This is a genomic window from Glaciihabitans arcticus (assembly GCF_004310685.1).
Taxonomy (GTDB): Bacteria; Actinomycetota; Actinomycetes; order Actinomycetales; family Microbacteriaceae; genus Conyzicola; species Conyzicola arctica.
The window spans coordinates 2,308,804-2,535,912 of record NZ_SISG01000001.1 but is presented as its reverse complement, the minus strand read 5'-3'; the positions used below and the strand labels follow the sequence as shown (position 1 = coordinate 2,535,912).

Below are 227,109 nucleotides of genomic sequence, written 5' to 3'. Positions count from 1 at the left end.
GCACTCGCACCGACGCACCAAGCGTCGTTTCGACCCGAACATCCAGAAGAAGACGTACTACGTACCGTCTCTGCGCCGCAACGTCACGTTGCAGCTTTCCGCAAAGGGCATCAAGGTTATTGACGCCCGTGGCATCGAGTCTGTCGTCAAGGACATCCTCGCTCGTGGGGTGAAGATCTAATGGCTAAAGCACAGGACATCCGTCCGATCATCAAGCTCCGCTCGACGGCCGGAACCGGTTACACCTACGTGACCAAGAAGAACCGTCGTAACAACCCCGACCGCCTCGTGCTGAAGAAGTACGACCCGGTGGTTCGCAAGCACGTTGAATTCCGCGAGGAGCGCTAAGAATGGCCAAGAAGAGCAAGATTGCCAAGAACGAGCAGCGCAAGGTCATCGTGGCGCGTTACGCCACGAAGCGCCTTGAACTGAAGAAGGCACTCGTCGACCCCGCCGGAACCGACGAGTCGCGTGAAGCAGCTCGCCTCGGTCTCCAGAAGCTTCCGCGCAACGCTTCGCCGGTCCGCGTTCGCGGCCGCGACGCGATTGACGGACGCCCCCGTGGTTTCCTCAGCCAGTTCGGTGTTTCCCGTGTTCGCTTCCGCGATATGGCACACCGTGGAGAATTGCCCGGAATTACCAAGTCAAGCTGGTAGATTGCAGGCGGTTACTTAGGTCTCGGCCCGAGTAACTACATCAATGCACAAGGTCCGAGGAGGACACATGGCTGACAAGTCACTAAACCGTACTGAGCTCGTCGCGGCAATCGCAGCAGAGTCTGGCCAGACCCAGGCTGCTGTAAACACCGTCGTCGACGCCCTTTTCAACATCGTCTCCACGAACGTGGCCGATGGCGTAAAGGTCGCGATCCCGGGCTGGCTCTCGTTCGAGCGTTCGCACCGCGACGCCCGCACGGGTCGCAACCCGCAGACCGGTGAGGCTATCCAGATCAAGGCGAGCTACGGCGTGAAGGTCAGCGCCGGCTCGAAGCTCAAGGCCGCGGCCAAGGGCTAATCCAGCTACAAGCATCGAGAGGGCGCCGACCATGTTGTCGGCGCCCTTTTGTGTGCCCGGGGGCAGGATGACGTTCCTCACAGCTGCTGACGCTTAGGCTGGGTGGGTGCCACGACTCGTCCGCATAGTGGGGCCAGCGGCCCTGCTCTTCGTCGCACTCGTTTCCGCGATCATCGCCCTCAACTTCGGCGGGGCCGCGAAGCCCGAGCTGATCGCCGACGTGGGTCCGGTCGTGCGCTTCGGACTTCCGCTCGCCAAGCTGCTCGTGAACATCGGTGCCGCCGGAACGATCGGCGCCCTGGCCCTCGCCGCCTTCGCCCTCGACGCGAAGAAGCCCGAGTATGGCGCGGCTCTCGACGTGGCCGCGGCTTCTGCGGCGGCGTGGGCCGTTGCATCCGGAGCCACCGGCTTCTTCACCTTCCTCTTCGCCTACCAGCAGCCGATCACCCTCGACGACCGTTTCGGCTCGCTGCTCGCCACCTACCTGACCACGCAGGAGTCCGGCCAGGCCTGGCTCACCACCACTCTGATTGCGGCGGCGCTCACCGTGCTGTGCTTCGCGGTGCGCAACCACTCGCTCGTGCTGGTCATGACGATCGCCGCCGTGTTGGGCCTGATCCCCATGGGGCTGCAGGGCCACGCCGGCAATACCGCCAACCACGACGCGGCAACCTCGGCCATCTGGCTGCACCTCGTCTTCGCCGCGATCTGGCTCGGCGGACTGCTCACCATGGCGCTCACCCAGCGCACCCTCGAGTCCGGCCGGCTCGGTATCGTGCTGCAGCGCTACTCGTCTCTTGCGATCGTCTGCTTCGTGGTCGTCGCAATCTCGGGCTACGTGAGCGCCGAGATCCGCGTCGGCACCCTCGACAACCTCCTCACCCCCTACGGCCTGCTCGTGCTGACGAAGACCGCGGCCCTCATCGCGCTCGGACTGTTCGGCCTCGCCCAGCGCCGCTTCGTCATCGAGAGGATGCAACGCCCCGGCGCCCACGAGAAGCGCTGGTTCTGGTGGCTCATCACGGCTGAGCTCGCGTTCATGGGGATCGCCTCCGGCGTCGCTGCGGCACTCGCACGCACGGCGACGCCCCAGGCTGAGACGCCGGCGAACACCACCCAGAACCCGACGCCGGCCGAGTTCCTCACCGGGTCTCCCCTGCCGCCGCCGATCTCGACGGCCAACCTCTTCACCATCTGGAACTTCGACCTCATTTGGCTGCTGGTCTGTGGCTTCGCGCTGTTCTTCTACCTCGCCGCGGTCTGGCGCCTGAAGAAGCGCGGCGACGCCTGGCCGGTGCTGCGCACCGTGTCGTGGGTTGCCGGAATTCTCGTGCTGTTCTACGTGACCAACGGTGGCGTCAACGCGTACGAGAAGTACCTGTTCAGTGCGCACATGCTCGCGCACATGGTTATCGGCATGGTCGTGCCGGTGCTGCTCGTACCCGGCGCCCCCATCACCCTCGCGCTGCGCGCGATCCGCAAGCGCACCGACGGCAGCCGCGGCGGGCGCGAGTGGCTGCTGCTCATCACCCACTCCCGCTACTTCGCGGTCATCGGCAACCCGGTCGTCGCAGCGGTGCTCTTCGCAGGCTCCCTCTGGGTGTTCTACTACTCCCCGCTCTTCCGCTGGGCGACGGTGGACCACGTAGGCCACCAGTGGATGATCGTGCACTTCCTTGCCGTCGGCTATCTGTTCACCCAGTCGCTCATCGGCATCGATCCGCAGCCGAACCGTCCGTCGTATCCGATCCGCCTGCTTGTGCTGCTCGCGACGATGGCGTTCCACGCCTTCTTCGGCCTCGCACTGATGACCGGAACAGGACTGCTGCTCGCCGACTGGTACGGCGCGATGGGCTGGGGCACCAGCGCCCTCGCCGACCAGCAGGCCGGTGGCGGAATCGCGTGGAGCGTAGGGGAGATCCCGACAGTCGCGCTCGCGATCGCCGTCGCGATCATGTGGTCGCGCAGCGATGAACGGGAGTCGAAGCGCTACGACCGCAAGGCCGAGCGCGACGGCGACGCGGAGCTCGAGGAGTACAACGCGATGCTCGCCAAGCGCTCGGGCAAGAACTAGCCCGCTTCGGTGAGCACGATCCGGCCGTCCACGAAAGTGATGGTGTACTCGGCCGTGAACGGCACGTCGTCGTCGAACGTCGAGAGGGTGCCGTCGAAGAGCGAGCGCACGGGAACGCGCAGGTGTGCGGTGCCGGGGGCGAAGGGCATCCGCCACTCACCGGCGATCTCGCCGGGTTCGATCTCAACCTCGGGGTAGTCCACGATGGACCACTTCGGGTCACCGTCGATGCGGTTGGACACCGGCTGGCCAAAGGGGCAGCCCGTGGGCATCAGGATCTTCTGGGTGGCACAGTCGTCGAGCGCTGTGGCGAGATCGGCCTGCACCTGTTCGACAAAGGTCGCATTCGCCTGCACGTCGATCGCGACGTCGGCGATCGAGCCCAGGGTTGTGACCTCGGTGCTGACCGGCTTCGCGGCGAGATAGGTTGACTCGTGGCCGAGCTCGTAGACGCCGGGCGCGAAGACGAGGAGACCGGATGCGGCTCCCGCGCCGGACGGCGACACAAGTTCGAGCCCGTTCGCCTCGAACCTGTCGTCGTGCAGCACCGACACCGAAAGCGTGCTGAGCGGGCTCGCGACGAAGCGCCAGGTTGGGAACAGCCCGAAGCGTGTGCCGGTCTGCATGACCGTGAACTCGGTGCGACCCTCCGCTTTGGCCGCCCCGAGCGTGTAGTCGAACACCACCGTTCGGGTTCCACCGGCGCCGGCAGTGTCGCGCACGAGGCTGATGCCGCCCAGCCTGCCCATTGCGTCGTCGGTGAGCAGGGCATCCGCACCCTGCGTCGTGGTGCGCACACCCGGCACATCGAGGGCTGCCGCGCTGTCCCGGTTCTCGAGTGCCTCGAGGTAGCCGCGCACGAACCCGCTCGCGCTGTAGAGCTGCGTGTTGAGCGTGAGAACCGCGCCGCCGAAGCCGAGCACCAGGAGCCCGAGGCCGACGAGCCAGGGGATCAGGTCGCGGCGCATGACTGCAATCCTAGAACGAGCCCCCGCGCCCGAAGGCACGAGGGCTCGCTCGAGCAGAACGCTTCTAGCAGTTCTGGTAGACGTAGCCGCTTGTGCCCGAGGGCACCACGTCACGGTCGCGCAGAATGATCGAGTGGATCGCCCCGCGGTCGAAGCACGCCCACTGGTACACCGTCTTGGTCACGCCGTTGCGGGTGACGTTCGGGTTTTCGTCGGTGTACTCGATCTCGTAGAGCAGGTTGCCGTACGCGCTGTACGCGGGGCACTCGTTGTAGCGCTCGCACTCCTCGGCGATCGCGAAGTCGAAGCCCTGTGCGGGGCTCACGGTGTTCACGAACGTCTTGCCGGTGGTGCCGTACGCGTCGCTCGCGTTCTTCTGCGCGATGGCGAGACCGACCGAATGGGTGTACGGGATGACGAGCTTCAGGTACTCCTTGTTCTGCGCGGGCGTGATGAGGCCGGTCGAGCGCAGGTCGGAGTCCAGGTTGTCGGGCTCGATCGCCTGGAAGCCGCCGTTCGCCGCGTTCTTGCAGGCGAGGATCCAGGGCTTCTGGATCTCGAGCAGCGCGGCACGGTTGGCTGCGGTGCGCACGTCGAAGATGGCCTCGTTCCAGTCGACGTCGACGATGACCTGCCCGGCGCTGTTCTTGAGCAGCAGGTTCGAGTGGTTGTTCTTCCACCACTGGGTCGTGCCGTAGTTGGGGTTGGTCACCGACTCGTCGGGAGCATCCGGCTGGGTCTGCATGAGGTTCACGTAGCAGACGTTGTACTTGCCGGCCACGGGTACCGCCGTGCGGTCACGCGAGACGATGTCGACACCGGAGGACGGAGTGTAGATGCCGCCCAGCTGGTAGTCGAACTGGTCGTTGGCGAGGGGCAGCGTGTAGCCGGCCGGGGGAGTTGTGCCCGCAGCCGTTGTGGCGGTGACGGCCGAGCTCGCCGCCGAACTGTTGCCCGCGGCATCCCGTGCCTTGATCGTGAAGGAGAAGGCGGTGGACGCTGCAAGTCCGCTGATCGTCGCAGTGGTGTTGGTCACCGTGGCGACCGGCGTGGTGCCACCGTTCTGGAAGACCTGATAGCCGGTCACACCGACATTGTCCGTGGATGCCGCCCACGCGAGTGACACCGACGACGAGGTCGGGGTGCCGCTCACCGTGAGTCCCGCGGGCACGCTCGGTGCCGTGCTGTCGGCGGGCGGCGCGGTGCCGCTCGTGACGGTGACGGCCTCGTAGTCGAGGTTCGCGCTGTCGGACGTGTTGTTGGCGGCGACGCGCACGCGGATCGCTCCCGTGGAAGAGACGAGGCCGCTCGTCGAGGTCGGGCTCGCGAAGGTCAGCGCCTTCCACGATCCCCAGCTGGGGGCGGTCGCGTTGGTGCCGACGGTGGTCCACGCTGCGGTGTTCCAGTTGTAGAGAGCCCAGGTCCAGGTCTGGTTCGCCGTCGACGGCCCCTTGTAGTTGACGGCGACGGAGATGCCGGTCACGCTCGACGGGGTCACGGTCGAGGGCAGTGCGTAGGTGCGGTAGCCGGAGTAGGCGGCGGAACCGGACGGGGAGAGTTCGACGTACTTGGCCCAGGTGTCCTGGGTGCCGGTCTGGTCCTTCACGGCGAGTGCGCTGTAGGTCTGGCCGCTGCCGACGACGCCAGCGGTGGTGGTGAGGCCGGTCGGTGCGAGCACCGTCGTGGCGGCCATGGCGGGGGAGGCGCCGACGAGTATGCCGGCGATGACGGTGGTGAGGGCGACGCCGATGGCCGACACACGCAGCATCGGTGATCGGCGCTGCGGGGGATCCTTGATCACGGGGGAACTCCTTTCGAGCCCCACGGTGTGGCGCTCTGGGTTGTTACCGCGTAACCGTAGAGATGGGCCTGTCTGCCCGTCAACGAACGCGCAGCCGAACTGATGCAATGCGCAATCGGAGTGATCATTAGCCGCTGTGGATGACCGCCGCAAGCGGCCGCGGGAACGGCTAGATTGGTCGGAATGAAGTGTGCATCGGCGGGGCGAGAGTGAACGGCCCCTCGCTCGCACCCGAGCAGCAAGCCGTCTTCGACGCGATCGAGACGACGCGCGAACACATCTTCGTCACCGGCCGTGCCGGCACCGGTAAATCGACGCTGCTCAACCACCTCTCGTGGAACACCTCGAAGCAGGTCGTCATCTGCGCGCCGACCGGGGTCGCCGCCCTCAACGTCGGCGGCCAGACGATCCACTCGCTGTTCCGCCTGCCGATCGGGGTCATCGCCGACCACGAGATCGAGCAGAGCCGCGAGCTCATCAAACTGCTCAACACGATCGACACCCTGGTGATCGACGAGGTCTCGATGGTGAACGCCGACCTGCTCGACGCGGTCGACCGCAGCCTGCGCCAGGCCCGCCAGCGCCCGCTCGAGTCGTTCGGCGGTGTGCAGGTCGTACTGTTCGGCGACCCCTACCAGCTCGCTCCCGTGCCCGGTGACGGTGACGAGCGCGCCTACTTCGACGACCAGTACGACTCGATGTGGTTCTTCGACGCCCGGGTGTGGAAGTCGGCCGACCTCGTCATCTACGAGCTCTCGACCATCCACCGCCAGCACGAGGACGAGTTCAAGGCCATGCTCAACGCCGTGCGCCACGGCCGGGTCACGGCCGAGATCGCCGGACGCCTCAACGAGACCGGAGCGCGCACCCCGCCGACGGACGGCGCAATCACCCTCGCCACCACGAACGTCGCGGTCAACCGCATCAACAACAGTGAGCTCGCGCGCCTGCCCGGCCGGGTGCTCACGGCCCGCGCGGAGATCAGCGGCGAGTTCGGCGGCCGCGCCTACCCCGCCGAAGAGGCGCTCGAACTCAAGGTCGGCGCGCAGGTCATGTTCCTGCGCAACGATTCCGCGCAGGATGGCGGCATGCGCTGGGTCAACGGATCCGTCGGCACCGTCACCAAGATCGCGTCAACGGTGTTCGTCGAGCTCGACGGCTTCGAGCACGAGGTGCAGCCCGCCGTGTGGGAGAAGTACCGCTACTCCTACTCGGCAGCGACCCGGCAGCTCAAGAAGGACATCGTCGCCGAATTCACGCAGTTTCCGTTGCGCCTCGCGTGGGGCGTGACCATCCACAAGTCGCAGGGCAAGACCTACGACCGGGCGATCGTCGACCTCGGCCAACGGTCCTTCGCTCCCGGGCAGACCTATGTGGCTCTGAGCCGCATCACGGCGCTCGAGGGGCTGTTCCTCACGCGACCGCTGCGTCCGAGCGACATCATCGTCGACGAGGCGGTTCGCCGCTTTATGTCGCGCGCGACACCGATCCCCGCGATCGAGGCCTAGCCGTCAGGTATTAGGCAACGGCCGCCGACGCCTTGGCGTCGGCCAGGTCGACGAACAGCTCGGTGTTGAAGCGGTACGCGATCATGACCTCGTCGATGACGCGCTCGCGCTCGGCGTCATCCCAGTCCACCGCGTCGAGCTGGTCTCGGTAGGTCTCCTTGAATTCCTTCGGCTTGGCGATCTGGTCGAACAGGTAGAAACCCACACCGTTGGTCTCGAAGCCGAACTGGCGCTGCATCAGGGTGCGGATGATCTGGCCGCCGGAGAGGTCGCCGAGGTAGCGGGTGTAGTGGTGGGCGATGAACCCACCGCTCCAGGTCGCGGCGGTGGAGTGGATGCGCTCGACGTAGCGCGCGGTGGTCGGGAGCGGGGCGATCTGGTCGCGCCATCCCGAACCGAGAAGGAACTCGAGGTCTGCCTCGAGGGCGGGAAGGCGGATCAGCTGCGGGCTGATGAACGCCGCCGCAACCGCGTCATCGGCCATAGCGGCTGTCGCGGCCTCGAGAGCCTCGTAGATGAAGAAGTGCTGGGCGACGAGGGCGATGTAGTCGTCGCGCGAGCCCTTGCCGGTCATGAGGTCGTCCATAAACGATGCACCCTCGCTGGCACTGTGGCCGCTGCGCGTGCGCTCGCGGAGTGCTTGGGAAAACGGAATGACTTCAGGCACGGCGGGCTCCGGAGGTTAGGGAACCCTTAGCTTAGCGGAGCGAGGTAACGGCGCGGTTAAATAAGGTACCGGTCGCACCGAGCTGGGTGGTGCGACCGGCACGTGCGATTCCCCCGGCCTAGTGGCCGCCGTGTTCGCTGTCTTCGACGACGACGCCGTGCTGGCCGTGCGGCTGCGCGTACTGGCCGGCTTCCGTCGCGGCAAGGGCCGGCGTCGTGAGGCCGGCGACGACGAGTGCGCCGACGAACAGGCCGAGCAGGTACTTGCCGGCCGACGGAGCGGGGGGAGCGGTCTGCTCTCCCGTGTTTTCGCGACGGATGTGCACGGCGAGTACACCGGCGGCGAAGAGCTCGAGCACCGCGGCGATGGCGAGGGGGAGGAAGCGAAGCGGCTCGGCGATCGCTGAGTCAGAGGACTCGACGGCCACGAGCAGCACGATGCTCCACAAAACTATGGGCACCACGGCGCCGGCGAGGGCGAGGCGCGGTGCGAGTAGGCGGATGCCGGCCATGGCCGCGACACCCCAGACCAGCTCGGTCAGACCCACGAGCGTGAGCACGATGCCCACCGGAAGAGGAGAGCTGACGACCAGGGCCAGGTGGATCAGGGCAGTGCCGACCGCGGCGAACGCGAGCCAGGTGCGGGTGATCTGTGACATGGTCTGTCTCCTCTTCCGATGGGCTTCTGTGAGGCAGTCGTTAGACGGTTGCCGTGCGAGCGGACTTGTCGGCACCGAGGCCAACAGCGAGCAGTACAGCGGCGCTCGCGAAGTGCAGCACGTTGTCCGCGCCGTTCAGCGCGAGGATGTTGATGGCCGAGTCGAGAATGAAGAGGCCGAGAACACCGAGCAGCAGGTACGCGGCACCGACGATCGTGTTGGTGGTGCGGGCCGCCTTGACGTTCGCGAGACCCGAGAACAGCAGCGCGGCACCGATCAGAAGGTGGGCCACGTTGTGGAACGGGTTCACCTCGAAGATGCCGAGCAGCAGGCCACCCTCGGTGGCGAAGATGCCGACACCGTTGGTGAAGAAGAATCCGAGGACTCCGACGAGAAGGTAAACCGCGCCGAAAACGACTCCCAGCAGGCGGTTCGGGGACTTGGTCATGATGTTTCCTCCTAGCACGACGAGCCCAACGCCCGACGAATTACGAGGTATTCGGAACTGGGAGCCAGCTGGATTGCCGTTTCTGAGAAAAACCTGACCGACTAGTGCGGGCGCGGTGTGATTCCGAGGCGTTCGCAGGCCGCGTCGTAGAGCACAACGATCTCGCGGCGGATCTCCGGGCGCTCACTGATCGGGTTCGTCCACAGGAGAGTGAGGGGGATCTCGCTGCCGTCCAGCGTGTACACCCAGGTGCCGCCGTTCTCGTCGAGGGTCGTCATGACGGAGGCCGTGGCATCCGTGTGACCGAAGGCCTGGGCGATGAGCAGGCTGTCCTCCGGGTGGTCGTCGTTCATGTGGTGGAGCACGGCGGACACGACTGACTTTTCGAAAACGGGCACGGGTTCCAATTTACCCGAGGTGGTCCTGCAGAAAGCTCGCGGTGCGCGCGAAGGCGAGGGCCGCCGCGCGGGTGTCCACCTTCGGGATCGATGCGTTGGCGAAGCCGTGCACCGTGCCGATGTAGTTGTGCTCGGTGACGGGGGTGCCGTCCTCCTTCAGCCGGGATACGAAGGCGGCGGGGTCGGCGCCCGCATCCCACTGGTCGGTTTCTGCGAAGTGCAGAAGCACCGGGTTCGGGATGACGCCCTGCTCCGCGGGGCCGAGCGTCGCGTAGTAGGCGACCACGGCATCCACCTCGCCCCGCTGCGCGTACTGCAGCGCGAGCCAGCCGCCCATGGACGAGCCGACAGCACCCACCTTCTGCGAGCCTTCGGTCCGGGATGCCTGCACAATTTCATCGAGGATGGCCAGACTCGGCGCGACCTCAAGTTCGCTGCGCAGCACGGCAGCCTGTTCCTCGCTGGTGGCGCACCATCCGCCGTACAGGTCGGGGACCGCAACCCGGAAGCCGGCGTGAACGAGCCCATTGGCGTAGCCCTCGAGCCAGGGCAGGCGGCCGTGCCAGTCGTGCAGCACGATGACGAGCGGGTCGCCGGGGGTGCCGTAGTAGAGCGGAACACCGGGGGAGGGCACGGGCACGAGGTCGACCATGGTGTTGATGCTAGCTGTTGCGAGTGATCGCGGCCGGTGGAGCGGATGACGGGAATCGAACCCGCGCTATCAGCTTGGGAAGCTGAAGTTCTGCCATTGAACTACATCCGCGAACGTGCGCTTCGATTGTAGCGAGGCGCGCCCCGCTCGTTCAGTAGTCTGTTCGCATGCTGCTTTCAGACAGGGACATCAAGGCCGAGCTGGCCGCCGGACGCATCGGCCTCGAGCCTCTCGACCTGGAGATGGTGCAGCCGTCGAGCATCGACGTTCGGCTCGACCGGTTCTTCCGTCTGTTCGACAACCACAAATACCCCTTCATCGATCCGGCCGAAGACCAGCCCGATCTCACCCATCTGGTCGAGACGGCACCCGACCAGCCGTTCATCCTGCACCCGGGCGAGTTCGTGCTCGGCAGCACCTACGAACTGGTCACGTTGCCCGACGACATCGCCGCCCGCCTCGAAGGCAAGAGCTCACTCGGACGCCTCGGCCTGCTCACGCACTCCACCGCCGGCTTCGTCGACCCCGGCTTCAGCGGCCACGTGACCCTCGAACTGTCGAACGTCGCCACCCTGCCGATCAAGCTGTGGCCCGGAATGAAGATCGGGCAGCTCTGCTTCATCAAGACCAGCTCGCCCGTCGAGAACGCCTACGGCACCGGCCCCTACGGATCCCGTTACCAGGGACAACGCGGACCCACGGCGAGCCGCAGCTTCCAGAACTTTCACCGCACCGACGTCTCCGTCACCGACCTCGGCGCACCGGGCAACTAGTACGAAGAAGCCACACCGGTCACCACGAGGCCGGCCTCTTCCTCGAGGATCGCGCGCGTGCCGGACAGGCCGAGCCGCGTGGCTCCGGCCTCGATCATGGCGCGCGCGTCCTCAATGGTGCGGATGCCGCCGCTCGCCTTCACGCCCAGCTTGCCGTCGACCGTGGCCGCCATCAGCGAGACGGCATGCACGGTCGCGCCACCGGCCGGGTGGAACCCCGTCGACGTCTTCACGAAGTCGGCACCCGCGGCGACCGAGGCGAGCGTGGCGCCGACGATCTCCTCGTCGGTCAGCGCGGCCGACTCGATGATCACCTTGAGAATTCGAGGGGCCGGGATGACGCCGCGCACCGCACGCACATCCGCCTCGATCAGGTCGAAGCGTCCGGCCTTCGCCGCACCCAGGTCGATGACCATGTCGACCTCGTCCGCACCGAGCGCGATCGACTCGGCGGCCTCGGCCGTCTTGCTCGCGGTGGTGTGCTTGCCGCTCGGGAATCCGCAGACGACCGCGAGTTTGAGCCCGCTGCCCTCGGGGATGCTCACGGGCAGCATGGCCGGTGAGATGCAGACCGAGTAGACGCCCAGCTCGAGGGCTTCGGCGATAAGAGCCGTGACATCCTCAGCGGTCGTATCGGGCTTGAGGAGCGTGTGATCGACGAGGGGCGCGATGAGGGAGGACATAAAAAACCTGACGAGAGTAGCGAGCAGAGAACGCGGGCAACTCTGACCACTCACTACAGGCTACTCGCCGAGCTGCTCCAGCTGCCAGACGAGCCACGGGCTGAAGGCGAACGGGGCGGCCGCCGCCGCGGTGAGAAGGGCGGACGGCTCGAGCCACTCCCACTCGGAAACCTCTGCCGGGTTGGCGACCGGGTCGGCGGAGGTCGTCGCGCGGTACACAGGGCAGATCTCGTTCTCGACGATGCCCGAGGCATCGACCGCGCGGTAGCGGAAGTCGGGCAGCACGAGCTCGATGTTCTCGAGCCGCAGGCCGAGCTCGAACGCGGCGCGGCGGGCGATGGCGTCGACCTGCGCTTCGCCGGGTGCCGGATGACCGCAGAACGAGTTCGTCCACACCCCCGGCCAGGTGAGTTTGGAGAGCGCGCGGCGGGTGACGAGCACCCGCCCATCCGCACCGTAGACGTGACAGGAGAAGGCGAGATGGAGAGCCGTGTTCTCGGTGTGCACGGACACTTTGTCTGCGGTGCCGACGGGAGTGCCGTCATCCGCTACGAGCACGACCTGCTCGGCTGTCGTAGTGGTCAACGCGGTATCCTGACTGGGTGAGTGGTTCCGACGTTTTGGCCGTATCCGAGGAGCGGCAGGCCAAGGTCGATGTGGTGCTCGAACGCTTCTTCAGCCTAGCCAAAAACCGCGCCTCGGCCTTCGGTCCCGAGTACGTTCACCTCTGGGAGACACTCGAGAGCAACACCACGGGCGGCAAGCGGTTCAGGCCGCGTATGGTGTTCGCCGCGTACGAGGCCCTGGGCGGCGAGGACTTCGAGGCCGCCGCCTACATCGGCGCGGCATTCGAGCTGCTGCACACCGCTCTCATCGTTCACGACGACGTGATCGACAACGATTTCGTTCGCCGCGGTGTCGCGAACATCTCCGGCGCCTACCGCGATCTGGCCACGGCGCGCGGAAGCGACGAAAAGGCCGCACAACACAGGGGAATCTCAGCCGCCGTCATTGCGGGCGATCTCGCCCTGTTCAACTCGTACCGCCTCATCGATCGCAGCGGGGTCGCCGACAACGTGCGCTCGCGTCTCATCGAGGTGATGGATGACGCGCTCTTCGCCTCGGCGGCCGGGGAACTCATCGACGTCGACTTCGCAACGGCACCCGAGATGCCAAGGGTCGACGACATCCTCACCATGGAGCGCCTGAAGACTGCCGTCTACTCCTTCGAGTGCCCGCTCCAGGCCGGGGCGATCCTCGCCGGCGCGAGCGAAGAGGTCGTGGCGACCCTCGGCGACTTCGGCCGCGAGATCGGCATCGCCTACCAGCTCGTTGATGACCTGCTCGGGGTGTTCGGCCTCGAGGCCGAGACCGGAAAGACAACGCTCGGCGACCTGCGCGAGGGCAAGCGCACGGTCATGATCTCCTACGCGACCAGCACCGCCGAGTGGGATTCCATCGAACCCCTGATCGGCAAGCACGACCTGACCGAGGAGGAGGCCGCGTCGGTTCGCGCCGTGCTCACCTCGTGCGGTGCTCGCTCCTTCGCCGAGGGTCTCGCCCGCTACTACGGCAACCGTGCGCTCGCGCGTCTCGCCGAGCCGCACATCCCGCCGGCCCTGCGGGTCGAGCTGCACCCCGTCGCCGACGCCGTTCTCGGCCGAGTCAAGTGAGCGCGCGACTGCACCTGTACGACCGGGTGGCCGAGGAGACGGCGAGCGTCGTCATCCGCCGATACTCGACGTCGTTCGGGCTCGCGTCGAAGCTGCTCGGTTCGGGTGTGCGCCAGCACGTCGAAAACATTTACGCCCTTGTGCGCGTGGCCGATGAGGTGGTGGATGGCGCGGCTGTCGAAGCCGGACTCGACACCGTCGGAGCGGCTCGCCAACTCAACGAGCTCGAGGTCGAGGTCGAACGAGCCCTCGAATCCGGATTCAGCACGAACCTCGTCGTTCACGCCTTCGCCCTGACCGCGCGCGAGTCGGGCTTCGGCGCCGAGTACACCCGGCCCTTCTTCGAGTCGATGCGCACCGACCTCAGCGAGACCGAGCACGACCAGGAGAGCTTCGACCGGTACGTGTACGGGTCCGCCGAGGTCGTGGGTCTTATGTGCCTGCGGTCGTTCCTGCTCGGGGTGCCCGTCACGACCGCTGAGCGCGACCGATTCGAGCACGGCGCCCGTGCGCTGGGGGCCGCGTTCCAGAAGGTCAACTTCCTTCGGGATCTCGCAGCCGACTTCGACACCCTCGGCCGCAGCTACTTTCCGGGGGTCAGCGTCGAGTCGTTCACCGAGGCCGACAAGGTGCGTCTGCTCGACGACATCGACGCCGACCTGCGCACCTCTGCTGCGGTTGTGCCCGACCTGCCGCCGACGAGTCGCAAGGCAGTTGCGCTCGCGCAGGGACTATTCGCCGAACTCTCGGTACGCTTGCGGGCGACACCCGCAGATCGACTCCGCCGCACGCGCGTGCGAGTCCCCAATCCTGTCAAGGCACGAATAGCCGCCGCAGCAGCCCTCGGAAGGACCCCTCGAGCATGAGCCGCGTAGTCATCATCGGAGGCGGCATCAGTGGCCTCGCGTCCGCTGCGCTGCTCGCCCGCGAAGGCCACAGCGTTCGGGTCTTCGAGGGGCGCCCCGAGCTCGGCGGTCGCGCGGGACTGTGGGAGAGCGACGGCTTCCGGTTCGACACCGGCCCCTCGTGGTACCTCATGCCCGAGGTCTTCGACCACTTCTACAAACTGCTCGGCACCTCGGCGGAGCAGCAGCTCTCACTGGTAACCCTCGATCCCGGTTACCGGGTCTACTTCGAGGGAGCGGACGAGCCGATCGACATCGCGGCCAATCGCGAGGAGAACGTCGACCTCTTCGAATCCATCGAACGCGGTGCCGGCGCGAAGCTCGAGAAGTATCTCGACTCGGCCAAGTCGACCTACGACCTGGCCAAACGCAAGTTCCTCTACACGAGCTTCGCCGACCTGCGACCGATCGCGACCGGCGAGGTGCTCGCTCAGGGCGGAACCTTCGCGCGTCTGCTGCTGCGCCCGCTCTCCCGTCTCGTCGCGCGCACGGTCAAGGACCTGCGCCTGCGCCAGATCCTCGGGTTCCCCGCGGTGTTCCTCGGCTCCTCGCCCAAGCTGACGCCGAGCATGTACCACCTGATGAGCCACCTCGACCTGGCGGACGGGGTGCTGTACCCGATGGGTGGCTTCAGCCGTGTTATCCAGAGCATCGAGAATCTGGCTCGCGCGGAGGGCGTGGAGATCGTCACCAACGCCGCCGTCACCCGCATCGTCGTCGAAGGACGCACCACGACCGGCATCGAGTACACGGTCGGAACCGGCATCTCCGAGTTCGCCGAGGCGGACGTCGTGGTCTCGGCAGCTGACCTGCACCACACGGAGACCCAGCTGCTCAAGGAGCCGGAACAGCGCACGTACCCGGAGGAGTACTGGTACACCCGCGTGCCCGGCCCGAGCGCGCTGCTGCTCTACCTGGGTGTGGACGGGGAGATCCCTGAGCTAGAGCACCACACGCTGCTCTTCGCGCGCGAGTGGGACAAGGGTTTCGACGCGATCTTCGGCGAGAACTCCTCGGTGCCCGATCCCGCATCGCTCTACATCTGCAAGCCGAGCGGTGTTGATCCGGATGTCGCGCCCGCAGGCTCCACGAACCTCTTCGTCCTCGTGCCGATCCCGGCCGATCCCACGATCGGGCGCGGAGATGTCGACGGCGACGGGGATACCCGCATCGAGGTGCTCGCCGACAAGGTGATCGCGCAGATCGCCGCCTGGACCGGCATCGAGGATCTCGCCTCCCGCATCACCGTGCGCCGCACCGTCGGGCCCGGCAACTTCGCGGACGACCTCAACGCCTGGCGCGGCACCGCGCTGGGCCCCGCGCACACGCTCAAGCAGAGCGCGTTCTTCCGGGCGGGCAACAAGTCGAAGAAGGTCGACGGTCTGTACTACGTCGGCGGATCCACGATCCCCGGCATCGGACTGCCGATGTGCCTGATCAGTGCCGAGGTGCTGCTCAAGCGCCTGCGCGGAGACACCACGACGGAGCCGCTGCCCGAGCCTCTCGTACGCACGGTCGAGGATGAGCCGGTCGACCCGGTCGCTGAGCTTGTCGAAGCGCCGGTCGCTGAGACCGCCGAACGCCCCGAGGCATCCAACGCTCCGGCTCCCGCCCCGAAGAAGAAGTCCGCCCCTCGCAAGCCCGCGGCCAAGAAGCTCCCCACGAGCAAGTAGTGCAGTTTCTCTACCTGCTCGCGCTGCTCATCGCCCTCACCGGAATGGTGCTGCTCGATCGCCGGTTCACGCTGTTCTTCTGGCGCTCGCCGTGGCGCGCGGCACTCGTGCTGGCTGCAGGCATCGTGTTCTTCGTCGTCTGGGACCTCTTCGGCATCGGCCTCGGCATCTTCTTCCGCGGCGAGACGGAGTTCATGACCGGGCTGCAGGTCGCACCGGAGCTGCCGGTCGAGGAGCTGTTCTTCCTCAGCCTGCTCGGCTACCTGACGATGAACCTCTACACCGGCGTCGAACGCTGGCGTTCCGCGCGAGGAGCCGAGCGCGCATGACCTACTGGATGCTCAACGCCGTGTTCCTCGCCGTCGTCGCCGCGGTCGTTGTCGCCGTGCTGCTCGAGCGACGCAGCCCGCGCTGGACGTCCGTCGCCGTCGTGCTCGTCGTTGTGCTGCTGATGACCGCGCTGTTCGACAACATCATGATCGGAGTCGGCCTGGTCGGCTACGACGAGTCCCGCATCAGCGGAGCGCTCGTCGGAATCGCTCCCCTCGAGGACTTCGCCTACGCGGTGGCCGCCGTAGTACTCCTGCCAACGCTGTGGGCGCTGCTCGCCAAGCGGCCGAGCGCCGTCGAGCGCGCGGAGAGCGCTGGCCCCGGGGGCACCGATGCTTAGAACGCTCTTCGTCTCGTCCCGCCCGCTGAGCTGGATCAACACGGCCTTCCCCTTCGCCGCCGCCTACTTCCTGGCGACGCGCGAGATCGACCTGACGCTTGTGCTCGGCACGCTTTACTTCCTCGTGCCCTACAACCTCGCGATGTACGGCATCAACGACGTGTTCGACTACGAGTCCGACCTGCGGAACCCGCGCAAGGGCGGCGTTGAAGGTGCCCTGCTCGCGCCGAGCATGCATCGGCCGACGCTCATCTCGGCGGCGGTCACCAATATCCCATTCCTCGCCTATTTGGTTGTGGTCGGTAGTCCTCTCTCCTGGCTGGTGCTCGCGATCAGCGTGTTCGCCGTGATCGCCTACTCGGCGAAGGGCCTGCGCTTAAAGGAGCGGCCGTTCATCGATTCGCTCACCTCGAGCACGCATTTCGTCTCCCCGGCAATCTACGGACTTGTGCTCGCCGGCGCGGCCTTCACGCCCCAACTGTGGATGGTGCTCGCAGCCTTCTTCCTGTGGGGGATCGGATCGCACGCCTTCGGCGCCGTGCAGGACGTGATCGCCGACCGCGAAGCACACATCGCGTCCATCGCGACAGTCATTGGCGCCCGCGCGACGGTGCGGGTCTCGGTCATCGCCTACCTGCTCGCAGGTGTTCTGCTGCTGTTCAGCGAGTGGCCCGGCCCGCTCGCGGCCGTGCTCGCGCTGCCCTATGCGATCAGCTGCGGCATGTATTGGAACATCACCGATGACGACGCCGAGAGCGCCAACCGCGGCTGGAAGAGATTCCTCTGGCTCAACTTCGTCACCGGATTCCTCGTGACGATGCTGCTCATCTGGTGGGCCCTGATCGCCTAACGCTCCGCCGGACGGTACGCCGTCACGACGGCCGCGCCGCCGAGTCCGATGTTGTGCTGCAGCGCGACCTTGGCCCCACGAACCTGGCGCGCCTCTGCCGTTCCGCGCAACTGCCAGGTCAGCTCGGCGCACTGCGCGAGCCCCGTCGCCCCGAGCGGGTGCCCCTTCGAGATCAGTCCGCCCGATGGGTTCACCACCCATCGTCCGCCGTAGGTGGTGTCACCCGAATCCACGAGGTGGTGGCCCTCGCCGATCTCGGCGAGACCGAGAGCCTCATAGGTGATGAGCTCGTTGGCCGAGAAGCAGTCGTGCAACTCGATCACGTCGACATCCTGTGCCGTCAGCCCGGCCTGGGCGTATACGGCCTCAGCGGCCTTGCGGGTCATGTCGGCGCCGACGATGTCGATGGTCGAACCCGTCTCGAAACTCGCGCGCATGTCGGTGACCATCGCCTGGCCGACGATCTCCACGGCCTGGGCCGCGAGCCCGTGGCGCTCCACGAAGGCCTCGCTCACGACGATCGCGGCGGCCGAGCCGTCGGACGTCGGTGAGCACTGCAGCCGCGTGAGTCCCATGGGCTCGTAGATCATCTTGTCGGCCTCGACTTCGGCGAGCGAATACTCCCGCTGAAACTGCGCGTACGGATTGCCCACCGAGTGCCGGTGATTCTTCTCGGCGATGCGGGCGAAGTGCTCGGGAGTCGAGCCGTAGCGCTCCATGTGCTCCACGCCGGCGGATCCGAACATCCACGCGGCCGGCGGGAAGGCGGGCGGGGAGGAGAGGGCGAGCGCATCCATGTGACGCTGCAGCGGGGGCTCGCGATCGCCGAAGCTGTCGAGCGAGATCGAGCCCGCCTTCATCTTCTCGAAGCCGAGCGCGAGCACGCAGTCCGCCAGCCCGCCCCGGATCGAGCGGGCGGCCAGGTAGAGTGCCGTCGAGCCGGTCGAACAATTGTTGTTGACGTTCGTGATCGGGATGCCGGTCATCCCGAGCTCGTAGACCGCACGCTCTCCGGCCGTCGATTCGCCATACACGTACCCGACGAACGCTTCCTCGACCTGCTCGAACTCGATGCCCGCGTCGAGAAGCGCCATCGTTCCCGACTCGCGCGCCATGTCCGGGTAATCCCAGTTCTCGCGGCGTCCGGGCTTCTCGAACTTCGTCAGCCCGACCCCGACCACGAAGACACGGTTCATCGCTTGGGCACCCGAACGATGAGCGCGTCGCCCTGTCCTCCGCCCCCGCAGAGTGCTGCGGCGCCGATGCCGCCGCCACGACGCTGCAGTTCGAGGGCGAGGTGCAGCACGATCCGCGCGCCCGACATGCCGATGGGATGACCTACCGCGATGGCTCCGCCGTTCACGTTGACGCGCTCGGGGTCGATGCCGAGCTGCGCGGTCGAGGCGAGGCCGACCGCCGCGAAGGCTTCGTTGATCTCGATGAGGTCGAGGTCTGAGGGCGTGATTCCCTCCCGCTCGCAGGCGAGGGCTATCGCGTTGGCCGGTTGGGCCTGCAGGCTCGAGTCCGGGCCGGCGACCATGCCGTGCGCGCCGATCTCGGCGAGCCACTCGAGGCCGAGCTCTTCGGCGCGATCGCGATCCATGATCACGAGGGCGCACGCGCCGTCGGAGATGGGCGAAGCGTTGCCGGCGGTGATCGTGCCGTCCGGGCGGAAAGCGGGGGCGAGCTTGCCGAGCGCTTCGACGGAGGTCGGGCGCAGGCCCTCATCCCGCGCCACGATGACGGCGTCGCCGCGCCGCTGCGCAACCGACACCGGCACGACCTCGGCGTCGAAGACACCCGCATCCCAGCCGGCGGCCGCGCGTTCGTGCGAGCGGACGGCGAACGCATCCTGAGCAGCACGCGTGAGCGGCTGCGAATCGTTGGTCCGCTCGGTGAGCAGGCCCATCGCCTCGGTCGTGAAGGAGTCCTGCAGCCCGTCGATCGCCATGTGGTCGACCATGGTCACGTCACCGAACTTCGTGCCGGTGCGCGAGCCCGGCAACAGGTGCGGAGCACGCGACATCGACTCCTGCCCGCCGGCGACGATGGTCGTGAAGTCGCCGGTTCGGATGAACTGGTCGGCGAGGATCACCGCCTGAATGCCCGAGAGGCAGACCTTGCTGATGGTCGTAGACGGAACGGACATCGGGATGCCCGCTGCCGCCGCGGCCTGCCGGGCGGGAAGCTGCCCGGCTCCCGCCGTGAGCACCTGACCCATGATCACGTAGTCCACGGCATCGGGCGCGACCGCGGATCGCTCCAGTGCGGCCGCGATCGCGATCCCGCCGAGGTCCGACCCGCTCAGGGTCGACAGGCCTCCGAGGAAGCGTCCGATCGGCGTGCGTGCTCCGGCGACGATGACTGAACTCGACATTGAGAATCCTTCTGCTGGGCGATGCGCCTTCTCAGATCATCGTGCCTCCGCAGCATGGGGGCAAGCTGGGTGGGACTAGTTCGGGTCGGTCCAGCCGAGGTTGTGGGCGACCCGCGACAGCACATCGACCGTGGCCAGGTACTCCGCGTCGGTGATGCCGCGGGCGACTGTGGTGCGCTGCTCGGCCACGACATCAGCGAGTCGGCGGAACGCCGCCTGGCCACGCTCGGTCAGTTCGTACCCGGCCTGTGTCGCGTCGACCCAGGCGCTCTCGATGAGCTCGGACAGGTGCTCTGCGGAAGACTCGGACACACCCTCTCCCCGGTTGGCGAGGAACGGGGCGACGGCCGCGTCGAGCTGGTGCACCGTCGCGGGACCACGGGACAGCACATTGAGCAGCTGCCATTGCCGGCGCGTGACGCCGTGCTCCTCGAGCGTCGAAGCGAATTGCTCGTCGATGAGCCTGTCGACGAGCTTCAACCAGAAACCTATCGGGCGTTGATCGGTCATGGCGGCACTGTACCCCCGCTCGGGCGTGGACCGGAAGAGCCAGAACGGGGGACTGGTCAGTACTTAAAACCGAGTTCCTCGGGGTAGTCGCCGAGGGCGGTGAGCTGGGTGGCCGTGGCCTGCAGGTGCGCGAGCGTGAGGCCGAGAACGAACGGGCCGAAGCTCACGCGCGACACCCCGAGCTCGGCGAGCTTCCTTAGGGGGACCGCGCCGGGGTGGGCGATCACCGAGATCTTGCCGTTCACCTCGTCGATCGCGCGGGCCACCAGCTCCTCGGTGCCGAGACCGAGGAAGAAGATCGAGTCGGCGCCGGCCTCAAGGTAGGAGTTGGCTCGCGCAACCGCGTCATCCCACTCCCCGCCGCCGGCCAGAACGTCCACGCGGGCGTTGATCGCGATGGGGACGCCGGTCGAGACGCCGGCCGCGTGGGCCGCGGCGACGCGCGCCGTTGCATCCTCGATGGAGAAATTGGGAACCTTCGGCTGCCCGATGCTGTCCTCGATGTTGATACCCGCAGCACCGGCCGCGATGAGGGCCTCGACGTTGCGCTGAACACCGGCGGCGTCAGGTGAGTACCCCTTCTCGAAATCGACGGACACCGGGATGTCGACCGCGCCCGAGATGAGCTCGGCTACCGAGAGCGCCTGCTCGACGGAGAGGCCTTCGCCGTCCTCGACGCCGTGCGCGAAGCTCACCGCGTGGCTGGCCGTGGCGAGCGCCTTGACGCCGGGAGCCCCGGCGACGATGCGAGCGGTGACGGCGTCCCACACGTTGGTGACGATCAGCGGGTCGCCGGGTACGTGGAGCGAGCGGAGGAGTTCGGCCTTGGCAGCGTTCGTGTTTGTCATGTGTCCAGCCTGCCTCGCCCGCCCGACATCTGCCAGCGCATTACGGACATGGTCAGGCGGAGGCTGCCGCCGGTCGCGCGGGCGCCTTCACGAACCAGAGCAGGCCGAAGCCGATGGCGAGGATCAGGGCGATGCCGAGGATGCCGTACAGGGTCTGGTTGGCCGCGGCCGCGATGAAGATGCCCCAGAGCAGCGACGCCATCCAGCCGGCCGCGCGGCCGGTGGTGGCGTAGAGGCCGAAGATCTCGCCCTCGTATCCGGCAGGCGTGATGCGGGCAAGGAAGGAGCGGGATGCGGCCTGCGCCGGTCCGACGAACGCCGCCAGCACGATGCCGGCGGCCCAGAACAGCGGCTTGCCGAGAGGGGCGCCGAAGAAGACAACGAGACAGCAGATCACCAGGCCGCCGATGGCGAAGAGGATGACGGGCTTCGGACCGATGCGGTCATCGAGACGGCCCGAGAAGATCGTGGAAACCCCGGCCACCAGGTTGAGCACGATGCCGAAGATGACGAGGTCGGTGAACCCGAAGCCGAAGACCTGGCCGGCGATGACGGCGCCAAACACGAACACGGCCGAGAGCCCGTCGCGGTAGACGGCGCTCGCGAGCAGGAACCAGAAGGTGTGACGGGCGGTGCGCCAGAGTCGGCGGATGCTGCGGGCGAGTTCGACGTAGCCGCGGAAGAAGTTGACCCGCTCGATCTCACGCAGTTTCGGCGGCTCGGGTACGTAGAGGAAGATCGGGATCACGAAGATCACCGTCCAGATCGCAGCGCCCAGCCCGATGATGCGGAAGGTCATCGCGTTGTCGCCGTCAAGCACGCCGCCGAGGATCAAGCCGACGACGATCGCGAGAGCGATGATGCCGCCGAGATAGCCGAACCCCCAGCCGAGGCCCGAGATGCGCCCGACGTTGCGCGGACTCGCGATCGATACGAGCAGCGCGTTGTAGCTGACATTGGCGATCTCGCCGAAGACGCTGCCGATGGCGATGAGCGAGACGCCCAGCCAGAAGAAGGCGGGGGTGCCGTCGACGAAGAACAGGCCGAACTGGGCGACGATCAGCAGGGCGGTGAAGATGCCGAGCTGCAGCTTCTGGCGGCCGTCGGCGTCTGCGCGCTGGCCCATCACGGGGGCGAGGAGGGCGATAAGGATTCCCGCGACGGTGATGCCCCAGCCCAGTTGCACCGCGAGCGACCCCAATCCGCCACAGTAGGCGGTCGCTGCGTTGACCGCCGTATCGCAGTCGATCCGCGAGCCGTCGGCGCCGATTCCACTCGCGGAGGTCGCCGAGTCGAGGAAGAAGTACGAGGTCAGGAAGCTCGGCACCCAGACGAAGGTGAGGACGACCGTATTGAACGGCTGCGTCGCCCAGTCCCACAGCGCCCACGCGAAGACCTGGCGACGCGGCACCACCCGGTCGGAATGCAGTTCGAGGCCGACGGCTGCGACCGCGCCCGTCCTGGCAGCCGTCGGAATAACGCGCGGAGTTTCGCCCTTGTCGCTCATGATCCACACGCTATCGCCTGCGGGTAAACAGTGGGTGCCCCAGTTCGAGAGGCGATGAAGTTGAGTCGAGTTAGCTCAGGTTTTGCTGAGAGAACTTGACAGCGCAAAACCCGATCGACAAACTTGATACAGCGCCGCTCAACTATCAGCTCAGCGCGCAGAACTCGTAGAAGGAGAAAGAGCTCATGGCTCGTGCAGTAGGTATTGACCTCGGAACGACTAACTCGGTCGTGGCCGTGCTCGAAGGTGGAGAACCCACCGTCATCGCGAACGCAGAGGGTTTCCGCACAACCCCATCCGTTGTCGCATTCACCAAGGATGGCGACGTGCTCGTCGGCGAGACGGCCAAGCGCCAGGCCGTGACCAACGTCGACCGCACCATCTCCAGCGTGAAGCGCCACATGGGCACCACTTGGACCACGGACGTCGACGGCAAGCTGTACACCCCGCAGGAGATCTCGGCGCGAATCCTCGCCAAGCTCAAGCGTGACGCCGAGCAGTACCTGGGCGAGCCCGTCACCGACGCGGTCATCACCGTCCCCGCCTACTTCAACGACGCCGAGCGCCAGGCCACGAAGGACGCCGGTGAGATCTCCGGACTCAACGTGCTGCGCATCATCAACGAGCCGACCGCCGCGGCACTCGCCTACGGCCTCGACAAGGGCAAGGCCGACGAGCTCATCCTGGTCTTCGACCTCGGAGGCGGAACGTTCGACGTCTCGCTGCTCGAAGTGGGCAAGGACGACGACTTCTCGACCATCCAGGTGCGCTCAACCTCCGGTGACAACCGCCTCGGTGGAGACGACTGGGACAGCCGCGTCGTCGACTGGCTGATCACCAAGTTCAAGGAGACCACCGGCGTCGACGTCTCCAACGACAAGATCGCCAAGCAGCGCCTCAAGGAAGCCGCCGAGCAGGCGAAGAAGGAACTCTCGAGCTCGACGAGCACGAGCATCCAGCTCCCCTACCTCTCGCTCACCGAGAACGGCCCGGCCAACCTCGACGAGACGCTCACGCGCGCAAAGTTCGAAGAGCTCACCAAAGATCTTCTCGAGCGCACCCGCAAGCCGTTCACTGACGTCATCAAAGAGGCCGGTGTGAGCGTGGCGGATGTCGCGCACGTCGTTCTCGTCGGTGGCTCGACCCGCATGCCTGCCGTTGTCGAACTCGTCAAGAAGCTGACCGGTGGCAAGGAGCCCAACAAGGGCGTCAACCCGGATGAGGTCGTCGCCGTCGGCGCCGCCCTTCAGGCCGGCGTGCTGCGCGGAGAGCGCAAGGACGTTCTGCTCATCGATGTCACCCCCCTGAGCCTCGGTATCGAGACCAAGGGTGGCATCATGACCAAGCTCATCGAGCGCAACACGGCTATCCCGACCAAGCGCAGCGAGACCTTCACCACGGCCGACGACAACCAGCCGTCCGTGGCGATCCAGGTCTTCCAGGGCGAGCGCGACTTCACGCGCGACAACAAGAACCTGGGTACCTTCGAACTGCAGGGAATCGCACCGGCCCCCCGTGGCATCCCGCAGATCGAGGTCACCTTCGACATCGATGCCAACGGCATCGTGCAGGTGCACGCGAAGGACAAGGGCACCGGCAAGGAGCAGTCCATCACGATCACCGGCGGCTCGAGCCTGTCGAAGGACGACATCGAGCGCATGGTTCGCGAGGGTGAGGAGCACGCGGCAGAGGACAAGGCGCGTCGCGAGACCGCCGAGGTCCGCAACACCGCCGAACAGCTCGCCTACTCGACCGACAAGCTGCTTCTCGACAATGCCGACAAGCTGCCCGAAGACGTCAAGACCTCTGTGCAGGCCGACGTCGACACGCTGAAGACCGCGCTCGCCGGGGACGACGAGGCAGCCGTGAAGGCCGCCTTCGACACCCTCGCCGAGAGCCAGCAGAAGATCGGTGAGGCTCTCTACCAGCAGAGCGAGACCGCGACTGCCGGCACCGGTGACGAGGCCCCCGAGGCAGCCCCCGCCGCGAGCGACGAGGACATCGTCGACGCAGAGGTCGTTGAAGACGAGCCGGACACCAAGAAGTAACATGGCCGCCGACAAGAAGAAGCGCGGCAACGAGGAGCCGGAGGACCGCAAGTCCTCCGGCCCCCGTGGCCGCAAGAATTTCAATGACGACGGTGACCAGGAGCCCACAACGGTCTTCGACCTGTCCTCGCACGAGACGGACGAGGAGCCTGCCGAAGAGGTAGTCGCCGAAGACGTCGTAGTCGAGGAAGAGGAGCCCGAGGTGCTGGAGACAGACCTCGACGCGCCCGACGAGGAGCTCACGCTCTCCGCCGAGGACGCGGCGCTGCTCGATCAGGCCGCCGCGGACATCGTTGCCGAGATGCGCTCCGACATGCTGCGCGCGCAGGCCGAGCTGGTCAACTTCCGCACCCGTGTGGAACGCGACCGGGTTGCCAACCGCGAGTCGGTCATCGCCGAGGTCATCCGTTCGCTGCTTCCGGCGATCGACGACCTGAGCCGCGCCGAGAAGCACGGTGACCTCGAGGGCAGCCCGCTAGCCCTCGTGGCCAACAAGCTGCGCGCGACCTTCGAGCGCTACGGCGTTCGCGAGGTCGGTGTCTCCGGTGAGCCGTTCGACCCGAGCCTGCACGAGGCCGTCATTCAGATCCCTTCCGCGGATGTCACGGTGAACACCGTCGCAGACGTGCTCGAGACCGGCTACGCGCTCGGCGAGCGCCTCATCCGCGCCGCCAAGGTGACCGTCTCGGTCCCCGAGTAACCGGGAGCCGGACACAGCATGGCCAGCCAGGATTGGTTCGATAAGGACTTCTACAAGATCCTCGGGGTGTCGAAGGACATCTCCGAGGCGGATCTCAAGAAGACCTATCGCAAGCTCGCGCGACAGTTTCACCCGGACTCCAACCCGGGCGACGCCACAGCCGAGGCACGCTTCAAGGAGATCAGCGAGGCGCATTCCGTTCTCGCCGACCCCGAACTGCGTAAGGAGTACGACCAGATCCGCGCAATGGGTTCGGGCGCTCGCTTCAGTGCGGGCGGCCGACCCGGCCAGCCGGGTGGTTTCGAGGACGTTTTCGGTGGCATGTTCACCGGGGCGGGCGCGGGACGCGGCCAGCAGTCGGGCAGCTTCGAGGATCTCCTCGGCGGCATGTTCGGCGGCGGCGGCTTCGGCACCACGAGCGGCGGCTTCCGCGGAGCCGGCGGGCCCACCCCGGGTCGCGACTTCACGGCGACCACCACCCTCGACTTCTTCACCGCCATTAACGGCGAGACGATCAAGCTGCAGCCCACGAGCGGCAAGGCGATCAACGTCAAGGTGCCCGCGGGTGTCAGCGACGGCCAGAAGATCCGCCTCAAGGGCAAGGGTGAACCCAGCCCCGACGGCGGAACGGCCGGCGACCTCGTGCTCACGGTGACGGTGCGCAAGCACCCGGTGTTCGAGCGCGACGGCCTCAACCTCCGTCTCGACGTTCCGGTGACCTTCGTGGAGGCGACTCTCGGTGCGACGATCGAGGTGCCGACACTCGGCGGCGAGACCGTGAAGCTGCGGGTCGCACCGGGAACCCCGAGTGGCCGCGTGCTGCGCGTCAAGGGACGCGGTGTCACAACGGCCAAGGGCGTGGGCGACCTGCTCGCGACAGTGCAGGTGGCGGTACCGAGCCACCTGACATCCGAGGCGCAGGGACACCTCGAGGCCTTCGCAGCCGCGATGCCCGGTGAGAACCCGCGCACGGAGCTGATCGAGAAGGCGCAGCACTAGTTTTCGTAACATCCTGATTCACTGTCGAAGGGAGTACCCATGGACGAGCACTCGCCCGTCTTCGCGATCGCGATGGCGGCAGAGCTTGCCGGGATGCACCCCCAGACCCTGCGGCAGTACGACCGTCTCGGGCTCGTGAGCCCTGGCCGCACCCCCGGCAAGTCGCGTCGATATTCGATGCGGGATGTCGCCCAGCTGCGCGAGATCGCGCACCTGAGCGCCGAGGGTGTGAGCCTCGAGGGAATCCGCCGGGTTCTCGACCTCGAGAACCAGGTGACCACGCTCGCGACCCGGGTACGGGAACTCGAGACGGCACTCGCCGATGAACTGCTCAACCGCCCCGGTCGCCGCGTCTTCGCCGCGGGAACCGAGGGTGACGTGATTTCGCTGCGTGCGGGCACACGCAGCCGCAAGCAGAACCAACTGGAGATATGGCGCCCGAAGCATGATGACTGACTTTGATTTTGAGGCCCTGCGCCGCTGGCCCGACGTCGAGGCAGAGAACTTGTTCGCCTACGACGCGAGCGACCGGCTGATCCTCGAGACGGCGGCCGAGCAGCTCGCTTCGGCCGAACCCGGCACCGTCGTGGTGCTCGGCGACAACTACGGCGCCCTGACCCTCGCAAGCGGTGCCACCGGCGTGCGCGTGCACCAGGACGCCCTGACCGGCGAACGCGCACTCGCCGCGAACGCCGTCGAGGCACCCGCGCACTACACGAACCACCCGCTCGACGAGTCGCTGCTGAGCGGCGCGAAGCTCGTGCTCTGGCAGCTGCCGCGCTCGCTCGACGAACTCGAGGAGGGCGCTGAGGCCATCGCGCGCTGGGCTGACCCGTCCGTCGTTGTGGTCGCGGGCGGCCGCATCAAGCACCTCACCCCGACCATGAATCCGGTGCTGCTCAAGTACTTCGACACCCTGGACGTGACCCTCGCGAAGCAGAAGTCGCGGGCGTTCATCCTGCGCGGGCCGAAGCCGGTCGCCGAGAGCGCATTCCCGGTGCGGGAGTTCCACAAGGACCTCGGCCTCCAGGTGGCCGCCCACGGTTCGGCCTTCGCCGGAGCCGGCATCGATATCGGCACGCGCCTGCTGCTATCGGTGTTGAAGAAGGCAGCACCCTCCGCTCGCACCGCGATCGACCTCGGAGCGGGCACCGGCGTGCTTGCCGCGGCGATCGCGAGCGCGCGACCCGAGCTGCGCGTGATCGCGAGTGACCAGTCGGCGGGAGCCGTGGCATCCGCCATCGCCACTATGGAGGCGAACGGCTTGAGCGACCGCGTCACTGTGGTTCGGGATGACGGTCTCGTCAGCCAGCCCGACGACTCTGCCGACCTGATCCTGCTCAACCCGCCCTTCCACATCGGCGCCGTGGTGCACACCGGCCTCGCGCACCGCATGTTCGCGGATGCCGCCCGCGTGCTCGCCCCCGGCGGCGAGCTCTGGACCGTGTTCAACTCGCACCTTGGCTACCGCCAGACCCTGGCCCGCATCGTCGGGCCGACCGAACTTGTGACCCATAACGCGAAGTTCACCGTGACCGTTTCCACCAAACCCACCTCTGATCACGGGCACCCGAAGCCCGATGAAAAGGACTGACCCATGGCAAACATGCAGGGAGCCCCCGGCTCCGATGAGACCCAGCGCACCGCCCTCGAGCGCTACGGTGTCGACCTCACCGAGATCGCCCGCAGTGGCAAACTCGACCCCGTGATCGGCCGCGACGCCGAGATCCGTCGCGTCAGCCAGGTGCTCACCCGCCGCACGAAGAACAACCCCGTGCTCATCGGCGAGCCCGGCGTCGGCAAGACCGCCGTCGTCGAGGGTCTCGCCCAGCGCATCGTGGCCGGCGACGTCGCCGACTCGCTCAAGAACAAGCGCCTGATCTCCCTCGACCTCGCCGCCCTCGTCGCGGGCGCGAAGTACCGCGGCGAGTTCGAGGAGCGCCTCAAGGCCGTGCTCGCGGAGATCAACGACGCCGAGGGCGAGATCATCACCTTCATCGACGAGCTGCACTCGCTCATGGGTGCGGGCGGCGGCGACGGCTCCGTCGCGGCGGCCAACATGCTCAAGCCAATGCTCGCGCGCGGCGAACTGCGCCTCATCGGTGCCACCACCCTCGACGAGTACCGCCAGTACATCGAGAAGGATGCCGCCCTCGAGCGCCGGTTCCAGCAGGTGCTCGTTGACGAGCCCAGCGTCGAGGACTCCATCGCGATCCTACGTGGCCTCAAGGAGCGCTACGAGGCACACCACAAGGTGACGATCGCCGACAGTGCACTCGTGGCCGCGGCATCCCTCTCCAATCGATACATCACCGCTCGCAAGCTGCCGGACAAGGCGATCGACCTTGTCGACGAGGCAGCATCCCGTCTCAAGATGGAGATCGACAGCTCGCCGGTCGAGATCGACGAACTGAAGCGCGCCGTCTCCCGACTGCGTATTGAGGAACTCGCTCTCAAGAAGGAGAAGGACGCGGCCTCGAAGGCCCGCCTCGAGAAGCTGCGCGAAGACCTCACCGCCCGCCAGAAGTCCCTCGACGCGCTCGAGCGACGCTGGAAGACCGAGAAGGCGTCGCTCACGGGGCTCGGCGAACTCAAGGGCCGTCTCAACGAGGCGCGCATCGACCTCGACCGTGCCATGCGCGAGCAGCGCTACCAGGACGCGTCGAAGCTCAACTACGAGACGATCCCCGCAATCGAGACGGCCATCGCCGCCGCTGAGGGCTCGGAGCCGACCGGTCCGCGCATGGTGAGCGACCAGGTCACCGAAGACGACATCGCGGCTGTGGTCGCGGCGTGGACGGGGATTCCGATCGACCGCCTCACCCAGGGTGAGACGGAACGCCTGCTCAACCTCGAGGCCGAGCTGGGCAAGCGCCTGATCGGCCAGAAGGCCGCCGTCGGTGCGGTCTCCGAGGCCGTGCGCCGCACGCGAGCCGGCATCTCCGACCCCGATCGCCCGACCGGGACGTTCATGTTCCTCGGGCCCACCGGTGTCGGAAAGACCGAGCTCGCCAAGGCGCTCGCCGAGTACCTGTTCGACGACGAGAAGGCCCTCGTGCGCATCGACATGAGCGAGTACGGCGAGAAGCACTCTGTCGCCCGGCTGCTCGGCGCCCCTCCCGGATACATCGGCTACGAGCAGGGCGGACAGCTCACCGAGGCCGTACGCCGTCGCCCGTACTCGGTGATCCTGCTCGATGAGGTCGAGAAGGCGCATCCCGAGGTCTTCGACCTGCTTCTCCAGGTGCTGGATGACGGTCGACTGACCGACGGCCAGGGACGCACCGTGGACTTCCGCAACGTGATCCTGATCCTCACGTCGAACCTCGGCAGCCAATACCTCGTCGACCCCGAGCTCTCCTGGGAGGCGAAGACCGACGCCGTCAACAATCTGGTGCGCCAGGCCTTCAAGCCCGAGTTCATCAACCGTCTCGACGACATCGTCATCTTCTCGCCGCTCTCCACGGTCGACCTCGCTCAGATCGTCTCGCTCTACGTTGACCGGCTCTCCCGCAGGCTCGCCGACCGCAGGCTCGACCTCGCCGTGACCCCGGATGCGCGCAGCTGGCTCGCCGAGAGCGGCTACGACCCGATTTACGGGGCGCGCCCCCTGCGCCGGCTCATGCAGCGCGAAATCGACGACCGCCTCGCCCGAGCGCTCCTCTCGGGCACCATCGAGGACGGCGACACCGTGCTCGTGCAGCTCGCGGCCGGCGGCGACGGTCTCGCGGTCTCGCGGATGTCGGTTTAGCTTCTCGTTCTACGTTCGAGCCGGTTTCGGCGGAATGAGCCCGCCATGGCGGGCTCGAACCGCCGAAACGGAACGTTCGGGACAATCCGAGAGTTAGCGGTCTAGTCGCCGTGAAACGTCTCGACTCAGGCAAGCGCCGGCACGACCTCGCGCTCGAACAGCTCGATACCGCTGCGGTCGTACGCCGCCTCCGGGAAATAGTGGATGGCGTAACCCAGTCCGAGCGACTCCATGTGGCGGAGTTTCTCCACCACCTGTTCGGGAGTGCCGACACCGAGAGCCGTGCCACTGCGGTATTCGCTCATGAATGTGGTCGTTTCGCCCTCGCCCAGGAAGGGGAGCACGCGTGCCTCGATGGCGTCGAGGCGGTCGGCCACCTCGGATTCCGTCGCGGCGATGACCGTGTTGTAGTTGGCGCTGCGCACGATGGCTTCGAACGAGGTGCCCTGATCGATGCAGTGCTGCTTCAGCAAGGCGCTCTTCGCGGCAAATTCTGAAGGGTTGCCGGCGAAGTTCGTGTACGCGGCGTACTGCGCGGCGATGCGCAGCGTGACCTTCTCGCCGCCGCCCGCGATCCACAGCGGGGGTCCGCCGACCTGCAGCGGCTGCGGGTAGAACAGCGCGCCATCGACCTGGTAGTGCTCTCCGTCTAGCGTCGCGGTGCCGGTCTCCCACGCCTGCTTCATGATCTGCACGCCCTCGTCGAGTCGCGCGAGACGCTCGCCCGCACGCGGGAAGCCGTAGCCGTACGCTTCCCACTCGTGCTGATACCAGCCGGCGCCGATGCCCATCTCGGCGCGACCTCCCGAGATGATGTCGACCGTCGTCGCGACCTTGGCGAGGTACGCCGGGTTGCGGTAGCTCATGCAGGTGCACATCTGGCCAAGGCGGATGCGCGACGTCGTCGCCGCGAACGCCGCCATGAGCGACCACGCTTCGTGAGTGGCCTGGTCGCTTGGCACGGGCACGGTGTGGAAGTGGTCGTAGACCCAGATCGACTCCCACGGCCCCGCATCGGCGTGCTGGGCGAGGCCCTTCATCGCCTCCCACTGGTCGGCGGGCTCGATGCCGACCAGATCGTGACGCCAACCCTGAGGAACAAACAGTCCGAATCGCATGCGCTCGAGCCTAGCGAGAGCAGGTTTCGATATAGGCGCCAGAGCGCCTCACTCAACCAGCTCGGAGGTTCAGCGACCAGCGATCAGGTCGTCGCGAACGATGCGGCGCAGCACCTTGCCGATGAGGGAGCGCGGCAGTTCCTTGCGTTCCACGATGGTGCGGGGCACCTTGTAGGCCGACAAGAGCGTGCGGCAGTGCGTGCGCAGTGCCTCGACGTCGAGCTGCGAGCCCGGAGTGAGCACAACGACGGCCGCGACATCCTCACCGCCGTTCTTGCTGGGGAGGCCGATGACGGCGGCATCCGCGACCGAGGGGTGGGACAGCAGCGCCGCCTCGACCTCGCTCGGCGCGACGTTGAAGCCACCCGTGATGATGAGCTCCTTCTTGCGGTCGACGATGGTGACGAAGCCGTCGGTCGAGACGCGGGCGATGTCGCCGGAGCGCAGCCAGCCGCCGGGCAGCAAGGTCTCGGCGGTCTCGGTAGGGCGGTTCCAGTAGCCGGAAAACACCTGCGGTCCGCGGATGAGGAGTTCGCCCTCCTCGTTGAAGCCGCGGTCAGTGCCGGGAGCGTCGGGGTCGACGATTCGGATGTACGTGCTCGGGAACGGCACCCCCACGGTGCCGGGTCGGCGTGACGGGCCGATCGGGTTGCCGAGCGCGACGGGCGACGTCTCGGTCATGCCGTAGCCCTCGACAAGCAGTCCGCCGGTCGCGGTCTCCCAGGTCTCTACGATCTCGACGGGCAGGCTCATCGCACCCGAGATGGCAAATCGGATGTCCTTCAGGCTGATGTGGCGCTTGGCGGCAGCGCGTGCAAGGCGCTCGTAGATCGGCGGCACGGCCGGCAGGAACGTCGCGGGTGACTTGCCCATCGCGTCGAGCACGAGCTTCTCGTCGAACTTCGGGAAGAGCACCAGCCGCGCCCCGATGCTCATCGCGAAGGTCAGGCAGAGAGTGAGGCCGTAGGCGTGAAACATCGGGAGGACCCCGTAGAAGACCTCCTCGCCCCGGCGCAGGCCGGGAACCCAGGCCTCGCCCTGCATCGCGTTGGCACGCAGATTGAAATGGGTGAGGATCGCTCCCTTGGGGCTGCCGGTTGTGCCGCTCGTGTACTGCAGCACGGCTGTGTCGGTGAGGGCGGGCCGCGGGTAGTCGTTGGACAGGTAGCGTGAGGCGGTGAGGGTGCGCCAGTCGACGGCGCCCGCGACGGGACGGTCGACGGTAAGCGCCGCGCGGGATTCGCGGGCACGCGCGATGGGCAATCGCAGGGCGGTGCGGGTGGCGAGCGGCATCGAACGGGTGACATCGACCGCAACGACGGTGGAGACACCGACGTCGGACGGGAAGGCCAGCACCCGCTCGGCGACCTTGTCCCAGACGATCGCGACGCGGGCGCCGTGATCCTCGAACTGGTGGCGCAGCTCCCGCTCGGTGTACAGCGGGTTGTGCTCGACGACGATGGCGCCGAGGCGCAGCACCGCGTAGAACGCGACGATGTGCTCGGGGCAGTTGGGCAGCACGATCGCGACGCGGTCACCGTGCCCGACGCCGAGCTGGCGCAGCCCGTTCGCCACCGACGCGATCTGCTCGCGCAGCTTCTCGTAGCTGGTGGTCGCGCCGAAGAACTCGAGGGCGACCTTGTCGCGGTAGAGCCGGGTTGAGTTCCAGATCATGTCGACGAGGGTCTCGGTGGGCTCCGCGATGTCGTGGGGCACGTCGTCCCCGTAGCTCGCGAGCCATGGCCTGTCGCTGAAGTCGTTCATCATGTCGCCGTTCGGTAGAAGCTAGGCAGGAAGGCCCGAGTCCATAAGCAGTTTGCCGCCCAGAAATGCACAGACCATGAGAATCGCGCCGAGCCCGGCGAGCCAGAAGGCGATACGGCGGCGAAAGACGCGAATGAGCGACCAGACGATAGCGACCAGGGCGATCGCGCCCGGTGCATAGGTGCAGATCTGCTGGCCGAGGGCGACGCGGTCAGGCGAGCAGGCCGTTGCCGCGCTCGCGCACTCCTGGTTGAGGAAACCGAAGCCGAGCGACGATACGGCGAACACGACAACGAGCACGAGCATAAAGACGATGAGCGCCGACGTGAGCAGGAAGTCCCAGGTGCGGGGCGGCTGTTTCGGCTCCGCGCCGTAGTAGTCGGGCTCGGTCACTGGCCGAGCTCCGCCGTGATCGCCGCGACGAAGGCGTCGATGTCGCCCTCGGTCGTGTCGTAGGCCGTCATCCAGCGCACCTCACGGGTGGCCGGGTCCCAGTCGTAGAAACGGAACGACTCGCGCAGTCGGTCGGCGACGCCGGGCGGGAGGATCGCGAAGACCGCGTTCGCCTGGGTCTCGCGAGTGAACTCGAGGCCGGGAGGCGCCGCCTCCTCGAGCGCCGTGCGCAGCCGCGCGGCCATGTCGTTGGCGTGCCCGGCCGAGCGCAGATAGAGGTCGTCGGTGAGCAGTGCGATCAGCTGCGCGCTCACGAAGCGCATCTTCGAGGCGAGCTGCATGTTGAGCTTGCGCAGGAACAGCAGACCATCGGATGCCTCGGGGTTCAGTACCACGACGGCCTCGCCGTACAGCAGACCGTTCTTGGTGCCGCCGAAGCTCAGGATGTCCACACCGGCGTCGGTCGTGAAATCGCGGAGGGGAACACCGAGGGCGGCGGCGGCGTTGGATATACGCGCGCCATCCAGGTGCACCTTCATGCCGAGGGAGTGCGCGTGGTCGGTGATCGCGCGGATCTCGTCGACCGTGTACAGCGTGCCGAGCTCGGTGGTCTGCGTGATGCTCACGGCGAGCGGCTGCGCCCGGTGCTCATCGCCCCAGCCCCACGCCTCGCGGTCGATCAGCTCCGGGGTCAGCTTGCCATCGGGGGTGTCGACGGTGAGGAGCTTGAGTCCGCTGATGCGCTCGGGCGCACCGTTCTCGTCGGTGTGGATGTGCGCGGTCGAGGTCGCGACGACCGCACCCCAACGCGGCAGCATCGAGGTGAGCGCGGTGACGTTCGCACCGGTGCCGTTGAACACCGGGAACACCTCCGCACTCTCGCCGAAGTGCTGCTTCATGACCTCGCCGAGGCGGGCCGTGTAGACGTCTTCGCCGTACGCGACCTGGTGGCCGCCATTGGCCTCGGCGATCGCAGCGAGCACTTCCGGGTGGGCCCCTGCATAGTTGTCTGAGGCGAAGCCCCGGTAATTGGTGTCGTGGAGTTGGGTCACCGGACTATTCTCGCGGAATTGCTACCGAATGAGACGAGACTGAGCGGTCTACCCCACAACTGAGCATAGAAACGATTCTCGTAGACCTCTTAGTCTGTCCTCCGCGTGATCAACGATGGTGTCCGTCACGCGAAATGCCGGGAACCCACCCGGCGACGACAACTGGTTACATCATCTCTACTTACGACATCTCACCCGACGACGTCTCGACACTGCTCGAGCGTTTCACCGTTGTGCCCGCGGCCACCCGCAGTGGCGGTATCCCCGCGACCGGCTGGGCGCGCCTCGCCATGGCGCTGCACCCCCTGCACGGTTCATCCGACGTGCTCGTTATCGCCGACCTCGCCGACGGCACCTCCATCGTCATCGACTGGGGCCGCAAGGACTACTGGCGGCACGGCGGCACCGGCCTCTTCCCGGTCGAGGCGACCATGACCAACGTGCGCATCTACCGCGCGCCAGGCGCCCGCCTGCCGTTCCTGGTCGAGAAGCCCGACGATCTCTCCACGCTGCTCTGGTACGTGGGCTTCCATGCGTTTCCGGATGCAACGGCCTGGTGGTTCGCGGACGACTGCCGGTACCAGCTCAGCCGCTGGCCCGACTTCACCTCTCTTGAGCACGACCCCGACCACGTGCGCATGACCGCGCTGCTCGGTTCGGGCACCTATACCGCGCAGGAGCTGGGGCAGGCCGCCGGTGTCTCGCCGGTTGCCGCCCAGCGACTGCTCAACGCTCTCGGCCTGATGGGCCTGCTTCGCGAAACACCCGTCCTGGCCGGCGCTCCCGTCGTGCCTACCACCGAACGATCGCGCGGCCTCTTCGGCCGTCTCCGCGCGAGATTGGGACTCATCTAATGGCCGAACACGTCATCCTCTTCTCCGGACCCATGGGTGCCGGCAAGACCACGGCGATCCAGACCCTCAGCGAGATCGAGATGGTCAGCACCGAGGCGTCGAACACCGAGCGCCACATCGTCGACAAGGCGACCACGACCGTCGCGCTCGACTACGGCGAGATCACGCTCGGGCTCGACGAGAAGGTGCGCCTGTACGGCGTTCCTGGCCAGAAGCGCTTCGACTTCATGTGGACGATCCTCAAGGAGCGCGCGCGGGGGATGATCCTGCTCGTGGGCAACGACGCCCCCGACCCCGTGGCCGTCGCCCTCGAATACCTCGAGAGCTTCCGGGAGCTCGTGGAGAGCGGAAGCGCAGTCGTCGGCGTCTCCCGTCGTGACATCGTCCGCGCCCCCAATACCGACGCATACGCCGACGCGATCTCGGCCGCCTACCCGGGAACGATGATCCCTGTCTTCAGTGTCGACCCGCGCAACAAGGCACAGATGACCACGGTGCTGCTCACCCTCGTCGCGACCCTCGAGTCGCGGTCCGTGCCCGAGGAGGTGCAGTCGTGACCGCCATCCACCGAGAGCTCCGTTCTATTGAGATCGGCGAGGCCGCTCTCGCCGACATGCGGGAACTCGCTCCCTCCCTCGTCTTCGCCATGATCGTGACGGATGACGGTTTCGAACTCGCGCACGCGCCGGAGAACACCATCGACGGCGGACGCTTCGGCAGCATGACCAGCTCGGTGCAGGCGCTCAGTGAGGCCGTGACCCGGGAGCTCAACATCGGATCCAGCGGTTACATGGTGATCGCCGCCGAAAAGGGTCACGTGCTCCAACTGCGTGTGCCGGGACATCCGCTCATCCTCGCCGCACTGTTCGATACCCACGAGACGCTCGGCAAGGCGCTCTCCATTTCGCGTCGTTGCGTCGAGAAACTCGCGGCCGACCTGCCCGCTACGGGCCCCACAGTTCACCCCTAACCAACCAACAAAGGATCACCCGAATATGTCCAACATCAACGAATCACTCGCAAGCCTGCTCGCGGTCGACGGCGCCATGCTCGTCGCCCTCGTCGACAGCTCGACCGGCATGCTCCTCGGCGAGGCCGGCTCCGGTCTCGACCTTGAGACCGCCGCCGCCGGCAACACGGAGGTCGTTCGCGCGAAGCTCCGCACCGTCAAGTCGCTCGGACTCACCGACACCATCGATGACATCCTCATCACGCTGACGAGCCAGTTCCACATCATCCGCCCGCTCGCGAAGACCCCCGAGGTCTTCATCTACTTCGTGCTCGATCGCGCGAAGGCGAACCTGGCGCTCGCCCGCATCAAGGCCAAGGAGATCGATGGCCAGCTCGACCTCTAACTAGTACAAACACAACGGCGGCGGGAGCGATGCTCCCGCCGCCGTTGTGCGTCAGGGCGTCAGCCGCGCTTCACCAGCGCATCCTTGAGCTTCATCGGTGCTCCCATCTTGAGCAGCCCGTTCGCGTAGATGCGCGATCCGACGACGATGAAGAACGCGGTGGACGCGAGCAGCACAACGAGGGAGACGAAGGGCTCCCACCACTCGGCCGTTCCGAGGAACACCCGCATGGGCATCCCGACCGGTGCGGAGAAGGGCACATACGACATGATCGCCAGCACGAACGCGTTGTCGTTGAAGAAGATCACGAGGAAGTACGGGATCATCACGAGCATCATGATCGGGGTGGTGACCGAGCCCATGTCCTCCTGGCGGGAGACGAGCGCTGCCGTCGCTGCGAACAGGGCGGCGAGCAACACAAAGCCGAACGCGAAGAACACCGTGAACCAGATGAGGGACGGTCCGATGTCGGCGAGCAGGATGTTCTGGCCCGTGGCGAGCAGCCCCACCCCGGACAGCAGCGCGATGAGCGCGATCTGCCCGAACGCGAGCAGGCTGTTGCCGAGGATCTTGCCGGCGAGCAGCACCCGAACGGGCACGGTCGACATCAGGATCTCGACAATGCGGGTCTGCTTCTCCTCGACCACGCTCTGTGCGATAGTCATGCCGAAGGTGATCGCCGACATGAAGAAGACGATGCCGAAGCCGAACGCCACGAGGTAGATGAGCCCCTTGTTCTGGCTGTCCGGTTCGAGGATGTCCACCGTCGGCGAGACGCTGAGCGCCGCGAGAACCCCGCTCGGCGCGTCATCGAGCCCGATCACGAGCAGGCCGGTGGCCGAGTCGTCCGGGAGGATGGCCGCCTCGACGTCCTCGGACCTCACGAGCGCCTCGGCCTCCTCGCGGTTCGCTACCTCTGTCACCTCGAAGGCCTCGGTCTTCTCGACGAGCGAGACGGCCGAGCCGACGGCGGCCACCTTGGGTAGCGTCGGGTTGGCACTGACGAGGCTGCCGATGACGACGGAGGCGAGGATGACGATGAGCGTGATCGCCGTTGAGATCACGAACGACTTGCTGCGCAGCTTGGTCATGATCTCGCGTTCAGCGACGAGCCAGGTGCCGGCGCCGAAGCTGGGTGAGGTGTAGCCGGTCACTGGATGACCTCCTTGAAGATCTGGGACAGCGTGGGGGTGACGGGGGAGAAGTGCAGCACGGGCGCGGTAGCGATCGCCCGCTGCAGCACGCGTTGGGCGGTCGTCGGATCATCGACGTCGAAGAGCGCGTAGCCCCCGTCGAACTCGACCACCGTCACACCCGGCTCGGTACGGATCCAGCCCGCGTCGCCATCGAGCTGCAGTTCGAAGCGCGGGGTGGAGTGCTGCTCGCGCAGACCCTCGCGGGATCCGCTCGCCCGGATCTGGCCGCCGGCGATGACCACGAGGTCGTCGCAGAGCCGCTCGACGATGTCGAGCTGGTGCGAGGAGAACAGCACGGGGGCACCGTTCGCGGCGTAGTCCTTGATGACCGAGGAGACTGTCTCGACCGCGATCGGGTCGAGTCCGGAGAACGGCTCGTCGAGTACAAGCACCTCGGGATTGTGCACGAGGGCCGCAGCGATCTGCGCGCGCTGCTGGTTTCCGAGAGAGAGGCTCTCGACGGTGTCGTTCAGGCGCTCGCCGAGGCCGAGGCGCTCGAGCAGGGCTGATGCGCTTTCGCGGGCCAGCGCTGTCGACATCCCGTGCAGCCGCCCGAGGTAGACGATCTGTTCGTGCACCTTCATCTTCGGGTAGAGGCCGCGCTCCTCCGGCATGTAGCCGATGCGCGTGCGATCCGCCGCGGTGATGGGCGAACCGTCGAGGCTGACCGAACCCGTATCGGGCTGCAGCACCCCCAGGATCACGCGCATGGTCGTCGTTTTGCCGGCGCCGTTGCCGCCGACGAACCCGGTCATGCGCCCGCCCCGAACGGCGAACGACACGTCGTCGAGCACCTTCCGGTCGCCGAACGACCTCGATACTGCCTGGATCTCGAGCATGGAACCTCCTGGTGTCTGGTTCCACGCTACGGAGACCTTCTTGCGTAGGCCTCCCCCGGGCGACGGTTTATCAGGCTCCCCCGGAAGGCGGAGTGCCCCCGCCGCGCACGGCGAATCCGTTCTCGTAGGCGAAGACCACGGCCTGGATCCGGTCGCGCACGCCGAGCTTGGCGAGCAGGTTGGAGACGTGCGTCTTGACCGTCGCCTCGCCGACGAACAGGGTGCCGGCGATCTCGGTGTTGGACAGACCGCGGGCGAGCAGCGCGAGCACCTCGGTCTCCCGTTCGGTCAGGTCGGGCAGGGTGGAGCGGGCGGCAGGGATATCCCGCACGGTGTCCGGACTGAACTGCTCGATGACCCGGCGCGTGACGGCCGGCGAGAGCAGCGCGTCGCCGCGGGCCAGCACCTCGACCGCCGCGACCAGGTCTTCGGGGCTCGCGGTCTTGAGCAGGAACCCGCTCGCCCCGGCGGCCAGCGCCTCGAACAGGTAATCGTCGCGATCGAAGGTCGTCAGAATCAGGATGCGGGCCGCGATCGAGCTGTCGCCGACGATGGCCCGGGTCGCCTGCAGGCCGTCCATGCCGGGCATCTGGACGTCCATGCAGATGACGTCGGGCTGCAGCTCGCCAGCGAGACGGATGGCGCTCGCCCCGTCGGCCGCCTCGCCGACGACCTCGAGGCCGGGCTCGCTCTGCAGGATGATGCGGAAGCCGGCGCGCACGAGTTCCTGGTCGTCGACCAGTAGGACGCGGGTCACGTCGTCACCGTTCCCGCGAGCGGGATGTTCGCGCGCACGAGGTAGCCGCCGCGCGGTCTCGGCCCGAACTGCAGGGTGCCCCCGACCGCAGCGACGCGCTCGAGCATGCCGCGCTGGCCGTGACCGATGCCGGTCGGGATGAGCTTTCGGCCGACCCCGGTATCGGACACCTCCACCTCGACGGCGTCGTCGAGGTAGCGCAGCCGCACGTCGACCGACGTGGAGGCACCGCCGTGCTTGCGCGTATTCGTGAGAGCCTCCTGCGCGATGCGGTACAGGGTGAAGCCGACCACCGAGGAGACCGGTGCGACCTCGCCGACGATCGTGAGCGTGGCGGGTACGCCGGCCGCCGACGTCTCGGCGACGAGTTCGGGCAGCTGGTCGACGCCGCGAGTGGAGGAGCTGGTGCTTGCGGCATCGTCATCCCGAATCTCGCCGGGATCACGCAGGGTGGCAAGCATGCGGTGCAACTCGTCGACCGCGCTGCGCGCACTCTGCTCGATGGTGGCGAGGGATGCCGCGGCCTGCTCCGGATCCGTCGACAGCACGCGCCGCGCGGCACCCGCCTGCACTCCCATGAGGGACACGTGATGCGCGACGACATCGTGCAGTTCGCGGGCGATGCGCACACGGTCGAGGGTGACGGCCTGATCGGCCGAGTGCTCCCGCTCGGCGGCGAGTTCGAGGGTGCGGGCCTCGAGTTCCGCACGGCTGCGGGCGGCGGCGAAGGCGGAGTTGCCGAAGTAGTAGGCGCCGCCGAAGTAGAGCACGTTGGTCAGCACATTGATGATCGACCACGAGGCGAGCTGCGAGAAGACGCCGGAGCGGGAGAAGCCGGGCAGCAGGTCGGGATCGCTCGCGGTGACCACGAGGCTCACGAAGACCCAGATGAACATGCCGACGATGATGCCGGTGCGCACGAAGAAGGCCACGCGGCGGTTGCTGGTCCACGCACCGATCGAGTAGATCGCCACGAACAGGGCGATGTTGGTGATGAGGAACTCGGGCACGGCGAACTGCTGTCCGACAAAGAAGCCGGCGGTCACCACAAACGCGACGGTCACCGGGAATCGTCGTCGTGCAGCGAGAGGCAGGGTGAGAGTTGCGAGAGCCACGACGGTGAGCCAGATCGGTGCGGGATCCTCGTACATGCCGAGCCGCTGGTAGAGCAGGGCCGACACCGCGGCGCCCACGCCCAGAAGTGCGGCGCCGATGACGTCGCGTCGGTACGCCGTCGGGGTCGGTCGGGGCCGCGTCCACTCGATGGTCATGGGTTCAACGCTATCGAGCGAACGCGGCGCCGGCCTCCCTCGCGCGGGGGAAGCGGCCCGCTACCCGCCGACGATCTCGCGCATCTCCGCCAGGGCCGCCTCGATGCACTCCGCGAGCGCGGGAGACTTCACGCCACTAGACCAGCGCTCGAATCCCGCGCTGAACGCCGCGACCGCTGCCTCGGCCGCAAGGCGCGCACTCATCGCGGGCGTTCCTCGGGCTTGCAGGGCGCCGGCGATGGCGCTCGAAAGACGGGCGAGCTTGAGCAGCTCGCGTTCGTGCAGCTCAGGATTGGCCAGGATCGCCCGCGTGCGACGACCCGCGAACTCGCCGCGCTCCTCGAGGAACGCGCTGCCCAGCACGAGTGCGCTCCCCGCGATATCGAAAGCTGTGCCCTCCGTCGCACTGGCGATCGCTTCGAGCACACCCTCCTGCAAAGCATTGGTGCCGTCGAACAGCACCTCGCGCTTGTCGGCGAAGTGGCGGAAGAACGTGCGCTCGGTCACTCCCGCGCGCTGCGCGATGTCGGTGACCGTCGTCGGCTCGAAGCCCCGCTCGAGATACAGGTCGAGCGCGGCATTGGCGAGTCGCGCTCGTGCGTCCGGTTCCCAGCGTGCCATGCGTCCATCCTACTGATGACAGGAACTGACATGACGTGCTATGGTGATGTCAGTCACTGACATTGAAGGAGTAACACCATGAGAATCTTTATGACCGGGGCATCGGGCTGGATCGGCTCGGCAACCGCGGCGGCCCTCATCGAGCGGGGCCACGAAGTGACCGGGCTCGCGCGATCCGAGCAGTCGGCGGCCGCGCTGACCGCCGCCGGAATCACCCCGCACGCCGGAAGCCTCGACGACCTGGACAGCCTGCGCACCGGCGCGGCCGCCTCCGACGGCGTGGTGCACCTCGGGTTCAAGCACGACTACAGCGACATGGCCGCGTCGGGTCGCACCGACCGCGCCGTGCTGGAGGCCTTCGGCGACGTGCTCGCGGGATCCGACCGTCCCCTGCTGCTGGCATCGGGCGCCGCGGGGCTGACTCCCGGACGAATCACCACCGAGAACGACCGCAACCCGAGTGAAGGACCCGACTCCATGCGCGGGGGCGGCGAGAACCTCGCGCTGTCATTCGCCGACCGCGGGGTGCGCTCCGTTGCGCTGCGATTCGCCCCGACCGTGCACGGCCCCGGTGGCGACCACGGGTTTATCGCGACGATCGCCCAGGCTGCGGTGCGGTCGGGACAGTCCGCCTACATCGGCGACGGCGCCAACCGCTGGCCGGCCGTGAACCGCGCCGATGCCGCCGAACTCGTCGCGCTTGCGCTCGAGGGGGCAACGCCCGGATCCGTCGTGCATGTCGTGGCCGAAGAGGGGATCGCGACGAAGGACGTGGCGGAAGCCGTCGGCTCGGCGCTCGGGCTTCCGGTCGAGTCGATTCATCCCGACGCAGCAGGCGAACGCTTCGGCTGGGTGGGACGTTTCTTCGCCCTCGACACCCCAGCGTCGAGCCTGCTGACGCGGGAGCGCCTCGGCTGGGAGCCGGTCGCGCCGGGGCTGCTCGCCGACATCGCGAGCGGGTATTACACGCCCTAGGCCGTAATACCCTCAGTCGACTCGATCACCGTGGCCATCTTCTTCGAGAGGGCTTCGTAGAACATCGAGAGCGGGAACTCGTCATCCAGCACCTGGTCGGTCAGCCCCTTGGGCGGTCCGGCCAGGATCTCGTCGGGCAGCCCGCGCGCCCACTTCGATGCGGGATGCGGCGTCACGGTCTTCGTGACCATCGCATAGGCCGCCAGCCAGTGCGCCATCTTGGGGCGGTCGATCGAACGCCAGTACAGCTCCTCGATCTCGGTGCCGAGGGCGACGACCACATCGGCGACGTTCGGCCAGTCGATCGTGAGGCGGGTGTCGGTCCAGTGCAGCACGTGATGCTGGTGCATCCACGCGAACAGCAGCTGTCCACCGAGGCCGTCGTAATTGCGCACCCGGCTGCCGGTGATCGCAAAGCGGAAGATACGGTCGAAGATCACCGCGTACTGCACGAGCTTCGCGTGCTCGCGGGTCACCGGGTCGGTGCCTTCCGCGCGCTCGAGGCGAACCGACTCGCGGAACGCCGTCAGGTCGCAGCGCAGCTCCTCGAGCGAGTAGAGGAAGAACGGCATCCGCTGCTTGATCATAAAGGGGTCGAACGGCAGGTCGCCGCGCATGTGGGTGCGGTCGTGGATGAGGTCCCACATCACGAAGGTCTCTTCGGCCAGCTTCTGGTCGTCGAGGAGGCGAGCCGCGTCATCCGGAAGTTCGAGCTTCGTGATGTCGGCGGCGGCGCGCAGCACGGCGCGGAAGCGCGCGGCCTCGCGGTCGGCGAAGATCGCGCCCCAGGTGAAGGTGGGGACGCTGCGCATCGCCACGGTCTCCGGGAACAGCACCGCCGAGTTGGTGTCGTAGCCGGCGGTGAAGTCGAGGAAGCGGATCGGCACGAACAGCGCGTTCGAGTACGCGCCCTGCTCGAGCGCGTCGACGAACTCGGGCCAGATGACCTCGATCAGCACGGCCTCGACGAGCTTCGAGGTGCTGCCGTTCTGGGTGTTCATCGGGAACACGACGAGGTGCTGCAGTCCGTCGACACGATCGAGCTGCGGCTGGAAGGCGTTCAACGAGTCCAGGAAGTCGGGAACCCCGAAGCCCTCGGCGACCCAGCGGTCGAAGTCCACAACGAGGGCGTTCAGGTACGCCTCGTCGTGCGGGAAGTATTGTGCCAAATGCAGGATCGATCGCGTGATCGTCTCGACGTGCCCTCGGTTCTCAGCGTGAGTCGTATCGTCGGGGATCGATCCGTCCTGCATTTGGGAAGCCTGCAGGGCCGTTGCGGCGGCCTTGAGCGCGAGCCATGCTGCGTCCTCGACGACCTCGGGTTCTCCGACAATCGCTTCTGCTGTTGTAGTGGCGTTGGACATGGCTAACCTCCGATCCGGCTGAAATTGGGCGTCCCCCCAAGGCTATTCGGCGAATCGTGGCGTTTGGTTGCAGCTCACGCGGGAAAGTTGCGCGAATGCGCGACCGGTGGCGATCCGTGCCGGATCAGAGGTTGTGCAGCTCCAGCCAGTGCAGGAGATCCCACTCGACGCGCTCCGGGTGCTCGACGCTCGGGATATGAGCTGCATCGGGGTAACGGATGCCCGCGGCATCCGGAATCGACGACAGCAGGTACTCGTACTGCACGATCGCGGGGGTGATGTCGTGGTCGCCGACGATGACCAGCGTCGGCACGGCGATCGCATCGACGCGACCGTACGCTGGCGGGTCGAGGGGGATCGGCATGGGCGCCTCGCCCGTGCGCGGGAGGTTGGCGAGGTTCAGCTCGTAGGCCTTGAGAACAAAGGTCGGCGCGAGATCCTCAGCCTCGCGCAGCGGCCCGAAGTCCCAGAGCTCGGCTTCGAGGCGCAGCAGCTTCTCCCAGTCTCCGGATTCCTCGACCTCGTCGAGGGCCGTGAACAGCTCCTCCTCGCGGTCGGTCAGGTCGACGGCGGGGTGGCCGCTCGGCCCCGAGCCGATGGTGACGAGTCCCGCCACGCGCGTCGGGAACTCGAGCGCCGTGTCGATGGCGATCGATCCGCCGCGCGAGCAGCCGATCAACGTTGCACGTGAAACACCGAGCTCGTCGAGCAGGGCGATCGCGTCGGCGCGGTTGGAGAACAGCACATCCTGCGACTCGGTGAGTCCGTAGCCGCGAGTATCGAAGCGGATGACGTGGTGGCCGGCGGCGAGCGCCTCGACCTGCGGGTCCCACATGCGCAGGTTCGCGATGCCTGCGTGAATCAGTAGCAGCGCCGGGCTGCCGGGGGTTCCCGCCGTCTCGTAGTACAGGCGGGCGCCGGAGAGTTCGAGGTAGGGCATAGGACAACGCTACCCGCGGGGTGGGGCAGGATTGAAGGATGCAGGGGGTTCTGATCGGGTTCGCCATCATCGGGACCGTCATCTTGATCGGCTATCTGACCGGCCGCTCCGGTGTGCTCGGCGACACGGCTCCGCACGTGATCAGCCGGTTCACCTTCTTCGTCCTCTCGCCGTGCCTGCTGTTCACGGTGCTGGCCGACTCCGACGTGCACGTGCTGTTCTCGTCGATGCTCGCCGTCTCGAGCATCGCGGCGGTCCTCGCCTGCCTGCTGTTCCTCGGCATCGCGCTGCTCGTGTTCAGGCGCAGCCTGCCGGAGGCCGTCATCGGCGCGCTCTCAGCCGGCTACGTCAACGCCAACAACATCGGCATCCCCGTCGCGGTCTACGTGCTCGGCGATCCCGCCTGGTCGGCGCCGGTCATCCTCTTCCAGCTGCTGGTGCTGGCCCCGATCGCCCTGACGGTCCTGGATGTCTCGACCAACGGTCGGGGCGGACCGATCTGGCGCATCCTGCTCAAGCCCTTCACGAACCCGCTCATCATCGGGTCGGCCCTCGGCGCCCTCGTGGCGATCGCCCAGCTCGAGATCCCGGCCGAGATCATGGAGCCGTTCCGCATCGTCGGAGCTGCGGCTGTACCCCTCGTGCTCATCAACTTCGGAATGTCGCTGCACGGCCAGCGCCCTCTCGCGCCCGGCAGCGACCGCCGCGACGTGCTGCTGGCGACCGCGATCAAGCTGGCCGTAATGCCCCTGATCGCCTGGCTCTTCGGGCGCTTTGTGTTCGGGATGGACGGCGAACAGCTGTTCGTCGTCGTCGTGCTGGCGGCGCTGCCCACGGCGCAGAACATCTTCGTCTACGCGCAGCGCTACAACCACGGGCAGGTGGTGTCGAGGGACGTCATCCTGCTCACCACGGTGGGTGCGGTGCCGATCCTCGTCGGTGTCGCCGCCTTGCTCGCCGTGTGACCCTTTAGAGGAACATCGGGCGGTCGTCGTCATCGCCCGCGATCTCGAGGTCGACGACGACGGGAACGTGGTCGCTCGGACCGTCGCCCTTGCGCTCCTCGCGGTGGATGCCGGCTGCCGTGACGAGGTCGGCGAACTCCTGGTTGCCGAGGATGAAGTCGATGCGCACACCCTCGTTGCGCGGGAAGCGCAGCTGCTTGTAGTCCCAGTAGGTGTACCCGGTCGGGACGAGCGGTCGCACCGTGTCCATCAGCCCGATGTCGGCGAAGGCGGCGAAGGACGCGCGCTCTTCGGGTGAGACGTGAGTCGACTCCCCGACGATGATGGTCGGGTCGCCGTTGTCTTCATCGGTCGGGATGATGTTGAAGTCACCCATCAGCGCGATCGGGAGCCCCGGGTTCTGCGTCATCCACTCGCTCGTCGCGGTGCGCAGCTTCTCGAGCCAGTCGAGCTTGTAGGCGAGGTGCGGGTCTCCGAGCGCACGGCCGTTCGGAACGTAGAGGCTCCAGAGGCGTACGCCGTCGACGGTCACGCCGATGGCGCGGGCCTCCTGCGGCTGGTCGGGGCCTTCAGCGCCCTTGAGGAATCCGGGCTGGCCCGGGAAGTTGATCTCGACATCGCTCATCGGCAGGCGCGACGCGAAGGCGACACCGTTCCACTGGCTGAGGCCGTGCGAGACGATCTCGTAGCCGGCCTCCTCAAAGGCCTCGACCGGAAACTGCTCGGGCTTGCACTTGGTCTCCTGGAAGGCGACGACGTCGATCTCCTCGCGCACCATCCAGTCGATGGCACGAGCGTGCCGGCTGCGGATCGAGTTGATGTTGTAGGTGGCTACGCGCATGGCACAACGCTACCGGCCCGCCCCGACGCCCGGGGTCCCGGTCACCCGCACTCTCGGTAGGCTGGGAGGCGTGACCGACGCCAAGCAGCAGCTCATCGAATACATCAAGGCCGATGCCGTGTTCCACGGAGACTTCACCCTCACCAGCGGCAAGAAGGCGACCTACTACGTCGACATGCGCCGCGTGAGCCTCGACCACCGCGTCGCCCCGCTCATCGGGCAGGTCATGGTCGATCTGATCGATCAGATTGAGGATGTCGCTGCGGTCGGCGGACTCACCATGGGTGCCGACCCCATCGCCTCCGCGGTGATGCACCAGGGCGTGGCCCTGGGTAAGACGTACGACTCGTTCGTCGTGCGCAAGGAGCCGAAGGACCACGGTCGTGGCCGCCAGGTCGAGGGCCCCGATCTTGAGGGCAAGCGCGTTGTGGTGCTCGAGGACACTTCGACCACCGGCGGATCCCCGCTCAAGGCCGTCGAGGCACTGCTCAAGGTCGGCGCGATCATCGCCGGCGTCGCCGTGGTCGTCGACCGCGCGACCGGAGCCCGTGAGGTCATCGAGGCTGCCGGCTATCCCTACTACGCAGCCATCGGACTCGAGGAACTGGGACTCGCGTAGTGGCAGAGGGCGACAACCCTTTTCCGTGGGGGCTGACCCCCGGCGGTAAGCCGGAGGACGAGGAGACGCCGCCGACCCCACCCGTCGCTCCCGAACCGATCGACCAGGGCTACTTCGCCGCCGTCACCATAGAGGAGCCGACAAGCCCCGCGCCGGAAGGGCTGCCGACTGAGGCCATGGCCTCGCAGGAGTGGGACGGACCCGCCACGGAGGCCATGCCCGCGCAGGAATGGGAAGGCCCGCCCACCGATCCGTTCCCCTACCACCAACCCGCACCGTGGGAGCCGCCGCCCGTCGACGAGTCGCTCGGAGGTACGTCGAACGCGCTCGCCGCCCAGCCGATCGGCCTCGACGCACCCGTCGGCGAATCGGTACCCGGAGAGAACACCGACGCGATCGAGGACCTGTTCGGCGAGGGTTCATTCCAGGAGTACGAGGACGCGATCGTCGTTCTCGAGGGCATCCCCTTCCCGGGCAAGGCGGTGGAGCCCGCAGCCGCGCCGGGAGCGCTCGTCGCGCCGCCGCCCACACTGCTGCCGGCCGAGCCGATGCCGCGCCTGCAGCGCAACCTGCTCTGGGCGGCCGGCGGGCTCGTCGCCGCCCTCGCGCTGGTCGCCGTGTTCCTCGGGGGCGTCAGGCTTGCGCCGCAGTTCGCGGCGGCTCCCGAAGCCCCGGCCGTGCCATCCTCAGCACCGACGCTTGCACCGGAGAGCCTCGGACCGCTGCCCGCCGGGGTGCACGCGTGGAGTGACCTGCTCGGCACCGAGTGCGTCGAGCCGTACGTGTCGCCGTGGGACAAGGAGTTCACCGTCGTCGACTGCTCGGGGCCGCACACGGCACAGCTCGTGGCGACCGGCGTCTTTGAGGACTCGATCCTCGACGCGTATCCCGGCCTCGAAGAGTTGCAGTCCCGCATGGGCCAGCTGTGCTCGAACGCGACGAACGTGGACTACACGGCCGCGAAGGCCTATTCCGATATCCAGGTCTCGGCGAGCTACGCGGCCGACGAGCAGAGCTGGATCGACGGGGACCGCAACTACTTCTGCTTCGTCAGTCGCTCGACAGGTGAACCGCTCACCTCGAGCGTTGCGATGCCGGACCGGCCGACACCGGTTGTACCGGTGGTGCCGGAGCCCGAACCGTAACGATTATTCGGCGTCGGATTCGACCGGCTCGGCATTGACGAGGTCGGCAACGCTGTTCAGGATCTCGTCGGGACGGAACGGGTACCGGTTGATCTCGGCCTGGTCGCTGATGCCGGTGAGCACGAGGATCGTGTGCAGCCCGGCCTCGATACCGGCGATGATGTCGGTGTCCATGCGGTCGCCGATCATGCCGGTGTTCTCGCTGTGCGCGCCGATCTTGTTCATCGCCGAGCGGAACATCATCGGGTTGGGCTTGCCGACGACGTAGGGCTCCTTGCCGGTCGCCTTCGAGATGAGGGCGGCGACCGCGCCCGTCGCAGGCATCGGTCCCTCGGCGCTCGGACCGGTCGCGTCGGGGTTGGTGACGATGAAGCGTGAGCCGCTTCCGATCAGGCGGATGGCCTTGGTGATCGCCTCGAACGAGTAGTTGCGGGTCTCGCCGATCACCACGTAGTCGGGGTTGGTCTCGGTCATGATGAAGCCGGCCTCGTGCAGCGCGGTCGTGATGCCGGCCTCGCCGATCACGAAGGCGGATCCGCCGGGCATCTGCGAGGCGAGGAAGTCGGCGGTCGCGAGGGCGGAGGTCCAGATGCGGTCCTCGGGCACGTCGAGCCCGGAAGCCTTGAGGCGGGCGCTCAGGTCGCGCGGTGTGAAGATCGAGTTGTTCGTCAGCACCAGGTAGGGCTTGCCCTCATCGCGCCACTGCTGCAGCAGGGCGGCGGCCCCGGGCACCGGATGGTTCTCGTGCACCAGCACGCCATCCATGTCGGTCAGCCAGCACTCGATATCGCCACGGTTTCCCATGAGGCCCATCGTAGCGAGCGCGTGTTACGAGAATGTTGTGTCGTCGCGGAGCCGCGCGCGCATGATCTCGATCGCGGCGGGGTTCTGCTCGACCAGCAGGAATCGACGGTCGAGCTGCGCGGCCACTGAGCCGGTCGTGCCGCTGCCCGCGAAGAAGTCGAGCACCCAGTCACCACGTTTGCTCGAGGCCTGGATGACCCGGCGCAGGATCCCCTCCGGCTTCTGTGTCGCATACCCCGTCTTCTCCTTGCCCGTGGGCGAGACGATCGTGTGCCACCACACGTCCGTGGGGAGTTTGCCGCGTGCCACCTTCTCCGGGGTGACCAGGCCCGGAGCCATGTAGGGCTCGCGGTCGACCTCCTCGTTGTTGAAGTAGTACGACTGCGGGTTCTTGACGTAGACGAGGATCGTGTCGTGCTTGGCCGGCCACTTCTTCGTGGCACGGGCGCCGTAGTCGTACGCCCAGATGATCTCGTTCAGGAAGCACTCGCGGCCGAAGAGCGCATCCAGAACCACTTTCGCGTAGTGCACTTCGCGGAAGTCGAGATGCAGGTAGAGGGTGCCCTCGTCGTGGAGGAGACGCCACGCCTCCTCGAGCCGGGGTTCGAGGAACTCCCAATAGTCGGCGAACGCGTCGTCGTAGGAGTAGAGCAGCCCCTTGATCGTGTCGTAGTTGTTGCCCTTGAAGCCCTGGCGGGTGCCTTCGACGTTGCGCACTGTGGTCAGCTGCTGGCGGGACTGCACCCGGCCGGTGTTGAACGGCGGATCGATGTAGATCAGGCGGAACGACTCGTCGGGAAGAGCGCGGATCACGGCGAGATTGTCGCCCTCGACGACGAGGTTCGGGCCGTCGGGGGTCCACGTCGCAGTCACTCCACGACCTTAACAGGACCCGCCAATCGTGAATAACTCACAATCGTTATGAGCCACCCCGACGGGGGACTGGTGAATGTAAAACCTTCACGTATGGTTGAAAGGGAGAGCTGGTAGCCCCCGACCAATCTGGATCGGTAAAGGGCTCCGAACTCCCGATAAGCCTATTTGTCACGACTCACCCGAAGAGCTGTGTGAAGAGCGCGTTGATATTGACGACGTTATTTGTTGCATCATCTTGAGGGGAACGATCGTGCACGGCACACCCGACGCTGGTTCGCGGCGCGCTCACGCGCCTCGCTTCCGTCGCGCACTCGCCCTCGTCGTCTCCATCGGTGTCGTCGTCTCCGGTCTCACCCTCGCGCCCGCCCAGCAGGCATCCGCCGCCGTTGTGCAGTGGGGAACCAACAGTGGCACGACCCCCAACTACCAGGCCACCGTCAACGGCGACTTCGTGCAGGCGGGAAACGGCGTGCTCTCCTGCACCGGCGCGGCTCTCGCGACCGGCGCCGGAACCTGCACCAACCTGCATGCAGCGGCCGACCCGGCGACCGCCAACGTCAACGACAACTTCGCAATGGTCAACTCGAACACGATCGCCGGGTTCACCACGAACTCCAGCTCTGCGAAGCTCACCATCCCGTCCGGCGCGAATGTGGTCAAAGCGTTCCTGACCTGGAGCGGCAACACAGGCGTCTTTACCGGCGACAGTCGGATGCTCTGCACCACTTTCTCAACGAGTCGTGGTGTCGCGACCCTGCCGACCGGATCTGCCGTCGGATACCGAACCCGTGCCGCTCAATTGCAGGTTGCCGGCGGACCGGTCACCAACGTTGCGCCGACGAGCATGCTCGAAGATCCCGCCTCGCAGGCCACCGCGCTGTACTACAGCGCGAGCGCAGACGTCACGAGTGCTTTCGGCGTCGGAACCGGCCAGCCGATCACCGTCTCGGCCGGAAACATCTGGGGTCCGACAGGCGCCGGTTGCTACGCCGGCTGGGGGCTCACGGTCGTCTACGACTACGGCACCTATATCCCCGGCAACATCAACTCGGTGCCCCACCGCGTCATCTACTACGAGGGCCACGTTCGCCAGGGCCAGAATGATGCCGATCTCACCGTGGGATTCACCGGCTTTACCGCAGTCGAGACGGGCACGCGCGCCGGCTTCACGCTGTTCGAGGGCGACCGCAACATCGTCGGCGACTCGGCAGAGTATTCCCGCAGTGGAACGACCTACACGGAGCTCAACAACAGCGCGGGTGTGACGAACAACTTCGGCATCGGCCGGGCAATCGGCTCCGATCGCTACACCCAGACCGCCGACACCAGCGCCTTCACTAATCAGAGTGTGGATGTCGCGACCATCGGTCTCGCCAACGTCGTGCAGGGGGACTCGTCGGTCAACCTGCGCCTCGGCACGAGCGGTGACTCGTACCTGCTGCGGAACGCGATCCTCTCGGTGCCGACCGCCGGGCTCCAGGTCAATAAGTCCTACAACGGCACGGCCGATGTGCAGGCGCGAACGGCGGCCGAGAAGGCTACTTTTACGGTTGTCATCACCAATACTGGCGCGGGAACGCTGCGCAACATCGTCGTCACCGATGACCAGTCCGACTGCGCGCGCACCCTGACGGGGGTGGTGCTGACACCGCTGCAGACCACGACCTATACCTGCACCGCGACGGCCGCGTCGGCGGGCACCTACGTCTCCACGGCGAATGCGACCGGGTACACCCTCGTCGGCAACTACCTCGCCAATGACAGCGACTCGACGACCATCAACCTGTCGTCGATCGCCCTCGCCAAGACGAGCGCCCTCCCCGCCGGTTCCATCGGCCGGGTCGGCGACGTTCTCACCTACACCTTCACAATCACCAACAACGGCAGCTCACCGCTGACCGGTGTCACGGTGACCGATCCGCTCGCCGACCTCTCGGCGCTCACCTACAGTTGGCCGACCGCGACAGCCGGGGCGCTCGCAGCGGGTGCGATAGCTACGGCCACTGCGACGTACACGCTCAAGCAGGCCGACGTGAACGCCGGATCCATCGTCAATACGGCGACGACGACGGGCACCGATAGCGACGGCGGCATCAAGCCCACGGCGACCGCCACACGCACCACGACCATCGCGCCGGTCTCGACGATCGCCGTGACCAAGACGGGTGCGCTGGTGTCTCCCGGCACCGGCCGGGTCGGCGACGTCATCCGCTACAGCTTCGGCTTCACCAACACGGGCAACGTCACGCTCACGAACGTCGTGCTGAACGACCCGCTCGCCGACCTCTCGACCCCGGTGGTCACCTGGCCCGGCACCGCGGGCACGCTCCTTCCCGGCGCGACTGCGACGGCGACGGCGAACTACACGATCAAGCAGGCCGACGTGAACGCCGGCTCCGTCAAGAACACCGCAACAGTGACGAGTCGTACCCCCGCGGGAGCCACCACCACGGGAACCTCGCCGCAGGCGAGCATCCCGACAGTCGCGGCTGCACCGGCGATGACCACAACGAAGACCGGCGTGGCGTCGGGAAACGCGGGTCCAGGCCAGACCATCACCTACACCTTCACCGTGCGCAACACCGGCAACGTGACCCTCACCGACGTGGTGCTCACCGACCCGCTCGCCACCCTTTCGGCGATCACCGTCACGGGCGGCACCGGTAGCCTCACGAGCCTCGCGCCGAACCAGACGGTCATCGCCACGGCGACGTACACGATCAAACAGGCGGATGTAGACGCCGGCTCGGTGCGAAACATCGCCACGGCTACGTCCAAGGCGCCGAACGGCGCCACAGTGAGCGCCGTATCGACGCAGTCGGTGGTGCCGACGCTCGCCGCATCGCCCGCGATCACGCTGGCGAAATCAGGGACTCTCCCCGCAGGCGCCGCGAACAAGGCCGGCGACGTCGTCACCTACACCTTCACGCTCACCAACTCGGGCAACGTGACCCTGACCGCGGCCAGCATCACCGACCCGCTGCAGGACCTCTCCGCGATCACGGTGACCGGCGGAACCGGCACACTCGCGAACCTGTCCCCGGGCCAGACCGTGATCGCCCGGGCGACCTATACGCTCAAGCAGTCCGACGTTGACGCGGGGTCTGTGGCCAACACGGCGACCGCCAGCGCGAAGCCCCCGACGGGTGCGAACGTCACGCGCACGACCCCGGCCACGGTCGCGATCGTGCCGGCCGGCTCGCTCAGCGTGGTCAAGAACGCCTCGCCTGCGACCGGCCTCACCGCGGGTGCCACGGTCAACTACAGCTTCGTGGTCAAGAACGAGGGCAACGTCACGCTCAGCCAGGTGACGCTCAGCGATCCGCTGCCCTCACTCGGAACGATCACCGTGACCTGGCCGACACCGGCGAATCCGGGAGTGCTGACCCCCGGACAGACCGCAACGGCGACCGCGAGCTACACCGTCAAGCAATCCGACGTGGACGCCGGAAGCATCCGCAACACGGCCAGCGCGACGGGTCGCACCCCCTCCGGAACCACCGTCACGGGCAGTTCGGCCGACCGTGTCGTCACGACGATCGCCGCCGCGCCGGCTCTCGCCACCACGAAGACCGCCACGATCGCGGGCGGTGCCGCGGGCAATGCCGGCGACGTCATCAACTACGCCTTCCGTACCACCAACAGCGGCAACGTGACCGTCACCGGCGTGACCATCAACGACCCGCTGCAGGGTCTCTCCGCTCTCAGCTACACCTGGCCCGGCGCGGTCGGGGTGCTCGCCCCCGGCCAGTTCGTCACGGCGACCGCGACCTACGTCATCAAGCAGGCCGATGTTAACTCCGGCCGTGTCATCAACACGGCGACCGGTACCGGTAGCTACGGTGCGACCGCACTGACCTCGAGCTCCGGCCCGATCACGAGGAACACCGCCGCCCCGAACCCCTCGATCGTCACCACCAAGTCGGGCGCGCTCGCGACCGGCGCCACGGGCCGCGCGGGCGAGACGGTCAACTGGACCATCACTCTGCGTAACTCGGGCAACGTGACCCTGACCGCCGTCACGGTGGCCGACAGCCTGCCGGGCATCACCGCACCGGTGTACGGCACCTGGCCGAGCGGGGTGGCCAACACCCTGCAGCCCGGGCAGACCGTCACCGCGACGGCAAGCTACGTGCTGACACAGGATGACGTGAACTCGGGCTCCGTGCCCAACGTCGCAACCGGTCGTGGCACCCCGCCCACCGGCGCCGCGGTTACCAGCACCGACTCCGCCACCGTGCCCCTCGCCTCGGGCCCCGCGCTGACCATCGCCAAGACGGGTGCCGTGACGAGCGGCAACGGATCCGTCGGTGACACGATCACGTTCTCGTTCGTGGTGCGCAACACCGGCAACGTGACGCTGAACTCGGTCGGTATCTCCGACACCCTTGCCGGCCTCTCGGGCCTGAGCTACACCTGGCCCGTTCCCGCCTCGCCGAACCGCCTGCAGCCGAACACGCAGGCGACCGCCACCGCCACCTACGTCATCAAGCAGGCCGACGTGAACGCGGGAACGGTGCGCAACACCGCTACCGCGTCGGGCACCCCGCCGACCGGCCCAGCTGTCACGGCCACCTCCGCGGTCGCGAGCGTGGCGACGGCATCCGCTGCCCCTGCTCTCACGACCACGAAGACCGCGTCGCCGTCCACCGCGCTGACCGCGGGCACCACCGTGACCTACACGCTGACCGCGCGCAACACCGGCAACGTGACCCTCACCGGTGTGACCTTCGCCGAGACGCTGCCCGACATCTCGGTGATCACCGTCACCGGCGGCACGGGCACTCCAGCATCGCTCGCGCCCGGCCAGACCGTCATCGCCCAGGCGACCTACGTCGTCAAGCAATCCGACGTCGACTCCGGCTCGGTGCGCAACACCGCCTCGTCGACCGCGAACTTCGGCGCGACGAGCGTGACCGGCACGACCGGCCAGGTCGTCACCCCGACCGTTGCCGCCGCTCCCGCAATCAGTCTCAGCAAGACCGGCACCCTGCAGGCCGGCGCGAAGGCCGGCGACTCGATCAGCTACGCCTTCGTCGTGCGGAACACCGGAAACGTGACCCTCAGGAACGTCACGCTGACCGACCCGTTGCAGGACCTCAGCGCCATCACCGTCACCGGCGGTACCGGAACGCTCGCCACCCTGCTGCCCAACCAGACGGTAACCGCCTCGGCCAGTTACGTGCTCAAGCAGTCCGACGTCGACGCGGGCGCCGTCGCCAACACCGCGCGCGCGACGGGCACCCCGCCGACCGGCGCCGCGGTCTCCGTCACCACCCCGAACAGCGTCTCGGTCGCTCCGACGGGAACCCTGACGGTGCTCAAGACCGGCGCGGTAACGACCGGCACCGGAATTGCCGGCGACATCGTCACCTTCAGCTTCACGATCCGCAACACCGGCAACGTCACGCTCAGCGGCGTCACCCTCACCGACTCGCTCGCGGGCCTCAGCATCCCCGCCCTCACCTGGCAGGGCGGCACGACCGGCGTGCTTGCGCCGAACGCGACGGCCACCGGCACGGCGACGTACGTCATCAAGCAGGCGGATGTGGACTCCGGCTCCATCGCCAATACCGCCACCGTCACGGGCAAGACCCCCACGGGGCAGACGGTGCCGACGGCGACGTCGTCCGTCACCGTTCCGACCGCGACAGCGGATCGCCGCATCACCGTGAGCCAGACTGCGAGCATCCTGACCGGGGCGAAGGTCGGTGACGTGGTGAGCTACACGATCACCATCACCAACCCCGGAAACCAGACCCTCACCGGCGTCACCCTCACCGACACCCTCGTCGGGCTGACCACACCGAACATCACCTGGCCGGGGGCTGCGGGCACGCTGCTGCCGAACGGAATCGCCACGGCGACAGCGACCTACACAGTCACCCAGGCCGACGTGGATGCGGGCAGCTTCAGCAACCGGGCGAGCGTCACGTCAACAGCACCCGGAAACGCGACGGTCGCGGACACCTCCGCGGTGCTCACCACGACGACCATCGCCCCCGTGCGCACCCTGAGCCTCGCCAAGAGCGGCACGCTCCCCTCCGGCTCGAGCGCCCGCGTCGGCGACATCGTCAGCTACACGTTCGTGCTGCGCAACACCGGCAACGTGACGGTCACCGGTGCGGGAATCACCGACCCGCTGCAGGATCTCAGCGCCATCACCTTCGCCCCCGGCGCCTGGCCGACCGCGACCGCCGGCACCCTTCCCCCGCTTGCCCAGGTCACGGGTACGGCGAACTACACCCTCAAGCAGAGTGACATCGACTCCGGATCCCTCGCCAACACGGCGACCGGAACGGCGACACCGCCGACCGGACCGGTGATCACGGCGACCGGCCTCTCGACGCTGCCGCTCGCATCCGGACCCGCACTCACCGTCACCAAGGCCGGTTCGACCGTCGCCGGCGCCAACAGCGTCAACGACACAGTCACCTTCAGCTTCGTCGTGCGCAACACCGGCAACGTGACGCTCACCTCCGTCGGCATCAGCGACACCCTCGCCGGCCTCTCGACCATCAGCTACGGCACCTGGCCGAGCGGCACCACCGGCCGGTTGCTGCCCAATACGCAGGTGCTGGCATCCGCGACCTACGTCATCAAGCAGGCGGACGTGAACGCCGGCTCCGTGCGTAACACCGCCACCGCCTCGGGCACCCCTCCCACCGGACCGGTCGTCACGGCGACGTCGACCGAGGCCGTTGTGCCCACCGTCGCGGCCTCGTCGAGCATGATCGTCACGAAGAACGCGACGGGCTCCGGCGGCAACGTCGGTGACGTCATCACCTACTCGATCGTCGCCCGCAACACGGGCAACGTGACCCTGACCGGTGTCACGCTGAACGACCCGCTGCTCGGCATCCAGACGGCATCGCTCGTCTGGTCGAACCAGCCGAACGTGCTGCAGCCGCAGGAGACCGTGTCGACCACGGCGACCTACGTGATCCAGCAGGCGGACGTGGACGCCGGCCAGGTCGCCAACACCGCGACAGCCACCGGTGTCCGCCCCGGCGGAACCGTGCTCGAGGCCCAGTCGACCCGGGTCGTCACCCCGACCGCGCCCGCGAGCCCGAGACTCTTCCTCACCAAGGTCGCGGCTCTTCCGACCGGCGGCAACGGCTCCGCGGGTGAGCTCGTGACGTGGACGATTCGCATCACCAACACCGGCAACGTCACGCTCAGCGGCATCGACCTCACCGACTCGCTGCCCGGCATCAGCCCCGCGGCCTTCGGAGTCTGGCCCGGAGCGCCGAACGTGCTCGCGCCGAACCAGGAAGTGCTCGCCACAGCCACCTACGTGCTGGGGCAGTCCGACATCGACTCGGGCGCCCTCTCCAACTCCGCGACCGCAACCGGCAACCCGCCGACCGGCGCCCCCACCAGCTTCACCGGCTCGGGAACCCTGCCGCTCTCGACCACCTCGACGCTCACCCTCTCCAAGACCGCCGCCTACGTCGGCGCGGGAACGGGTGCCGTCGGTGACACGATCCGCTACACCTTCGTCGCCCGCAACACGGGCAAGGTCACTCTCACCGGTGTCACCATCAGCGACCCGCGTCCGAACCTCGGCGCCATCAGCTACGGCAGCTGGCCCGGAGCCGTGGGAACACTGCTGCCGAACCAGGAGATCACCGCCACCGCCGACTACGTCGTGCGCCAGATCGATGTGAACACCGGGTCGGTCACCAACACCGCGAGCGTCTCCGGCAAGCCGCCGACCGGACCGAACACCACGGCGAGCTCGCAGTCCGTCACCGTCGATACGATCGCCCGCACGGCGTCGATCCTCGCGACCAAGACCTTCACGATCTCCGGCACCGGAACCGGCCTCGTCGGTGAGGTCATCACCTACACCGTCTCGGCGCGCAACACGGGAACCGTAACCCTCACCGGCGTGAGCCTGAGCGACACCGCTCCCGGACTCACCCCGCTCGTCTACGGACCGTGGCCGGGCGGCGTGGCCAACACGCTGCAGCCGAACACTCCCGCCGTCACCGCGACGACCACCCACGTCATCACGCAGGCCGACGTCAATGCCGGTTCGATCTCCAACGTGGCCACGGCAGCCGCGACCTCGCAGGTGACGCCCATCGTGACCAACTCGACAGCTCCTGTCGTCACCGACACCGTCGCAGCCGACGCGCGCTACACCTTCACCAAGGTGGGCACCCCCGCGGCCGGCTTCACCGGCAAGGCCGGCGACCGCATCACCTATACGCTCACCGCGACCAACACCGGCAACCAGACCCTCACCGGCGTCACCCTGACCGACCCGCTCATCAATGGCGTGCCGATCGTCATCAGCTGGCCCACCCCGGCCAGCCCCGGCGTGCTCCAGCCCGGCCAGGTCGCGACCGGGACCGCCGACTACACCCTGATCCAGAGCGACGTCGACTCGGGATCCGTGATCAACGAGGCATCGTCGACCGCCGTCAGCCCGCGCAACGGCCCCCTGGCACGCACCGCAGCCTCGACCGTCCCGCTCGCCGCGACACCCGGCATTAGTATCGTGAAGACGGCCGTGGCCAACGGCAACCGCGCCGTGGGTGACAGCATCGACTACACCGTCATAGTGCGCAACACCGGCAACGTCACGCTGACCGGTGTCACCATCACCGACTCGCTCGCCGGACTTCCCGCGCTCTCGATCACCTGGCCCGGCACGCCGGGCGTCCTGCCACCGAACAGCTCGGCGACGGGCACCGCGAGCTACGTGCTCACCCAGGCCAACATCGACAACCAGTCGGTGACCAACGTCGCATCCGTGACCGCCACCCCGCCCGCCGGTGCACCCGCCGTCACAGCGACCAGCGACCCGGTCGTGACCTCGACCGCGGCCGTGCGCGGTGAGCTGCGTGTCGTCAAGACCGGCACCGTGCTGGGCGGCGGAATCGCGGGCGTCGGCTCGGTCATCCGCTACCTGTTCACCGTGACCAACACCGGCAACGTGACGCTCACCGGCGCAACGCTCAGCGACCAGATGCTCGGCGCGGCGACTCCGGCCCTCGGCGCCACCACCCTCGCGCCGCAGGCGGTCACCACGGCGACCGTTGACTACACGGTCACACAGGCCGATGTGAACGCGGGCTCCGTCATCAACACGGCGACCGCCTCGGCCACCGAGCCCGGAAACATCACGATCACCAGCCCGGCGTCCACCTCCACCACCGCGACCGCCGCATCCAACCCGAGCATCCTCGTCGACAAGACCGCGACCACCGGCGCCACCAAGGCCGGCGACGTTGTCACCTGGACCTTCGTGGTGCGCAACACCGGCAACGTCACACTCACCGCTATCAACCTCGTCGATGGCCTGCCCGGTGCCACGCCGGTTATCGTTCCGGCCAACACCACTCTCGACCCTGGCGCAGAGTTCACCGTGCAATCCACCTCGACGGTGACGCAGGCCGACGTGAACGCGGGCGCGCTGATCAACACGGTCACGGCGACGGGTAGCCCCGCTCGCGGTGCGGATGCGACATCCTCTGACAGCGTCACGGTGCCGCTCGTTCCCGACGCCGGCGTCAGTCTCACCAAGACCGCCAGCCCGACGAGCGGGCTCTTCGTGGGCGACGTCGTCACGTACTCCTTCGTTGCGCGCAACACCGGCAACGTCACGCTGACCGGTGTCGCAATCTCAGACGCACTCACGAACCTGACCGGCATCGTCTACACGAACTGGAACGGCAACCCCGCCGGCACCCTGCAGCCGAACACCGAGGTCATCGCCACAGCGACCTACGTGGTCACGCAGCGCGACGTCGACGCGGGCAGCATCTCGAGCGTCGCGACCGTGCGCGGAACGCCGCCGGTCGGCGCCGACGTGACCGACACCGACGACGCGACGGTCACCACCATCGCCGCGGACCCCTCGCTCTTCACCACCAAGACCGCCAGCTCCGTAGCGAAGCCCGGCGTCGGCCAGGTCATCACCTACACGATAACCGTGGTGAACGACGGCAACGTCACGCTCAAGGACGTCGCCATCACCGACTCGCTCGTGGGGCTCAGCGACCTCAACTACCAGGCCTGGCCCGGTGGCATCGAGCGCGCACTCGGTCCGGACGAGAGCATCACCGCGACCGCCACCTATGTGGTGACGCAGAATGACGTGAACAGCGGATCGGTGACCAACACGGCGACCGCCGCGGGTACGACTTTCATCGGCACCACCCCGGCGTCAGACACGAGCGACCCCGCGGTCACGCCCACCATCGACCGCGTGGTGAACTACACGTTCGACAAGAGCGGCGCCCTCGAGTCCGGAGCGCTCGGCGAAGACGGCGACATCATCGAGTACGTGCTGACCCTCACGAACACCGGAAACGTCAGCCTCACCGACGTGCACTTCGCCGACACCCTCATCGGCCTGACCCCGCTGCAGTACACCTGGCCCACCACGGCTCCCGCCGGAACGCTTCTGCCCGGCGCGACGGTAACGGCCACCACGACCTTCGAGGTCGACCAGCCGAACGTCGACGCCGGCTCCGTCGTCAACGTCGGCTCCGGTCTCGTCACCCCGATCGGCACCGCGGCCGAGGAGTCGAAGACCGACTCCGTCACCGTGAACATCGCGCCGCGCGGCCGACTCGTCGCCGTGAAGACCGGCGTGCTGCGCAGCCCCGGCATCGGCCAGGTCGGTGACCTCATCGACTACAAGGTCGTCGTCACCAACACCGGCAACGTCACCGTCACCAACGGTCGCCTCGTCGACCCGCTGCCCGGCATCTCCACCCCGGTGATCGGCTGGCCCGGCACGCCCGGCACCCTTCCGGTCGGCGCCTCCGTCACCGGCACGGCGACCTACCCGCTGACCCAGGCGGACATCGACCGCGGCTACATCGACAACACGGCCAAGGTCGACGCGCGCAGCCCCAACAGCGCTGTCAACGACGTCGCCGCGAGCTCGAACACGGTGCGCATCGACACAGTGGCGCCGCGTGACGCGCTCGGTGTCACGAAAACCGCCATCGCGGGCGACCGCAACGTGGGCGACCAGATCACCTACAACCTGATCGTGCGCAACACCGGCAACACGACGTTGACCGGAGTCACCCTCAGCGACCCGCTGCTCGGTGCGGACCTCGACGCCCTGCCGTGGGACAACGCGACCAACCCGAACCACAACCTCCCCCCGAACGCCACCATCGCCACGCAGGGTCGCTACACGATCACCCAGGCCGATGTGAACGCCGGCTTCGTGCGCAACGTGGCGACCGCGGCAGGCAGCTCTCTCGTGGGCGCCCGCCCGGCGACGGGAACCTCGGGCAACGTCGACACCCCGACTGCCGACGCCGACCCCGGAATTTCCGTCACCAAGACGGGCACCGCCGCCTCGACCCGCGTCGGCGGCGTCGTGACCTACTCGTTCACGATCGAGAACACCGGCAACGTGCGCCTCTCGGCCGTCGACCTCGTCGACGCCATGCCCGGCCTGTACGACCTCGTGTTCACCGCCTGGAACAACGGTCCGCTTGCCGACGGTTCGCTCGATCCGGATGACACGGCCACGGCTACGGCGAAGTACGACCTGCTGCAGTCCGATGTCAACGCGGGCTCCGTGGTCAACACGGTGACGGCCGTCGGAACCCCGCCGCGTGGCGCCGTCGCCCGGGCTACGGCTGCGGCGACGGTTCCGATCGTCTCCGGCCCCGATCTGCGCGTCAGCAAGACCGGCTCCCTGAACGGCGCCCCCGGAGAACTGAACGACTTCATCACCTACTCGTTCGAGATCGAGAACACCGGTAACGTGACGCTCTCCGCCGTCGCGCTCACCGACTCCCTCGCGGGTGTCAGCGCCCCGGTCATCACCTGGCCGGGAACGGCCCGCGTGCTCGCACCCGGCGCGATCGCCACGGCGACCGCCACCTACCGCATCCAGCAGACGGACGTCGACTTCGGCTCCGTGAGCAATGTGGCCACCGCCACGGCCACGACCCCGGCCGGTGCGACCTACAGCGAGGACTCGCCCGCCGCGGTCACGCAGACGGCGACCCGCACCCGCGCGATCGACGTTCGCAAGATCGACACGCGTGACGGAGCGGGCGGCGTCGGTGACGTCATCCGGTACTCGATCGAGATCGAGAACACGGGCAACACGACCCTCACGGCCGTGACCCTCACCGACACGATGCCGGGCCTCACCCTCTCCGCGACCACCTGGCCCGGCGCGACCGGAACGCTGCTCCCGGGCGACATCGCCCGTGCACAGGGCAATTACACGATCGTCCAGGCCGACGTGGACAACGGCTCCGTCACCAACCAGGCCAGTGTCGACGGCACCTCGCCGATCGGTGCGGTTTCGGATGAAACGGGCCCCGTGACCACCCCGACCGCCGTCCCCGCGCGCACGATCCAGGTCACGCAGACCGCCGAGCTCGCGCCGGGTGCCACCGGCCGCGCACTGGATCAGGTGGACTACACGTTCACCCTGAAGAACACCGGCAACCAGACTCTGACCGGTGTGACGCTCACCGACCCCCTCGTCGACTTCGCGGGCGCCGTCTACACCTGGCCAGCCTCGGACGGCGTGCTGCTTCCCGGTGAGACGGTCACCGTGACGGTGCCGTACCTGCTGACCCAGGCCAACGTCGACAACGGATCGGTGAGCAGTACGGTCACGGGCAGCGCGCAGCCGCCCACGGGTGCCGCGCTCACGCAGGCCGTGACGGTTGTGCTGACCATCCCGCCGATCACGAAGCTCAGCCCCGTGAAGTCGGCGCGCATCCTGAACAACGGGACCGGCGCTGTCGGCGATGTCATCGAGTACACGCTGCGCATCACCAACGACGGAAACGTCACCATGTACGACGGCCTGCTCGTCGACCCGATGATCGGGCTCGGCACCCCCGTGATCACCTGGCCGATCGCCGGCCAGCCTCGTGTGCTGCCCCCCGGCACTTTCGTCACCGGTGTCGCCGAGTACACGATCAAGCAGTCCGACGTCGACACCGGACGCGTCACGAACACCGCGCACGTCTCGGCGAAGACCCCGAAGGGTGTGCTGGTCTCCGCCGACTCCAACACGGTCGTCGTTCCGACCGTGCTCGAGGCCCCGGTCATTGTGGCGACCGCCGTCGGTACGCCGCGCGGCACCGCAGGCGTCGGCGACGTCATCGACTACGAGTTCCGCATCAGCAACCCCGGCAACGTGACCCTGCACGGGGTCACCCTCGTCGACGCCGTCACCGGCGTGGTGCTCGCCGACGTGACCTGGCCGAACCCGGCCCGCCCGGGCGAGATCGCTCCGGGAACGTTCGCACGGGCATCCGGAACTTATGTCATCACCCTCGACGACGTGAACGCCGGCGCCGTGACCAACCCCGTGACCGCCACCGGTCTCTCGCCGTCGCCCACGAACACCCTGGTGACCGACGACGACGTGTCGACGATTCCGACCCAGGCGATCGGCCCGAACCTCGCGATCACCAAGACCGCGGCCTTTGCCACCGCCGGCCGCCAGGACGTCGGCAGCACCGTCAACTGGAGCTATTTACTCACCAACACCGGCAACGTGACGCTCACCGGCGCGCAGCTCGTGGATGAGCTCGGCGGTATCTCGGCCATCAGCTACGACGACTGGGACGGCACGGCCTTCACCCTCAAGCCGGGTGAGTCGGTGCAGGCATCGGCCACGTCCGCGCTCACGCTCGCCCAGCTGAACGCGGGCCGCGTCGAGAGCGCCGCCACCGGCTCCGGCACGCCGCCGCGGGGTGTGGATGTCACGCGCTCGACGACGGCAGGCATCGACATCCCGGCGAGCCCGGCGCTCACCGTCGCTAAGGCGGGTGTGCCACGCGCGGGTGGAGGGCTCGGCGACATCGTCGACTACACCTTCACCATTCGCAACACCGGCAACGTGACCCTGACCCTGCTCGAAGTCATCGACGGACTCGCCGACATCTCCGCGGTCAGCTACCAGTGGAACGGCGGACCGGTCGGCGTCATCGAACCCGGATCCACGATCGTCGCAACGGCCGAGTACACGGTCAAGCAGTCCGACGTGGACAGCGGGCAGATCCTCAACCAGGCGACGGCCAGCGGCAAGCCGCCGGTCGGGCCGCGCGTGAGCGGCAGCTCGCCGATCGCGACGACGACCCTCGCGCCCGAAGACCCGGAGCTCGTTGTGACCAAGGTCGCGACGCCGCCCGCCGTGGCCAGCGTCGGCGCCGTCGTCAGCTACGACTTCACGATCACCAATACCGGAACGGTGACCCTGCACGGCATCGTGCTCTCCGACTCCCTGCAGGGCGTCGAGGTCTCGAACGTGCGCTGGCCCGGCGACGAGGGAGTACTCGCGCCGAACGCCGTTGCCACCGCTACTGCGACGTTCGCCATTCGCCAGGCCGATGTGAACGCGGGCTCCGTGATCAACACGGCCAGCGCCTCCGGCCTCACGCCGAAGAACGTGCGCACCTCGAGTCAGGACGCCGTGGCGACCGTCACCACCGCGACCGCCAACCCCGTGATCACCGTCACCAAGACCGGAGCGCTCGCCGCGGGCTCAACCGGACGCGTGGGCGAGCTCGTGAACTTCGCGTTCTCGCTGAGGAACGACGGCAACCAGACCCTCACCAACGTGCGCTTCGTCGACCAGAAGGCCGGCGTGAGCACGATCCAGTACGATCGCGCGGGCTTCCCCGGCGGCACGCTCCAGCCCGGTGAGACGATCACCGGCACGGCGACCTACCCGCTCACCCAACCGGAGATCGACGCGGCCACCGTGAGCAACTCGGTGCGCGGCTACGCGACGCCGCCCACCGGCGTCGAGTTCTTCCAGACCGCGACCGTCAACGTGCCCGTTGTGCAGTCGCCTGACCTGACCGCGTTCAAGACCGGCGTGCTGCGCGCGGGTGGCATCGGCCAGGTCGGTGACTGGGTCGACTACAAGCTCGTCCCCACCAACACCGGAAACGTCACGCTGTACGACGGCGAACTGACCGATGCTCTCGAGGGGCTTACCGACCCGGTCATCACCTGGCCGAACCCCGCCGACGAAGGCACCGTGGCTCCGGGCGAGAGCGCGACGGGGGTGGCCTCGTACCAGCTGCGCCAGGTTGACATCGACAACGGCTTTATGGAGAACACCGCGACAGTACGCGCCTTCACGCTGGGCGGGACGGAGATCCCCGCGACCTCCAACACGGTTCGGATCAACACCGTGCAGGCGCAGCCCGCGGTGAGTGTCGTGAAGACGGGCGTCGCAACCGGCAGCGCGGGGGCGAACGACACCATCGCCTACAGCTTCCTGATCCGGAACACCGGAAACGTCACGATCGGGTCGATCGCCGTGAACGACCCGAAGCTGCCCGCCGGAGGCCAGCCGGTCATCCAGTGGCCGGGAGCGTCGCGCGTGCTCGCCCCGAACGTCACCGTCGCCGCGACCGCGATCTACGACATCAGCCAGGCCGACGTCAACGCGGGCAATGTGATCAACACGGCGACCGTGAGCGCGACACCCGTGCGCGGTCTCGCGGTCTCCGCAACGTCGAACACATCGACCGTCGCGACCGAGGTCGCTGCCCCCACCGTCGCCGTCACCAATAACGGCGTGCGCATCGGCGGCGCGACCGCCCGGGCCGGCGACACGGTCGAGTGGACCTACGTGTTCACCAACACCGGCAACGTGACCCTGAGCGGTTCGAGCATCACCGACGGCATCGGCGCGCTGCCGGCCGGTGACTACAGCTGGTCCAGCGGAACGCCCGGCGTCCTGGGCCCTGCCGACACCGCGACGGTCATCCGCACGCAGGTGCTGACCCAGGCCGACATCGACGCGGGATCCGTGTCGAGCGTCGCCACGGGTCGTGGCCTGCCGCCGACGGGCGCCGCGGCATCCGCCACAGCACCGGCGACCGTGCAGCTGATGGGAAGCCCGCTGCTCGCGATCTCCAAGACCGGCGCGCCGGCCATTCCGGCACAACTTGGTCTCGGTGACGCACTCAGCTACGAAGTCGTGCTGACCAACACCGGCAACACCACACTCACGGGCGTCACCCTTGGTGACGCGCTCCAGGGCATCGTGGTGACGAGCACCGACTGGCCCGACGCAGACGGCGTGCTGCTGCCCGGTGACAGCGTCACCTACGAGCTCAGCTACACGGTGCAGCAGGAGGACGTGGACCGCGGCTCCGTCGACAACGTCGCAACCGCCACGGCGACGAGCCCTGCAGGCGCGGTCGGCCCGGTGCAGTCCGGAACCGTGAGTATCGACCTCGAGGCACACGACCCGGGCATCGCGGTCGTGAAGTCAGGCCAGCTCCTGACCGGAACCGGCGACGCGGGCTCGGTCATCCAGTACGAGTTCGACGTGACCAACACCGGCAACGTGACGCTGCGCCTCGTCGAGGTCACCGATGCACTGCCCGGTGTCTCGACACCCGTGCTGACCTTCCCATCGACGTCCAACATCCTCGCGCCCGGCGGCGTCGCGCACGGTACGGCCCGCTACACCGTGACGCGCGCAGATGTGGATAACGGCACCATCCGCAACACGGCGACCGCTTTCGGTACCACCCCCGACGACGTCATCATCAACGCACCCTCGGCGCCGTTCGACATCTCCACCTCGGCCGCACGGGGTGAGCTCTTCACCAGCCACACGGCGGCGCTCGCCGCGGGCGCGACCGGTGTGCTCGGCAACACCATGAACTACACGTTCACTCTGCGCAACGACGGAAACGTGCGCGTCGAGAACGTCGCCATGACCAACACCGTCGCCGGTCTCGGCAACTTCGTCTACACCTGGCCCGACCCGGTCAACCCGGGCAGGCTGCTCGCGGGCGAGTCCGCGCAGGTCACCGCGACCCGTACCGTGAGCCAGGCCGACGTCGACCTCGGCGTGGTGCGCAACGTCACGACCGCGACGGGCGAGGCGGCCCGCGGACCGCTGAACGTGAGCGACACCTCCCCGCAGACGAGCGTTCCGCTCGCTGCCGGCGCCTCGAGCATGACCGTGCTCAAGGAGGGCGTTGTGCGCGGCGGCGGTGCACCCGTCGTCGGCTCGATCATCGACTACACGTTCACCGCGACCAACACCGGATCCCTGACGCTGACCGACCCGGTGTTCAGCGACACCAAGCCCGGCCTCAGCGCGATCGGCGGCTACACCTGGCCGACCGCGACCGCCGGTGTTGTGCCGCCCGGACAGTCGGCGACCGCCGCGGCGACCTACACGGTGCGCCAGAGCGACTTCGACGGCGGTGAGGTGCGCAATGTGGCCTCGGCCTCCGCGACCCCGTCGCGCGGCGCCGCAGCGGTGTCCGGTACCTCGACGCCGTCGGTGATCCCGACCGCAGGCGGAGCGTCATCCATCAACATCGACAAGACGCAGTTGCTCGCAGCGGCGGCGACCGGTCGCGCCGGCGACGCAGTGCTGTTCCGCTGGGAGGTCACCAACACGGGCACCCACACGCTGACCGGCGTCACGGTGGCCGACCCGCAGGTGCCCGCTTCGGCGATCAGCTACGCGTTCCCCGGAGCCGCGGGTGTGCTCGCGCCGAACGGTGTGGTCATTGCCACGGCGACCTACATCCTCAGCCAGGCTGACGTCGATGCGGGTCGGATCGCGTCCACCGCGACGACGACCGGCACGCCGCCGACCGGCACCAACGTGACCGATGCCGAAGCCGGCGAGACCCTCATCACTGCGGCACCCGCCATGACCGTCACCAAGACGAGCAGTGCGGCGAGCTTCGCCCAGCAGGGCGCGACGCTGGACTACCGCATCGAGGTGCGCAACACCGGCAACGTGACACTCACCGGCGTCACGGTGAGCGACGTCAAGCCGGGTCTCTCCGCCCTGACCTACGTCTGGCCGGGAACGCCGGGCACCCTTCGCCCGAACGGACTGCTCGTAGTCACCGCGCGCTATACGATCACGGCTGCGGATGTCGCCTCGGGCACCATCGACAACACGGCAACGGCGAACGCCAACGCTCCCGGAGGATCCGCGCTCACGCCGGTCGCCGACACAGACACGTTCGCCGTGCCGCGCGTCGCAGACATCGGCATCACGGTGAGCCCGAAGGTTCGGGCCGGTCAGGCCGGATTCGCGGGAGACACCGTCGTCGTCAGCTACGTGGTGCGCAACAACGGCACCGAGCCCCTGAACAACGTCGAGATCACCGACCCGCGCACCGGGCTCAGCACCATCGTCTACGGCGCATGGCCGGGAGCGGTCGGAGTGCTGCTGCCGGGCGAATCGGTGACCGCAACGGCGACGTACACGATCACCGCCGCGATGGAGGGCCAGCGGCTCACGGAGACGGCCTCGGTCACCAGCATCGACGTCAACAACGGCGACCCGGTGCTCGCGAACGCGGTCGGCGCGGTGCAGCTTCCGGTGCGCGCGATCGACCCGGGCGGCCTGATCAAGACCGGTACGGATGCCGAGTATCCGTTGGGCGCGAGCCTGCTGCTGCTGCTCTCCGGCCTAGGATTGATACTCATTGCCCGAAGAAGACAGCGAAAGGCAGCCTCATGATCGTGAGCTCACGAACCCTGGTGACCGCCCTTGCGGCTGCCCTCCTCGCGGCATCGCTCGCGGGCTGCACGGCCGGCTCACCCGAACCCAAGCCGACCTCCTCGGCGGACGCCGAGCAGACCCCCGGCATCACCGACATCGATGACACCCCGGGTTCCGGCGAGGACCTCGTCGGCGCGCTCGCCGACAACACCATGGGCGACTGCGTTCGCGACGGCGACGCGTGGAAGGTGAGCGGCACGGTCGCGAACCCGACCGAAGAGGCCGCCAGCTACCGCATCTACGTCTCGCTGCTCAACGGTGCCAACGACACCCGCGCGCTCGTGCAGGTGGACGTCGATGACCTGGCGGCCGGCGAAGAGGAGACCTGGGACACCGAGATTCCCGTCGCCGAAGACGACCTCAGCTGCGTTCTGCGGGTCGAACGCTACGTGGCCTAGAGCAGGCTCGATCCGAGCGGGCGCTCGTCGTCGAAACCCGGCAGCACGAGGAACGTCGCACTGGCCGTCGGTGTGCTGAAGGTCCTGAGCGCGTCGACCTCATCCAGTCGCTGCTGCGTGACCACGAAGGTGCGCAGCTCGTTCTGGAAGGACATAAAAACGAGCCCGGTCTCTCCGTCGTTTTCGAATGAGTAACTGCGGCGGAACATCAGCGACGAGCCGGTGAATGAGGGATGTGCGGCTCGCGCGTGGGAGCGCGCCGGCACCAGCAGCTCGCCCTCCGGGGTCTTCGCGCGCAGGTCGACCTGGTCGTCGGGTGCGCCGCCCGAGAGCGGGGCGCCGTCGCTGAGCCTGCGGCCGATGACCGCCTCCCGCTCGCCGACCTCGAGAGCGCGGAAGGCTGACGTGTCCAGCCGGAGTCGGCGGATCACGAGGATGCTGCCACCCGCGGCGGGACCGTCGGGAATCCAAACCCCGTCGGCGAATTCGGCCGAGGTGTGGGGAACGACAATGCCATCCATAAAGCCCAGCGGGTTACGGGCCTTGGTGCCGCTGCCCTTTCCGCGGAAGACGAACTGCTGCCAGCGCGTGACCGCGCCCGGCACCAGCAGGGCGAGGTCAGCGAGCACGGCGGCGAGCACGGTCGGGTCGCTCGAGTAGGCGGCGAGCAGCACGTCGCCGCCGCGTGCGCCCGGGTCGATTTCGTTGTCGTCCGCGAAGCCCGGCAGGTCGGTCGAGCCCGGCAGCCCATCGGGCACAAGGCGTGGTCCGATGCCGACCGTCACCGTGAGGTCGCCTGCGCCGTCCGGCAGCAGGGCATCGTCCGAGCCGAGCGCGACGATGCGTGCGCCGAGCGCGGCCAGCCATCCGGTGTCCGTGGCGGCCGTGTCGAGCACCAGCAGCGCGCCGAACTGCTGTGGGGAGGCGGGCAGGTGCACACCAGCCTGATGCTCGCCGCGCACGGGCACGACCTCCGTGGGAGCCGGAGTCGAAGCCGGGGCCGGGGTGTCGGTTCGCGTGAGTGCGACGCCTCCGGTCGCGCCGAGAGCGAGCCCCGCGGCGCCACCGAGCGCCGCCGAAAGCAGCCCACGCCGAGAGGGGCGGAACGTCGGCTCGTTGCGCGGCCCGGACTCGGTCACGGGGTGCCCGGCACTGTGCTCGGGATGACGATGCCGCTCGCGGGGCCGAAGAGCGCGGTCATCCACTTGCCTGACGAGCCCGCGGGGAACTGGAACGTCAGAAGCAGCCCCGAGTCGTCCAGCCAGTACCGGGCGCGCAGCGCCGAGTCCTCGGGGGCGGAGGTCGCGGAGTCTCCCGACGGGCCGATGAAGACGTCGACGTCCACGCCGTCCACCTCGTCGGTGCGCAGCCAGGCCGCGTCGGTCTGCGCCAGCAGCTGCGGGTTCTCGGGGCGATCTGAGCCGAGACTCGCAACGACGGCGACGGCGTTCGCAAGGGAGGTGCTCGACGGGTCGAGCGGGCCGGATTCCCAGCCGTCGGCGGGCAGGGGGAGGAGCGCAGAATCGACCGGGATGGAGCGTGTCGCGACGAGCTCGTGGGTCCACCAGATCAGCCCGGCCGGTTTGTTCGCCGAGGACACCGCCGCGTAGCCGACGCCACCCGCGTAGTCGAACCAGCCCACAAGCTCGAGTTCGCCACTGTCGGCGGGGACTGTCACATCTATCGCGCGTACGCCGGCATCGAAGTTGCGGAAGCGCGCGATGGCGAGTCGCTCGGACTGCTCACCGGTCAACGCGAGTGGGCCGGTGGGCTCGGCGGGCGCGCAAGCCGTCAGCAGGAGAAGCACCGCGATGCCGATGGCCAGGGATCTCACCGGGCGACCGCCCGGTCCGCGAGGAGAGTGCGGTCGGGAAGAGCGAAGGAGCCGGGGTTCGGCATGGCGACGGTGTCGGGAAGGGGACGGGGCACGTTTCGGAGCGACCCGGTCATATCGGGCTGGTCCGGCCCCGGCGAAACCTTCAGGAAGGACAGGCCAGCGGGCACATCGAGTGCGGGCAGCCTGTCTGCCGAGACTCCGACGCTCGTCCCGGCGCAGTCGCTGCCGAACCCGGCAGGAAGCACCGTGCCTGGCCCGCTGCCTTCAACGCAGGTTCCCACCGACGGGGATCGCTCTGCCGACAGGTTGGCCAGATCGATGCCGTTATCCACAAAGGAATTGTCGACGAGCCGGTTGCCGGTCGAGGCGAGGTCTTCGGTATTCGTCACCTGCACGCCGGTCGAGGCGTTGCCGGCGATGAGATTGCGCTCGAGGGTGTTCGTGTTGGCGCCCGACAGGCCCACCCCTATGCCGAACGCGCCGAGCGCTTGGGCGGGTGAGTCGGCCGAGGTGTTGTCGGCGATGAGGTTGCCCACCACCGTCGCCGACTTCTGCGGGAGGTATGCCTCCTGGTACCAGGACAACAGCGTGAGGCCCACTCGGTTGCTGCTGAACCGATTTCCGGCGATCAGCACCGAGTCCGAGGCGTTGGCGTTCTCGTAGCCGATCGCGTTGTTCTCGGCCACATTGTTGGTGACGAGGATGTCGCAGCCAGCGCACTGGCCGACGTAGAAGCCCGAGTCCGCCGACCCCGATGCGTAGTTGTCACGGATCACTCCGTGCCGTGAATTGAACGCGTAGATGCCGTAGAGCCCGTTGTTGCTGGCTGTGACATTGCTCACCTCGAACCGCTCGAGGGGCGGGAACTTCTCGGGATCGAGCTTCTCGTAGCCGTCGAGGTTGTGTGCTTGGGCGCCATTGGCATCGCGCATGCCGGTGACTAGCACGCCATTGAAGGTGTGATTGCGCACCGTCAGGTTCTGTACGCGCACGCCCGTGGCGACCACCTGCACACCATTGGCGCGCAGCCCCTCGCCGTCGATGATGACCGCGTTTCTATCGGTGCCACGCAGTGTGACGTCGGCCACATCGATCGTCACGGATTCGGGGTACTCGCCCGGCGAGACCAGAATCAGCCCGCCCGGGGACACGAGCTCGAGTGCCGCCGAAATAGTCGGGGCGTCGGCGGGAACCTCGACCAGCGCCTGGCCCGATTGCCCTGGCTGGGTTGAGCACGCGCTCAAGAGCGACGATGTCACAAGCACGGCGATGAGAATCATGGAGCTGCTTATCACCTGATGTGCGCGTGCCCCCATGACCCGAGTATAAAGCGGGTGCCCGGGCCGATCCCTTTGATGGTGGCCCCCTTAATAGGGTGTGAGACGCCCTCACACTAACGACTATTCTGAAAGAGCCCTCCGTCTGCCACAACCCCGTCACCAGACAGCCGGCACACCACATTCCGCCCGAGCGATCACCTAGCAGAAGTTGCATCGAGCGTACTTACCCGATGGAGCACATCAGTCATGCTGGCTGGACTTAAGCGCGCACGCAGTTTCCGAGTAGTCGCGGCGACGCTCGCGACAATGGTCGTCGTCTCCGGCCTGACCCTTTCGGCAGCTCCGCAGGCAGCGCAGGCAGCCACCGGCTCCGTCTCGGGCACCGTCTTCCGTGACTTCAACGCGAACGGCCGGTTCGACACGACCGTCGCTGCGCACAGTGGGGTCGCAGTCGACACCGGCATCGGCGGCGTGACAATCACGGCATACAATTCGGCCAATGCAGTCTTCGGCACCACGACGTCGTCCGCGTCGTCCGCTGCGCTCGGTCAGTGGACAATCACCGGCACCACCGGTGCTCTCCCCGGCACCCTCCGTGTGGAATTCACGGGACTTCCCGCCGGATTCACGCCGTCACCCATGTACAACGCCACGGCCGGCACGCGCAATGGTTCGAACGTGCAGTTCGTGTCTCTGGGTGCCAGCAACGTCAACTTCGGTGCCAATGTGCCCGAGACCTACTCCCAGTCGAACGCCCCGCTCGTCACAGCGATCCAGTACTCCGGCCAGCCCATCTACACCGGCACGCCCGCCTCCGCCGATGCGAGCGCCAATCCTGCCGTCGTCGCTGCCCCGTACTCGCTCAACCAGCCCGCGAACGGGTCGACCTCGACCGGCGCCACAGCCTTCGCGGGCCGTACCACCCTGGCCACGTTCGGCCAGGTCGGCTCCGTCTGGGGCACCGCATACCGCCCGAGCGCGAACGACATCTTCGTCTCGGCGACCTACAAGCGTCACTCGGGTCTCGGCACGCTCGGCATCGGCGGTATCTACCGCATCAGCAATGTGCTGACCTCGACGGGCACTGTCTCGACCGGGTCCACCGTGAGCGCGTGGAAGGACATCACCGCCGCGCCCCTCAACATCCCGCTCGGCACGGTGCAGTCCAACGACGCGCGCGGGCTGAAGGGCGCTGGGGACTCCGCCTACGACGCCGACGCGTTCGCCAAGGCGGGCACCGTCGGCATCGGCGGGATGACGGTCAGCGCCGACGGCAAGACGCTCTACCTGATCAACCTGTTCAACAAGACGCTCGTCGCCATCGACATCACGACGATCAACTCGCCGACGGTCATCTCCACGACTCCCCTCGGGCTCACGGTCGGCCAGCGCCCCTGGGCTCTCACTCTTCACAACGACCAGCTCTACGTCGGTTGGGTGTCGACCGGCGAGACGGTAGCCGGATTCAACCCCGGCCAGTCCGCGGCCGCAGCAGGCATGACGGCGAACGTCATGCGCACCGCTCTCCCCGTCTCCTCCGGCTCGACCTTCACCACGGTGCTGAACGGTGCATCCCTCGGCTATGCCAAGGGCGATATCTACAGCAACGTTCTCGCCCCTCAGTCACAGCGGTGGAACACCTGGACGGGAACCTGGTCGTGGACCGGGGGCCGCGTCTCCGAGGCCGGCGCGGGATGGCACATGTACCCGCAGCCCGTTCTGAGCGGACTGTACTTCGACGAATCCAACTACCTCACTCTCGGATTCTCTGACCGAACCTCGATCCAGGGTGGCAACCGCAACTTCTCTACAGAGAGCCCCTCGACCAACCACTACGAGACGGGCGCCAGCGGCGACATCCTCATCGCGTCGACGAACAACGGCAACTCCTGGACCCTGGAGTCCAACGGAACTGCCGGAGCACGCACCACCGCGACGCAGAACGCGGCGCAGGGACCTGGCGGATTCGAGTTCTACAACGACCGCATGAACGTCGGCGACGGCACCACCCACCAGGAGGTGGCACTCGGCGCGCTCGCGGGCATCCGCGGCACCAAGGAGGTCGTGACCACCGCCTACGACCCTCTCGCCGGAATCCGCCTCGCGGGCACCAGCTGGTACTCGACGACGAACGGCGCGAACATCGCGGGCTACGAGCACACGGCCGACCCGGGCGGGTCGACCACGTCCACGTCATCCGGAACGTTCCAGAAGGGTGGTGGACTCGGAGCTGTGCAGCTGCTCGCCGAAGCCGCGCCCATCGAGGTCGGAAACCGCGTCTGGTTCGACGCCGACCAGGACGGCATTCAGGACGCCGATGAGCCCGCCATCGCAGGCGCAACGGTCGAACTCCGCAAGGGCGGCACGCTCATCAAGAGCGTGACGACCGCAGCGGACGGCAGCTACTACTTCTCGTCCGACCCCGACTCGGCCTATTACGCGGGAACAGGTTTTGTTGCGGACGGCGGCGACTATACGATCACCTTCGTCAAACCGGCCGGCAACCTGACTCTGACCGGTCCCAACGCGGCAGCCTTCGGGACGATCGCCTGGTCCGACGCATCACTCACCAGCACCGGTGGCTCGGCGCTCGCCGGTTCTGATCCCAACCCCTCCTCCGGCGTCGTCACCTTCTCGGCCGGTCCCGCGGGCTGGGTCAACCACGACATCGATGCGGGCTACACGGCGAACGCATCATTCACTGTTGCGAAGGCCCTGGCCGGTCCGGGCGTTCCGGTCGCTGGGCAGACGTTCACGATGATCGCGACAGCCACGGACTTCCGCGGCAACGCCCTGTCCCTAGGAGCGGCGGGTACCATCACACTGGTTGCGGGCGCCACGAGTTCACCGGTCGCCGTGCCCACCGGTACCTTCGTCACCGTCGCCGAGTCCGGAACCACGGCATATAAGACGGTTGTGATCAGCCCGTCCACGGCCGCACTCGTCACTGGCAACACCGCAGTCGAGTTCACCGTCACGAACACGCTGTACGAGGCGGGCACCTTCCGCGTCAGCAAGTCCGTCACCGGTGCTGCCGCTGGCTCTGTCGCCAACGCGCAGTCGTTCTCCGTCAACTACAGCTACACCGGGGGATCCGGCACGCTCACCGTCACCAAGGGCGGCACTTCGACGTTCTCCGACCCGATTCCGCGCGGTGCGGTCGTCACCCTCACCGAGGCGACTCCCGTCGGAGCACCCGCCAGCGTCGTCTGGGGCACGCCCGTCTGGTCCGGCACGGGCGTCACGAGCAACGCCAACGGCACCGCGACCTTCACGATGGCCGAGGGGGCATCCCTCGATGTCGCTCTTCAGAACCCGACCACCCAGCTGACCGGCGGCTTCACCGTTGCCAAGACGGTCACCGGCACCGCCGAGTCCTTGGTACCCGCCGGACGGTCCTTCGCTTTGCAGTACTCCGTCGACAACGGCGCCAACTGGATCGACGCGCCCGTCACGCGCGACTCAACCGTCTCGGTGAACGGAATCCCGACCGGCACGACGGTACTCGTTCGGGAGCTGTCTTCCACCAACAACCTGCCCAACGCGACGTGGGGAACCCCCGTCTTCAGCGGCCCCGGCGTGACCACCACGGCCGGAGTGACGAGCTTTGTCACCGGCGACGGAACACTGGTCGCCGTCGCTCTCAACAACCCCATCACCCAGCAGCTCGGGGACTTCAGCGTCACCAAGTCGGTGACCGGCACCGGCGCGGGCTCGGTCGGCAACGCGTATGCCTTCACCGTCGAGTACTCGACCAACGGCGGCACAACCTGGATTCCGAGAACGGTCTCCAAGGCCTCGCCGAGCTTCACCGTCACCGGCCTCCCGGCCGGCAGCTCAGTGCTCGTCAGGGAGACCGCACCGACCGCGAACATCGCCGACGTGGAGTGGGGCACCCCCGTCTACTCGGGAACAGGAGTCACGACCACCGCAGGCGTCGCAAGCTTCACGGTCGTCGCCAACTCCGATCTCGCCGTCGGCATCGAGAACCCGGCGACCCAGCTGCTCGGCAGCTTCTCGGTGACGAAGGCGGTCACCGGGACCGGTGCGGCGTCCGTGACGAACGGCTACTCATTCGTCGTGCAGTACTCGGTCGACGGCGGGACCACCTGGACCAACCGCACCGTTTCGAAGAACGCACCCACGTTCACCATCGCCGGTGTTCCGACCGGAACCCAGGTGCGCGTGCGCGAGGTCGCCCCCACGGCCGACATCGTCGACGTCGCCTGGGGCACCCCGGTCTACAGCGGCGCGGGCGTGACGACGACGGCGGGCGTGGCCCGGCTCACGGTCGGCAACGGTACGACCGTCGCCGTCGGGCTGGAGAACCCGACGACCCAGCTGACCGGTCGATTCTCGATCACCAAGTCGGTGGGTGCGGATGCCACGGCCTCCGTTCCCGCGAACACCCCGTTCACCCTGCAGTACTCCACCGACGGCGGCACGACCTGGACCACAACGACCGTCACCAAGGCGTCTCCGACTTTCACGAGCCCGGCGCTGCCGACCGGCACGACCGTGCTCGTGAAGGAGGACGCTCCCGCGAACATCGCCGACGTGACCTGGGGCGACCCGATCTTCAGCGGCTCGGGAGTCACCGTGACAGCCGACGGCGCAAGCCTCGTCATCGGCAACGCGACCACGGTTGCGGTCGGCCTGCTCAACCCGACGACCCAGCTCGTTCAGTTCTCGATCACGAAGAACGTGACCGGCCCGGCTGCCTCCACGCTCACGGCGGGCCACCTCTTCACCGGAACCTGGGACTACCCGGGCAAGGCGACGCCCGGCACGTTCTCGATCGTCAACGGCGGCGTCTTCACCTCACCCGGTATCCCCCAGGGCACTGTCGTGACCATCACGGAGACCGCGCCGACGGGCGGGCTTCCGGCCGGCTCGAGCTGGGGCATCCCGACCCTGATCACCGGGGCGACCACTTCTGCCAATGGTGACCCGATCACCATGAGCGCGCTCGGCGTCACTGCTGTCGAGCTCAAGAACCCGACCTTCGTCAGCGCGAGGGTGTCGATCGTGAAGGGTGACGAGCTGGGCAACGCGGCCGACACCATGCCCGACGCGGCGGCTTACTCGGCGGGCGAATCGCGCCAGATCGACATCACCGTCACGAACACCGGCACGGACGACCTCGAGGACATCACGCTCACTGATGTGTCACTCACCGGCGCGATCGTGAGTGACCTCAGTTGGACACTGCCGAACAACGATGTAGTTCCGGCCGTGCTGGTCGGCTCCACCTGGACGGCTGTGCTCCCCGCGGCGACATCGTGGAAGCCCGGCGAGATCATCACCGGAACCGCGACGCTCACGGTCGGCCTCGGCTCCGTGGCGCACACCGACCGCGTGACGGTGACGGCGACCGGAACGAACACCAACACGCCCGTCACCGACACGAACGACTACAACGCGTTCACCGGAGGCATCCAGGTCATCGAGTACGACGGCGAGGTCGCCGACCCCGCGGTGGGCGGACCGGGTGCCTGGGTCATCCCGACCAAGCCGCTGGTGTCTGACGACCAGGACGCGAACGACACCGACCACGCCGTCGTTTACCCCGTCAACACCCCGCAGACCGTGCGCTGGGTCGTCACCAACACTGGCACGACGTCATTGACGAACATCGACCTGCGCAACCCCGTCACCGGCGTCACGGACGTACCCGGCATCTGGACGGCAGACCTCAGCGACTTCGGTGGACCGGCGCAGTACACCTTCGTGCCCGGCACGCCGTGGCCCGGGATCCTGCCCCCCGGCGCATCGTTCTTCGCCACCGGCACGCTCACGCTGCCCGCCAACGGATCGCACGCCGACCTCGTGACGGTCACCGCAAACATCGTGGTGCCGGGCACGGCCTCGATCGCGCTCGACGACTCGGGCGACCCCGTGCTCGTCGACGACGAAGACCCGTTCCACGCGAAGAGCGGCATCGGCCCGTTCGTCGACATCGAGAAGGGTGACGGCACGGGAACCACCATCGCGAACGACGCCGACTCCATGCTCGACGCCGAGGACTACGAGCCCGGCGAGACCCGCACCGTCGTGGTCCGCGTGCAGAACACGGGCGACGAGGACCTGATCGACGTAACGCTCTCCGATGAGACGCTGGCTGGGGCCAGTGTGCAGTCTCTCGTCTGGACGTTCCCCGACACCACCACCGCAACTGCATCGCTGGTCGGCGGGGCGCTCACCGCGGACTGGGCGGCCACCCACAACGGAGCGGCGGTCTGGGAGCCGGGCGACTGGATCTACGGCACGGCCCAGCTCACCGTGAATGCCACGGATGCACCGCACGCGGATGATGTCACCGTGACGGCCGTAGGCGCCGACTCGTCGATCGCCGTCACCGACCATGACCTCTACAACGCCGTCACCGGCGCGGTGCAGGTCATCAAGTACGACGGGGACACTCCGGACCCCGCTGTCAAGGATGCGCTCGGAAACTGGATCGTGCCGTCAAAGTCGGCCATGAACGCCGACCAGGATGCCGACACTGCCGCCAACGCGGTACAGGTCGCTCCCGGTTCCCAGCGCACCATCCACTGGGTCATCACGAACACCGGAACCACGACGCTGACCAGCCTCGATGTGAAGGATGTCACGATCTCCGGCCCCCCGATCGACGCCGGCTGGACCGCCGACCTGTCACCGATCGGTGGACCCGCGGCGTACGATTTCGTGGCGAGCGGACCGTGGGAGGGTGAATTCGCTCCCGGGCAGTCGTTCTTCTCGGAAGGGACCTACCGCCTGGGCGCCTTCCAGACCCACTCGGACAACGTCGAGGTCATCGCCACCATCGTTGTGCCCGAGACGGACGCCGCAGGAGTTCCGACCGGAAACCCGCTGCGCAACCTCGCGGGCAATCTCGTGCCGCTGACCAACTCGGCGGGAGTTGTGCACACCGTTGACGGGGGAGACCCCTTCACCGCCCGTGCGCGCCTCAGCCTCGTGATCACCGGTGTCGAAATGCAGCTCGCGCTGGTCATGGCCGTTGCCCTGCTCATCCTCGGCTTCTGCCTCATGATGCTAGGACGCCGGCGTCGTCGCGCACGGGTCTAGCCTCGGAGGGTGACCGATACACCGAACAACCCCAGCGTTGAGCTGACGACCCACGGCGTCGGGCCGTGGGTCGGAGACCTTCCACTCGAGCCGTGGTACGACCGCGAGCTGCTCGAGCGGGGGGACACGCGCAACGTCATCGACCGGTATCGCTACTGGAGCATGGAAGCGATCATCAGTGATTTGGATGAGCGGCGGCATCCCTTTCATGTAGCAATCGAGAACTGGCAGCACGACATGAACATCGGCTCGATCGTGCGCAGCGCCAACGCCTTCGGAGCCGACACCGTTCACATCATCGGACGCAAGCGCTGGAACAAGCGCGGGGCCATGGTCACCGATCGTTACCAGCACGTGCTGCACCACGAGGATGTCGCGGCCTTCACTGCCTGGGCGGCCGGGGAGGAGCTGCCGGTCATCGCGATCGACAATGTGCCGGGCAGCGTACTGCTCGAGACCTACGCGCTTCCGAAGCGTTGTGTCCTGCTCTTTGGGCAGGAAGGGCCGGGCCTGTCAGCCGAGGCGATCGCCGCGTCGGAGGCGATCGTGGAGATCAGCCAGTTTGGAAGTACGCGCAGCATCAACGCGTCAGCGGCGGCCGCCGTTGCCATGCACGCGTGGGTCATGCAGCACGTTTCCTTCGCCTGAACAGAATCGGCTCCTCCGCGGACAGCGGCCAGTCAGTTGACGTCGAACTGCAACTCGAAGTCTTCCACCCGCTCGCCGGTTCCGAGTTGAAGGGTGTCGTTCAGCAGGCCGGTCTGCTCGAGCAGGATTGTGTCGGCGTAGTACGTGGTGTCGCCGGGTTCGAGCAACCACGGGGCATCCGAATTCTCGAACTGCTCGTAGGGGCCGACTCGTATCCGAGCTTCAGGTGGGTCGCGTCCTGGCCGTCGGAACTGAAGGTGGCGAAGTACTCGGCTCCCTCGAAGGAGCCGACCTGGCGGAAGCGCCAGACATCGATCGGGTCATCCGTCGGGTTGGAGAGGACTAAGGCGACGGCCACCTCGGGCGATCCCGCGGGGAACGGGCTCTCGCCATTCGACTCGGACGTCGGCGACGAGTCCTTCGCGCTCTCGCCATAGCCGAGCACGTAGATGTCGACCTGCAGGCCGTTCTCGAACTCGACGGTCCGCAGGAAGTCCCCGTCGACCTGAACTGGGAATGTCTCAGCTTATCGAGGGACTACGGCAGCGACTCGCTCGGCGGGTGAACGCGCCGCCTCCGCAGCACCTGCAGGCGCACCGCGAGAAAGAGCAGCGCTATCGCGATTGCCGCAGCTGGTGCGGGTGTGAATCCGACGAGCAGGATGATCGCCACCCCCGCAACCGCGAGCGCTACCTTGATCGCCGCAAGCCAGCCCGGCGTCGATCGCTGCACAAGCGCCCGCTGACGACTGTCGTAGTAGGCGACCAACAGCACAACGGGAACAAGGCCGACGGCGATGGCGAGCAGGAACAGCGGCCTCGTCTCCCACCAGGCCCGGCTGAGCGGCTCAGGGAAGGGCAGACGCGCGGTCATCATGGTGAGGGCCACCAGCACCACGACCGGAACGTGCCAGAGGTAGATCGTCATCGAGTGCCGGTTCACCCCGGCCGCGGCGCGCTGCAGCGACGGCACGTGGGCCATTCGCACGAGCCAGGGATGCGCAGCACTGAACAGCAGCAGCTGGCCGACCCCGAGCACGAGGATGCAGATCGTCGGCGGGTTCAGGTTCACGTACATGTCGGTCGAGTAGCCGAGCCCCATCGTGAGACCGGTGAGCAGCCCGAACGCGCCGAGCGCGAGAGCGAGCAGCAGCCAGCGGTTACGGCGGAGGAACCAACCGTCCGCGTACCAGAACCCCAGTTGCTGGATGAAGAGCCAGACGAACAGGAAGTTGAGCGCGCCGAGGCCGGGTGCTTCGAGGGCGCGGGATGTGACATCCACACAAATCGACAGCGCGAGCAGGCCGAACAGCGTCAGTCTCGGGTGGGCGTCGTGCAGGCGGGCCATCAGCGGCACGAAGCCCGCGCAGCCAAGGTAGACGGCGAGGAACCACAGAGGCTGCCCGATGCGGAAGCCGACCTGGCTGAGCACTTCGTTCGAGACCCCGGTCAGCGCGACGGCGGCGAGGCAGCCCGCGACGAGCGCGATCGGCAGCAGTGCGGGATGCGCGAGACGCTGCACCCGCTGACGGATGTAGTCGCCGGCCGTCGCGCCGCCCGTTTTCATCCGGCGCCACTGGGTGAGGCTCGAGAAGCCACCGAGCAGGAAGAACAGCGGCATGATCTGCACGCCCCACGTCGCCCAGGCGAAGATCGGATGGCCTTCGAGCGAGTTCGTGACGGCGAGACCCCCGTCGCCAACGGTGACCCCGGCCATCAGCGCGTGCAGGCCGACGACGATGAGAAGGCAGACCGCTTTGACGAGATCGACCGCCGAATCACGCTCGATGCGGGGGGCCACGTCCGACGCCACAGACCCTCCTTCACCCCAAACCACACAGTTCACAGGAAGGTTATCGTCTTCGCTCTAGAATTGGGTGTAATCCCGTTCCATCGAGAGGTCCCGTCATGCCAGCGATAGTCATCATCGGCGCCCAGTGGGGCGATGAGGGTAAAGGCAAGGCCACCGACCTTCTCGGCAGCCGCATCGACTACGTCGTGAAGTTCAACGGCGGCAACAATGCCGGCCACACCGTCGTTGTGGGCGATGAGAAGTATGCGCTGCACCTGCTGCCGTCCGGCATCCTGAGCCCCGGCGTGATCCCGGTGATCGCGAACGGTGTCGTCATCGACATCGAGGTGCTGTTTGACGAACTGACCGCACTCGTTGCTCGTGGCGTCGACGTCTCGCGCCTGCTCGTCTCCTCGAACGCGCACGTCATCACCCAGTACCACCGCACGCTCGACAAGGTCACCGAGCGCTTCCTCGGCAAGCGCCAGATCGGCACGACCGGTCGCGGCATCGGCCCGGCCTACGCCGACAAGATCAACCGGGTCGGCATCCGCATCCAGGACCTGTTCGACGAGAACATCCTGCGCCAGAAGGTGGAGGGTGCGCTGCACCAGAAGAACCACCTTCTCGTCAAGATCTACAACCGCCGCGCCATTCAGATCGATGAGATCGTGGATGACCTGCTCGCCTACGCCGAACGTCTCCGGCCGATGGTCGCCGACACGAGCCTCCTGCTGAACCAGGCTCTCGACGCCGGCAAGATCGTGCTCTTCGAGGGCGGCCAGGCGACCATGCTGGACGTCGACCACGGCACCTACCCGTTCGTGACCTCCTCCAACTCGACCTCGGGGGGTGCGGCGACCGGATCCGGCGTCGCCCCCAACCGCATCGACCGCGTCATCGGCATCGTCAAGGCGTACACGACCCGCGTCGGCGCCGGTCCCTTCCCGACCGAGCTGCACGACGAGTCGGGCGAGTTCCTGCGCTCGAAGGGTTTCGAGTTCGGCACCACGACCGGCCGCCCGCGCCGCACCGGTTGGTACGACGCCCCGATCGCCCGCTACTCGGCGCGCATCAACGGCGTGACCGACTTCGTGATGACGAAACTGGATGTGCTCACCGGCCTTTCCGTCATACCGGTGTGTGTCGCCTACGAGGTGGACGGCAAGCGCGTCGACGAGGTGCCCGCCTCGCAGTCCGACTTCCACCACGCGAAGCCCATCTACGAGGAGTTCCCCGGCTGGGAAGAGGACATCACGGGTGCCCGCACTTTCGAGGACCTGCCCGCGAACGCCCAGTCCTACGTGCTCGCAATCGAGGCGATGAGCGGATCCCGCATCTCGGCCATCGGCGTCGGCCCCGACCGCGAGGCCATCATCGTGCGGCACGATTTGCTCGACTAGACACTCGGAATACGCCGGCCCGACGGCTGTTGGGTTAAGCATGACTTCTGAACTGGGACCGGTAGTACTCGGCGGCAACGTATTCGGTTGGACCGCCAACAAGGACGAGAGCTTCGCCGTTCTCGACGCCTTCGTGGCGGCGGGCGGGCGATCCATCGACACGGCCGACGTGTACAGCGCATGGGTGCCCGGCAACGCCGGCGGTGACTCCGAGGAGATCATCGGGGAGTGGGTCGCATCCCGAGGCAATCGCGACAGCGTGCACATCGCGACCAAGGTCTCCTCGCTCGAGGCGCGGCCCGGACTCAGCGCCGCCAACCTCGCGGCAGCCGTCGATGACTCGCTGCGCCGTCTGCAGACCGACTACATCGACCTCTACTACGCGCACAACGACGACAAGGATGTTGCGCAGGAGGAGTACGTCGCCGCGTTCGACGCCCTCGTGAAGGCGGGCAAGGTGCGCGCGGTCGGCGCCTCCAACTTCGAGGCGGATCGCGTGCGCAGCGCGGTCGAGATCGCGAAAGCGCAGGGCCTCACGCCCTTCACCTTCGCGCAGGACCGCTGGAGCCTCGTCGAGCGCGGCATCGAGACGGGCCTCGTCCCGACCCTCGCCGAGCTCGGCATCACCGAGCTGCCCTACTCCTCGCTCGCAAGCGGCTTCCTGAGCGGCAAGTACCGCGCCGGTGGGCCCGCCGTCGACTCGCCGCGCGCGGGTGGCGCATCCCGCTACCTCGAGGTGCCCGCGAACATCGAGCTGTTGTCGACACTGGATGACGTCGCCACCGCCCACGGCGCCGACGTGGCATCCGTCGCGCTGGCGTGGTTGCGGGCGCAGGATGTCGTCGGTGCGCCGATCGCGAGCGCCCGAACCGTCGCCCAGGTGCCGGCGCTGATGAACGTCATCGAGCTCACGGCCGAGGAACTCGCCGCCCTCTCGTAGCCCCCGTTCGGGTGGCGGCCAATGGTCGCCACCCAGCTACGGATTGTTCACCTTGTGGGCACCCCGCGGGCACCCCGCCTCCCTTGAATGATCGCGCGCACGTTCGCGCTCTGAGGGAGAAATGTCATGCACGCACCGAATCGCCGAGCCAAACTCGGTCTCGCAGCGCTTACAGCGCTCGCGCTCACAGCAGCACCCATTGTTGCTGGTCCCGCGTCCGCCAATACGGCCGGCACGGGACTCGTCATCAACGAGGCCTTCAACAACGGCGGCAGCGGCGGATCCGCGTACCCGCGCTTCGTCGAGCTCTTCAACCCGACCGGCAGCGACATCAACCTGACCGGAAAGTCACTGCAGTACCGCGCGCCCGCGACCACCACCGCTCCGAGCAACATCTTCCCCCTCACCGGAATCGTCAAGGCCGGAGGGTACTTCCTCGTCGGAGGCGCCGGATCCGCGACGAACACCAGCCCCCTCCCGACCCCCGACCAGACCACAGCATTCGCGTCCGGCGGTGCCGGCGGCAGCCTCTTCCTCGCCAACCAGACCACGGCACTCCCGGTGGGCACCGGTTCCCTCGTGGGCAACCCGGCCATCGAGGACCTCGTCGGCTGGGGCACGTCGCTCACGTTCGAGGGCACGGTCGCCCCCGCCGGTGGCCTCGCGCTCTCGCAGAACCGCGCGGCGGCCGCTGACTCCGACGTCAACGGCACCGACTTCACTACGGCGGCTCCCTCGCCCCGCAACTCCACGGGAACCGGCACCACGCCCGACCCGGAGCCCACCGATCCGCCCGTCGCCGTCACCGCGACGATCGCGGAGATCCAGGGCAGCACCGCGACGAGCCCGCTCGTCGGGTCCACCGTCACCACGCGCGGCATCGTCACGGCCAACTACGGCTCCGGTGCCGGCACGTTCAACGGCTACGTCATCCAGACGCCGGGAACCGGTGGAGCCGTCGACTTCGCGAGCCACACCGCATCGAACGCCGTCTTCGTCTTCTCGTCGGCGACGGCCGCAGCGGCGCCGATCGGTTCCTACGTCGAGGTCACCGGCCCCGTGAGCGAGTTCCAGGGACTCACCGAGGTCACCGTCGCAGCCGGCGAACTCACCGTGCTGACCGAGACCGCCGCCCCCGTGCAGCCGATCAGCACCGAGGTGCCGATCGCTCAGCGCGAGGCAGCCGAGAGCATGCTCGTCGCTCCGGCCGGTGCCTTCACGGTCACCGACACCTACGACACCAACTACTTCGGATCGGTTGTGCTCAACCCCGGAACGAAGCCGCTCGCCACCCCGACGGCGGTGACCGAGCCCGGCAGCGCCGAGTACACGGCCCTCGTCGCCTCGAACGCCGGCCGCGCCATCACGCTCGACGATGGTGCCAGCGTGAACTTCAACACCTCGAAGGACACCGAGCTGCCCTACCTCTCGCTCACCGCACCGGTGCGCACGGGCGCGGCCGTCACGTTCACGAAGCCGGTCATCCTCGACTACCGCTTCTCGGCCTGGAACTACCAGCCGACGCAGCAGCTCACGACCGCCAACGCCTCGACCGTGCAGCCCGCGACTTTCGCCAACACCCGTACGGCAGCACCCCTGCCCGTCGGTGGCGACGCGACCTTCGCGACGTTCAACGTGCTGAACTACTTCTCCACCACGGGTGACACACTCGGAACCTGCACCTACTACAACGACCGCGCGGGCCTTCCCGTCACGGTCAACGCAGGCTGCGACGCGCGCGGAGCGGCCAACCCGGCCAACCTCAAGCGCCAGCAGGACAAGATCGTCGCCGCCCTGAACTCGCTCGACGCCGACGTTGTCGCGCTCGAGGAGATCGAGAACTCCGCGCGGTTCAACAAGCCCCGCGACGAGGCGCTCCAGACCCTGACCGCTGCGCTCAACACGGCAGCCGGTTCCAACGTCTGGTCGTTTGTGCCGTCCCCCGCTGCGCTTCCCGCCAGCGAAGACGTCATCCGCACCGCCTTCATCTACAAGAGCGCGGTTGTCGAGACCGTCGGTTCGTCCGTGATTCTGGATGACCCGGCCTTCGCCAATGCCCGCCAGCCGCTCGCGCAGGAGTTCGCCCTCAAGGGCGGCGGCGCCGAAACCGAGTTCCTCGCGATCGTCAACCACTTCAAGTCGAAGGGATCGGGCAGCGGCACCGGCAACACCGACGCGGGAGACGGACAGGGCTTCTCGAACGCCTCACGAGTGGCCCAGGCCCAGGCGCTCGTCGCCTTCGCCAACATGCTGAAGACGCAGAAGGCCACCGATCGCATCCTGCTGAGCGGTGACTTCAACGCGTACCTCAAGGAAGACCCGATCGACGTCATCCTCGGTGCAGGATTCGTTGACCTCGGCGCCACGACCGGCAAGGAGACCTACTCGTTCGACGGCGCAAGCGGTTCGCTGGACCACATCTTCGCATCGGGTGCCGCGAACGAGTCGGTGACCGGCGTCGACATCTGGAACATCAACTCCGTCGAGTCGATCGCCCTCGAGTACAGCCGCTACAACTACAACGCGCTGAACTTCTACGCACCGGACGCCTACCGTTCGTCTGACCACGACCCGATCGTCGCCGGGCTCGCGCTCGCCGAGACCGAGCCGGCAACCGTCGACATCAACCTGCTCAACATCAACGACTTCCACGGTCGTATCGATGCGAACACGATCAAGTTCGCGGGAACGGTGGAGAAGCTGCGTGCCGAGGGCGGGGACGACAACACCCTGTTCCTGTCCGACGGTGACAACATCGGAGCGTCGCTCTTCGCCTCGTCGTCGCAGAAGGACCAGCCGACGATCGACGTGCTCAACGCACTCGAGCTTGACTCGTCCGCGGTCGGCAATCACGAGTTCGACCAGGGCTTCAGCGACCTCACCGGTCGTGTGGACAGCGCGGCCGACTGGAGCTACCTGGGTGCGAACGTGTACCTCGCGGGCACCACGACACCGGCGCTGGACGCGTACGACATCTTCGAGATCGACGGCGTACGCGTCGCGGTCATCGGAGCAGTCACCGAGGAGACCCCCTCGCTCGTCTCGCCCGGAGGAATCTCCACACTCGAGTTCGGTGACCCCGTGGTCGCCGTCAACCGCGTCGTCACCGACCTGAAGGCGCGCGACCTCGCCGACGTCTTCATCGCCGAGTACCACGAGGGCGCGGGAGCCGGCACGCCGGATGGCGCGACCCTCGAGCAGGAACTGGCACTCACCGACAGCGCCTTCGCGGAGATCGTGAAGAACACGACCGCCGACGTCGACGCGATCTTCACCGGTCACACGCACAAGCAGTACGTCTGGAACGCCCAGGTTCCCGGAGCGGCGGCGGGCGTCACGCGCCCCGTACTGCAGACGGGCAGCTACGGCGAGAACGTCGGCCAGATCGTGCTCACCTACGACAACGCGACCGACGACGTTGTGGACTACACCGCCCGCAACGTGGCACGCATCACCACCGCAGACGACCTGCTCGTCAGCACCTATCCCCGCGTCGCCCAGGTCAAGACGATCGTCACCGCAGCGCTTGCCGCAGCGGCCCAGATCGGCAACGTCTCGGTCGGCACCATTGCGAAGGACATCACGAGCGCCTATATCGGAACCGCTCGGGATGACCGTGCGAGCGAGTCCGCACTGGGCAACCTCGTCGCGGACTCCTTCGTCGAGACCCTCGCCGATGAGCGCCTGGGTGGAGCCGAGATCGGAGTCGTCAACCCCGGCGGTCTCCGTGCCGAGCTCTTCGCGGGCAACGTCACCTACAGCCAGGCCAACGCGGTTCTCCCGTTCGCCAACAACCTGTGGACGACGACCCTCACCGGTGCGCAGTTCAAGACACTCCTCGAGCAGCAGTGGCAGCGTACGACCGCGGGTGCAGTTCCCTCGCGCCCGTACCTGGCACTCGGGCTCTCGGACAACGTGAACTACACCTACGACGCGACCCTCCCCGAGGGAAGCCGCATCACAAGCATCACGGTTGACGACAAGCCCATCGACCCGACGCGCGGCTACCGCATCGGAACCGTCAGCTTCCTCCTCGAGGGTGGCGACAACTTCCACGTGTTCAAGTCGAGCACGGCCAAGAAGGATTCCGGTCTCGTCGACCGCGACGCCTGGATCGACTTCATCACCGATAACAGCCCGCTCAGCCCCTCGTTCGATCGCCGCGGAGTCGCCGTAATGGGCGCACCCACCGAGGCGCTCGACTCCGGCTTCAGCGGTGCCGTGCTCCTCTCGAAGCTCAACCTCACCTCGCTCGGCAGCCCGCTGAACACCACGGTGAGCGCATACTTCGAAGGCAGCGACGCGAAGCCGATCAAGTCGAAGGTCTCCGCCCTCGGCTCGGCTACGGCGATCTTCACGGTTCCCCGTGACCTGCCTGCCGCATCCACCCTCGTCCTTGTGGCGAACGAGTCGGGCACGACCGTGCGGATCCCCGTGACGATCAACCCCGACCCGGTCATCACCGGTGCGACGCCGACGATCGAGGGCACCCCTGCCGTCGGCGAGACGCTCACCGCGGTCGCCGGCACCTGGGCTCCGGCCGATGTCGAGCTCGCCTTCCAGTGGAAGCGCTCCGGCGTGGCCATCGCGGGTGCGACCGAGGCTGAGTACGCGCTCACCCCGGCCGACTTCGGCAAGACGATCACCGTGACGGTCACCGGAAGCCATGACGACCTCCCCGCCGTTGCTCTCACGAGCACGAGCGTCACGGTCGTCGCGGGAACCTTCGACACCACGGTGCCGGTCATCACGGGTCGCAATGCGGTCGGAGTGAAGCTCACGGCAACGGTGGGTGCCTGGACGCCGGTCGCGTCGAAGCTCACCTACCGCTGGCTGCGCAACGGGGCATCCATCTCGGGTGCGAGCAAGGCGACGTACACGACGACCAAGTCGGACGCGGGCAAGGCGATCACCGTGCTCGTCACCGGCACCGCGACGGGCTTCACCCCCGTCAGTGTTGCGAGCGAACCGGTCGTTGTGGGCAAGGTGCTCACCGCGACTCCCACGCCCCGCATCTCCGGCAAGGCTGCGGTCGGCAAGAAGCTGGTTGTGACCCCGGGCACCTGGAAGCCTTCACCGGTATCTCTGTCGGTGCAGTGGTACCGCAACGGTGTCGCTATCGATGGTGCCATCAGCAAGTCGTACGTGCTGAAGGCAGCGGACCGCGGAAAGACCATCACCGTCAAGGTGAAGGGCTCGAAGGTCGGCTACACGTCGAAGACCGCGACCAGCAAGAAGACCTCGAAGGTCAAGTAGAACCCATAGCGCAGCGGGGCGATGGCGAAAGCCGTCGCCCCGCTGTCGTTAACTGTCGTCTTCAGCCTGCGTGGACGGCGGCGACGATGGCAAGTGCTGCGAACACACCGCTCGTCATGGCGACTGCCGCGACACCGAGGCTGAGCGCCCAATCGAGGGCACGCGGCTTCACGAGCGATGCGGCCTTCGCCGGGTTGATGAGCAGCAGCGAGTTGTAGGTCTTCTCGTTTTCGTAATACTGGGCGCCGGATGCGCGCACCTTGCCGAGGAACAGCGCGCGCGGTGCGGCGAGCAGCATAAATCCGATCGGCACAATGGCCATCAGCAGGAACACCGGGCCGACGATGATGCCCGAGCTGAGTCCCATCGCGAAGAACCCGACGATGAACAACGCGCCGAAGCCGCCGAACAGCACGAGCCAGCCGACGGGCAGCAGGGAGACGCCAAACCCGCCGGCGAGGGCGTAGCCGAAGATGGCGACGAAGATGAGGATGACGGCCGCGGCCACGAAGGGACCGTCGGTCTCGGGGCACTCGACGGCGATCTGGTACGGACCGCCGGAGGCGCAGGAACCGCCCAGGTTGGCGGTGCTGACACCGACCGCGCAGAGCAGCACGAAGCTGACCGGGAACGCAAAGAAGGCGAGGAAGGAGCCGATGATGCGGCGGATGGCGGAGCGCAGGCTCGGCACGGGGGCGGTGGAGGGGGTGGGGTTTCCCACGAGGATTGTTGTCATGACTCCGACCGTAGGAGTCGGATTCCGCTGCGAACAGGGCTCCGGCCACAACTGAGCAGCGCATCCCGGGCAATCTGAGTAACAGCGCGCTCAACTGGGTAATTCGGCTGGGACAATGACTTCATGACCGCACAACGCCCCGCACCTGCTCAGCTCGAGGGCCGCTACATCCGGATCTCACCGCTCACCCGCGACGACCTGCCCGCCCTGTTCGAGGCGATCGGCAGGCCGGAGGTGTTCGCGGGAGGGTACGGCGGAGGTCCTGCCGGCCTTCGGGCGACGGCCGAGGAGTTCGCCGCCTGGGCGGAGACCGCGTACATGTGGAACACGAGCGACGTTCTCGCCGTGCGGCTCAAGGGTGGCGAGCACGACGGTCGCCTGGTCGGCACGTCGACGCTCGGCGAGTACGACCTGCCCAACGAGGCGGCGCACATCGGCTGGACCGCGTGGGACCCGCGCGTGTGGGGCACCGCCGTGAACCCCGAGGCCAAGCTGCTGATGCTCGGCCACGCTTTCGACAGCGGCATCGGTCGTGTGAAGATCCAGGCGGATGCCCGCAACGAGCGTTCCCGCAAGGCGATCCTGCGTCTCGGCGCGACGTTCGAGGGCACCCTGCGCCGTGATCGCCCACGAGCCGACGGCAGCTGGCGCGACACCGCGGTGTACTCGGTCATCATCGACGACTGGCCGGAGGTGAAGGCGGGCCTCGAAGCCCGTCTCGACGTTTTTGCGGGAGCGCCGGTGGCGCTGGCATCCCGCTAGGTTTGTTCCATGACTGATTCCGAGTGGTCCGCCGACCTCAGCAGCCTCCGTCAGAGCATCGACAACATCGACGCCGCCCTCGTTCACCTGCTCGCCGAACGCTTCAAGTTCACCCAGTCGGTCGGGCGCCTGAAGGCCTCGACCGGCCTGCCCGCGTCGGACCCCGACCGTGAGAAGGTGCAGATCGCCCGCCTCCGCGCGCTCGCCGAGGAGTCACACCTCGACCCGGCCTTCGCGGAGAAGTTCCTGAACTTCATCGTCGCCGAGGTCATCCACCACCACGAGCAGATCGCGTCGACCGGTTCGGTGCCGATCTCCCGCTCAGAGCCGATCTCCAAGGCATAACGCCTACGCTCGAGGGATGACCTGGACCCCCGCAGCTCTCCCATCCCAAATCGGCAAGACCTTCGTCATCACGGGCGGCAACGCCGGCCTTGGCTATTTCACCGCCGAGCAGCTCGCCCGAGCGGGCGCGCGCGTTGTGCTCGCCTCGCGCAGCCTGGAGCGAGCGGATGTCGCGGCCCGATCGATCCGTGGGCAGGTGGCCGGGGCATCCGTCGACCTGCTCGAGCTCGACCTGGCATCGCTGGACTCGGTGCGCACCGCGGGGGCTGAGCTCGTGGGCTTCGAGCGCCTGGACGGGCTGATCCTCAACGCGGGGCTGACCGCCGGCGACTCCACGCGACAGGTCACCGCCGACGGTCACGAGCTGATGTTCGGCACCAACTTCCTCGGGCACTTCGCGCTGACCGCGCTCGCCTGGCCGGCGCTGACCCGGCACCCTGAGAGCCGCGTCGTCGGCCTCGGCAGCATCTCGACCTCGCTCGTGCCGCTCGACCCTGACGACCTGCAGAGCGAGCGGCACTTCGACTTCTTCCGGGCGTATGCGTTCTCGAAGCATGCCGTGCAGGGGTTCATCCTCGAGCTGGACCGCCGCGTGCGCTCGGCCGGGCTGTCGGTTGCCGCAACCCTCGCGCATCCCGGCTACGCGATCGACGGCCTCACGCCGTTCCGTCCGGGAGTGTCCGAGCCTCCGACCGTGTCCCGCGTGGGCAACGCCCTGATGCTCGGCTCGCAGGGCAAGAATCGCGGTGCGGCGTCCACGGTCCGTGCGGCCATCGACCCGGAGATCGTCGGCGGCGAGTTCGTCGGGCCGCAGTTCCTCACCCGCGGCCGCCCGGAGCTCGCGCGTCCCGTCGCATCGAGCGCCTCACCCGAGTTCGGGCAGCACCTCTGGAAGCTCGCGGAGGACTGGTCGGGCGTTCCGTTCGCCGTGCGGAGCTGATCGCGGCTTCGCTCGACCGCCGGTGATCGAGCCCGCCGAGATCAGGCTCACCGTAGCAGGCAACCTCCAAATCCGTATCCCAACTCCGCCTTACCTAAGCAGCAGTTGGGATACGGAGATCGCGGAGGCCAGTCGGCGGCGCCAGCTGGTTGAGTAGCGCGCGACGAAGGAGCACGCGTATCGAAACCGAGTTGCGCCCAGCCGGTGATCGAGCGTGTCGAGATCCCTAGGCCCCGACGACCGCGCCGAAGTGCGCAGGCAGGGTGCCGCGGTGGGCCTCCTGCAGCTCGTCGACGGAGAGCGTGAACTGGTCCTGCACCTCGAGGGCGCCGCCGGCGTCGGTCACGCCGATGCGCAGCACGGGGTACCCGCGGCCCTCGCAGAGGCCCTGGAAGCGAACGTCATCCTCACGCGGCACCGACACGATCACGCGACCGGTCGACTCCGAGAAGAGGGCCGTGGCGACATCGACGCCGTCACGCTCGGTGATCTCGCCCAGCCAGACCCGCGCGCCGACACCGAAGCGCAGTACCGACTCGGTGAGGGCCTGGATGAGGCCACCGTCGGCGAGGTCGTGAGCGGAGGCGATGAGGCTCTGGTCGCCGCCGGCCGCGATGAGCGACGCCAGGGTCTGCTCAGCGGCAAGGTCGACCGTGGGCGGCAGGCCGCCGAGGTGGTCGTGGATGGTGCCGGCCCAGGCCGAGCCGTCCAGCTCGAGCTTCGTGGTGCCCAGCAGGTAGATGTTGTTGCCCTCGTCCTGCCAGCCGCTCGGGATGCGCTTCGCGACATCCTGGATCACGCCGAGCACGGCGATCACGGGGGTCGGGTGGATCGGCACGTCGCCGGTCTGGTTGTAGAACGACACGTTGCCGCCGGTGACCGGGATCTCGAGCTCGAGGCACGCGTCGGAGAGAGCCTCGACGGTCTTCGAGAACTGCCACATGACCTCGGGGTTCTCCGGGCTGCCGAAGTTCAGGCAGTCGGACACGGCGACCGGGGTCGCGCCCGTGACGGCGACGTTGCGGAACGCCTCGGCGAGGGCCAGGCGGGCACCCTGCGCGGGGTCGAGCTGGCAGTAGCGGCCATTCGCGTCGGTCGCGACCGCGAAGCCGAGGCCGCTGGTCTCGTCGATGCGCACCATGCCACCGTCATCCGGGAAGGAGAGCGCGGTGTTGCCCATGACGTAGCGGTCGTACTGGTTGGTGATCCAGCTCTTGTCCGACAGGTTCGGCGACGCGAGAACGCGCAGCACCTGCTCGAGCACATCGGCCGGAGCGGTCGGGCGATCCAAAACAGAGGCGGTGTCGGCCTGCAGCGCGTCGATCCATGTCGGGTAGGCGACGGGGCGGTCGTACACGGGGCCGTCGACCGCGACGGTGCGGGGGAGCACGTTGACGATCTCCTCGCCGTGCCAGTTGATGACGAGGCGTCCGGTGTCGGTGACCTCGCCGAGAACCGAGGTCTCGACGTCCCATTTCTGCACGACGGCGAGGAACCCCTCGAGCTTCTCGGGCGTCACGATCGCCATCATGCGCTCCTGGCTCTCCGACATCAGAATCTCTTCCGCGGTCATCGACGGGTCGCGCAACAGCACGTTCTCGAGCTCGATGAACATGCCGCCGTCACCGTTGGACGCGAGCTCGGAGGTCGCGCAGGAGATGCCCGCCGCCCCGAGGTCCTGGATTCCCTCGACGAGACCCTGCTGGAACAGTTCGAGACAGCACTCGATGAGCACCTTCTCGGCGAACGGGTCGCCTACCTGCACCGCGGGGCGCTTGGTCGGGCCGCCCTCTGCGAACGTGTCCGAAGCGAGAATGGATGCCCCGCCGATGCCGTCAGCGCCGGTGCGCGCGCCGAACAGCACAACCTTGTTGCCCACACCACGCGCGTTGGCCAGGTGCAGGTCCTCGTGGCGCAGGACTCCCACGGCGAGCGCGTTCACGAGCGGGTTGGCCTGGTACACGGGATCGAAGTAGGTCTCTCCGCCGATGTTGGGCAGGCCGAGGCTGTTGCCGTAGCTGCTGATCCCGCTGACGACGCCGTGCACAACGCGAGCCGTGTCGGGGTGGTCGATGGCACCGAAGCGCAGGGCATCCATCACGGCAACCGGGCGTGCACCCATGGAGATGATGTCGCGCACGATGCCGCCGACGCCGGTTGCCGCACCCTGGAAGGGCTCGATGAAGCTGGGGTGGTTGTGGCTCTCAATCTTGAAGGTGACGGCCCAGCCCTCGCCGACGTCGACGACGCCCGCGTTCTCGCCCATGCCGACCATGAGGTTCTTCTTCATGGCGGGGCTGACCTTCTGGCCGAACTGGCGCAGGTAGTTCTTGCTCGACTTGTAGGAGCAGTGCTCGCTCCACATGACCGAATACATGGCAAGCTCACCGCTCGTGGGGCGGCGTCCGAGGATCTCGCGGATGCTGAGGTACTCGTCCTCCTTCAGCCCGAGGGCGCCGTACGGCTGCTCCTTGTCGGGGGTGGCTGCCGCGTTCGCGACGGTGTCAGCTGCTGCACGAGAGGGGGTCACGAGGCTCCTGGAAAAGGGGACGGCCAGATACCTCCAATTCTAAGGGCGACCGCACGGAGCCGATACCCAGACCGCTCCGCTACGGTGGTGGGCTGCAATCCTCAGCGTGGAGGCCGTCCATCCACCCGAGGAGTTCCCCATGCCCCAGCTGTCCCCCTGGCTCGCCTTCTTCGTTGTGCTCGGCATCGCGCTCGTCGCGGCGCTGGTACTCGTCGCGATCGTCGCCGGCATCGCCCGGCTGTTCGCGCGCCGGCGCGAGTGGCCGAAGTCGCTGACGAGCCGTGCGCGTCATCCGTTCCGACTGCTGATGCTCGTGATCGCGGTGGTCGCGGCCGTGCAGCTGGCGTTCCCGGCTCCCACCTACCTCGGGCTGGTGCAGCACGGCCTGCTGATCGCGGCGATCGTTGCGATCGCCTGGCTGCTCGGCGCGCTCCTCGGCTTCGCCATCGGCATCGGGATGTCCCGCTACCGCACCGACATTCCCGACAACAAGGTGGCGCGGCGCATGCACACTCAGCTCGCGATCGTGAGCCGCCTGGTCAACGTCGTGATCACGATCCTCGCCATCGGCGCCATCCTGCTCACCTTTCCGGGCGTCGAGGCCGTGGGAACGAGCGTGCTCGCCTCCGCCGGCCTGGTCAGCGTCGTCGCCGGTCTCGCCGCGCAGTCCACTCTCGCCAACGTGTTCGCCGGAATCCAGCTCGCCTTCAGTGACGCGATCCGTGTCGACGACGTGGTCATCGTCGAGAACGAGTGGGGCCGCATCGAGGAGGTCACGCTCTCCTATGTCGTGGTGCACCTGTGGGATGACCGCCGCATGGTGCTGCCCTCGACCTGGTTCACGACGAAGCCGTTCCAGAACTGGACGCGCAACAGCTCCGAGCTGCTCGGTGCCGTCGAGTTCGACCTCGACTGGCGCATCAGCCCGTCCGCAATGCGGGTCGAGCTCGAGAAGGTGCTCCAGCGCGCCACCATCTGGGACGGCCGCGCGTCCGTGCTGCAGGTGACGGATGCCGTCGGCGGGTTCGTGCGCGTGCGGATCCTTGTCACCGCGATCGACGCTCCGACGCTGTTCGACCTGCGCTGCTACATCCGCGAGGAGATGGTCGAGTGGATCCAGGCCCAGGGTGCCGGGCTGCCCCGCCAGCGCATCGAGCTCGTCGAGGCCGCCGTCAAGAAGCCGGAGCGCACCAAGACCGAGCCGATCGGACTCTTCACGGGAACCGTGGACGCGCAGGAGCGGGCGGCACAGTTCACGTCATCCATACCGCTACCGGGCCATGTCGCTGTCACGCACGACGCTCGCTGACTCCCGGGTGTCGCCGCGCTCGTCGACGTAGGTGAGGCGCAACGCGTCGCCGCCCGCGGGGTCGACCACGCGATAGACGGGGCCGGTGGGAGCGGGGTTGAAGTCGTCGCCCCACTGGATCATGGCGGCGAACACCAACCCGAGGCCCTCGCCTGCGGAGGTCAGGTGGTAGCTCGATCGTTCACGACTCCCGGGTTCGCGGTATGCCCGCTTCTCGAGGATCCCGCCCTCGACGAGCGTCGCGAGGCGGGACGTGAGCACGTCGGTGGGCACCCCGAGACTCTCGCGGAACTCGGAGAACCGGGTCTGCCCGCGCAGGGCGTTGCGCACAATGAGTAGTGACCACTTCTCGCCCACGACGTCGAGAGTGCGGACGATCTGGCAACGCTTCTCCATGCTCTCAGCCTACCAGCTAAGTTGGAAAATCCAAGCTAGGGGTATAGGCTCGCGCAATGATTCGTTTTGGCCGCCGCGGCACGTTCTGGTCCTCCGCCGTAGTGCTCGCGCTCAGCCTGTGGGCGAGCGGTGCACCAAGCGTGCTCTACCCCGTCTACGCGGACGAGTGGGGTCTCACCTCCGTCATCACCACCTCGGTGTTCGCGACCTACCCGGCCGCTCTCCTGCTCGTATTGCTCGTCTTCGGCAGCCTCTCCGACACGATCGGCCGTCGCCGCGCCATGCTGCTCGGCATCGGTCTCATCGCGGTCGCCGCCGTCATCTTCGCCGTCGCGCCGAACGTCGGCTTCCTCTTCGCGGCTCGCGCCCTACAGGGCATCGGCACCGGCTTCGCGATCGGTGCCGCCTCGGCCGCACTCGTCGAGAACAACTACACCCGCAACCCCCGGCTCGCGAGCACGCTCGCCACGATATCGACCTCCACCGGTCTCACACTCGCCCTCATCGTCTCCGGTGCACTCGCCGAGCTCGCACCCCTGCCCCTCGTGCTGAGTTTCGCCGTGCTCCTGGTGCTGAGCGTCACTGCCTGGGTGCTCGTCGCGCTGACTCCGGATGATCGCCCCGCCGCCGCGGTCCCGTTCCGTTTCGAGGCCCCGCACCTCGCCCCCGGTATGACGCGTGCGTTTATCCTCGCGACCATCTCCGTCTCGGTCGCCTACGCGGTCGGCGCCATCTTCCTGTCGCTCGGCGCGAACATGGCCCGCGAGCTCGCCGCCACCGACAACCTGCTCACGATCGGCCTGCTGCTCGGAACCTCGTCGCTGTCGATCGGTGTGACGGCGTTGTTCCTGTCGAGAGTTCCCGCGCACGTGGCCATCATCGTGGGCGGTTCGGTGTCACTACTCGGCCTCGGAGTGATGGTTGCGAGCGCGGCATCCGGAAGCCTCGTTCTTCTTCTGGTCTGGTGTGTCGTCGGAGGCATCGGCTACTCGTTCGCGTTCACCGGCGGCCTCGGATTGCTCAACCGCACAGCTCCCGCGGAGCACCGCGGCGCGACCCTCTCACTGCTCTACCTGTTCGCCTACCTGCTGCAGGCGCTCGCCGCCGTCGGGGCGGGCGCGCTCGCCACGAACCTCGGTCTGCGCCTCGCGGTCGACATCGCGGGACCGGTGCTCGCGGCGCTCTGCGTGGTCGCCGTTGTGCTCTCGATCGCGGACCTGGCCGCCCAGCGCCGGGCGGCTGCTGCGCTCGCGGTCTAGCTCGTCTCGAACGCGCGACGAACCCGCGCCACGACACTCTCCGGCCGCGTGAACAGCGCGCCCTTGCGCACTCGCACCACCGCGTTGCCAGCCTCGATGAAGCTCTCGATGCGAGACTCGTCGCGGTCGTAGGCGGCGGAGTTCGTGCGGTGATGCTCACCGTCGTACTCGATGACGACCCTCACCTCGCGGTATAACAGGTCAGCGAACCCCAGCCGCCTGCCCTTCCGATCGAGGATCTCCCCCCCTGCAGCTCGGGCGGCGATTCGGCCCCAACCCTGATCAATTTCAGGGCGGATGCCGCGGCACGCGCCCCACGTCCCGAGAAGTCATGCAGGCTCGCCGCCAGTTGCGCGAGAGTCGCGTACGGTCTCAGGTCGCCGGGATCCACCTGCCGCGGGTCGCCCACGAGGTGGTCGCCGAGCGCCACGAGGCCATCCAGCCTGAGTCGGGCGTCGCGGATCGAGAATGGCATGCCATCGAGGGGTGCCGGGATCGGCTTGCGCGCAGCCATCCCAGCAGCCTGCCCGACCCGCGCTGGCCTCGTCCGCGGTCCCGAGCCGAGCCCTACTTCCCCGGCGGCCCCGCCAGCAACAGCACCACGAACACCACAACGACTGCCACGGCGACGAGAGCCAGCAGCAGGTACGGGCGCCGCAGCATCCAGCGCACCAGGCGGTCGATGAGGCGGCCATCGCGCGGGTCGTCCGTGGCCTCGGTGCGCCAGTCGCCGACCAGCAGCGAGCGGCGTTCCAGCCAGCGTTCGAAGGGGATCGTCGCGAACGGCACCACAGCCGTCAGAACGGCGAAGAGGATGACGGCGAGCCGCCAACGCTGGTTGATCCCGACGAGCAGCGCGGTCGCACCGTAGGCGAGGAACACGAACCCGTGCAGGCCGCCCGCGACGGTGACGGCGATCGCGAGCCCGGTCGTAGCGCGCACGATGAGGGCCGTGATGAGCAGGGTCCAGGTGACCGTTTCGGCGATCGCGACGAGACGGTAGAGACTGCGCGGGGTCACGCGCGAGCGAGCAGCGACGACTGGATGACGCTCGTGAAGAAGGTGATCCCGTCGGTGCCCGAGCGCATGGCTGCACGGGTGTCGGGGCCGAAGCCCTCCTCGACCGCGTGCTCGGGATGCGGCATGAGCCCCACCACGTTGCCGCGCGCGCTCGAGATGCCGGCGATGTCGTTGGCCGATCCGTTGGGGTTGACCTCGAGGTATCGGAACGCGACCTGGCCCTCACCCTCGAGGCGGTTGATGGTCTCCTGGTCGGCGATGAAGCCGCCCTCGCCGTTCTTCAGGGGAATGGTGATCTCCTGGCCGGTCTGGAATCCGCTCGTCCAGGCGGTGTCGGTGTTCTCGACGCGCAGCTTCTGGTCGCGGCAGATGAAGTCGCCGTGATCGTTGCGGATCAGCCCGCCGGGCAGCAGGTGCGCCTCGACAAGAATCTGGAAGCCGTTGCAGATGCCGAGCACGGGCATTCCGCCGTTCGCCGCGTCGATGATCTCGCTCATGATCGGCGAGTGGGCCGCAATGGCGCCACAGCGCAGGTAATCGCCGTAGCTGAAGCCGCCGGGCAGCACAATCGCGTCGACACCGTCGAGCGAGTGGTCGCCGTGCCAGAGGGCTACGGCCTCACCGCCGGCGAGACGTACGGCGCGCTGGGCGTCGCGGTCGTCGAGGGATCCGGGGAAGGTGACGACACCGATTCTCATACCGCTGTCACGCTCACGACGTCTTCGATGACCTGGTTGGAGAAGATGTCCTCGGCGAGCGCCTGCACCTCGGCGAGCACCTCGGGCGTGACCTCGACGACAGTGACCTCGAAACGCTTGCCGATGCGCACCTCGCTGATGTTCGACTTGCCGAGGCGGTGGAGGGCGCCGGTGACGGCCTTGCCCTGCGGGTCGAGGAGCACTGCCTTCGGCATGACCTCTACGACGATTGTTGGCACCAAATACTCCCAAGAGTTCGCGCGGGGGTGGATGCCCCAACTCTACCCGAGGTCGGCGGCACCGATCGGGTCGCTGGTCTCGAGCGACCACAGCGCCACCCCGCCGAGGCCGAGTTCCTGGGCGAGTTCGACCCGTTGCTGGAACGAGCGGATGTCACTCCACCACACTTCCACCCCACCGACCGTCGCCGTCCACTCGCCGGCAGTCTCGTCCCACACGGCGTCGTCGCCGGCGATCCCGCGTGCGTCCTCCACGGAGAGCTGGCCCGAGTTGGTGGCGCCCCAGCTGTAGCCGTAGCCCGCGACGCCGAGCTCGATCTGCCCGGCCGGTACGACCTCGAGCAGCCCTTCGACGCCGGCGCGCTGCCATTCCAGTGATCCGATCGGGCCCGGGATGTCCTCCCAGGGCCCGTGCTCGTCGTAGGCCATGAGGACGAAGCGGTCGATGAGCGGCACAAGCGCCTCGAGGTCATAGCCCGCGTCCGCGTAGCCGGCGGCCGAGTGCTCCACCATAAGCGCGATGCTGAGGCTCTTCGCGGGCCCGAGCTTTTCGCGCAGAGCCGCAGCGAACGCCGTGAGCCCGGCGGTGTCGCGCGCCTCGAGCGACTCGAGGTCGATGCTCACGCCGTCCCAACCCTGCTCGGCGACGACGTTGGCCACGGTGCTCGCTGCGGTCTCGATGCGGGCAGGGTCGGACAGGGTGGCCCAGGCGAGTTCCTCACTGAAGTCGGAGAGGTCGGCATCGAAGTTGCCGATCATGATCTCGGCGGTGAGCCCGTCGGTGTGAGCCTGGTCGGCCTGGGCGAGGGCTTCCGGGCTGGCGGGGGTGACTCCACCCTCTGCGGTCAGGTTGAGCCCGTCGACGGCGACCACATCGATGGCGTCGGCGCTCTGGTCGATGAGCCGGGCATCCGACCACTCGCCCTGAAAAGCCGTGAAGCTGAGTGGCTTGTCCGTCGGCGCATCGGCGGAGAGGGCAGGGGTCGCGGCGCAGCCGGCGAGGGCGAGCACGGCGAGGCCCGCGAGGACGGATCGCATCCGGAGAGCGTAAACCACCTCTTGCATCAGTAGTCTGGGAAGCGTATATTCCAACTGGAATAGTTCATGCCGAACAATCAACAAGGAATAGTCATGTCGTACGAACTCATGCCGCTCGGAATGGCGGCCCTCGCGCTGCTCGCCGAACGCCCCATGCACCCGTACGAGATGTACCAGGTGCTGCTGCTGCGCAAGGAGGATCGCATTGTCAAGGTGCGGCCCGGCTCGCTGTACCACGCGGTCAACAAGCTCGACGAGGCCGGACTCGTGCGCGTCACGGGCACCGACCGCGACGGCAACCGGCCCGAGCGCACCACCTACGAGATCACCGACGAGGGACGAGAGCAGCTGCTCGACCGCGTCGAGGAGCTCATCGCCGAACCGATCAACGAATACCCGAGATTCCCGCTCGCCATTGGGCAAGCCCACAACCTGCCACTATCCAAAGTCATCCAGCTCCTCCGAACGCGACTCGCGGCGCTCGCCGTCGATCGCGAGCAGGGCATGACCGAGTACGAGGAAGTGCAGGCGAAGGGCGTGCCCGCGCGCTACCTGCTCGACGCGCCGTACCTGTTCGCCATGCACGACGCCGAGGTCGCGTACCTCGAAAAACTCATCGCCGACCTCGAGAGCGGCGTCATCGACTGGGAGGCCGAGAAACCTGTCGGCCTCCAGCACACCATCAAGGACTAAGAGAGAAATGAACCAGCCAGAAGTAATAGCAAAGCCGTGGCCAGCGCTCTGGGCGCTTGTGCTCGGATTCTTTATGATTCTCGTCGACTCGACGATCGTCTCGGTCGCGACCCCTGCGATCATCGAGGACCTCGACGCCGACATCAACAGCGTCGTCTGGGTGACGAGCGCCTACCTGCTCGCCTACGCCGTACCGCTGCTCATCACCGGGCGTCTCGGTGACCGCTTCGGCCCGAAGAACCTGTACCTCGTCGGTCTCGTCATCTTCACGCTGTCGTCGCTGTGGTGCGGAGTGGCCGGGGACATCGAATGGCTCATCGTCGCCCGCGTCGTCCAGGGTCTCGGCGCCGCGCTGATGACGCCGCAGACGATGGCGATCATCACCCGCATCTTCGCCCCCGACCGCCGCGGTGCGGCCATGGGCCTCTGGGGTGCGACCGCCGGAGTTGCGACGCTCGTCGGCCCGATCCTCGGCGGACTGCTCGTCGACGGTCCCGGCTGGGAATGGATCTTCATCATCAACGTGCCCGTCGGAATCATCGGCTTCGTGCTGGCCTGGCGCCTCGTGCCCTCGCTCACGACGCACGCCCACAAATTCGACATCCTCGGTGTTGTGCTGAGTGGCGTCGGCCTCTTCCTCGTGGTCTTCGGGCTGCAGGAGGGCGAGACCTACGACTGGGGTGTCATCACCGGCTTCATCACCGTGCCGCTGCTGATCATCGTCGGCGTCGTCGTGCTGATCGCGTTCGTCGTGTGGCAGGCCGTGCAGAAGGGTGAGCCGCTGCTTCCCCTCGGCCTGTTCCGTGACCGCAACTTCAGCCTCGCCAACATTGCCATCACCGCGATGGGCTTCGTCATCACCGGCATGGTGCTGCCTCTGATGATCTTCTTCCAGTCGGTGCGCGAGCTCACCCCGACCCAGTCGGCGTTTATGTTGATCCCGATGGCCGTCATCTCCGGTGGCCTCGCCCCCGTGGTCGGCAAGCTCGTCGATCGGGTCAACCCGCGCTACATCGCGGGCACCGGCTTCGCCTTCCTCGCGATCGCGCTGTTCTGGTTCGGCTCCATGCTGTCGCCCGACGTGCCGATCTGGATGCTGCTGTTCCCCGCAGCCCTCCTCGGTCTCGCCAACGCGGGCATCTGGGCGCCGCTCTCCACCACGGCGACGCGCAACCTGCCGATGGCTCTCGCGGGTGCCGGTTCCGGTGTGTACAACACCACGCGCCAGATCGGTGCGGTGCTCGGCTCAGCCGCTATCGCCGCGCTGATGCAGGCCCGCATCACGGCCGAGGTCGGTGCAAGCGCGGCCGAGGGCGGATCACAGTTCGGCGGAGGCACCATGCCCGATGCCATCGCCGACGGCTTCAGTGCCGCTATGGGACAGGCCATGTTCCTGCCCGCAGCGGTTGCGCTGATCGGCCTGGTCGCGGCGCTCTTCTTCGCGAAGCCCACGCCGCGCGCGTGGAGCAAGCCAGCCGACGTGGTCGAGGAGACCGTGGCATCCGTCTAGATAGCGGTGTGAGGCGGGGCGTTTCGGGCAACCGGGCGCCCCGCTTTCGCGTTGGCCGGCTGTCAGCGCAGCGCGATGACGTGGTCGGCACCGTGAGCCGAGGCGCGCACGACCCGGGCGTTGTGCTCGTCGGGGCCGAGCGCCCAGGCGCGCGCGGCCTCGGGCGTCTTGCCGAAGCGCACGTGCCTCTCGATGAGGCGCGATTGCCGGATGCCCGGCTCGACCTCCACGAAGAAACTCAGGTCCAGCAGCGGAAGTACCCGCTCCCAGCCGCCCGCATCGTGCAGCAGGTAGTTGCCCTCCACCACGATGGTGCGCAGCTCGGGCGGAAACGCGAGCGCGCCCTGGACGGGCTCCTCGATCGTGCGGTCGAAGTCGGGGGCGTAGGTGGCACGCCCAGACCGCAGGTCGCGCAGAGTCGCGACGAACGCGTCAACGTCGAACGTGTCGGCGGCCCCCATGCGGTCGCGCCGGCCGAGTTCGACCAGCTCAGCCTGCGGCAGGTGATACCCGTCCATCGGCAGCAAGGCGGCGGTGGGTCCGAGCGCCGCGACGAGCAGCGCGGCGATCGTCGACTTTCCCGCGCCCGGCTCACCGGCGACGCCCACGATCTGGCGTTGTCCCGTAGTAGGGATCAGCCCGACTGCCTCGGCGAGCGTCGTCGCTGCCAATAGCCCACCGCCTTCTTCGCCCAGGCCGCATAGCCGAGTGCTGAGGGGTGGAAGTCGTCGCGCGCGAAGAATCCCGGTGTACCGATCGGCCACGGCGGAACGTGAACCACGCGCGGGTGCCGCTCGAGCACGCGGTGCGCCCCCGCGTTCAACCGGTACGCACGCGCACCGAGGATGGTGCCGAGCGGGTCGGGCAGCGAGGTGAAGTGCTCCATGCGCGGTATCCCGGCAAGAAAAATCGTGCCGGACGGCGACGCGGCTTCGAGCCCCTCCAGAATGAGGGCGAGGTCGGCGGTGAACGCGGCCGTCGTGCGCAGGTGCATCACGTCGTTGACGCCGGTCGAGACGAAGATCAGGTCGAACTCGGAGCGCGTCGACAGCCCGAGGAAGAAGTTGCGCACCTCGCCGGTTGTCGCGCCCGAGCGGGCGATGACCGTCCACTCGATGCCGCGACCGAGCACCGCCCCGAACTCCCTCGCCAGGTTGCCTGCGAGTCCATAGGTGTTGTCGTCCACGCCGACACCCGCGGCGGTCGAGTCGCCGAGCACGAGCAGGCGCAGCGGGTCAGGGCCGTCGACGGTGCCGCGCCATCCCGGCTCGGCCTCCGACAGGATCGGCAGATGCGAGAGCACCACGCGGCTCTGCGGAAACAGCAGGGGCGCGAGAACGAAGGCGAGCAGCCGGCTGCCGTACCCGTTGTGCTTCACGCGAGCTGGCCCTTCTCGAACGCGTCGTCGATGGCGAAGCGCGCCCAGTCCTTGTAGCCGCTCGCCGAGGGGTGGAAGAGGTCGGTCGCGAAGAAGCCGTCCGTGTAGGGCGGCGGTGCGGGCGACATGATCACGCCCGGAAACTGCGCGACGATGCGCCGGGCCTCGGTCTCGAGATTCTGGGAGTGCAGGTAGAGGTTCCAGCGCAGCGGGTTCGGCAGCAGCACAAAGCGGAAGAACGCGGGCAGCGAAGACATCATGAGCTGTGCGTCGGGATTGCGGGAGCGCAGCGCCGTCAGCAGGGTTCGGATGTCCCGCCCGAACGCCGAGCGCGACCGCAGGTCGAGCGCGTCGTTGGCCCCGATGCTGAGGAACACGAAGTCGTAGGTCTCCTCCAGCGCAACGGGAAGGAAGCGTTCGACCAGGTCGCGGGCGGTTGCGCCGTTCTCGCCCAGCGCGGTCCACTCGACGCCGCGCGACCAGCGGGCGGAGAGCTCGCGGGCCAGGTTCCCGGGGAGCGCCTCATCCTGCGTTGCGGCGCCGACACCCGCAGCGGTGGAATCGCCGAGCACGAGGAGGCGGAGAGCGGAGGGGCCGGCTTCGGAGCCCGACCAGGGGAGCGCGGCATCCGGAAGCTTCGGAGTCTCGCGTCGCAGGCGCTTGCCCTGCACCAGCAGCACGGGGGCGAACGGAATCGCCGCGATGCGGCTGAGGCGGAGGGCGGGCACGGATCCCATGCTAGGCGCTCGGTAAACTCCTCCCATGGACACCACAGGACTCTCCGACTTCCTCGCCGACAAGGATTTCAACGGCGTGGTCGTTGTGCGCAAGGCGGGCGGCGTGATCTTCGAGCAGGCGAGTGGCCTCGCGAGCCGCCGCTGGAATGTGCCGAACACCCTCGACACCCGCTTCGACACCGCCTCGATCACGAAGCTGTTCACGAGCGTCGCGGTGCTGCAGCAGGTCGCAAAGGGCAACCTCGACCTCGAGCTGTCGATCCACCACTATGTCGACGCTCTCGAGGGCACGAAGATACCGATCGAGGTGAACCTCCTGCACCTGCTCACCCACACGAGCGGCATCCGCGACGACGCGGACGAGGAGGACGGCGAGTCGTACGAGGCGCTCTTCGTCGACACCCCCAACTACCGATTCCTCGAGGCCGCCGACTACCTGCCGCAGTTCGTCGACAAGGAGCCGAACGAGGACCCCGGCGTCGAGTGCCGCTACTGCAACGTCGGCTACATCCTCGCGGGCCTCGCGCTTGAGAAGGTCACGGGCACCAACTACCGCCAGTACGTCTTCGACGAGGTATTCGGCCCGGCGGGTATGGGCGACTCCGGCTTCTATGACCGTCGGGATGCCGCGCCCCGCCTCGCCGAGGGATGGGATCGCCGCGAAGACGGCACCTGGAAGAGCAACATCTACAGCTACCCGCCGATCGGCAGCCCGTCCGACGGCGCGCAGGTGACGGCCCACGACCTGTTGCGCTTCCTCGACGCGGTTCGGGATGGCACGCTGCTCAGCCCCGAATACACCGACGAGTTCTTCTCCCCGCAAGTGGAGCACGACGATGAGACGAAGTACGGTTTTGGCCTCGAGTTCGACATGAACGAGGACGGCACGGTGCGGTCGTACTACAAGGACGGCGTGAACACCGGCGCGAGCGGCATCGTGCGCCACTACCTCGAGGAGGACGTCGACGTCGTTGTGCTGTCCAACGAGGAGGACGGCGCGTGGGACGTGATCACCGAGCTCGACGAGCGCCTCGACGGCTGACGCCCAGCCGCCTCACAGCCTGAGGACGCGCTCCCGGTCGCGCGTATTACCGTGAACCATGCCCCGCGCCACTCGCCTGAAACCCGACCGCACCGACGGCTACGTCGACCTGCGCTCCTACGCGGCGATCGGTGATGGCCGTACCGTCGCCCTGATCGCGGCGGATGGGTCGATCGATTGGCTCCCGGTGCCGAGTCTCGACTCCCTTCCGCCGTTCGCGCGGATGCTCGACGCCGAATCGGGCGGCGCGATCGAGCTCGCGCCCACCGACCCGTTCACGGTGACCCGGCGCTACGTTCCCGGAACGAACGTGCTGCAGACCACGTTCACCACGGCCCTCGGCTCCGCGCGGCTGACGGACGCGCTCGTCACCGGCATCGCCGGCCGCCTGCCCTGGGTGGAACTCGCCCGCCGCATCGAGGGCATCCGCGGAGAGCTGCGCTTCCGCTGGCGCGTCACCCCGGGCACCATGTTCAGCACGGCCTCCCCGTGGAAGGACGACACCACCCACGGCCAGGTACTCCGCGTGGACGGCGTGACGCTCGCCGTGCGCGGCGTGGACCACGGTCCGCGCGGCGGTGGCGAGCGCGAGCTGGCCGGCACCTTCGTCACCGCGCCGAAGTCGCGCCACTTGCTCACGGTGGTCGGCTCGGCAGATGAGCCCCTTCACCTCCCGATCCCGGAGAAGACCGACATCGGCATCGACCGCACCATCGCCAACTGGCGCACCTGGTCGCGTGAGTTCCACTACGACGGCCCCTGGTCGGAGCATGTGCAGCGTAGTGCTCTTGCCCTCAAGCTGCTCATCTTCGCGCCGACGGGGGCGATCGCGGCAGCTCCGACGACGTCGCTGCCGGAGAGCCGCTCCGGCCATAAGAACTGGGACTACCGGTTCGCCTGGGTGCGTGACGCCGCGTACACGGTGCACGCCCTCACCCGTTTTGGCCTCCGCGAGGAGACCCAGGCCTCGGTTGCCTGGCTCGTGCGCACCATCCGCAAGCACGGTCCCGACCCGCACATCTTCTACACGCTCGACGGCTCGCTGCCGGACGGTGTCGCCGAGTTGGACGCCCCCGGCTGGCGCGGCAGCCAGCCGGTCGTCTCCGGCAACCCGGCTGCAGGACAGGACCAGCACGGCGTCTACGGCGACCTTCTCGGCATGATGCTGAACTATGTCGAGGCGGGCAACGTACTCGACGACCCGACCGGCCACATGCTCGTGACCGCAGCCGATCGCGCCTGCGACCTGTGGCGCCAGCCCGACTCCGGCATGTGGGAGTTGCCGGAGCGCCGCCACTACACGGCGTCGATGATGGGCTGCTGGCAGGCGCTCGACGCGGCGGTGAAGCTGAGCGAGCTGGGCGAGATTCCGAGCAGCCCGGAGCGCTGGTCCCGGGAGCGGGACGCGATCGCCGCCCACATCGCCGAACACTGCTGGTCGGAGGAGCGGCAGTCATACGTGTCGTTCGAGGGCAGTGACGAGCTCGATGCATCCGTTCTGCTGCATGCACCGAGTGGTTTCGACCGCGGCGAGAGGATGTCGCGGACCGTCGATGCCATCCGCGCCGAGCTGGGTCGCGGCCCCCTCGTCTACCGGTTCACCGGTGCGGAGGCCGAGGAGCAGGCGTTCGTCGCCTGCTCGTTCTGGCTGGCGTCGGCCCTTGCCTGCGTCGGGCGTCGGGAGGAGGCCATCGAGCTCATGGATCAACTCGTCGAGCTGTCCAACGACGTTGGTCTCTTCGCCGAGATGATCGACCCGGCCGACAACTCATTCTGGGGCAACCTTCCGCAGGGCCTCAGCCACCTCGCACTCGTGAACGCGGCGATCACCATCCACGAGACGGCCTAGCTGCTGACGCCGCCGTCGCTTTTGAGGAGCTGGCCGTTGATCCACGCGCCGTGGGCCGACAGCAGGAACGACACGAGGTCCGCAGTGTCGTCGGGCGTTCCGAGCCGCCCCGTGGGCTGGAGGCCGGTGAGGTGCTCGCGCACGGAGGGCGTCATCCACCCCGTGTCGATCGGGCCCGGATTGATGACGTTCGCGCTGATGCCGAGGTGCGCGAGCTCTTTCGCGGCGGCGATAACGATGCGATCGAGCGCGCCCTTGCTCGCCCCGTAGGGCAGGTTGCCGACGGTGTGGTCGCTCGTGATCGCGACGATGCGGCCCTCGTCTGTCTCGAGCTGCTTCGCGAACTGCTGGATGAGGAGCCAACTTGCCCGCGTGTTGATCGCGAAGTGCTTGTCGAACTGTTCGACGCTCGTGTCGAGCATGCCGGAGTCGATGTCCCACGCGTGCGACAGCACCAGGGCGGACGGCGACCCGAGCCCGGCCTGCACCTCGCGGAAGATCTCGCTCGCGGAGTCGGGAAGCTCGAGGTCGGCGGGTACCGGCAGCACTGCCGCACCCAGGCTCTCGAGTGCGGAGACGAGGTCGCCGAGTCCGGCGTCGGCGCTGTCGCCGAAGATGCTGCGGTCGGCGGGAGTCCAGTAGTTGAGGGCAAGATCCCAGCCATCTGCGGCGAGGCGAAGTGCGATCCCGGCGGCGATTCCGACGGTGCGGCCGACTCCGGTGATCAGGGCGACAGGGCGCGGTTCGGTCATGCGGCAACCCTACCGATCAGCCGAACAGACCCTTCTTCTTCGTCCAGCCGTTGGACTCGAGCAGCTCGAACAGCGGTCCCTTGATTTTGGAGGAGTCGAACGACCAGGTGAGGATCGGGCTCACGCCATCCTTCGTCTTGTTGATGCCGCCGAGCTCGAAGCCGAACGACTTGTTGCTGCTCTTGCCCGAGAACGAGTTGGTCGACGTGCCGAAGCTGATGCCGCCGCCGCTGATCGAGCCGCCGCTGTCCTGCGACTTCTCCTTCGCCTTCCAGGTGCCCTTCTTCTCATCGAGCTCGACCGTGATCGAGAACTTCTTGTCGATGGTCGTGAATTCTTTGGGGTACAGCGACTTGGCGCTCACGATGTCCCACTTGCCGACGATCGTGTTGCCCTTCACCTCGTACGTGAACGGGTTCTTCGGGTCGTTCAGGGTCGCGACTTTGGCGAGCAGTTCGGGGAGCGGTGTAGTCATGTTCGAAGCGTAGGGCGGGCGCCGCGGCATCCGCTCACCCCAGAAAGGGCGGAAGACAGGTCAGGCGACCGCGACCCGGATCAGGTTCGCCCACGGGTCGTCGAACGAGACGGTCTGCCCGTCGTCGCGCGTCGACACACCGAAGTGGGACAGCCGCTCGGTGAGTGCGCCGACGTCATCGAGCGACGGCACCCTGATGTCGATCTGCCCCAGCCCCAGTGCGGGCAGGCGGGGACCTGCGCCGGCCGAGTTCCACACGTTCATCGCCATGTGGTGGTGGTAGCCGCCCGCGCTCACGAACAGGGCGGTGCCGCCGTAGTTGATGGTCTCCTCGAAGCCGAGGCGGTCCACGTAGAAGTCGTGCGCGGTCTGAACGTCGCCGACCTGCAGGTGCACGTGGCCGACCGAGGCGCCGCCGATGACCGCCGATTCCACGGCCTGCTCTGTGAGGTTCTGCTGCAGGAACGCGTTCGGGTCGAGGTAGAGCGTGCCCATCTCGATCACGCCGTGCGTCCAGCTCCAGGTCGTGCGGTCGCGGTCCCAGTACAGCTCGACACCGTTGCCCTCGGGGTCGGTGAAGTAGAACGCCTTGCTGACAAGGTGGTCCGAGCTGCCGGTGAACGTGTTCGGGTAGCGCTGGGCGACCGCGTAGACGGCCGCGGCCAGGGCCTCCTCGGTGTCGAAGAGGATCGCCGTGTGGAAGAGCCCCGCATCCCTCGGCGACGCGTGCTTCAGCGCCGGCGCGTGCTCCAGGATCACCACGGGCGTGCCGCCGCGACCGAGGGTCACGCTGCCCGGCCCTTCGCTGAGGACCTGCAGCGCGACACCGTCACGGTAGTACGCGGTCATCGTGTCGACATTGCCGACCTTCAGGGTCACAGCACCCATGGACGTGTCTGCGGCAAGGAGGTTCGGGTTCGATGTCGCTGCATTCATGGGGTTGTTCCGTTTCGCTGGTGCTGCGCTTGGGTATCTCACGCGTCACCGGGGTATAACTTATTTGAGAGTTCAACTATTCCGCTAGTCTTAATCAATGCCACTGACCACCGAGCAGAACGAGGCGTGGCGCTCGCTTGTGCTCCTGACGCATGTTCTGGATGACGCCCTCGACACGCAGACCCAGGCGGACGGCGGCCTCCCCCACGCGTACTACAAAGTGCTCGTCTTCCTCTACGAGGCCCCCGACCGCCGTCTCACCATGGCCGCGCTCGCCCGCGCCCAGCGCTACTCCCCGAGCCGCCTCACCCACGCGGTGAAGAGCATGGAGAAGTCGGGATGGCTGAGCCGCTCGGTGTCGGAGAGTGATGGGCGGGTGCGCATCGTGCAGCTCACGGCAGAGGGCATCCAGTTGGTGCGTCGTGTCTCACCCGGCCAGGTTCGTCAGGTGCGCGAGCGGGTGTTCGCGAACCTCAGCGACGCGCAGGTCGGGCAGCTGACCGCGATCGGCGCGAAGGTGATCGCGGCGCTCGACGCCTAGCTACTCGCAACCCTCGCAGAGGGTGTCCAGCGCGGGATCGGTCGCGATCAGGGACTTCTCGTAGCAGAGCGAGTCCTCGCTGTCGGCGTAGTAGCCGAAGCGCGGGATGCTCGTGAAGCCCTCGCGCTCGTAGAACCGCACCGCATCCGGCTGCTCGGTTCCGGTCTCCAGCACGAGCCGGGACCAGCCGCGGGAGCGGCCGAAGGATTCGAGTGCATCCAGAAGAGCCGTGGACACGCCCGTGCCGCGTGCGGCCGGGGTGACGTACATCCGCTTGACCTCTGCCTCACTCGCGCCGAGCTGGCGGAGGCCACCGCAGCCGAGAGCCGGGGCATCCGGATCATCGTTCTCGAAAGCCACGAAGAAGGCCGTGATGTCATCTGCGGTCGGTGCGGGACCGGGTTCGGAGTCGTCTGTGCCGTAGCGCTCGGCGATCTCGATGCGCTGGGCCTCGCGCAGCGCGGTGGCTGCGACGTTATCCCACTGCACCGAGCGGATGATCACGCGCCCGTGAGCCTCTCGATGAGCTCGCGGTAGCGGGACGCGGTCTGCTCGACGATCTCCGGGGGGAGCTCAGGCGGAGTGCCGGTCTGGTCCCAGTTGGCCGCGAGCCAGTTGCGCACGATCTGCTTGTCGAAACTCGCGAGTCGGTCGGGGCCGCCTGCGGCGTACAGCTCGGCGTCCCAGTAGCGGCTGCTGTCGCTCGTGAGCACCTCGTCGCCGAGGGTCAGCTCACCGGTGACCGGGTCGGCGCCGAACTCGAATTTGGTGTCGGCGAGGATGACGCCGTGCGTCTCGGCGATCGCGGACGCCCTCGTGAAGATGGCGAGCGACGTGTCGCGCAGCGCCCGCGCAGCCTCGATACCCACGAGCTCGACGGTGCGCTCGAAGGTGATGTTCTCATCGTGCTCGCCCATGGGGGCCTTCCACGCGGGGGTGTAGATCGGCTCCGGCAGGCGGTCGCCGTTGCTGAGGCCCGCTGGCAGGTTGATGCCGCAGACGCTCTGCGACTGCTGGTACTCCAGCCAGCCGCTGCCGCTCAGGTACCCGCGCACAACGCATTCCACCGGGTACATCTCGAGGGTCTTCGCGAGCATCGCGCGGCCCTGCACCTCGTCCGGGATCTCGCCCTCCGCCAAATGGTTCGGCACGTCGAGCTGCTCGAACCACCACAGGCTCAACCTGGTGAGCAGCTCACCCTTGCCCGGGATGCCCGGCTCCAGCACATGGTCGAACGCGCTCACCCGGTCGCTCGCGACCATGAGCACCGCATCCGGGTACTGCTCGGAGCTGTACAGGTCGCGCACCTTGCCCGAGTAGGTGTGGGTCCAGCCGGGTACGGCAACGGCGGTCACTCGGCGACCCGCTGCGCGATGTCGGTGCGGAAGTGGCTGCCCTCGAGCTGGATGTGCCCGAGTGCTTCGTATACGCGCGCACGGGCATCCACGAAGTCGGAGCCGACGGCGACCACGCTGAGAACCCGACCGCCGGTGGCGACGAAGTTGCCCTCGTAGTTCGCGGTCGCAGCGTGGGCGATCGAGACGCCGCGCACCGCCTTGGCCTCGTCGAGTCCGGTGATGGGGCGGCCCGTGACCGGCGAGTCGGGGTAGCCCTCGCTCGCGAGCACAACGGTGACGGCGACGTCATCCGAGAACTTGGGATACGGCAGAGTGCCGAGACGACCCGTCGCGGCGGCCAGCAGGAGGCCGGCGAGGGGGGTGACGAGCCGGGGAAGCACGACCTGCGTCTCGGGATCGCCGAACCGCGCGTTGAACTCGATGACCCGCACGCCCTGGCGGGTGACGATGAGGCCGCAGTAGAGCAGGCCGACGAAGGGGGTTCCCTCGGCGGCGAGCTGACGGATCGTGGGGAGGCCGACCGTGTCGATGATGTCGTCGACGAAGCCCTCCTCGAGCCACGGCAGCGGCGAGTAGGCGCCCATGCCGCCGGTGTTGGGGCCTTCATCGTGGTCAAAGACGCGCTTGTAGTCCTGCGCGGGCGACAGCGGCAGCACGTTCTCACCGTCGCTGAGCAGGAACAGCGAGACCTCCTGGCCGGCCAGGAACTCCTCGATGAGCACCTCGCCGTGCTGCAGCCAGTACTCGGCGTGGGCGATCGCGGCGTTGCGGTCGGGGGTGACGAGCACACCCTTGCCCGCGGCGAGACCGTCGGCCTTCACCACGTACGGGGCGCCGTACTCGTCGATCGCGGCAATGGCATCGGTGGATGTCGCGGCGCGCGCAGCACGCCCGGTGGGAACTCCGGCGGCATCCATCACCCGCTTGGCAAACGTCTTGGAGCCTTCGAGGGCCGCGGCAGCCCTGTTCGGGCCGAACACCGGGATCTCGGCGGCACGCAGCTTGTCGGCCACACCCGCGACGAGAGGGGCTTCGGGGCCGATGACGACCAGCTCGATGCCGTTGTCCTTCGCGTAGTCGCGCACGATCGAACCGTTGGTGGGATCGAGGGCGACGACCTCGACGTCCTGGGCGATACCCGCGTTGCCGGGGGCCGCCGTGATCTCGTGCCGGGGGGTGCCATCCGCCGCCCGCTCGGTGAGCAGGGACGTGATGATGGCGTGCTCGCGCGCGCCGGAGCCGAGAACAAGAATCTTCACTCGTTCAGAGTACAGAACGCGGGTGGGCGCTCGCCGCGAGGGTGTTTGTTGACCATTGGGCCGTTTGAACGCCCTCGTGGCCAACAAACGGGATGGTGGTTGAGGGAACCAATCGCCGCATGCCGGACACTTCAGGGTATGGATGACGCTACCGACTCCCAGCTCTGGGCCGCAGCAGTGCGCGGCGACGGGGAGAGCTTCGGGCTCGTCTTCGACCGCCATCGCGACCGCGTGCTGCGCCACAGCCTGCGACTCGTGCCCGGCTGGCACGACGCGGAGGAGGTCGTCGCCGTCACCTTCCTCGAGGCGTGGCGCAAGCGCGAGGGCGTGCGGTTCGTCGGCGACTCCCTGCTGCCGTGGTTGCTCGCGACCGCGACCAATGTGTCCCGCAACCTCTCGCGCAGCGCTCGCCGCTACCGCGCCCTGCTCGACAAGCTGCCGCCGCCGATCGATCGCGAGTTCGACGAGTCGAGTGAAGCGGTGACCGCGCTGGGCGGACTCTCCCTCGCCGACCGACAGGTGATCACCCTGAGCGTGCTCGAAGGGTTCAGCGAGGCGGAGGTCGCCGAGGCGCTCGGGATCCCCCGCGGCACGGTCAAGTCCCGTCTCTCCCGGGCGAAGAAGCGCCTCGCTTCCGGTCTCGCGCCCGCACTTCTTGAAAGGACCAGCTCATGACCGACCGCGATTCAGCCGTGCGAGGGATGCTCGTGCAGCAGGTCCAGTCCACTCGTCTCGTGGCGCTCCCCTCGCGCCGACGGCTCCTCATCGGCGGATCCCTCGCCTTCATCCTCTCGGGCGCCATCGCCGGCGGAGCCGTCTCGGCTATCGCGTCGGGAGACCGGGACCCGCGGGAGTACACCCTCGAAGCGCCGGTCGGTGTATTCGAACATCGCGCGACCGACTTCTACTCGGAGACGATTCTGCGGGCGGGCATCGGCGACGCATCCATCGATCTCGGTGAGCGACCCGAAGGCGCGACGGAGGTGACCTTCGAGTTCCAGTGCACGGCCCCCGGCACCTTTGAGTGGGGACTCGACGCGGTCACCAAGGGTGCGACCTACCGCTGCGACGCGGACCAGTTCGTCGATGGCAAGGCGACCGGCTCGCTGCGATACGTGTTCCGGGACGTAACTGCGGGTCGGCACACGATCAAGATCGAAGCGTTCGAGAGCGCGACCTGGTCGCTGACCGCGACGTGGGCGAAGCAGCGCCCCATCGAGTGGGGCACGAATGACCGGGGGCAGAGCTACGGCATCCCGAAGCCGGATGGGACGGTGCCTGACCTCGTCGCCGCGACCGGGCTGAGCCCGAGTGGCGACCGGGTCGACGGCTATCTGCTCGGCACAGAACAGACTGCGGCGGCGGAGCAATTCAACGAGGACGAGATCCCCGTGGACCTGCCCTTATACGCCTCCGACGGGGAGACCGTGGTCGGTGCGGTGCGCGTCGGCGGCTAGCGTTGGGGCATGGCCCGCGCACGCATATCGGACGACATCGGCAGGGCGGCGATCAGCGCCGCGCTAGCCGATGCCCCGTCGCGCGACGACACCGCGACGGCCGTGCGCTACCTGCTGCAGCTGCTCGCCGAGCGCGCCGAGGGCAACACCGTGGAGATCCGTGTGCCGCCGTTCGGTGCGGTGCAGGCGATCGAGGGACCGCGACACACGCGGGGCACGCCGCCCAACGTGGTCGAGATGAACGCGTCCACCTGGCTGGCCCTCGCCACCGGTCGCGAGACGTGGGATGACGCCATGGCCGACGGCCGGGTCGCCGCCTCGGGACAGCGTGCCGACCTGCGGGATTACCTCCCAGTCACGCCTGCGAGAATGGACCCATGAGCGAGCCCGACGAAGCACGAATCACGACGCGCGATGACGTGTCGATCCGCCGGGCACCCAAGTACCCCGCGTTCATCATCGTCGGTGCCGGTATCGGTGCCATCGTCACGTTCATCCTGACCGCGGTGTTCCCGGTCGACCCGGCCGTCGGCTTCGGCGCCCTCTTCGGCTACTTCGCCCTCTACGGCGTCACCATCGGTGCGCTGCTCGGTGCGTTGCTCGCCCTGCTCGCCGACCGCATCTCACTGCGCCGCGCAAAGGCCGCGACGATCGAGCTCACCACGGTCGGCAACCCCGCCGACGTCGTCGAGGGGCAGCAGCCGGCTCCCGTCAAGGAGCCGCGCAAGCCGAAGGCCTAGGTCCGGCGGTACGAGCTTCCGTCGGGCGTGCGCTCGAGCAGCGACTCGTCGACCAGGTAGCGCCGTAGGGACGCGAAGTCGTCTACGAGCAGGCAGAGGGCTTGGTTGAGCGCCGCCTCCGTGTGGTCGCCGGGTGGCAGAGTCGCGACCGCCCACTCCAGTATCTCCCGGCGCTGTGCGGGCTTCGCGGGGTACTGCTCGATGCGACCGTCGCGGATGAACCGGTCCACTCCGTCCCGTCGAACCTCGGGCTCGGCCGCGAGCAGTTCCGCGAAGACTCCCTCGATCACGGTCGGGGTGCCGTCCGTGGAGCGGGAGACGAGCCCGGCATCGGCGAGTGCGGCGAGGGCCTTCTCGAGGCGTTGAGCAGGGATATCCGGAGTCGCACCCACGACCAGGGCGGCGTAGACGGTGCGGCGCTCGGCATTCGCGAGAGCCGCGACGACCCGGCGCCACTCGTTGCTCATGACTCGGGCCTTATGAGAGCTGGTTGGCTTCTACCCAGGCGAGGTACTCCTCCGACACGGTCCCCGTGACGTATTCGCCGGTGAAGCAGCTCATCTCGAGCTCGGTCAGGTTGGATCCCTCGAGGATCGCCGACTGCATGTCCGCGACCTCCTGGTAGATCAGGTAGTCGCTGCCGAGCTCGCGGTTGATGTCCGGGATCTTGCGGCCGTGCGCGATGAGCTCCTGCCGTGACGGCATGTTGATGCCGTACACGTGCGGGAAGCGCACCGGCGGAGCGGCGGACGTGAAGGTGACCTTGTTGGCGCCGGCCTCGCGGGCCATCTGCACGATCTCCTTGGAGGTGGTGCCGCGCACGATCGAGTCGTCGACGATGAGGATGTTCTTGCCCTTGAACTCCGAGCCCATGGCGTTCAGCTTCTGCTTGACCGACTTCTTGCGCTCGGCCTGGCCGGGCATGATGAAGGTGCGTCCGACGTAACGGTTCTTGTAGAACCCCTCGCGGTACTCGATGCCGAGTTTCTGGGCGACCTGCATCGCGGCGGGGCGCGAACTGTCGGGGATCGGCATGACCACGTCGATGTCGCCCATGGGCGTGTACTGCGCGATCGTGTCGGCGAGGCGGTCGCCGAGGCGCAGGCGCGCGTCGTAGACCGAGATGCCGTTCATGATCGAGTCGGGGCGGGCGAGGTAGACGTACTCGAACGAGCACGGCACGAGGCGAGGGTTCGCGGCGCACTGCTTGGAGAACAGTTCACCCGAGCGAGAGATGAAGATGGCCTCGCCGGGCGCGACATCCCGAACCACTTCGTACCCGCCGCTCTCGAGAACGAGAGATTCGGATGCAACGATCCAGTCGTCCCCGACGAAGCCCGCAGCGCGGCGCCCCAGAACGAGCGGGCGAATGCCGAACGGATCGCGGAAGGCCAGCAGCCCGTGACCGGCGATCAGCGCGATGGTCGCGTAGGAGCCCTCGACGCGCTCGTGCACGCGGGTGACCGCGGCGAACAGCTGGTCGGGGTCGAGGTCGACACCGGAGACCTGCGCCTGCAGTTCGTTGGCGAGCACGTTGACGAGTAGCTCGGTGTCGGATGTGGTGTTGAGGTGACGGCGGTCGATGTTGAAGAGCTCGTCGGTCAGTTCACGCGTGTTGGTGAGGTTGCCGTTGTGCACGAGGGTGATGCCGTAGGGCGCGTTGACGTAGAACGGCTGCGCCTCCTGCTCGGATCCCGCGTTGCCCTTGGTGGCGTAACGCACGTGGCCGAGACCCATGTTGCCGGGGAGCCCACGCATGTCACGCGTGCGGTAGCCCTCTCGCACCTGGCCCTTGACCTTGTGCGAGTGGAGGGTGTTGCCCTCGGCCGTGGCGATTCCGGTCGAATCCTGGCCGCGGTGCTGAAGGAGGAGAAGAGCGTCATAGAGCTGCTGGTTGGCGGGCTGTGACGAGACGATACCGACGATGCCGCACATGCGGAGCGTGCTCCAGAGGGTAGGGGTGACGACCCGATCGGGCCGTCTCTAGTTTCGCACATTCGCATCGGTGAAGTTGTGCCCCGGTACTCTGTAAACGTGACCGAGACTTCCTCCAGCAGTTACCGTGATGCCGGCGTCGACACAGCGGCAGGTGACCTCGCTGTTTCCCTGATGAAGGATGCCGTCACCCGCACCCACGGCCCCGGAGTCGTCGGCGGTTTCGGAGGCTTCGCCGGGCTCTTCGACGTCTCATTCCTCAAGGATTTCTCGCGCCCGCTGCTCGCCACGTCGACCGACGGTGTCGGCACGAAGGTGGCCATTGCGCAGGCGATCGACAAGCACGACACCATCGGCCAGGATCTGGTCGGCATGGTCGTCGACGACATCATCGTGGTCGGTGCCCGCCCCATGTTCATGACGGACTACATCGCCTGCGGCCGGGTTGTGCCGCAGCGCATCGCAGACATCGTTCGTGGCATCGCTGAGGCGTGCGCCGCGACCGGCACCGCCCTCGTCGGCGGCGAGACCGCTGAGCACCCCGGGCTGCTCGGCCCCGACGATTACGACGTGGCCGGTGCCGCCGTCGGGTTCGTCGAGGCGGCCGACGCGCTCGGCCCCGAGAAGGTGCAGAACGGGGACATCGTCATAGCCATGGCGTCATCCGGACTGCACAGCAACGGCTATTCGCTCGTCCGGCACATTCTGGCCTCCAAGGGCATCGGGTACACCGATCACTCCGCTGAACTGGGTGGCGTGGTCGGTGAGATCCTGCTCGAGCCGACCCGCCTGTACACCGGTCCCCTTGTCGCTGTTCTGGATGAGCTGCCCGGCGCCATCCACTCGCTCAGCCACGTCACGGGTGGCGGCATTGCCGCGAATCTCGCCCGCGTGCTGCCGCGCGGTGCCTGGGTCGAGGTGGACCGTTCGACCTGGTCACCGCAGCCCGTGTTCCGCGTGCTCAGCAACATGAGCGGAAGCACGCTCGAGTCGAGCGAGGGCACCTGGAACCTCGGCGTCGGCATGTTCGCCGTCGTTTCGGCGTCCGCCGCGACCGGAGTGATGCGAGCGATCGAGACGCAGGGGATCCCGGCGTGGGTTGCCGGGCGCGTGACCATCGGCGACCGCGACTTCAGCGGATTCGAGCAGGGCGCCAAGGGCGTCGACGGTGGAGCCGTGCGTCTCGTGGGTTCCTACGCGAACTGATCCCGCGTCTCCGCGTCGTCTCAGGGTGTCGCAGCTCGGCGACAAACGACGGTGATTCGGGATGTCGCAGCTACCGTCGAGCCATGACCACGTTGAACAGCATCCCGAACCCCACCATCGTCTCGTCGGCGAAGGGCCTGAGCATCACGAGTTTTGTGCTCGGCCTGGTCTCGCTCGCCTGCGGCTTCGTGTTCGTGGTGCCGGTGATCGGAGCCGTGCTCGGATTCGTCGCGGTGCGCACTGAGCCGGCCGGCCGCGGATTCGCCATCGCCGGAATCTGGATCAACCTCGCCATCACGGCATTCTGGCTGCTGGTGACGACAGTGCTCATCGTCGGGCTCGCGGCGGGGCTGCTGACGATCCCGCTGTGGTCGAACTAGGCGCTGCGGGACTCGGTTTCGTCGTCTTCGTCTTCGTCGTCATCGCCCGTGTAGGACCCGGCGACGTACTCCGGCCACGCGGCCAGGTCTTCTTCGAGACGCGGGTCGGAGGGCGCGCCGGACAACTCCGCGGCAAGCGCTCCATAGTTCGTGTCAGGACTGAAGTACTTCAGGTCGCGTGCGACCTTGGTGTGCTTCGCCTTTTGACGGCCTCGCCCCATGCGTGACCCCCTCATGAAAATAAGTCCGAGTGAGAACCTTCGTGGTTCCGGAATCTACGAACAGTGTGGGTTTAAAAGTAGCCTGCAGTTTAGCATGCAGGCCCAGCGGGTAACGTTGACTTGTGAGCACCGAACCGACCGACACCTCCGTTGTCGTGATCGGTGGCGGACAGGCGGGGCTTTCCGTCTCGTTCTACCTCAAGAGGCTGGGCCTCGATCCCGGTAACGAGTTCGTCGTTCTCGACCGCGGGCCCATTTCGGGCGGCGCCTGGCAGCACCGTTGGGACGCCCTGAGAATCGGCTCCGCGCACCGCATCAACGACCTTCCGGGAATGGACGAGCTCGGCCTGAGCTTCGAGAACGCCGACCGGCAGGCTCCCGCCAAGAACGTCGTGGCCGACTACTACCGGCAGTATGAGCAGCACTATGGCTTCCAGGTCGTCCGGCCCGCGCACGTGACATCCGTGGAGAATAAGGGCCCGAACCTGCTCGTGAACTTCCACGACGGCGAGAAGCCGCAGCAGGTCACGACCGACATCATCATCAACGCGACCGGCACGTGGGGTTCGCCGTTCATCCCGTGGTACCCGGGCCTGCGCAGCTTCGAGGGTCGCCACGTACACACGACCGAGTACAAGAGCGCGCAGGACTTCGTCGGCCAGAAAATCATCGTGGTCGGTGGCGGCACCTCGGCCATCGGCTTTCTGCTCGAGCTGGAGTCGGTCGCCGGCTCGCTCACCTGGGTCAGCCGCCGCCCGATCGAATTCCTCGAAGACGGCGAGCTGAATCTCGAGGCCCGCGCCTCTGCCGTTGCGCTTCAGGATGAGGCCGCGCGTGCCGGACGCGCCCTGCCCAGCATCGTGAGCGGCACCGGTGTTCCGCGCACGCGCCGTATCCAGGCCGGAATCGAGCGGGGGGTGCTCGCGGCCCTCCCGATGTTCTCGAGCATCGAGCCGAACGGGGTGCGCTGGGCGAACGGCTCGTTCCAGGAGGCCGACGTCATCATCTGGTCGACCGGCTTCCGTCCCGAGCTACGCCACCTCGCCCCCCTCCGCCTGCGCGAGAAGGAGGGCGGCATCGTCGTCGCCAATGGAACGTCCTGGAAGGACGGCCGCATCTTCTTCGCGGGTTACGGCCCGCAGGCTTCCACTATCGGCGCCAACCGCGCCGGTCGCACGATCGCCCGACAGGCGGTTGCGACTCTCTCGCGTCTCAAGCGCGAGGAGCGCGAGGAGCAGGACGCACTTCACCTACGACTGCGCGACGAGCAAGAGGCTCGGGATGCGCAGGCCGCCCGCGATGCCGAGCTCGAGGCGGCGCGGGTTGTGGCCGCAGAGGCCGCCGCTCTCGCCGACCAGCAGACCATCGAACGCGCTGAGGCTGCCGCGCAGGGCGACTCGATCGGTTGGGCATTCTCCACCGGCGAGATCCAGCCCCTCGACCCCGGCTACACGCCCGAGCCGGCCGCTGAGCGTGTCGACGTGCCCGAAGCGCCGGAAGACGCACAGCCCGAGCTGATCTTCGTGGACGAACCCCTCTCTGACGAGAACATCGACTTCTTCGGCGACTACGAGGACGAGCCGCGCGCCCCCACCGTCGATGACTTCTTCGGGGACGACGAGCCAGTCGAGGTCGGGTCCGTCGAAGCCGAACCGGTCACGGAGCCCGCCGAGGACCCCGTCTCTGAGCCTGTCGAGGTGCCCGACACCCCAGCACCCGAGCACTCCGGCTCGCGTCGCGTCACCCGTGCCCCGGGCGGCGGTGTCGCCGTGGCCACGATCGAGCAGAACGTGACGACCTTCGCCGTGGAGCAGCGCGCCGACGCGATCCACACCACGGGATCCCGCGAGCCGCGCCCCACCCGCCGCGTCTCCCGCCCGACCGGGGTCTAGTTCCCCAAACCGCAAAAAGTGCTCCAGACCACGGGGGTTGGAGCACTTTTCAACGGTTGGGCGTCAGGTGCCGAGGGCGAGTCGCAGGGTTGCCCGCGCTCGCGCGTGCCGTGAGCGGACGGTCGCGGGTCGCATCCCGAGTATGCCGGCGACCTCGGTGAGGCTGAAGCCTTCCCAGTAGACGAGTCCGATGATCTCGCGGTCGATCTCGGGCAGCTGCGCAATCTGCTCGCGAACCCGGTCGAACTCGGTGGCCTCGTGCACCGGCTGCACCGACAGCTCGAGCCGCAGCTTCTCGGCCAGGGCCGTCTGCCGCTTCGTCGAGCGGCGGTGCCCCGACAACACCTTGCGTGCCACTCCGTACAACCACATGCGTGCTCTCGTCTCGTCGTTCGGGATGACGCTCACCCGCCGCCACACCACTACGAGGGTCTCACCGAGGAGGTCGGCGGCATCCTCCGCGGGCACCCGGCGGCCGAAGTAGTCGAGCAGGGCCGGTGCCTCGCGCTCGACGAAGTTGGGCACGTTCAGCGCGGTCGCCACCGACACGTGGCGCACTGCCGGCACGGCTGCTGCCTCTGCCGTCATCGCAGCACGACCGGGCAGTCGATAGGCGCGTACATGACTGCCGCACCGGACACGAACATGGAGTACGGAATCGAATCCAGGAGCACTGCGGCGGGAGCGGATCGCGCGTCCTCCGGTTCGGCGAGTACACGAGCGTGAATGCGCTCGCCGAGGTCGGACCAATCGTGGTCGCGCACGTAGGCGCTCACGGCGAGGTCCCCCCAGAAATCATCGGCGCCGGCGTCGAGACTGGCCGTGCAACTCACGGTGTCGCCGCTCGTGGAGACGTAGGTGATCGGCACGGTGATGTCCGACTGGATGGTGGTGATCGCCGCGCCTGCGGTCAGCGCAAGTGCGCCGAGTCCGATGGCCGGGATCAGCAGGAGTCCGCGACGGAACTTCGGCTTCGTTGTGCGAGTGTTCGCGACCAGCTCGCTCACCCGGTCGCGCACCGCCGGGTCCGCGGAGAGTCGGGCCGGAGCGCTGTCCCGCAGCAGTTCGTCGATCGGTGTCTTGTTCATGGCAGTTCATCCTTAGCTATTGGTGTCGCGTCTACCTAGTACGTGGCCGGGATCGGGCGAAACGTTGCACGTGGCCGCGATGCTGATGCCCGCCCGGTGTAGAGACGCCCGCCCGTGTTGTGACCCGGGCGAGCGTCTCGAGCCCGGGCACGGCCTGTGGCACGATGAGCGGATGAACTCCGAGGAGACCCCGATCGCCCCGCGCGGCTTCCTGCGACCCTTCGGCCACGGCGCCATCGCATTCGTGCTCGGGGCTCTGCTCTCGCAGCCCGCCCAGTTCGGGTTCATTCTGGGATTCTTTGTGGAGGACTGGCTGGGGCTGCTCATCCTCGCCGGCATCCTGGTGGCGGCCGTGGGCGTCTTCGCCGTGCTCGCCTGGGCGTTCAACCCCGGCCGCAGTCGCTGGTTCTGGGTGCTCGCCGCCGCACTCTGGGTGGGAGCGATCATCTGGTTCGGCTTCGCGGGCATCAACCCCCTGCTGTTCGGCGGCGTCGTTGCGGCCTCCGCGGTGCTTCTCTCGCACCGTGGGCTTGTGCCGAAGGTCGCCGCGGTGGCGATCCCGGCCGCGGCCATCGCGGTGTCGGCGCTCTTCTAGGGCAGGGTGACGGGGGCGTCTCGGTAACGGAGGCCCGTGGCATCCACTCGACCGAATGACGGGTCGGGGTCGATGACGAGCGAGCCTGCGGCGACGTCGAGTCCGAGGATGCTGCCCAGCACCGAGACGGCGGACGCCGCTGACCAGGCCTGCGGTCGGCAGGCGGCCGGGTAGGGCACCGGGCGGCTGAGTTCGGTGGACGAATCGCCCGAGTGCAGCTCCGGCAGGCGATAGTCGAAGGCGGATGCCGCGGCGAGCAGCCCCTCGATGAGCTCGCGCGCCTCGTTCCGATGACCGTCACGCACGAGGCCCGAGATCGCGATGGCAGTGTCGTGCGTCCACACGGATCCACCGTGGTAGCTGAGTGGCCAGTAGCCGGCCGAGTCAGTGGACATGGTGCGCAGGCCGAACCCCGAGCTGAGTTCGGGGGAGACGAGCCGCGCGGCGATGGTAGCCGACTGGGCCTCGGTCAGGATGCCCGTACCGAGCAGGTGTCCGAGGTTGCTGGTGACCGTGTCGACGCGGCGCTTGGTCGCGTCCAGGGCGATCGCCGGGTAGCCGCCGCGGTCGTCGTCGATCCAGAAGGCGCCGAAGTTCTCGCGGAGCCGTGCCGCCCAGGCGCGCCACTCGGATCCGTCGCGGCCGAACGCCTCGAGCAGGTCTGCGCCGTGGGTCGCCGCCTCGTAGGCGTAGGCCTGCACCTCGCACAGTGCGATCGGGCCGTCGGCGAGGGTGCCGTCGCGCCACTGCACCGAGTCGCCGCTGTCCTTCCAGCCCTGGTTGGCGAGGCCGTGCCCGGTCTCGTCAACGTACTCGAGCAGGCCGTCACCGTCCGCGTCGCCGAAGTCGCGCATCCACGCGAGCGCCGCCTCGAGGTTCGGTAGCAGCGCCTCGACCTCCGCGTCGGGCATGCCCCAGCGCCAGGTGTCGTGCAGCAGGCAGATCCAGAGCGCGGTCGCATCGACGGTGCCGTAGTACAGCGGCGGGATCTCGACCGACTCTCCCGGAATCGACAGCACTTGCCGCCGCAGCTCGTGCATGATCTTGCCCGGCTGCTCCGCGGTGGCAGCGACCGACTCGGTGCCCTGCAGGTCGGCGAGGATGCGCAGCGTACTGCGTGCGATGCCGGTGCCGAGCGGCAGCAGGAACCGCGCGGTCCAGATCGAGTCCCGGCCGAACAGGGTGAGGAACCAGGGCGCGCCCGCGGCCACGAACTCGCCACCGCCGGTCGCCATGCGCAGGGCGTCCAGGTCGCCGAGCGCACGGTCGACCCAGAGACCGAGGCGCTCGTCGCCGGCGCTCACCGTGGTGCTCCAGGGTGACGCCGTCGAGACGCCGGTGACTCGGCTGAGCTCGTCGGTCGCGGTCAGCGCCCACTCGACTGTCGCACTCCCGCGCGGCGGGACCGTCACGTCGGCGGTGATGCGCAGCACACCGGTGGTCGGCGAGCTGACCCGAGCGTCATCCGCTCGCAGTTCGACCGAGACGCCGTTGCCCTGCCAGGCCGCGCCGTGCTCGCGCAGCTCGACGACGGGCAGGTCGCCGGAGCCCAGGCCTGCCTTCACGAGGTCGAAGGCCGTGGCATCCACCCGCAGTTCGATTTCGATCGTCGTTTCGATCGGGATGTCGCGGCGCGACTGAATCGCGACCGACTCGTTCACGCCCGAGGTCGTGCTCTCGCGGCGGTGCTCGACCCGCACCCCGGGATCCGGGCTCGGGTCGTCGAGCCCTCGGACGAGAGCGATGAACCGGGCACTATCCGCGTGCGGGGCCGCTGTCGCGATGTGCTCGGGGGTTTCGCCGCCGACCGTGATCGACTGCAGCGCCACGATGCGCACATCGGAGAAGTAGATGCCGTGAATAGGCGCGGAACCGATGGAGCCATCCTCCGCGGACCAGGCCTGGGTGGGCGCCTTCAGCACTACCGTCGCGTCGTGGAGCAGGGGCTGCATGGGCTGGTGGGTCATGGCCGTCACGGCTCCTCGTTGATTGGTGACGATGGGGATTCGCTGGGCGCGGATCGAACTTCTGTTGACAGTACGCCTGTGGGAGGTAACATAACACCAAGAATTTGATCGTTCAAATTATTGCCGGTTTGAACGATCAAACAGCCAAAGGAGGCGCGCGATGGGAACACTGCCCACAGTGGATGACGTCGCTCGCGTTGCCCGGGTCTCCCGCCAGACCGTCTCCAACGTGCTCAACACCCCGGCCATCGTCAAGCAGACGACGCGCACCCGCGTCGAGGCCGCGATCTCTGAGCTCGGCTACCGCCCGCACGCGTCCGCCCGCCGGCTGCGCACGCAGAAGTCCTCAACGATCGGCATCCGCATGGAGGCCTTCAAGGACGGCGTCTCGGGTGCCGTGCTCGACCGCTTCCTGCACGCACTCACCGAGCACGCCGACGCGCGCGATATGCGCATCCTGCTGTACACGGCCGCGAGCCCCGAGCACGAGATCGAGCAGCTCGCCCGGCTGCGCGACGGCGCAGACGTCGACGCGATCATCCTCACCGCCACCTTCCACAACGACCCGCGCATCGACTGGCTCTCCGCCAACGGCATGCCGTTCGTCACCTTCGGCCGCCCGTGGGGACTCAACGACATGGATGACCCGAGCCACCTCTGGGTCGACGTCGACGGCTATGCCGGGGTGCGCGACGCCGCCCAGCACCTCACCGCCGAGGGTGCCAAGCGCATCGGCTTCATCGGCTGGCCGAGTCCCTCGGGCACGGGCGACGAGCGCCGACGCGGCTGGCTCGACGGTGCACACATCAGTGCAGAGGATGCCTCGGCTCTCGCCCGCGCCACCACTGACGGGGTGCCGGAGGGCACCCGAGCCGCGCTCGAGCTCATCGCCGGAGTCCACCCGCCCGACGCCCTCATCTGCGCAAGCGACTCGCTCGCCCTCGGTGCGAGCCTCGCGGCGCGTTCGCTCGGCCTCGAGCTGCCGATCATCGGTTACGACAACACCCCCGTTGCGGCGGCGATGGGGCTCTCGAGCATCGACCAGCCCCTGGCTGAGGCCGCGGCATCCGCTCTCGAACTGCTCTTCGGGCCGAGTGGCAGCAACGTGCTGCCGGCCGAGGCCTTCGACGAGGAGCCCAAGCATCGGCTGCTCGCCCCCCGACTTGTCGTGCGCAGCGCCGCCCGCGCCGTGCCCGACGACACCACCGACGCGTCAGCTGTCGGCAATCACAATCGAAAGGAAACACTGTGAGAACAACACAATGGGGTGCAACGGCGCTGGCCGCTGGACTCATAGTCGCCTTGGCCGGATGCAGCAACGGAGGCGGAGGGGGCGGCGAGGTCGCGGGACAGGACCTCACCATCCTCATCGGATCAAGCGGTGACGCGGAGACGGCAGCCGTGCAGGCCGCGGCCGACGCCTGGGCCGCCGACAACGACGCGACGGTCGAGGTGGTCGCAGCAGACGACCTCGGCCAGCAGCTCAGCCAGGGCTTCGCTGGCGACCAGGCACCCGACCTCTTCTACATGAGCTGGGACCAGTTCTCGAACTACGCGAGCAACCGCTACCTCGAGCCCTACGCCGCCGACCTGCCGAACGCGGGCGACTTCTACCCGGCCCTCGTCGACACCTTCACCTACGACGGCACCTTCACGTGCGCACCGAAGGACTTCTCGACCCTCGGCCTCATCATCAACACCGACCTGTGGGCGGCGGCCGGTCTTACCGAAGCCGACGTTCCCACCGACTGGGACTCGCTCGAGGCCGCGGCGACCAAGCTCACCACGGGTGACACCGTCGGGCTGTCGTTCGGGCTCGAGTACGCCCGACTCGGCGTGTTCATGAACCAGGCCGGCGGAACACTCGTCGATGACGACGGCACCACCGTGACCGCCGACAGCGCGGAGAACCTGGCCGGACTCGAGTACGTGCAGAAGCTCCACGACGCCGGTGTGCTCAAGTGGCCGGCCGAGATCGAGGCAGGCTGGGGCGGAGAGGCGCTCGGTGCGGGCAAGGCCGCGATGGTCATCGAGGGTCCGTGGATCAAGGGAATCGCGACCGACTTCCCCGACACGAACTACCAGGCCTACGAACTGCCGGCCGGCCCCGCGGGACCGTCGACCTTCACCTTCACGAACTGCTGGGGTATCCCGCAGGGCTCCGACACGTCGGCAGCAGCCCAGTCGCTCGTCGAGTTCCTGACGAGTGACGCGCAGCAGCTCGAAGCGTCTGAAGCCTTCGGCGTGATCCCCTCGACGGAGGCCGCGGCAGCGACCTACGCCGAGACCTACCCGGAGAACGCCTCGTTCGTGGCCGGCGCCGACTACGCGGTCTCGCCCGTGAACTTCGCCGGATCCGCAGACGTCATGGCCGACTTCAACGCGCAGCTGGAAACGCTCGCCGGTGGCGATGCGAAGGCGATCCTCGCCAGCCTGCAGAAGGAACTGCAGTCGGCACTCGACGACGCTAACGACAAATGAGTGATCGGGCGGCTCCCGACCGGGAGCCGCCCGATTCGTCGACACCGCAAGGAGGCGGCATGGCGAAGGGAATCCGCGGCTCAGAGGGCCGCTATGGATGGGCGTTCGTGACCCCCGCGATCATCATCATCGGGGTGTTCCTGGTGCTGCCGATCTTCCTCGCGCTCTACGTGAGCTTCAGCAACTGGAACGGCCTGGGCTCGCCGCTCGGCAACTCCGAGCTCGTCGGCGGAGACAACTACGCGGAGGTACTCGTCGAAGACGGCCTCGCCCAGCGCGACTTTGGCACGAGCATCCGCAACAACTTCTACTACGTGCTGCTCGTCGTTCCGTTGCAGACCGCCCTCGCCCTGTTCCTCGCCGTGCAGGTGAACGCTCGTGTGCTCAAGGGCCGCGGGTTCTTCCGCACCGCGTTCTACTTCCCGTCGGTGACGTCATCCATCGCCATCACAACGATCTTCATCTTCCTGTTCACCGCCACCGGAACCATCAACTCGATTCTGGAGTGGCTGGGCGTGAACGGGCCGAACTGGTTCGCCGACCCGACCGGGATCCTGCACACCATGCTCGGCTGGTTCGGAGTGGGCAAGGACGGCGCCCTCGCCGCGGCCGGCCCACTCGGCCTGACCTGGTGGGACTGGGTGTCCGGGCCATCGGTCGCGATGAGCGTGCTCATCATTCTCGCGATCTTCACCACCTCGGGCACGTTTATGCTGCTGTTCCTCGCGGCGCTGCAGAACATCAGCGGCGAGATCGACGAGGCCGCCTCCGTCGACGGCGCCGGTCCGGTGCGCAAGTTCTTCTCGGTCACCCTGCCGATGCTCAAGCCGACGCTGTTCACCGTGCTCACCCTCGGTCTCATCGGCACCTGGCAGGTCTTCGACCAGGCCTACCTGCTCGGCGACGGACGCCCGGCGAAGACCACGCTGTTCCCCGCCTACCTCGGCTACAAGACGTCGTTCGACGGTCTCAACTGGGGCGAGGGCGCGGCGATCTCGTTCATCCTGTTCGCGATCATCGTGGCGCTCACGCTCCTGCAGCGGTTCATTCTGCGCGACCGTGACCTCGGACGCTCCGGCCTGCGACGGGCCGCCAAGGCGCAGGCGCGCCTGCTTCGGGATGCAACGGACACCCCCGTCGACCGAAAGCCCGGCGGCGTGGAGAGGAGCCACTGATGACGACTCTTGAGCAGGCGGCCATCCAGACCGACCGTCCCATCCGTGCCCACCGACGCTTCCGCTGGATCGGCGGCAAGGCGGGCGCCGGCATCGCCATCACCTACCTGGTGCTGATCCTGCTGGCCCTCATCTACATCTACCCGTTCCTCATCTCGATCTCCTCGAGCTTCAAGACGGACGCGGAGGCGACGCAGTCGCCGCTCAACCTCATCCCGCAGACCTGGTCGTTCGCCGCGTACGAGCGACTCTTCACAACGGTGCCGCTGTTGCAGTGGGCCGGCAACTCGACGTTCATCGCCGTCATCGTGACCTTCAGCCGGGTGTTCTTCGACTCGCTCGCCGGGTACGCGCTGTCGCGCCTGCGGTTCCGTGGGCGCACGGTGGTCTTCGCCGCGCTGATCGCAGTCATGGCGGTGCCGAATGTGGCGCTGCTCATCCCGCGCTTTTTGATTCTCAAGGAGCTGGGCCTCTACAACAGCTACGCGGGAATGATCGTGCCGATTCTCATCGACGCAGCGGGGATCTTCATCATGAAGCAGTTCTTCGAGTCGATCCCGGTGAGTGTGGAGGAGGCGGCGCGCATCGACGGCGCCGGTGTCTTCCGCACTTTCTGGACGATCGTGCTGCCGATGGCCCGACCCGCGATCATCACCCTGTTCATCCTGAGCTTCCAGGGTTCGTGGAACGAATTCGCGCACTTCATCGTGTCGCGGCAGGATCAATCGCTGAACACGCTGACGACCGGTGTCGCCTCGCTCACCTCGGGCCAGCTCGGCAGCGGCAACCAGTACCCGTTGCAGCTCGCGGCCGCCGTGCTGATGTCGATCCCTGTTGCCGTGCTGTTCTTCATCTTCCAGCGGCGCATCATGAACACGACCGAGGGCGGCGAGAAGGGCTAGGCGAACAGCGCGTAACCCGCCGCGCACGCCCCCACGCCCAGCACCAGATTCAGCAGAATGCCGGATGCCGCAGCTCCCGCCTTGCCGTCGAGCACCTGCTGCACCGTCTCGACGCTGAAGGTACTGAAGGTGGTGAGTCCGCCGCAGAAGCCGGTGACGACCACGAGACGCGCGTCGCCCTCGAGGGTGGCGACGGCGATGCCGGCGAGCAGGGATCCGACGACGTTGACCGCGAGCACGAACCAGCGGGCGGACACGAGGGAGGCGCCGTAGCGCAGGGCAGCCCCGAACGCTCCGGCGAGGAGGACAAGCACGATAGTCATCGGCGGCGTCCCAACCGGAGGCCGAGGAACGCCGCGGCGAGTCCGCCGATGAGGGTCGCTGCAAGGTAGGCGAGTGCGGGCATCCACTCGCCGGCTGCCGAGAGCGAGACCAGGGCGACCGCGACAGCCGAGAAGGTGGTGAACGTTCCAAGCAGGCCGGGCCCGAGCGCAGCCCTGAGAACGGGGGTGGCCGTCGGCCAGAGGCGCGCGACCAGGAGCGCGAGGGCGAAGGATCCGGCGATGTTGATGAGCAGCGTCGAGAGCGGGGTGCCGACGAGCACGTCCACACCGAGCCTGAGCGCGGTGCCCACGAGCGCACCCACGATCACGGCGGCGAGCTGGCGCACGGAGCCTAGGACTTCGGCTTCGTGGGAGGGGAAGCCGGAGCGGACGAGGGCTTCTTCGGCGCAGCCTTCGTCGCGGATGCCTTCTTCGCGACCGGCTTCGCGACCGGCTTCGTGTGCGGCATCTGCTTGCGCATGACCTGGCGCACCGGCTCGCCGCGGCGGGCCTGGCCGGGCAGCGGGCGCTGCGGCCGCGTGTAGAGCGCGCGGGTCGAGTCGAGCAGCCACGGCACGAGCGCGACGGTGACGCCCGGGCAGAGCATCAGCTTCTGGCGGATGCGGCGGCCCTTGTGGTTGTGCAGGATCTGCTCCCACCAGTGACCGACGATGTAGAGCGGCGTGTAGACGGTGACGACCTCGGAGCCGTGCTCCTCGCGGTGCGCCTTGATGTACATGATGAGCGGCATCGAGATGTCGCGGTAGGGCGACTCGATGATGCGCAGCGGCACCTGGATGTTGGCCTTCTCCCAGGCGTCGAGGAGGCGCTCGGAGGCGGCATCGTCGATGTTGACGTGGATGGCTTCGAGGCTGTCGTGGCGTGCGGCGATCGCGTAGTCGATGGCCTTGAGCATCGGCTTCTGCATGGTGCCGACCAGCACAACGGCATGGTCGCCGGTCGCGCCGAACACCGTGGAGTTGTCGATCGCGACATCCTGCGCGACACGGCGGTAGTAGCGGTTGACCCGCAACATCACGAAGAACAGCACGGGCATGATCGCGAAGACGAGCCACGCGCCATGGGTGAACTTGGTCACCGTGACGATGAGGAGGACGGTGAAGGTGAGCGTAGCGCCGACGGCGTTGATCGCCCGGCTGCGCAGGATCTGCCCGCGGTCGCCCTCGCCGCGGCGCAGCATGCGCGTCCAGTGCACGACCATGCCGGTCTGGCCGAGCGTGAAGCTCACGAAGACGCCGATGATGTACAGCTGGATCAGCTGCGTCGGATTGGCCTGGTAGATAACGATGAGCACGATCGCGACGGCGGCCAGGGCGAGAACGCCGTTCGAGTAGACGAGGCGGTCACCGCGGGTGTTGAGCGACTTAGGTGCGTAGCTGTCGCGCGCGAGCACCGAGCCGAGCAGCGGGAACCCATTGAACGCGGTATTGGCCGCAAGCAGCAGCACGGCCGCTGTTGTGGCCTGCACCACGAAGAACATAATCGAGTTGTCGCCACCAAAGACCGCCGCGGCGATCTGGGCGATGACGGTGCGTTGCGGGTTGGAGTCGTCGAATCCGATCAGATCGGAGGCCTCCTCCGCGTAGTGCACGTTGGTGAGGAGGGCGAGGGTCGTGACACCGATGAACATCGCGATCGCGATGCCGCCCATCAGCACGAGGGTGCGCTGCGCGTTCTTGACCTTGGGCTGCCGGAAGGCCGGCACGCCGTTCGCGATCGCTTCGACGCCGGTGAGCGCGGAGCATCCACTCGCAAAAGCACGAAGCAACAAGAGGATGACGGCAACCTGCGTCAGGTCGTGGCTTTCGACGAGGAACTTCGACGACTCGGCCTGGATGTCCTCGCCCATAAAAAAGCGCACGAGACCGGTGATGACCATGATGCCGACGCTGCCGATGAACAGGTAGGTGGGGAGGGCGAACGCCTTGCTCGACTCGGCGACGCCGCGCAGGTTGATCGCGGCGAGCACGATGACGAAGCCGACGGCCATCTCGATGCGGAACGGGTCGAGCCCCGGGAAGGCGGAGATGATGTTGTCCACGCCGCTCGCGACCGACACCGCCACCGTGAGGATGTAGTCGACGAGCAGGGCGGACGCGACGACCAGGCCGGCCTTCTCGCCGAGGTTGCGGTGCGCGACCTCGTAGTCGCCACCACCGCTCGGATACGCCTTGATGAGCTGGCGGTACGACGCCACGACGACGATGAGCAGCACAACAACACCCGCGGCGATCCAGGGTGCGAAGGACAGGAAAGAGAGCCCGCCGAGCGTCAGGATGAGCAGCAACTCCTGAGGCGCGTAGGCGACGGAGGACAGGGGGTCACTCGCAAAGATCGGGAGTGCCAAATGTTTCGGGAGAAGCTGTCCTTCGAGTTTCTCGGAGGGCAACGGTTCACCGATCAGCCACCGCTTGGGCGACCTAACCGAGGTAGTCACGAGGGGCGAGCCTACTCCTGTTGCACCCACTGTCAACTCGTTAAATACAGGAAGCCGGAACCATTTCGGTTCCGGCTTCCTGGGGAGGAGTGGTTAGCGACCCATAAGCGCGTCGAGGCCGACCGCCATGGCGGCGGCGAGACGGAAGTCGAGCGTGGTGTCGGGCACCTCGATCGTGTACTTGTCGCGCAGGCCAAACTTCTTCTCGCTCGTCATGACCTTCTGGCCGGTCGCCTTGCTGACGAAGTCGAAGTGGAAGACGAAGGGAAGGTCGACGAAGCGGCGCAGGATGCCGACGAGGGCATTGCGCTCCTGACCGTAGGCGTCCATGCCCGGGCCGACGAAGTGGAAGCTCGAGCGCAGCAGGCTGGCCTTGAAGTCCTTCTGGAAGTACCCGATCGGGGTTCCCGCGGCGTCGAAGACGTCGTAGACGGCGGCAAGATCCATGATCTGGCGGGCCTTGAAGGAGAAGACGGCCGTGGTGCGGGCTTCGTCCGAATAGAACGTCACCTGCTCCTTGAAGGCCATGCGCTTCTGCTGGGCCATCGCGATGATGGGTCCTTCGGAGCCGTCGGCGTTCGCGCCGCGGATCTCGTAGCGGTTGACCAGCATCGTGATCTTCTGCTTGACGAAGAAGCGAGCCTTATGGTCGACGCCGCCGGTGGGGACGGTGGGTGTGGGAGCTGAGGATGAGTCGGACATGCGCACAGTCTAGAGGTGCCGTGTTACGCACATAGACTGCAAAAATGACGGGGAGAAGACGGGTGCGCTGGTGGTGGGTGGCCCTGCCGCTCGCGATCCTCGTGCTGGTCCCGGTCGGCATCCTGACGTTTCCGATTCTGATGCATCGGGATGGCGGACTCTCGCAGCAGCAGCCGGTCGACGATTGGCCGCTCGCGGTCTCCGCGAAGGGCGACGACGGACGTACCCGCGAGCTCATGGTGGTATCCGCGACCCCCGGCGGAACAGTGGATACCGCGGCGCTCGCCAAGGGCGAGCGCATCGTGGTCAGCGGCACGGGCTACAACCCGGCGCAGGGCATATATGTGGCGATCTGCGTCATCCCGGAGTCGCCCGACATCAAGCCCGGGCCGTGCCTCGGCGGGGTCCCCTCGGGTGAATCGTCGTCGGCGCCGGGAGCCACCGACTTCGCGCCGTCGAACTGGATCAACGACGACTGGGCCTGGAAACTGTTCGGCGCACGCGGCTACGACGACGCCGACGGCACCTTCACCGCGTACCTCGAGGTGCCGGCACCGACCGGCGACGGCATCGACTGCACCGCTCAGAGGTGCGGCATCTACACGCGCAACGACCACACCGCCCTGCGCGATCGTGTGCAGGACGTGTACCTCCCCGTCGCGTTCGACTGACAGGGGCATCGGCAACAATGGCCTGATGCTCACAACAGTCGCGGTCGAGGGATACCGCTCCCTCCGCTCACTGGTGCTTCCCCTCGGCCCGTTCACCGTCGTCACCGGCGCGAACGGCAGCGGAAAGTCGAGCCTGTACCGGTCGCTGAGACTTCTGGCCGCGGCATCCCGAGACGGCGCAATCGCCGCGCTCGCCGCCGAGGGCGGTCTGTCGTCGACCATGTGGGCCGGCCCGGAGAATGGAACGCGCGCGGGCTTTCCCACGCAGGGCACCACGCGGTCGGGGCCGGTCGCCCTCAAGCTGGGCTTCGCGAGCGACGACCTGAGCTACGCGATCGACTTCGGACTGCCGCAGCCCTCGCGCACCGCGTTCTCCCTCGACCCCGAGATCAAGACCGAGAACATCTGGAGCGGGCAGATTTTGCGGCCGGGCACCCTGCTCACCGAGCGACACGGCCCGAGCGTGAGGGTGCGAACCGGCGACGACTGGCTGCGGCACGAGCTGAAACTGGCTCCGTGGTCGAGCGTGCTGAGCGAGGTGGGCGACGCCCGCGCCGCGCCCGAGGTGCTCGCACTGCGCGAGACGCTGCGCTCCTGGCGCTTCTACGATTCCCTGCGCACCGACGCGGACGCCGAGGCCCGGCAGGCTCACATCGGCACCCGCACCCCCGTGCTGTCCGCGAGCGGCTCCGACCTTGCGGCCGCACTGCAGACGATCCGCGAAATCGGTGTCGCCGCCGAACTCGATGCGGCGGTCGACCGTGCCTTCCCGGGCAGTCGTGTGGGTGTGGATGCCCCCGACGGCCGTTTCGCCGTGTCACTCACGCAGCCCGGACTCCTGCGTCCCCTCGGCGCGGCCGAGCTCTCCGACGGAACGCTGCGCTACCTCCTGTGGATCGCCGCGCTCCTCAGCCCCCGACCGGCACCCCTGCTCGTGCTCAACGAGCCCGAGACGAGCCTGCACCCCGCGCTCCTCGAGCCGCTCGGCGAGCTGATCGCCGCGGCGTCGAAGAACTCGCAGCTCATCGTCGTGTCGCACTCGGCACCGCTCATCGCCGCGCTGGGGCGCGCGGGTGCGCTCGTGCACGAGCTGTCCAAGGAGAACGGCGAGACCCGGCTCGTGGGCCAGGGGCTGCTCGATGCGCCGAGGTGGAGTTGGCCGAGCCGCTAGTCCAGCGTCGCCAGAACCTCGGAGCGCACCGCGTCCAGTCGGGCACGCAGAACATCCACCGTTACCACCCCGAGCCGGTCGCCGGCCACGGCGCCGCGTAGGTCGGACCGCAACTGGTGGCGGAACGACTGGAGCAGGGCCTCGGCCTCCTGCAGGTTCATCCTGCTCTCTGTGCCCTGCGTCACCTTGACCGTGTGGGAGGCCTGCCGCGATTCGGTGCGCGCGTCGCGCGCCGCTGAGGCGAGATCTGCCCGGAGCGTCTTCATGGCGTCGTTGACGGATGACCGGACCTCGTCGGCGAGGCGACGCACCGAGTCGGTGACGCCGTTCTCGATGTCACCGAGCTCGGAGTCGCGGGACGCCAGCTCTGCTCGGCCGGTGGCGGTGATCGCGTAGACGGTCTTGCGGCCGTCGGCGGCCTTGGTGACGAGGCCCTCCTCCTCGAGCTTGCCGAGGCGGGGGTAGATCGTGCCGGCGGAAGGGATGTAGGTGCCGCCGAAGCGGTCGCCGAGCGCCTGGATCAGCTCGTAACCGTGCATGCCGGTTTCACTTTCGGCGAGCAGGCTGAGCAGGTAGAGCCGCAGGTGCCCGTGGGCGAAGACGGGCGGCGTCACGCCGACACCGAGTGCAGCACGGAGACGTTTCCGCTGACCGTGTTGGCCTTGAAGTCGAGCCAGGTCTTGTCGAGTTCGCCGTACTTGCCGGTGTAGCTGCCGCGCACGCCGGTGATCTCGGAGTCGTCGAGCTGCAGGCGTCCGCTGACCGTGTTGATGCGGTACTGGGCGGCGAGGCCTGGTGCGAGGCGGGTGGTGACGCCGCCGCTCACTGTGCTGACCACGATCTCGTCGGGGGCACCCGCGACGTCGAGGAACACGTCCCCACTCACCGTGTTGCCCGAGAACTTCATGATCTCGCCGGTCGCGGTGATGTCGCCGCTGATCGTCTTCGCGGAGATCGCGCCGTAGTGGTTGCGCACGGCCATTTCCCCGCTCACGCTGTTCAGCTGCAGGTCGCCGTAGACGTTGTCGATGACGACCTCACCGCTGACGGAGCTGATCGAGGCGTCTTCGGTGAGGCCGCTGATCAGGGCGGTCGCGCTGATGACGCCGAACTTGAGCGCGATGTCGCGGGGGACCATGATGCTGACGTCGGCCTTCGCGGTGCCGGCGAACGACTTGAACACGTCGAGGAAGTTGTCCCAGCTCATCTGCGGGTGGTCGACCTCGAGGGTGTCGCCGTCAATGGACACCCGCAGCGCCTTGCCGCTCACCGAGTGCACCTCGACGCGGGCGGTCGGCTCATCGTGCCCGATGATGTCGACCTTGCCGGCGATGAGGCTCACCTTGAGGTTGCGCACGAGGCCGATGTCGATGGTCTTGGCGTCTTCGATCAGCCACTTCTCCTGGGCCATGGGGTTCTCCTAACGTTGTGGGAAGTCGCGATATATCGCGTGTTCGAGAATCACGATATATCGCGTTTACGAACAACGCAACACTTTTCTCTTGACCTTGACGCTGCGTCAACGTCTAGCGTGGGATTCGCGAGAGAGGAGCACAGCATGGACTGGTCCATCCAGGACATCGCCCGACTTGCGGGCACCACGAGCCGCACGCTTCGGCACTACGGGGACGTGGGGCTGGTGCACCCCACCCGCATCGGCAGCAACGGCTATCGCTACTACGACGAGCTCGCGCTCGCCCGACTGCAGCGAGTGCTTATGCTGCGGGATCTGGGGCTCGGAATCCCGGCCATCAAGGGTGTGATCGAGGGGCAGGCGGACGACGCCCGCGCCCTCGCGACCCATTTGCGGTGGCTGCAGCGGGAGAAGGAACGCCTCGACCGGCAGATCGCCAGCGTCGAGGTCACGATCAGCAAGATGGAGGGAGGTGAACAACTCATGGCAGAAGAAATGTTCAACGGATTCGACCACACCCAGTACCGGGACGAAGTCGAGGAGCGCTGGGGCAAAATGGCCTACGCCGACAGCGCCGAGTGGTGGCGCTCGAAGTCGACGACTGAAAAGGCCGAGTGGATGTCGCGGCACGAGGCCCTCGCGGCCGACTGGATCGCGGCGGCTCAGGCCGGACTCGACCCGAGCGGTGCGGAGGCCCAGGCGCTCGCCGCCCGGCACGCGGACTGGCTCAGCGGCATCGCCGGCACCCCGCGCAACGGATCCCGCCCGACGAAGGAGTACTTCGTGGGGCTCGGCGAGATGTACGTGGCGGACGACCGGTTCGCGGCCAACTACGGCGGTACCGAGGGCGCTGGTTTCGTGCGTGACGCGATGCGCGTCTACGCGGACGCGAACCTGTAGCGACACAGCGAAAAGTGCTCCAACCCGGGCGGGTTGGAGCACTTTTTGCGGTTCGGCTAGTGCTTGATGGGCTCGAGCGGCTTCTCGCTTACCGCTGCCGGCACGAGGAAGAACGGGATCGTGAGGTTGACCATCGGCCCGATGAGCAGAGCGAAGGCGACGGTACCGATTCCGACGTTGCCGCCCAGCAGCCAGCCGATCGAGAGCACCACGACCTCGATCGAGGTGCGTACGATCCATATCTTCACGCCCCAGCGGTGGTGGATGCCCGTCATCAGACCATCGCGCGGGCCCGGCCCGAACCGGGCACCGATGTACAGTCCGGTCGCGATCGCGAGCAATACCAGGCCGGCGATGAATAGCGGGATGCGCACCCACAGCTCGCTCTGCTCAGGAATCAGTGCGAGCCCGAGTTCGGCCGAGGGCCCCACGAGGAGCGTGTTGAGCACGGTGCCGATGCCCGGCTTCTGGCGGATGGGGATCCAGAGCAGCAGCACGATGACGCTGACGATCACGGTGATGACACCGAAGGAGAGGCCGGTCTGCTTGCCGATGCCCTGGGTGAGCACGTCCCACGGCGCGACGCCGATGGCGCCACGCACGATGAGGGCGATGGCGAGTCCGTAGAAGATGACGCCCACAACGAGCTGGACGATGCGGCGGGTCATAACAAGATTGGCGTTCACAAGAGCAATCCAATGACGAAATTGGCCTTCTCACAAGATGCCAATTCGCCTAAAGTGGCTTGATGGCATCTCTTTCCGCCCGCGCACTGGCCCTCCTACTTGACAGGTGGCGTGACACCGACAAGCCCGCCTACGCGGCGCTCGCCGAGCGAATCCGCCTACTTGTGCTCGACGGACGCATCGCGCTCGACACCCGCCTGCCCGCCGAGCGCGAGTTGGCCGAGCAGCTCGACGTGAGTCGCACCACGGTCAGCGCGACCTACGCCGACCTGCGCGCGGCCGGTTACCTCGAGAGCCTGCGCGGCTCAGGATCCGTCGCCAAGCTGCCGAGCCGCGGCATCCCTGCCGGGCAGCAGCCCGAACCCGGCCTGCTCGACCTGACCAAGGCGGCGATGCCCGCGACGCCGGAGATCGTCGATGCCGCGAAGCGCGCCGCCGAGCAGCTGCCCGCCTATCTCGGCGACTCCGGCTTCGACCCGATCGGGCTGCCGGTGCTGCGCCAGGCGATCGCCGCGCGATTCACGAAGCGCGGGCTGCCCACCGACCCCGAGCAGATCATGGTCACGATCGGCGCCCAGCACGCCATTGCGTTGCTCTCCCGCACGCTGCTCGTGCGCGGCGACCGCGCGCTCGTCGAGACGCCGAGCTACCCGCACGCCTACGAGGCACTCAAGGGTGCCGGGGCGCGACTCGTTCCGGTGACCGTCACGACCGACGTCGGTTGGGATGAAGCCGGGCTCGAGCAGGCGATCCAGCGCACGAGTCCTTCGCTCGGCTACCTCATGCCCGACTTCCACAACCCGACCGGGCGCTCGATGTCCGCCGAGCTGCGGGAGCGCACCGTCGCGCTCGCCGAGCGCCACGGCACCGTGCTCATCGCGGACGAGACGATGGCCGAGCTCGCGATCGACGAGGTCGAGAGCACGCTTCCGCTCGCCGCGTACGGCCCGGCGATCACGATCGGCTCGGTTGGCAAGACCGTGTGGGGCGGCGTGCGCATCGGCTGGATCCGTGCGGAGCGCAACGTCATCCAGCGCCTGGTACGTGCTCGCAGCGCGGGCGACCTGGGCACGCCAATTCTCGAGCAGCTGCTCGTCGCCAACCTGCTCGACGACTTCGACGCCATCTTGGCGACTCGAAAGACCCAGCTGCGCGAGAACCGGGATCGGCTGGTCACGCTGCTCGCCGAGCGGATCCCCGAGTGGGAGGTGCCCCGTGTCGCCGGCGGCCTCACCACCTGGGTGAACCTCGGAGCGCCGGTCAGCTCGCAGCTCACGCTCGCCGCCCGCTCCGTCGGACTCCAGATCGCGGCCGGGCCGCGCTTCGGAATCGACGGTGCGTTCGAGCGATTCCTGCGTCTGCCGTTCGGCCACAACGCCGAGGAGATGGAGCGCGCGGTCGACGCCCTCGCGGTGGCGTGGGCGAGCGTCGGGCGTCATCCCGTCTCGGTGGAAGCCGGGTATCTCGCCGAAGTCGTGTAGCTAGCAATCATCCCCGGGGAGTACGCGCCGCAAACGTGAAACGCGATACTGGGTAGGCACGAAGAAGTGCGCTTTCCCCGCGCTCTCGCGCACAGCATTCGTTCCAGGGAGTAACGCCGTGCATTTCTTGTCCATCTTCAGCCTGCGCAACCGCGCGCTCATTGCGCTCGTGACGGTGGTCATCGGCATCTTCGGCGGCGTGGCGCTGACGTCGCTCAAGCAGGAGCTCATCCCCTCGCTGTCCCTGCCGCAGCTGTTCATCATCTCGACCTACCCCGGCGCCTCGCCCGAAGTCGTCAACGATGACGTGTCGATACCGATCGAGAGCGCCATTCAGGGCGTCGCGGGTCTCGACGGCACCACAGCCGTCTCGAACGCCAACTCCTCCACCATCACCGCCTCGTTCACCTACGGCACCGACATCACGACCGCCGAGCAGAAGGTGCAGCTCGCGATCAACCGCATCTCCGGCCAGCTGCCCGACGGTGTCGACACCCAGGTGCTCACCTTCAGCTTCAGCGACCTTCCGGTCATCCAGATAGCCGTCACGAGCGACCTCGAGCCACGCGAACTCGCCAACCTGCTCGAGAACTCGACCCTGCCGGAGCTCCGTGACGTGGAGGGTGTGAGCGACGCGACCCTGCTCGGTGCCACCACGCAGCGCATCTCCATCACCCCCGATGCGGACGAACTCGCCGATCACGGCCTCACCACGCAGTCGATCCGGGATGCGCTGAAGGCCAACGGCTCTTTGCTGCCCGCGGGCGAGATCACCGAAGACGGTAAAACGCTTACCGTGCAGGCCGGCGAGAAGATCGACACCGTCGAATCGCTCGAGAGCCTCCCGCTGCTCGGTGCGACCAAGTCCGTCTCCATCGTGCAGCCCTCGCCGATCCCGGGTGTGCCGCCCACGAGCACCGAGACGATGGTTCCGGATGACGCGGCCTTCGTTTTGGGCGACTTCGCGACCGTCGAACTCATCGATGATCCGGTCACCGGCATCTCCCGCGTGAACGGTGAGCCCTCGGTCACGATCGCCGTCACCAAGAGCCCGGCCGGAAACACCGTCGAGGTCTCGCGCCTCGTCAACGAGATGGTGCCGGATCTCGAGGAGGCGCTCGGCGGCAACTCGACCTTCACCGTGGTCTTCGACCAGGCTCCCTTCATCGAGCAGTCGATCGAAAGCCTCACCACCGAGGGTCTGCTCGGACTGCTGTTCGCCGTGGTCGTTATCCTCATCTTCCTGCTGTCGATCCGGTCGACCCTCGTGACGGCGATCTCCATCCCGGTCTCCGTGCTCATCACCTTCATCGGCATGCTTGCCTCGGGCTACACGCTGAACATCATCACGCTCGGCGCGCTCACGATCGCGATCGGACGCGTGGTCGACGACTCGATCGTCGTCATCGAGAACATCAAGAGACACATCGGCCTGGGTGAGGACAAACTCGCCGCGATCCAGACGGCCGTCAAGGAGGTCGCGGGTGCGGTCACGGCATCCACCGTCACCACCGTCGCCGTCTTCCTGCCGCTCGCCCTCGTCGGCGACGTGACGGGCGAGCTGTTCCGTCCCTTCGCCCTCACAGTGACCATCGCGCTCGCCGCCTCGCTGTTCGTGTCGCTCACGATCGTGCCCGTGCTCGCCTACTGGTTCCTCGGCTCGACGAGCCGCACCGAAGACCAGCAGCTCGAACTCGAAGAGAAGGCGGGCCGCAGCTACGGCCTCGTCGCCCTGCGCGGAGCGATCACCGGCCTCATCGTCGCGGTGATCATCGCCGGTGCCACTGTCGGAGCGCTCATCGCGGGCGACCTGTGGAGCGACGACTACATCGTGCCCATCGTGGGTGCTGCGGTCGTCATCATCGCGCTGCTCACTGCGCTGCCGCTGCTCACGCTGCGCCTGTCGCGCCGGCGCCTTGCGCGCCCGCTCAAGACGGTGCAGGTGCAGAGCGAAGACGAACTCGAGAAGCCGACCAGGCTGCAGCGCGGCTACCTGCCGATCATCCGGTGGACGCTCGCGCGCCCCGTCGCGACGCTGCTCATCGCTGTGCTCGTGCTCGGTGGAACGCTCGCCCTGATCCCGTTCATGAAGACCAACTTCCTGGGCGACAGCGGGCAGAACACCCTCACCGTCAGCCAGACCCTGCCGCTCGGCACGAGCCTCGAGGTGCGCGACGAAGCAGCGAAGAAGGTCGAGGCCGCGCTCGGCGACGTCAACGGTGTCGACACCGTGCAGCTCTCGCTCGGCTCGAGTGGCGGATCGCTCCGTGCCGCGTTCTCCGGCGGCGGTGCGACGAGCTTCTCGCTCACGACCGACCCCGACGTGGACCAGCCGACGCTGCAGGCCGACGTGCGCGAGGCCATTGCGGGCCTTGACGATGTGGGTGACGTCGCGGTTGCCGCAGCCGGATCGGGCTTCGCGTCATCCGACATCGAAGTGAACATCAAGGCATCGAGTGACGCCGACCTGCGCGAGGCGGCTCAGGCCGTGCTCGACGGGGTCAAGGACCTCGACGTGGTGGCGGAAGCCGCAAGCAACCTCTCGGTCACGCAGCCGTTCATCCAGGTGCAGGTCGACCGCACCAAGGCCGCGGAAGAGGGCCTCACCGAGGTCGCGGTCGGCGGGATCGTCGCCGAGGCGATGAACCCGAGCGCCGTCGGCTCCGTCGTGATCGACGAGAAGACGCTGTCGATCTACATCCGCAACGACTCCGCCCCGCAGACCGTTGCGGAAATTCAGGACTTCGTGATCCCGACCCGCGGCGGCGACGTGAAGCTCAGCGAGCTCGCCACCGTCGAGCAGGTGGATGGCCCCTCGAGCATCACCGCCATCAAGGGCATCCGCAGCGCGACGGTCACCATCACGCCGAATAGCGACAACGTGGGTGCCGCGTCGGCGACGGTCACCGCCGCCGTGGCCGAGGTCGACCTCCCCGCCGGCGCGACCGCAGAGCTCGGCGGCGTCACCTCGCAGCAGGGCGACGCGTTCTCGCAGCTCGGCCTCGCGCTGCTGGTTGCGATCCTGATCGTCTACGTGGTCATGGTCGCCACGTTCCGCTCGCTGCGCCAGCCCCTTCTGCTTCTCGTCTCGGTGCCGTTCGCGGCGACCGGTGCGATCGCGCTGCAGGTGATCTCCGGGGTACCGCTCGGCGTGGCATCCCTCATCGGCGTTCTGATGCTGATCGGCATCGTGGTCACCAACGCGATCGTGCTGGTCGACCTCATCAACCAGTACCGAGAGCGCGGGATGAAGGTGGGCCAGGCCATCGAATACGGCGCCTCCCGCAGGCTCCGCCCGATTCTGATGACGGCCCTCGCCACGATCTTCGCGCTGCTGCCGCTCGGCATCGGCATCACCGGTCACGGTGGGTTCATCTCCCAGCCGCTCGCCATCGTGGTCATCGGCGGTCTCGTGTCGTCGACGCTGCTCACGCTGATCGTGCTGCCGACGCTGTACTACGTCGTCGAGGGACGCAAGGAGCGCAAGGCCGACGCCCGCCGCGAGGCCGCGCACCACCACGGTGCTCACGTGGCGCCGGTCGCACCCGATGCTCCGGTTGCCGCACACCCGGCCCCGGTGGCGGCGCGTCCGGACGTCGAAGCGCCCGTGCAGCCCCGCCCCGCCCAGGTCACGCCCAACCAGTACCCGACAACGCCCGCCGTGCCCCCGACCACACCGAACGTGCCCCCGATCACGCCGAACCCGGCCCCACAGCCGCCGACCATCGGCTAAGCCAGGCGCTTCTCCATACAGACGCTGAACTCGTCGCCGACGTACGGCCCGAAGCCAGGGATGTGTGCGTAGCCGTTCTTCTCGTAGAGCGCGATGGCTGCGAGCTGCTTGGGGCCGGTCTCGAGCTGGAGGACAGTGACGCTGTGGGCGACCGCGTGCGCCTCGACGGCGGCGAGCAGCGACCCCGCGATGCCCTGACCGCGCGCGGACTCGAGCACGAACATCCTCTTCAATTCTGCTGACCCGTCGCCGCGCAGCACGATCGCGGCGATGCCGACGACCTGGGTGTTGTCGTCGCGGGCGACGAAGAGGGTGGTTCCGGGCTCCTCGAGTTCGCCGACCGTCAGCAGGTAGCAGCTCTCTGCCGGATACAGCGACAGCGCGTACTCCCCGCTCAGGCGCAGCATCTCGATGACGTGCGGCTGGTTCGGTTTCTCCGCTGCAATGGTAGGCATGACCCCAGCATATTCATGTCCCTACATGGACAACCGTCAAGCGGTGGTCTAGTGTTGGTAAGTCGGCTCGAGACAGCGCGTGTTCACGCGTATGGGTTTGTAAGTCTTAGAGGCCGGATCCCCAGCAAAATGCTGGAGGAGAAATCACACGATGTATGTGATGGCCTCGGTCAAAGACTGCCCGGGTTCAGTAAGTGCTATTTCACATGGTGCTGTGCGCTACTCCCGCATTGCTCCGCTACAGAAATGCCGCTTGTTCATGCACAAGGAACAACCCGGAAAGAACTATGTCTCCCTTTAACAATTCCTCAGCAGGACGCGACTCCAAGAAGCCGTTCCGCTCCAGCGACCGCAACGGTTCCAAGCCGGGTTCGCGCAGCGAGGGTCACCGTGGCTTCCACGCCGACGCGGCCGCTCCGAAGAAGCGCTGGACGCAGGATGACCGTGCCGCCCGCACCGGCGACCGCCCGTCCAACAGCGCACCGCGCACCGGCCGTGACGACCGACGTCCCGACTGGAACCCGCGCGACAAGCCGGCCTACGGCGACCGCACGGCTCGCACCGAGCGCCCCTCGTACAACAACGACCGCGGCAGCGAGCGCGGCGAGCGTCCTGGCCGCCCTTCGTACAACAATGATCGCCCCGCGTACAACGGCGACCGCCCGCAGCGTTCGAACGACCGCGGCAACGATCGTCCGTCCTACGGTGACCGTCCGGCCCGCCCGTCCTACGGCGACCGCACCGACCGCCCGGCCCGTCCGTCGTACAACAACGACCGCCCCGAGCGTCCCTCGTATGGCGACCGTCCGGCTCGCCCCTCGTACGGCGACCGCACCGACCGTCCCGCGCGTCCGGCCTACAACAACGACCGCGGCAACGACCGCTCGGATCGTCCGGCCACGAACGACCGCCAGCCGCGCCAGGCCTACAACGACCGCGCGCCGCGCACCGAGCGTCCGTCATACAACAACGAGCGTCCGGCACGCCCCGCCTACAACAGTGACCGTCCGGCACGACCCGCCTACAACTCCGAGCGTCCCGCACGCACGGAGCGCCCGGCCTACAACAACGATCGCCCGGCGCGCTCCTACGAAGACCGCGCACCGCGTCGCGACTTCAGCGAGCGTCCCCCGCGCCGTGACTTCGATCGCGATGCAGCTCCCCGCCGCGAGAGCGACTTCTACACCCGCAGCCAGAACTCCGGTCCGCAGGAAGACGTTGTGCTCGAGCGCCTCGAGGCAGCCGTCATCACCGCCAAGGACGTCGAAGGCGTGACCTTCGCCGACCTCGGTCTCGGAGCGAATATCGTTCGCCAGCTCGGCACGATGGGCGCAGAGGCGCCCTTCGCGATCCAGGCAGCGACCATCCCCGACGTTCTCGCCGGCAAGGATGTCCTCGGCCGCGGCAAGACCGGATCGGGCAAGACCATCGCCTTCGGTGCCCCGCTCGTCGAGCGTCTTATGGAGAACAACGGTGGCAAGGATCGCCAGATGGGCCGCAAGCCCCGCGCGCTGATCCTCGCCCCCACCCGTGAGCTCGCCATGCAGATCGACCGCACGGTGCAGCCCATCGCGCGCAGCGTCGGCCTGTTCACCACCACGATCGTCGGTGGCGTTCCGCAGTACCGCCAGGTCTCCGCACTGCAGCGCGGTGTCGACATCATCATCGCCACCCCCGGCCGCGTCGAGGACCTCATCGAGCAGGGTCGTCTCGACCTCTCGAGCGTCTCTGTCACCGTGCTGGACGAAGCGGACCACATGTGCGACCTCGGGTTCCTCGAGCCCGTGCAGCGCATCCTCAAGGAGACGAAGGAGGGTGGCCAGAAGCTGCTCTTCTCGGCAACTCTCGACAAGGGTGTCGCCACCCTGGTCAAGCAGTTCCTCGTCAACCCGGCCGTGCACGAGGTTGCCGGTGAGGACCAGGCGTCCTCCACGATCGACCACCGCGTGCTGCTCATCGAGCAGCGCGACAAGCGCGCCATCATCCAGCAGCTGGCTTCCGGCACGGGCAAGACCCTCGTCTTCACCCGCACCCGCGCGTTCGCCGAGGAGATGAGCGACTTCCTCGAAGATGCCGGTATCCCCGCGACCTCGCTGCACGGTGACCTCAACCAGTCGCGCCGCACGCGCAACCTGCAGCTGCTCACCAGCGGCCGCGTGAACGTGCTCGTCGCGACGGATGTTGCGGCTCGCGGCATCCACGTCGACGACATCTCGCTCGTCATCCAGGCCGACGCTCCCGAGGAGTACAAGACCTACCTGCACCGCTCGGGCCGCACGGGCCGCGCCGGCAAGCAGGGCACGGTCGTCACGCTGATCCCGAAGACCCGTCGTCGCAAGATGGACGAGCTCCTGGGTCGCGCCGAGATCGACGCCCGCTCCGAGATCGCCGCCCCCGGCGACGCGGTCATCGCGGAGCTCGCTGCGCTGTAGTCAGTTTTTTCAGACGGCGCTCACCCTTGGGGTGGGCGCCGCCTGTGTTTAACCCGGCGAATTCAGGAGCACAGCGCCCAGGGCTGCACTATCCAGTGCTGGCCCACCTGCTCCGGAGTTTCAAGACGCTTTAATGGCGGGATGACCCTGCGCCCGTTCCACCCCGCCGACGAGTCCGCCGTGATCGACCTCTGGGTCGCCGCGGGGCTCGTGCGTCCCTGGAACGACCCGAGGCTGGACGTGGCCCGCAAGCTGAGCACCCAGCCCGAGCTCTTTCTCGTGATCGAGGACGAGGACGTCATCGTGGCCACCGCCATGGTCGGCTACGACGGTCACCGCGGCTGGGTCTACTACCTCGCGGTCGCCGAGCAGCACCGCGGTCGCGGCTTCGCGCGACAGCTCATGGCGGAGGCCGAGCGCCTGCTCATCGAGCGGGGCTGCCCCAAGATCATGCTCATGGTGCGGGCCGACAACGCCGCCGTGATCGGCATGTACGAGGGTCTCGGTTATGCGACCGAGTCGACGGTGGTGATGGGCAAGCGCCTTATCGCTGACGCGGCGCCGGACGCACCACGCCCCGCAGCAGAATGAACCGCGTCGCCACGAAGTTGGTGACGAACGACAGCGGCAGGATCGCCACCTTCGACCAGATCGGTGCAAGGTGCCAGGTGTCGTGGATGAGCTGCACGAGCACCGAGAATCCGGCGACGGATGCCGCGTACCACGCGACGAAGACCACGAAGCTGAGCAGGGTCGGCTTCACCCGGAACGTGTAGCGGGTGTTCACGAAATACATCACCACGATGGCGACGGTGGAGCTGATCAGGTTGGCCCAACCCGGCTCCAGGCCGAGCGCTACGCCCAGGCTGTAGATCCCGAAATCGACGACGAGACCCAGCAGGGTGCCGATGAGGAAGCGGGTCAGGTGGTGGGCGAGCCGCGTCATCCTCTCGCCTGTGGTCACGGCTTCACACTAGGGGATGGCTCTCTGGGAGGGGCCTCCGAGTCTCGTGTCTGGGAGCGCTCCCGGCGTAACGTAGCCGACCGACAACGTCGTGCGCGCCAGCGTCATCCGGGCGTCACGACCTGACAAGGAGGTCATGATGTCGGATACGACAGCACTACCGAACCGTCGCCGGGCGCTCAGCGCTGTGGCGGTCCTGGCCCTTGCGGCCCCCATCGCCTTGGTTTCCGGGGCTGCGGCGCAAGCGGCGCCACCCGCTCCGGACGGCTGGCAGACCGTCTTCGCGGACGACTTCGACGGCCCCGCGGGCGAGGGTGTCGATGGCAACAACTGGATCCTGCAGCAGGGCCACGGCTACCCGGGAGGTGCGAGCAACTGGGGCACCGGCGAGATCCAGTCGATGACCAGCGACCCCGCGAACGTCTCCAAGGATGGCGCGGGACACCTCGCGATCACCCCGCAGCGCGATGGAGCCGGCAACTGGACGTCGGCGCGCGTCGAGTCCGCCCGCACCGACTTCGCCGCCCCGGCCGGCGGCGTGATGCGCATCGAGGCATCACTCAAGCTGCCCGACGTGAACGAGCAGAACGGCACCGCCTACTGGCCCGCCTTCTGGGCGCTCGGCGACAACGCGCGCAGCAACGGTGCGGCCAACTGGCCGAGCATCGGTGAGCTCGACATCATGGAGGCGATCAACGCCCGCAACTCGCACTTCGGAACCCTGCACTGCGGCGTCGCCCCCGGCGGCCCGTGCAACGAGTTCAACGGCCTCGGCAGTGGCGAACGCTCCTGCGACGGATGCCGCACCGCGTTCCACACCTACGCGGTCGAGCTCGACCGTTCGGGTGCCGTCGAGCAGCTGCGCTGGTACCGCGACGGTGAGCAGTACTACACGGTGAACGCCGACCAGATGGACGCGCAGAGCTGGGCGAACGCCGTGCACCACGGCTTCTTCGTGATCATGAACGTCTCGATCGGCGGCGGCTTCCCCGGTGCCTTCGGCGGCGCCGTGCCGAATGATGCGACCGAGCCCGGCAAGCCGATGCTCGTCGACTACGTAGCGGTCTACACGCGCGGCTGACGTAACACACGTGACAGCCGTCGCGGGTGTCGCTAGGTTTCGGGGATGCGCATCTCTGAGACCGGCGGCACCCGCATTGTTTTTGTGGATGACGTAGGCCCCCTCATCTCCACCGCGAATGACGTCATCGGCGACGCCTGGGGGCACGAGGCCACCCTTATCGCGATCCCGGCAGAGCGCCTCGATCCTGCGTTCTTCAACCTGAGCTCGCTCGTCGCCGGCGAGTTCCTGCAGAAGATCGTGAACTACCGGTTGCAGGTCGCGATCCTCGGCGACATCGACGCGCACCTCGAGCGCAGCGGCGTCCTGCGCGACTTCGTCTGGGAGTCGAATCGGGGAACGCAGGTCTGGTTCCTCGCGGATGAGGCGGCGTTGACCAAGCGCCTCGGCCGCGGTTAACGAGAGGTGGCGCCGATCCCTCCTGAGAAGATCGACGCCACCCGGTCGAGGAGCTATCTGACGCGGTAGCTGACCTTGACCGTCTTTCCGCTGTGGGCACCCGTGACTGACACGGTGTAGACGCCCGGCTTCTCGGGAGCCGTGATGCTGAAGGTCGCGGAGCCGTTGATCGCATCCGCCACACCGATCGCTTCCTTGGCCTGCGACGCTGCCAGCTGGCGGTCGCCGAGGAAGTTCTTCGCGGTGATCGTCATCTTCGCGCCGCCGTCGACCGTGGACTTCGACAGGGTCACGCGCGCCTTGTAGCTCAAGTCCTTCGTGTCGCGGTCGAGGTGCAGGGCGCGGGACATTGTGAAGAAGGTGTCCGTCTGGTCGGTCAGGCCGACGACGTTCGCCGCGCCCGGTCCGAAGCCCGCGATGCGGAGCTGCGAGCCGGTGTGCTGCTGCGATCCGCCCGCGGCCGCCGTGCCGTAGGAGATCTTCATGACCGTGCCGTCGACGGTGGTTACCGCGGAGCTCAGCGAGGTCGGCGGCGTGGAGTCGACGATCTGGCTCGAGTGGGCGTGGTCGGCCGTCACGAGAACGAGCGTGTTGCCATCCTTCTTCGCGAAGTCGAGCGCTGTCTTGACCGCGTCGTCGAAGTCGATGGTCTCGCCGATCTGGCCGCAGGCGTTCGCCGCGTGATCCTGCTTGTCGATGCTCGCGCCCTCGACCTGCAGGAAGAAGCCCTTCTTGGTGTTCGTCTTCAGCAGGCTGATCGCCTTAGTGGTCAGCGAGGAGAGCGACAGGGCATTCTCGAGGCGGTCCGGGTTCTCGGTGCAGGTGACGGCGGTGTTGGCGCCGCCGACGGTTGCGACGGTCGGCGCGTAGCGGGTCGGGAAGTTACCCGGCGTGAACAGTCCGAGCACGGGCTTCGACTGGTCGGCCTTCTTCACCGCCGCAAGCTCCGCTGCGGTGTCGACGAGCTGGTAGCCACGCGCGGCGGCCTGGTCGAAGAGGGTCTTGCCCTGCCACGGTCCGGCCTTCGCGGTCTGCGTGAAGCTCGCCGAGCCACCGCCGAGAGTGACATCGGCGCGGGTGCCGATCAGCTGCTCGCTGATCGATCCGAGGCCGCCGGCGGTTAGGGCGTCATCGCCACAGGTGGTGCTGTCGGGTCCGTAGCAGGAGCGCGCATCCACGTGAGCGACCTGAACGGCGGGTGTTGCATCCTGAATCTCAGCGGTCGAGACGTTGCCCGTCTTGAAGCCGTTCGCCTTGGCGATCTCGAGGATGGTCTGCTGCGGCACCCCGTCGATGTCGACGGAGACGGCGTTGTCGTAGGTCTTGGTTCCGGTGGCCCAGGCCGAGCCGGTCGCGGCCGAGTCCGGCACGTAGTCGGGCTTGCCCTTGTTCACGCCGTCCTTGTAGAGCGAATAGGTCGTGTACTGGCCCGTGAGCGGCAGGGCGTCGATGCCCGGCAGGCGTCCCGCGGCGCCGTAGGCGTAGTTGCGGGCGATGGTGATCTCTGAGTCGCCCATGCCGTCACCGATGAGAAGGATGACGTTCTTCGCGTTGCTCGGCTTGATCTGCGCCTTGATGGCGTTCGTGCGGTCGTCCTTGTTGCGGACTGCGCCCGCGTTGTCGTCGATCGCGGCGATTGCGGCACTCGGCAGCAGGATCGCTGCGGCTGCGACTATCGCGGCGGGGAGCAGGAAGCGGCTCCGGGTAGTTCTTTCGCTCACGGTGGAAACTCCTTTGGGGGTGAGACCCCCATTTGGGGGTCGCCACAACCCAACCCTCGCAAGACCAAATCCCCGTGAACGAGGGATGACGTTTGAGAGAATCAGGCCAGGGCGAGCATCGCCGCTGCCGCGAGAGCCAGCACGAGCCCGATGACCTGAACCGGGGCGATGCGCTCCTTGAGCACGATCGCCGCGAGGATGATCGTGCCCGCAGGGTAGAGCGCCGTGAGCACGGACATCACCGTGAGGTCGCCGAGGCGCAGGCCCAACAGGAGACCGGTGTTCGCCACGGCGTCTACGACCCCGCAGGCGATAGCGAGCAGGAGGGTGATGGGGTCGGGGCGCGCTCCCGGCGTCCGCTTGCGCGCGCGCAGCCACAGCACGCCGACCGCGAGCGTCAGGATGAGGCCGCTGACCGCGCGGTTCGCAATGAGGGGCACGAGGCCCGAATCATCCGGAGTCTGATCGATCAGGATCAGGAACGCGCCGATCATGGCGCCCGACCCGACGGCCATCAGGATGCCGCGCAGGCTCGGCCGCACCGCGCTCTTCTCCTTCACGAAGCCCACGAGCATTCACGAAGCCCACGAGCACAACGGCCACGAGGGCGATACCGATGGCGACGTACCCCACCGGCCCCAGTCGCTCCCCGCGCAGCAGTCCGAAGGTCAGGGGCACTATCGCCGAGACCACCGCGGTAAGTGGGGAGAGGATGCTCATCGGCCCGATCGCCAGGCACGCGTAGAGCAGGCTGATGGCCAGGGCGCCGGTCACGCCGGAGAGGCCGCCCCAGAACAGCGCCTCGGCCGACCACACGCCGCCGAAGACGGGGTAGACGAGCAGCAGCCCCAGCGCGCCCACGACAGCGGCGATGGCCGTCACTCTCACGGCGGCCATGCGGCGGGAGGCGATGCCGCCCAGGAAGTCTGCGCCACCGAAGATGAGCGCGCTCGTCACGCCGACCACAACGGTGAGGGCGGAAGCGAACATGTCGCCAACGCTATCGTCGGCCGACGATGGACAAGTGTCCCCGGCACTGTCTAGTCTGAGTCTGTCCCCCCGAACGGGGGTAGACCGACAACCTGTGCTTCCCACTGTGTTTATCCCCACCAAGGAGACCTTCGAGTCATGCGCCGACGCACGCCCGTTATAGCCGCAGTTTCCCTCCTCACGCTTGGGCTCACGGCGCTGACCGCGCCGCCGGCTCTCGCGGCTGAGGTCACGCACTCAATCGCCGACGTACAGGGCGACGGTGCAGCCACTCCGCTGGCCGGCCAGACCGTCACGATCGAGGGCGTCGTCACCGGCGACTATCGCAGCTCGACGACGAGCGGCTACCGTGGCTTCTACCTGCAGACCTTCGGCGCTGACGAGACGCCCGGCCGCTCTGACGGCATCTTCGTCTACGCGAACACGGCCGAGCCCGCCATTTCCCTCGGCGACCTCGTGCGCGTAACCGGCGCGGCGAGCGAGTTCCAGGGCCAGACCCAGGTCTCGGCGACCACCGTCGCCGCCTATGAACTGATCGACGATGCCGTCGGTTTCCCGGCCCCTGTCGTGCTGCCCAACAATGTCGTTGGCGCAGCGCGGGAGGCATACGAGGGCATGCTCGTCACGCCCGAGGCGGCCTACCTTTCGTCGAGCCACCAGCTGTTCAACTTCGGGTCGCTCTGGCTCGGGGTCGGCGCCCTGCCGGTCAAGGCGACCGAGACCACGGATGCCGGTGAAGCCGCGGGCGCCATTGCCGCCGCCAACCGCGCGAGCCGCCTGCTCGTCGACGACGGCTACAGCATCCAGGTCTCCAACTCCGCACACGTCGGTGGGCAGCCCTACTTCGACGCCGGCAACGTGGTGCGCAACGGCGACAGGTTCGTCTCCCCCGCCGCGGGCATGATCCTCGGCTACGGTTTCGACGACTGGCGCCTGCAGCCCCAGCGACCGCTCAGCGACGCCTCACCCGCGACCTACGCAGCGCTCGAGCCGACCTGGCAGACCGCCAACCCGCGCACGACCGCACCCGAAGAGGTCGGCGGCGACCTCAGCGTCGGCGCGTTCAACGTCTTCAACTACTTCACGACATTCGGCGGGGACGCCCGTGGTGCTGCCAACGCGGAGGAATTCGCGATCCAGCGCTCGAAGATCGTCTCCGCCATCACCTCGCTCGACGCCGACGTCGTGGCGCTGATGGAGATCGAGAATTCCGACAAACTCGGCGAAGAGCCCGACGAAGCGCTCGGCGACCTCGTCGGTGCCCTCAACGCGGCATCGGCTCCCGGCACCTGGGCGTTTGTGCCCACCCCCGCATCGCTGCTCGCCGACGGCGTCGAAACCGACTTCATCACCAACGCCATCATCTACAAGACGGCCGCGGCCACCCCGGTGGGTGCCAGCTTCGCCGATGTCGACGAGACGGTGTGGGACATCGCGCGCGAGCCGATCGCCCAGACGTTCGAGGCCGAGGGCAAGACGTTCACCGTCGTCGCCAACCACTTCAAGTCGAAGAGCCGCCCGAGCGGCAGCACGGCACCCGAGCCCGCAGACCTGCAGGGCTTCTTCAACGCCGAGCGCGTCGAGCAGGCCACGCGACTGGCGACCTTCATCGACGGCATCACCGCCGACGCGGAGAAGGGCGCCAACGTCATCGCGCTGGGCGACTTCAACGCCTACGCCGAGGAGGACCCGGCCCAGGTGCTGACCGCCGCCGGACTCGTCGACCTTGTGCCCAACAAGACGGACGAGTACACGTACACCTTCGACGGTGAGCTCGGATCACTCGACCATGCTTTCGCCACGGCCGAGTTCGCCGAGTCGGTCACCGGCGTCGACGTCTGGAACATCAACTCCCCCGAGTGGTCGGATCGCGGCTACGAGTTCGCGGCGACCGAGGCCGGCACGCCGTTCCGCTCGAGCGACCACGACCCGATCAAGGTCGGCTTCTCCAGCACCGCGGCTCCCGTCGACATCGACATCGTCTCGGTGAACGACTTCCACGGTCGCCTCGAGGCGGCCCCGCCCATCGCCGGCGCTGCCGTGCTCGGTGGCATGGTCAACTCCTACCGGGAGCAGAACCCCAACACGGTGTTCGTCGGCGCGGGTGACTTCATCGGAGCCTCCACATTCACCTCGTTCATCCAGAAAGACGAACCGACCATCGACGCGCTCAACGAGATCGGTCTCGAGACGAGCGCGTTCGGCAACCACGAGTTCGACCTCGGCCGCGCCGACGTCGACGACCGCATCCTGCCGCTCGCCGACTGGGACTACCTCTCGGCCAACCTCTACGACCGCACCACCAACGAGCCGGCGTACCAGGAGTACGACCTCAAGGAATTCGGTGACGTCACGGTCGGCTTCATCGGCGCCATGACCGAAGAGCTGCCCAGCCTGGTCAGCCCCGACGGCATCGCGAGCCTCGAGGTGCGCCCGGTCGTGCCCGAGGTCAACCGCGTGGCCGACCAGCTGAGTGACGGAGACGAAGAGAACGGCGAGGCCGACGTGATCGTGCTCCTCGTTCACGAGGGTGCGGCGACCACCGACATTTCGAGCGCTACGGATGCCTCGGCCTTCGGTTCCATCGTGACCGGTTCCAACGCCAACGTCGATGCCATCGTCTCCGGCCACACGCACCTCGCCTACAACCACAACGTGCCGATCGCCGGAACGGATCGCACGCGTCCGGTGCTCTCCTCGGGCCAGTACGGCGAGAAGTTCGGCCACATGGCGCTCTCGGTCGACCCGACCACGGGTGACCTGCTCTCGCTGAGCGCGGAGATCCTGCCGCTCGCCGGCGCCTACACCCCCGATCCCGAGGTGGCCGCGATCGTCGCGGACGCCGTGGCCGTCGCCAAGGTGCTCGGTGCAGTGAAGGTCGGCGACATCACGGCTGACTTCAACCGGGCCAAGCAGACGGCCGCGGGCTCGGAGAACCGCGGTGGTGAGTCGACGCTGAGCAACTTCGTGGCCGACGTGCACCTGTGGGCGACGCGCAGCGCCGAGCCCGACCTCGCGATCATGAACCCGGGTGGCCTGCGCGCCGACCTCAAGTTCGCCTCCAGTGGCGCGGGTGACCCCGACGGCAACGTGACCTTCGCCGAGGCGGCGGCCGTGCAGCCTTTCGCCAACACGCTCGTCACGCTCGACCTGACCGGAGCGCAGCTGAAGAAGGTGCTCGAGGAGCAGTGGCAGCCCGCGGGTTCCAGCCGCCCGTTCCTCAAGCTCGGCCTTTCGGAGGGTGTCGAGTACACCTACGACCCGACCGCTGCGGCCGGATCGCACATCACCTCGGTCACGATCAACGGTGAGCCGCTCGATGCTGCTGCGAGCTACACCGTCGCGGCCAACTCGTTCCTCGCCGCCGGTGGAGACAACTTCCTCACCCTCGGCCAGGGAACCAACAAGGCCGACTCCGGAAAGATCGACCTGCAGAGCATGGTCGACTACTTCGTCGCGAACCCGACCGCGACCCCCGACTACGCCCAGCGCGCGGTCGGTGTCAAGGTCACCGCCGAGGAGCCGCTCGAGGCCGGGGACAGCGTCACGCTCGCCCTCTCCTCCCTGCTCTTCAGCAACGGCGAGCCGACGGCGCCCACGGTGTTCGTGAGCGCGGGTGATGTCCAACTGGGCAGCGCGGCCATCGATCCCGCGATCGTCGATACAACGGATGAGGTCGGACGCGCCACAGTGACCGTCGTCATCCCGGAGGGCACACCCGCGGGAACGCTCGAGCTCACCGTCACCGTGCCCGGCAACGGCACCTCGGTGATCGTGCCGCTCGAGGTCACGTCATCGGCCGCACCGATCACCTCCGTCACCGCGCCGTCGATCACCGGAAACGCCCGGGTCGGAGCAACGCTCACCGCGACGCCCGGCACGTGGAGCGTCGAGGCACCCAGCCTCGCGTATCAGTGGAACCGCGGCGGAGTCGCGATCGAGGGCGCGACCGGCACGACCTACGTCGTCACCCCCGCCGATGCTGGAGCCTCGCTCACCGTGACGGTCACCGCGAGCAAGGACGGCTACGCCGACGGCGTCGCCACCTCGGCCGCTCGCACCGTGCAGAAGATCACCACCTCCACCACCGGCTCGCTGTCGCGACACCTGTCCTTCGGGGCGGTGCCGGTCGACTTCAGCATCCGGGTGCAGGCGGGCTCCGGAGTCGAGCCGGTCGGCGCGGTGAAGATCTACGACAACGGTCGCGAGATCAAGACGGTCGAACTGGCCGCGGGAGATAGTGGACGCACGACCGTTGCCCTCGGCACTCTGGGTCGCGGAGTGCACCTCATCACGGCACGCTTCGTCGGCAACGACCAGCTGGCCGCGTCGACGAGCTTCCCCAACCTGTACCTGCGGTTCTAAACCGTTTCGCTGATTGAGTAGGCCGCCCGCGGCCGTATCGAAATCCGGCATGTGTTTTCGATACGGCGCTGGGGCGCCTACTCAACCAACGACAGTTATGCACAGCGCCCAACGCCTGTCAGCCGCCGCGGGTAAACTCGCGGGGTGACAAACGCTCCCGGCTTCCCCGACGATGACATCCCGTGGAACCTCGACGAGGAGCCGCCGTACGACCCGTACGAAGACGCTCCGCTGCCGGTCGACCGCGGCGGTGCTTACGGCGGCCCAGCGGGTGGCGCGCCCGCCGCGACCCTCGTGCGCAAGGCAGCGCTCGGCCCGCACGCAACAGCGATCGAGACGCTCGAGAAAGTCTTCGGGTATAACAGCTTCCGGGGGCAGCAGGCTGAGATCATCCAGACCGTGATCGACGGCGGCGACGCACTCGTGCTGATGCCGACCGGCGGCGGCAAATCGCTCTGCTACCAGATTCCTGCGCTCGTACGCGCGGGAACCGGCGTGGTCATCTCACCGCTGATCGCGCTGATGCAGGACCAGGTGGACGCCCTGAGCGCGGTCGGCGCGCGTGCCGCGTTCCTGAATTCCACGCAGGACTCGGCCGAGAGATCCCGCGTCGAACGTGCGTTCCTGGCCGGCGAGCTGGACATGCTGTATCTGGCGCCGGAACGGTTGCGCGTGTCATCCACGGCGGACCTGCTCGATGCTGGCCACATCTCGCTCTTCGCCATCGACGAAGCGCACTGTGTCTCGCAGTGGGGCCACGATTTCCGCCCCGACTACCTGCAGCTGTCGATGCTGCACGAGCGCTGGCCGACGATCCCGCGCATCGCCCTCACCGCGACCGCGACGGACGTCACTCACAAAGAGATTGCGTCCAAGCTGCAGCTCGGCGACGCGAAACACTTCGTGTCGAGCTTCGACCGTCCCAACATCCAGTACCGCATCGAGCCGAAGCTGCAGCCGCTGCAGCAGCTGCTCACCCTGCTGCGCACCGAACACCCGGGCGATGCGGGCATCGTCTACTGCCTGTCGCGCGCCTCGGTCGAGAAGACCGCCGACTTCCTCGTCGAGAACGGCATCACGGCGCTTCCGTACCACGCGGGTCTCGACGCGCGGGTGCGCGCGGCGAACCAGTCCCGCTTCCTGCGCGAAGAGGGTGTCGTCATGGTCGCGACCATCGCGTTCGGCATGGGCATCGATAAGCCCGACGTGCGTTTCGTCGCGCACCTCGACCTGCCGAAGAGCGTCGAAGGCTACTACCAGGAGACGGGTCGCGCCGGCCGTGATGGTCTCCCGTCGACGGCCTGGCTGGCCTACGGTCTGCAGGACGTCGTGCAGCAGCGCCGCATGATTCAGCAGTCCGAGGGGGATGACGCCTTCCGGCGCAGGCTGAGCGCGAACCTCGACGCCATGCTCGCCCTGTGCGAGACGATCGAATGTCGCCGGATGCAACTGCTCGCCTACTTCGGTGAGACCTCGACCCCGTGTGGCAACTGCGACACCTGCCTCACCCCACCCGAGTCCATCGACGGCACGATCCCCGCGCAGAAGCTTCTCTCGACCGTGGTGCGCCTGCACCGCGAGCGCAACCAGCGCTTCGGGGCCGGGCACCTCGTCGACATCCTGATGGGCAAGACCACTCCACGCACCACGCAGCACAAGCACGACCAGCTCGCGACCTGGGGCATTGGCCAGGACCTCAGCGAGCAGGAGTGGCGTGGAGTCGTGCGCCAGCTGCTGGCCCAGGGTCTGCTCGCCGTGAACAGCGACGGCTACGGAACGCTCATCGTGACCGAGGCGAGTGCCTCCGTGCTGAACGGTTCTCGTCCGGTGCGGCTGCGGCGCGAGCCGGAGCGTGCCGCGAAGGCCGCCCGCAAGTCCAAGGTCGCGGCCGATCTGCCCACCGAGGCGTCCGGGCTGTTCGAGAAACTGCGCGAGTGGCGGGCCGGCGAGGCCCGCGACCAGGGTGTTCCCGCCTACATCGTCTTCGGCGATGCGACCCTGCGCGGCATTGCGATCACCAAGCCGACCTCGCTCGCCGAGCTCGGCACCATCACCGGTGTCGGCGAGAAGAAGCTCGACAGCTACGGCGAGGCGTTGCTGCGGGTTGTAGCTGAGGCTGCGTAACTCACAACGCTGATTGAGTAGGCGGCCCGCGGCCGTATCGAAATCCGAGTTGCGCGCAACTGGATTTCGATACGGCGCTGGAGCGCCTACTCAATCAGCGAAGTGGAGCTAGTTCTTGTCGACTCGCGTGACCGTGAAGTCCGCGGCGAGCTCGACGTCGATGTCGCGACCGTCGGCGTAGGTCACTTCCACCTCCCAGGCGTGGTCGAGGTCGTTACTGCGCTCAAGGTCGGTGACCTTTCCGTCGCCGCCTGCCGCCTTGAGGCCTGCAGCCTCGACCTTGGCGCGGTCGGCGTCGGAGATGGTCGCGTCCTCGGCGTCTGGCGCGTCGTTGTAGTCGTCGTCATCGCGAGAGTTGTCGCGATTGTCGTCCTGGGCGTTGCCGCCCTGCGCGGGACCCTGCTGCTGGCTGATGTTGGTGCGGTCATCGTCATCCATCTCGAAGCCGTCGGTGGCGGCGAAGGCGATGCCGGTTCCGCCGAGCACGAGCAGCGCTGCCGCGCCGGCGCCGATCAGCACCTTGGTGCGGCGGGCCATCGGGGCGCGGGGGGTGGGCTGCGTGGCGGGGGTTTCGGGGGTGATCTCGCTCATGGTGTCTCCTTCGTTGAGGTTGTGACACCAGTCAATCGGGGGAGCGCTGAAGTCATCCTGAAGCCCGCTGGAGACCTCTTCAGGGAAGGTGAACGGCCATCGCGGCACCGCCGAGCGGCGACACCCCGATCGTGACCGAGCCGCCGTGGGCGACCACAAGTTCGCGCACGATGGCCAGCCCGAGGCCGGTGCCGCCGGCGTCGCGTCCGCGGGCGTCATCCAGTCGCACAAAGCGTTCGAAGACGCGTTCGCGGTCGGCTTCGGGGATGCCCGGGCCGTCGTCCTCGACCGTGAAAGACGCGCCGCCGCTCGATTCGACAAGCGAGATGCGCATGCGGGATGTCGCGTGCCGAGCGGCATTGTCGACGAGGTTGCGCACCACCTGTGCCAGCAGCCCGTTATCTCCCGTGACACGCACGGCCCCCACTCCGCTGGAGTCGATCGCGAGCTCGGTGGAACCGCGCAGCCGTGACGCCTCGGCGAGCAGCAGGTCATCGAGATCCACCGCCGTCGAGGCCAGCGACAGGGACTGCTCGTCGGCGTGGGCCAGCACGAGCAGGTTGCTCACGATGCGTTCGAGGCGACCGCTCTCGTCGAGCACGGCTTCCGCGAGCTCGGCCTCCGAGATACGCCCCGGGTAGTCGCGGGAGACCTCCGCGAACTGCCGCAGGGAGGCGAGAGGGGACTTCAACTCGTGCGAGGCATCGGAGATGAAGCGCCGCTGGGTGGCCTGCGACTCGGCCAGGCGGCCGAGCATCCGGTTCATGGTTGTCGCGAGGCGACCGATCTCGTCGTGCGATCCAGGGTCGACGATGCGCTGGTCGAGGTTCGTGGCGGTGACGGAGTCGACCTCGCGGCGCATGCGTTCGACCGGCTTCAGCGCCCGACCGACGACCACGAGCATCAGCCCGAAGACGATGACGATGAGAACGGGAACGGCCACGAACAGCAGGCTCACGACGGTGCCGATCGCGTCGTTCGCGTCGCCGAGGACGTGGCCGACGATGACGGTCTCCGCCTCGTCCGATTCGCGGAAGACGAGGTACTCGTCGCCGTCGAGGGTCACACGGTCGTCGGTGATGGGCTGACGACCCTCGACCTCCTCGCTCGCCGCGACGATCACACCGTTGTCGGCGACCTGGAAGAAGCGGTCGTCGTCATCCCATTCCTCCCCGGCCGGGGTCTGGTCGGCGATGGCCTCGGCGTCGCGTTCGGCTGAGGCGGAAACGCTCGCGTAGAGGGAGTTCTGCAGCTGCACAACAAAGAGGTAGGCGGCCGCGACGAGGATCACCGCGAAGATGAGCGCGGTCAGCGTCGCTATGCGCAGCCTGATGGAGCTAGCCACCGTGAGCCGCCAGGCGGTATCCCGAACCGCGGAGTGTCTCGATAGCGGCACGGCCGAACGGGCGGTCGACCTTGTTGCGAAGGTGGCCGACGTAGACCTCGACGATGTTGGGGTCGCCGTCGAAGTCGAAGTCCCACACGCCGTCGACGACCTCACGCTTGGTCACGACCTCGCCCTTGCGGCGCATGAGGAACTCGAGAACCGCGTGCTCGCGGGCGGTCAGCTCGATGACCGTATCGCCGCGCGCAACGCGCTTTGTCGCCGGGTCAAGAGTCAGGTCGCCCGCTTCGATGATCGACGGACGTTCGCCTGCACCGCGGCGTAGCAGCGCGCGCACCCGCGCGAGCAGGATCGCGAACGAGAACGGCTTCGTCAGGTAGTCGTCGGCGCCGGTGTCGAGGGCCTCGATCTGGTCCCACTCGCCGTCCTTGGCCGTGAGCATCAGAATCGGCGTCCAGTTCCTCTCGGCCCGCAGCGTCTCGCAGATACGGTAGCCGCTGATGCCCGGCAGCATGATGTCGAGCAGGATCGCGGAGTACTCCTGTTCGCGGGCGAGCCAGAGGCCGTCCGTGCCGGTGGATGCAACGTCCTCGGGCGAGCCAGAGGCCGTCCGTGCCGGTGGATGCAACGTCCACTGCGAAACCCTCGGCCTCGAGCCCGCGGCGCAACCCCTCGGCGAGGCGGGTCTCGTCTTCAACCACAAGGATCCGCATGCTGCCATTGTGGCGTGCCGCGCCTGAAGCGGGGCTGAAGCGGCCTAACCAGCGCGGGATTCAGCCGGCTGGGCGAGCGCATCGAGCGCCGCCCGCAGCTTCGTCGACGAGGTGTCGATCGTGTACGGAAAGTAGACGACCTCGACGCCGACCGCTGAGAACTCCTCCTCGAGGGCGATGCCCTTGGCGGTTCCCCGCCAGTCGTCACCCTTGAAGAAGATGTCGAACCGCAGCTGCTGCCACGTGTCGAGCTTGCTGGGCAGCACCTCGGCATGCGCCTGGTCGACGAACCGGATATGCGAGACGATCTCGAGCCGCTCCACGAGGGGGATGACGGCCCGGCGCCCCTTCGTCAGTTCGAGCATCTCGTCGGACACCACCCCGGCGATCAGGTAGTCGCACTCCTCCTTCGCTCGGCGCAGGATGTTGAGGTGGCCGATGTGGAACAGGTCGAAGGCTCCTGCCGCGTATCCGATCCTCATGCCACTTCCGCCTCTCTCGTCTCCCGAACCGCGGCGAGCGCCACGAGCCGGGTGTACTTGCGCCGCATCGAGACGGCCGTGTGAATGGTGTTGAGCGCGAACATCGCCGTGTAGACGGCGATAAAGAGCGCGGGATATCCCCAGGTCACAAAGATCAGGCAGAGCACACCCGTGTCGGTCGGCAGCAGGAGCCACGACTGGCGCAGGCCCGCGGTCTCGTCGACCGGTGCCCGCTGGCCGGAGAGCTGCTCCGACAGGATCTGGCTGAAGAACTGCCCCACGCTCACGAGGCAGTAGGCGATGGCTATCACGAGCGCCCAGTCCGGCCGGTTCGGGATGACGCTCAGCCCCACGAGCACGGCGAGGTGAATCGCCGGGGTGCGCACCGCATCCACCACATGGTCGAGCCACTCGCCGGCGGGGCTTCCACGTTTCCCGAGGCGCGCGACCTGGCCGTCAGCCGAGTCGAGCACATAGCCAGCGGCGAGAAACAGCCCTACCCACAGGCCGATGATCGGCGTCGAGGGCACGAGCACCAGCAGGGTGAGGCCGGCCGCGGAGAGCACCGCGGAGATGGCGGTCACGCCGTTAGGCGAGATGCCGAGCGTGTACGCGGCGGCCGCCACGTACCGGGCGAGACCGCGGTTGACCCAGCGCGTGTAGGCGGGAACTCCGTTTCCGGGTTTCTGGGCGGAGCGGATACCGGCGAGCGCTACGGGGTAGCGCCGCTCTATTGGCGCGCTCACTCGTCGACTGTTGGCGAGGGAGCCGGCGGTTCGGCCGGCTCGGCGGGCGGAGCGGGGGTGACCACGGGCGGGGCAGGGGCGTCGGTGACGGCGCCTCCGGTGTCCGCGCTCGGGGGATCGACCTCGCTGTCGACCGGTTCCTCGACGACTACATCGTCGGTCTGAGGTGTGCCTGTTGTTGACTTCGCCGGCGGCGCGATCTTTGCCGCCGCCTGGGCGACCGTTCCCACGGCGGTCAACTCAAAGCTCACACTGGGCGTCGACCGGTAGTTGGCGTGCACCTCGGCGCTGATCACGTTGCGACCGGCGACGAAGGCCGAGCTCGGCACGGACACCGTGAACGGGTTGGCGACGGCGTTGGCCGCAGACACCGCGAGGTTCGCGTAGGTGCCGAAGCCGACCGCGCCGGCGTCGATGTTGCGCCGCGCGACCTCCACGCCGTTGACGTAGATCACAACACCGTCATCCGCTCTCGAGGTGAGGGTCACCGCGGAGAAGGCGCCGGGGTCCGCAACTGTGAACTCCTTCGAGTAGTAGGAGACGATCGGCTTGACTGCCGGGGCCGGGGGCGCGACCAGGGTCGTGCCGAGCGTGCCGTGGCCGTAGCCGAGCGGTGCAGCCCCAGTCGACCACGCGGAGGTGTCGAAGGCGGGAGACTGCCAGCCGGCGGCGGGGTCCGTCGCGTCATAGGCGTACTTCCAGTCGCTGCCGGCAGCGATGAGGGTAGTAGCCGGGTTGGCCGGCGGATTGGCGGATGCCACGGCCACCCCGGTACTCGCCGACCAGTTGCCCGCGCCGTCCGCAGCCCGCACGAAGTAGCGCGTGCCTGCGGGGGCGCTCTGCAGCACGATGCTGAGCGAGCTGGTCGTGGCCACCACCCGATCGTTGCGCAGCACCTGGTAGGTGACCGGCCCTCGGGCGTCGGTCGAACCGGTCCAGGTGAGCGCATCGCCCGAGGCGTTGGCCTTCACGGTGAGCCCAGCGGGTGTGGTCGGTGCCGTCGCGTCATTGTGACGGAACCGCACAAACCCGCCGGACCACTGTGATGCACCGGACGCCGTGACGGAGGCTGAGTAATCCCCTCCGAACCAGGTCGTACCGGTGGAGTCGACGAACAGTGACCACGCGCCGGCTCCGGCACGCTGACTGACCGTCGGGCTGAACGCGGGCACGTAACGCCCCGTAGCGTTGTCCCACGCACCCGCGCTGCTTATCTTGTCGGCCTGCGTCCATTGGCTGCCGACGTTCGGCCAGTTCACTGCGCCGAAGTAGTTGGTGTAGTAGCAGTGGCAACCGGCGTAGACCACTTCGCCATCGCTCGCGATGGCCTGGAAGTCACCGCCCGACTTGCCGATGTTGGAGGTCTCGCGCACGAGCGAGGCCCGGTCGTAGCTGTGCAGCATGTGCTCGGAGCCGCCGATCCAGACCTTCGAACCGACCTCCTTCACCGCCTGCTGGTAGTTCGCCACGTGCGAGAACTGAATGTTCCACGGCACGACATCCGCACCGTTGGTCGTGATGACCGCACCCTTGACGGCGGCCGTCTGCTTCGACTGGCTGAAGAACCCGGCGAAATAGACGCGGTCGCCCTGAGAGGATGCGTCGAGCGACATCACGGTGCCATTGAACTCCGGGTTCCAGCTGCGGTCGGGGGTTCCATTGGTCACCGAGACGCGCGCGGCTCCCCGCGAGTAGACCTGGCTGGCGGCCGTGCCACCGGTGAGGTGCGTGAAGCTGCCGCCGAGGTAGAGCCAGTCGCCCTGCACGTCGAGAGAGCGTACGAACGGTACTCCGCCACTCAGCGTGTTGATGAGGGCCGTGTTGATGCGGGTATCGGTTGCTCCGGTCGTCGGGTTGAGCACGGCGAAACCGCGTGCCGTCTGCCCGTTCACGGTGTCGAAGTAGCCGCCGATCGCGATCGTGCCGTTGGGGAGGGCGGTGATCGCCTTGACCTGCTTGTTGATCACGGGGCGGAAGCTGGAGATCCACTCACCGGTGTTCACGTTGAAGGCGGCGAGGAACGGCTGGGCGACCTGTCCGGTGCCGGCCGAGTTGCGTTGCACCCGCAGGAAGTTGCCGCCGACGTAGACGATCCCGTTGGATTCGGCGAACGCTCCGGCCTCGACGCTGCCCTCCGGGTTGGAGCCGCCGCCGATGCCGGTGAGGCCCCAGACGGTGGGAAGCGCTGCGCTCTCCGCAACACCGGGCTGGGCGTAGGCGGGAGTTCCGGCATCCGGAATCGCACTGAATATCGACGAGGTCAGGCGGGGCCGCAGGTAGACCTGGGTGAACGGTCGCGGGCTGCCGGTCGAGGTGTTGGGTGCCCAGATGAAGCTCGCGGCGTCGGCCGTTCCGCGTGCGGAGCCGCCGAAGCCGAAGCCGGCACGGTAACCGATGCTCGAGCCGGTGTAGGTCTCGATGCGGTTCTGGTCGCTGCCCGAGCCGAAGCCGGAGGTCTGGCCGCCGCTGCCGGAGGCGCCGCCGATCGTCCAGGCGCCCACGCGCTGCTCGTTGTCGAACATCCACGACCAGGCGTCGCGCGGGGAGGAATACTTGAACGTGGCCTCTTGCCACGCGGTTCCGGCGGTGTTCGTCGCGCGGCGCAAGCGGATGCCCTCACTGAGTGCGTCGACGCGACCGCCGTTCAGCAGCTGGCCGATGACCTCCGAAGACAGCTGGCGGGGAGTGAAGGCGCCCGTCCCGGTGACCGTGCCGCGTACCTGGGCTGCGGTGCCCTGTCCCTCATCCGACTGCGACCAGCCCTCGCGGCCACGGCCGACGAGCACCCACCCGCCGCCGCTCGTCTCCTGGTCGCAGTAGAACTGCTGCGGAGCCCCGAGCTGCGGCGTCACGAGCCAGTAGAGGCCGCTCGGTGCGCTGGGCGCGTTCTGCTTGACCTCCCAACAGGAGGCGGCCGCACTGTCTGCGGCGGAGCCGTCGGGCACGGGCAGCGGTGCTGCCGCCGCCCCCAGGGGAACAAGGCTCGAGGCGAGCAGAGCCCCGAGAATGATCGCTGTGGCGCCTGCCGTTGATCGGGATAGTTTCATGGGGGACTCCTTCAGGTGGCTGTGGGTGCCGCTAGCAGGCGGTTTCATCGGGGAACGTGCGGGATACGACTCGCCAGAATCCGTCGGAGCGGGAGAGCGAGTAGATGTTGAGGGCGCGGGCCGTGGCCGGCGCGGCGAGCCGGTCGCCGTTCTCGTCGAGGGTCGCGACCTTGCTCGAGTCGACACAGGCCACGACGGTGGCTGTGCCGGCTGCCTCGTTGGAGGAGGTGACCTTCACGCCGTCGACCTTCGCGCGGCCCGTGCGGGTCCAGCCGTTGGCCTCGAGCTCCTGTGCCTCGTTCTGCAGGTCTTCGAGGATCGCACCGGAGGCGACCTTCGGCAGGTCCGAGGCCGGTGTTGTCGCCACGGCGGTCAGGAAGCCCGCAACCGCGAGGTCGGCCATCACCGGGGTGATGCCGACGTCCGTCGCCGGAACGAGGGTCGGCTCAGGTGTTGCGGTCGGCTGGGCGGCGGCGGGAGCGGGTGCTTCCGCCTTTTCCGCGGGGGCACGTCCGGCGGAGATCGCGAACGCCGTGGCGAGAAGCGCGAGGGCCACGACCAGCACCAGCACGAGCGCACGGGTGAGTCCGCGGCGGGTGGGAGCAGTGCCCACAGAATCGTGCGTGGTCATGGGGTTCCTGTGTGTACGGGGGCATAACAGGTAGCAGGACCACGAGCCTCGGAACGAGATGGGGGGATCTCGGAGAATCAGGGAAGGGACGGGGCGGGGGACCAACTGGATTGCACGGTACCCCTGTTCGGGGGCCGCTAACAATACAACCGAAATTAATTCTGTTTGCGTTGCGCAAACGCGACGAGTGCGTGTATATTCAGCCGCCGCCGATCCAGCGCGCACCACGTGAGAAACAGGATGACGCCGAGCGCGGTGCCCACGAGCAGCCCGAGCAGGGTCTCCCCGAGCACGAGCCGCGCGGCCAGCGCGGGCAGCCCGACACTCGCGAGCGGCACGAGCAGCGCATAGGCTGTCGCGCCCCACCCGGCCCGGATGCCGAGGAACACGCGCACCTCGATGGCGGCGAGCAGGGCATCCACCAGCATGCTGGCCGACCAGACCAGGGCGGCTCCTGCGATGCCGAGCACGGGAACCAGCAGCAGGTTGCCGACGATGTTGAGCGCGAGCACCACGGCCTTGTTGAATGCGCCCCAGCCGCTGCGCCCGCTCATCAGCAGCACCGAGTGGATGTTGCCGGCCGCGAAGGTCAGGATCGCGCCGCCGCACAGGATGGCCAGGGCGGTGGAGCCCTCCTCGAATCCGGGACCGAGCAGGCCGAGCACCACCGACGCGAACACCCCGAGGATCAGGTAGATCGGTGCGCCGAACAGCACCAACCAGGTGGCCGCCGTGCGGTACAGGCTCTGCACCTCGGCCACGCGCCCCTCGTGCAGGAGCGCGCTGAAACGCGTTGACACCACAATGCGCAGCGCAGAGTCGATGATGAGGCCGGCGGCGACGAACCGGCTCGCGCCCCCATAGACGCCGGCCGCCGCGGTGCCCGCGATCACGCCCACGATGAGCACGTCGAGCCAGATGATGGACTGCTCGAGCCCCGCCGAGATCGTGCGCGGCCAGGCGTAGCCGAGCAGCTCGCGCCGAACGGGTTTGTCGACGCGCCACGGTCCGCGCACGCCCTGCTCGTGTCGCAGCACCTGCACGCGCAGCACGGCGATCGCTGCCACTAGCGCGAGCGGAAGCGGCAACGCCCAGGCGAGCGTGACCATGGCGAGGGATGCCCCGAGCGCGACGGCGATCCAGACGAACAGCGGCCGCGCCGCGGGCAGCGCGATGCTGCCGACCACCGAGTACGGCACGACCCCGCCGAGTCCTCGGGTGGCGGCGAGGGCGACGAGCAGCAGGGCTCCCGCGGGAAGGAACCAGCCGGCGGCGCGCACGGCATCGGCGACGGTCGGGTCGAGGAAGCCGGCTGCCAGCTCCACGCCGAGCGCGCAGACCCCGCCCGCGGCGGCGGTGACCGCGAGCATCCAGAGCAGGGTGCCGCGCAGGCGCGAGGGGTCCGCGGAGACGAGGCGGGGGAACATCCACACCGCACCGGAATCGAGGCCGGCCCGGGCGAAGCTCAGCACGATGGTGAACACCGCGATGGCCTGCAGCACCACGCCCGAGCCCGAGTCACCGAGCAGTCGCGCGAGCACAACCGTGAGCACAAAGCCCATCACGGCGCTGGTGGCGGAACCGAGCAGGCTCACGCCGCCGCCGCGGGCGAGCGCCCGGGTCTCGGCGTCGGGGGGCGCGGTCATGCCGCGAGTTTTGCGCGGGCTACCCGCAGCACAAAGGCCGGGTTCCCCACGAGGTAGCGCCGCGCGAGCCGTCGCGGTTCGATGATGAGCCGCCAGAGCCACTCGAGCCCGGCGCGGATCATCCAACGCGGTGCCCGGCGATTCGAGCCGCTCGTCCAGTCGAACAGGCCGCCGCAGCTGAGTACGGCCGGCACGGTGAGCGCGTCGCGGTGCTCGGCGATCCAGCGCTGCTGAAGCGGGTCGCCCAGGCCGACGAAGAGCAGGCCCGCGCCCGAGGCGTTGATTTCGTCGACGAGCGCGTCCATCCCGGCCGCAGCGACGTAGCCGTCCCGCACCGTGATCGCGAGACCGGGATGCGCCGCGCCCAACCGCTCGGCGGCCAGGGCGGCCACCCCGGGGCGGCCCCCGTAGAAGAACATCCGCACGCCCTCGGCGGCGGCACGCTCGGCAAGGGGGTGGATCAGGTCGGTCGTCGCGACCCGCTCGGGAACGGGTGTTCCGAGCAGCCTCGCCGCCCAGACCACGGACTGGCCGTCGGCGTAGGCGAGGTCGGCCCGCGCCACATCCCGGGCGAAGACGCTGTCGCTCGCGGCGAGGTTGACGACGTGCGCGTTCACGCCGAGAGCACTGCGGGCGGGAGCGCCGGCGTCGGCCACCCAGCCGAAGATCTCGTCGACGAGCTGCCTGCTCGACAGCGCGTCGATCGGCACCCCGACGACGCTGCCGCGAGTGCCCCCGGTCATGACGCGGTGGGCGCCTTCGGGCGTGGGGTGCGCTTGGCGGGGGTGCGTTTCGCAGCGGCAGGCCGGGGTGCTGGCGCCGCGGGGACGGCAGGTGGTGTGAGGACCCGCCCCTGCGGCACCAACACGGTTCCGAGAATCTCCGCACCGAACTCGGCGGCGGCCTCCCGCAGCCGGGTGGCGTCGGCGGCCGTGGTCACACCGAGCGTTCCCACCAGCACCGCGCCGTCGGCGAGACGCAGCCCGGCGAGCACGGTCGAGGGGGGCGATCCGGCGGGTAGGCCCAGCACCAGCAGGTGGTCCCCGGTCGCGGCTCCGAGCCGGTCGCGCACGTGAACGGCTATCGCGTCGCTGTCGGACGCCGGGAAAGTCGCGGCGAGGCGTGGGTCGAGGTGCGCGGCACCCGTGAGTTCGGATCCGGGCAGCACGAGGTCGACGGAGCGCCCCGACTGCGCGAGCACGAGCGCGAGGTTGACCGGCACGTCCCCTCCCGCGCCGTCCGCGCTGTGATCCACAACCACAATCACGTGTGCCCCGGGCCGCAACCGCGACAGGATGCGCTCCCGGACCCCGAGCAGCACCTCGAGGCTCTCGCCGGTCTCGGGGGCAATTGCCTCCGTCGATTCGAGGCGACCGAGCACGGGCGCGTGGGTGCTGCGCTGCACATCGGACGCGCTGCCCCAGCGGCGGCTTCCGGCCCTGAGCGAGAAGGCCAGGATCACCCCGATGACCCCTCCCGCGAGCAGTCCGGCGGCCACGACGATGATGGGATTGGGGCTCAGCGAGACGTCGTTGTCGGCGGCCGTCGAGATGACGACACCGCCCGTCGTGTCGACCTGCGAGAAGGTGGCGCGCTGCGTGGACAGGTCTTCGAGCTCCTGCAGGAGCCCGATGCGCGTCGCCCGTTTCGCCCAGTTGCCGGTCTCCGGGTCGATCTGGGAGAGACCGTCGAGCACAACCTCGCGGCGGTCGTCGACGCCGGCCACGACCGACGCGAGCCGGGCCCTGGCCTGCGCGGCCCGGTAGTCGATGTAGGCGAGGGCAGTGACATCCGCTACCCGCCTGGCCTGCTCGGCGGACGTGCCGTTGTAGCTGATGTGCACGATGCCGGCGTCGGTGACGGCGTCGACCTCGAGTCCCGCGCGGATCGTCTTCGGCGAGATCGCGCTGCCTACCGCCTCGGATGCGGCGAGGGCGACCGGGTACGACATCACCAACTGCGTCTCGGTCGTGGCGTCGAAGGGGTCCGAGGGCTGCTTGGTCGCATCGAACGGGTTGGTCGATACAACGGCGAGGGCGACATCGGCCGTCGCCGTGGTGCGCGAGGGCCGCACCACGAGGAACAGCGCAGCCAACAGCAGGCCGACGATGGCTGCGGTAGCGATCAGCTTCCAGTGCCGACGAAGCGTCTCGCCGTAGTACTCGACGCCGAAACCGGGGTCTGTTGCTGCGGGCATCGGGGTTCTCCAATGGCTTTCCGGGTGCTCGGGGCGACGGGGGTTCGCCTCCGAGATAGCCTGCGCGCGCGCCGAACAGTGAACAACGCTCACAGGGGAACAACATCGTAGCCAGTCGGCGGCCCGATTTCGAGAGGGGTGACAGAACTCGTTTGCGAGGGGATCATAAAAAGAATGCCCGCCCCGGAACTGCCTCGATGGCCCTTTGCCGCGATGTTCGTGCTGTTTCCGCTGTGGTGGATTCTCGGCCCGGGCGAGGCGGTCTGGATCGTTCTCGCGGGCGTGATGGTGTTCTATCTGGTGCGCCGAGGCGGCATCGAAGTGCCCCGCGGTTTCGGCCTATGGCTGCTCTTTCTGCTCTGGATGCTCTGCTCGGTGATCGAGATCGACTCCGGTGGGCGGCTCACCGGTTTCATCTACCGTGCGCTGCTCTATGCGACGGTGACGGTCATCTTCGTCTACGTGTACAACGCGCGGGAGACGCTGACCGCGCGCTATCTGGCCGGAGTCCTGTCGGTCTTCTGGATCATCGTCATCGTCGGCGGCTACGTCGGGCTCTTCTTCCCCCTGCTCGCCTTCAACACCCCGTTCGGGCTCGTGCTGCCGCAGTCGATCGCGAGCAACGAGCTGGTGCAGGAGATGGTGCGGCGGCGGGTCACCCAGTACAACCCCGACGCGTTCGCGCCCCTCGAGCCGCGGCCGAGCGCGCCATTCCTGTACACGAACGGCTGGGGCAACGCCTACTCGGTGCTCACGCCGTTCTTCGTCGCCTACCTGATCGAGGTGCGCCGGGAGCGCCGCTTCTGGTGGCTCGCGGCGCTGCTTCCCCTCTCGGTGATCCCGGCCTTCTTGACCCTCAACCGCGGCATGTTCATCGGCATCGCGCTCGCGCTCGCCTACGTCGGGGCGCGGGCGCTCGTGCGCGGGCACGTCCGCGTGCTCGTGACGATCACCGTGGTCGCCGCGCTCGCCGGAATGATCTTCGCGGTGTTCCCGGTTGCCGACCGTCTCACCGACCGGCTGAACTCGAGCCCGAGCACCGAAGACCGCGCGAGCCTGTACCAGGAGACCTTCGAGCGCACGCTCGAGGCGCCCGTGTTCGGCTACGGCGCCCCGAGACCATCGGAGTCCGAGGGACAGCCCGCGGCGGGCACCCAGGGCCAGGTCTGGATGGTGCTCTTCTCGCACGGGTTCCTCGGCCTGTTCTTCTTCCTGGCCTGGCTGGTCTACGTGTTCTTGCGCACCCTCCGCGTGCGCAGCCCGATCGATATCGCGGCCAACACGGTGCTGCTCGTCGTGATCGTGCAATCGACGTACTACAGCATCCTCACCACAGGTCTGGCTGTCGCCATGATCTCGGCGGCCGTCATGCTGCGGCCACCCGTGCGCATGCAGACCCCGGAAATCGCGAAGGAGTTGACCGTATGACAGCACCCTCCGTCGGTGTGGTGATCGCCACGCGCGGCCGACCCGAACTGTTGCGCAGCGCCGTGCGCGCCGCTCTCGCGCAGGACTACGACGGCGAGATCGAGGTGATCGTGGTCTTCGACCAGGTGCCGATCGATGCGCTCGACGACATCGCGGTGCCCGGGCATCGGCGATTCCTGCGCACCATCCACAACGAGCGCACGCCGGGCCTCGCCGGTGGCCGCAACACGGGGATCCTCGCCACCTCGGCCGAGCTCGTGGCGTTCTGCGACGACGACGACGAGTGGCTGCCGACCAAGCTTCGGCGACAGGGCGAGGAGTGGGAGAAGAATCCCGATGCTGTTCTCGTCTCGGTGGGCATCACGATCCTCACCGAGGGCGCGGAGCACGTGCGGCTGCCGCCCGTGCACACCGTATTCGCCGACCTGCTCGAGTCGCGGATCACCGAGATCCACCCCTCGACCTTCCTGCTCAGGCGGTCGAGCCTCCTCGGCGAGGTCGGCCTCGTCGACGAACAGCTGCCCTTCTCGTACGGTGAGGATTACGACCTGCTGCTGCGGGCCGCGCGCACCGGCCCCATCCTCGGGGTGCCCGAGCCGCTCGTCGTCATCCGCTGGAATCGCGTCTCGTTCTTCAGCGATCGCTGGCAGGGCATCGCCGACGGCCTCACCTACATCCTCGCCAAATACCCGGAGTTCGCGTCGACCGCGATCGGCTCGGCCCGGCTCGAGGGGCAGATCGCTTTCGCCTACGCCGCGCTCGGCGACCGCCCGACCGCCCGCCACTGGGCGCGCCGCACGATCCGCCACGACCGGTCGCAGCTGCGCGGCTGGGCGGCGCTCGCGATCTCGGCGCGCCTCGTGCCCGCCTCGTTCCTGGTCGCGGCCGTCAATCGTCGCGGTCGCGGGCTCTGAGGCGACATGCCCCGCCTGAGCGTGCTGGTTCCCGCGCGCAACGCCGAGAGCACGATCGACCTCGCGGTGCGCTCGACCCTCGCGTCGCTCGACACGGCGCGGGTCGACGCCGAGGTGCTGGTCTTCGATGATCGCAGCGAGGATGCCACAGCGGCCGCCCTCGAAGCGATCGACGATAGGCGGCTCCGCGTGGTCCGCTCACCGACCGCGACCGGTGTGACCGGCGGTTTGAACGCTCTGCTGGATGCGTCTGACAGCGAGATCGTGGCGCGGATGGACGCCGACGATCGGGTGCTGCGCTCGCGGTTCGCGCGGCAACTCGCCGCGCTCGGCTCCGGAACCGACGTGGTGTTCTCCACGGTAACCAACTGGCGACCTGGTCGCCCGGTGCTGCCGCCCGCGCCGGTGCCGATCGGGCCAGCGGCGTTCCCGTTCCACCTGCTGCTCACCAACCCGGTCTCGCATCCGACGATGCTCGCGCGGCGGGCCGCGATCGAACGGGTCGGCGGATACCGTGCGGTTCCGGCCGAGGACTACGACCTCTGGCTGCGCTTCGCGGCCGCCGGATTCGGCATCCGTCGGCTCGCGGCCCCCGCCCTGCTGTACCGCGTGCACCCGGGCCAGATCACGGCGTCCACCGAGTGGCGGCACGAGTCGTGGACCGACCAGCGCGTCGCCGAGGCCTTCGCAACCCTGAGCACCCGGTTGCTCGGGGCGCCCTTCCCGAGACTCACGACCCTCGGGTTCACGGCGAACGGTGCGGACGTCGAACCGCAGCTCGCGGCCTTCGCGGGGGCGTTCCGCGCCGGCATCTCGTCCCTCCCATGGCTGGATCGAGCGCAGCTGGCTCGACGGCTCACGGTTCGCCTGGGCGCAACACGACAGCTGGCTCGCAAGCGCAGCGCCTAGTAGGCACCGACCGGATCGATGACCACCTTGATGGTGCGCCACATGATCGCGAGGTCCCCGACCACCGACCAGTTCTCGACGTAGTACAGGTCGAGGCGCACGCTCTCCTCCCAACTGAGGTTGGAACGTCCGTTGACCTGCCACATTCCTGTCAGCCCAGGCTTGATGTACAGCCTGCGGTGCACGTGCGTCTCGTAGCCCTCAACTTCGGACGGCAGCGGGGGGCGCGGCCCGACGATGCTCATATCGCCGATCAGAATGTTCCAGAGCTGCGGCAGTTCGTCGAGCGAGTACTTGCGCAGCAGGCGACCCACCCGCGTCACCCGGGGGTCGTGCTTCATCTTGAACAGCACACCCGAGCCCTCGTTCGCGGCAGCGAGCTGTGCCAGGAGCTGGGGCGCATCCACCACCATCGAACGGAACTTGAAGATGCGGAACGTCGAGCCATTGAGGCCGACGCGCTCCTGGCTGAACACGGCCGGGCCGGGACGGTCGAGTCGGATCAGCGCGGCGATCACGGCGAACAGCGGGGCGAGGGCGAGCAGCGCACCACCCGCGAGCACGATGTCCATGGCCCGCTTGAGCAGGTGTTTGCCGCCTGTGAACTGCGGGATCTCGACGTGCAGCAGCGGCAGCCCGTCGACGGGCCGGAAGTGGATGCGCGGGCCGGCCACGTTCGCGAGACTCGTCGCGATGATGAGCTCAACCGCGCTGCCCTCGAGTCGCCAGGCCAGATCGTGGATGAACTCGGAATCGCTCGAGGGCTGGCCGGCGACGATCACACCGTCGCAGCCGATGCCGCGCACGAAGTCAGCGGTGCCGTCGAGGTAGGTCGAGACCGTGATGTCGGAACCGGCGTAGTCGCGGGCGGCGCGACCGTCCTCCTGCTCATCGACCACGACACCCACGACGCGGTAGCCCGCACGCACCGAGTTGCCCACCTGACGCACGACTTTCGCGACATCGCGCGCGTTGCCGGCCACCACGACCCTGGACAGGTACTGCCCGGAGGCGCGCTCGAGGTTGAGCCAGCGCCGCCAGTTCCACCGGTTGGCGAGCAGGCCGACCGTGCCGAGCGGCAGGGCGACGAGGAACAGCCAACGCGTCGTCTCCGACTGGGCGACGAGGAAGACCATCGCCAGAACGCCGAATGCGGTGAGAGTCGATTGGATGACGCTCTTGTACTCGGCGGTTCCGATGCCGAGCACCGTGCGGCTCCTCGTTCGGAACACGGCGAGACTCGCCCCCCACACCAGCACCACGAGGGCCTCTTCGAGAGTGATGCCGGTGAGGCGGCCGGGTGGCTCGAACGTGAACTGCGCGAAGTGGGCGAACACAACCGCGGAGAACGTGATGAGTGAATCGGCGAGCAGGAGGCGCAGTGCGTAGACCCGCGCCCAGTCGAGGCGCAGCGGCGGCAGCGACTGCAGGCCGGCCGACAGCGCGGCCAGCGCTCGGCGCGCTGTGGACAGCGCGTCGGGGGAAACGCTGCTGACGGACGGATCGACCATAACGAAGAGCACCTGCAAACGGGGGTAACAGGAGAAACGGGTAAGGGTTGTGCACCCCCATTCGAGGGGTACAAGACCAGTAGTGTGCCACAGCGGGAATTCCCAGCAGAAGGGGGCGAGAAAAGACTATGAAAATATTTCGATCCGGGGTATTGTTCGGCCGCTGACTTCACAGGGTCCGCTCGGGTCTATTTGCCGAAACGCGCCGAATCGATAGTTTTAGGCCATGACTTTCAACGACGATGCGCAGATCAGCGGCAACAAGGTCAAGCGCAGGGGACGCGGTGCTGCCGTCGGTGGTGGCGTGGGCATCGTTGGCGTCATCGTCTATTTCATCTTCCAGGCAGTGACCGGAATCGATCCCGGCACGATCGTCCCGCAGGGCGGAACCGGCGGCGGCTCCGACGAACAGGTCGCCGCATGCACCGGCGAAGAGGCCAACAACGGCAACCTCGACTGCCGCCTCGCCGGCACCGCGGAGTCGCTCGACGACTACTGGTCGGAGACCCTCCCGGCCATGGGCGTCGACTACCGCACTCCCGAGTTCATCCTGTTCACCGGCTCGGTGACTACCGGCTGCGGCAACGCGACCAGCGCGAGCGGCCCGTTCTACTGCCCGCCCGACGAGACCGTCTACATCGACACCGACTTCTACGCCGACCTCGAATCCAAGTACGGCGCGAGCGGCGGCCCGCTCGCGCAGATGTACGTGCTCGCCCACGAGTGGGGTCACCACGTGCAGAACATCAGCGGCATCATGAACGGCCTCGACCTGCAGACCACCGGCCCGGCATCCGATGGCGTGCGGCTCGAAGTGCAGGCCGACTGCTTTGCCGGCTCGTGGGTTGCTGCGGCATCCAGCACCGAAGACGCCTCGGGAGACGCCTACCTGAAGCCCGCCACCGACGCCGAGATCCGGGATGCGCTCAGCGCCGCCTCAGCGGTCGGCGACGACCGCATTCAGGAGTCGACGCAGGGGCAGGTGACGCCCGAGACCTGGACGCACGGTTCGAGCGAGTCGCGCCAGAAGTGGTTCCTGGCCGGATACAAGGGCGGCCCTGACGCGTGCAACTCTTTCGAGGTCAGCGACGGCGCGGTCTGACTAGATCGGCTGAATGAGCGCGCGCTCGTTGCCACGCACCGGACCGACCTCGTGGAACTCTAGGGAATCGGCGACGGAAACGGATGCTGCCACAGCGGCGTCCACAAAGAACTGGTCACCGGTCAGGGTGGGGTCGAGCCAGTCGTCCCACCAGTCGCGCGGCAGCATGACCGGATTGCGGTCGTGGATCTCGGCGAGGTGCGGCACCGTCGGCATGGTCAGGATGGTGGCGGTGAGCTGCCACTCCGCCGCAGGTGACTCCCGCCACCACGAGTACAGGCCCGCGAAGGCGACGATGCCCTCGACCGGGCGGATGAAGTTCGGGGTCTTGGTGCTGCCGACCGTGTGCCACTCGTAGTAGCCGGACGCCGGGATCAGCGCACGCTTGTTCGCGACACTCGACTTGAAGCTGGCCTTCTCGGCGATGCCCTCGCTGCGGGCGTTGAACGTGGGGAACTTCAGCTTGAGCTCCTTCGACCACGACGGCACCAGCGACCAGCGGCCGGGCTCGATGCTGCGGGTCGTGGCGCCATCCCGATGACGCTCGAGAATCACGGGAACCGGGTCGGTCGGGGCGATGTTGTAGCCGGGCTCCCAGTGCCGGTAGTCGCCGCCGTCGGCGACAAACTCCTCGATCAGTTCATTCATGCTCGAGTCGAGAGCAAATCGTCCGCACATGACTTCATCATGCACCCGACCCCCGATAGGGGCGGTGTTCTGCGGGAAACAGGATGCTATCGTTCGATTCAACCTGATCGGCGAAAGGAACTCTCCCGTGTCGACAACTGCAACCCGAATCGCAGTCATCGCACTCGGCCTCGGCCTCACCGCCGGTCTTGCCGGCTGCATCCCCACGGCGAGCAACTCCGATCCCGAAGGCATCTCCGCCTACAAGGCGTGCCAGGAGTTCCTCACCCCGCAGATCACCAGCCCCACCCAGGTCAAGTGGCCTTCGGAGGACTGGTCGGCGAAGAAGTCGCTCTCCGGCTGGGAGGTCACGGCCACGGTCGCGACCCGCTCGGCCGACCAGCCGATCGCCGTCGACGTGACCTGCACCGTTAGCGGTGGCGAGGGCGCGTGGGAGCTCGCCAACTACAACCTCTCGCAGCAGTAGAAGAGGGCGGCCGACCGAAGTCAACCGCCCCCTCATTCGGCTCGGGATGCTACGAGCTCACCGTCCACGGACCCCATTGGCCGACGCCCGGGGTGTCCCCCTGGGTCCACCAGCCGGCCTTCCAGGTCTTGCCGCCGTAAGTGACCTTGTCGCCACCGCTGTAAGCCTTCGTCGAGCTCCACGCCGCGACGCCGGGGGTGACCGGCGGGTTGGTCGGATTCGTCGGCGTCGTGGTGCCGCAGGTTCCGAGCAGCGCCCACGGGTCGCCCGCGGTGGGCACGTTGCCCTGGCTCCACCACTTGGCCGAGTACTCCTTGCCGCTGTACGAGACCTTGTTGCCTCCCGTGTACACGGCGGTCGCGCTCCACGCGGCGGTCGTACAGGTTCCCGGGTTGGTCGGCGTGGTGGGGTCGGTCGGGTTGGTGGGTGTCGTCGGATCCGTCGGTGTGGTGACCGGCCCGGTCGCTGCCGCCCGCAGCTTGTCGGTCAGCACCTTGAGCAGTGTGCCGTCCTTGTTGCCGGAGAGATCCCACCACATGCCGCCGCCGAGACCCTTGGCCACGATGTAGTCGGCCTTGGCGCTGATGCTCTGCGCGTTGTCGTAGCTCCACCACTGGCTGCCGTCGTAGCGGTAGGCCGCCCCGATCGCCGCGTTGTAATAGTCGGTGCCGCGCGTCTTCAGCAGGTCGTAGTTCTCGTTGCCCGCCTCATAGGTGCCGGGCGCCGTGCCCGTGGCCGGTCCCCAGGCGGCGCTGGATGACGCCCCCTGCCAGCCGCGACCGTACATCGCGAGTCCCATCCCGAGCTGCGACGGCTTGATGCCCGCGTTCGTGTACTGCTTGATGGCCTTGTCGACGCTGTACCGCTGTGCGGCCGGGCGCGTATCGGCCGGGTCGTCGTACAGGTTGCCCTGGTGACCGACCTGGGTCGGAGCCCAGCCGCCCCAGAAGTCGTAGCCCTGCACGTTGCCGAAGTCGAGGTAGGTGAATAGCTCGGGGTTGTTCCAGCCCCCCGATGCGATGTCGGCGGTGTTGGCAGGCAGGAACGCGCTCAGCGTGTAGTGCTTGCCGGTCGTGGCGCCGTACGCGTCGAGCTGCGTGCGGAACTCCTTCAGCAGCAGGCGGAAGTTGTTCTTGTCGTTGACGACGTCGACCGTGTTGCCCTCGAGACCGTTGTTCGAGCCGGGCCACTCCCAGTCGATGTCGATGCCGTCGAAGACACCTGCTGCAGCGCCGTTACCACCGCGACCATCGATCACCGGCAGGTTGCCCTTGATGTACAGGTTGATGCAGGAACTCACGAGCTTCTTGCGTGAGGCATCGGTCGCCGCAGCGATCGAGAAGTTCTTCGACCAGGTCCAGCCGCCTAGCGAGATGATCGGCTTGAGGTTCGGGTTCACGACCTTGAGTTGCTTGAGCTGGTTGAACGAGCCGGCGAGCGGCTGGTCCCAGGTGTCGGCGGCGCCGCTCACCGAGTTGGCGGCGGTGTAGCCCATGCCGAAGTCGGCCCAGGCGTCACCCGCGCCGTCGGATCCGTTCGGCCCGGTGCCCTGCGCCTTATTGGCGATGAAACACTCGAGCGTCTGGTTGTTGATGTTGCCGAACGAGTAGTTGATGTGGGTCAGGTTGTTGACGGTGCCCGAGTCTTTGAGGCGCTTGAGCTGGAAGTCACGCGCGTAGACACCCCACTGCGCGAAGTAGCCGACGTTGCGGTAGCCGTTGATGAGCGTGGCCGCCGTTGCGGTCGCCGCCTGGGGTGCTGCGGGTGCGGCGGTGGCCGGCACGGTGAGAAGCGAGCTGGCGACGAGTGCGCCCGCTGCTACTGCCCCGATGGAGCCGAACAGGCGCCATCCTCTTCTGCGTTCAGTCATTACACGATCCTTCGTTGGATTCGAACCGGATAGGGGTTGCGCGACGGTGCATCGCCGCACGCTCACGTTATGAGCGCGCGGGGTGCGCCCGAATCAGCAGAAACCCCCCGAATGGGGCCGATCCTTCTAGGTAGTGCTACCTAGGCTGCCGCGCCCGTGCACCAGATAGCTCAGCTCGGTGCGCGAGTGCACGTCGAGCTTGCCGAAGACACGGGCCAGGTGAACCTCGACAGTGCGCACCGAGAGATGCAGCCTGATTGCCACATCACGATTGGATGTGCCGAGCACGACGAGCGCGGCGACCTCCCGTTCGCGATCCGTGAGTGTGGCCCCCCAGTCCTCGGGTGGCGCGGTCGTCGCTCCCGCCGAGGACTCCCGTGCGTGCGCGGTCAGGGCGGCGGCCCCCGAGCGGAACAGGATCTCGGTGGCGAGAAGCAGGTGCGGCCGACCGGCGGCGACGTCACCCGCGCGGGTCATCGCGGTGCCGAGCTCGTGCTCGGTGAGGGCGCGCTGCCAGGCGTTGCCGACGGACCTCACCTCGTCGATCACTCGACCCCAGTGATCGTCGCGGTGTGCATTCGGGTCAAGGGCGAGCGAGGCGCGCAGGCGAGCGGATGTCCCGCGCTCCCGCCGCGCGGCCGCCTCCGCCCGCGGCCTCTGGTCGGCGTCGAGCCACGTGCGCACCTCGTCGGGCGCAGGCAGCACGAGTTGGATCCCGCGTGCGGGTTGCTCGCACGCCATCGACAGGAATGCCGCCGCCTCCGTGCTGTGTCCGCCGAAGGAGGCCGCGAACGCCTGGTCGACGAGGGCCTCCCGCCGCACGGCAGCGCTCCCCGCTCCGGGCTGGATGCGGGCGAGGGACGCCGCCAGGGTGGTGACGTCGCCGGTGATAAGCACGGCCAGGCGGCGCGCGGTGGCCGCACCGAGCCCGGCGAAGACGAGGGATACCGGGGCGAGGAACGCGGCATCCTCGATCGCGCTCGCCGCGAGGGCGAAGTCCCCGTTGCCCACACTCGCGAGCGCTCCGGCGACCCTGAGGTGCGCGTCGAGCAGCGGGGTTGCGGCTACGTCGGAGCCGGTGCGTGACAGGCCGAGCGATGCCGTGGCGAGCACCCGGGCGGCTGCATCGCAGTCGTCCTCGCGCACGAGCTGCAGGCCCGCGCAGACGGAGAGGTAGCCGTGCAGCCACGGGGTGGAGCTGGTCTCGGTCGGGGCCTCTCCGATGCCGAAGACGGAGCACCAGGCGCCCGCGAGGCCGACCAGGTCGGCTCCCGTGCCGTCGGCTTGGGCGAGAGTCCGTGCGGTATCGAGCCACCTCGTCGCGGCGTCGACGTTGCCGCGCTCGGCGTGCAGCCCGGCCGCGGCCGCCGCAGCGCCGATGACACCGAGCGCCGCCGGTTCGCGCGCCACCCAGGCCTCGATATCCGTGTCGGGCACGTGCCCGTGGGCCAGGGCGACAGCGATCGTGTACGGCCCGAGGGCGCGCACGGCGATCGCCTCGTCCGACCGCAGCACGCGGCCCAGCCAGTGCACGGCGTCCAGAACGAACCCCGACTGCAGGGCCGCGATGCCCGCCGTCAGCTCGGCATGCAAGCGGTCGTCGCCGGTCGCCTGGCTCGACGCCTCCCTCGCCACGTCGTAGGCCCAGGCGCTGTCGCCCCGCGTGAGGGCATCGCGGGCGAGAGCGATGAGCGGCGTCGCGATGCCCGGCAGCCCGGCCAGGGCCGCGAGCGACGCGTGCCACTCGGCGAAGCCCGGCTCGCTCGCGGCGGCCAGCCGCTCGTGGGCGTTCGTGCGCTCCGCGAGACTCGCGCGCGCGTGCACCAGCGACCGCACCCGGGGATCCGCGATCTCGAAGAACCCGGCCACAAAACGTACGTGGTCGGCGACAGCGCTTCCGATAAGTTCGCCCAGCTCGAGACCCGAGGCTGCGAGCAGGGTCTCGGTGCGACGCGAGACCGACACGGCGGCGATCAGCAGGGTCATGCGCTCGACGGGGGTGAGGGCATCCAGAGCTGTGCCGTAGACGGCGGTGGTCGCGGGCGTCGCAGGCAGCGGATCGGGGAGGGCCGTCGCTCCCGTCAACTGCTCGGGCTCGAGCACGGCGGCCATCTCGAGGATCCCGCCGACGTTGCCGGCGAGCTTTTCGGCGAGCAGGGCGGCCACGTGGGGCGCCACCGCCAGCCCCTCCTCGTCGTGCAGCAGGTGCAGCGTCTCCCTGGCGTCGAGAGGATGCACCGCGCTCACCACCAGCGGATGCGGCGCGGGCTGCACGGCCGACCCCGTGCGAGCCGTGCCCAGCAGAACGAACCCCGCGGCACGAGTGGACGCGAGAGCGAGCACCTCGGCCGTGGTCTCCGCCTCGAGTGAGTCGAAGTCGTCGACCACCGCGACGATCGTCGAGCCCAGCGGGAATCCGTCGCGCGGAGACGTGCCCGCCAGCGAGTGCAGGCGCTGGGTGAAGAGCGGGAGGGCGCGCGGCCCGTCGCTCACGAGAAGGCGGGCGACGAGGCATCCACCGGTCTGATGGATGTCGTCGAGAGTGCGCTCGAGCAGCAGGCTCTTGCCCGAACCCGGCTCGCCCACCCAGACGTGGCCACCCCAGCCCGCCTCGACGGCCGCGAGCGCCGCTGTCACCGAATCTGCGCGCGAGTACCGTCTGGAATTCCGCATGGATGCCTTTCGAGCAGCGGGTGTGGGCCGGTAAGCGTATTCCGTATGTTAGCCCTCCTTACAAACGGGGGCGAGGGGTTTCTTGGGTCACACTCAGGAGGTTCGGGGCCAAAGCCGCACTATCCAGTCCTATGCCGTGTGCTCCTGAGCTTGCGAGCTCCGGCGGCGCGAGTTGGCCGCCATCATCGCCCGGCGAGAAGGAGAGGGTGGAGTTGCGGCTCATGCGGAAGCGGTTACGCCCGCCATCGGTCCAGAAGAAGCCCTCGGCGAGCGCGCCACGATGAGCGCGAGAAGAGTGACCGCGAACCAGGCTGCGGTCGTCGCCTGAAACGCACTGTAGACCGGTGAGACCAGCGGTCCGAACGCGGCCAGTACGCCGATCGCGCACGCAACGACGGCGAGCCAGCGAGATCCACGAGTTAAGCCGACAATGAGCAAGGTGGTGGCCGCGACGTGCGCAAAGGCCATCGCTATGAGCTCCCAGCGAGTGCTGTAGAGCACAACCGGCGCTCCCAGCGCGATGGGGATGCATCCCACGACCATGGTCACGATCTGGAAGTCGCGCGCCAGGCCTTCCCGCTCGCACACCCGTGCCGTGAGGACCACGAGCAGCATGACCACAACGAAGATCATCGCGGTGATGAGCACGCCCGAGTAGATCGAAGCGCCGATGGAGTAGTCGCAATCGGGGCAGTGCGGACCTTCTCCGACGCTCTCCCCGCTGCATTCCAATCCCATTGCATCGATGACGAAAGGAAATGTGTAGCCCGACATCGTCGCCGTGATGAGAATGATCGGGGTGAGTGCGGTCACCGTGATCCACTGCCGTCGGGCCGTCGCACGCGCGGGTACCGGCTCGTCTCCGTAAGTCATGCCTCAGGATGACGCCGAAGTCGGCTGCGCCGAGTCATCCTCAGGGATCGACAGCGAGGGTCGCAGGGATGATGCCGGACCTACCATGGGCGCATGGCCCGCCTTCGCGACGTTTACCTGTACCCATACTCCGGATGGCCGAACTTTCCATGGGACGAAGGTCGGGATGCGCGTCCGCCCTATAGCTCCGCCGTGTCTGATCGCGATGCAGCCGCCAGATCGGCACGGGCGGCGACCGAGTCCCTGTCGATGGAGCTCACAGCGGAGGAGATCACCTCCCGCCGCGCGAGATACCACTTGGGGATGGTCGGCGATCCGCATCCGTCGGCTGTGGAGGTGGAAGCGCATCCCGAATGGGCCAAGCACGGCTTTCTGGGGCACATCACGATCTCCGATGGTTTTCGAAACGTGCTTCCCCCGCAGCGGACTGCGGTAATGGCTGAAGCGGTCTACCTAGCCCTGCGTCCGCTCGCGCTCGAGGAGCACTGGGCACCGGCACTGGAAGCCGCGATGGGCCGGGTTCGCGCCAATGACTATCGATGCTCGTGGGTCAGCTCGTGGAAGCGGGCGCCGGATCGCACTCACGCCGTGCGCATCGTCATGGAGATCGCTGATGACGGCTACGGGCGCTGGCATGTCGAGACCGGCAAAGCCGGGGCAGTTCTACGGTCGACGGAGGACCTGTCGGGGTGGACGTGGGTGAAGAACTTCGAAACCATGGCGAAGGAGATGCGTTTCGATGAACGAGGCCGCTTGGTGGTGGGTCGGGGAAGCGGTTTTCTCCACGCGGTCACTACCATCGACATCACAACGGGCGAGGTGCTGTCAGACAAACCGTCTGAGCCGTACGGTAAGAATCCTGTCCGTCTGAACTACTCCGGGATGCCGGGCACACCGGTTCCGCCCGTGAGGGTCGTCGAGCCGATCGACTTCTCAGTGGGCGGTGGTGCTGGCCCGCTGTCGGCCCGGGTGAACTCGTACCACTCCGAGGCCGAGCGACTCGACGATCAGTTGTTCTCTGAAACCTGGGACGCCTGGTGGCGCGGTGTCGGAGTCCCCGAAGTGTTCCTGCCGATCGAGTACTTCGGCGGGGAGGCAAAGGTCTCCATGCGCCTCACCAAGAATCTGCTGACCGTCAAGCGTCACCGACCACCGGAGTCGGTGCCGCTGCTGCCCGGGCCGGCGCGCAAGGCTGCCCGTGCCGACGTAGAGGAGTTGGTGAAACGTGTGCGCAAGCGATTCGATCTACCTGAGCCACCTCGTCTGACCTGAATGATCCGAGTGGCGGAAATGCGAACGAAGGGGCTAAGTCTCATGACTGGTGCGGAAATCGAGGCGGGGCGATCGTGGATCGCTTCTGTCGCCTCGCACGTGCAGAATGACCGCGAATTCTCACAGAGGGATATCGACGAACTGATCGACCTGAGTGATGAGCGTCAAGTGGAACTGGCCAGCCTTGCCCTGTCAATGTTTAGCGCAATGGTCGATGAAGCCACTGAAGCCACCTACTTGCTCGTGTGGATACCGCTAGGTGAGCGTGACGAGATTCCTGGCCGCATTCCCTCCTTCGAGGCTCTGCTCCAGTCCGCGGATTTCACCGGATCCTTGGTCGGGCTCAGCGTTCCTGGATTTCTGGTCGCCGGGGCCAACCCGAGCGACTGGAATCGTTCGGCAGTTGAGTTTCGAGCGGTGCTGGATCATCCGCTCCAACTAAACCGGGAGACAACCTGCTGCAGAAAATCCGTATTTCATCCACGCGCCGAAAGTTGCTCCACAATGAATCTCGACCCGGAATCAGTCGCTCAGCTAGTTTTCGAGGACATGACCGCTTTGCAGGAGCGTCGTCTGCGCTTGCTCGCGTACTGGATGAATCGATCTGACGGTCCACTGACATCCATGGACGGGACCTTGGACAGTGCGGACGAACTTCGCGAATGGTTCGTCACCTTCGTGGAGTCCGGGTGCCCCGGTATTCCCGAGGATGCCAGACCCCGACTCAGCTATGACGGTTCGGTTCTGCCGTATAGTGACGAAAATCGTGCATGGAATGTCGCGGAGATGATCACCCCTTACTGGAAGATGATCTATGCGAAAGTGGACCCGTCAGCCCACTATTCGATCCATCGGGACAAGACCAAGAGAAAAACCGGATCACATCTCGCCACAGTGATCAAGCTTTCGAATGGTTCGTTCGCCACACCCGGATTTGCCGCTGTGACGGGCAGTCGCGTCGCAGAGGTCGGGCGAGCAGGCTTGCGGATGGCGCCGTGGTCCATGCTTCTTAAGAATTTTGTCCCGCCGGGCTTCTTTCCCGATACTCAAGAGAGAGGCGAATCGTTGCTGACTCCCCTCCTGACTTCGGAGCAACCAGCAATCATCCCGCCGTATCCTCAGTCTCTCGACTTTCGAGATTAGATAAATCTGCACTCATGCCGTATCGACCTGGGTCTAGTTCCGCCGGAATGCTCAAGATCGCGGCTGTCCGGGCGTCCGGGTCGAAATATTCGGGCTCGACACCGGGCGGGCATCTGAGTACCAGCGCTCCTCGCTTTGTGAACGTAGGGCCGCTCAATTAATACAGTCGCTGTCGGCTGGTGGTGAGCGGCGTTGACTTTAGACGGTGCCGATACGACCATGAGTCTTCGGGTCTGCATAACCGCTCGGCCCGGGAACGTGCGCCAACCTATTCTTCGAGATCCCACCCGGACGAACGCAGCAAGTCGGCAGCGGATGCTAGGACATGCCTCTGTGGCCATGACCCTGGACGTATACGCGGATCTCTTTGATGATGACCTGGATGCAGTTGCTGACGCCTTGGATCGTCACGCAGCAGAATCGTTTGTAGTCAAAACGTAGTCAGATCGATCCGACGTCACCACCGCGGTGGCGGAACGAGATCGTTCAGCCCGCTCGATTGCTGGGATCTATATGGTGGCCCCGACCGGCGTCGATCCGGTGACCTCACGATTTTCAGTCGTGCGCTCTACCAACTGAGCTACAGGGCCAAGGTGACCGAAGTCTCCTAGGAAAAATAACCCACCCTTTCGGATGGGTTATTCATCTTTGCGACCCTGACCGGACTTGAACCGGCGACCTCCGCCGTGACAGGGCGGCGCGCTAACCAACTGCGCTACAGGGCCATGCTATGAAATTTTGTGTTTGTGACCCCAACGGGATTCGAACCCGTGTTAACGCCGTGAAAGGGCGCCGTCCTAGGCCACTAAACGATGGGGCCATGAAGAACTAAACTTCCTAGCTACCGAGGGACAAGCATAGGGTGCAGTCGCCGAAAAGCCAAACCGACGGATGCGGCACATGCCACGGAATGTACACGCTTCCGTAACCCTTGCCGGGTAGGTTCAATCTGACATTGAAGCTTTGTCGGGATGCGGCACGCGCACATCCCTTCTTGCAAAGCCACTGGCTGTTGTTATTGTTGACGATGTTGCCAGTGTGACGAACGTTATAAACGATCCACACCATCACAGTCTTGGGGAATCATGAGCAGCACAATCGGGGGCGTCGAGCGCCGCACAGCGGGTGGCGTGAGCCGCGGCATCCGTGCCATCGCAATGGCCTGTGCCTTGGTTCTGGTCGCCACAGGCGTGCTGTCGGGAGCCGAGGCCGCCTACGCCAAGGACTACCCCTCATGGAGCGACGTCGTGAAGGCGCGCAAGAGCGAGAACGCCACCAAGGCCGAGATCAAGCGCATCAAGGCGCTCATCTCCGCACTCGCCGTCGAGGTCGAGCGCACCGCGAAGGACGCCGAGGCGAAGGGCGAGTTGTACTCGATCGCCGACGCGAAGTACCAGGAGGCAGCGCTCAAGGCGAAGGAGCTGCAGACCCAGGCCGACGAGGCCAAGGTGCTCGCCGCCGAATCCAAGCGCCGCGCGGGTGAGATGATCGCCGGCCAGTACCGCTCGGGAAGTGGCGACGTCTCCACCAACCTGTTCATGAATGCGGGCGACGCGGATGACCTCCTCTACAGCTACGGCATGGCCGACCAGTTCACCGAGCAGACGTCCGGTATCTACGAGAAGGCGATTGAAGACCAGAACTCGGCGCAGTCGCTGACCGACCAGGCCGACATCGCGCGCGAGCTGCTCGAAGAACTCAAGATCGCCGCCGAGAAGGCCTACGCCGTAGCGCAGGAGGCAGCGATCGCCGCCGCCGCCGCGTTCGAGGAGCAGCAGACCCGCCAGACCCTCCTCGCCGCACAGCTCAAGGTGCTCGAGGGCCGTCGCAAGGTCACCGAGAAGGACTACCTCGCCGGCGTCCGCGAACGCGACAAGGCGGCGGCCAGCATCGGCGCCGGCGAGATCAGCGGGTCGGGGTGGGCAAAGCCTTCCGGCGGCCGCATCACCAGCAACTTCGGTTACCGCGTCAACCCGAGCGGCTACCACCTGGGCACCGACCTCGGTGCGGGCTGTGGCGGCAACATCTACGCGGCCCACTCGGGCACGGTCGTCTACGCCGGCTACAACGGCGTCTACGGGCAGTACATCCGCATCAGCCACGGTGGCGGGGTCGAGACTGAATACGGCCACATCATGAACGGCGGCATCAAGGTGCGCTCCGGCCAGTCCATCGGTGTCGGCGCACTCATCGCCAAGGCTGGCGCAACGGGTATCGCCACCGGCTGCCACCTGCACTTCGGCGTGCGTATCAACGGCCTCGTCACGAACCCGGTGCCGTTTATGCGCAACCAGGGCATCCGACTCGGCTGATCCCCCTCCACTTGCCACAAACGGCCCGTCTGCACGAGTGCACACGGGCCGTTCGGGGAAAGTCAGCGAAGGTCAGTGACCCTCGACCTTGAGCTTCTCGATACCGTCGATGATGATCTGCTCGGCCTCGGCGGCGTCGCCCCATCCCTCGGTCTTGACCCACTTGCCGGGCTCGAGGTCCTTGTAGTGCTCGAAGAAGTGCTCGATCTCCTTGCGGGTGAACTCCGGGATGTCGTTGATGTCCTGGATGTGCGACCAGCGCGGGTCCTTGGCCGGAACGGCGATGACCTTGGCATCTGAGCCACCGTCATCCGTCATGTTGAAAACGGCGACGGGGCGGACCGAGACGCCGACGCCCGGGAAGAGCGGGTAGTCGAGCAGCACAAGAACGTCGACGGGGTCGCCGTCGAGGCCGAGGGTGTTCTCGAAGTAGCCGTAGTCGGTGGGGTAGACGAAGGTCGTGAAGAGCACGCGGTCGAGGTAGACCCGCCCGGTCTCGTGGTCGACCTCGTACTTGTTGCGAGATCCCTTGGGGATTTCGATGACGGCGTCGTAGGCGGCCATAACAGTGCTCCTTGTTCGTGGGTTAGCTGCAATAACGTTATCGGATGGACCCCGACCGTCGCCCCCGCCTCACGCCCGCCATCGCCGACGTGCGCCGGGCGGTGCGCGCGGCGCTCCCGGCCGACGGTCTCATCCTCGTCGCCTTGTCCGGCGGCCCCGACTCGCTCGCCCTTGCCGCGGCCACCGCCTTCGAGGCGCCCCGGGCCGGGGTCAAGGCCGGTGCGGTGATCGTCGACCACGGGCTGCAGCAGGGCTCGGCGGATGTCGCGGCCGCCGCCGCGCAGCAGGCCCGACTACTGGGGCTCGCGCCGGTTCTCGTGCGCACGGTCACGGTCGGAACAGGCGGAGGGCCGGAGTCCGCCGCCCGCGACGCCCGCTACGCGGCTCTCGCCGCCGTCGCGGACGAACTGGATGCCGCGGCCGTGCTCCTCGGCCATACCCTCGACGACCAGGCCGAGACGGTGCTGCTCGGTCTCGCGCGGGGGAGCGGCGCCACGAGCCTGCAGGGCATGCCCGCCGAGGCGGGGCTGTACCACCGGCCGCTGCTCGGCATCCGGCGCTCGATGACGGAGCAGTTCTGCGTCGACAGTGAACTCGAGGTGTGGAACGATCCGCAGAATGACGACGAGGCCTTCACCCGTGTTCGCGTGCGGCACGCCGTGCTGCCGGTGCTCGAGGCAGAGCTCGGCCCCGGCATTGCCGAGGCACTCGCCCGCACCGCCGGGCAACTGCGGGAGGACGCGGACGCCCTCGACCACTTCGCCGAGGAGATGGCCGAGGATTTCGCGGAGATCGTGGAGGCCGGCATCGCCCTCCCCGTGAAGGCCCTCGCTGCACAGCCGCCCGCGCTGCGGCAGCGGCTCATCCGCTTCGTTGTCGCGAGCGAGTTCCACCTGTCGCTGAGTCGCGCGCAGACGCTCGAGATCTCCCGGCTGGTCACCGACTGGCACGGGCAGAAATCGCTCGACGTGCCGGGGGTTAAAGTGGAGAGACGCGGCGGGCGGATCGTCTTCCACGCGACGGGCGTCGGTGAACTCACCGGCCACGATCCCATCCTCGAACACTGATCGGAACCCCCATGGAATTCAGCGACGTCGAGTCGGACCTCACCGACATCCTGTTCACACAGGACGAGATCCACGCGAAGATCGCCGAGATGGCGCGCCAGATCGAGGCTGACTACGCCGGCGAGAAGCTGCTGCTGGTCGGCGTGCTGCGCGGTGCGGTCATGGTCATGGCGGACCTCGCCCGCGAACTCAAGCTTCCCCTGGAGATGGACTGGATGGCCGTCTCCTCCTACGGCGCCGGCACGCAGTCCTCGGGTGTGGTGCGCATCCTCAAGGACCTCGACTCCGACCTCGAGGGCCGCAAGGTGCTCATCGTCGAGGACATCATCGACTCGGGCCTCACGCTGTCGTGGCTCCGCGCCAACCTCGAGAGCCGTGGCGCCGAGTCCGTCGAGATCTGTGCGCTGCTTCGTAAGCCGGATGCCGCGAAGGTCGAGGTCGACGTCAAATACGCGGGTTTCGACATCCCGAACGCCTTCGTCGTCGGCTACGGGCTGGACTACGCGGAGAAGTACCGCAACCTGCGCGGCATCGCGGTGCTCGCCCCCCACGTCTACGCCTAGCCCGACCCCGCGCAGGGCAAGTGCGCCTCAGGCGAACATGCAGTGAGCATCCAGCGCCATAACGGTAACCTTGCAGAACGTTTCTGAGCAGGAAGGTGCTGGGCAGCCGTTGCCCGGAACATCATGGATTTCAAGCGCATTTTTCGCGGCCCGTTCGTCTATATCTCGGTCGCGATCCTCATTGTGGTCGTCGGTCTCTCCCTCGCGTTCGGCGCTGCCGGATACAAGGAGATCTCGGTCAAGGACGGCCTCGCCCTCCTCGAAGGTTCCACCGTCACCTCGGCCAAGATGGTCGACGGTGAGCAGCGGGTCGACCTCGAACTCAGCAAGGCCGACGGCGACAACGGAAAGCTCGTGCGCTTCTATTACGTCACGCCGCGTGGCGCCGAGGTCGTCGAGGCCATCAACGCCGCGAAGCTCAAGGACTACAAAGACGAGGTGCCGCAGGCCAACTTCTTCGGCTCGCTCCTCGGCATCCTGCTTCCCTTCCTCATCCTCGGTGTCATCTTCTATTTCCTGATCGGTCGTATGCAGGGCGGCGGCAACAAGGTCATGCAGTTCGGCAAGTCGAAGGCGAAGCTGGTCGGCAAGGAGAGCCCGCAGGTCACCTTCGCCGACGTCGCCGGCGCGGACGAGGCCATCGAGGAGCTCGAGGAGATCAAGGACTTCCTCAAGGAGCCCGCGAAGTTCCTGGCCGTCGGTGCGCGCATCCCGAAGGGCGTGCTGCTGTACGGCCCTCCCGGAACCGGCAAGACCCTGCTCGCCAAGGCCGTCGCCGGTGAGGCGGGTGTGCCGTTCTACACGATCTCCGGTTCCGACTTCGTCGAGATGTTCGTGGGAGTCGGCGCAAGCCGCGTGCGCGACCTGTTCGAGCAGGCCAAGTCGAACGCCCCGGCCATCATCTTCATCGATGAGATCGACGCCGTCGGTCGTCACCGCGGTGCCGGTATCGGTGGCGGTAACGACGAGCGCGAGCAGACCCTCAACCAGCTGCTGGTCGAGATGGACGGGTTCGATGCGAATGCAAACGTCATCCTCATCGCTGCGACGAACCGACCCGATGTGCTCGACCCGGCGCTTCTGCGCCCCGGCCGTTTCGATCGCCAGATCGGCGTCGATTCCCCCGACCTGCAGGGTCGCAAGAAGATCCTCGAGGTGCACGGCAAGGGCAAGCCGCTCGCGAAGGGCGTCGACCTCGAGGTGCTGGCGCGCAAGACCCCCGGATTCACGGGTGCCGACCTTGCGAACGTGCTCAACGAGGCCGCGCTGCTCACCGCGCGCAGCAACGCCCAGCTCATCGACAACCGCGCCCTCGACGAGGCCGTTGACCGCGTCATGGCCGGACCGCAGCGCCGCACGCGCCTGATGAACGACAAAGAGAAGCTCATCACCGCGTACCACGAGGGTGGTCACGCCCTCGCCGCGGCGAGCATGCGCAACACCGACCCGGTCACAAAGGTCACGATCCTTCCCCGCGGTCGCGCGCTCGGCTACACGATGGTGCTGCCGCTCGAGGACAAGTACTCGGTCACCCGTAACGAGCTGCTCGACCAGCTTGCCTACGCCATGGGCGGCCGCGTCGCCGAGGAGATCGTCTTCCACGACCCGACGACCGGCGCATCCAACGACATCGAGAAGGCCACGTCGATCGCGCGTCGTATGGTCACCGAGTACGGCATGAGCGCGCTCGTCGGCTCGGTCAAGCTCGGTACCGCAGCGGGCGAGCCCTTTATGGGCCGGGACATGGGCAACGGCCGGGACTACTCCGACGATGTCGCCCGCACGATCGACGCCGAGGTGCGCGCGCTCATCGACCAGGCGCACGACGAGGCCTGGCAGGTGCTCAACGAGAACCGCGACATCCTTGACCAGCTCGCGACCGAGCTTCTCGAGAAGGAGACGCTCGACCACAACCAGCTGGCCGAGATCTTCACCAAGGTCACGAAGCTGCCCGAGCGCCCGCAGTGGCTCTCGAGCGACACGCGTCCGGTGTCGGCCCGCCCGCCGGTCAAGGTTCCCGGCAAGCTGCCGATCGACCCGGAAGCCGTCGACGGCGGTGTGGCCTCCGAGCCTCCCGTGACGCCGAAGAAGCCGCGACCGCGCAAGTCCCCCGGTATCGCGACCGCCTGACCCGAATATGCCCATCGACACAGCACGCATTGAGGCGGCCGTCGCCGAGATCCTTTCCGCCATTGGTGAGGATGTCGCGCGCCCGGGCCTTGCAACGACTCCCCAGCGGGTCGCTCAGGCCTACGGTGACTTCTTCGCGGGCCTCGGCGTCGACCCCCTGATCCACCTCGAGGAGACCCTCGAACTCGAGTCGGACCAGCGCGGCGAGCTCGTGCTGCTGCGGGATATCGAGTTCCGCTCGATCTGCGAGCACCACCTGCTTCCGTTCATCGGCATGGCGCACGTCGCCTACGTGCCGGCGAAGAAGGTCGTCGGCCTCGGCCGGCTGCCGAAGGTCGTGGAGACCCTCGCGTCCCGCCCGCAGTTGCAGGAGCGCCTGACCGAGGAGATCGCCGACGCCCTCGAGACGGGTCTCGCCCCGCAGGGTGTGCTCGTGGTGCTCGATGCCGTGCACGGCTGTGTCTCGGCGCGCGGTGCTCGACAGGCACGTAGTTCGACTGTCACCATGGCTTCACGCGGAACCCTCGCCGATCCTGTTGCCCGCTCCGGCGTGCTCGCCCTCATCGGGGGGATGCCGCAGGACGGAGGAGCAGGTGTCTAACGCACTCGTACGGGTGGGCGCTCGCGCCGCCCGGCAGCGTCCGCTCATCATGGGCATCCTGAACGTCACGCCGGACTCGTTCAGTGACGGCGGGGAGCACAACGAGCTCGAAGCCGCCGTTGCGCACGCCGTTGCCCTGGTCGAGGCCGGCGCCGACCTGATCGACGTGGGTGGCGAGTCCACCCGCCCCGGGGCCGAGAGGGTGCCCGAAGGCGAGGAACTCGAGCGGGTGCTGCCCGTCATCACGGAGCTGGCGAGCAGGGGCATCCGGGTCAGTGTCGACACGATGCGCGCGTCGACTGCGAAGGCAGCCGTCGAGGCGGGCGCCGAGATCGTTAACGATGTCTCGGGCGGCCTCGCCGACCCCGAGATGTACCGCACCATCGCAGCCACCGGCGCGAGCTACGTCGCCATGCACTGGCGTGCACCGAGCGATGAGATGCATACGCACGCCGTCTACGGCGACGTCGTGACCGACGTGCGCTCCGAGTTGAAGGCGCGCGTCGCCGAGCTCATCGTCTGGGGGGTCGCGCCCGAGAAGATCATCATCGATCCAGGCATCGGGTTCTCGAAGAACGCCGCCCAGAACTGGAGCGTGCTCGGCCACCTCGATGCGCTCGTGACCCTCGGCTGCCCCGTGCTCGTCGGCGTCTCGCGCAAGCGGTTTCTCGGCGAGCTTCTGCCCGAGGATGCCCCGGCCGCCGATCGCGACGGTGCAACCGCTATCGTGAGCGCGCTCGCGGCGCAGGCGGGGGTCTGGGGCGTTCGTGTGCACGACGTGAAGGGCACAAAATTCGCCCTCGACGTGTGGTCCGCGTGGGAGGGCGCCCGTTCGTGAACCCCTTCGACCGCATCACCCTCACCGGCCTGCGCGCCAACGCCTTCCACGGTGTGCTCGCTGAGGAGCGCCGCACCGGCCAGGTGTTCATCATCGACGTCACGGTGCACCTTCAGTTGCAGGAGGCCGCCGCGACCGATGATCTCGCGCAGACCATCCACTACGGCGAACTCGCCGAGGAGATCGTGGGCGCCGTCGAGCGCGACCCGGTCGACCTGATCGAGACGGTCGCCGAACGTGTCGCGCAGCTGGTGCTCGCGCACGAGCCGGCGAAGATCGTCGAGGTCACCGTGCACAAGCCGAGTGCTCCGATCAATGTGCCCTTCGCCGACGTCTCGGTCACGATCGTGCGCGGGCACGTGTGATCCGCGCCGAGCGCCTCACGGTGGAGTTGCCCGTCGTCCTCTCCCTGGGCAGCAACCTCGGCGACCGCGAGGAGACGATCCGCGATGCGGTCGCCGCGATCTCGGCGCTGTCCGGGGTGCGAGCCGTCGCCGCATCCGGACTGGTCGAGACGCCCGCCCTGAAGCCCGACGGCGTCGATGAGGATGCCCCGGCCTACCTGAACGCGATCCTCACCATCCGCACGCGGCTGGCCCCCGAGCAGCTACTCGACGCCACATCGGCGATCGAGCTCGAGCACGGTCGCACCCGCTCGGAACGCTGGGGGGATCGCACGCTCGACATCGACATCGTGAGCTGGGGCGGACTCACGCTCGAGAGCGACCGACTGACCCTTCCGCACCCGCGCGCCGCGCAGCGTGCCTTCGTGCTCGCCCCGTGGCTCGAGGTCGCCCCTCAGGCGAAGCTCGCGGGCGAGGGCGTCGCCGACCTGCTCGCCGCGACCGGCGACACGGTGCGGCCCTACCCGGCGGAGCCCCTGCTGTGAAACCCACCCGCGCACCCGTGCTGTTCCTGCTCGCCGGATTCGGCGCAGCCGCCGGCTGGCTGCTCGAGACCGCGATGGTCGCCATGGGCCGGGCGATCGCGATCCCGCCGGCGACCCTGTCGATCGCCCTCGTGCTGATCGCGATCATCATCGTCGGCATGGCGCTGCCCGTCTTCCGGGTGGTGCGCGGCACGGCTCGCAAGGCCGTCGACCCCTTCTACGCCACCCGTGTAGTGCTGCTCGCGAAGGCGTCGAGCCTTGCGGGAGCGCTCCTCGCGGGCGGCACACTCGCCGTTCTCGGCTTCGTTCTGAGCCGCTCGATTGTGCCGGCGGTAGGCTCGGTCGCGACAACGATCGCGGCCGCGGCCTGCGCCATCGTCCTGCTGATCGCGGGTCTCGTCGCCGAGAAGATGTGCACGCTGCCCCCGCAGGGCGACGATCCCACCAGCACGGCAACCGGCAAGGACTGATGATGACCGAACCGCTCGAGATCACCGGGATCGACTGGCGCCGCGTCTCCCCGAAGTACGTTGTTGTGGACGTGATCGGCTACATCATCTTCGCGCTGATGGTGCTGGTGCCCGGATTCTTCATCGCGTGGTGGATCTCGCAGCCGTGGGCCTGGGCCGCCCTCGTCGCGCTCGGCATCATCTTCCTGCTCACGATCGTGCTCACCCCGCGACGCGTGCGATCCATCGGCTACCAGCTGCGGGAAGACGACCTGCTCTTCCGTCGCGGCATCATGTACCAGCGCATCGTCGCCGTGCCCTTCGGTCGTATGCAGCTCGTCGACATCAACCGCGGACCGCTCGCGCGCGCGCTCGGCCTGAGCGAGCTGAAATTCGTGACGGCTGCGGCGGCGTCCGGTGTCGTCATCCCGGGCCTGCCGGCGCAGGACGCCGAGGAGTTGAGAGACACGCTCGTCGCCCTGGCCGAGAGCCGCAGGGCCGGACTGTGACCCGCGCTGTCGAAGAGCGAGTACCCGAGGGCCGCTACACCGACGGTGAGTGGCACCGGATGCACCCGCTCACCCCCTTGCTCAAAGGTGGTATCGCGCTCGTCGCGATCCTCGGGTACTTCGTGTACCAGGCCCGCGAGGTGCTCATCGATCGCTTCCTCGGGGTCGGGAACGGCGAGGGCGACCCGCTGGTCTGGCTCGTGGAGAGCGACTTCCTGCTGCTCGCGATCGGGGTGATCATCGGCGGCCTGCTGATCTTCATCGGGGGGTTCTACCTGTCGTGGCGCATGCACACGTTCCGCATCACCGATGAGGTGGTCGAGGTGCGCAGCGGCATCCTGTTTCGCACGAATCGTCGTGGGCGCCTCGACCGCATCCAGGGCATCAATATCACGCGCCCCTTCCTCGCCCGGCTGTTCGGCACCGCCAAGCTCGAGGTCAACGTCGCCGGCGATGACGCTAACGTGCAGCTCGAGTACCTGGGCTCCGCCGCGGCCGATGAGCTGCGGCGTGAGGTGCTGCGGCTCGCCTCGGGCACCAAGGTCGAGGCGGCCACCGAGACGGTCGTCGGCCCGACCGGATCCCTCGTCGAGCAGCGGGTCGCCGAACTGCTCGCCCCCGAACTGAACGCCGAGCAGCTGGCCGCGCAGTCGGTCGTGAAGATGCACCTCGGCCGTCTCATCGGTTCGCTCGTACTGAGTGGCACAACGATCTTCCTGATCGGGTTCATCATCGCGGGCTTCATCGTTGTCTCACTCACGGGTGAGCTGTTCTACCTCGGTGGCGCGATCCCGGCCGTGCTGGGCATGGCGAGCTTCTACTACCGTCGCTTCACACGCTCGCTGCGCTACTCGATCGCCGGCACCCCGGATGGCGTGCGCGTCGGCTTCGGCCTGCTCTCGACGAGCAATGAAACCCTGCCGCCCGGTCGCATCCACTCGGTGCTCGTGAGCCAGCCGCTGCTCTGGCGTCCGTTCGGCTGGTGGGAGATCAAGATCACCCGCGCGTCCAAGTCGTCCGCCAAGGGCGCCGCCGGCCAGGAGAACACCACGATCCTGCCGGTCGGCCACATCCACGACGTGATGCAGGTGCTCGCGCTGATCCTGCCTGACATGACTTCAGAGAGAGACGCGCAGCTCCTCCACCGCGGCCTGGTCTCGCCCGGTGGCGACGACGGCTTTGTGAACTCCCCGAAGCGAGCGGCCCCGATCCGCTGGTTCTCGTGGCGACGCAACGGCTACGCGCTGAGCCCGTCCTCCGTGCTGCTGCGCAAGGGACGCGTCTGGCGCGAGCTCATCGTCGTGCCGACCGCGCGCATCCAGAGCGTCGCCCTCGAAGACGGGCCGCTCCTGCGCCGCCTCGGCCTCGGCGCGCTGCGTGTGCACACCGTCGCCGGACCTGTCACGGCCTCGCTCGGCGCCGTCGACCGCGTCGCTGCCGTCGACTTCTTCGAGATCGTCTCCGCGGCCGCGGTCAGTTCCTCGAGCACTGACACGAGCCACCGCTGGCGCAGCGGCGAGGCCCTCGCGTGACCCCGCAACGTTCCGGCCGCCTCGGCGTCGGCATCATCGGAGCCGGCAGGGTCGGGCCCGTGCTCGGTGCCGCGCTCGCGGGCGCCGGCCACGCCATCGTCGGCATCTCGGCCGTCTCCGAGTCGAGCCGCGACCGCGCCGAGGCCATGCTGCCCGGCGTGCCGATCCTCGACGTACCGCAGATCATCGAGCGCAGCGAGCTCGTGATCCTCGCCGTTCCGGATACCGAACTCGAGAAACTCGTGTCGGGACTCGCGGCAACAGGAGCCTGGCAGCCCGGGCAGCTTGTGCTGCACACGGCACCCGGGTTCGGGGTGTCCGTACTCGCGCCGGCGACCGCGGCCGGGGCGATACCGCTCGCCGTGCATCCCGCGATGGCATTCACCGGCACAAGCCTCGATCTCTCCCGCCTGCGCGACAGCTACTGCGCGGTGACCGCCCCCACCGCCGTGCAGCCGATCGGTCAGGCGCTCGTCGTCGAGATGGGTGCGGAGCCCGTGATGATCGCCGAGGGCGACCGAGCCGACTACGCCGAGGCGATCGCCACCGCCATGAGCTTCTCGGCCGCGATTGTGAACCAGTCGATCGGCATACTCACCGAGCTCGGTGTCGAGTCGCCTGGGCGGGTGCTCGCGCCCCTGGTGCGGTCGTCCGTGGAGAACGCACTCTCCGCGGCCTCGCCCGGAGCGGTGCTCGATGAGCTGGGCGATATCATCGACTCGGCGCCGTAGACCCGGCCCGAACACCGTCAGGACCGAACGTGAACAGCACCCCCGCACGCCCCGTTGTACTCGAGACCATCGCCGAAGTACGTGATGCACTTGCGGGAGCGTCATCCCTTGCCCTCGTTCCGACCATGGGCGCGCTGCACGACGGCCACCTCGCTCTGGTCGAGCGCGCTCGCGAGGTCGCCGAGACCGTCGTCGTCTCGATCTTCGTCAACCCGCTGCAGTTCGGCGAGGGCGAAGACCTCGACAAGTACCCGCGCACCTTCGAGGATGACCTCGACCTGCTCGCCACCCTCGGCGTGAACTACGTCTTCGCGCCGACTGCCGCCGAGCTCTACCCGACCACGCCGATTCAGACCACGGTGCGGGCAGGTGGCGTCGCGACACTGTTCGAGGGCCGCTCGCGCCCGGGCCACTTCGACGGCGTGCTCACCGTTGTCGCGAAGCTGCTGAACATTGTGCGCCCGCAGTTTGTGCTGTTCGGGCAGAAGGACGCCCAGCAGGTCTTCCTTGTATCGCGCATGGTCACCGACCTCAACCTGCCGGTCACGGTTGAGGTCGTCGAGACGGTGCGAGAGGATGACGGCCTGGCCCGCTCGAGCCGCAATCGCTTTCTCGATGACCGCGAGCGTCGGGCGGCCCGTGTGCTCTCGCAGGCGCTCGAAGCCGCTGAGTCGAGCGCCGACCGCGGCATCGATTCGGTCATCGCCGCCGCACAATCGGTGCTGATGGGGGAGCCGCTCGTCACCCTCGACTACTTCGCGGTCGTCAAGCCGTCGACCTTCCAACCGGTGGATGACGACTACCGCGGACCCGCGACCGTGCTCATCGCGGCCCGCGTCGGCGAGACCCGGCTCATCGACAACGAGCGCATCCGGCTGGGTGGCTAACGATGGCTCTCGAGCGCCAGGGCGAGCTCGTCGAGGCCATCGCCCAGAAAGTACTCAATTCCGTCCCTTCCCCGTGGAAGGCGCTCGCCTACAAAGCCACTCACTTCACCGGATACGCGGAATCTGAGGTGCTGGTGACCCGGGTCGACGGCAGTGTTGTGCGCAGTACTCCGCCGCACGATCTTCCGGATCGCGAACTGCGTGCCGATATGTATCGGGAGGGCAACGGCACCTGGTTCTCGATGGCGATGTTGATCACCCCCGACGGACGGGCGTCCACCAGCTTCAACTACACCGAAGAGCCGCCCGCCGATGGGAAGCTCAACCCATGGCTGTTCGAAGACGACCTGGCCAGATTCCCCCGGGATGACGCGCACATCCCCGACTGGCTGCGCGCCTGGCTCGACCTTGCCGCCAAGGGCTAACCCGTTAATCGGCTGGGTTCTCGCCCCGCTCCTCAGTCTCACCTTTTAGGGTCGGAGGGATGGAAACCCGAGCCCACGCGACGCCCGGAGCCGCACTGCTGCTCCGCCTGGCCCTCGGTGCTGCGCTCGGACTCGTGTTCCTGCTCGCCTCCCTGATCTTCGGCTCCTCGTCTGCGCGAGCGGATGATGCCGCCGAGCCCGGCCTCGTGCAGGGTGTGCTCGACACCGTGCTGCCCGCCGACTCCTCCCTCGGGTCCGCCGTTAACGCGGTCACCGAGAAGCCCGTCGCGGTGGTGGATCGCGTCGTCGCCAAGCCGGTTGCTGTGGTAGAGCGCATTGTCGAGAAGGTCGTTGTCAAAACTGTGGTTCCCGTGGTGGAACCGGCAGTGGAGCCCGTGCTCGACGCCGCTCCCGCGGTTGTGAGCTCGAAGCCGGTCGCCGTCGAACCCGCAGCCGTCGCAGCCGTAGTCCCGGTCGAAGCACCTGCCGGTGCCGCGCCCGCCGATGATCACGCCACCCCTGCCGAGGCGCCAGCTGCGCCCGGCGATTCCACGCTGACGCCCGGCCCCGCACTCGGGTCCTCCGGGGGCGCCGGCGGAGTGGTCGGGGATCTCGGCGGTTTCGGGGTTCTTGGGCCGGTTGCATCCAGCACACAATTCAGCCCGGCAGGCTTCTCGCCGCCCGGAGCACCAACCTTCGCATCTGACACGACCCCTGACTGAGTGAGGCCGTGGGCGCTGTTGCGCGCCCAAAACGGCCCGTACACACCACTCACCTCAGGAGTTCTTCCATGTCTATTGCTGTACCCGTGCCGATGGCACGCGCATCCCGAACCACCCGATCTCGCACGACAACCGCAACCGACCGCGCAACCGAACTGCTCGAGGGCGTCGCCGCCGGCGACCAGTGGGCCTTCGCCGCGCTGTATGACGAATACTCGCCGCGTGTGCTCGGGCTCGCCGTGCGCATTCTCATCGATCGTTCGATCGCCGAGGAGGTGACGCAGGACGTCTTTCTTGAGCTCTGGCAGAACGCCAACCGCTTCAACGCCGCGAAGGGCGGGGGCACCGGTTACCTGCTGACCCTCGCCCGGCACCGTTCGATCGACCGGGTGCGCGCCGAGCAGTCATCCCGCGATCGCGACGAGCGGATCGGTCACCGTGAGGCCATGCCGGAGTTCGACAACACCCTCGAGTCGATCGAGCAGCTCGAACGCCACCAGCTCGTCGAGCGCGCACTCGCCACGCTGCCCGCCGTGCAGCGCGAGGCGATCACCCTCTCGTACGCGGGCCACACCCACACCGAGATCGCCGCGATGCTCGGTGTTCCGCTCGGCACGATCAAGACGCGACTGCGCGACGGGATGTCCCGGCTCCGCTCCGGCGTCCACCCGGCGTGAGGCGCGCCGGTACCATGGAACGTCGATACCAGCGGGAGTACAGCCATGACCGAGCAGGACCAGCCAGAAGAACTGAGCGCCGAAGAGATCAGCGAGCAGAAGGCCGTTCGACTCGGTAAGCGCGAACGGCTGATCGAGTCGGGCGTCGGTGCGTACCCGGTGGGCGTGCCGATCACGACGACGATCTCCGATGTGCGCTCCACCTACGCTGACATCGAGACGGACACCGCCACGGGCGTGACGGTCGGCCTCGCGGGTCGTGTTGTGCACTCGCGCATCGGTGGCAAGCTCTGCTTCGCGTCGCTTCAGGCCGGCGACGGCCAGCGCCTCCAGGTCATGGTCTCCCTCGCCGAGGTCGGCGAGGAGTCGCTCGACAACTGGAAGGCGCTTGTCGACCTGGGCGATCACGTCTTCGTCTCCGGCGAAGTCATCTCGAGCCGTCGCGGCGAGCTGTCGGTCATGGTCAAGGACTGGGCCATCGCGTCCAAGGCGATCCTGCCGCTGCCGAACCTGCACACCGAGCTCAGCGACGAGGGTCGCGTGCGCAGCCGCTACCTCGACCTCATCGTGCGCGAGCAGGCCCGCTTCACCGTGCGTGCCCGCGCCGCGGTCAACGCATCACTGCGCTCCACCTTCACCAGCCACGAGTACCTCGAGGTCGAGACCCCCATGCTGCAGGTGATGCACGGGGGCGCATCCGCTCGCCCGTTCTCCACCCACTCGAATGCGTTCGACACCGAGCTGTTCCTGCGCATCGCACCCGAGCTGTACCTGAAGCGTGCCGTCGTCGGCGGAATCGACCGGGTCTACGAGATCAACCGCAACTTCCGCAACGAGGGTGCCGACACCACCCACTCGCCGGAGTTCGCGATGCTCGAGGCCTACCAGGCCTACGGCGACTACAACCAGATGGCCGACCTCACCCAGGAGCTCGTGCAGAAGGCGGCCATCGCGGTCTCCGGCGACACGATCGTCACCTGGGCCGACGGCACCGAGTACGACCTCGGCGGCGAGTGGGACCGCATCTCGATGTACGACTCGCTGAACGCCGCCGCTGGTCTGTCGATCACGCCTCAGACTCCCGTCGAGGACCTGCTCGGCTACGCCGCGACCGCGGGCGTCGAGGTGCACCTGCCCACCCACGGCAAGCTCGTCGAGGAGCTGTGGGAGCACTACGTGAAGGTCGACCTGGTGCGCCCTACCTTCGTGATGGACTTCCCCGTCGACACCTCACCGCTCGTGCGCGCGCACCGTTCCATCGAGGGCGTCGTGGAGAAGTGGGACCTGTACATCCGCGGCTTCGAACTTGCCACGGGATACTCCGAGCTCGTCGACCCGGTCGTTCAGCGCGAGCGTTTCGTCGCGCAGGCGAAGCTCGCGGGCAAGGGTGATGTCGAGGCGATGCCGCTCGACGAGGAGTTCCTGCGCGCCCTCGAGCACGGAATGCCCCCGACCGGCGGCATGGGAATGGGCATCGACCGCCTGCTGATGGCGATCACCGGCCTCGGTATCCGCGAGACCATATTGTTCCCTCTCGTGAAGTAAAAACGAGATAAGCTCTCGCGAATGAGAGCCCTTTCGTTGCGCGGTGCGCTTGCCCTGGTTGTAGCCTCCACGCTGGCTCTCGCGTCCGTCGGGCTGACGGCGGTCTCCGCGTCTGCGGCGACTGTGGCGGGTACCGTGAGCGCCCGGTCCGACCTTGCCGACGGCACCAACATCAGCCCCTATTTCACCGATGACAACCTGGCGCTCAGTGCGTCAAACATTCCCGGCGTTACTTATCGCGCATTCTTCACGTCGTCGGGCACAACACCCGCGACCGGATCGCAGGCGTACGACCTCACGAGTAGCAGCGGCGTGATGTTGACGAATCTCGATCAGACGAGTTCTCTGATCTTCGAGTCTGTAGGCGATGTGCCGTTCCAGCTCACGAGCTTCAGGATGCAGGACGCCGCCCTCTTGGGCAGCACCTACACCGCGGCTGCGTATCGCAACGGCGTGCCGACGGGCGCGGCCGTCCAGTTCTACGCGGCCCCCACCGGGAATCCGTTCACCTTTACCCTTCCGTCCGGCTTCAGTTACGTCGACGAAGTGCGCGTCTCCTCTTCGGGTGGCGACGGTTTCGAAGGCAAGTTGTGGCAGGAAGGCTTCAACGACTTCGTCGTCGCCGATTCTCCCCAGCAGGCCGACCTGTCGGGCCTGGCGCTCTCCGCCGGAGCTATCACGCCCGGCTTCTCACCCGCGTTGACCGCGTACGGCGTCAGCGTATCGAACTCCACAACGTCCACCACCGTCACCCCCACGGCGACGACACCCGGCGCAACGGTCACCGTCAACGGTGTTTCCGTAGCGAGTGGAGCGGCATCCGGAGCTATAGCGCTCGCAGTCGGGGCGAACACCATCACCACGATCGTCACGGCACTCGATGGCGTGACCACGAAGACCTACACGACGACCGTCACGCGAGCCGCGCCCCCGTCGAGCAACGCCAACCTGTCCGCACTCGCGCTGTCGGCTGGCACCCTCAGCCCCGCCTTCGCGGCAGCCACAACCAGCTACACGGCGACCGTGCCGTTCACCAGGACCTCTCTCACCGTGACGCCGACACGAGCTGACTCGACTGCATCCATCACGGTGAATGGCGTTTCCGTCACCAGCGGCAGCGCATCAGGCGCGATCGCACTCGCAGTGGGGTCGAACACCATCACGACGGTCGTCACCGCGCAGGACGGCACCACAACGAAGACCTACACGACGACCGTGACCCGGAGCGCTGCGTCATCCAATAACCAGCTGTCAGCGCTGTCACTCTCGAGCGGCACGCTGTCACCGGCGTTCGCTTCGGGCTCCACCTCGTACACCGCCAGCGTTGGCAACGCCACGACATCCCTGACGGTCACGCCAACGGTTGCGGATGCCACGTCCTCGGTGACGGTGAATGGTGTTGCGACAACCAGCGGCAACGCCTCGGGCGCCATCGCGCTTGCCATCGGATCGAACGTGATCACGAGCACGGTCACGGCACAGAACGGCACTCCACAGTCGTATACAGTCACCGTCACGCGCGCGGGGTCCAGCAACGCCGGCCTGTCGGCGCTCAGCCTCTCGAGTGGAACGCTCGCACCGGCCTTTGCATCGGCCACCACCGTGTACACGGCGGCAGTCAGCAACGCGACGACGTCGTTGACGGTTACCCCGACGGTGAGCGACTCAGCAGCCTCCGTGACGGTCAACGGAGTGGCAGTCTCCAGCGGAAACGCTTCAGGCGCCATCGCACTTGCCGTCGGGTCCAACACGATCACGACTGCCGTTCTCGCGCAGGATGGCACGACCAGCAAGAGCTATACGGTGACGGTGACCCGCGCTGCGTCATCCAACAACGATCTGACGGCCCTGTCGATCTCGGCCGGCTCGCTGTCTCCTGTATTCGCGCCGGGCACGACGTCGTACGTCGCCTCGGTGGCCAGCGCTGTGGCGTCCATCACAGTCACTCCGACTGTGAGTGTCGGCACAGCCTCGGTCACCGTAAACGGAGTTGCCGTGACTTCTGGAACGCAGAGCGGCGCCATCGCACTGAGCACCGGATCGAACACTCTCACCACCGTCGTCACGGCTCAGAACGGCGCGACGAAGACGTACACGATCACCGTCACGCGAGCCATCTCGACCGACAATGACCTGGCGTCGCTCGTGCTCTCTGAGGGCACACTCAGTCCCGCGTTCTCCGCCGCTCAGCAGAACTATGCGACAACCGTGCCATTCGGCGCGACGTCTCTGACGGTTACGCCCACCCTGGCCGATGCCGCTGCGACCGTGCAGGTCAACGGCGTAACCGTCACATCGGGTAGCCCTTCCGACTCGATCAACCTCAACGTCGGCGCCAACCTCATCGTCACCTCCGTCACGGCCCAGGACGGATCGCCCCGTAGCTACACCGTGACCGTGACGCGACTCGCGTCGAGCAACAACTTCCTGTCTGCGCTCGGCGTCTCGGCCGGCACGCTGAGCCCGGCGTTCAGCTCCGCCCAGCAGACCTATTCGGCCTCCGTGCCGAACGCGACGGCAACGTACACGCTGACACCGGTGAGGGCTGATCCCACTGCCACGATCACCGTCAACGGACAAACCGTCCTCCCGGGCGGCCCCTCCGGCCCCATCGCGCTCGCCGTCGGGACCACCACGATCACCACGATCGTGACGGCCCAGGACGGCACAACGCGGACTTACACGCTCAGCGTCGAGCGCCCCGAGTCGAGCACCAGCACGCTGAGCGCGCTCGCGGTCTCGAATGGCTCGCTCGACCCGGTGTTCGCCCCGGCCACAACGGCCTACGCGCTCGAGACCGCGGCGTCATCCATCACGATCACACCAACCGTCACGGATGCCACGGCCACCGTCGAGGTCAACGGCGTGCCCGTGGCCAGCGGAGCGGCTTCGCCCGCGATCACGCTGCCGCTGGGGGAGACGACGATCACCACGACCGTCACCGCACAGGATGACACGACCACGGTCTACACGATCGACGTCTTCCGCACCGGTGCCCCTGTCGTCGAGCTGACCCACGACCTGGTCGTCGGGGATCCGGCTGAGGCGTCGACGGTGACATTCACCGGTTCCGACCTTATCCCGGGCTCGACCTGGAAGGTCACGCTGCACTCGGCTCCCGTGGTTCTCGCGAGCGGGACCATCGGCCTCGACGGGCTGCTCAACGTGACGGTCACCCTGCCCGCGGGCATCGACCCCGGCGCACACCGCGTCGCCCTCGTCATCACGCCCCCGGCGGGTGCCGCGATCACCAGCACCATCTGGTTCACGGTTCTCGGTAACGGGGCGATCGGGGCCATCTCGCTGGTCGGACCCGTGTTCCCCGGTCTCGTGATCACGGGCATCGACGGTTCGGCGCTGCTGCTCGCCCTCCTCGTGGCCCTGCTCGCGATGGCCGCCGGTGTGCTGCTCATCGTGCGCGGGCGCCGTCGCACCCCCGTCACCGCCTGAGCTCGGAGTTTTCGATACGGCCGCTCCTTCGTCGCGGACCCTCGGTCGCGAGCTCCCTCGGCGCTGGGGTCGCGCAATCGCTGGCGCGATTGCCCCAAGCTCCACCGCGCTACTCAACCTGCGGTCACTAGTCGCGGGGACGCAGCCTGACGCCGGGCAGCTCGGGTGCCGGCAGCCGCGACCCGTCGTAGCCGAGCACCGGCGCGAAACGCGACGCCCCCGCCTGCCAGTCGGCGCGGTACTCGACGATCTCCTCGTGCGTGCGACCGATGAAGTTCCACCACATGAGGATGCGCTCGCCGAACGGTGCGCCTCCGATGAGCAGGAGCCGGGCATCCCGAGCACCAGCCTGCAGGCGAATGGTGGATGCCCCTGCCTCCAGAAACGCGAGGTGCGAGGGCGCCAGCGGCTCGCCGTCGACGCTCAGGTCTCCCGCGTCGAGCAGCACCCCGTGCTCGAAGCCGGATTCGACGGGCAGGTCGATCGTGGCACCGGCCGGCAGGTCGAGTTGCGCGCCGACGAGCGGACTGAAGGCGTGGGCGGTCGACGTGCTGCCGACGAGGGATCCGAGGAAGACCCGCACCGTGGCATCCCCGAACGCGACGGGTTCGGGCACGTAATGCTCGAACATGGGTGCAGAGTGACGCGAGTCGTCGGGCAGCGCCAGCCAGAGCTGGGCGCCGTGCAGCACGGTCGTTGCCGCGGTGGAGACCTCCGAGTGGGCGATGCCACTGCCGGCCGTCATGAGGTTCAGCTCGCCCGGGCGCACCATGGCGTGGCTGCCGACGCCGTCGCGGTGCTCGATCTCGCCGGCGAACAGCCAGCTCACCGTCTGCAGACCCGTGTGCGGATGCGGCGGCACGACCATGCCGCCCTTCTCGGCCACGAGGTCGGGGCCGTAGTGGTCGACGAAGCACCAGGGGCCGATGAGGGAGCGGGAGCGCTGCGGCAGTGTGCGGCGAACCGACATCGCGCGCGGCCCGCCGAGGGGAACGTCCCGCGGTTCGAGGATGGTGACGGGGGCGGGCGTGAGGGGGGCGTCATCCAGTGCCTGCTCGATGGGATGCTTCTCGAGGTTGCTCACGCTCGAATTCTAGGCCGGTAAACTCGTGGACATGAGCGATCTGAAGCTGCCCGGCGACGAGAAGGACAAGCCGAAGATCTCGTTCGGCCGCATCGTGATCTGGGTGGTCGTCGGCGGGATAGGTGTGTACTACCTGATCAGCGCTGCCGTCGGCCTGCTCTCGAAGGGCTGATCGTGGATCGGCGCACCTCGCGCCTGATCATGACGGTCGGGCTGCTCGCTATCCTGATAGTGGTCGCGGTTATGACGTTCACCCGCTGACGTATCCTGTAGACGTGATCGAAAACTTCTGGGCCAACGCCGCGTACTCGCTTGCGCCCACGATTCTCGTCGGACTGATCTTCTGGTTCGTGATGTGGGCGATCATCCGCGCGGACCGCAACGAGCGCAAGTCCTATGCCAAGATCGAGGCCGAGGAGCGCGCGAAGCTCGCCGCCCTCCAGTCGGACGACTAACGCGTCTCGACGTACGCCTCGATGCCGTCGAGCAGCCGGGCCAGGCCGAACTCGAACGCGTGGTGCTGGTTGCCCGGCGACTGGAAAAGCTCGCCGACCGCGGTGCCGACCCGCTCCGAGAGCGGGTAGTCGTCGCGCCCCATGACGCGCTCGAGCACCGGCAGGTTCGCCTCCCACCATTCGAGATCGCTCTGTGTGGATGCCGCGCGCACCCGATCCGCGTCGATCGCGACCCGCGCGGCTCCCGCCGTGAACTGCGTGACGATCGTGATGATCGAATCCATGTCGAGGTCGCTCAGGCCGAGGCCGTCGACGAGCTGCAGCTGGTACTCGTAGCGGCCCGAGCTTCCGGGGCCGAGCGGCGGACGTGAGGTGTCGACCTGCACGGTCCACGGGTGGCTGAGGTAGTGAGCCCAGTCTTCGCGCGCGAGGGCGTCGAGGCGCGACCGGAGGGTGTCGTGGGTGGTGGCGAGTCGGGGCATCCCAAGCACGATGCTGTCGATCATGAGGTCGAGCAGCTCGGCCTTTCCCTCAACGTAGGTGTAGAGCGACATCGCCCCGATGCCGAGGCGCTCGGCCACGCGACGCATCGAGATCGCTTCGACCCCCTCGTCATCGGCCAGTTGGATGGCTGCCTCGACGACCTGGTCGACGGTGACCTTCTGCCGAGGGCCGCGTGCTCCGGTTGGGTCGCCGAGCACGGATCGCCAGAGCAGTTCGAGGGTTCTGTCGCGCGCGCTCTCGCCCGTGGAATCGATTGCCATGAGGCAAGTCTACAAATTTCGTACAAAGTACGGTAATGTGATCGGCCTACCCCGTACAGTGTACGGATTAAGGAGGCGGCATGACCGACCATGCACTCGTCGCGGCAGGATTGCACAAACGGTACGGCGCGACCGCGGCGCTTGACGGCTTCGATCTCGCTATCGAACGTGGAACAATCCACGGGCTGCTCGGGCCGAACGGCGCGGGCAAGAGCACGGCCGTGCGAGCGCTCGCGACCCTCGTCGACTACGACGACGGAACGGCGACGATCGACGGCTTCGACGTGCGCAGCCAGGGCGCGAAGGTGCGCCAGCGCATCGGGCTCGTTGGGCAGAGCGCGGCCGTCGACGAGATCCTCGGCGGGCGGCAGAACCTGGTGATGTTCGGGCGTCTCTATGGACTCAGCACCCGAGCGGCAACGGTACGCGCCGACGAACTGCTCGAGCGCTTCGGCCTGAGCGAGGCGGCTCGCAAACCGGTCTCCGGCTATTCGGGCGGGATGAGGCGACGGCTGGACATCGCGGCGAGCCTGATCCAGACGCCCGCCGTGCTGTTCCTCGACGAGCCCACGACCGGGCTCGACCCGCGCGGGCGCAACGAGGTTTGGGAGGTGGTGCGCCGCATTCGCGACGAGGGCACAACCGTGCTGCTCACCACCCAGTACCTCGATGAGGCCGACCAGCTGGCAAGCCGCATCTCGGTCATGAACGCCGGCGCCGTGATCGCCGAGGGTGCCCCTGCCGAGCTGAAACGCGAGGTGGGCCGGGACGTGCTCGTGGTGGTCGTCACCGACGGTGGACGGGTGCACGAGGCATCCACGATTCTCGATCGCGTCGGCGATGGGCCGGTCAGCATCGACCCGGACGAGCGGCAGGTGTCGGTGCCCGCGCGCGGCGGATCGGCCGCCCTCGTCGGAGCGCTGCGCGAACTCGACGCCCGGCGCATCGAGGTCGAGGACATCGCGCTGCGCCGCCCCACACTCGACGAAGTATTCCTGACCCTGACCGCACCGGAGGTACACGCATGACCGCGATACGCAACAGCTGGATCATCACTCAGCGGGACCTGCTGCACTGGGTGCGGCAACCCGCCCTGCCCATCTTCGGGGTGGTGTTCAACATCATGATCCTCCTGATGTTCGCGTTCCTTTTCGGGGGGGCGATCGAGGTGCCCGGTGCGGACCGCGGCTCCTACATCGCCTTTCTGCTGCCCGGGATGTTCGCGCTCACCATGCTGTTCGGACTCGAATCGACCATGGCCGCCATGTCTGATGACGCCCAGAAGGGTGTGACCGACCGCTTCCGCTCGATGCCGATCGGGGCGTCCGCGGTGGTCGGTGGGCGCGCGGGGGCAGACGTGCTCTACTCGGCGCTGAGCCTGGCCGTGCTCATCGTGGGTGGGCTGCTCATCGGCTGGAGGGTGGAGAGCGATCTGCTCTCCGCGCTTGCCGCTGTCGCCCTGCTGCTCTGGCTGCGGTTCGCGCTGTTGTGGGTGGGGATCTTCCTCGGGCTGTTCGTGCGGGGTGCCGGCGCGACCAGCGCCGTGCAGGTGCTCGTCTGGCCCCTCGGCTTCATCTCCAATGTGTTCGTAGCTCCGGAGACGATGCCTGCGTGGCTCGCACCGATCGCCGACTGGAACCCGATCTCGGCCACGGCGACCGCTGCCCGCCAGCTCTTCGGCAACCCGACCGGTGTCACGCAGAACTGGTTCAGCGAGAACTCGATCACGCTCGCGATAGTCGGGCCGCTCGTCATCACCCTGATCTTCCTGCCCCTCTCCGCCATCGCCTATCGGAGGCTGAAGCGGTAGCGGATCATCCGCGCTCCCTTCTGCTAACCGCGTGCGCCGGCGCACCCCCGCGCGGATGACAAAGTGCCGCGCTGTAGCCCAGACTGTGCGCATGGACCTGTTCACGAACATGCCCGAGTACTTCCCGCTGATGCGCGGCGGCGGTGCCTTCCTCGCCCTGATCGGCCTCGGCATCGTGGTCGGCGCGTTCGGTGGTCGCCGCTGGCGGCTGGTGCTGCTCATCGTCGGGGCGGGCCTGGGCATCGCCGCGATGGCCGTAGGCGGGGCGACCAGGGTGATCTTCGCGGGACTGCCGTATCCCGCGATCTGGCAGTGGGTGGTTCTCGGCGCGGCCTTCGCCATCGAGATGCTGCTCGTGAACATCGTGCTGCGCAAGGTACCGGATGTCACATCCCACGCCTTCTGGATGTGGATCCTGTTCATCGTCGGCGCCCACTTCCTCGTGCTGGGCGCGAGCCACGGCCCCATCTGCGCGGTGCTCGCCGTCGCGTGCATGATCAACGCGCTCATCGGGCTGCGTTTCCCGGCCGTCGACCTCCGCGTCTTCTGGGCGGTGGACGGCGTGCTCAAGATCACGGCCGGCGTCACGATGGTCGTGGTCAGCTACAGCTGAGCGCGCACCAGCAGGTCGCCCACCTCGCAGTCGAGTGCCTCGCAGATGGCAAGGAGAGTCGAGAACCGGATGGCGCGTGCCCGGTCATTCTTCAGGACACTCAGGTTGACCACACTCACGTCGACGATCTCGGAGAGGCGGGTCAACGTCATCCCGCGCTCGGATAGCAACTCGTCGAGGCGGCACTCGATGCCGGTGGGATCCTCGTCGCCCACTAGATGAGCCCCGCCGTCTCGCGCTGCAGCTTCACGCCGTGGTCGAAGGCGAGACCCACGAACATGAGCCCGAATCCGAAGAGCAGGAAGCCGGGGTCGGTGGAGGCGGCGATCGGCCACCACTCATCGGCACCGTTCAGCTGTTCGGCGATGAGCCAGGACGAGAACACACCGAGGCCCGCGGAGACCAGTCCGGCGATCAGCACGATCCCGCCCGAGAGGGTGATCGTGAAGCTCAGGCTGCGGCGGAACGGCACTCCGCGCACGAGCGACCAGCACAGCAGCGCGAAAGATGCGGCGACGGCGACCTGGCTGAGCAGGCCGAAGACGCGGGCGATGGTGGACACAATGACGGCGGCGGGGGTGAGGTCGGCGACCAGCACGCGAGCGGTTTCGTAACTGCCGGCCACGAGGGTCGCTTCTCCCGCGCTCGCCGCATCCGGAAGACCCTGCGACACCGAGAGCAGTGTGCTGAGCTGCCCGCTCGAGAGGGTGGTGACGATCGAGCCGATGCCGGAGGCCAGCCCCGCGAGCCCCGCCAGCACGGCGATGCCGAAGATCACCCAGACGATGCCGCGGGTGAGTGTCGCGGCGGACCCGCGACCGGTGAGGTCGGTCATGAGCAACTCCTAACGATTATCGATAACAACGATAAACGATAGGGTATGCCGCTCAACCTTGGTCCGCAAGTATTCTTTCGACATGAGGAAGCTCGTCGGCATGGTCGCCGTGCTGCTCCTGCTGAGCGGCTGCACGATGTTCGACGCGGAGGCGCGTCGAACGTTCGAGCGCCATCATGCGGAAAAGGCTGCCGTGCTCGCGCTGCAGAACCGCCTCGAGCGAATGCCCGGCGTCGAAGTCGCCACTGTCGGAATCACGGCCGCGAGCGGCCTGCTCGACGCGAACGGATCTCCCACCGACAAGGACTCCCTCGGCGTCTGGGTGACCATGCCTCGAGTGGAGACGAATCGCCTGGTCGAGGTCGCCGCCGCCGTGCGCGAGGTCGTGCGGTCCGGCCCTCTCGCCGCTGCACACCACGAGCTGATCGTGCAGGCCGGTGGGCGCGAGGCCCTGCGCATGAACCAGTTCGAGCTCACCGACCAGCTTCTGCTCGATGCCCTCGACTACTGGTTCGCGGTGCGCGCCCTCGTAGACCCCGCGCTCTCCCTCACGATCGGCTACCCGGGCTTCGGCGGTGACTACTCCCGCATCATTACAGCGCCGGTTTACAGCCCGGAGATCACCGCGGCATACACCGCCGCGTTCCCTGAGATAGTCGAGATTCCGGATGTCACGCTCGGCATGCCCGTCGTCGAACTCACCGGTTTCCGGCTCGTCGGCGAGCTGCCGCCCCGTGAGGTGATGGAAACCTTCGGTCGGATCATCCCGAGCGTCCGACTCCTGTCACGCGACTACTACCCCGGCCGCCAGGGCCATGTGCTGTTCGAGTGGCGCTACTCCCCGATCGAGAAGACGGGGGCGGTCTACTCCGTGCACGCGATCCAGGAGACCGACACGGGAGAGGGCGACCTCGAGAAGGTGGTTGACGAACTCGCCAGGTCGGCGGTCGGCCCGACCACAGTGCGTAGCTACCTCATCACCCGACCCGGCTTTCTGCGCTTCAACTGCGAGCCTGCGGAATACCCGTACCCGAACGACTTCACGCTCGTCGCCTCGCTACGCGACCTGGGAATGGCGGTCACCGCCGAGGAGAATGCAGGCTACTGCGCATGAGGAAACTGCTCGGTGCCGCGTTGGTACTGGTGCTCCTGACCGGCTGCATGTCTTTCGATGGCGACGCCCGCGTGAACTTCGAGCGTGAGCAGGCGGCCGACGCAGAACTGCTCGCGCTGCAGAATCGCCTCGAGGCCGTGCCCGGGGTGTATACCGCGACTGTCGACATCCGGCCATCCCAGCTCGACGGCGATCCCGCCGCCGACGATCGCATCGAGGTCAGGGTGACCATGCGCACGGTCGATCTCGAGCGTTTCGTCGACGTGGGTGCATTCGCGCGCGCAGCGGTCGAGTCCGGGCCGCTCGCGACCACCGACCACCAGGTGATCATCGTCGCCGAGGGACGCGAGGCTCTGCGGCTGAACCGATTCCCCGACACCGACGAGCAGCTCCTCGAGGCGCTCGAGTACTGGCAGAAGGTGCGTGCGCTCGTCGATCCTGCGCTATCCCTCACCTTCGACGTCGGCGGGTTCGGGGCGGTCTTCTCCCGCATCATCACAGCGCCGGAGGACACACCGCGAATCACCGCGGAGTACACCGCCGCGTTCGCTGAGATATCCGCGATTCCGGATGCCACGGTCGGCATGCCCATCGTCGATCTCACCGGTCTGCGGCTCATCGGCGAGCTGCCGCCCGGTGCGGTTATGGAGACGTTTGGCCGGGTCATCCCGAACATCAAGCTCTTCGTCCCCATGAACGAGTCGCGGCACATCGGTCACGTCTCGCTCGAGTGGCACTCCAGCCCGAACGATAGAACGGGTGCCGTGTACACGGTCTCGGCGATGCAGGACCTGCGCGGCGGCGAGGAGGACCTCGTCGACGTTGCTCGGGAACTTGCCGCGTCCGCGGGCGGCCCAACCTCGTTGCAGAGCTACCTGCCGGAGCACGAGGGAAGCCTGCGCTTCGCGTGCGAGTCGAGCCAGGCGTTCGGCGAGTCGATCGAACTCGTGGAGTGGCTGGCCAAGCAGGGCGTGCCGGTCACGGTGGCTGACAACGCCGGGTTCTGCAGCCTGCCTGACTCGTAGTGATGTGGCATCCTCAGGTAACAGATGTTCGGGGGAACGGGTGAAGTCCACAACGGGGAAGGTTGCCGCGCTGCTCGTCGTGGGCGCGCTGACGCTGAGCGGCTGCTCGCTCATCGGCGAGGTCGGGCAGGTCGGCGGCTCCATGGCCGAAGAGGCCGCCCTCAACGCCGAGCTCGACGCCCTGCGCGGCCGGATCATCGATCTCGACGGCGTCACTGATGCCACGGCGACTCTCGAGATCGAAGGGGACTACGAGTTCTACGTCGAGTTCGCGGTCACTGCCGACGAACTCTCGGAACCGGTTGCTGCGCAGATCGTGGAGGAGATCGGAGACGCCTTCTCTGCGGGCACACTCGCGAAGCAGAACGGGTTTGTGGGGCTGGAGGCGGCGGACGACAGCTCTCTCTCCTGGAACACGCTCGCCCTCGTCGGCCAGGACCTGTCCGGTGAGGTGGAGTACTGGTTCGCATTGCAGGAGGCGTTCGGTTCGCCGCTGAGAGTGGGCCTGTATGGGGAAGACCAGGCTGCCGGTGACGCCCCGTACCTCAGCTCAATCGCTACCTACGCTCCGGGTGCGACGCCCGACTGGGACTCGCTGCGAGCCGTGCCCGACACCACTGGGGCCGCGCGGACGTGGCAGCTCTACGGCGTGGACGTCGTCGGATCCCTGCCGCCTGAGCCGGTGACCGACGTGCTCGCTGACCTGACATCCACGCTCGGCGAATCCTTCGGGATGCAGTGGGATGGCCCGAAAGAGGCGCTTACCGTGGCCGTCTACTCTGCCGAGCTCACCACAGGAACTCCCGTCGAGCAGACGCCGGCGTGGGACGCGCTGCGGGATGCTGTTGCACTGCTCGCCGTCGCGCCGGTGCGCTCCTCCACGTTTTCGTACTATGGCGAAGACCAATCGGGAAAGTTCGCGGTGCACCTGGGAGTGTGTGAGGGCGGGCTCCGAGAAACCCCGCTGGATGCGTCATTCCTTGCCGCGCTCACAGCGGCGGGAGCGCTCGACGGCGTGGAGGCGGCTCCCGGCATCTGCCTGCCCGCCTGACGTCGCATGAGCCTCGAAGCAATGAGAGTTAAACTCACAACACTCGTCCTCGCTTCTCTCCTTCTCACCGGCTGCTCGTTCGGAGCGCCGAACCCGCAGGTGGCCGTCGTGGCCGGCGAACTGGGGTCCATGCTCGGCGTGGTCTGCGCCGAGCAACTCGAAGCGGTGACCGACCACTGGCGCGAGAACGCCTCGGCAACGAGCTGTGGCAAGCCTGGCTCGCATTCGAAACCACCCCCGACGGATCAACGGCTCACAGCTGCACCTAAGCGCGTCACGCCCACGGCGAACAGGGGCATGGTCGCGGGGATTGTCTCGTTAGAGTCTTTATATCGGCACCGAAACCTGCCCGGAGCCTAGGGAGACATCATGTTTGAACGTTTTACAGACCGCGCTCGTCGCGTAGTTGTTTTGGCCCAGGAAGAGGCCAAGATGCTCAACCACAACTACATCGGCACGGAGCACATCCTGCTGGGCCTCATCCACGAGGGTGAAGGCGTCGCTGCTAAGGCGCTCGAGTCGCTGGGCATCTCGCTCGACGCCGTGCGCGAGCAGGTGCAGGACATCATCGGCCAGGGTCAGCAGCAGCCGACCGGCCACATCCCCTTCACGCCTCGGGCGAAGAAGGTTCTCGAGCTGTCTCTGCGCGAAGCGCTGCAGCTCGGCCACAACTACATCGGCACCGAGCACATCCTGCTCGGTCTGATCCGCGAGGGCGAGGGCGTCGCAGCCCAGGTTCTCGTGAAGCTCGGCGCCGACCTCAACCGCGTGCGCCAGCAGGTCATCCAGCTGCTGTCCGGCTACCAGGGCAAGGAAGCTGTCGCCGTCGGCGGCAACGACGCTGCACCCGACAAGGGTTCGCAGATCCTCGACCAGTTCGGCCGCAACCTCACCCAGGCTGCCCGCGACGGCAAGCTCGACCCCGTGATCGGCCGTGAGAAGGAGGCGGAGCGGGTCATGCAGATCCTTTCGCGCCGCTCCAAGAACAACCCGGTCCTGATCGGTGAGCCCGGAGTCGGCAAGACCGCCGTCGTCGAGGGTCTCGCGCAGGCCATCGTCAAGGGCGATGTGCCCGAGACGCTCAAGGACAAGCAGCTCTACTCGCTCGACCTCGGTTCGCTTATCGCCGGAAGCCGCTACCGCGGTGACTTCGAGGAGCGCCTGAAGAAGGTCACCAAGGAGATCCGCACGCGCGGCGACATCATCGTCTTCATCGACGAGATCCACACCCTCGTGGGTGCGGGCGCCGCAGAGGGCGCCATTGACGCTGCCTCGATCCTGAAGCCGCTGCTCGCCCGTGGTGAGCTGCAGACGATCGGTGCGACCACGCTCGACGAGTACCGCAAGCACTTCGAGAAGGACGCCGCACTCGAGCGCCGCTTCCAGCCCGTGCAGGTGCACGAGCCCACCATCCCCCACACGATCAACATCCTCAAGGGACTGCGCGACAAGTACGAGGCCTTCCACAAGGTCTCCATCACCGACGGTGCGATCGTGGCTGCGGCCAACCTCGCCGACCGGTACGTCGCCGACCGCTTCCTTCCGGACAAGGCGATCGACCTGCTGGATGAAGCGGGCGCCCGTCTCCGTCTCTCCGTGCTCTCGGCTCCCCCCGAGCTGCGCGAGTTCGACGAGAAGATCGCCGGAGTCCGTGGCCAGAAGGAGGGCGCCATCGAGGACCAGGACTTCGAGAAGGCGGCTTCGCTTCGGGATGAGGAGAAGAAGCTGCTCGGCGAGCGTCTCCGTCTCGAGAAGCAGTGGAAGTCCGGCGACGTCGGCATCAGCGGAACCGTTGACGAAGGTCTCATTGCCGAGGTACTGGCGCAGGCGACCGGAATCCCGGTATTCAAGCTGACCGAGGAGGAGTCCTCGCGACTCATCTTCATGGAGAAGGCGCTGCACATGCGCGTCATCGGCCAGGAAGAGGCCATCTCGGTGCTGGCTAAAACCATTCGTAGAACCCGTGCCGGCCTCAAGGACCCGAAGCGCCCGAGCGGTTCGTTCATCTTCGCCGGCCCGACCGGTGTGGGTAAGACGGAGCTCGCCAAGGCACTTGCCGAGTTCCTGTTCGACGACGAGAACGCGCTCATCTCCCTCGACATGTCGGAGTACGGCGAGAAGCACACGGTCTCGCGACTGTTCGGTGCTCCTCCCGGATTCGTCGGCTTCGAAGAGGGCGGACAGCTCACCGAGAAGGTGCGCCGCAAGCCGTTCTCCGTGGTGCTGTTCGACGAGATCGAGAAGGCTCACCCCGACATCTTCAACTCGCTCCTCCAGATCCTGGAAGAGGGACGCCTGACGGATGGCCAGGGTCGTGTCGTCGACTTCAAGAACACCGTGATCATCATGACCACGAACCTCGGAACCAAGGACATCACGGGAACGCCGATCGGCTTCACGTCGTCGACCGACACCGCGACCGGTTACGACCGAATGCGTGGCAAGGTCGTCGAGGAGCTGAAGAAGCACTTCAAGCCCGAGTTCCTGAACCGCGTTGACGAGACCATCGTCTTCCCGCAGCTCAGCCCCGAAGAACTGCTGCAGATCGTCGACCTGTTCATGAAGCGTCTCAGCGAGCGTCTGATGGACCGCGACCTCACGATCGAGCTCACGCTCGCCGCGAAGGAGCAGCTCATCAAGGTCGGGTTCGACCCGTCGCTCGGTGCGCGTCCCCTGCGTCGTGCGGTCCAGCACGAGATCGAGGATGCGCTCAGCGAGAAGATCCTGCACGGAGAGCTCAGCGCGGGCGACCACGTTCACGCCGACTTCGTCGAGGGCAAGTTCGTCTTCACGACGAGCCGCCAGCTCGGTGCGGTCGAGCCGGAGGCCATCACCGCCGAGGTGTAGTCCACATAACGAAGAAGCGGCGGCTGGAGAGATCCAGCCGCCGCTTTTTCCGTTATTTGCTGGTTGAGTAGGCCGCCCGCGGCCGTATCGAAACCTGGTTTCGATACGGCGCCGGGGCGCCTACTCAACCAGCTCCAGTGGTTACCAGGTCGAGTCGCCGCGGATCACTGCGTCTGAGCCGCCGTCGATGAACACGACCTGGCCGCACAGGTGCGAGTTCTCCTCGCTGACGAGCCACGCGAGCAGTCGCGCCGGCACGATGGCCTCGGCGAAGCCGTTGAGCGGCATGGGCACTCCCGCGCGGATCTGTTCGCGGCCCTCCTCGGTCTCGAGCAGCGGTGCCGTCATCGGGGTGACGATGACTCCGGGCGCGATCGCGTTGAGCGGGATGCCCGCCGCGGCCCAGTCATCCGTAGGGGCGTTGCGGCGGATCCACTGCGCGAAGGCCTTCTTGGTCGACCCGTAGATGAGCTGCCCGGTCGCGCCGTCGCCGGCGAGAACCTCCGCGCGTGCGAGCGCGGCGGCTTCATCGCCAGCGGTCATTGCCGCGACCAGCTCGTCGTCAGACGGGTGCAGGCTTGCCATGGAAGCTACGCCGGCGGCGCGGGGAGCATCCGAACCGGCAAGAAGCGGGCGCAGGCCCTCGAGCGTCGCGACCATTCCGAAGAAGTTGACGCCCACGGTCGCGGGAATCGGGTGGGCGAGGCCGGCGACGGCGAGGATGCCGTCGATCGAGCCGCCGGATAACTCGCGCACCTGGTCGACGAGTGCGGTGCGGCCCTCGGGGGTCGTGAGGTCGACGTTCACGTCGGTGCCCTTGAGGTCGACGCCGATGACCGTGTCGCCTCGGCTCTGCAGCAGCTCGGCCGTGGTCTTTCCGATTCCGGATGCCGCGCCGGTGACAACTATGGTCCTGCTCATAAGAACTCCTTTGTTCGAGTGGAAGTAGTTTCCATTGGAAACTATACGACGTGCGAGTACTGTCGTGGCTGTGAGTACCGAGTCCGAGCCGCAGCTGCACTACCGCTCGGCCGTCGTCGAGAACATCACCACGCTGCTCAATATCTGGATGTCCCCTCGCTTCCAGCACGACATCGTGGCCGAGCGACACCGGGCGATGAGCGGGCTCGAGATCCGCATCCTCTGGACCCTCAGCTCGATGGGGCCTGCCCGCACCGCGGACATGGCCGAGACCCTCGACATCGGAGCTCCCGCCGTGAGCAAGGCGATCGCCAAGCTCGATGCGTCCGGGCTCATCACCCGCGAGCCGAGCGCTACCGACCAGCGCTCGCACACCCTGCACCTCTCCGCCGAGGGACGGCGCGCGGCGCAGGAACTCTACGACGTCGGCGACGCGATGGTCACCGAGATCTTCACCGACTGGGACGCGGCAGATGTCTCCCAGCTCAGCACCCTGCTCGCACGGTTCGTCGCCGAGTCGGAGGGGTACGCGCGGCGGATTCATCGCGACGACGCTCACTAGGCTGACCACATGTTCCGTCGCCCGAAGCGCCTCATCATTCCGCAGTACACGGTGCCGAAGAATGTGAGCCTGATCGCGGCGGCCGAGCTGCTCGGAGATGGAAAGCGAGCGCTCGCCGCGCAGCTCATCGACTTCGCTGTGCGCAAGGTCGTCTCGGTCGCGCGCCCGACGGACGGCGTCAACCGCCCTGGATTCATCGTGACGCTGACCGGATCGACACCGGACGAAGGCCCCGACGAGAGGGCGATCCTGGTCACCCTGTTCGGTAACGACCTCGTGCCCGGATCGTTCTTCTACTTGGCACCGGGCCGCAACCGCGAGCTGGGCGCGCGTCTCAAGGGACCGCACCGCTGGATCGTCGCGCGACTCGTGCACAACGGGCTCGCTCGCGAAAACCGCCTGCTCATCCGCCTGTCTGCTCCATGGCGCGCGGAGCCGATCGTTCCCACCGAGGCGGCGTATCCGCTCGTCGACTACCTGTGGGGGATGCACGACTACATCGAGCTCGCAGAGAAGGACCGCTTCATGGCCCTGCAGTCTCCCGACGGTGCTCTGCGCCGGGAGCCGCTCAACGATCTTGAAGTGCTCGTGCTCTACGAAAAGCTGTTGCCCTACGCGGTGCTGTTCAACCTCGAGAAACAGTGGATGCGCGAACTCGACCTTCGATACCAGAGCCTGCCGCCCGATCTCACCGGCCTGGTCGACGCGGCGGACCTCGCCTCATTCGGGCTCCAGGTCGCCGTGTCGATGATCGATCTCAGTGATCTGGTTGACTTCTCCGGCGCGCTGGACGGCGTTGGTGCGGTGTTCGGGGGCATCGGTGAGTTCCTCGGCGACATCGACTTTCCCGATTTCGACTTCCCCGACTTCGGGTGACCGCGCCCTGCGAGTACTGGGTACGCTGAAACCGTGACGACCCCCTTCAGCATCCGCCCGGCGATCACGGCGGACATCCCGTACATCCAGTCCCTGGTCGAGCCGCTCGTCAACAAGCGCATCCTGCTCGGCAAGGACCTCGTGGTGCTGTACGAGGCGGTGCAGGAGTTCCGCATCGCCGTTGACGCCGACGGCACCCCGATCGGCTGCGGGGCACTGCACGTAATGTGGCACGACCTGGCCGAGGTGCGAACGCTGGCCGTTGCACCGGCGTTTCTGGGCCAGGGGGTGGGCCGCGCCATCCTCGAAAGAATCGAGACCGACGCGCTCGCGCTGGGTCTCAGCCGACTGTTCTGTCTCACCTTCGAGGTCGAGTTCTTCTCGCGCAACGGTTTCGCGGCGATCAGTGACGACATCGTGCAGCCGGATGTGTTCGCCCAGCTCTCGCTCTCGCCCGATGAGGGTGTCGCGGAGTTCCTCGACCTGTCGCGCGTCAAGCAGAACACCCTCGGCAACACCCGCATGCTCAAAGTGATCGCATAAGGCACACGCCGCGCAAACGGCGGGGCATAACGGGTCGCCGCGCTTACCCTGAACACATGTCGACCTTCAGGACTCCTGTCGGCCCACAAACCAGCAGCGTCTACTGGCGACGCAGGCTCGTCGTGGGCCTCGTAATACTGGCCGTCATCGTGGCCATCATCCTCGTCATCGTGAAGCCCGGATCGGGCACGCCCGGCGCCACCAAGACCCCCGCGCCCGGCAGCTCGTCGTCCGCCGAGGCCGTCGACACCGAGCCCGACGCGTCCGGCGCGTGCGCGAAGGGCGCCGTCAAGGTCGTCGCCGTCACCGACAAGGCCTCGTACAAGGCCGGCGAGAACCCCATGCTCTCCCTCACCCTCACGAACACCGGCACGAAGGAGTGCACGTTCAATGCGGGCACCGACGTGCAGGAGTACCGCATCACGAGCGGCAAGGAGACCATCTGGGACTCCACTCACTGCCAGACCGAGCCGACTCCGACCCTCGCCGTGCTCGAACCCGGCAAGGACGTCACCACGACTCCGTTCGCTTGGGACCGCACCCGCTCGAGCGCCGACACCTGCGAGGGTGACCGTCCGCCGGTCACGGCAGCCGGTGCGAGCTACCACCTGACAACGGTCGTCGACGGTATCGAGTCCGCCGACACCAAACAGTTCCAGCTCTACTGATCCCGTGGCCGAACTCACCGAACCCGACCTCGCCGCCGCCCTCGAGGCGAAGGATGCCACGGCCGTCGCCTTTGCCATCCGAAACGGCCTCGTGACCGTGCCCCTGCTCGAAGTCGAGGAGGGCGCCGACCAGGTGCGCGTGTTCCGCCGTGACGACGCGGACAAGTACATGCTGCTGCTGTTCTCCTCGCCCGCCTCATACGCCGCGATGCTGCCCGGGGAGGATGACCCCCGCTCCGAGTCGTACGACCGTGCCGCGCTGCGCGAATACCTCGAGGCCAACCTCGGAGTGCTCGAGTCGGTGTGGTTCGATGTCGCCGGCCCCCACCCGATGCAGGCGGACCCGGCCGACATCCTCGCCGCCCTCTCGATCTAGGACACCCATGCCGCACCACGTTCTGGCCATGCTCAACCAGCCGAGTGCCGACGCTCCGCCGCACGATGAAGACGCCCCGGCGTTCGAATTCGTCGATCCCGAGCGCCCACAACTCAGCGCGATGGACCTCGGTGCGACCCGTGGCGACGGCATCTTCGAGAGCATCAGCGTGGGCGATGGCAAGCCGCAGGCGCTCGACCACCACCTGCGTCGCTTCACGTCATCCGCTCGCAAGCTCGAACTGCCGGCACCGGATGAAGCGGCCTGGCGTGAGGCGATCCTGGCAGCTATCGACGAACTCCAGCCGGGTGCCGAGGCCTGGGTGAAGGCGGTTCTGACGCGCGGTGTGGAGGGCGACAGCCGCCCCACCGGCTGGGTCTACGCGGCACACGCGCCCGACCACTCCCGCACCCGCATCGACGGTGTTCGTGTGGTGGTGCTCGACCGCGGCTACCGCCACGACGTGGAGACCACCTCGCCCTGGCTGCTGGCCGGCGCGAAGACGCTCAGCTACGCGGTCAACCGTGCCGTCGCCCGCGAGGCCCACCGCCGTGGAGCGGACGACGTGATCTTCTCGAGCTCAGACGGCTACGTGCTCGAGGGCCCGACGTCGACCGTGGTGTTCCAGCGCGGCAATGCGCTGCTCACGCCCGGTACCGGCCTCGGCATCCTCGATGGCACGACCCAGGCGAACCTGTTCCACTACGCGGAATCACTCGGCATGACGACCGGCTTCGAGTTGCTCACCCCTGCCGAGCTCGCGAAGGGGGATGCCGCCTGGCTCGTCTCGAGCGTGCGCCTAGCGGCCCCGATCCGCTCGCTCGACGGCGTGGACTTCCCGATGAACCCGGTCCTTTCGGCGGGCATGAACGAGTACCTGCTGTCACTGCGGCATTAGCGCGTCACCCGTTGCTGGGAATTGTGGATGCCGTTTTCAGGCTGCGGGTATTGGGTTGATGCATGACCCCGACCGTTGCGGCGCTCGACTCGCGCCAGCGGGGTGCCCTGCGCAAGCGCCTGCTGGCCGACCGCGCCAGTACCCTCGACAGCGTCGCCCAGCTCGGGTTCGACATCGACTCGGTGCGACACTCCCGGCGCGACTCGTCCACTGACGATGAGCACGACCCCGAGGGCTCGACTCTCGCGTTCGAACAGTCGCAGACCTCCGCTCTGCTGCGCCAGGCGGTGCATCGCATCGACCAGATCGACGACGCCCTCGGTCGCCTCGACGACGACAGTTACGGTTCCTGCGCGTCCTGTGGTCGTTCCATCGGCTATGCGCGCTTGAGCGCACGCCCGTACACCCCGCACTGCGTAACCTGCGCGGCGCGGCTCAACCCCTGAAGGAGCAAAAATGAGTGACCCAGAAGATCTGACCAACGGACAGCTGGAGGATGACGCCGACCTCGACAGCGACTCGTCGCTTGCCGAGAAGGTAGCGACGGCGGACAGCATGGAGTCCAGCCGGTCCACCGAGACTGCAGACGGCCGCCAAACGGAAGACGAAATCGACAGGAGCGAGCGCCATGACTGACACCAACGGAACCTTTGATGAGCCGGTGAACCCGGCACTGCCGGACGGCGGACCGCGGGACGGGACCGAGCAGTCGGATGACGCGCCCGGCGACCAGGTCCCCGGAGAGCACAACGCCAGTGCTGCCGAGGGCTTCGACGGTGATGACGCCTACGAGGCGACGCCCCGCGACGTCTGACTCGCATGAATGAGCCGGTTTCGGCGGAATGAGCTTGCCAAGGCTGATTCGAACCGTCGAAACTGGCTCATAGCGGCTAGAAGTCGGGGATGTCCATGCGCTCGACGGTCGAGCCGGCGAACGCGAGACGGATGGCCTCGCGCAGGTGTGCGGCGTCGGCGTCGATGATGGTGCTGAAGCCGAGCCTCTGCGCCTCTGACGTGCGCTGCTTCGAGTTGGATGCGGGACGGATCTCGCCGGCGAGACTGATCTCGCCGATCGCCACCTGCGTGACCGGGAACGCCTTGTCTTTGAAGGCGCTCGAAATGGCCAGGGCGATCGCGAGATCGGCGCCCGGCTCGATCACGCGGATGCCGCCCACGGTCGAGACGTAGACGTCGAACGTCGAAAGCGGGAGCCCCGCACGCCGTTCAAGCACGGCGAGCACCATGGCGACACGGGATCCGTCGACGCCGTTCACCACCCGGCGGGGCTGGGGCGCCTGCGATTTGACAATGAGCGCCTGCACTTCGACGGGAAGCGCGCGCCTGCCCTCCACCGTGATGGTGACGCATGTACCGCTGACCGGAGTGCGCGCCCGGGAGAGGAAGAGCCCTGAGGGGTCGGAGATCTCGGCGATGCCATCCCCCGTCATCTCGAAGCAGCCGACCTCGTCGGTCGGGCCGAATCGGTTCTTCATGGCGCGCACAAAACGCAGCGCCGTCTGGCGGTCGCCCTCGAAGTGCAGCACGACGTCGACGAGGTGCTCGAGGAGGCGCGGGCCGGCGATCGTGCCGTCTTTGGTGACGTGGCCGACGAGCAACACGGGAAGGTTGCGATCTTTCGAGACCCGGATGAGGGTCGACGCCACCTCGCGCACCTGGGAGGGGCCGCCGGCGAGGCCGTCGGACAGCGACGACGCGACGGTCTGCACGGAGTCCACGATGACGAGGTGCGGGTCGACCTGGTCGATCTGGCCGAGGATCGTGGCGAGGTCGGTCTCGGCGGCGAGGAAGAGCGTGGGCTGCAGGGCATGGGTGCGCTGGGCGCGCAGGCGCACCTGGCTCACGGATTCTTCGGCGGAGACGTAGAGCACGCGCTGCCCGAGCGCCGCGGCACGGGATGCGACCTCGAGTAGGAGCGTCGACTTGCCCACTCCGGGTTCACCGCTCAGCAGGATGGCCGCGCCGGGAACGATGCCGCCGCCCAGCACCCGGTCGAACTCGGCGATACCGCTCGGCCAGTACGCGACGGATTCGGCACCGATCTCGGTGATGGGGCGCGCCGCCCGCCCGGCACCGATGCGAGCCGGGGCGACCTTGCGGATGCCGGTCGCGCCCTCGGTGACGTCGACCATGGTGTTCCACTGCTGGCACTCGCCGCACTGCCCGACCCACTTGGCGTTCGACCAGCCGCACTCGGTGCAGCGGAAAGTCGTCGAAGCTCGGGCCATTCCCTCAGCCTAGGGTGAACGTCTGACGTGCGCCGGAACATCCCACAGCCGCAATGAGCAGGAAAAGTGATCGAAACAACTGTTGGTTAAGGTCTCATCATGGGGGCAACTATTCGGCGGGCAAAACTATCCGACACTGAGGCACTGGGCGACCTGCATTCGTTCTGCTGGCAGGAGTTGTACTCGAAGGTTCTCAAGAAGGAGATCATCGAGGACCTGGACCCCGAGACCATGTCGGCGCTGTGGGTGAAGTTCCTTGGGCGGGGTGACCCCTATCGGCAGTGGGTCGCCGAACTCGACGGCGAGATCGTCGGCTTCGTGGGCTCCGGCCCGGGCCGCGAGCCCGGCAGCGAAAGCCAGACCGAGCTGTACTTTCTTTACGTCGCACCGTCGAAGCGCGGCCAGGGGATCGGCGATGAGCTGCTGAGCGCGGCGGGCGCCGACTTCCTCTGGGTCTGGGAGGGCCACAAGAAGACTCGCAAGTTCTACGATCACCGGGCCTACGCGCCGGAGATCGTGCACGGCGTGCGCGGTAACGGAACGAAGAGCCGCGCCAACCTGATGTTCGGCGCGTATCTCACCGAGTTCCGGCTGCAGCGCAAGGCGAGCTAGCAGCCGGCTTCACCCGCGAACCCGTAGGAGGCGCCCGTGTAGGGCAGCTCTCGGTCGATGCCATTCATCTTCGCGGTGACGGTGGGGTGAGCGCCGGTCGGCACAATCGCCGTGCTGCCGCCCCCCATCAGGCAGCCGGCATCGCTGTGCACGAACGGGGCGACTATGAGGTACTTGTCGCCCGGCTCAATGACTACCGGGGTCTCGTACCGGATGAGCGCATCCCGACTGCCCTCGCGAGGATCCATGGAGAGCTCGGGGCTGATGACCGGAACCTGGCCGTCGATCGTCACCGCGCGGATGGGAATGCCGCTGTCGGAGCCCATGAACGGCAGCCACACCTCAGTGATCTCGACCGGGTACTCGCTCTCGTTGCTCACAAATATTCGCAGGTCGCAGGCGAGGTCGGGGCCGACCACTGCAGTAACGATGTGCTCGTCGAACTCCCCGGCATCGTCATCAGTGCCGAGCATGACCGTCGGTTCGTGGCTGCAGATGAGCGGTTCGGCGTCGGTATAGACGTAGACATCGTCAAGAGCGGATGACGTTACACCCGTGAACGCCCAGAGGGAGCCGAGGCCGCCCAGCGCGACGATCACCGCTGTGACGACCCAGCTCAATCTCTTCATGCCCCGCAGTCTAGTGAGCAGCGCTCACTCGTGGTGCTAGTCGTTGGAACCTGTGGACGGCGGGGTGCCGCCGCCACCGAGGCCGCGCGCGCCCTCGGAGATGCTGGTTGCCGTCACGTTGCCGTCGTCGTCTGCCTCGCCGGAGACGGCGAGCGTGTCACCCTCTTTCAGGTCGCTGACCGCGGCGTCGTCGGTCGTGGTGACCGTTGTGTCGGAGCCGGCGGTGATGGTGACCTGGCTGCCGTCCTCCAGCTCGAGCACGATGGTGTCGCCGTCGACCGAGACGACGGTGCCGGAGGTCAGGTTGCCCATCCCGCCGGTCGCGCCGTCGGGGCGGGTGCCGGTACCGCCGGGGAAGCCCTGCCCGTTCGCGCCCGCCGGACCGGCCGCGCTCGCCGTGGACTGCCCGATGAACACTCCGCCGAGCAGGCCGACGCCGATCGCGGCCACCAGTGCGAGTGCCGGCGTGATGAAGCGCGCCGCGCTCTTCTTATTAGTTGGTAATTCAGGAGTCTTGTCGCCTGAAGCTGCCGGGGTGGTGGTGTCGAGGTTGGTCATGTTCATACTCCTGAATTGTCGAAAGGGTTGTCGAGAGGGTGGGTGGGTTTAGGACGCGCGGAGCGCCTGGATGGGTCGCATCGCTGCAGCGCGCGCCGCGGGGTAGACCCCGAAGAACACGCCGATCGCGACGGAGACCCCGAGCGCGAGAGGGATGGAGTAGTCGAGTACTACCGGCTGGGTGCCGTTGATCTCGTAGTTGGCACCGATGAGTGCGGCGATCACGCCCAGCACACCGCCGAGCAGCGTGAGGGTCGCGGCCTCCAGCAGGAACTGCCCGAGGATGGCGCGCCGGGTCGCCCCAAGCGCTTTGCGGATTCCGATCTCGCGGGTGCGCTCGGTGACCGAGACGAGCATGACGTTAGTGACGCCGATGCCGCCGACGAGCAGGCTGATCGCGGCGACCGCTCCGAGCAGGACGGTGAAGCTGTCGGCCGACGCCTGTTGGGTCTCGAGCAGCGAGCTCTGGTTGGTGATCGTGTAGGTCTCCGTCTCCGATGTGAGCCCCAGCAGTTGGTTCAGAAGGATCTCGATTTCGGCACTAGCCGCATCCACCGATTCGGAATCGATCGCTTCGACGGTGACCGTGGAGACCGCGCCGAAGCCCGTGTAGGAGCGCTGCACCCGGCTGATCGGTGCGAGCACCACCGAGTTCGAGTCGCTGATGCCAGTGCTGCTCTGCGTGGCCAGGATGCCGACCACGGTGAACGGGGATCCGTCGATCGTGACGGACTGGCCGAGCGCTGAGCCTGTGGGGTAGAGCGTCGTCGCGAGGGTCTGGCCGATGACGGCGACCTTCGCGGCGCTCGTCACGTCCGCGTCGGTGAACGCGTCACCGGTCGCGACCGAGGCCGTGCCGACCTCGAAGTACCCGGGAGTGGTGCCGATCACGGTGACCGACTCCTCGGACGTGTCGGTCGAGGCCACGGTAAGGCTCGTCGACACTTGCGGAACAACGGATGCCACGTGCCCGAGCCCGGCAGCAGCGAGATCGTCCACGACCGAGGTGGTGATGCTCGCGGTCGAGGTGGCCTCGGCATCCGGCCCACCGCCCTGCGACGTCCGCACGGTGAGCGTGTTCGTGCCGAGGTCCGAGATGGCGTCGCGAATCTGTTGCGACGAACCGTTTCCGACAGCCAATAAGAGGATGACGCTCGCAACGCCGATCATGACCCCGAGGAGGGTCAGTACCGAGCGCAGCTTGTTGGCGGTGATGCCGCGCAGCGCGCTGGTGAGCATTTCGAAGAGACTCATGCGGCGGCGATCCCGGTGAGGCGGTCCGACGCGATGTTGCCGTCGCGGATGGAGAGCACCCGGTGAGCGCGCTCTGCGACGTGCTCCTCGTGGGTGATGATCACGATGGTGCGTCCGCTCTGCGCGAGGTCGTCGAAGATCGCGAGGATCTCGTCGGTCGACGCGCTGTCCAGGTTTCCGGTGGGCTCGTCGGCGAGCACGAGGGTCGGGTTGGTGACGAGCGCGCGCGCGATGGCCACGCGCTGCTGCTGCCCACCGGAGAGCTCGTGCGGTTCGTGGTCGGCGCGCTGCGCGAGGCCGACGCGGTCGAGCGCCTCGAGCGCGCGGCGTCGTCTCTCCGCTCGGCGCACCCCGCCGTAGACGAGGGGGAGCTCCACGTTGGCGAGCGCGGACATGCGCGCGACAAGGTTGAACGACTGGAAGATGAAACCGATCTCCTGGTTGCGCACCCGGGCCAGCTCGTTCTCGCTGAGTTCTCGCACGTCGTGGCCGGCCAGTGAGTAGCGTCCGCTGGACGCGATGTCGAGGCATCCCAACAGGTTCATCAGGGTGGACTTGCCGGAACCCGACGGGCCCATGATCGCGACGTAGTCACCGGACTCGACGCTCAGGTCGATGCCGCGGAGGGCGTGCACGGCGGCGTCGCCCGACCCGTAGACCTGCTCGATCGCGTCGAGCTCGAGCACGCGGCTCATCGGTTGCCGCCTGTCGGGGGAGTGCCGCCGCCGGGGAAGCTGCCGGTTCCGCCGCCGAAGCCGCCACCCTGCTGCTGGTTGTCGGTGGTGGTTGCGTCGTCGGTGGCGGCCGCGACCTCGCCGAGCACGACCTCCTGGCCGACCTCGAGGCCGCTCGTGATCTCGGTGCCCTGGTCGCCGACCACGCCGAGTTCGACGGTCGTGGTGGTGCTCTCACCGTCGTCGCCGATCACGTCGACGGTGGAGGTGCCGTCGGACGCGGTCGTGATGGCCGCGGTCGGGAGGTAGAGGGCGTCATCCGCCGAAGTGACGGTGGTGATCGCGACGGCGGCGGTCTGGCCGAGGCGCAGCCCCTCGGGGACCTCGTCGAGCGTGATCGTGGTCGCGTAGGTGACGACCGAGTTGCTCGCGGTCGCGGTCGGAGCGATAGCGGTGACCGTAGCTGTCGTCGAGGCGTCGGTAAGCGCGGGGAACGTGACGTCCGCGGTCTGGCCGACCTCGACATCCGCGATGTCCGCCTCGGCGATGGCCGCGGTCATGGTCATCTTCGTGACGTCGGCGATGGTGACGAAGCCGGTGGTGGTGCTCTCGGCGCCGCCGGTCGAACTGCTGGATCCGCCGACCGTGCCGTTGACGGCGATCACGAGGCCCGCGATCGGAGCTTTCAGCGTGGCGTCGGCGAGATCCGCCTTGGCGGCGGCCACCTGCTTCGCCGCCGTGGTGATCTTCTCCTCCGCACTGCTCAGCTGTGATCGGGCGCTGCTGGCGGCCTGCGATGCATTCTGGCTGACGGAGGGGTCAGAGGATGTCGCGTCCTTCTTGGCTTTCGCAAGCGCGGTATTGGCGCTCGTGCGATCGGCGTAGGCACTCGACAGGCTGGACGAGGCCTCGCTCACTGCCGCGCTGAGATCCGTGGTGTCGAGGGTGCCCAGTTTCTGGCCCGCCGTCACCGTGTCGCCGAGCGCGACATCCACTGAGGCAATCGTGCCGGACACGGCGAACGAGGCGCTCACCTCCTGTACGGCGGCAATCGACCCGCTCGCGCTGATAGTGGTGCTCACCGGGCCCTGCTGAACGGTCGTCGTCAGCTGGGTGGCCTCGGTGTCGGTGGACGCCTGGGCGGGCAGGATCAGCAGCAGGGAGCCGGCGATGGCGCCCGCGACGACGACGCCGAGGATCGAGTTCACCAGCATGGGTTTCGAGATCTTCATTGCTGCATCGTGCTGGCGCAGGCTATGCGGGCCTTATGCCCAGCCTGTGAAAGGGCTGGGCGCGGCGATGTACTACTATTGTCGACGGAACCGTGTCCGAGCGGCCGAAGGTGCAACTCTCGAAAAGTTGTGTGGGTGTTGAGCCCACCGTGGGTTCAAATCCCACCGGTTCCGCCATCTGCTTGATCGAAGCCCCGCAGTCCTCACGGATTGCGGGGCTTTTGCGTGTCAGATCCGGCGACCGTCCCGATCGAACTCGAGCCAACGCCCCGTCGAGATGATCTCGGGAGGCTGAGCGGCATCCCGAACCAGCAGTGCTGTGTCGTCGTCGATGACGTACAGCGGGCCGGCGAGCCGGGCGGCGCCGGCGCTGAGCGTCTCGTCGGTCTGGTCGGGGAA

207 protein-coding genes, 5 tRNA genes and 2 pseudogenes (2 of these 214 cut by a window edge) are annotated in these 227,109 nt (G+C 67.4%); 113 read left to right on the top strand and 101 right to left on the bottom strand.

Features of this window, described 5'->3' with window-relative positions; all coding sequences use genetic code 11:
* From rpmB to EYE40_RS12295, 5 genes are all read left to right on the top strand, one after another.
* A protein-coding gene (rpmB, locus tag EYE40_RS12315) for a 50S ribosomal protein L28 (protein ID WP_130982220.1) crosses the window boundary here: on the top strand, positions 1–181 show its 3' portion. 56 nt of this gene lie to the left of the window's left edge; the window shows 181 of its 237 coding nt (coding positions 57–237); its start codon lies off the left edge, out of view; its stop codon occupies positions 179–181.
* Positions 181–348, top strand: coding sequence for a 50S ribosomal protein L33 (gene rpmG / locus EYE40_RS12310; protein ID WP_090711641.1), 168 nt, complete (start codon positions 181–183; stop codon positions 346–348). Before rpmB ends, rpmG begins: the two co-directional genes overlap by 1 nt.
* 2 nt (positions 349–350) lie before the next feature.
* Positions 351–656 (top strand): 30S ribosomal protein S14, encoded by a 306-nt coding sequence (gene rpsN, locus EYE40_RS12305; RefSeq protein WP_130982219.1) that lies wholly within the window; start codon positions 351–353, stop codon positions 654–656.
* A gap of 67 nt (positions 657–723) precedes the next feature.
* Positions 724–1,014, top strand: a complete 291-nt coding sequence (locus tag EYE40_RS12300; protein ID WP_130982218.1) for an HU family DNA-binding protein — start codon at positions 724–726, stop codon at positions 1,012–1,014.
* 106 nt (positions 1,015–1,120) lie between these two features.
* Positions 1,121–3,088 (top strand): bifunctional copper resistance protein CopD/cytochrome c oxidase assembly protein, encoded by a 1,968-nt coding sequence (locus tag EYE40_RS12295; RefSeq protein ID WP_204742247.1) that lies wholly within the window; start codon positions 1,121–1,123, stop codon positions 3,086–3,088.
* Here EYE40_RS12295 and EYE40_RS12290 read toward each other — a convergent pair.
* Positions 3,085–4,056, bottom strand: coding sequence for a hypothetical protein (locus EYE40_RS12290; protein ID WP_130982217.1), 972 nt, complete (start codon positions 4,054–4,056; stop codon positions 3,085–3,087). The genes EYE40_RS12295 and EYE40_RS12290 overlap by 4 nt on opposite strands.
* 64 nt (positions 4,057–4,120) lie before the next feature.
* The gene (locus EYE40_RS12285; protein WP_130982216.1) at positions 4,121–5,857 is read right to left on the bottom strand and encodes an endo alpha-1,4 polygalactosaminidase; all 1,737 of its coding nucleotides are present in this window, start codon (positions 5,855–5,857) and stop codon (positions 4,121–4,123) included.
* A gap of 209 nt (positions 5,858–6,066) precedes the next feature.
* Between EYE40_RS12285 and EYE40_RS12280 the strand changes: the two genes are divergently transcribed.
* Entirely contained in the window at positions 6,067–7,365 is a 1,299-nt protein-coding gene (locus EYE40_RS12280; protein WP_130982215.1) for an ATP-dependent DNA helicase, read from the top strand.
* Positions 7,366–7,375: 10 nt separating this feature from the next.
* Here EYE40_RS12280 and EYE40_RS12275 read toward each other — a convergent pair whose 3' ends face one another.
* From EYE40_RS12275 to EYE40_RS12250, 6 genes are all read right to left on the bottom strand, one after another.
* The gene (locus EYE40_RS12275) at positions 7,376–8,032 is read right to left on the bottom strand and encodes a biliverdin-producing heme oxygenase (protein WP_130982214.1); all 657 of its coding nucleotides are present in this window, start codon (positions 8,030–8,032) and stop codon (positions 7,376–7,378) included.
* Positions 8,033–8,150: 118 nt separating this feature from the next.
* On the bottom strand, positions 8,151–8,690 hold the full coding sequence (locus EYE40_RS12270) for a hypothetical protein (protein ID WP_130982213.1): 540 nt from the start codon (positions 8,688–8,690) through the stop codon (positions 8,151–8,153).
* A 40-nt stretch (positions 8,691–8,730) separates the two neighbouring features.
* Positions 8,731–9,138, bottom strand: a complete 408-nt coding sequence (locus tag EYE40_RS12265) for a DUF4383 domain-containing protein (protein WP_130982212.1) — start codon at positions 9,136–9,138, stop codon at positions 8,731–8,733.
* A gap of 101 nt (positions 9,139–9,239) precedes the next feature.
* Complete coding sequence (locus EYE40_RS12260; RefSeq protein WP_240034809.1) at positions 9,240–9,536, bottom strand: DUF2470 domain-containing protein; 297 nt, start codon at positions 9,534–9,536, stop codon at positions 9,240–9,242.
* Between the two features lie 10 nt (positions 9,537–9,546).
* Entirely contained in the window at positions 9,547–10,188 is a 642-nt protein-coding gene (locus EYE40_RS12255) for a dienelactone hydrolase family protein (protein WP_130982211.1), read from the bottom strand.
* Positions 10,189–10,225: 37 nt separating this feature from the next.
* A tRNA-Gly gene (locus EYE40_RS12250) sits at positions 10,226–10,299 on the bottom strand.
* A gap of 56 nt (positions 10,300–10,355) precedes the next feature.
* Here EYE40_RS12250 and dcd point away from each other — a divergent pair.
* A complete protein-coding gene (gene dcd / locus EYE40_RS12245) occupies positions 10,356–10,961 on the top strand; it encodes a dCTP deaminase (protein WP_130982210.1) in 606 nt (201 codons plus the stop codon).
* On the opposite strand, the gene deoC is transcribed toward dcd, so the two are convergent.
* Positions 10,958–11,644, bottom strand: a complete 687-nt coding sequence (gene deoC, locus EYE40_RS12240) for a deoxyribose-phosphate aldolase (protein WP_130982209.1) — start codon at positions 11,642–11,644, stop codon at positions 10,958–10,960. The genes dcd and deoC overlap by 4 nt on opposite strands.
* 60 nt (positions 11,645–11,704) lie before the next feature.
* Entirely contained in the window at positions 11,705–12,229 is a 525-nt protein-coding gene (idi, locus tag EYE40_RS12235; protein ID WP_130982208.1) for an isopentenyl-diphosphate Delta-isomerase, read from the bottom strand.
* Between the two features lie 17 nt (positions 12,230–12,246).
* Here idi and EYE40_RS12230 point away from each other — a divergent pair, with 17 nt between their 5' ends.
* From EYE40_RS12230 to EYE40_RS12210, 6 genes are read left to right on the top strand one after another with little or no spacing between them, the layout of a single operon-like run.
* Complete coding sequence (locus tag EYE40_RS12230) at positions 12,247–13,317, top strand: polyprenyl synthetase family protein (RefSeq protein ID WP_240034808.1); 1,071 nt, start codon at positions 12,247–12,249, stop codon at positions 13,315–13,317.
* Positions 13,314–14,183, top strand: coding sequence for a phytoene/squalene synthase family protein (locus EYE40_RS15520; protein ID WP_193554510.1), 870 nt, complete (start codon positions 13,314–13,316; stop codon positions 14,181–14,183). Before EYE40_RS12230 ends, EYE40_RS15520 begins: the two co-directional genes overlap by 4 nt.
* Positions 14,180–15,895 (top strand): phytoene desaturase family protein, encoded by a 1,716-nt coding sequence (gene crtI / locus EYE40_RS12225; RefSeq protein ID WP_193554509.1) that lies wholly within the window; start codon positions 14,180–14,182, stop codon positions 15,893–15,895. Before EYE40_RS15520 ends, crtI begins: the two co-directional genes overlap by 4 nt.
* Positions 15,895–16,224: a lycopene cyclase domain-containing protein gene (locus EYE40_RS12220; RefSeq protein WP_130982207.1), complete on the top strand. Its 330-nt coding sequence runs from the start codon at positions 15,895–15,897 to the stop codon at positions 16,222–16,224. The genes crtI and EYE40_RS12220 overlap by 1 nt, the downstream gene beginning before the upstream one ends.
* Positions 16,221–16,565 (top strand): lycopene cyclase domain-containing protein, encoded by a 345-nt coding sequence (locus EYE40_RS12215; RefSeq protein WP_130982206.1) that lies wholly within the window; start codon positions 16,221–16,223, stop codon positions 16,563–16,565. Before EYE40_RS12220 ends, EYE40_RS12215 begins: the two co-directional genes overlap by 4 nt.
* A complete protein-coding gene (locus EYE40_RS12210; protein WP_130982205.1) occupies positions 16,558–17,415 on the top strand; it encodes a prenyltransferase in 858 nt (285 codons plus the stop codon). Before EYE40_RS12215 ends, EYE40_RS12210 begins: the two co-directional genes overlap by 8 nt.
* On the opposite strand, the gene EYE40_RS12205 is transcribed toward EYE40_RS12210, so the two are convergent.
* The 5 genes from EYE40_RS12205 to EYE40_RS12185 all read right to left on the bottom strand — a co-directional run bounded on the left by EYE40_RS12205 (position 17,412) and on the right by EYE40_RS12185 (position 22,657).
* Positions 17,412–18,611 carry a lipid-transfer protein gene (locus EYE40_RS12205; protein WP_130982204.1) on the bottom strand — a complete coding sequence of 400 codons (1,200 nt, stop codon included), beginning with the start codon at positions 18,609–18,611 and terminating at the stop codon, positions 17,412–17,414. The genes EYE40_RS12210 and EYE40_RS12205 overlap by 4 nt on opposite strands.
* Positions 18,608–19,792: an acetyl-CoA C-acetyltransferase gene (locus EYE40_RS12200; protein ID WP_130982203.1), complete on the bottom strand. Its 1,185-nt coding sequence runs from the start codon at positions 19,790–19,792 to the stop codon at positions 18,608–18,610. The genes EYE40_RS12205 and EYE40_RS12200 overlap by 4 nt, the downstream gene beginning before the upstream one ends.
* Positions 19,793–19,867: 75 nt before the next feature.
* On the bottom strand, positions 19,868–20,302 hold the full coding sequence (locus tag EYE40_RS12195; protein ID WP_130982202.1) for a MarR family winged helix-turn-helix transcriptional regulator: 435 nt from the start codon (positions 20,300–20,302) through the stop codon (positions 19,868–19,870).
* A 56-nt stretch (positions 20,303–20,358) separates the two neighbouring features.
* Positions 20,359–21,150 carry an isocitrate lyase/PEP mutase family protein gene (locus EYE40_RS12190; RefSeq protein ID WP_130982201.1) on the bottom strand — a complete coding sequence of 264 codons (792 nt, stop codon included), beginning with the start codon at positions 21,148–21,150 and terminating at the stop codon, positions 20,359–20,361.
* A gap of 52 nt (positions 21,151–21,202) precedes the next feature.
* The gene (locus EYE40_RS12185; RefSeq protein WP_130982200.1) at positions 21,203–22,657 is read right to left on the bottom strand and encodes an MFS transporter; all 1,455 of its coding nucleotides are present in this window, start codon (positions 22,655–22,657) and stop codon (positions 21,203–21,205) included.
* A 185-nt stretch (positions 22,658–22,842) separates the two neighbouring features.
* Here EYE40_RS12185 and dnaK point away from each other — a divergent pair, with 185 nt between their 5' ends.
* Genes dnaK through EYE40_RS12155 form a run of 6 tightly spaced genes read left to right on the top strand, consistent with a single transcriptional unit; the run spans position 22,843 to position 30,155 of the window.
* Positions 22,843–24,705: a molecular chaperone DnaK gene (gene dnaK / locus EYE40_RS12180; RefSeq protein WP_130982199.1), complete on the top strand. Its 1,863-nt coding sequence runs from the start codon at positions 22,843–22,845 to the stop codon at positions 24,703–24,705.
* Position 24,706: 1 nt separating this feature from the next.
* Positions 24,707–25,405, top strand: coding sequence for a nucleotide exchange factor GrpE (locus EYE40_RS12175; protein WP_130982198.1), 699 nt, complete (start codon positions 24,707–24,709; stop codon positions 25,403–25,405).
* Positions 25,406–25,423: 18 nt separating this feature from the next.
* Positions 25,424–26,404, top strand: coding sequence for a DnaJ C-terminal domain-containing protein (locus EYE40_RS12170; protein WP_130982197.1), 981 nt, complete (start codon positions 25,424–25,426; stop codon positions 26,402–26,404).
* 39 nt (positions 26,405–26,443) lie between these two features.
* Entirely contained in the window at positions 26,444–26,860 is a 417-nt protein-coding gene (locus tag EYE40_RS12165; protein WP_130982196.1) for a heat shock protein transcriptional repressor HspR, read from the top strand.
* Positions 26,853–27,998, top strand: coding sequence for a class I SAM-dependent methyltransferase (locus EYE40_RS12160; RefSeq protein WP_130982195.1), 1,146 nt, complete (start codon positions 26,853–26,855; stop codon positions 27,996–27,998). Before EYE40_RS12165 ends, EYE40_RS12160 begins: the two co-directional genes overlap by 8 nt.
* A gap of 3 nt (positions 27,999–28,001) precedes the next feature.
* A complete protein-coding gene (locus EYE40_RS12155) occupies positions 28,002–30,155 on the top strand; it encodes an ATP-dependent Clp protease ATP-binding subunit (RefSeq protein ID WP_130982194.1) in 2,154 nt (717 codons plus the stop codon).
* Between the two features lie 125 nt (positions 30,156–30,280).
* On the opposite strand, the gene EYE40_RS12150 is transcribed toward EYE40_RS12155, so the two are convergent.
* The 4 genes from EYE40_RS12150 to EYE40_RS12135 all read right to left on the bottom strand — a co-directional run bounded on the left by EYE40_RS12150 (position 30,281) and on the right by EYE40_RS12135 (position 34,482).
* A complete protein-coding gene (locus EYE40_RS12150; protein WP_130982193.1) occupies positions 30,281–31,273 on the bottom strand; it encodes an LLM class F420-dependent oxidoreductase in 993 nt (330 codons plus the stop codon).
* A gap of 69 nt (positions 31,274–31,342) precedes the next feature.
* Positions 31,343–33,037, bottom strand: a complete 1,695-nt coding sequence (locus EYE40_RS12145) for a long-chain-fatty-acid--CoA ligase (RefSeq protein ID WP_130982910.1) — start codon at positions 33,035–33,037, stop codon at positions 31,343–31,345.
* Between the two features lie 21 nt (positions 33,038–33,058).
* A complete protein-coding gene (locus EYE40_RS12140; protein ID WP_130982192.1) occupies positions 33,059–33,430 on the bottom strand; it encodes a DUF6264 family protein in 372 nt (123 codons plus the stop codon).
* Positions 33,427–34,482 carry a threonine aldolase family protein gene (locus tag EYE40_RS12135; protein ID WP_130982191.1) on the bottom strand — a complete coding sequence of 352 codons (1,056 nt, stop codon included), beginning with the start codon at positions 34,480–34,482 and terminating at the stop codon, positions 33,427–33,429. Before EYE40_RS12135 ends, EYE40_RS12140 begins: the two co-directional genes overlap by 4 nt.
* Positions 34,483–34,616: 134 nt before the next feature.
* Here EYE40_RS12135 and EYE40_RS12130 point away from each other — a divergent pair, with 134 nt between their 5' ends.
* The 4 genes from EYE40_RS12130 to EYE40_RS12115 are packed head-to-tail and all read left to right on the top strand — an operon-like array spanning position 34,617 to position 36,691.
* Positions 34,617–35,336: a hypothetical protein gene (locus EYE40_RS12130; RefSeq protein WP_130982190.1), complete on the top strand. Its 720-nt coding sequence runs from the start codon at positions 34,617–34,619 to the stop codon at positions 35,334–35,336.
* Positions 35,336–35,893: a GTP-binding protein gene (locus EYE40_RS12125; protein ID WP_130982189.1), complete on the top strand. Its 558-nt coding sequence runs from the start codon at positions 35,336–35,338 to the stop codon at positions 35,891–35,893. Before EYE40_RS12130 ends, EYE40_RS12125 begins: the two co-directional genes overlap by 1 nt.
* Entirely contained in the window at positions 35,890–36,306 is a 417-nt protein-coding gene (locus tag EYE40_RS12120) for a roadblock/LC7 domain-containing protein (RefSeq protein ID WP_130982188.1), read from the top strand. Before EYE40_RS12125 ends, EYE40_RS12120 begins: the two co-directional genes overlap by 4 nt.
* Before the next feature lie 25 nt (positions 36,307–36,331).
* Complete coding sequence (locus EYE40_RS12115; RefSeq protein ID WP_130982187.1) at positions 36,332–36,691, top strand: hypothetical protein; 360 nt, start codon at positions 36,332–36,334, stop codon at positions 36,689–36,691.
* 59 nt (positions 36,692–36,750) lie between these two features.
* On the opposite strand, the gene EYE40_RS12110 is transcribed toward EYE40_RS12115, so the two are convergent.
* The 5 genes from EYE40_RS12110 to EYE40_RS12090 form a co-directional block, all read right to left on the bottom strand.
* Positions 36,751–37,845 carry an ABC transporter permease gene (locus EYE40_RS12110; RefSeq protein WP_338029030.1) on the bottom strand — a complete coding sequence of 365 codons (1,095 nt, stop codon included), beginning with the start codon at positions 37,843–37,845 and terminating at the stop codon, positions 36,751–36,753.
* Positions 37,842–38,726, bottom strand: a complete 885-nt coding sequence (locus EYE40_RS12105) for an ABC transporter ATP-binding protein (RefSeq protein WP_130982186.1) — start codon at positions 38,724–38,726, stop codon at positions 37,842–37,844. Before EYE40_RS12105 ends, EYE40_RS12110 begins: the two co-directional genes overlap by 4 nt.
* A 70-nt stretch (positions 38,727–38,796) precedes the next feature.
* On the bottom strand, positions 38,797–39,483 hold the full coding sequence (locus tag EYE40_RS12100; RefSeq protein WP_130982185.1) for a response regulator: 687 nt from the start codon (positions 39,481–39,483) through the stop codon (positions 38,797–38,799).
* On the bottom strand, positions 39,480–40,754 hold the full coding sequence (locus tag EYE40_RS12095) for a sensor histidine kinase (protein WP_130982184.1): 1,275 nt from the start codon (positions 40,752–40,754) through the stop codon (positions 39,480–39,482). Before EYE40_RS12095 ends, EYE40_RS12100 begins: the two co-directional genes overlap by 4 nt.
* A 60-nt stretch (positions 40,755–40,814) precedes the next feature.
* Complete coding sequence (locus EYE40_RS12090; protein WP_130982183.1) at positions 40,815–41,375, bottom strand: TetR/AcrR family transcriptional regulator; 561 nt, start codon at positions 41,373–41,375, stop codon at positions 40,815–40,817.
* Between the two features lie 78 nt (positions 41,376–41,453).
* Here EYE40_RS12090 and EYE40_RS12085 point away from each other — a divergent pair, with 78 nt between their 5' ends.
* On the top strand, positions 41,454–42,350 hold the full coding sequence (locus EYE40_RS12085; RefSeq protein WP_130982182.1) for an SDR family oxidoreductase: 897 nt from the start codon (positions 41,454–41,456) through the stop codon (positions 42,348–42,350).
* Here the strand turns inward: EYE40_RS12085 and EYE40_RS12080 are convergent.
* Both EYE40_RS12080 and EYE40_RS12075 read right to left on the bottom strand, forming a co-directional pair.
* Positions 42,347–43,714, bottom strand: a complete 1,368-nt coding sequence (locus EYE40_RS12080) for a DUF6421 family protein (protein WP_130982181.1) — start codon at positions 43,712–43,714, stop codon at positions 42,347–42,349. The two genes, EYE40_RS12085 and EYE40_RS12080, sit on opposite strands and share 4 nt — an antisense overlap.
* 124 nt (positions 43,715–43,838) lie before the next feature.
* Entirely contained in the window at positions 43,839–44,654 is an 816-nt protein-coding gene (locus EYE40_RS12075; protein ID WP_130982180.1) for an alpha/beta fold hydrolase, read from the bottom strand.
* Between the two features lie 38 nt (positions 44,655–44,692).
* On the opposite strand from EYE40_RS12075, the gene EYE40_RS12070 reads away from it, so the two are divergent.
* Positions 44,693–45,619 carry an AEC family transporter gene (locus EYE40_RS12070; RefSeq protein WP_130982179.1) on the top strand — a complete coding sequence of 309 codons (927 nt, stop codon included), beginning with the start codon at positions 44,693–44,695 and terminating at the stop codon, positions 45,617–45,619.
* A gap of 4 nt (positions 45,620–45,623) precedes the next feature.
* Here EYE40_RS12070 and EYE40_RS12065 read toward each other — a convergent pair whose 3' ends face one another.
* Positions 45,624–46,460, bottom strand: a complete 837-nt coding sequence (locus tag EYE40_RS12065; protein WP_130982178.1) for an exodeoxyribonuclease III — start codon at positions 46,458–46,460, stop codon at positions 45,624–45,626.
* 70 nt (positions 46,461–46,530) lie between these two features.
* Here EYE40_RS12065 and pyrE point away from each other — a divergent pair, with 70 nt between their 5' ends.
* Both pyrE and EYE40_RS12055 read left to right on the top strand, forming a co-directional pair.
* Positions 46,531–47,079, top strand: a complete 549-nt coding sequence (gene pyrE, locus EYE40_RS12060) for an orotate phosphoribosyltransferase (protein WP_193554508.1) — start codon at positions 46,531–46,533, stop codon at positions 47,077–47,079.
* A complete protein-coding gene (locus tag EYE40_RS12055) occupies positions 47,079–48,224 on the top strand; it encodes a septum formation family protein (RefSeq protein WP_130982176.1) in 1,146 nt (381 codons plus the stop codon). Before pyrE ends, EYE40_RS12055 begins: the two co-directional genes overlap by 1 nt.
* Positions 48,225–48,227: 3 nt before the next feature.
* Here EYE40_RS12055 and EYE40_RS12050 read toward each other — a convergent pair whose 3' ends face one another.
* Positions 48,228–49,028: an HAD-IIA family hydrolase gene (locus EYE40_RS12050; RefSeq protein ID WP_130982175.1), complete on the bottom strand. Its 801-nt coding sequence runs from the start codon at positions 49,026–49,028 to the stop codon at positions 48,228–48,230.
* A gap of 24 nt (positions 49,029–49,052) precedes the next feature.
* Positions 49,053–49,901 carry a DNA-methyltransferase gene (locus EYE40_RS12045; protein ID WP_130982174.1) on the bottom strand — a complete coding sequence of 283 codons (849 nt, stop codon included), beginning with the start codon at positions 49,899–49,901 and terminating at the stop codon, positions 49,053–49,055.
* A 253-nt stretch (positions 49,902–50,154) separates the two neighbouring features.
* On the opposite strand from EYE40_RS12045, the gene EYE40_RS12040 reads away from it, so the two are divergent.
* Both EYE40_RS12040 and EYE40_RS12035 read left to right on the top strand, forming a co-directional pair.
* Complete coding sequence (locus EYE40_RS12040; protein ID WP_204742246.1) at positions 50,155–68,388, top strand: DUF7507 domain-containing protein; 18,234 nt, start codon at positions 50,155–50,157, stop codon at positions 68,386–68,388.
* Entirely contained in the window at positions 68,385–68,828 is a 444-nt protein-coding gene (locus EYE40_RS12035; RefSeq protein WP_130982173.1) for a hypothetical protein, read from the top strand. Before EYE40_RS12040 ends, EYE40_RS12035 begins: the two co-directional genes overlap by 4 nt.
* On the opposite strand, the gene EYE40_RS12030 is transcribed toward EYE40_RS12035, so the two are convergent.
* Genes EYE40_RS12030 through EYE40_RS12025 form a run of 3 tightly spaced genes read right to left on the bottom strand, consistent with a single transcriptional unit; the run spans position 68,825 to position 71,945 of the window.
* On the bottom strand, positions 68,825–69,967 hold the full coding sequence (locus tag EYE40_RS12030; RefSeq protein ID WP_161972393.1) for a Dyp-type peroxidase: 1,143 nt from the start codon (positions 69,965–69,967) through the stop codon (positions 68,825–68,827). The two genes, EYE40_RS12035 and EYE40_RS12030, sit on opposite strands and share 4 nt — an antisense overlap.
* Positions 69,964–70,662, bottom strand: a complete 699-nt coding sequence (locus EYE40_RS15455) for a hypothetical protein (RefSeq protein WP_161972392.1) — start codon at positions 70,660–70,662, stop codon at positions 69,964–69,966. Before EYE40_RS15455 ends, EYE40_RS12030 begins: the two co-directional genes overlap by 4 nt.
* Positions 70,659–71,945: a right-handed parallel beta-helix repeat-containing protein gene (locus EYE40_RS12025; protein ID WP_130982171.1), complete on the bottom strand. Its 1,287-nt coding sequence runs from the start codon at positions 71,943–71,945 to the stop codon at positions 70,659–70,661. Before EYE40_RS12025 ends, EYE40_RS15455 begins: the two co-directional genes overlap by 4 nt.
* Before the next feature lie 246 nt (positions 71,946–72,191).
* Here EYE40_RS12025 and EYE40_RS12020 point away from each other — a divergent pair, with 246 nt between their 5' ends.
* Positions 72,192–79,016 (top strand): beta strand repeat-containing protein, encoded by a 6,825-nt coding sequence (locus EYE40_RS12020; protein ID WP_130982170.1) that lies wholly within the window; start codon positions 72,192–72,194, stop codon positions 79,014–79,016.
* 9 nt (positions 79,017–79,025) lie between these two features.
* The gene (locus EYE40_RS12015; protein ID WP_130982169.1) at positions 79,026–79,664 is read left to right on the top strand and encodes a TrmH family RNA methyltransferase; all 639 of its coding nucleotides are present in this window, start codon (positions 79,026–79,028) and stop codon (positions 79,662–79,664) included.
* A 32-nt stretch (positions 79,665–79,696) separates the two neighbouring features.
* Here the strand turns inward: EYE40_RS12015 and EYE40_RS15760 are convergent, their stop codons facing one another.
* Entirely contained in the window at positions 79,697–79,831 is a 135-nt protein-coding gene (locus tag EYE40_RS15760; RefSeq protein ID WP_275669403.1) for a hypothetical protein, read from the bottom strand.
* 370 nt (positions 79,832–80,201) lie between these two features.
* Positions 80,202–81,476 carry an acyltransferase family protein gene (locus tag EYE40_RS12010; protein WP_161972391.1) on the bottom strand — a complete coding sequence of 425 codons (1,275 nt, stop codon included), beginning with the start codon at positions 81,474–81,476 and terminating at the stop codon, positions 80,202–80,204.
* A 95-nt stretch (positions 81,477–81,571) separates the two neighbouring features.
* Here EYE40_RS12010 and EYE40_RS12005 point away from each other — a divergent pair, with 95 nt between their 5' ends.
* The 3 genes from EYE40_RS12005 (at position 81,572) to EYE40_RS11995 (ending at position 89,054) form a co-directional block, all read left to right on the top strand.
* Positions 81,572–82,858, top strand: a complete 1,287-nt coding sequence (locus tag EYE40_RS12005) for an adenylosuccinate synthase (RefSeq protein WP_130982167.1) — start codon at positions 81,572–81,574, stop codon at positions 82,856–82,858.
* Positions 82,859–82,898: 40 nt separating this feature from the next.
* The gene (locus EYE40_RS12000) at positions 82,899–83,798 is read left to right on the top strand and encodes an aldo/keto reductase (RefSeq protein ID WP_130982166.1); all 900 of its coding nucleotides are present in this window, start codon (positions 82,899–82,901) and stop codon (positions 83,796–83,798) included.
* Positions 83,799–83,924: 126 nt separating this feature from the next.
* On the top strand, positions 83,925–89,054 hold the full coding sequence (locus EYE40_RS11995; RefSeq protein WP_130982165.1) for an ExeM/NucH family extracellular endonuclease: 5,130 nt from the start codon (positions 83,925–83,927) through the stop codon (positions 89,052–89,054).
* 61 nt (positions 89,055–89,115) lie between these two features.
* On the opposite strand, the gene EYE40_RS11990 is transcribed toward EYE40_RS11995, so the two are convergent.
* Entirely contained in the window at positions 89,116–89,790 is a 675-nt protein-coding gene (locus EYE40_RS11990; protein WP_130982164.1) for a hypothetical protein, read from the bottom strand.
* Positions 89,791–89,913: 123 nt separating this feature from the next.
* On the opposite strand from EYE40_RS11990, the gene EYE40_RS11985 reads away from it, so the two are divergent.
* Genes EYE40_RS11985 through EYE40_RS11975 form a run of 3 tightly spaced genes read left to right on the top strand, consistent with a single transcriptional unit; the run spans position 89,914 to position 91,837 of the window.
* Positions 89,914–90,552: a GNAT family N-acetyltransferase gene (locus tag EYE40_RS11985; RefSeq protein ID WP_130982163.1), complete on the top strand. Its 639-nt coding sequence runs from the start codon at positions 89,914–89,916 to the stop codon at positions 90,550–90,552.
* Between the two features lie 9 nt (positions 90,553–90,561).
* Complete coding sequence (locus tag EYE40_RS11980; protein ID WP_130982162.1) at positions 90,562–90,897, top strand: chorismate mutase; 336 nt, start codon at positions 90,562–90,564, stop codon at positions 90,895–90,897.
* A gap of 16 nt (positions 90,898–90,913) precedes the next feature.
* Positions 90,914–91,837, top strand: a complete 924-nt coding sequence (locus EYE40_RS11975; protein ID WP_130982161.1) for an SDR family NAD(P)-dependent oxidoreductase — start codon at positions 90,914–90,916, stop codon at positions 91,835–91,837.
* 226 nt (positions 91,838–92,063) lie between these two features.
* Here EYE40_RS11975 and purL read toward each other — a convergent pair whose 3' ends face one another.
* On the bottom strand, positions 92,064–94,367 hold the full coding sequence (purL, locus tag EYE40_RS11970; protein WP_130982160.1) for a phosphoribosylformylglycinamidine synthase subunit PurL: 2,304 nt from the start codon (positions 94,365–94,367) through the stop codon (positions 92,064–92,066).
* Between the two features lie 139 nt (positions 94,368–94,506).
* Between purL and EYE40_RS11965 the strand changes: the two genes are divergently transcribed.
* Entirely contained in the window at positions 94,507–95,676 is a 1,170-nt protein-coding gene (locus EYE40_RS11965; RefSeq protein WP_130982159.1) for a mechanosensitive ion channel family protein, read from the top strand.
* On the opposite strand, the gene EYE40_RS11960 is transcribed toward EYE40_RS11965, so the two are convergent.
* Positions 95,638–96,072, bottom strand: a complete 435-nt coding sequence (locus EYE40_RS11960; RefSeq protein WP_130982158.1) for a winged helix-turn-helix transcriptional regulator — start codon at positions 96,070–96,072, stop codon at positions 95,638–95,640. The genes EYE40_RS11965 and EYE40_RS11960 overlap by 39 nt on opposite strands.
* Before the next feature lie 56 nt (positions 96,073–96,128).
* On the opposite strand from EYE40_RS11960, the gene EYE40_RS11955 reads away from it, so the two are divergent.
* Complete coding sequence (locus EYE40_RS11955; RefSeq protein ID WP_240034807.1) at positions 96,129–97,331, top strand: MFS transporter; 1,203 nt, start codon at positions 96,129–96,131, stop codon at positions 97,329–97,331.
* Here the strand turns inward: EYE40_RS11955 and EYE40_RS15450 are convergent.
* Genes EYE40_RS15450 through EYE40_RS11925 form a run of 6 tightly spaced genes read right to left on the bottom strand, consistent with a single transcriptional unit; the run spans position 97,328 to position 100,326 of the window.
* On the bottom strand, positions 97,328–97,516 hold the full coding sequence (locus EYE40_RS15450) for a DUF559 domain-containing protein (RefSeq protein WP_161972390.1): 189 nt from the start codon (positions 97,514–97,516) through the stop codon (positions 97,328–97,330). The genes EYE40_RS11955 and EYE40_RS15450 overlap by 4 nt on opposite strands.
* Positions 97,513–97,845: a hypothetical protein gene (locus EYE40_RS11945; protein ID WP_130982156.1), complete on the bottom strand. Its 333-nt coding sequence runs from the start codon at positions 97,843–97,845 to the stop codon at positions 97,513–97,515. Before EYE40_RS11945 ends, EYE40_RS15450 begins: the two co-directional genes overlap by 4 nt.
* Positions 97,846–97,898: 53 nt before the next feature.
* The gene (locus EYE40_RS11940) at positions 97,899–98,351 is read right to left on the bottom strand and encodes a DUF3817 domain-containing protein (protein WP_130982155.1); all 453 of its coding nucleotides are present in this window, start codon (positions 98,349–98,351) and stop codon (positions 97,899–97,901) included.
* A complete protein-coding gene (gene purQ / locus EYE40_RS11935) occupies positions 98,348–99,049 on the bottom strand; it encodes a phosphoribosylformylglycinamidine synthase subunit PurQ (RefSeq protein ID WP_130982154.1) in 702 nt (233 codons plus the stop codon). Before purQ ends, EYE40_RS11940 begins: the two co-directional genes overlap by 4 nt.
* Positions 99,046–99,288, bottom strand: coding sequence for a phosphoribosylformylglycinamidine synthase subunit PurS (gene purS, locus EYE40_RS11930; RefSeq protein ID WP_130982153.1), 243 nt, complete (start codon positions 99,286–99,288; stop codon positions 99,046–99,048). The genes purQ and purS overlap by 4 nt, the downstream gene beginning before the upstream one ends.
* 42 nt (positions 99,289–99,330) lie before the next feature.
* The gene (locus EYE40_RS11925; RefSeq protein ID WP_161972389.1) at positions 99,331–100,326 is read right to left on the bottom strand and encodes a glycosyl hydrolase family 18 protein; all 996 of its coding nucleotides are present in this window, start codon (positions 100,324–100,326) and stop codon (positions 99,331–99,333) included.
* Between the two features lie 93 nt (positions 100,327–100,419).
* On the opposite strand from EYE40_RS11925, the gene EYE40_RS11920 reads away from it, so the two are divergent.
* Together EYE40_RS11920 and EYE40_RS11915 are read left to right on the top strand one after the other, a co-directional pair.
* A complete protein-coding gene (locus tag EYE40_RS11920; RefSeq protein WP_130982151.1) occupies positions 100,420–101,019 on the top strand; it encodes a PadR family transcriptional regulator in 600 nt (199 codons plus the stop codon).
* A gap of 7 nt (positions 101,020–101,026) precedes the next feature.
* Complete coding sequence (locus EYE40_RS11915; RefSeq protein WP_130982150.1) at positions 101,027–102,529, top strand: DHA2 family efflux MFS transporter permease subunit; 1,503 nt, start codon at positions 101,027–101,029, stop codon at positions 102,527–102,529.
* A 62-nt stretch (positions 102,530–102,591) separates the two neighbouring features.
* Here the strand turns inward: EYE40_RS11915 and EYE40_RS11910 are convergent, their stop codons facing one another.
* Genes EYE40_RS11910 through EYE40_RS11900 form a run of 3 tightly spaced genes read right to left on the bottom strand, consistent with a single transcriptional unit; the run spans position 102,592 to position 104,635 of the window.
* The gene (locus EYE40_RS11910) at positions 102,592–103,200 is read right to left on the bottom strand and encodes a nucleoside/nucleotide kinase family protein (protein ID WP_204742245.1); all 609 of its coding nucleotides are present in this window, start codon (positions 103,198–103,200) and stop codon (positions 102,592–102,594) included.
* Positions 103,164–103,907, bottom strand: a complete 744-nt coding sequence (locus EYE40_RS15445) for an SGNH/GDSL hydrolase family protein (RefSeq protein WP_161972388.1) — start codon at positions 103,905–103,907, stop codon at positions 103,164–103,166. The genes EYE40_RS11910 and EYE40_RS15445 overlap by 37 nt, the downstream gene beginning before the upstream one ends.
* A complete protein-coding gene (locus EYE40_RS11900) occupies positions 103,904–104,635 on the bottom strand; it encodes an SGNH/GDSL hydrolase family protein (RefSeq protein WP_161972387.1) in 732 nt (243 codons plus the stop codon). The genes EYE40_RS15445 and EYE40_RS11900 overlap by 4 nt, the downstream gene beginning before the upstream one ends.
* Before the next feature lie 34 nt (positions 104,636–104,669).
* Here EYE40_RS11900 and EYE40_RS11895 point away from each other — a divergent pair, with 34 nt between their 5' ends.
* Entirely contained in the window at positions 104,670–105,686 is a 1,017-nt protein-coding gene (locus EYE40_RS11895) for a serine hydrolase domain-containing protein (RefSeq protein WP_130982147.1), read from the top strand.
* 58 nt (positions 105,687–105,744) lie between these two features.
* Entirely contained in the window at positions 105,745–107,535 is a 1,791-nt protein-coding gene (locus tag EYE40_RS11890; protein ID WP_130982146.1) for a glycoside hydrolase family 15 protein, read from the top strand.
* Here EYE40_RS11890 and EYE40_RS11885 read toward each other — a convergent pair.
* The 3 genes from EYE40_RS11885 to EYE40_RS11875 are packed head-to-tail and all read right to left on the bottom strand — an operon-like array spanning position 107,532 to position 109,698.
* Positions 107,532–108,287 (bottom strand): SDR family oxidoreductase, encoded by a 756-nt coding sequence (locus EYE40_RS11885; RefSeq protein WP_130982145.1) that lies wholly within the window; start codon positions 108,285–108,287, stop codon positions 107,532–107,534. The two genes, EYE40_RS11890 and EYE40_RS11885, sit on opposite strands and share 4 nt — an antisense overlap.
* 16 nt (positions 108,288–108,303) lie before the next feature.
* Positions 108,304–108,762 carry a hypothetical protein gene (locus tag EYE40_RS11880; protein WP_130982144.1) on the bottom strand — a complete coding sequence of 153 codons (459 nt, stop codon included), beginning with the start codon at positions 108,760–108,762 and terminating at the stop codon, positions 108,304–108,306.
* Between the two features lie 60 nt (positions 108,763–108,822).
* Positions 108,823–109,698: a VOC family protein gene (locus EYE40_RS11875; RefSeq protein ID WP_130982143.1), complete on the bottom strand. Its 876-nt coding sequence runs from the start codon at positions 109,696–109,698 to the stop codon at positions 108,823–108,825.
* A 97-nt stretch (positions 109,699–109,795) separates the two neighbouring features.
* On the opposite strand from EYE40_RS11875, the gene EYE40_RS11870 reads away from it, so the two are divergent.
* Positions 109,796–110,239 (top strand): MarR family winged helix-turn-helix transcriptional regulator, encoded by a 444-nt coding sequence (locus EYE40_RS11870; RefSeq protein ID WP_130982142.1) that lies wholly within the window; start codon positions 109,796–109,798, stop codon positions 110,237–110,239.
* Here EYE40_RS11870 and EYE40_RS11865 read toward each other — a convergent pair whose 3' ends face one another.
* The 3 genes from EYE40_RS11865 to purD are packed head-to-tail and all read right to left on the bottom strand — an operon-like array spanning position 110,240 to position 112,856.
* Positions 110,240–110,743 carry a GNAT family N-acetyltransferase gene (locus EYE40_RS11865; RefSeq protein WP_130982141.1) on the bottom strand — a complete coding sequence of 168 codons (504 nt, stop codon included), beginning with the start codon at positions 110,741–110,743 and terminating at the stop codon, positions 110,240–110,242. It abuts the gene before it with no gap.
* Entirely contained in the window at positions 110,740–111,594 is an 855-nt protein-coding gene (locus EYE40_RS11860; RefSeq protein ID WP_130982140.1) for a phosphoribosylaminoimidazolesuccinocarboxamide synthase, read from the bottom strand. Before EYE40_RS11860 ends, EYE40_RS11865 begins: the two co-directional genes overlap by 4 nt.
* Positions 111,591–112,856, bottom strand: a complete 1,266-nt coding sequence (gene purD, locus EYE40_RS11855; protein ID WP_130982139.1) for a phosphoribosylamine--glycine ligase — start codon at positions 112,854–112,856, stop codon at positions 111,591–111,593. Before purD ends, EYE40_RS11860 begins: the two co-directional genes overlap by 4 nt.
* Before the next feature lie 138 nt (positions 112,857–112,994).
* Between purD and EYE40_RS11850 the strand changes: the two genes are divergently transcribed.
* From EYE40_RS11850 to EYE40_RS11835, 4 genes are read left to right on the top strand one after another with little or no spacing between them, the layout of a single operon-like run.
* Positions 112,995–113,531 carry an RNA polymerase sigma factor gene (locus EYE40_RS11850; RefSeq protein ID WP_130982138.1) on the top strand — a complete coding sequence of 179 codons (537 nt, stop codon included), beginning with the start codon at positions 112,995–112,997 and terminating at the stop codon, positions 113,529–113,531.
* Complete coding sequence (locus tag EYE40_RS11845) at positions 113,528–114,313, top strand: hypothetical protein (RefSeq protein ID WP_130982137.1); 786 nt, start codon at positions 113,528–113,530, stop codon at positions 114,311–114,313. The genes EYE40_RS11850 and EYE40_RS11845 overlap by 4 nt, the downstream gene beginning before the upstream one ends.
* A 9-nt stretch (positions 114,314–114,322) precedes the next feature.
* Positions 114,323–114,694: a sterol carrier family protein gene (locus tag EYE40_RS11840; RefSeq protein ID WP_130982136.1), complete on the top strand. Its 372-nt coding sequence runs from the start codon at positions 114,323–114,325 to the stop codon at positions 114,692–114,694.
* Positions 114,691–115,053 carry a hypothetical protein gene (locus EYE40_RS11835; RefSeq protein WP_130982135.1) on the top strand — a complete coding sequence of 121 codons (363 nt, stop codon included), beginning with the start codon at positions 114,691–114,693 and terminating at the stop codon, positions 115,051–115,053. Before EYE40_RS11840 ends, EYE40_RS11835 begins: the two co-directional genes overlap by 4 nt.
* On the opposite strand, the gene EYE40_RS11830 is transcribed toward EYE40_RS11835, so the two are convergent.
* Both EYE40_RS11830 and purF read right to left on the bottom strand, forming a co-directional pair.
* Positions 115,050–115,520, bottom strand: coding sequence for a DUF2087 domain-containing protein (locus EYE40_RS11830; RefSeq protein WP_130982134.1), 471 nt, complete (start codon positions 115,518–115,520; stop codon positions 115,050–115,052). The two genes, EYE40_RS11835 and EYE40_RS11830, sit on opposite strands and share 4 nt — an antisense overlap.
* Before the next feature lie 10 nt (positions 115,521–115,530).
* Entirely contained in the window at positions 115,531–116,988 is a 1,458-nt protein-coding gene (purF, locus tag EYE40_RS11825; RefSeq protein ID WP_130982133.1) for an amidophosphoribosyltransferase, read from the bottom strand.
* A gap of 99 nt (positions 116,989–117,087) precedes the next feature.
* On the opposite strand from purF, the gene purM reads away from it, so the two are divergent.
* Both purM and EYE40_RS11815 read left to right on the top strand, forming a co-directional pair.
* Positions 117,088–118,194, top strand: coding sequence for a phosphoribosylformylglycinamidine cyclo-ligase (gene purM / locus EYE40_RS11820; RefSeq protein ID WP_130982132.1), 1,107 nt, complete (start codon positions 117,088–117,090; stop codon positions 118,192–118,194).
* Positions 118,195–118,277: 83 nt separating this feature from the next.
* The gene (locus EYE40_RS11815; protein WP_130982131.1) at positions 118,278–118,574 is read left to right on the top strand and encodes a DUF4190 domain-containing protein; all 297 of its coding nucleotides are present in this window, start codon (positions 118,278–118,280) and stop codon (positions 118,572–118,574) included.
* Here EYE40_RS11815 and EYE40_RS11810 read toward each other — a convergent pair.
* The gene (locus tag EYE40_RS11810) at positions 118,571–118,795 is read right to left on the bottom strand and encodes a DUF3073 domain-containing protein (RefSeq protein ID WP_130982130.1); all 225 of its coding nucleotides are present in this window, start codon (positions 118,793–118,795) and stop codon (positions 118,571–118,573) included. The genes EYE40_RS11815 and EYE40_RS11810 overlap by 4 nt on opposite strands.
* A 122-nt stretch (positions 118,796–118,917) precedes the next feature.
* On the opposite strand from EYE40_RS11810, the gene EYE40_RS15515 reads away from it, so the two are divergent.
* Positions 118,918–120,687: an NAD(P)-binding domain-containing protein gene (locus tag EYE40_RS15515; protein WP_193554507.1), complete on the top strand. Its 1,770-nt coding sequence runs from the start codon at positions 118,918–118,920 to the stop codon at positions 120,685–120,687.
* A 63-nt stretch (positions 120,688–120,750) separates the two neighbouring features.
* On the opposite strand, the gene EYE40_RS11800 is transcribed toward EYE40_RS15515, so the two are convergent.
* Positions 120,751–121,275 carry an RNA polymerase sigma factor gene (locus EYE40_RS11800; RefSeq protein ID WP_130982129.1) on the bottom strand — a complete coding sequence of 175 codons (525 nt, stop codon included), beginning with the start codon at positions 121,273–121,275 and terminating at the stop codon, positions 120,751–120,753.
* Complete coding sequence (locus EYE40_RS11795; RefSeq protein ID WP_130982128.1) at positions 121,272–121,775, bottom strand: hypothetical protein; 504 nt, start codon at positions 121,773–121,775, stop codon at positions 121,272–121,274. The genes EYE40_RS11800 and EYE40_RS11795 overlap by 4 nt, the downstream gene beginning before the upstream one ends.
* A 172-nt stretch (positions 121,776–121,947) precedes the next feature.
* Here EYE40_RS11795 and EYE40_RS11790 point away from each other — a divergent pair, with 172 nt between their 5' ends.
* The gene (locus EYE40_RS11790) at positions 121,948–122,370 is read left to right on the top strand and encodes a hypothetical protein (protein WP_130982127.1); all 423 of its coding nucleotides are present in this window, start codon (positions 121,948–121,950) and stop codon (positions 122,368–122,370) included.
* On the opposite strand, the gene EYE40_RS11785 is transcribed toward EYE40_RS11790, so the two are convergent.
* Positions 122,367–124,337: a glycogen debranching N-terminal domain-containing protein gene (locus EYE40_RS11785; RefSeq protein ID WP_130982905.1), complete on the bottom strand. Its 1,971-nt coding sequence runs from the start codon at positions 124,335–124,337 to the stop codon at positions 122,367–122,369. The genes EYE40_RS11790 and EYE40_RS11785 overlap by 4 nt on opposite strands.
* A gap of 160 nt (positions 124,338–124,497) precedes the next feature.
* On the opposite strand from EYE40_RS11785, the gene EYE40_RS11780 reads away from it, so the two are divergent.
* Genes EYE40_RS11780 through EYE40_RS11765 form a run of 4 tightly spaced genes read left to right on the top strand, consistent with a single transcriptional unit; the run spans position 124,498 to position 128,895 of the window.
* Positions 124,498–125,589, top strand: coding sequence for a LacI family DNA-binding transcriptional regulator (locus EYE40_RS11780; RefSeq protein WP_130982126.1), 1,092 nt, complete (start codon positions 124,498–124,500; stop codon positions 125,587–125,589).
* Positions 125,586–126,818, top strand: coding sequence for a sugar ABC transporter substrate-binding protein (locus EYE40_RS11775; protein WP_130982125.1), 1,233 nt, complete (start codon positions 125,586–125,588; stop codon positions 126,816–126,818). The genes EYE40_RS11780 and EYE40_RS11775 overlap by 4 nt, the downstream gene beginning before the upstream one ends.
* Before the next feature lie 59 nt (positions 126,819–126,877).
* The gene (locus EYE40_RS11770) at positions 126,878–127,993 is read left to right on the top strand and encodes a carbohydrate ABC transporter permease (protein WP_130982124.1); all 1,116 of its coding nucleotides are present in this window, start codon (positions 126,878–126,880) and stop codon (positions 127,991–127,993) included.
* A complete protein-coding gene (locus tag EYE40_RS11765; protein WP_130982123.1) occupies positions 127,993–128,895 on the top strand; it encodes a carbohydrate ABC transporter permease in 903 nt (300 codons plus the stop codon). Before EYE40_RS11770 ends, EYE40_RS11765 begins: the two co-directional genes overlap by 1 nt.
* Here EYE40_RS11765 and EYE40_RS11760 read toward each other — a convergent pair.
* The 4 genes from EYE40_RS11760 to EYE40_RS11745 all read right to left on the bottom strand — a co-directional run bounded on the left by EYE40_RS11760 (position 128,892) and on the right by EYE40_RS11745 (position 132,378).
* Complete coding sequence (locus tag EYE40_RS11760; RefSeq protein ID WP_130982122.1) at positions 128,892–129,218, bottom strand: fluoride efflux transporter FluC; 327 nt, start codon at positions 129,216–129,218, stop codon at positions 128,892–128,894. The two genes, EYE40_RS11765 and EYE40_RS11760, sit on opposite strands and share 4 nt — an antisense overlap.
* Positions 129,215–129,565: a fluoride efflux transporter FluC gene (locus EYE40_RS11755; protein WP_130982121.1), complete on the bottom strand. Its 351-nt coding sequence runs from the start codon at positions 129,563–129,565 to the stop codon at positions 129,215–129,217. Before EYE40_RS11755 ends, EYE40_RS11760 begins: the two co-directional genes overlap by 4 nt.
* Positions 129,566–129,570: 5 nt before the next feature.
* A complete protein-coding gene (locus tag EYE40_RS11750; protein ID WP_240034806.1) occupies positions 129,571–131,676 on the bottom strand; it encodes an APC family permease in 2,106 nt (701 codons plus the stop codon).
* 93 nt (positions 131,677–131,769) lie between these two features.
* On the bottom strand, positions 131,770–132,378 hold the full coding sequence (locus EYE40_RS11745; RefSeq protein WP_240034805.1) for an LURP-one-related family protein: 609 nt from the start codon (positions 132,376–132,378) through the stop codon (positions 131,770–131,772).
* Positions 132,379–132,422: 44 nt separating this feature from the next.
* Between EYE40_RS11745 and EYE40_RS11740 the strand changes: the two genes are divergently transcribed.
* Entirely contained in the window at positions 132,423–133,049 is a 627-nt protein-coding gene (locus EYE40_RS11740; RefSeq protein ID WP_130982120.1) for a hypothetical protein, read from the top strand.
* Positions 133,050–133,074: 25 nt separating this feature from the next.
* The gene (locus tag EYE40_RS11735; protein WP_130982119.1) at positions 133,075–134,220 is read left to right on the top strand and encodes an AAA family ATPase; all 1,146 of its coding nucleotides are present in this window, start codon (positions 133,075–133,077) and stop codon (positions 134,218–134,220) included.
* Here EYE40_RS11735 and EYE40_RS11730 read toward each other — a convergent pair.
* Together EYE40_RS11730 and EYE40_RS11725 are read right to left on the bottom strand one after the other, a co-directional pair.
* Positions 134,217–134,834 carry a PadR family transcriptional regulator gene (locus EYE40_RS11730; RefSeq protein ID WP_240034804.1) on the bottom strand — a complete coding sequence of 206 codons (618 nt, stop codon included), beginning with the start codon at positions 134,832–134,834 and terminating at the stop codon, positions 134,217–134,219. The two genes, EYE40_RS11735 and EYE40_RS11730, sit on opposite strands and share 4 nt — an antisense overlap.
* Complete coding sequence (locus EYE40_RS11725) at positions 134,831–135,631, bottom strand: DUF4097 family beta strand repeat-containing protein (protein ID WP_130982118.1); 801 nt, start codon at positions 135,629–135,631, stop codon at positions 134,831–134,833. Before EYE40_RS11725 ends, EYE40_RS11730 begins: the two co-directional genes overlap by 4 nt.
* Positions 135,632–135,778: 147 nt before the next feature.
* Here EYE40_RS11725 and EYE40_RS11720 point away from each other — a divergent pair, with 147 nt between their 5' ends.
* Entirely contained in the window at positions 135,779–136,534 is a 756-nt protein-coding gene (locus EYE40_RS11720) for a MerR family transcriptional regulator (protein WP_130982117.1), read from the top strand.
* Between the two features lie 56 nt (positions 136,535–136,590).
* Here the strand turns inward: EYE40_RS11720 and yczE are convergent, their stop codons facing one another.
* A complete protein-coding gene (yczE, locus tag EYE40_RS11715; protein ID WP_130982116.1) occupies positions 136,591–137,202 on the bottom strand; it encodes a membrane protein YczE in 612 nt (203 codons plus the stop codon).
* Between the two features lie 80 nt (positions 137,203–137,282).
* Here yczE and yczR point away from each other — a divergent pair, with 80 nt between their 5' ends.
* Both yczR and EYE40_RS11705 read left to right on the top strand, forming a co-directional pair.
* On the top strand, positions 137,283–138,701 hold the full coding sequence (yczR, locus tag EYE40_RS11710; protein WP_130982115.1) for a MocR-like transcription factor YczR: 1,419 nt from the start codon (positions 137,283–137,285) through the stop codon (positions 138,699–138,701).
* A gap of 118 nt (positions 138,702–138,819) precedes the next feature.
* Positions 138,820–142,434, top strand: a complete 3,615-nt coding sequence (locus EYE40_RS11705; RefSeq protein ID WP_130982114.1) for an efflux RND transporter permease subunit — start codon at positions 138,820–138,822, stop codon at positions 142,432–142,434.
* On the opposite strand, the gene EYE40_RS11700 is transcribed toward EYE40_RS11705, so the two are convergent.
* On the bottom strand, positions 142,431–142,889 hold the full coding sequence (locus EYE40_RS11700; protein WP_130982113.1) for a GNAT family N-acetyltransferase: 459 nt from the start codon (positions 142,887–142,889) through the stop codon (positions 142,431–142,433). The two genes, EYE40_RS11705 and EYE40_RS11700, sit on opposite strands and share 4 nt — an antisense overlap.
* A 287-nt stretch (positions 142,890–143,176) precedes the next feature.
* Here EYE40_RS11700 and EYE40_RS11695 point away from each other — a divergent pair, with 287 nt between their 5' ends.
* Positions 143,177–145,321: a DEAD/DEAH box helicase gene (locus tag EYE40_RS11695; protein ID WP_130982112.1), complete on the top strand. Its 2,145-nt coding sequence runs from the start codon at positions 143,177–143,179 to the stop codon at positions 145,319–145,321.
* A gap of 141 nt (positions 145,322–145,462) precedes the next feature.
* Complete coding sequence (locus EYE40_RS11690; protein ID WP_130982111.1) at positions 145,463–145,912, top strand: GNAT family acetyltransferase; 450 nt, start codon at positions 145,463–145,465, stop codon at positions 145,910–145,912.
* Here EYE40_RS11690 and EYE40_RS11685 read toward each other — a convergent pair.
* The gene (locus EYE40_RS11685) at positions 145,866–146,285 is read right to left on the bottom strand and encodes a GtrA family protein (RefSeq protein WP_130982110.1); all 420 of its coding nucleotides are present in this window, start codon (positions 146,283–146,285) and stop codon (positions 145,866–145,868) included. The genes EYE40_RS11690 and EYE40_RS11685 overlap by 47 nt on opposite strands.
* Positions 146,286–146,424: 139 nt before the next feature.
* On the opposite strand from EYE40_RS11685, the gene EYE40_RS11680 reads away from it, so the two are divergent.
* Together EYE40_RS11680 and EYE40_RS11675 are read left to right on the top strand one after the other, a co-directional pair.
* Positions 146,425–147,366 (top strand): glycoside hydrolase family 16 protein, encoded by a 942-nt coding sequence (locus EYE40_RS11680; RefSeq protein WP_130982109.1) that lies wholly within the window; start codon positions 146,425–146,427, stop codon positions 147,364–147,366.
* Between the two features lie 45 nt (positions 147,367–147,411).
* Positions 147,412–147,765 carry a DUF4180 domain-containing protein gene (locus tag EYE40_RS11675; protein WP_130982108.1) on the top strand — a complete coding sequence of 118 codons (354 nt, stop codon included), beginning with the start codon at positions 147,412–147,414 and terminating at the stop codon, positions 147,763–147,765.
* A 53-nt stretch (positions 147,766–147,818) separates the two neighbouring features.
* Here EYE40_RS11675 and phoA read toward each other — a convergent pair whose 3' ends face one another.
* The 3 genes from phoA to EYE40_RS15685 all read right to left on the bottom strand — a co-directional run bounded on the left by phoA (position 147,819) and on the right by EYE40_RS15685 (position 150,476).
* Positions 147,819–149,486 carry an alkaline phosphatase gene (phoA, locus tag EYE40_RS11670; RefSeq protein ID WP_204742242.1) on the bottom strand — a complete coding sequence of 556 codons (1,668 nt, stop codon included), beginning with the start codon at positions 149,484–149,486 and terminating at the stop codon, positions 147,819–147,821.
* Between the two features lie 101 nt (positions 149,487–149,587).
* On the bottom strand, positions 149,588–149,980 hold the full coding sequence (locus EYE40_RS15690; RefSeq protein ID WP_240034803.1) for an EamA family transporter: 393 nt from the start codon (positions 149,978–149,980) through the stop codon (positions 149,588–149,590).
* Positions 149,937–150,476, bottom strand: a complete 540-nt coding sequence (locus EYE40_RS15685; protein WP_240034802.1) for an EamA family transporter — start codon at positions 150,474–150,476, stop codon at positions 149,937–149,939. Before EYE40_RS15685 ends, EYE40_RS15690 begins: the two co-directional genes overlap by 44 nt.
* Before the next feature lie 138 nt (positions 150,477–150,614).
* Here EYE40_RS15685 and EYE40_RS11660 point away from each other — a divergent pair, with 138 nt between their 5' ends.
* Both EYE40_RS11660 and recQ read left to right on the top strand, forming a co-directional pair.
* The gene (locus tag EYE40_RS11660) at positions 150,615–154,841 is read left to right on the top strand and encodes an ExeM/NucH family extracellular endonuclease (RefSeq protein ID WP_130982107.1); all 4,227 of its coding nucleotides are present in this window, start codon (positions 150,615–150,617) and stop codon (positions 154,839–154,841) included.
* Between the two features lie 144 nt (positions 154,842–154,985).
* Complete coding sequence (recQ, locus tag EYE40_RS11655; protein WP_130982106.1) at positions 154,986–156,965, top strand: DNA helicase RecQ; 1,980 nt, start codon at positions 154,986–154,988, stop codon at positions 156,963–156,965.
* A gap of 108 nt (positions 156,966–157,073) precedes the next feature.
* Here recQ and EYE40_RS11650 read toward each other — a convergent pair whose 3' ends face one another.
* The 10 genes and pseudogenes from EYE40_RS11650 to EYE40_RS11605 form a co-directional block, all read right to left on the bottom strand.
* The gene (locus EYE40_RS11650; protein ID WP_130982105.1) at positions 157,074–157,556 is read right to left on the bottom strand and encodes a hypothetical protein; all 483 of its coding nucleotides are present in this window, start codon (positions 157,554–157,556) and stop codon (positions 157,074–157,076) included.
* A 79-nt stretch (positions 157,557–157,635) separates the two neighbouring features.
* Positions 157,636–158,901 (bottom strand): sensor histidine kinase, encoded by a 1,266-nt coding sequence (locus EYE40_RS11645; protein ID WP_130982104.1) that lies wholly within the window; start codon positions 158,899–158,901, stop codon positions 157,636–157,638.
* Positions 158,894–159,614 (bottom strand): annotated as a pseudogene (locus EYE40_RS11640) (response regulator transcription factor). Before EYE40_RS11640 ends, EYE40_RS11645 begins: the two are co-directional and overlap by 8 nt.
* Before the next feature lie 44 nt (positions 159,615–159,658).
* Positions 159,659–160,096, bottom strand: a complete 438-nt coding sequence (locus EYE40_RS11635; RefSeq protein WP_130982103.1) for an FAD synthase family protein — start codon at positions 160,094–160,096, stop codon at positions 159,659–159,661.
* A complete protein-coding gene (locus tag EYE40_RS11630; protein ID WP_130982102.1) occupies positions 160,093–160,842 on the bottom strand; it encodes a CDP-alcohol phosphatidyltransferase family protein in 750 nt (249 codons plus the stop codon). Before EYE40_RS11630 ends, EYE40_RS11635 begins: the two co-directional genes overlap by 4 nt.
* Positions 160,839–163,889 carry a fibrinogen-like YCDxxxxGGGW domain-containing protein gene (locus EYE40_RS11625; protein WP_130982101.1) on the bottom strand — a complete coding sequence of 1,017 codons (3,051 nt, stop codon included), beginning with the start codon at positions 163,887–163,889 and terminating at the stop codon, positions 160,839–160,841. Before EYE40_RS11625 ends, EYE40_RS11630 begins: the two co-directional genes overlap by 4 nt.
* Positions 163,890–163,920: 31 nt before the next feature.
* Positions 163,921–164,520: an IMS domain-containing protein gene (locus EYE40_RS11620; RefSeq protein WP_130982100.1), complete on the bottom strand. Its 600-nt coding sequence runs from the start codon at positions 164,518–164,520 to the stop codon at positions 163,921–163,923.
* A 155-nt stretch (positions 164,521–164,675) separates the two neighbouring features.
* A complete protein-coding gene (locus EYE40_RS11615; RefSeq protein WP_130982099.1) occupies positions 164,676–166,166 on the bottom strand; it encodes an oligosaccharide flippase family protein in 1,491 nt (496 codons plus the stop codon).
* Positions 166,163–166,909: a WecB/TagA/CpsF family glycosyltransferase gene (locus tag EYE40_RS11610; RefSeq protein ID WP_130982098.1), complete on the bottom strand. Its 747-nt coding sequence runs from the start codon at positions 166,907–166,909 to the stop codon at positions 166,163–166,165. Before EYE40_RS11610 ends, EYE40_RS11615 begins: the two co-directional genes overlap by 4 nt.
* A complete protein-coding gene (locus EYE40_RS11605) occupies positions 166,906–168,363 on the bottom strand; it encodes a YveK family protein (protein ID WP_130982097.1) in 1,458 nt (485 codons plus the stop codon). Before EYE40_RS11605 ends, EYE40_RS11610 begins: the two co-directional genes overlap by 4 nt.
* Before the next feature lie 174 nt (positions 168,364–168,537).
* Here EYE40_RS11605 and EYE40_RS11600 point away from each other — a divergent pair, with 174 nt between their 5' ends.
* The 3 genes from EYE40_RS11600 to EYE40_RS11590 are packed head-to-tail and all read left to right on the top strand — an operon-like array spanning position 168,538 to position 171,614.
* Positions 168,538–169,791 (top strand): O-antigen ligase family protein, encoded by a 1,254-nt coding sequence (locus EYE40_RS11600; protein ID WP_130982096.1) that lies wholly within the window; start codon positions 168,538–168,540, stop codon positions 169,789–169,791.
* Positions 169,788–170,705 (top strand): glycosyltransferase family 2 protein, encoded by a 918-nt coding sequence (locus tag EYE40_RS11595; RefSeq protein WP_130982095.1) that lies wholly within the window; start codon positions 169,788–169,790, stop codon positions 170,703–170,705. Before EYE40_RS11600 ends, EYE40_RS11595 begins: the two co-directional genes overlap by 4 nt.
* A gap of 6 nt (positions 170,706–170,711) precedes the next feature.
* Positions 170,712–171,614 (top strand): glycosyltransferase family 2 protein, encoded by a 903-nt coding sequence (locus EYE40_RS11590; RefSeq protein ID WP_130982094.1) that lies wholly within the window; start codon positions 170,712–170,714, stop codon positions 171,612–171,614.
* Here EYE40_RS11590 and EYE40_RS11585 read toward each other — a convergent pair.
* Positions 171,611–173,125: a sugar transferase gene (locus EYE40_RS11585; protein ID WP_130982093.1), complete on the bottom strand. Its 1,515-nt coding sequence runs from the start codon at positions 173,123–173,125 to the stop codon at positions 171,611–171,613. The two genes, EYE40_RS11590 and EYE40_RS11585, sit on opposite strands and share 4 nt — an antisense overlap.
* A gap of 226 nt (positions 173,126–173,351) precedes the next feature.
* Here EYE40_RS11585 and ypfJ point away from each other — a divergent pair, with 226 nt between their 5' ends.
* Positions 173,352–174,227, top strand: a complete 876-nt coding sequence (gene ypfJ, locus EYE40_RS11580; RefSeq protein WP_130982092.1) for a KPN_02809 family neutral zinc metallopeptidase — start codon at positions 173,352–173,354, stop codon at positions 174,225–174,227.
* Here the strand turns inward: ypfJ and EYE40_RS11575 are convergent, their stop codons facing one another.
* Positions 174,228–174,905 carry an SOS response-associated peptidase gene (locus tag EYE40_RS11575; protein WP_130982091.1) on the bottom strand — a complete coding sequence of 226 codons (678 nt, stop codon included), beginning with the start codon at positions 174,903–174,905 and terminating at the stop codon, positions 174,228–174,230.
* A gap of 97 nt (positions 174,906–175,002) precedes the next feature.
* On the opposite strand from EYE40_RS11575, the gene EYE40_RS11570 reads away from it, so the two are divergent.
* Positions 175,003–175,341 (top strand): hypothetical protein, encoded by a 339-nt coding sequence (locus EYE40_RS11570; protein ID WP_130982090.1) that lies wholly within the window; start codon positions 175,003–175,005, stop codon positions 175,339–175,341.
* A 49-nt stretch (positions 175,342–175,390) separates the two neighbouring features.
* Here the strand turns inward: EYE40_RS11570 and EYE40_RS11565 are convergent, their stop codons facing one another.
* The 3 genes from EYE40_RS11565 to EYE40_RS11555 form a co-directional block, all read right to left on the bottom strand.
* The gene (locus EYE40_RS11565) at positions 175,391–177,211 is read right to left on the bottom strand and encodes a glycosyl hydrolase family 18 protein (protein WP_204742241.1); all 1,821 of its coding nucleotides are present in this window, start codon (positions 177,209–177,211) and stop codon (positions 175,391–175,393) included.
* 126 nt (positions 177,212–177,337) lie between these two features.
* Positions 177,338–179,848: a helix-turn-helix transcriptional regulator gene (locus EYE40_RS11560; protein WP_130982089.1), complete on the bottom strand. Its 2,511-nt coding sequence runs from the start codon at positions 179,846–179,848 to the stop codon at positions 177,338–177,340.
* Between the two features lie 255 nt (positions 179,849–180,103).
* Positions 180,104–180,757, bottom strand: coding sequence for a hypothetical protein (locus tag EYE40_RS11555; protein ID WP_130982088.1), 654 nt, complete (start codon positions 180,755–180,757; stop codon positions 180,104–180,106).
* A 192-nt stretch (positions 180,758–180,949) separates the two neighbouring features.
* Between EYE40_RS11555 and EYE40_RS11550 the strand changes: the two genes are divergently transcribed.
* From EYE40_RS11550 to EYE40_RS15680, 3 genes and pseudogenes are all read left to right on the top strand, one after another.
* Positions 180,950–182,029: a hypothetical protein gene (locus EYE40_RS11550; RefSeq protein WP_161972386.1), complete on the top strand. Its 1,080-nt coding sequence runs from the start codon at positions 180,950–180,952 to the stop codon at positions 182,027–182,029.
* Between the two features lie 42 nt (positions 182,030–182,071).
* Positions 182,072–183,172 (top strand): hypothetical protein, encoded by a 1,101-nt coding sequence (locus EYE40_RS11545; protein ID WP_130982086.1) that lies wholly within the window; start codon positions 182,072–182,074, stop codon positions 183,170–183,172.
* A 294-nt stretch (positions 183,173–183,466) separates the two neighbouring features.
* Positions 183,467–183,613, top strand: a pseudogene (locus EYE40_RS15680) (site-specific integrase); the annotation flags it as partial.
* Between the two features lie 73 nt (positions 183,614–183,686).
* Here the strand turns inward: EYE40_RS15680 and EYE40_RS11535 are convergent.
* The 3 genes from EYE40_RS11535 to EYE40_RS11525 form a co-directional block, all read right to left on the bottom strand.
* Positions 183,687–183,762: transfer RNA gene (locus EYE40_RS11535), tRNA-Phe, on the bottom strand.
* 61 nt (positions 183,763–183,823) lie between these two features.
* Positions 183,824–183,897 (bottom strand) — tRNA-Asp (locus EYE40_RS11530).
* A 22-nt stretch (positions 183,898–183,919) separates the two neighbouring features.
* A tRNA-Glu gene (locus EYE40_RS11525) sits at positions 183,920–183,992 on the bottom strand.
* Positions 183,993–184,257: 265 nt separating this feature from the next.
* Between EYE40_RS11525 and EYE40_RS11520 the strand changes: the two genes are divergently transcribed.
* Positions 184,258–185,484 carry a M23 family metallopeptidase gene (locus EYE40_RS11520; protein WP_130982085.1) on the top strand — a complete coding sequence of 409 codons (1,227 nt, stop codon included), beginning with the start codon at positions 184,258–184,260 and terminating at the stop codon, positions 185,482–185,484.
* A gap of 72 nt (positions 185,485–185,556) precedes the next feature.
* Here EYE40_RS11520 and ppa read toward each other — a convergent pair whose 3' ends face one another.
* Positions 185,557–186,048, bottom strand: coding sequence for an inorganic diphosphatase (gene ppa, locus EYE40_RS11515; RefSeq protein ID WP_130982084.1), 492 nt, complete (start codon positions 186,046–186,048; stop codon positions 185,557–185,559).
* 44 nt (positions 186,049–186,092) lie between these two features.
* On the opposite strand from ppa, the gene tilS reads away from it, so the two are divergent.
* The 17 genes from tilS (at position 186,093) to EYE40_RS11430 (ending at position 203,063) form a co-directional block, all read left to right on the top strand.
* A complete protein-coding gene (tilS, locus tag EYE40_RS11510) occupies positions 186,093–187,115 on the top strand; it encodes a tRNA lysidine(34) synthetase TilS (protein ID WP_130982083.1) in 1,023 nt (340 codons plus the stop codon).
* An 11-nt stretch (positions 187,116–187,126) separates the two neighbouring features.
* Positions 187,127–187,678 (top strand): hypoxanthine phosphoribosyltransferase, encoded by a 552-nt coding sequence (hpt, locus tag EYE40_RS11505; protein ID WP_130982082.1) that lies wholly within the window; start codon positions 187,127–187,129, stop codon positions 187,676–187,678.
* 123 nt (positions 187,679–187,801) lie between these two features.
* Positions 187,802–189,808: an ATP-dependent zinc metalloprotease FtsH gene (gene ftsH, locus EYE40_RS11500; RefSeq protein ID WP_130982081.1), complete on the top strand. Its 2,007-nt coding sequence runs from the start codon at positions 187,802–187,804 to the stop codon at positions 189,806–189,808.
* Between the two features lie 7 nt (positions 189,809–189,815).
* Positions 189,816–190,409, top strand: a complete 594-nt coding sequence (folE, locus tag EYE40_RS11495; protein WP_130982080.1) for a GTP cyclohydrolase I FolE — start codon at positions 189,816–189,818, stop codon at positions 190,407–190,409.
* A 49-nt stretch (positions 190,410–190,458) separates the two neighbouring features.
* On the top strand, positions 190,459–191,247 hold the full coding sequence (gene folP / locus EYE40_RS11490; RefSeq protein WP_130982900.1) for a dihydropteroate synthase: 789 nt from the start codon (positions 190,459–190,461) through the stop codon (positions 191,245–191,247).
* Positions 191,244–191,612, top strand: a complete 369-nt coding sequence (gene folB / locus EYE40_RS11485; RefSeq protein ID WP_130982079.1) for a dihydroneopterin aldolase — start codon at positions 191,244–191,246, stop codon at positions 191,610–191,612. The genes folP and folB overlap by 4 nt, the downstream gene beginning before the upstream one ends.
* Positions 191,609–192,136: a 2-amino-4-hydroxy-6-hydroxymethyldihydropteridine diphosphokinase gene (gene folK / locus EYE40_RS11480; protein ID WP_130982078.1), complete on the top strand. Its 528-nt coding sequence runs from the start codon at positions 191,609–191,611 to the stop codon at positions 192,134–192,136. The genes folB and folK overlap by 4 nt, the downstream gene beginning before the upstream one ends.
* A complete protein-coding gene (locus EYE40_RS11475; protein WP_130982077.1) occupies positions 192,133–192,606 on the top strand; it encodes a DUF3180 domain-containing protein in 474 nt (157 codons plus the stop codon). Before folK ends, EYE40_RS11475 begins: the two co-directional genes overlap by 4 nt.
* Before the next feature lie 2 nt (positions 192,607–192,608).
* The gene (locus EYE40_RS11470) at positions 192,609–193,094 is read left to right on the top strand and encodes a PH domain-containing protein (protein WP_130982076.1); all 486 of its coding nucleotides are present in this window, start codon (positions 192,609–192,611) and stop codon (positions 193,092–193,094) included.
* Positions 193,091–194,626, top strand: a complete 1,536-nt coding sequence (locus tag EYE40_RS11465) for a PH domain-containing protein (RefSeq protein WP_240034800.1) — start codon at positions 193,091–193,093, stop codon at positions 194,624–194,626. Before EYE40_RS11470 ends, EYE40_RS11465 begins: the two co-directional genes overlap by 4 nt.
* Positions 194,623–195,357, top strand: a complete 735-nt coding sequence (locus tag EYE40_RS11460) for a Rossmann-like and DUF2520 domain-containing protein (RefSeq protein WP_130982075.1) — start codon at positions 194,623–194,625, stop codon at positions 195,355–195,357. The genes EYE40_RS11465 and EYE40_RS11460 overlap by 4 nt, the downstream gene beginning before the upstream one ends.
* A gap of 29 nt (positions 195,358–195,386) precedes the next feature.
* Positions 195,387–196,244, top strand: a complete 858-nt coding sequence (panC, locus tag EYE40_RS11455) for a pantoate--beta-alanine ligase (RefSeq protein ID WP_130982074.1) — start codon at positions 195,387–195,389, stop codon at positions 196,242–196,244.
* A gap of 2 nt (positions 196,245–196,246) precedes the next feature.
* Positions 196,247–196,669, top strand: a complete 423-nt coding sequence (locus EYE40_RS11450; protein ID WP_130982073.1) for a hypothetical protein — start codon at positions 196,247–196,249, stop codon at positions 196,667–196,669.
* Between the two features lie 59 nt (positions 196,670–196,728).
* On the top strand, positions 196,729–197,391 hold the full coding sequence (locus tag EYE40_RS11445; protein WP_130982072.1) for a hypothetical protein: 663 nt from the start codon (positions 196,729–196,731) through the stop codon (positions 197,389–197,391).
* Between the two features lie 68 nt (positions 197,392–197,459).
* Positions 197,460–198,068, top strand: coding sequence for a sigma-70 family RNA polymerase sigma factor (locus EYE40_RS11440; protein ID WP_240034799.1), 609 nt, complete (start codon positions 197,460–197,462; stop codon positions 198,066–198,068).
* A 45-nt stretch (positions 198,069–198,113) separates the two neighbouring features.
* The gene (lysS, locus tag EYE40_RS11435; protein WP_130982071.1) at positions 198,114–199,613 is read left to right on the top strand and encodes a lysine--tRNA ligase; all 1,500 of its coding nucleotides are present in this window, start codon (positions 198,114–198,116) and stop codon (positions 199,611–199,613) included.
* Between the two features lie 21 nt (positions 199,614–199,634).
* Positions 199,635–203,063 (top strand): beta strand repeat-containing protein, encoded by a 3,429-nt coding sequence (locus EYE40_RS11430; protein WP_130982070.1) that lies wholly within the window; start codon positions 199,635–199,637, stop codon positions 203,061–203,063.
* A 127-nt stretch (positions 203,064–203,190) separates the two neighbouring features.
* On the opposite strand, the gene EYE40_RS11425 is transcribed toward EYE40_RS11430, so the two are convergent.
* A complete protein-coding gene (locus EYE40_RS11425) occupies positions 203,191–204,147 on the bottom strand; it encodes a pirin family protein (RefSeq protein WP_130982069.1) in 957 nt (318 codons plus the stop codon).
* A gap of 31 nt (positions 204,148–204,178) precedes the next feature.
* On the opposite strand from EYE40_RS11425, the gene EYE40_RS15400 reads away from it, so the two are divergent.
* Complete coding sequence (locus tag EYE40_RS15400) at positions 204,179–204,319, top strand: hypothetical protein (protein WP_154071861.1); 141 nt, start codon at positions 204,179–204,181, stop codon at positions 204,317–204,319.
* 103 nt (positions 204,320–204,422) lie between these two features.
* A complete protein-coding gene (locus EYE40_RS15510) occupies positions 204,423–204,602 on the top strand; it encodes a hypothetical protein (protein WP_130982068.1) in 180 nt (59 codons plus the stop codon).
* On the opposite strand, the gene EYE40_RS11415 is transcribed toward EYE40_RS15510, so the two are convergent.
* The gene (locus EYE40_RS11415; protein ID WP_130982067.1) at positions 204,599–205,366 is read right to left on the bottom strand and encodes a TetR/AcrR family transcriptional regulator; all 768 of its coding nucleotides are present in this window, start codon (positions 205,364–205,366) and stop codon (positions 204,599–204,601) included. The genes EYE40_RS15510 and EYE40_RS11415 overlap by 4 nt on opposite strands.
* An 80-nt stretch (positions 205,367–205,446) precedes the next feature.
* On the opposite strand from EYE40_RS11415, the gene EYE40_RS11410 reads away from it, so the two are divergent.
* The 3 genes from EYE40_RS11410 (at position 205,447) to EYE40_RS11400 (ending at position 207,789) form a co-directional block, all read left to right on the top strand.
* Entirely contained in the window at positions 205,447–206,394 is a 948-nt protein-coding gene (locus tag EYE40_RS11410; protein ID WP_130982066.1) for an ATP-binding cassette domain-containing protein, read from the top strand.
* Complete coding sequence (locus tag EYE40_RS11405) at positions 206,391–207,176, top strand: ABC transporter permease (RefSeq protein ID WP_130982065.1); 786 nt, start codon at positions 206,391–206,393, stop codon at positions 207,174–207,176. The genes EYE40_RS11410 and EYE40_RS11405 overlap by 4 nt, the downstream gene beginning before the upstream one ends.
* A 91-nt stretch (positions 207,177–207,267) precedes the next feature.
* Positions 207,268–207,789: a DUF6609 family protein gene (locus tag EYE40_RS11400; protein ID WP_130982064.1), complete on the top strand. Its 522-nt coding sequence runs from the start codon at positions 207,268–207,270 to the stop codon at positions 207,787–207,789.
* On the opposite strand, the gene EYE40_RS11395 is transcribed toward EYE40_RS11400, so the two are convergent.
* The gene (locus EYE40_RS11395) at positions 207,780–208,004 is read right to left on the bottom strand and encodes a helix-turn-helix domain-containing protein (RefSeq protein WP_130982063.1); all 225 of its coding nucleotides are present in this window, start codon (positions 208,002–208,004) and stop codon (positions 207,780–207,782) included. The two genes, EYE40_RS11400 and EYE40_RS11395, sit on opposite strands and share 10 nt — an antisense overlap.
* Positions 208,004–208,624, bottom strand: coding sequence for a hypothetical protein (locus EYE40_RS11390; protein WP_130982062.1), 621 nt, complete (start codon positions 208,622–208,624; stop codon positions 208,004–208,006). Before EYE40_RS11390 ends, EYE40_RS11395 begins: the two co-directional genes overlap by 1 nt.
* 82 nt (positions 208,625–208,706) lie before the next feature.
* Between EYE40_RS11390 and EYE40_RS11385 the strand changes: the two genes are divergently transcribed.
* From EYE40_RS11385 to EYE40_RS11370, 4 genes are all read left to right on the top strand, one after another.
* On the top strand, positions 208,707–209,738 hold the full coding sequence (locus tag EYE40_RS11385; RefSeq protein ID WP_130982061.1) for a hypothetical protein: 1,032 nt from the start codon (positions 208,707–208,709) through the stop codon (positions 209,736–209,738).
* Positions 209,735–210,763 (top strand): hypothetical protein, encoded by a 1,029-nt coding sequence (locus EYE40_RS11380; protein WP_130982060.1) that lies wholly within the window; start codon positions 209,735–209,737, stop codon positions 210,761–210,763. The genes EYE40_RS11385 and EYE40_RS11380 overlap by 4 nt, the downstream gene beginning before the upstream one ends.
* Positions 210,764–210,803: 40 nt before the next feature.
* Positions 210,804–211,814 carry a hypothetical protein gene (locus EYE40_RS11375; RefSeq protein ID WP_130982059.1) on the top strand — a complete coding sequence of 337 codons (1,011 nt, stop codon included), beginning with the start codon at positions 210,804–210,806 and terminating at the stop codon, positions 211,812–211,814.
* Between the two features lie 369 nt (positions 211,815–212,183).
* Positions 212,184–214,661 carry an ATP-dependent Clp protease ATP-binding subunit gene (locus tag EYE40_RS11370; protein WP_130982058.1) on the top strand — a complete coding sequence of 826 codons (2,478 nt, stop codon included), beginning with the start codon at positions 212,184–212,186 and terminating at the stop codon, positions 214,659–214,661.
* A gap of 141 nt (positions 214,662–214,802) precedes the next feature.
* On the opposite strand, the gene EYE40_RS11365 is transcribed toward EYE40_RS11370, so the two are convergent.
* On the bottom strand, positions 214,803–215,582 hold the full coding sequence (locus EYE40_RS11365) for an SDR family oxidoreductase (RefSeq protein ID WP_130982057.1): 780 nt from the start codon (positions 215,580–215,582) through the stop codon (positions 214,803–214,805).
* 70 nt (positions 215,583–215,652) lie between these two features.
* Here EYE40_RS11365 and EYE40_RS11360 point away from each other — a divergent pair, with 70 nt between their 5' ends.
* The 9 genes from EYE40_RS11360 to EYE40_RS11320 all read left to right on the top strand — a co-directional run bounded on the left by EYE40_RS11360 (position 215,653) and on the right by EYE40_RS11320 (position 220,319).
* Positions 215,653–216,144 carry a MarR family winged helix-turn-helix transcriptional regulator gene (locus EYE40_RS11360; protein WP_130982056.1) on the top strand — a complete coding sequence of 164 codons (492 nt, stop codon included), beginning with the start codon at positions 215,653–215,655 and terminating at the stop codon, positions 216,142–216,144.
* 9 nt (positions 216,145–216,153) lie between these two features.
* The gene (locus tag EYE40_RS11355) at positions 216,154–217,020 is read left to right on the top strand and encodes a DUF2207 domain-containing protein (RefSeq protein WP_130982055.1); all 867 of its coding nucleotides are present in this window, start codon (positions 216,154–216,156) and stop codon (positions 217,018–217,020) included.
* A 33-nt stretch (positions 217,021–217,053) separates the two neighbouring features.
* Positions 217,054–217,563 (top strand): amino-acid N-acetyltransferase, encoded by a 510-nt coding sequence (locus tag EYE40_RS11350; protein ID WP_130982054.1) that lies wholly within the window; start codon positions 217,054–217,056, stop codon positions 217,561–217,563.
* A gap of 56 nt (positions 217,564–217,619) precedes the next feature.
* On the top strand, positions 217,620–218,231 hold the full coding sequence (locus EYE40_RS11345) for a hypothetical protein (protein ID WP_130982053.1): 612 nt from the start codon (positions 217,620–217,622) through the stop codon (positions 218,229–218,231).
* 4 nt (positions 218,232–218,235) lie between these two features.
* Positions 218,236–218,607, top strand: a complete 372-nt coding sequence (locus EYE40_RS11340) for a dehydrogenase (protein ID WP_130982052.1) — start codon at positions 218,236–218,238, stop codon at positions 218,605–218,607.
* Positions 218,608–218,614: 7 nt separating this feature from the next.
* A complete protein-coding gene (locus tag EYE40_RS11335) occupies positions 218,615–219,505 on the top strand; it encodes an aminodeoxychorismate lyase (protein ID WP_130982051.1) in 891 nt (296 codons plus the stop codon).
* A 62-nt stretch (positions 219,506–219,567) separates the two neighbouring features.
* Complete coding sequence (locus tag EYE40_RS11330) at positions 219,568–219,951, top strand: TraR/DksA family transcriptional regulator (RefSeq protein WP_130982050.1); 384 nt, start codon at positions 219,568–219,570, stop codon at positions 219,949–219,951.
* Positions 219,952–219,961: 10 nt separating this feature from the next.
* On the top strand, positions 219,962–220,141 hold the full coding sequence (locus EYE40_RS11325) for a hypothetical protein (RefSeq protein ID WP_130982049.1): 180 nt from the start codon (positions 219,962–219,964) through the stop codon (positions 220,139–220,141).
* On the top strand, positions 220,134–220,319 hold the full coding sequence (locus EYE40_RS11320; protein WP_130982048.1) for a hypothetical protein: 186 nt from the start codon (positions 220,134–220,136) through the stop codon (positions 220,317–220,319). Before EYE40_RS11325 ends, EYE40_RS11320 begins: the two co-directional genes overlap by 8 nt.
* A gap of 76 nt (positions 220,320–220,395) precedes the next feature.
* Here the strand turns inward: EYE40_RS11320 and radA are convergent, their stop codons facing one another.
* The gene (gene radA, locus EYE40_RS11315; RefSeq protein WP_130982047.1) at positions 220,396–221,751 is read right to left on the bottom strand and encodes a DNA repair protein RadA; all 1,356 of its coding nucleotides are present in this window, start codon (positions 221,749–221,751) and stop codon (positions 220,396–220,398) included.
* 99 nt (positions 221,752–221,850) lie between these two features.
* On the opposite strand from radA, the gene EYE40_RS11310 reads away from it, so the two are divergent.
* Complete coding sequence (locus EYE40_RS11310) at positions 221,851–222,363, top strand: GNAT family N-acetyltransferase (protein WP_130982046.1); 513 nt, start codon at positions 221,851–221,853, stop codon at positions 222,361–222,363.
* Here EYE40_RS11310 and EYE40_RS11305 read toward each other — a convergent pair.
* The 5 genes from EYE40_RS11305 to EYE40_RS11285 are packed head-to-tail and all read right to left on the bottom strand — an operon-like array spanning position 222,360 to position 226,710.
* The gene (locus EYE40_RS11305; protein ID WP_130982045.1) at positions 222,360–222,992 is read right to left on the bottom strand and encodes a hypothetical protein; all 633 of its coding nucleotides are present in this window, start codon (positions 222,990–222,992) and stop codon (positions 222,360–222,362) included. The two genes, EYE40_RS11310 and EYE40_RS11305, sit on opposite strands and share 4 nt — an antisense overlap.
* Before the next feature lie 36 nt (positions 222,993–223,028).
* On the bottom strand, positions 223,029–223,550 hold the full coding sequence (locus EYE40_RS11300; protein WP_130982044.1) for a DUF5666 domain-containing protein: 522 nt from the start codon (positions 223,548–223,550) through the stop codon (positions 223,029–223,031).
* Positions 223,551–223,598: 48 nt separating this feature from the next.
* Positions 223,599–224,804: an ABC transporter permease gene (locus EYE40_RS11295; protein ID WP_130982043.1), complete on the bottom strand. Its 1,206-nt coding sequence runs from the start codon at positions 224,802–224,804 to the stop codon at positions 223,599–223,601.
* Positions 224,801–225,499, bottom strand: coding sequence for an ABC transporter ATP-binding protein (locus EYE40_RS11290; RefSeq protein ID WP_130982042.1), 699 nt, complete (start codon positions 225,497–225,499; stop codon positions 224,801–224,803). Before EYE40_RS11290 ends, EYE40_RS11295 begins: the two co-directional genes overlap by 4 nt.
* Positions 225,496–226,710, bottom strand: coding sequence for an efflux RND transporter periplasmic adaptor subunit (locus tag EYE40_RS11285; protein WP_130982041.1), 1,215 nt, complete (start codon positions 226,708–226,710; stop codon positions 225,496–225,498). The genes EYE40_RS11290 and EYE40_RS11285 overlap by 4 nt, the downstream gene beginning before the upstream one ends.
* Positions 226,711–226,796: 86 nt before the next feature.
* Between EYE40_RS11285 and EYE40_RS11280 the strand changes: the two genes are divergently transcribed.
* Positions 226,797–226,887: transfer RNA gene (locus EYE40_RS11280), tRNA-Ser, on the top strand.
* A gap of 51 nt (positions 226,888–226,938) precedes the next feature.
* On the opposite strand, the gene EYE40_RS11275 is transcribed toward EYE40_RS11280, so the two are convergent.
* Positions 226,939–227,109, bottom strand: partial view of a Type 1 glutamine amidotransferase-like domain-containing protein gene (locus EYE40_RS11275; RefSeq protein WP_130982040.1) — the 3' end only. It continues 519 nt past the right edge of the window; the window shows 171 of its 690 coding nt (coding positions 520–690); the start codon falls outside the window, past its right edge — the gene reads right to left on this strand; its stop codon occupies positions 226,939–226,941.

What these genes read in the sequence shown, in the direction of transcription:
- EYE40_RS12270 (WP_130982213.1), bottom strand. Translation starts at nt 8,690, where the DNA reads ATGTCACAGATCACCCGCACCTGGCTCGCGTTCGCCGCGGTCGGCACT.
- EYE40_RS12160 (WP_130982195.1), top strand. Translation starts at nt 26,853, where the DNA reads ATGACTGACTTTGATTTTGAGGCCCTGCGCCGCTGGCCCGACGTCGAG.
- EYE40_RS11470 (WP_130982076.1), top strand. Translation starts at nt 192,609, where the DNA reads ATGACCGAACCGCTCGAGATCACCGGGATCGACTGGCGCCGCGTCTCC.
- EYE40_RS11385 (WP_130982061.1), top strand. Translation starts at nt 208,707, where the DNA reads ATGAGGAAGCTCGTCGGCATGGTCGCCGTGCTGCTCCTGCTGAGCGGC.
- EYE40_RS11835 (WP_130982135.1), top strand. Translation starts at nt 114,691, where the DNA reads ATGAGCGAGCCCGACGAAGCACGAATCACGACGCGCGATGACGTGTCG.
- EYE40_RS12175 (WP_130982198.1), top strand. Translation starts at nt 24,707, where the DNA reads ATGGCCGCCGACAAGAAGAAGCGCGGCAACGAGGAGCCGGAGGACCGC.
- EYE40_RS11660 (WP_130982107.1), top strand. Translation starts at nt 150,615, where the DNA reads ATGCGCCGACGCACGCCCGTTATAGCCGCAGTTTCCCTCCTCACGCTT.
- EYE40_RS11810 (WP_130982130.1), bottom strand. Translation starts at nt 118,795, where the DNA reads ATGGGGCGAGGCCGTCAAAAGGCGAAGCACACCAAGGTCGCACGCGAC.
- EYE40_RS11370 (WP_130982058.1), top strand. Translation starts at nt 212,184, where the DNA reads ATGTTTGAACGTTTTACAGACCGCGCTCGTCGCGTAGTTGTTTTGGCC.
- rpmG (WP_090711641.1), top strand. Translation starts at nt 181, where the DNA reads ATGGCTAAAGCACAGGACATCCGTCCGATCATCAAGCTCCGCTCGACG.
- EYE40_RS12145 (WP_130982910.1), bottom strand. Translation starts at nt 33,037, where the DNA reads ATGAACGACTTCAGCGACAGGCCATGGCTCGCGAGCTACGGGGACGAC.
- EYE40_RS12095 (WP_130982184.1), bottom strand. Translation starts at nt 40,754, where the DNA reads ATGACCATCGAGTGGACGCGGCCCCGACCGACCCCGACGGCGTACCGA.
- EYE40_RS11915 (WP_130982150.1), top strand. Translation starts at nt 101,027, where the DNA reads ATGAACCAGCCAGAAGTAATAGCAAAGCCGTGGCCAGCGCTCTGGGCG.
- EYE40_RS12290 (WP_130982217.1), bottom strand. Translation starts at nt 4,056, where the DNA reads ATGCGCCGCGACCTGATCCCCTGGCTCGTCGGCCTCGGGCTCCTGGTG.
- EYE40_RS11925 (WP_161972389.1), bottom strand. Translation starts at nt 100,326, where the DNA reads ATGCGATCCGTCCTCGCGGGCCTCGCCGTGCTCGCCCTCGCCGGCTGC.
- tilS (WP_130982083.1), top strand. Translation starts at nt 186,093, where the DNA reads ATGGACCCCGACCGTCGCCCCCGCCTCACGCCCGCCATCGCCGACGTG.
- EYE40_RS12115 (WP_130982187.1), top strand. Translation starts at nt 36,332, where the DNA reads ATGTCCAACATCAACGAATCACTCGCAAGCCTGCTCGCGGTCGACGGC.
- EYE40_RS11615 (WP_130982099.1), bottom strand. Translation starts at nt 166,166, where the DNA reads ATGACCGCGCCCCCCGACGCCGAGACCCGGGCGCTCGCCCGCGGCGGC.
- EYE40_RS11780 (WP_130982126.1), top strand. Translation starts at nt 124,498, where the DNA reads ATGGGAACACTGCCCACAGTGGATGACGTCGCTCGCGTTGCCCGGGTC.
- EYE40_RS11290 (WP_130982042.1), bottom strand. Translation starts at nt 225,499, where the DNA reads ATGAGCCGCGTGCTCGAGCTCGACGCGATCGAGCAGGTCTACGGGTCG.
- EYE40_RS12165 (WP_130982196.1), top strand. Translation starts at nt 26,444, where the DNA reads ATGGACGAGCACTCGCCCGTCTTCGCGATCGCGATGGCGGCAGAGCTT.
- EYE40_RS11390 (WP_130982062.1), bottom strand. Translation starts at nt 208,624, where the DNA reads ATGACCGACCTCACCGGTCGCGGGTCCGCCGCGACACTCACCCGCGGC.
- EYE40_RS11995 (WP_130982165.1), top strand. Translation starts at nt 83,925, where the DNA reads ATGCACGCACCGAATCGCCGAGCCAAACTCGGTCTCGCAGCGCTTACA.
- EYE40_RS11795 (WP_130982128.1), bottom strand. Translation starts at nt 121,775, where the DNA reads ATGAACAAGACACCGATCGACGAACTGCTGCGGGACAGCGCTCCGGCC.
- EYE40_RS12215 (WP_130982206.1), top strand. Translation starts at nt 16,221, where the DNA reads ATGACCTACTGGATGCTCAACGCCGTGTTCCTCGCCGTCGTCGCCGCG.
- dnaK (WP_130982199.1), top strand. Translation starts at nt 22,843, where the DNA reads ATGGCTCGTGCAGTAGGTATTGACCTCGGAACGACTAACTCGGTCGTG.
- EYE40_RS12265 (WP_130982212.1), bottom strand. Translation starts at nt 9,138, where the DNA reads ATGACCAAGTCCCCGAACCGCCTGCTGGGAGTCGTTTTCGGCGCGGTT.
- EYE40_RS11695 (WP_130982112.1), top strand. Translation starts at nt 143,177, where the DNA reads ATGTCTCCCTTTAACAATTCCTCAGCAGGACGCGACTCCAAGAAGCCG.
- EYE40_RS11735 (WP_130982119.1), top strand. Translation starts at nt 133,075, where the DNA reads ATGCTCACAACAGTCGCGGTCGAGGGATACCGCTCCCTCCGCTCACTG.
- EYE40_RS11650 (WP_130982105.1), bottom strand. Translation starts at nt 157,556, where the DNA reads ATGAGCGAGATCACCCCCGAAACCCCCGCCACGCAGCCCACCCCCCGC.
- EYE40_RS11620 (WP_130982100.1), bottom strand. Translation starts at nt 164,520, where the DNA reads ATGACCACGCACGATTCTGTGGGCACTGCTCCCACCCGCCGCGGACTC.
- EYE40_RS11405 (WP_130982065.1), top strand. Translation starts at nt 206,391, where the DNA reads ATGACCGCGATACGCAACAGCTGGATCATCACTCAGCGGGACCTGCTG.
- EYE40_RS12050 (WP_130982175.1), bottom strand. Translation starts at nt 49,028, where the DNA reads ATGGGAAACCGTGGCGATATCGAGTGCTGGCTGACCGACATGGATGGC.
- EYE40_RS11365 (WP_130982057.1), bottom strand. Translation starts at nt 215,582, where the DNA reads ATGAGCAGGACCATAGTTGTCACCGGCGCGGCATCCGGAATCGGAAAG.
- EYE40_RS11415 (WP_130982067.1), bottom strand. Translation starts at nt 205,366, where the DNA reads ATGGCAATCGATTCCACGGGCGAGAGCGCGCGCGACAGAACCCTCGAA.
- EYE40_RS11545 (WP_130982086.1), top strand. Translation starts at nt 182,072, where the DNA reads ATGACTGGTGCGGAAATCGAGGCGGGGCGATCGTGGATCGCTTCTGTC.
- EYE40_RS11625 (WP_130982101.1), bottom strand. Translation starts at nt 163,889, where the DNA reads ATGAAACTATCCCGATCAACGGCAGGCGCCACAGCGATCATTCTCGGG.
- EYE40_RS11745 (WP_240034805.1), bottom strand. Translation starts at nt 132,378, where the DNA reads ATGTCCGACTCATCCTCAGCTCCCACACCCACCGTCCCCACCGGCGGC.
- yczE (WP_130982116.1), bottom strand. Translation starts at nt 137,202, where the DNA reads ATGACCCGCCGCATCGTCCAGCTCGTTGTGGGCGTCATCTTCTACGGA.
- EYE40_RS11725 (WP_130982118.1), bottom strand. Translation starts at nt 135,631, where the DNA reads ATGGCCCAGGAGAAGTGGCTGATCGAAGACGCCAAGACCATCGACATC.
- EYE40_RS11355 (WP_130982055.1), top strand. Translation starts at nt 216,154, where the DNA reads ATGTTCCGTCGCCCGAAGCGCCTCATCATTCCGCAGTACACGGTGCCG.
- EYE40_RS12065 (WP_130982178.1), bottom strand. Translation starts at nt 46,460, where the DNA reads ATGCGCGTAGCCACCTACAACATCAACTCGATCCGCAGCCGGCACGCT.
- EYE40_RS11600 (WP_130982096.1), top strand. Translation starts at nt 168,538, where the DNA reads ATGCCCGCCCCGGAACTGCCTCGATGGCCCTTTGCCGCGATGTTCGTG.
- EYE40_RS12075 (WP_130982180.1), bottom strand. Translation starts at nt 44,654, where the DNA reads ATGCCCTACCTCGAACTCTCCGGCGCCCGCCTGTACTACGAGACGGCG.
- EYE40_RS11895 (WP_130982147.1), top strand. Translation starts at nt 104,670, where the DNA reads ATGGACACCACAGGACTCTCCGACTTCCTCGCCGACAAGGATTTCAAC.
- EYE40_RS11765 (WP_130982123.1), top strand. Translation starts at nt 127,993, where the DNA reads ATGACGACTCTTGAGCAGGCGGCCATCCAGACCGACCGTCCCATCCGT.
- ypfJ (WP_130982092.1), top strand. Translation starts at nt 173,352, where the DNA reads ATGACTTTCAACGACGATGCGCAGATCAGCGGCAACAAGGTCAAGCGC.
- purF (WP_130982133.1), bottom strand. Translation starts at nt 116,988, where the DNA reads ATGTGCGGCATCGTCGGTATCGTCTCGTCACAGCCCGCCAACCAGCAG.
- EYE40_RS11870 (WP_130982142.1), top strand. Translation starts at nt 109,796, where the DNA reads ATGCCACTGACCACCGAGCAGAACGAGGCGTGGCGCTCGCTTGTGCTC.
- EYE40_RS11720 (WP_130982117.1), top strand. Translation starts at nt 135,779, where the DNA reads ATGGACTGGTCCATCCAGGACATCGCCCGACTTGCGGGCACCACGAGC.
- radA (WP_130982047.1), bottom strand. Translation starts at nt 221,751, where the DNA reads ATGGCCCGAGCTTCGACGACTTTCCGCTGCACCGAGTGCGGCTGGTCG.
- EYE40_RS15685 (WP_240034802.1), bottom strand. Translation starts at nt 150,476, where the DNA reads ATGTTCGCTTCCGCCCTCACCGTTGTGGTCGGCGTGACGAGCGCGCTC.
- EYE40_RS11790 (WP_130982127.1), top strand. Translation starts at nt 121,948, where the DNA reads ATGAACTCCGAGGAGACCCCGATCGCCCCGCGCGGCTTCCTGCGACCC.
- EYE40_RS11565 (WP_204742241.1), bottom strand. Translation starts at nt 177,211, where the DNA reads ATGACTGAACGCAGAAGAGGATGGCGCCTGTTCGGCTCCATCGGGGCA.
- EYE40_RS11975 (WP_130982161.1), top strand. Translation starts at nt 90,914, where the DNA reads ATGACCTGGACCCCCGCAGCTCTCCCATCCCAAATCGGCAAGACCTTC.
- EYE40_RS12035 (WP_130982173.1), top strand. Translation starts at nt 68,385, where the DNA reads ATGATCGTGAGCTCACGAACCCTGGTGACCGCCCTTGCGGCTGCCCTC.
- dcd (WP_130982210.1), top strand. Translation starts at nt 10,356, where the DNA reads ATGCTGCTTTCAGACAGGGACATCAAGGCCGAGCTGGCCGCCGGACGC.
- ppa (WP_130982084.1), bottom strand. Translation starts at nt 186,048, where the DNA reads ATGGCCGCCTACGACGCCGTCATCGAAATCCCCAAGGGATCTCGCAAC.
- crtI (WP_193554509.1), top strand. Translation starts at nt 14,180, where the DNA reads ATGAGCCGCGTAGTCATCATCGGAGGCGGCATCAGTGGCCTCGCGTCC.
- EYE40_RS11985 (WP_130982163.1), top strand. Translation starts at nt 89,914, where the DNA reads ATGACCGCACAACGCCCCGCACCTGCTCAGCTCGAGGGCCGCTACATC.
- EYE40_RS11955 (WP_240034807.1), top strand. Translation starts at nt 96,129, where the DNA reads ATGATTCGTTTTGGCCGCCGCGGCACGTTCTGGTCCTCCGCCGTAGTG.
- EYE40_RS11850 (WP_130982138.1), top strand. Translation starts at nt 112,995, where the DNA reads ATGGATGACGCTACCGACTCCCAGCTCTGGGCCGCAGCAGTGCGCGGC.
- EYE40_RS11555 (WP_130982088.1), bottom strand. Translation starts at nt 180,757, where the DNA reads ATGACTTACGGAGACGAGCCGGTACCCGCGCGTGCGACGGCCCGACGG.
- EYE40_RS11885 (WP_130982145.1), bottom strand. Translation starts at nt 108,287, where the DNA reads ATGACCGAACCGCGCCCTGTCGCCCTGATCACCGGAGTCGGCCGCACC.
- EYE40_RS11815 (WP_130982131.1), top strand. Translation starts at nt 118,278, where the DNA reads ATGACCACGTTGAACAGCATCCCGAACCCCACCATCGTCTCGTCGGCG.
- ftsH (WP_130982081.1), top strand. Translation starts at nt 187,802, where the DNA reads ATGGATTTCAAGCGCATTTTTCGCGGCCCGTTCGTCTATATCTCGGTC.
- EYE40_RS11770 (WP_130982124.1), top strand. Translation starts at nt 126,878, where the DNA reads ATGGCGAAGGGAATCCGCGGCTCAGAGGGCCGCTATGGATGGGCGTTC.
- EYE40_RS12155 (WP_130982194.1), top strand. Translation starts at nt 28,002, where the DNA reads ATGGCAAACATGCAGGGAGCCCCCGGCTCCGATGAGACCCAGCGCACC.
- EYE40_RS11325 (WP_130982049.1), top strand. Translation starts at nt 219,962, where the DNA reads ATGAGTGACCCAGAAGATCTGACCAACGGACAGCTGGAGGATGACGCC.
- EYE40_RS11740 (WP_130982120.1), top strand. Translation starts at nt 132,423, where the DNA reads ATGACGGGGAGAAGACGGGTGCGCTGGTGGTGGGTGGCCCTGCCGCTC.
- purQ (WP_130982154.1), bottom strand. Translation starts at nt 99,049, where the DNA reads ATGAGAATCGGTGTCGTCACCTTCCCCGGATCCCTCGACGACCGCGAC.
- EYE40_RS11410 (WP_130982066.1), top strand. Translation starts at nt 205,447, where the DNA reads ATGACCGACCATGCACTCGTCGCGGCAGGATTGCACAAACGGTACGGC.
- EYE40_RS11440 (WP_240034799.1), top strand. Translation starts at nt 197,460, where the DNA reads ATGTCTATTGCTGTACCCGTGCCGATGGCACGCGCATCCCGAACCACC.
- EYE40_RS12195 (WP_130982202.1), bottom strand. Translation starts at nt 20,302, where the DNA reads ATGACCGATCAACGCCCGATAGGTTTCTGGTTGAAGCTCGTCGACAGG.
- EYE40_RS12300 (WP_130982218.1), top strand. Translation starts at nt 724, where the DNA reads ATGGCTGACAAGTCACTAAACCGTACTGAGCTCGTCGCGGCAATCGCA.
- deoC (WP_130982209.1), bottom strand. Translation starts at nt 11,644, where the DNA reads ATGTCCTCCCTCATCGCGCCCCTCGTCGATCACACGCTCCTCAAGCCC.
- EYE40_RS12025 (WP_130982171.1), bottom strand. Translation starts at nt 71,945, where the DNA reads ATGATTCTCATCGCCGTGCTTGTGACATCGTCGCTCTTGAGCGCGTGC.
- EYE40_RS12150 (WP_130982193.1), bottom strand. Translation starts at nt 31,273, where the DNA reads ATGCGATTCGGACTGTTTGTTCCTCAGGGTTGGCGTCACGATCTGGTC.
- EYE40_RS11680 (WP_130982109.1), top strand. Translation starts at nt 146,425, where the DNA reads ATGTCGGATACGACAGCACTACCGAACCGTCGCCGGGCGCTCAGCGCT.
- EYE40_RS12170 (WP_130982197.1), top strand. Translation starts at nt 25,424, where the DNA reads ATGGCCAGCCAGGATTGGTTCGATAAGGACTTCTACAAGATCCTCGGG.
- EYE40_RS11285 (WP_130982041.1), bottom strand. Translation starts at nt 226,710, where the DNA reads ATGAAGATCTCGAAACCCATGCTGGTGAACTCGATCCTCGGCGTCGTC.
- EYE40_RS11830 (WP_130982134.1), bottom strand. Translation starts at nt 115,520, where the DNA reads ATGAGCAACGAGTGGCGCCGGGTCGTCGCGGCTCTCGCGAATGCCGAG.
- EYE40_RS11310 (WP_130982046.1), top strand. Translation starts at nt 221,851, where the DNA reads ATGGGGGCAACTATTCGGCGGGCAAAACTATCCGACACTGAGGCACTG.
- lysS (WP_130982071.1), top strand. Translation starts at nt 198,114, where the DNA reads ATGACCGAGCAGGACCAGCCAGAAGAACTGAGCGCCGAAGAGATCAGC.
- EYE40_RS12080 (WP_130982181.1), bottom strand. Translation starts at nt 43,714, where the DNA reads ATGTCCAACGCCACTACAACAGCAGAAGCGATTGTCGGAGAACCCGAG.
- EYE40_RS11920 (WP_130982151.1), top strand. Translation starts at nt 100,420, where the DNA reads ATGTCGTACGAACTCATGCCGCTCGGAATGGCGGCCCTCGCGCTGCTC.
- EYE40_RS12255 (WP_130982211.1), bottom strand. Translation starts at nt 10,188, where the DNA reads ATGGTCGACCTCGTGCCCGTGCCCTCCCCCGGTGTTCCGCTCTACTAC.
- EYE40_RS11575 (WP_130982091.1), bottom strand. Translation starts at nt 174,905, where the DNA reads ATGTGCGGACGATTTGCTCTCGACTCGAGCATGAATGAACTGATCGAG.
- EYE40_RS12070 (WP_130982179.1), top strand. Translation starts at nt 44,693, where the DNA reads ATGCAGGGGGTTCTGATCGGGTTCGCCATCATCGGGACCGTCATCTTG.
- EYE40_RS11590 (WP_130982094.1), top strand. Translation starts at nt 170,712, where the DNA reads ATGCCCCGCCTGAGCGTGCTGGTTCCCGCGCGCAACGCCGAGAGCACG.
- EYE40_RS12105 (WP_130982186.1), bottom strand. Translation starts at nt 38,726, where the DNA reads ATGCTCGAGATCCAGGCAGTATCGAGGTCGTTCGGCGACCGGAAGGTG.
- EYE40_RS11700 (WP_130982113.1), bottom strand. Translation starts at nt 142,889, where the DNA reads ATGCCTACCATTGCAGCGGAGAAACCGAACCAGCCGCACGTCATCGAG.
- EYE40_RS11785 (WP_130982905.1), bottom strand. Translation starts at nt 124,337, where the DNA reads ATGACCCACCAGCCCATGCAGCCCCTGCTCCACGACGCGACGGTAGTG.
- yczR (WP_130982115.1), top strand. Translation starts at nt 137,283, where the DNA reads ATGGCATCTCTTTCCGCCCGCGCACTGGCCCTCCTACTTGACAGGTGG.
- EYE40_RS12005 (WP_130982167.1), top strand. Translation starts at nt 81,572, where the DNA reads ATGCCAGCGATAGTCATCATCGGCGCCCAGTGGGGCGATGAGGGTAAA.
- EYE40_RS11635 (WP_130982103.1), bottom strand. Translation starts at nt 160,096, where the DNA reads ATGAGGATCGGATACGCGGCAGGAGCCTTCGACCTGTTCCACATCGGC.
- EYE40_RS11400 (WP_130982064.1), top strand. Translation starts at nt 207,268, where the DNA reads ATGGACCTGTTCACGAACATGCCCGAGTACTTCCCGCTGATGCGCGGC.
- EYE40_RS11980 (WP_130982162.1), top strand. Translation starts at nt 90,562, where the DNA reads ATGACTGATTCCGAGTGGTCCGCCGACCTCAGCAGCCTCCGTCAGAGC.
- EYE40_RS12185 (WP_130982200.1), bottom strand. Translation starts at nt 22,657, where the DNA reads ATGAGCGACAAGGGCGAAACTCCGCGCGTTATTCCGACGGCTGCCAGG.
- EYE40_RS15400 (WP_154071861.1), top strand. Translation starts at nt 204,179, where the DNA reads ATGAGCGATCTGAAGCTGCCCGGCGACGAGAAGGACAAGCCGAAGATC.
- EYE40_RS11875 (WP_130982143.1), bottom strand. Translation starts at nt 109,698, where the DNA reads ATGAATGCAGCGACATCGAACCCGAACCTCCTTGCCGCAGACACGTCC.
- EYE40_RS11450 (WP_130982073.1), top strand. Translation starts at nt 196,247, where the DNA reads ATGGCTCTCGAGCGCCAGGGCGAGCTCGTCGAGGCCATCGCCCAGAAA.
- EYE40_RS12190 (WP_130982201.1), bottom strand. Translation starts at nt 21,150, where the DNA reads ATGACAAACACGAACGCTGCCAAGGCCGAACTCCTCCGCTCGCTCCAC.
- EYE40_RS12210 (WP_130982205.1), top strand. Translation starts at nt 16,558, where the DNA reads ATGCTTAGAACGCTCTTCGTCTCGTCCCGCCCGCTGAGCTGGATCAAC.
- EYE40_RS11345 (WP_130982053.1), top strand. Translation starts at nt 217,620, where the DNA reads ATGTCGACCTTCAGGACTCCTGTCGGCCCACAAACCAGCAGCGTCTAC.
- EYE40_RS11840 (WP_130982136.1), top strand. Translation starts at nt 114,323, where the DNA reads ATGGCCCGCGCACGCATATCGGACGACATCGGCAGGGCGGCGATCAGC.
- EYE40_RS12130 (WP_130982190.1), top strand. Translation starts at nt 34,617, where the DNA reads ATGCCGGGAACCCACCCGGCGACGACAACTGGTTACATCATCTCTACT.
- EYE40_RS12205 (WP_130982204.1), bottom strand. Translation starts at nt 18,611, where the DNA reads ATGAACCGTGTCTTCGTGGTCGGGGTCGGGCTGACGAAGTTCGAGAAG.
- EYE40_RS11595 (WP_130982095.1), top strand. Translation starts at nt 169,788, where the DNA reads ATGACAGCACCCTCCGTCGGTGTGGTGATCGCCACGCGCGGCCGACCC.
- EYE40_RS12125 (WP_130982189.1), top strand. Translation starts at nt 35,336, where the DNA reads ATGGCCGAACACGTCATCCTCTTCTCCGGACCCATGGGTGCCGGCAAG.
- folP (WP_130982900.1), top strand. Translation starts at nt 190,459, where the DNA reads ATGGGCATCCTGAACGTCACGCCGGACTCGTTCAGTGACGGCGGGGAG.
- EYE40_RS11380 (WP_130982060.1), top strand. Translation starts at nt 209,735, where the DNA reads ATGAGGAAACTGCTCGGTGCCGCGTTGGTACTGGTGCTCCTGACCGGC.
- EYE40_RS11520 (WP_130982085.1), top strand. Translation starts at nt 184,258, where the DNA reads ATGAGCAGCACAATCGGGGGCGTCGAGCGCCGCACAGCGGGTGGCGTG.
- EYE40_RS11760 (WP_130982122.1), bottom strand. Translation starts at nt 129,218, where the DNA reads ATGACTATCGTGCTTGTCCTCCTCGCCGGAGCGTTCGGGGCTGCCCTG.
- EYE40_RS11445 (WP_130982072.1), top strand. Translation starts at nt 196,729, where the DNA reads ATGGAAACCCGAGCCCACGCGACGCCCGGAGCCGCACTGCTGCTCCGC.
- EYE40_RS12090 (WP_130982183.1), bottom strand. Translation starts at nt 41,375, where the DNA reads ATGGCACGCTGGGAACCGGACGCACGAGCGCGACTCGCCAATGCCGCG.
- hpt (WP_130982082.1), top strand. Translation starts at nt 187,127, where the DNA reads ATGGAATTCAGCGACGTCGAGTCGGACCTCACCGACATCCTGTTCACA.
- EYE40_RS11605 (WP_130982097.1), bottom strand. Translation starts at nt 168,363, where the DNA reads ATGCCCGCAGCAACAGACCCCGGTTTCGGCGTCGAGTACTACGGCGAG.
- EYE40_RS11610 (WP_130982098.1), bottom strand. Translation starts at nt 166,909, where the DNA reads ATGACCGGGGGCACTCGCGGCAGCGTCGTCGGGGTGCCGATCGACGCG.
- rpsN (WP_130982219.1), top strand. Translation starts at nt 351, where the DNA reads ATGGCCAAGAAGAGCAAGATTGCCAAGAACGAGCAGCGCAAGGTCATC.
- EYE40_RS11330 (WP_130982050.1), top strand. Translation starts at nt 219,568, where the DNA reads ATGACCCCGACCGTTGCGGCGCTCGACTCGCGCCAGCGGGGTGCCCTG.
- EYE40_RS11305 (WP_130982045.1), bottom strand. Translation starts at nt 222,992, where the DNA reads ATGAAGAGATTGAGCTGGGTCGTCACAGCGGTGATCGTCGCGCTGGGC.
- EYE40_RS11990 (WP_130982164.1), bottom strand. Translation starts at nt 89,790, where the DNA reads ATGACAACAATCCTCGTGGGAAACCCCACCCCCTCCACCGCCCCCGTG.
- EYE40_RS12000 (WP_130982166.1), top strand. Translation starts at nt 82,899, where the DNA reads ATGACTTCTGAACTGGGACCGGTAGTACTCGGCGGCAACGTATTCGGT.
- EYE40_RS12085 (WP_130982182.1), top strand. Translation starts at nt 41,454, where the DNA reads ATGAGAATCTTTATGACCGGGGCATCGGGCTGGATCGGCTCGGCAACC.
- EYE40_RS11845 (WP_130982137.1), top strand. Translation starts at nt 113,528, where the DNA reads ATGACCGACCGCGATTCAGCCGTGCGAGGGATGCTCGTGCAGCAGGTC.
- EYE40_RS11295 (WP_130982043.1), bottom strand. Translation starts at nt 224,804, where the DNA reads ATGAGTCTCTTCGAAATGCTCACCAGCGCGCTGCGCGGCATCACCGCC.
- EYE40_RS11690 (WP_130982111.1), top strand. Translation starts at nt 145,463, where the DNA reads ATGACCCTGCGCCCGTTCCACCCCGCCGACGAGTCCGCCGTGATCGAC.
- EYE40_RS11960 (WP_130982158.1), bottom strand. Translation starts at nt 96,072, where the DNA reads ATGGAGAAGCGTTGCCAGATCGTCCGCACTCTCGACGTCGTGGGCGAG.
- EYE40_RS11880 (WP_130982144.1), bottom strand. Translation starts at nt 108,762, where the DNA reads ATGACTACACCGCTCCCCGAACTGCTCGCCAAAGTCGCGACCCTGAAC.
- folE (WP_130982080.1), top strand. Translation starts at nt 189,816, where the DNA reads ATGCCCATCGACACAGCACGCATTGAGGCGGCCGTCGCCGAGATCCTT.
- EYE40_RS11890 (WP_130982146.1), top strand. Translation starts at nt 105,745, where the DNA reads ATGCCCCGCGCCACTCGCCTGAAACCCGACCGCACCGACGGCTACGTC.
- EYE40_RS15690 (WP_240034803.1), bottom strand. Translation starts at nt 149,980, where the DNA reads ATGATCGGCGCGTTCCTGATCCTGATCGATCAGACTCCGGATGATTCG.
- EYE40_RS11335 (WP_130982051.1), top strand. Translation starts at nt 218,615, where the DNA reads ATGCCGCACCACGTTCTGGCCATGCTCAACCAGCCGAGTGCCGACGCT.
- EYE40_RS11945 (WP_130982156.1), bottom strand. Translation starts at nt 97,845, where the DNA reads ATGGCTGCGCGCAAGCCGATCCCGGCACCCCTCGATGGCATGCCATTC.
- EYE40_RS12020 (WP_130982170.1), top strand. Translation starts at nt 72,192, where the DNA reads ATGCTGGCTGGACTTAAGCGCGCACGCAGTTTCCGAGTAGTCGCGGCG.
- EYE40_RS11320 (WP_130982048.1), top strand. Translation starts at nt 220,134, where the DNA reads ATGACTGACACCAACGGAACCTTTGATGAGCCGGTGAACCCGGCACTG.
- EYE40_RS11800 (WP_130982129.1), bottom strand. Translation starts at nt 121,275, where the DNA reads ATGACGGCAGAGGCAGCAGCCGTGCCGGCAGTGCGCCACGTGTCGGTG.
- EYE40_RS11965 (WP_130982159.1), top strand. Translation starts at nt 94,507, where the DNA reads ATGCCCCAGCTGTCCCCCTGGCTCGCCTTCTTCGTTGTGCTCGGCATC.
- EYE40_RS11675 (WP_130982108.1), top strand. Translation starts at nt 147,412, where the DNA reads ATGCGCATCTCTGAGACCGGCGGCACCCGCATTGTTTTTGTGGATGAC.
- EYE40_RS11585 (WP_130982093.1), bottom strand. Translation starts at nt 173,125, where the DNA reads ATGGTCGATCCGTCCGTCAGCAGCGTTTCCCCCGACGCGCTGTCCACA.
- EYE40_RS11430 (WP_130982070.1), top strand. Translation starts at nt 199,635, where the DNA reads ATGAGAGCCCTTTCGTTGCGCGGTGCGCTTGCCCTGGTTGTAGCCTCC.
- EYE40_RS12200 (WP_130982203.1), bottom strand. Translation starts at nt 19,792, where the DNA reads ATGTCGAGTTCAGTCATCGTCGCCGGAGCACGCACGCCGATCGGACGC.
- EYE40_RS11300 (WP_130982044.1), bottom strand. Translation starts at nt 223,550, where the DNA reads ATGACCAACCTCGACACCACCACCCCGGCAGCTTCAGGCGACAAGACT.